141 protein-coding genes are annotated in these 163241 nt (G+C 62.9%); 69 read left to right on the top strand and 72 right to left on the bottom strand.

Annotated elements, in window-relative coordinates:
- The first annotated feature begins 256 nt into the window (after positions 1 to 256).
- Together D0T11_RS08765 and D0T11_RS08760 are read left to right on the top strand one after the other, a co-directional pair.
- Positions 257 to 1459: a THUMP domain-containing class I SAM-dependent RNA methyltransferase gene (locus D0T11_RS08765; protein ID WP_119655403.1), complete on the top strand. Its 1203-nt coding sequence runs from the start codon at positions 257 to 259 to the stop codon at positions 1457 to 1459.
- Between the two features lie 83 nt (positions 1460 to 1542).
- Complete coding sequence (locus D0T11_RS08760) at positions 1543 to 3423, top strand: glycoside hydrolase family 13 protein (protein WP_119655402.1); 1881 nt, start codon at positions 1543 to 1545, stop codon at positions 3421 to 3423.
- A gap of 184 nt (positions 3424 to 3607) precedes the next feature.
- Here D0T11_RS08760 and D0T11_RS08755 read toward each other — a convergent pair whose 3' ends face one another.
- On the bottom strand, positions 3608 to 3952 hold the full coding sequence (locus D0T11_RS08755) for a four-helix bundle copper-binding protein (RefSeq protein ID WP_119655401.1): 345 nt from the start codon (positions 3950 to 3952) through the stop codon (positions 3608 to 3610).
- A 252-nt stretch (positions 3953 to 4204) separates the two neighbouring features.
- Here D0T11_RS08755 and recQ point away from each other — a divergent pair, with 252 nt between their 5' ends.
- The 4 genes from recQ to D0T11_RS08735 all read left to right on the top strand — a co-directional run bounded on the left by recQ (position 4205) and on the right by D0T11_RS08735 (position 9032).
- Entirely contained in the window at positions 4205 to 6451 is a 2247-nt protein-coding gene (recQ, locus tag D0T11_RS08750) for a DNA helicase RecQ (RefSeq protein ID WP_119655411.1), read from the top strand.
- A 166-nt stretch (positions 6452 to 6617) separates the two neighbouring features.
- On the top strand, positions 6618 to 7430 hold the full coding sequence (locus D0T11_RS08745) for a helix-turn-helix domain-containing protein (protein WP_119655400.1): 813 nt from the start codon (positions 6618 to 6620) through the stop codon (positions 7428 to 7430).
- Positions 7431 to 7583: 153 nt separating this feature from the next.
- Positions 7584 to 8303, top strand: a complete 720-nt coding sequence (locus tag D0T11_RS08740; RefSeq protein WP_119655399.1) for a pirin family protein — start codon at positions 7584 to 7586, stop codon at positions 8301 to 8303.
- A gap of 9 nt (positions 8304 to 8312) precedes the next feature.
- Complete coding sequence (locus tag D0T11_RS08735) at positions 8313 to 9032, top strand: GAF domain-containing protein (RefSeq protein WP_119655398.1); 720 nt, start codon at positions 8313 to 8315, stop codon at positions 9030 to 9032.
- 128 nt (positions 9033 to 9160) lie between these two features.
- On the opposite strand, the gene D0T11_RS08730 is transcribed toward D0T11_RS08735, so the two are convergent.
- Genes D0T11_RS08730 through D0T11_RS08705 form a run of 6 tightly spaced genes read right to left on the bottom strand, consistent with a single transcriptional unit; the run spans position 9161 to position 13854 of the window.
- Positions 9161 to 10009 (bottom strand): alpha/beta hydrolase, encoded by an 849-nt coding sequence (locus tag D0T11_RS08730; protein ID WP_245990691.1) that lies wholly within the window; start codon positions 10007 to 10009, stop codon positions 9161 to 9163.
- 54 nt (positions 10010 to 10063) lie between these two features.
- Positions 10064 to 11914 carry a M2 family metallopeptidase gene (locus D0T11_RS08725; protein WP_119655397.1) on the bottom strand — a complete coding sequence of 617 codons (1851 nt, stop codon included), beginning with the start codon at positions 11912 to 11914 and terminating at the stop codon, positions 10064 to 10066.
- Positions 11915 to 11920: 6 nt separating this feature from the next.
- Positions 11921 to 12319 (bottom strand): type II toxin-antitoxin system VapC family toxin, encoded by a 399-nt coding sequence (locus tag D0T11_RS08720; RefSeq protein WP_119655396.1) that lies wholly within the window; start codon positions 12317 to 12319, stop codon positions 11921 to 11923.
- A complete protein-coding gene (gene vapB / locus D0T11_RS08715; protein ID WP_119655395.1) occupies positions 12319 to 12549 on the bottom strand; it encodes a type II toxin-antitoxin system VapB family antitoxin in 231 nt (76 codons plus the stop codon). The genes D0T11_RS08720 and vapB overlap by 1 nt, the downstream gene beginning before the upstream one ends.
- A 48-nt stretch (positions 12550 to 12597) precedes the next feature.
- Positions 12598 to 13542, bottom strand: coding sequence for a M90 family metallopeptidase (locus D0T11_RS08710; RefSeq protein WP_119655394.1), 945 nt, complete (start codon positions 13540 to 13542; stop codon positions 12598 to 12600).
- A gap of 30 nt (positions 13543 to 13572) precedes the next feature.
- Entirely contained in the window at positions 13573 to 13854 is a 282-nt protein-coding gene (locus tag D0T11_RS08705; RefSeq protein WP_119655393.1) for a protein tyrosine phosphatase, read from the bottom strand.
- A gap of 404 nt (positions 13855 to 14258) precedes the next feature.
- Here D0T11_RS08705 and bglX point away from each other — a divergent pair, with 404 nt between their 5' ends.
- Complete coding sequence (gene bglX, locus D0T11_RS08700) at positions 14259 to 16586, top strand: beta-glucosidase BglX (protein ID WP_119655392.1); 2328 nt, start codon at positions 14259 to 14261, stop codon at positions 16584 to 16586.
- Positions 16587 to 16855: 269 nt separating this feature from the next.
- Here bglX and D0T11_RS08695 read toward each other — a convergent pair whose 3' ends face one another.
- The 5 genes from D0T11_RS08695 to D0T11_RS08675 form a co-directional block, all read right to left on the bottom strand.
- On the bottom strand, positions 16856 to 18322 hold the full coding sequence (locus tag D0T11_RS08695) for a glycoside hydrolase family 30 protein (protein ID WP_119655391.1): 1467 nt from the start codon (positions 18320 to 18322) through the stop codon (positions 16856 to 16858).
- Between the two features lie 35 nt (positions 18323 to 18357).
- Positions 18358 to 19788, bottom strand: a complete 1431-nt coding sequence (locus D0T11_RS08690) for a glycoside hydrolase family 30 protein (protein ID WP_119655390.1) — start codon at positions 19786 to 19788, stop codon at positions 18358 to 18360.
- Positions 19789 to 19897: 109 nt separating this feature from the next.
- Complete coding sequence (locus tag D0T11_RS08685; RefSeq protein WP_119655389.1) at positions 19898 to 21178, bottom strand: sugar MFS transporter; 1281 nt, start codon at positions 21176 to 21178, stop codon at positions 19898 to 19900.
- 461 nt (positions 21179 to 21639) lie between these two features.
- Positions 21640 to 23040: a DEAD/DEAH box helicase gene (locus D0T11_RS08680; protein WP_119655388.1), complete on the bottom strand. Its 1401-nt coding sequence runs from the start codon at positions 23038 to 23040 to the stop codon at positions 21640 to 21642.
- A gap of 157 nt (positions 23041 to 23197) precedes the next feature.
- The gene (locus D0T11_RS08675) at positions 23198 to 24154 is read right to left on the bottom strand and encodes a YihY/virulence factor BrkB family protein (RefSeq protein WP_119655387.1); all 957 of its coding nucleotides are present in this window, start codon (positions 24152 to 24154) and stop codon (positions 23198 to 23200) included.
- A 185-nt stretch (positions 24155 to 24339) separates the two neighbouring features.
- Here D0T11_RS08675 and D0T11_RS08670 point away from each other — a divergent pair, with 185 nt between their 5' ends.
- Positions 24340 to 24873 (top strand): DUF2062 domain-containing protein, encoded by a 534-nt coding sequence (locus D0T11_RS08670; RefSeq protein ID WP_119655386.1) that lies wholly within the window; start codon positions 24340 to 24342, stop codon positions 24871 to 24873.
- A 153-nt stretch (positions 24874 to 25026) separates the two neighbouring features.
- Here the strand turns inward: D0T11_RS08670 and D0T11_RS08665 are convergent, their stop codons facing one another.
- The 7 genes from D0T11_RS08665 to D0T11_RS08635 form a co-directional block, all read right to left on the bottom strand.
- Complete coding sequence (locus D0T11_RS08665; protein WP_119655385.1) at positions 25027 to 26034, bottom strand: enhanced serine sensitivity protein SseB; 1008 nt, start codon at positions 26032 to 26034, stop codon at positions 25027 to 25029.
- 365 nt (positions 26035 to 26399) lie between these two features.
- Positions 26400 to 26813 (bottom strand): hypothetical protein, encoded by a 414-nt coding sequence (locus D0T11_RS22495; RefSeq protein ID WP_182888314.1) that lies wholly within the window; start codon positions 26811 to 26813, stop codon positions 26400 to 26402.
- A 91-nt stretch (positions 26814 to 26904) separates the two neighbouring features.
- The gene (locus tag D0T11_RS08655; RefSeq protein ID WP_119655383.1) at positions 26905 to 27540 is read right to left on the bottom strand and encodes a helix-turn-helix domain-containing protein; all 636 of its coding nucleotides are present in this window, start codon (positions 27538 to 27540) and stop codon (positions 26905 to 26907) included.
- Positions 27541 to 27920: 380 nt separating this feature from the next.
- Complete coding sequence (locus tag D0T11_RS08650) at positions 27921 to 28346, bottom strand: c-type cytochrome (protein ID WP_119655382.1); 426 nt, start codon at positions 28344 to 28346, stop codon at positions 27921 to 27923.
- A complete protein-coding gene (locus tag D0T11_RS08645) occupies positions 28346 to 29041 on the bottom strand; it encodes an SCO family protein (RefSeq protein WP_245990688.1) in 696 nt (231 codons plus the stop codon). Before D0T11_RS08645 ends, D0T11_RS08650 begins: the two co-directional genes overlap by 1 nt.
- On the bottom strand, positions 29038 to 29454 hold the full coding sequence (locus D0T11_RS08640) for a hypothetical protein (RefSeq protein WP_119655381.1): 417 nt from the start codon (positions 29452 to 29454) through the stop codon (positions 29038 to 29040). The genes D0T11_RS08645 and D0T11_RS08640 overlap by 4 nt, the downstream gene beginning before the upstream one ends.
- Before the next feature lie 163 nt (positions 29455 to 29617).
- Positions 29618 to 30103 (bottom strand): DUF4112 domain-containing protein, encoded by a 486-nt coding sequence (locus D0T11_RS08635; RefSeq protein WP_119655380.1) that lies wholly within the window; start codon positions 30101 to 30103, stop codon positions 29618 to 29620.
- A gap of 145 nt (positions 30104 to 30248) precedes the next feature.
- Between D0T11_RS08635 and D0T11_RS08630 the strand changes: the two genes are divergently transcribed.
- Complete coding sequence (locus D0T11_RS08630; protein ID WP_119655379.1) at positions 30249 to 31238, top strand: aldo/keto reductase; 990 nt, start codon at positions 30249 to 30251, stop codon at positions 31236 to 31238.
- Positions 31239 to 31320: 82 nt separating this feature from the next.
- Here the strand turns inward: D0T11_RS08630 and D0T11_RS08625 are convergent, their stop codons facing one another.
- Positions 31321 to 32769 carry a diadenylate cyclase gene (locus D0T11_RS08625; protein ID WP_119655378.1) on the bottom strand — a complete coding sequence of 483 codons (1449 nt, stop codon included), beginning with the start codon at positions 32767 to 32769 and terminating at the stop codon, positions 31321 to 31323.
- Between the two features lie 187 nt (positions 32770 to 32956).
- Between D0T11_RS08625 and D0T11_RS08620 the strand changes: the two genes are divergently transcribed.
- Positions 32957 to 33211 (top strand): hypothetical protein, encoded by a 255-nt coding sequence (locus D0T11_RS08620; RefSeq protein WP_147374576.1) that lies wholly within the window; start codon positions 32957 to 32959, stop codon positions 33209 to 33211.
- 4 nt (positions 33212 to 33215) lie between these two features.
- On the opposite strand, the gene D0T11_RS08615 is transcribed toward D0T11_RS08620, so the two are convergent.
- Complete coding sequence (locus tag D0T11_RS08615; RefSeq protein ID WP_119655376.1) at positions 33216 to 34466, bottom strand: BaiN/RdsA family NAD(P)/FAD-dependent oxidoreductase; 1251 nt, start codon at positions 34464 to 34466, stop codon at positions 33216 to 33218.
- Positions 34467 to 34623: 157 nt separating this feature from the next.
- Here D0T11_RS08615 and D0T11_RS08610 point away from each other — a divergent pair, with 157 nt between their 5' ends.
- Entirely contained in the window at positions 34624 to 35811 is a 1188-nt protein-coding gene (locus D0T11_RS08610) for a cation:proton antiporter (protein ID WP_119655375.1), read from the top strand.
- A 92-nt stretch (positions 35812 to 35903) separates the two neighbouring features.
- On the opposite strand, the gene D0T11_RS08605 is transcribed toward D0T11_RS08610, so the two are convergent.
- The 3 genes from D0T11_RS08605 to aroQ form a co-directional block, all read right to left on the bottom strand.
- Positions 35904 to 36464, bottom strand: coding sequence for a MarC family protein (locus tag D0T11_RS08605; protein ID WP_119655374.1), 561 nt, complete (start codon positions 36462 to 36464; stop codon positions 35904 to 35906).
- 177 nt (positions 36465 to 36641) lie between these two features.
- Positions 36642 to 37709 (bottom strand): aminotransferase class V-fold PLP-dependent enzyme, encoded by a 1068-nt coding sequence (locus tag D0T11_RS08600; RefSeq protein ID WP_119655373.1) that lies wholly within the window; start codon positions 37707 to 37709, stop codon positions 36642 to 36644.
- Positions 37710 to 38095: 386 nt separating this feature from the next.
- Complete coding sequence (gene aroQ / locus D0T11_RS08595) at positions 38096 to 38542, bottom strand: type II 3-dehydroquinate dehydratase (RefSeq protein ID WP_119655372.1); 447 nt, start codon at positions 38540 to 38542, stop codon at positions 38096 to 38098.
- A gap of 218 nt (positions 38543 to 38760) precedes the next feature.
- Here aroQ and xerD point away from each other — a divergent pair, with 218 nt between their 5' ends.
- Complete coding sequence (gene xerD, locus D0T11_RS08590; protein ID WP_119655371.1) at positions 38761 to 39663, top strand: site-specific tyrosine recombinase XerD; 903 nt, start codon at positions 38761 to 38763, stop codon at positions 39661 to 39663.
- Between the two features lie 34 nt (positions 39664 to 39697).
- Here the strand turns inward: xerD and D0T11_RS08585 are convergent, their stop codons facing one another.
- Positions 39698 to 40126 (bottom strand): hypothetical protein, encoded by a 429-nt coding sequence (locus D0T11_RS08585; protein ID WP_119655370.1) that lies wholly within the window; start codon positions 40124 to 40126, stop codon positions 39698 to 39700.
- Between the two features lie 180 nt (positions 40127 to 40306).
- Here D0T11_RS08585 and D0T11_RS08580 point away from each other — a divergent pair, with 180 nt between their 5' ends.
- From D0T11_RS08580 to D0T11_RS08545, 8 genes are all read left to right on the top strand, one after another.
- The gene (locus D0T11_RS08580) at positions 40307 to 42034 is read left to right on the top strand and encodes a DUF6044 family protein (protein WP_119655369.1); all 1728 of its coding nucleotides are present in this window, start codon (positions 40307 to 40309) and stop codon (positions 42032 to 42034) included.
- Between the two features lie 187 nt (positions 42035 to 42221).
- Positions 42222 to 45209 (top strand): FtsK/SpoIIIE family DNA translocase, encoded by a 2988-nt coding sequence (locus D0T11_RS08575; protein WP_119655368.1) that lies wholly within the window; start codon positions 42222 to 42224, stop codon positions 45207 to 45209.
- A gap of 125 nt (positions 45210 to 45334) precedes the next feature.
- Positions 45335 to 45979: a LolA family protein gene (locus tag D0T11_RS08570; protein WP_119655367.1), complete on the top strand. Its 645-nt coding sequence runs from the start codon at positions 45335 to 45337 to the stop codon at positions 45977 to 45979.
- Between the two features lie 137 nt (positions 45980 to 46116).
- Positions 46117 to 47394 carry a DUF2851 family protein gene (locus D0T11_RS08565; RefSeq protein WP_119655366.1) on the top strand — a complete coding sequence of 426 codons (1278 nt, stop codon included), beginning with the start codon at positions 46117 to 46119 and terminating at the stop codon, positions 47392 to 47394.
- Between the two features lie 151 nt (positions 47395 to 47545).
- Positions 47546 to 48826 carry a hypothetical protein gene (locus tag D0T11_RS08560; RefSeq protein WP_119655365.1) on the top strand — a complete coding sequence of 427 codons (1281 nt, stop codon included), beginning with the start codon at positions 47546 to 47548 and terminating at the stop codon, positions 48824 to 48826.
- A gap of 215 nt (positions 48827 to 49041) precedes the next feature.
- A complete protein-coding gene (locus D0T11_RS08555) occupies positions 49042 to 49674 on the top strand; it encodes a NeuD/PglB/VioB family sugar acetyltransferase (protein WP_119655364.1) in 633 nt (210 codons plus the stop codon).
- A 168-nt stretch (positions 49675 to 49842) separates the two neighbouring features.
- Positions 49843 to 50790, top strand: a complete 948-nt coding sequence (trhO, locus tag D0T11_RS08550; protein WP_119655363.1) for an oxygen-dependent tRNA uridine(34) hydroxylase TrhO — start codon at positions 49843 to 49845, stop codon at positions 50788 to 50790.
- 140 nt (positions 50791 to 50930) lie between these two features.
- Complete coding sequence (locus D0T11_RS08545) at positions 50931 to 51803, top strand: nucleoside phosphorylase (RefSeq protein WP_119655362.1); 873 nt, start codon at positions 50931 to 50933, stop codon at positions 51801 to 51803.
- A gap of 92 nt (positions 51804 to 51895) precedes the next feature.
- On the opposite strand, the gene D0T11_RS08540 is transcribed toward D0T11_RS08545, so the two are convergent.
- From D0T11_RS08540 to D0T11_RS08530, 3 genes are all read right to left on the bottom strand, one after another.
- Positions 51896 to 52207 carry a hypothetical protein gene (locus tag D0T11_RS08540; protein ID WP_119655361.1) on the bottom strand — a complete coding sequence of 104 codons (312 nt, stop codon included), beginning with the start codon at positions 52205 to 52207 and terminating at the stop codon, positions 51896 to 51898.
- 245 nt (positions 52208 to 52452) lie between these two features.
- A complete protein-coding gene (locus D0T11_RS08535) occupies positions 52453 to 52752 on the bottom strand; it encodes a hypothetical protein (protein WP_119655360.1) in 300 nt (99 codons plus the stop codon).
- 138 nt (positions 52753 to 52890) lie between these two features.
- Positions 52891 to 53916 (bottom strand): acyl-CoA reductase, encoded by a 1026-nt coding sequence (locus D0T11_RS08530; RefSeq protein ID WP_119655359.1) that lies wholly within the window; start codon positions 53914 to 53916, stop codon positions 52891 to 52893.
- A gap of 176 nt (positions 53917 to 54092) precedes the next feature.
- Here D0T11_RS08530 and D0T11_RS08525 point away from each other — a divergent pair, with 176 nt between their 5' ends.
- The gene (locus D0T11_RS08525) at positions 54093 to 54437 is read left to right on the top strand and encodes a 4Fe-4S binding protein (protein ID WP_119655358.1); all 345 of its coding nucleotides are present in this window, start codon (positions 54093 to 54095) and stop codon (positions 54435 to 54437) included.
- 95 nt (positions 54438 to 54532) lie between these two features.
- On the opposite strand, the gene D0T11_RS23095 is transcribed toward D0T11_RS08525, so the two are convergent.
- From D0T11_RS23095 to D0T11_RS08510, 3 genes are all read right to left on the bottom strand, one after another.
- Positions 54533 to 54799: a GxxExxY protein gene (locus tag D0T11_RS23095; protein WP_245990685.1), complete on the bottom strand. Its 267-nt coding sequence runs from the start codon at positions 54797 to 54799 to the stop codon at positions 54533 to 54535.
- 492 nt (positions 54800 to 55291) lie between these two features.
- Entirely contained in the window at positions 55292 to 56449 is a 1158-nt protein-coding gene (locus D0T11_RS08515) for an N-acetyl sugar amidotransferase (protein WP_119655357.1), read from the bottom strand.
- A 70-nt stretch (positions 56450 to 56519) separates the two neighbouring features.
- Positions 56520 to 57470: a carbon-nitrogen hydrolase family protein gene (locus tag D0T11_RS08510; RefSeq protein ID WP_119655356.1), complete on the bottom strand. Its 951-nt coding sequence runs from the start codon at positions 57468 to 57470 to the stop codon at positions 56520 to 56522.
- A gap of 275 nt (positions 57471 to 57745) precedes the next feature.
- Between D0T11_RS08510 and D0T11_RS08505 the strand changes: the two genes are divergently transcribed.
- The 4 genes from D0T11_RS08505 to D0T11_RS08490 all read left to right on the top strand — a co-directional run bounded on the left by D0T11_RS08505 (position 57746) and on the right by D0T11_RS08490 (position 67702).
- Positions 57746 to 60439, top strand: a complete 2694-nt coding sequence (locus D0T11_RS08505; protein WP_119655355.1) for a valine--tRNA ligase — start codon at positions 57746 to 57748, stop codon at positions 60437 to 60439.
- A gap of 133 nt (positions 60440 to 60572) precedes the next feature.
- Positions 60573 to 62408, top strand: a complete 1836-nt coding sequence (locus D0T11_RS08500; RefSeq protein ID WP_119655354.1) for an ATP-binding protein — start codon at positions 60573 to 60575, stop codon at positions 62406 to 62408.
- A gap of 57 nt (positions 62409 to 62465) precedes the next feature.
- On the top strand, positions 62466 to 64592 hold the full coding sequence (locus D0T11_RS08495) for a S9 family peptidase (protein ID WP_380283012.1): 2127 nt from the start codon (positions 62466 to 62468) through the stop codon (positions 64590 to 64592).
- Between the two features lie 554 nt (positions 64593 to 65146).
- Positions 65147 to 67702, top strand: a complete 2556-nt coding sequence (locus D0T11_RS08490; RefSeq protein WP_119655353.1) for an outer membrane beta-barrel family protein — start codon at positions 65147 to 65149, stop codon at positions 67700 to 67702.
- Positions 67703 to 67782: 80 nt separating this feature from the next.
- On the opposite strand, the gene D0T11_RS08485 is transcribed toward D0T11_RS08490, so the two are convergent.
- The 9 genes from D0T11_RS08485 to D0T11_RS08445 form a co-directional block, all read right to left on the bottom strand.
- Positions 67783 to 67986: a hypothetical protein gene (locus D0T11_RS08485; protein ID WP_119655352.1), complete on the bottom strand. Its 204-nt coding sequence runs from the start codon at positions 67984 to 67986 to the stop codon at positions 67783 to 67785.
- A 175-nt stretch (positions 67987 to 68161) separates the two neighbouring features.
- Entirely contained in the window at positions 68162 to 69517 is a 1356-nt protein-coding gene (locus D0T11_RS08480; protein ID WP_119655351.1) for a dihydrolipoamide acetyltransferase family protein, read from the bottom strand.
- Positions 69518 to 69823: 306 nt separating this feature from the next.
- Positions 69824 to 70369, bottom strand: coding sequence for a hypothetical protein (locus D0T11_RS08475; RefSeq protein WP_119655350.1), 546 nt, complete (start codon positions 70367 to 70369; stop codon positions 69824 to 69826).
- A gap of 12 nt (positions 70370 to 70381) precedes the next feature.
- Entirely contained in the window at positions 70382 to 70699 is a 318-nt protein-coding gene (locus D0T11_RS08470) for a hypothetical protein (protein ID WP_119655349.1), read from the bottom strand.
- A 122-nt stretch (positions 70700 to 70821) separates the two neighbouring features.
- Positions 70822 to 71775 carry an HTTM domain-containing protein gene (locus D0T11_RS08465; RefSeq protein WP_119655348.1) on the bottom strand — a complete coding sequence of 318 codons (954 nt, stop codon included), beginning with the start codon at positions 71773 to 71775 and terminating at the stop codon, positions 70822 to 70824.
- Positions 71776 to 71816: 41 nt separating this feature from the next.
- Positions 71817 to 72527, bottom strand: a complete 711-nt coding sequence (locus D0T11_RS08460) for a DUF5819 family protein (RefSeq protein ID WP_119655347.1) — start codon at positions 72525 to 72527, stop codon at positions 71817 to 71819.
- 51 nt (positions 72528 to 72578) lie between these two features.
- Positions 72579 to 72908, bottom strand: coding sequence for a hypothetical protein (locus D0T11_RS08455; protein ID WP_119655346.1), 330 nt, complete (start codon positions 72906 to 72908; stop codon positions 72579 to 72581).
- Positions 72909 to 73068: 160 nt separating this feature from the next.
- Positions 73069 to 73404 (bottom strand): hypothetical protein, encoded by a 336-nt coding sequence (locus D0T11_RS08450; protein WP_119655345.1) that lies wholly within the window; start codon positions 73402 to 73404, stop codon positions 73069 to 73071.
- 55 nt (positions 73405 to 73459) lie between these two features.
- On the bottom strand, positions 73460 to 73816 hold the full coding sequence (locus D0T11_RS08445) for a hypothetical protein (RefSeq protein WP_119655344.1): 357 nt from the start codon (positions 73814 to 73816) through the stop codon (positions 73460 to 73462).
- A gap of 777 nt (positions 73817 to 74593) precedes the next feature.
- Here D0T11_RS08445 and D0T11_RS08440 point away from each other — a divergent pair.
- Complete coding sequence (locus tag D0T11_RS08440) at positions 74594 to 74992, top strand: thiol-disulfide oxidoreductase DCC family protein (RefSeq protein ID WP_119655407.1); 399 nt, start codon at positions 74594 to 74596, stop codon at positions 74990 to 74992.
- Between the two features lie 134 nt (positions 74993 to 75126).
- Here D0T11_RS08440 and D0T11_RS08435 read toward each other — a convergent pair whose 3' ends face one another.
- Positions 75127 to 76389, bottom strand: a complete 1263-nt coding sequence (locus D0T11_RS08435; protein WP_119655343.1) for a competence/damage-inducible protein A — start codon at positions 76387 to 76389, stop codon at positions 75127 to 75129.
- Between the two features lie 101 nt (positions 76390 to 76490).
- Here D0T11_RS08435 and D0T11_RS08430 point away from each other — a divergent pair, with 101 nt between their 5' ends.
- Both D0T11_RS08430 and D0T11_RS08425 read left to right on the top strand, forming a co-directional pair.
- Positions 76491 to 77279, top strand: a complete 789-nt coding sequence (locus D0T11_RS08430) for a DUF4197 domain-containing protein (protein WP_119655342.1) — start codon at positions 76491 to 76493, stop codon at positions 77277 to 77279.
- 141 nt (positions 77280 to 77420) lie between these two features.
- Positions 77421 to 78191, top strand: coding sequence for a DUF4197 domain-containing protein (locus D0T11_RS08425; protein ID WP_119655341.1), 771 nt, complete (start codon positions 77421 to 77423; stop codon positions 78189 to 78191).
- 167 nt (positions 78192 to 78358) lie between these two features.
- On the opposite strand, the gene D0T11_RS08420 is transcribed toward D0T11_RS08425, so the two are convergent.
- From D0T11_RS08420 to D0T11_RS08395, 6 genes are all read right to left on the bottom strand, one after another.
- Positions 78359 to 78718: a hypothetical protein gene (locus D0T11_RS08420; protein ID WP_119655340.1), complete on the bottom strand. Its 360-nt coding sequence runs from the start codon at positions 78716 to 78718 to the stop codon at positions 78359 to 78361.
- A 262-nt stretch (positions 78719 to 78980) separates the two neighbouring features.
- Positions 78981 to 79613 (bottom strand): ABC transporter ATP-binding protein, encoded by a 633-nt coding sequence (locus tag D0T11_RS08415; protein WP_119655339.1) that lies wholly within the window; start codon positions 79611 to 79613, stop codon positions 78981 to 78983.
- A 93-nt stretch (positions 79614 to 79706) separates the two neighbouring features.
- Positions 79707 to 80507 (bottom strand): acyl-ACP--UDP-N-acetylglucosamine O-acyltransferase, encoded by an 801-nt coding sequence (gene lpxA / locus D0T11_RS08410; RefSeq protein ID WP_119655338.1) that lies wholly within the window; start codon positions 80505 to 80507, stop codon positions 79707 to 79709.
- Positions 80508 to 80601: 94 nt separating this feature from the next.
- Positions 80602 to 81993, bottom strand: coding sequence for a bifunctional UDP-3-O-[3-hydroxymyristoyl] N-acetylglucosamine deacetylase/3-hydroxyacyl-ACP dehydratase (locus D0T11_RS08405; RefSeq protein WP_119655337.1), 1392 nt, complete (start codon positions 81991 to 81993; stop codon positions 80602 to 80604).
- 143 nt (positions 81994 to 82136) lie between these two features.
- Complete coding sequence (gene lpxD / locus D0T11_RS08400) at positions 82137 to 83177, bottom strand: UDP-3-O-(3-hydroxymyristoyl)glucosamine N-acyltransferase (protein WP_119655336.1); 1041 nt, start codon at positions 83175 to 83177, stop codon at positions 82137 to 82139.
- Between the two features lie 81 nt (positions 83178 to 83258).
- The gene (locus tag D0T11_RS08395; protein ID WP_119655406.1) at positions 83259 to 84488 is read right to left on the bottom strand and encodes an HD domain-containing protein; all 1230 of its coding nucleotides are present in this window, start codon (positions 84486 to 84488) and stop codon (positions 83259 to 83261) included.
- A 369-nt stretch (positions 84489 to 84857) separates the two neighbouring features.
- Between D0T11_RS08395 and porX the strand changes: the two genes are divergently transcribed.
- Both porX and D0T11_RS08385 read left to right on the top strand, forming a co-directional pair.
- Positions 84858 to 86423 (top strand): T9SS response regulator signal transducer PorX, encoded by a 1566-nt coding sequence (gene porX / locus D0T11_RS08390; protein WP_119655335.1) that lies wholly within the window; start codon positions 84858 to 84860, stop codon positions 86421 to 86423.
- Positions 86424 to 86990: 567 nt separating this feature from the next.
- Positions 86991 to 87638: a cysteine hydrolase gene (locus D0T11_RS08385; protein WP_119655334.1), complete on the top strand. Its 648-nt coding sequence runs from the start codon at positions 86991 to 86993 to the stop codon at positions 87636 to 87638.
- Positions 87639 to 87870: 232 nt separating this feature from the next.
- Here D0T11_RS08385 and D0T11_RS08380 read toward each other — a convergent pair whose 3' ends face one another.
- The gene (locus D0T11_RS08380; RefSeq protein ID WP_182888313.1) at positions 87871 to 90270 is read right to left on the bottom strand and encodes a TonB-dependent receptor; all 2400 of its coding nucleotides are present in this window, start codon (positions 90268 to 90270) and stop codon (positions 87871 to 87873) included.
- 450 nt (positions 90271 to 90720) lie between these two features.
- Between D0T11_RS08380 and D0T11_RS08375 the strand changes: the two genes are divergently transcribed.
- The 7 genes from D0T11_RS08375 to D0T11_RS08345 all read left to right on the top strand — a co-directional run bounded on the left by D0T11_RS08375 (position 90721) and on the right by D0T11_RS08345 (position 98668).
- Positions 90721 to 91557: a hypothetical protein gene (locus tag D0T11_RS08375; protein WP_119655332.1), complete on the top strand. Its 837-nt coding sequence runs from the start codon at positions 90721 to 90723 to the stop codon at positions 91555 to 91557.
- A 113-nt stretch (positions 91558 to 91670) separates the two neighbouring features.
- A complete protein-coding gene (locus D0T11_RS08370; protein ID WP_147374575.1) occupies positions 91671 to 92492 on the top strand; it encodes a hypothetical protein in 822 nt (273 codons plus the stop codon).
- A 163-nt stretch (positions 92493 to 92655) separates the two neighbouring features.
- Positions 92656 to 93978, top strand: a complete 1323-nt coding sequence (locus D0T11_RS08365; protein WP_119655330.1) for a hypothetical protein — start codon at positions 92656 to 92658, stop codon at positions 93976 to 93978.
- Positions 93979 to 93982: 4 nt separating this feature from the next.
- Positions 93983 to 95995, top strand: a complete 2013-nt coding sequence (locus tag D0T11_RS08360) for a hypothetical protein (protein WP_119655329.1) — start codon at positions 93983 to 93985, stop codon at positions 95993 to 95995.
- 232 nt (positions 95996 to 96227) lie between these two features.
- Positions 96228 to 97352, top strand: a complete 1125-nt coding sequence (locus D0T11_RS08355; protein ID WP_119655328.1) for a PLP-dependent aminotransferase family protein — start codon at positions 96228 to 96230, stop codon at positions 97350 to 97352.
- Between the two features lie 71 nt (positions 97353 to 97423).
- On the top strand, positions 97424 to 97780 hold the full coding sequence (locus D0T11_RS08350) for a hypothetical protein (RefSeq protein WP_119655327.1): 357 nt from the start codon (positions 97424 to 97426) through the stop codon (positions 97778 to 97780).
- Positions 97781 to 97849: 69 nt separating this feature from the next.
- Complete coding sequence (locus D0T11_RS08345) at positions 97850 to 98668, top strand: amidohydrolase family protein (protein ID WP_119655326.1); 819 nt, start codon at positions 97850 to 97852, stop codon at positions 98666 to 98668.
- Positions 98669 to 98858: 190 nt separating this feature from the next.
- Here the strand turns inward: D0T11_RS08345 and D0T11_RS08340 are convergent, their stop codons facing one another.
- The 3 genes from D0T11_RS08340 to D0T11_RS08330 all read right to left on the bottom strand — a co-directional run bounded on the left by D0T11_RS08340 (position 98859) and on the right by D0T11_RS08330 (position 102589).
- Complete coding sequence (locus D0T11_RS08340) at positions 98859 to 100214, bottom strand: sigma 54-interacting transcriptional regulator (RefSeq protein ID WP_119655325.1); 1356 nt, start codon at positions 100212 to 100214, stop codon at positions 98859 to 98861.
- A 354-nt stretch (positions 100215 to 100568) separates the two neighbouring features.
- A complete protein-coding gene (locus D0T11_RS08335) occupies positions 100569 to 101825 on the bottom strand; it encodes a pyridoxal phosphate-dependent aminotransferase (protein ID WP_119655324.1) in 1257 nt (418 codons plus the stop codon).
- 221 nt (positions 101826 to 102046) lie between these two features.
- Positions 102047 to 102589, bottom strand: a complete 543-nt coding sequence (locus D0T11_RS08330) for a hypothetical protein (protein WP_147374574.1) — start codon at positions 102587 to 102589, stop codon at positions 102047 to 102049.
- A gap of 518 nt (positions 102590 to 103107) precedes the next feature.
- Here D0T11_RS08330 and tsaE point away from each other — a divergent pair.
- The 3 genes from tsaE (at position 103108) to D0T11_RS08315 (ending at position 105644) form a co-directional block, all read left to right on the top strand.
- Entirely contained in the window at positions 103108 to 103536 is a 429-nt protein-coding gene (tsaE, locus tag D0T11_RS08325) for a tRNA (adenosine(37)-N6)-threonylcarbamoyltransferase complex ATPase subunit type 1 TsaE (RefSeq protein ID WP_119655322.1), read from the top strand.
- A 155-nt stretch (positions 103537 to 103691) separates the two neighbouring features.
- Positions 103692 to 104927, top strand: coding sequence for an alanine dehydrogenase (locus tag D0T11_RS08320; RefSeq protein ID WP_119655321.1), 1236 nt, complete (start codon positions 103692 to 103694; stop codon positions 104925 to 104927).
- A gap of 177 nt (positions 104928 to 105104) precedes the next feature.
- On the top strand, positions 105105 to 105644 hold the full coding sequence (locus D0T11_RS08315; RefSeq protein WP_119655320.1) for a hypothetical protein: 540 nt from the start codon (positions 105105 to 105107) through the stop codon (positions 105642 to 105644).
- Positions 105645 to 105841: 197 nt separating this feature from the next.
- Here D0T11_RS08315 and D0T11_RS08310 read toward each other — a convergent pair whose 3' ends face one another.
- Positions 105842 to 106765, bottom strand: a complete 924-nt coding sequence (locus D0T11_RS08310) for a flavin reductase family protein (RefSeq protein ID WP_119655319.1) — start codon at positions 106763 to 106765, stop codon at positions 105842 to 105844.
- A 229-nt stretch (positions 106766 to 106994) separates the two neighbouring features.
- Between D0T11_RS08310 and D0T11_RS08305 the strand changes: the two genes are divergently transcribed.
- The 7 genes from D0T11_RS08305 to D0T11_RS22925 all read left to right on the top strand — a co-directional run bounded on the left by D0T11_RS08305 (position 106995) and on the right by D0T11_RS22925 (position 113560).
- Entirely contained in the window at positions 106995 to 108095 is a 1101-nt protein-coding gene (locus tag D0T11_RS08305; RefSeq protein WP_245990683.1) for an SPFH domain-containing protein, read from the top strand.
- On the top strand, positions 108092 to 109018 hold the full coding sequence (locus D0T11_RS08300) for an NAD(+)/NADH kinase (RefSeq protein WP_119655318.1): 927 nt from the start codon (positions 108092 to 108094) through the stop codon (positions 109016 to 109018). Before D0T11_RS08305 ends, D0T11_RS08300 begins: the two co-directional genes overlap by 4 nt.
- Positions 109019 to 109182: 164 nt before the next feature.
- Complete coding sequence (locus D0T11_RS08295) at positions 109183 to 111057, top strand: helix-turn-helix transcriptional regulator (protein WP_119655317.1); 1875 nt, start codon at positions 109183 to 109185, stop codon at positions 111055 to 111057.
- A 128-nt stretch (positions 111058 to 111185) separates the two neighbouring features.
- The gene (locus D0T11_RS08290; protein WP_119655316.1) at positions 111186 to 111599 is read left to right on the top strand and encodes a hypothetical protein; all 414 of its coding nucleotides are present in this window, start codon (positions 111186 to 111188) and stop codon (positions 111597 to 111599) included.
- A gap of 214 nt (positions 111600 to 111813) precedes the next feature.
- Entirely contained in the window at positions 111814 to 112395 is a 582-nt protein-coding gene (locus D0T11_RS08285; protein ID WP_119655315.1) for a hypothetical protein, read from the top strand.
- A 228-nt stretch (positions 112396 to 112623) separates the two neighbouring features.
- Positions 112624 to 113238, top strand: coding sequence for a M28 family peptidase (locus D0T11_RS08280; RefSeq protein WP_220473711.1), 615 nt, complete (start codon positions 112624 to 112626; stop codon positions 113236 to 113238).
- Between the two features lie 31 nt (positions 113239 to 113269).
- Entirely contained in the window at positions 113270 to 113560 is a 291-nt protein-coding gene (locus tag D0T11_RS22925) for a zinc-binding metallopeptidase family protein (protein WP_220473710.1), read from the top strand.
- Here the strand turns inward: D0T11_RS22925 and D0T11_RS08275 are convergent.
- Positions 113549 to 114070 (bottom strand): hypothetical protein, encoded by a 522-nt coding sequence (locus D0T11_RS08275; RefSeq protein ID WP_119655314.1) that lies wholly within the window; start codon positions 114068 to 114070, stop codon positions 113549 to 113551. The genes D0T11_RS22925 and D0T11_RS08275 overlap by 12 nt on opposite strands.
- Positions 114071 to 114287: 217 nt before the next feature.
- On the opposite strand from D0T11_RS08275, the gene D0T11_RS08270 reads away from it, so the two are divergent.
- The 8 genes from D0T11_RS08270 to acs all read left to right on the top strand — a co-directional run bounded on the left by D0T11_RS08270 (position 114288) and on the right by acs (position 125717).
- Positions 114288 to 114713, top strand: a complete 426-nt coding sequence (locus D0T11_RS08270; protein ID WP_119655313.1) for an IS1/IS1595 family N-terminal zinc-binding domain-containing protein — start codon at positions 114288 to 114290, stop codon at positions 114711 to 114713.
- Between the two features lie 142 nt (positions 114714 to 114855).
- Positions 114856 to 116325, top strand: a complete 1470-nt coding sequence (locus D0T11_RS08265; protein ID WP_119655312.1) for a hypothetical protein — start codon at positions 114856 to 114858, stop codon at positions 116323 to 116325.
- A 153-nt stretch (positions 116326 to 116478) separates the two neighbouring features.
- Positions 116479 to 117948: an MFS transporter gene (locus D0T11_RS08260; protein WP_245990680.1), complete on the top strand. Its 1470-nt coding sequence runs from the start codon at positions 116479 to 116481 to the stop codon at positions 117946 to 117948.
- A gap of 147 nt (positions 117949 to 118095) precedes the next feature.
- Positions 118096 to 118317 (top strand): hypothetical protein, encoded by a 222-nt coding sequence (locus D0T11_RS08255; protein ID WP_119655311.1) that lies wholly within the window; start codon positions 118096 to 118098, stop codon positions 118315 to 118317.
- Positions 118318 to 118439: 122 nt separating this feature from the next.
- Positions 118440 to 121247 carry a sensor histidine kinase gene (locus D0T11_RS08250; RefSeq protein ID WP_119655310.1) on the top strand — a complete coding sequence of 936 codons (2808 nt, stop codon included), beginning with the start codon at positions 118440 to 118442 and terminating at the stop codon, positions 121245 to 121247.
- 143 nt (positions 121248 to 121390) lie between these two features.
- Complete coding sequence (locus D0T11_RS08245) at positions 121391 to 121762, top strand: response regulator transcription factor (protein WP_119655309.1); 372 nt, start codon at positions 121391 to 121393, stop codon at positions 121760 to 121762.
- Between the two features lie 29 nt (positions 121763 to 121791).
- On the top strand, positions 121792 to 123714 hold the full coding sequence (locus D0T11_RS08240) for an AMP-binding protein (RefSeq protein ID WP_119655308.1): 1923 nt from the start codon (positions 121792 to 121794) through the stop codon (positions 123712 to 123714).
- Positions 123715 to 123788: 74 nt separating this feature from the next.
- Complete coding sequence (gene acs / locus D0T11_RS08235; RefSeq protein WP_119655307.1) at positions 123789 to 125717, top strand: acetate--CoA ligase; 1929 nt, start codon at positions 123789 to 123791, stop codon at positions 125715 to 125717.
- A gap of 123 nt (positions 125718 to 125840) precedes the next feature.
- Here the strand turns inward: acs and D0T11_RS08230 are convergent, their stop codons facing one another.
- The 4 genes from D0T11_RS08230 to D0T11_RS08215 all read right to left on the bottom strand — a co-directional run bounded on the left by D0T11_RS08230 (position 125841) and on the right by D0T11_RS08215 (position 129799).
- Complete coding sequence (locus D0T11_RS08230) at positions 125841 to 126386, bottom strand: hypothetical protein (protein ID WP_119655306.1); 546 nt, start codon at positions 126384 to 126386, stop codon at positions 125841 to 125843.
- A 12-nt stretch (positions 126387 to 126398) separates the two neighbouring features.
- Positions 126399 to 127553: a zinc-dependent alcohol dehydrogenase gene (locus D0T11_RS08225; RefSeq protein WP_119655305.1), complete on the bottom strand. Its 1155-nt coding sequence runs from the start codon at positions 127551 to 127553 to the stop codon at positions 126399 to 126401.
- A 380-nt stretch (positions 127554 to 127933) separates the two neighbouring features.
- A complete protein-coding gene (fahA, locus tag D0T11_RS08220) occupies positions 127934 to 129226 on the bottom strand; it encodes a fumarylacetoacetase (protein ID WP_119655304.1) in 1293 nt (430 codons plus the stop codon).
- A 141-nt stretch (positions 129227 to 129367) separates the two neighbouring features.
- Complete coding sequence (locus D0T11_RS08215) at positions 129368 to 129799, bottom strand: ribosomal maturation YjgA family protein (protein ID WP_119655303.1); 432 nt, start codon at positions 129797 to 129799, stop codon at positions 129368 to 129370.
- 148 nt (positions 129800 to 129947) lie between these two features.
- Between D0T11_RS08215 and D0T11_RS08210 the strand changes: the two genes are divergently transcribed.
- Both D0T11_RS08210 and D0T11_RS08205 read left to right on the top strand, forming a co-directional pair.
- A complete protein-coding gene (locus D0T11_RS08210) occupies positions 129948 to 130721 on the top strand; it encodes an oxygenase MpaB family protein (RefSeq protein ID WP_119655302.1) in 774 nt (257 codons plus the stop codon).
- Positions 130722 to 131051: 330 nt separating this feature from the next.
- On the top strand, positions 131052 to 131486 hold the full coding sequence (locus D0T11_RS08205) for a cupin domain-containing protein (protein WP_119655301.1): 435 nt from the start codon (positions 131052 to 131054) through the stop codon (positions 131484 to 131486).
- Positions 131487 to 131718: 232 nt separating this feature from the next.
- Here D0T11_RS08205 and D0T11_RS08200 read toward each other — a convergent pair whose 3' ends face one another.
- The 5 genes from D0T11_RS08200 to D0T11_RS08180 form a co-directional block, all read right to left on the bottom strand.
- Positions 131719 to 132015 (bottom strand): NifU family protein, encoded by a 297-nt coding sequence (locus tag D0T11_RS08200; RefSeq protein ID WP_119655300.1) that lies wholly within the window; start codon positions 132013 to 132015, stop codon positions 131719 to 131721.
- 237 nt (positions 132016 to 132252) lie between these two features.
- Complete coding sequence (locus D0T11_RS08195) at positions 132253 to 133356, bottom strand: Mrp/NBP35 family ATP-binding protein (RefSeq protein ID WP_119655299.1); 1104 nt, start codon at positions 133354 to 133356, stop codon at positions 132253 to 132255.
- Between the two features lie 158 nt (positions 133357 to 133514).
- Positions 133515 to 134213, bottom strand: a complete 699-nt coding sequence (locus tag D0T11_RS08190) for a LytR/AlgR family response regulator transcription factor (protein WP_119655298.1) — start codon at positions 134211 to 134213, stop codon at positions 133515 to 133517.
- Positions 134210 to 135376, bottom strand: a complete 1167-nt coding sequence (locus D0T11_RS08185; RefSeq protein ID WP_119655297.1) for a sensor histidine kinase — start codon at positions 135374 to 135376, stop codon at positions 134210 to 134212. Before D0T11_RS08185 ends, D0T11_RS08190 begins: the two co-directional genes overlap by 4 nt.
- Entirely contained in the window at positions 135373 to 136497 is a 1125-nt protein-coding gene (locus D0T11_RS08180; RefSeq protein WP_182888312.1) for a sensor histidine kinase, read from the bottom strand. The genes D0T11_RS08185 and D0T11_RS08180 overlap by 4 nt, the downstream gene beginning before the upstream one ends.
- Before the next feature lie 130 nt (positions 136498 to 136627).
- On the opposite strand from D0T11_RS08180, the gene D0T11_RS08175 reads away from it, so the two are divergent.
- The 6 genes from D0T11_RS08175 (at position 136628) to proC (ending at position 145052) form a co-directional block, all read left to right on the top strand.
- Positions 136628 to 137893 carry a hypothetical protein gene (locus tag D0T11_RS08175; RefSeq protein ID WP_119655295.1) on the top strand — a complete coding sequence of 422 codons (1266 nt, stop codon included), beginning with the start codon at positions 136628 to 136630 and terminating at the stop codon, positions 137891 to 137893.
- An 82-nt stretch (positions 137894 to 137975) separates the two neighbouring features.
- Positions 137976 to 140048, top strand: a complete 2073-nt coding sequence (gene dnaG / locus D0T11_RS08170; RefSeq protein ID WP_119655294.1) for a DNA primase — start codon at positions 137976 to 137978, stop codon at positions 140046 to 140048.
- Positions 140049 to 140221: 173 nt separating this feature from the next.
- Positions 140222 to 141307: a potassium channel family protein gene (locus D0T11_RS08165; protein WP_119655293.1), complete on the top strand. Its 1086-nt coding sequence runs from the start codon at positions 140222 to 140224 to the stop codon at positions 141305 to 141307.
- 341 nt (positions 141308 to 141648) lie between these two features.
- Positions 141649 to 142872, top strand: a complete 1224-nt coding sequence (locus D0T11_RS08160; RefSeq protein WP_119655292.1) for a glycosyltransferase family 4 protein — start codon at positions 141649 to 141651, stop codon at positions 142870 to 142872.
- Positions 142856 to 144067 carry a glycosyltransferase gene (locus tag D0T11_RS08155; RefSeq protein ID WP_119655291.1) on the top strand — a complete coding sequence of 404 codons (1212 nt, stop codon included), beginning with the start codon at positions 142856 to 142858 and terminating at the stop codon, positions 144065 to 144067. The genes D0T11_RS08160 and D0T11_RS08155 overlap by 17 nt, the downstream gene beginning before the upstream one ends.
- A gap of 172 nt (positions 144068 to 144239) precedes the next feature.
- Positions 144240 to 145052: a pyrroline-5-carboxylate reductase gene (proC, locus tag D0T11_RS08150; RefSeq protein WP_119655290.1), complete on the top strand. Its 813-nt coding sequence runs from the start codon at positions 144240 to 144242 to the stop codon at positions 145050 to 145052.
- Between the two features lie 138 nt (positions 145053 to 145190).
- Here the strand turns inward: proC and D0T11_RS08145 are convergent, their stop codons facing one another.
- A complete protein-coding gene (locus D0T11_RS08145) occupies positions 145191 to 145817 on the bottom strand; it encodes a hypothetical protein (RefSeq protein WP_119655289.1) in 627 nt (208 codons plus the stop codon).
- Positions 145818 to 146084: 267 nt separating this feature from the next.
- Between D0T11_RS08145 and D0T11_RS08140 the strand changes: the two genes are divergently transcribed.
- Positions 146085 to 147338: a bifunctional 3,4-dihydroxy-2-butanone-4-phosphate synthase/GTP cyclohydrolase II gene (locus tag D0T11_RS08140; protein WP_119655288.1), complete on the top strand. Its 1254-nt coding sequence runs from the start codon at positions 146085 to 146087 to the stop codon at positions 147336 to 147338.
- A 128-nt stretch (positions 147339 to 147466) separates the two neighbouring features.
- The gene (locus D0T11_RS08135; RefSeq protein ID WP_119655287.1) at positions 147467 to 148267 is read left to right on the top strand and encodes a hypothetical protein; all 801 of its coding nucleotides are present in this window, start codon (positions 147467 to 147469) and stop codon (positions 148265 to 148267) included.
- Positions 148268 to 148407: 140 nt separating this feature from the next.
- Here the strand turns inward: D0T11_RS08135 and D0T11_RS08130 are convergent, their stop codons facing one another.
- Positions 148408 to 150153, bottom strand: coding sequence for a M14 family metallopeptidase (locus D0T11_RS08130; RefSeq protein WP_119655286.1), 1746 nt, complete (start codon positions 150151 to 150153; stop codon positions 148408 to 148410).
- A 287-nt stretch (positions 150154 to 150440) separates the two neighbouring features.
- Positions 150441 to 150875: a DoxX family protein gene (locus D0T11_RS08125; protein WP_119655285.1), complete on the bottom strand. Its 435-nt coding sequence runs from the start codon at positions 150873 to 150875 to the stop codon at positions 150441 to 150443.
- Between the two features lie 465 nt (positions 150876 to 151340).
- On the opposite strand from D0T11_RS08125, the gene surE reads away from it, so the two are divergent.
- Positions 151341 to 152222 carry a 5'/3'-nucleotidase SurE gene (surE, locus tag D0T11_RS08120; protein ID WP_119655284.1) on the top strand — a complete coding sequence of 294 codons (882 nt, stop codon included), beginning with the start codon at positions 151341 to 151343 and terminating at the stop codon, positions 152220 to 152222.
- 93 nt (positions 152223 to 152315) lie between these two features.
- Here the strand turns inward: surE and D0T11_RS22490 are convergent, their stop codons facing one another.
- From D0T11_RS22490 to D0T11_RS08100, 5 genes are all read right to left on the bottom strand, one after another.
- Entirely contained in the window at positions 152316 to 152486 is a 171-nt protein-coding gene (locus tag D0T11_RS22490) for a hypothetical protein (protein WP_182888311.1), read from the bottom strand.
- A gap of 85 nt (positions 152487 to 152571) precedes the next feature.
- On the bottom strand, positions 152572 to 153903 hold the full coding sequence (locus D0T11_RS08115; protein WP_182888310.1) for a sensor histidine kinase: 1332 nt from the start codon (positions 153901 to 153903) through the stop codon (positions 152572 to 152574).
- 111 nt (positions 153904 to 154014) lie between these two features.
- Positions 154015 to 154701: a response regulator transcription factor gene (locus tag D0T11_RS08110; protein ID WP_119655282.1), complete on the bottom strand. Its 687-nt coding sequence runs from the start codon at positions 154699 to 154701 to the stop codon at positions 154015 to 154017.
- A 126-nt stretch (positions 154702 to 154827) separates the two neighbouring features.
- Positions 154828 to 156393: an ABC transporter permease/substrate-binding protein gene (locus tag D0T11_RS08105; RefSeq protein WP_119655281.1), complete on the bottom strand. Its 1566-nt coding sequence runs from the start codon at positions 156391 to 156393 to the stop codon at positions 154828 to 154830.
- Complete coding sequence (locus tag D0T11_RS08100; RefSeq protein ID WP_119655280.1) at positions 156390 to 157424, bottom strand: ABC transporter ATP-binding protein; 1035 nt, start codon at positions 157422 to 157424, stop codon at positions 156390 to 156392. The genes D0T11_RS08105 and D0T11_RS08100 overlap by 4 nt, the downstream gene beginning before the upstream one ends.
- 136 nt (positions 157425 to 157560) lie before the next feature.
- Between D0T11_RS08100 and D0T11_RS08095 the strand changes: the two genes are divergently transcribed.
- The 3 genes from D0T11_RS08095 (at position 157561) to D0T11_RS08085 (ending at position 160716) form a co-directional block, all read left to right on the top strand.
- Positions 157561 to 158556, top strand: coding sequence for a DUF1028 domain-containing protein (locus D0T11_RS08095; protein WP_119655279.1), 996 nt, complete (start codon positions 157561 to 157563; stop codon positions 158554 to 158556).
- A gap of 89 nt (positions 158557 to 158645) precedes the next feature.
- Entirely contained in the window at positions 158646 to 159212 is a 567-nt protein-coding gene (locus D0T11_RS08090) for a histidine phosphatase family protein (RefSeq protein WP_119655278.1), read from the top strand.
- A gap of 112 nt (positions 159213 to 159324) precedes the next feature.
- A complete protein-coding gene (locus tag D0T11_RS08085) occupies positions 159325 to 160716 on the top strand; it encodes a M28 family peptidase (protein ID WP_119655277.1) in 1392 nt (463 codons plus the stop codon).
- Between the two features lie 466 nt (positions 160717 to 161182).
- Here the strand turns inward: D0T11_RS08085 and D0T11_RS08080 are convergent, their stop codons facing one another.
- On the bottom strand, positions 161183 to 161416 hold the full coding sequence (locus tag D0T11_RS08080) for a hypothetical protein (RefSeq protein WP_119655276.1): 234 nt from the start codon (positions 161414 to 161416) through the stop codon (positions 161183 to 161185).
- Positions 161417 to 161799: 383 nt separating this feature from the next.
- The gene (locus D0T11_RS08075; RefSeq protein ID WP_245990678.1) at positions 161800 to 162558 is read right to left on the bottom strand and encodes an OmpA/MotB family protein; all 759 of its coding nucleotides are present in this window, start codon (positions 162556 to 162558) and stop codon (positions 161800 to 161802) included.
- Between the last annotated feature and the right edge of the window lie 683 nt (positions 162559 to 163241).

The raw sequence follows: 163241 nt of genomic DNA, 5'->3' as shown, positions 1-163241 counted from the left end.
CAGCAGCGCGCACAAGGCAATGACCAAAATATCGACCAACTGGTGCTTTTTGCTCCGCTCTAAACGGAAGTCGGGCATATCGGCGAAAAACGTGTTCCAATCCATGACCCAAAGATCGGAAAACCCGTTTTTTGATGCGTTTAACCTGATGAAATTATCATAAAGCCATCTTAGTTATAATTTCTGTTATCCGCTGCTCCAAGATACACGCTTGCCCCAGATTCCCGACCTTTGGGGCTTCACCTGAAACTACCCCATGTCCGCCAACCGCCGCGACCAGCCGTTTTACATGACCGCCACCACCCAGTTTGGGCTGGAAGAAGTGCTGGCCCAGGAGCTGCGCGCACTGGGGGCCAAAGTGGAGAAAGTAGGGCTGCGCGCCATTGAGTTCACCGGCAACCAGCAGCTGCTCTACGAAGCCTGCCTCTGGTGCCGCACGGCCATGCGCATCCTGCGGCCCTTCGCCAGCTTCCACGCTCCCGACGAAAAAACGCTCTACCGCGAAGTCGGCCGCCTCGACTGGAGCAAGTACCTGCGCCAGGACCAGACGTTTGCCATCACGGCCGTCGTCAACAAATCCAACCTGGAGCACTCCCTGTTCGTGGCCCAGCTCACCAAGGACGCCATCGTGGACCAGTTCCGCAACCGCACCGGCGAGCGGCCCAATGTGGATGTGCGCAACCCCGACATCCGCCTGCACCTGCACATGATTGAGAACGAGGTGGTGCTCAGCCTCGATGCCTCGGGCGAATCGTTGCACAAGCGCGGCTACCGCCAGCAAACCAACGTGGCCCCGCTCAACGAGGCCCTGGCCGCCGGCCTGTTGCTGCTGGCCGGCTGGGACGGCAAAACCACGCTCGTCGACCCCATGTGCGGCTCAGGCACCCTGCTTACCGAGGCGGCGCTCATCGCCCAGCGCATCGCGCCGGGCCTGTATCACCAGGGCAAGTTCGGGTTTGAGAACTGGGCCGATTTCGACGCCGTGCTCTGGGAAACGGTGCAGATGGATGCCCGCCAGATGCGCCTGGAAGAACCCCAGTGCTACCTGGGCGGCTCCGATCTGAGCCGGGACTTCATCGAGCTGGCCCGCGAAAACGTGGCCGCCGCCGATGTGGAGGACTTCATCCGGTTGGGCGTGCGCGACGTGAAGGACGCCGTGGCCCCGGCCCGCGCCGCGCCCGGCATCGTCATCATGAACCCGCCCTACGGGGAACGAATCGGGGAAGAAACCGAGATGGACGACCTCTACAAAACCATCGGCGATACGCTCAAAACAAACTTCCAGGGCTACGACGCCTATATTTTCACCGGCAACCTGCAAGCCGCCAAGCGCGTCGGCCTCAAAGCCTCGCGCCGCATTCCGCTCTACAACGGCCCGATTGACTGCCGCCTGCTCAAGTACGAGTTGTATCGCGGAACGCGGAAAGTAGCGAAGGAAGGAGAGGAGGGAGGCGAATAGGGGAAACAGCAGCAAAAAAGTCGCGGAATGCTCAGGATGACAATTTATTTCCGCATTATCTTACCCTTCCAACCCGCCCTTCCATGAAAAAACTGCTGCTACTTCTGTTGCTGCTGCCGCTGCTGCCGCTGCTGGTTACGGCCCAGTCCATTACCCGCGTGAACCCGACCAACTGGTGGGTGGGCATGAAGGAGCCGAACGTGCAATTGCTCGTGTACGGCCCCCAGGCCGGCTCGCTCACGTATTCGGTCAACTACCCCGGCGTTACGCTCACCGCCGCGCACACCACCGAAAACCCCAACTACGCTTTCCTCGACCTGACCATTGCCCCCGATGCCAAGCCCGGCACACTGCGCCTGGTAGGGCGCGGGGGCAAGCGCGCCGTTACGCAAAAATGGGAGCTGCTGGCCCGCGACAACCGCCCCAAAGGCCAGGGCGTAACGCAGGCCGACCTGATTTACCTGGCCATGCCCGACCGGTTTGCCAACGGCGACCCGCGCAACGACAAGTTCGCCGACCTGGCCGACCCCAACGCCGACCGCGCCAACCCCTTCCTGCGTCACGGCGGCGACCTGCAAGGGGCCGCCCAACAGCTTGATTATCTAAAGGAGTTGGGCATCACGGCCGTCTGGTTTACGCCCGTCATCGAAAACAACCAGCCTCTCACCGACGAGGGCGGCACCCTGCGTTCGGCCTACCACGGCTACGGGTTCACCGACCACTATACCGTGGACCGCCGCCTGGGCGGCAACGCGGCCTACCGGAGCTTCGTGGACCAGGCTCACGCCCGGGGGCTGAAAGTGGTGCAGGACGCCGTGTACAACCACGTGGGCATCAACCACTGGTTCGTGCAAGATTTACCCTCGAAAGACTGGCTGCACCAATGGCCCACCTACACCAACACCAGCTACCGCCAGCAGCCCATCACCGACCCCCACGCCGCCCAGATTGATAAGCTGGTGACCACCGACGGCTGGTTCGTGCCGTTTTTGCCCGACCTCAACCAGCAGAACCCCTACGTGGCCAACTTCCTGATTCAGCACGCGCTCTGGTCGGTGGAAATGTTCGGGGTGGATGCCTGGCGGATTGACACGTATATGTACAACGACCAGCCCTTCATGAACCGCTGCAACGCGGCCCTGCTGGCCGAATACCCGAGCATTCACATTTTCGGCGAGTCGTCGGTGAACAACGTGGTGGATCAGGCCTACTACGTGCGCAACAACATCGCCTTTCCCTTCAAATCCAACCAGCCGGGCGGCCTCGATTTCGTGGTGGAAAACGCCGTGCTGGCCGGCTTGCGCGACGTGGGTACGCCCGCCGCCACCAGCTGGGACGGCGGCGCCCAGCACCTCTACCAAGCCCTGGCCCAGGACGCCGTGTACCAGGACCCCAGCAAACTGGTAACTTTTCTCGACAACCACGACCACAACCGTTTCCTGTCGGAAGTAGGCGAAGACGTGGCCAAGTTCAAAATGGGCCTGACCTGGCTGCTGACTACCCGTGGCATCCCGAGCCTGTACTACGGCACCGAAATCCTGATGAAAAACTACAAGGACCCCTCGGATGCCGAAGTGCGCCGCGACTTCCCCGGTGGCTTCGCGGGCGACACGGCCAACAAATTCACGGCCGCCGGCCGTACCCCCGCCGAAAACGACGCCTTCAACTTCGTGCGCACCCTGGCTACCTACCGCCGCACCCACCCGGCCCTGAGTTCGGGCCAATTGATGCAATACCTGCCCGAAAAGGGCCTCTACGTGTACTTTCGCTACGACCGCACCGGCACCGTGCTGGTAGCCACCAACACCACCGACCAGCCCGCCCGCCTGCCCACCGCCCGCTTCGCCGAACGGATGAACGGTTTCAGTAAAGCCCAGAACGTGCTGACGGGCGCAAGCGTGGCGGATCTGAGCACGTTGGAATTACCCGCCAAAACGGCTGTAGTGCTGGAGTTGGGTAAGTAGCGCGAAGCAGAAGCTTCGCGCGTCGTTGAACGATACAACCGGTTACTAAAGCCCGTCATCCTGAGCGCAGCGAAGGACCTTATCACGTGAGAACAAAGAGTCGTGCATACGCTCTTTGTTCTCACGTGATAAGGTCCTTCGCTGCGCTCAGGATGACGGGCTTTTTCCTGCTAATCGTCGGCGGTTATTGCTGGTAGCTTTTGCAGGCTTCGATGCAGGCGCGGCAGGCATCGGCGCACTGCTGGCAGTGGTCGTGCTTGTGCTGGCCGCACTCGTCGGCGCACTTCCGGCAGATTTCGAGGCACTCCTTGAGCACGTGCTGGGCATGGTCGGAGCCGCGGGCGATGAAGGCGTGGGTCAGGCGGCAGATGTCGGCGCAGTCGCGGTCGAGGCGAATGCAGGGCACCATCATCTGAATGTTGTCTTCGTGCAGGCAGGCGGTGGCGCATAGTTCGCAGGCGGCGATGCAGCGGGCGAGGGCGTCGAGAACTTGCTGATTCTGGGTGGCGGAAGTGGTGGGGTGGGCCATATGAAATTGGTTGTAAAAAGAACTGTCATTCCGACGCAGCAGGAATCTGGGTGAAATCATTGAGCGGAATCAGTGCAGTGGTATTACCCAGATTCCTCCTGCGTCGGAATGACAAAGAATATTTGTTTCCCTTCATACGGCTGCTTTACCTGGTCGGCCGTGCACGATTTGGTGGGCTTCGTGCACGATTCCCGCTTTCAGCGGGTTATCTTCATCCTTTCACCCCGCCCCGATTCGCCTTATCTTTACGCTATGTTATTCGCCGCCGAACCCCTCGCCCCCACCATCGAATCTGCCCGCCTCGTTCTTAAAAAGTACTACGGCTACGACGCGTTCCGGCCCATGCAGGAGGATATTATCAGCAACATCATGGGTGGGCAGGACACGGTGGTGCTCATGCCCACCGGCGGCGGCAAAAGTATCTGCTTCCAGGTGCCGGCCGTGGTGCAGGAGGGCGTCTGCATCGTTGTGTCGCCGCTGATTGCCCTGATGAAAGACCAGGTGGAGGCCCTGAAAGCCAACGGTATTCCGGCCGCCTACATCAACTCCAGCATCGGCGCCAGCGAAGCCAATAACATTGCCGCCGACTGCCTCAACGGCCACCTCAAGCTGCTCTACGTGAGCCCCGAAAAGCTGCTCTCCGATGGGTTTCTGGCCTTTGTGAAGCGGCTGAAGGTGAGTATGTTCGCCATCGACGAGGCCCACTGCATCAGCTCCTGGGGTCACGATTTCCGGCCCGAATACACCCAGCTGCGGGTGCTGCGCGAGCAGTTTCCCCAGATTCCTATCATCGCCCTCACCGCCACCGCCGACCGCCTCACCCGCCGCGACATTCAGCAGCAGCTGCGCCTGAATAAGCCCAAGGTGTTTCTCTCGAGCTTCGACCGGCCCAACCTCAACCTCATTGTGCGGCCCGGCCAGGATCGGGTGGGCGGAATTCTGGAGTTTCTGGAGCGCCACCAGGGCGAGGCGGGCATTATTTACTGCCTGAGCCGCAAGCAGTGCGAAACGCTGGCCCAGAAAATCCAGGCCAAGGGCATCAAGGCCGGCTACTACCACGCCGGCCTCACGCCCAACCAGCGCGGGGCCGTGCAGGAAGGCTTCCTCAAGGACGATTTGCAGGTGATTGTGGCCACCATCGCCTTTGGCATGGGCATCGACAAGAGCAATGTGCGCTGGGTGATTCACTACAACCTACCCAAAAACATTGAGGGCTACTACCAGGAAATCGGCCGCGCCGGCCGCGACGGCACGCCCGCCACGGCCCTGCTCTTTTACTCGTTTGGGGATGTGATGAGCCTGCGCGACATGCTCACCAAGGAAAACCCCCAGCTCAACCAGCTCAACCTGACCAAGCTGGAGCGCATGCAGCAGTTTGCCGAGGCCGCCGGCTGCCGCCGCCGCATCCTGCTCAACTACTTCGGCGAAACCCTGGCCCACGACTGCGGCAACTGCGACATCTGCCGCAACCCGCCCACCACCTTCGATGGTACCGAGCTGGCCCAGAAGGCGCTGTCGGCGCTGGTGCGGGGGCGCGAGCGGCTCAGCATCGGCCTGCTGATCGACGTGTTGCGGGGTATGCGCAACCAGGCCGTCATCAGCGCCGGCCTCGACCAGATAAAAACCTACGGCGCGGGCCGCGACCTGCCCTACCTGGATTGGTACAGCTACGTGCACCAGATGCTCAACGACGGGCTGGTGTACATTGCTTACGAGGAAGGCTACGCGTTGAAAATCACGGACCTGGGCCGCGACGTGCTGCAAGGCCAGCGCCCGGTGTCGATGAAGAAATTCCAGCCCGCCGAGAAGGCTGAAAAGAAAACCCGGGGCCGCAAAGCCGCCGCCGCTGCGCCTGCCCCTGCCTCCCGCGAGGCGCAACTGTTCGAGGCCCTGCGCGCCCTGCGCAAGCGCATCGCCGATGAGCAGGGCGTGCCGCCCTACGTTATCTTCACCGATGCCACGCTCACCGAAATGGCCGCCGAGCGGCCGGTGAACCGCGTGGCCATGCTCGGCATTTCGGGCGTGGGCATGAAGAAGTTTGAGAACTACGGGGAGGCCTTCATCCGGGAGGTGCTCACCTACGGCGGCAACCCCGCCGCCCAGGCCGAGTTCGAGGGCGAATCCTCGCTGCCGCTCAACCTCGACCCCGATGATGCCGGTGCGCCCCGTACGCCGGTGAAAAAGGAAGTCAGTACCGAGCCCGGCTCCACCGTGGATGCCACCTACCAGCTCCACCGCATGGGCCTGAACCCGGAGGCCATTGCCGAGCGCCGGGGACTGGCCCTGAGCACCGTGCAAAGCCATCTGACCACGCTTTACACGAAAGGCTTCGAATTGCGCCTGGAGGATTTTCTCACCTCCCAGGACCTGGCTACCATCCAGACGGCCGTGACCCAACTCGGCGGCCAGCCGCTGCTGCGCGACCTGTTCGACCATTTGCGCGAGCAGTACGACTACTTCCGGCTGCGGCTGGCCCAGCAGTACTTTCGGCGGTTGTAGCCCCAACGTTTCCCGGTCCGAAGCCTGGGAAACGTTGAGGCTACAGTACAAAAAATATTAGCAAATATTCCGGCTAATTGAATTAGTATTCTTGTAACGTAGTTCCTATCTTCGTGAGCCGGTACTTGCTTGCCGTTGCAGCCTTATTCCCCGGCTCCCCTGCGTTATGATCAACACGAACCTCAAATTCTGGCGGCGCGAACTGAGCCTTACGCAGGCGCAGATGGCCGAAAAACTGGGTATCAAACGCTCGTTGGTGGGCGCTTACGAAGAGGGCCGGGCTGAACCCAAGCTGGCGACGCTCGTCAACATGGCCCGCCTGTTCGGCATCACCCTCGACGCGCTGGTAACCACCGACTTTAGTAAGCGCAAGAATGCCAAGGCGGCGGCCCAGCTCCAGGCTCAGAACGCCCAGATGGCCGCCGATTCCGGTAACAGCCGTCCTGGCGGCAACCTGCGCATCCTGGCCCTGACGGTGGACCGGGAGCAGAACGAGAACATCGAGCTGGTGCCCCAGAAGGCCGCCGCCGGCTACCTCAACGGCTACGCCGACCCCGAGTATCTGGAGGAGCTGCCTAAGTTCCGCCTGCCCATGCTCGGCAGCTCGGGCACGTTCCGGGCCTTCGAAATTGCCGGCGACTCCATGCTGCCCATTGCCAGCGGTACCGTGATTGTGGGCCGCTACGTTGATGATTGGCTGAACCTCAAGGACGGCACGCCCTGCATCATCGTCAGCAGCAAGGAGGGCATTGTGTTCAAGCGGGTCTTCAACCGCCTCAAAGACAACGCCATGCTGGCCCTGCACTCCGACAATCCCCTCTACTCGCCCTACCAGATTGACGTGGAGGATGTGGTGGAAATCTGGGAGGCCAAAGCCTACATCAGCAGCACATTCCCCATCGCCGACCTCTCGCTGACCCGTTTGGCCAGCATCGTGCTCGACTTGCAGCAGCAGGTGAGCACCATGAAAAAGGTGTAGCGTCCGGTGCGCGCATTTTCCCCGAAAAACCCCGTTGCCAGCGTAGGCTGGCGGCGGGGTTTTTCGGGGAAATAAGCTGCCTGCTTCGGGGAAGCTTAACTTCCAACGGGCACCTGCGTACGTTCAGGCAGTATTCACTTCTCCCGAGTTCCTATGTTCAAGTTGATTCCCGCCACCGACCGTTATCATGCTGCGCCCGTTAGCTGGCTGAGCAGCTATTTTCTGTTCAGCTTTGCCGATTATCACGACCCGCAGAACGTGCATTTCGGGCCGTTACGCGTTTTCAACGACGATACCGTGCAGGGCAACGCCGGTTTTCCTCAGCACCCGCATTCCGAAATGGAAATCGTGACCCTGGTGCTCCAAGGCGAACTATGCCACGAGGACACCATGGGCAACCGCAGCACAATTACCCGGGGGGAGGTGCAGCGCATGACGGCCGGCACCGGCCTGGCCCATTCCGAAACCAACGGTACCGATAAGCCCGTGCAGCTGTACCAGCTCTGGTTCCTGCCCAATCAGAAAGGCCTGGCTCCCAGCTACGAGCAGAAGGACATAGATTTCCTGGATACCAAGAACGAGCTCATTCCTCTTGTTTCGGGCCAGAAGGTGCTGGAGGATGTGGTATTTATGAACTCCAATAGTACGGTGTACTGGTGCAATCTGCGGGAAGAAAAGACGGTAACGTTTAAAACCTTTCCTATCCGAAATACTTTCATTTACGTGAAAGAGGGGGCACTTTTTGTTGGTGGCGTCGATGTCGGACCCAACGACCAGCTTCGCATTACGGATGAGCGGGTGCTCGAGATTCAGGCCACCAAAGATGCCCAGTTCATTCTGATTGACCTGCCGGCTATCGAAGCCAACTACTAACCCTGCTAAATGAGTACTCCTTTTCCAACTACCCTCATTCCGGCTGATGAAGCCGCGCGGTTGCGCACGCTACACCTCTACCAGATTGCAGGTACCGCGCCCGAGAAAATCTTTGATGACTACGTGGCCTGGGCCGCGCAGCTGTTCAATACGCCCATCGGTCTTATTTCCCTGGTCGATGAGAACTCCGTACACTTCAAGGCGCTGGTCGGGATTGAAGGGGTATCGGTTCTGCCGCGTGGCGAAAGCATGTGTTCGGCGGCCATTTTGCCGGATGCGCCTATCGTCACTTCCGATTACAAGGCCGAAAGCTGTGCCCTGATCAAGCCCGACGTGGCCCAGGCGCACGGCCTGAATTTCTACGCCGGCTCGGCCCTGCGCATGCCCGACGGGGCGCGGGTTGGGATGATGGCCGTTATCGGGCGTGAGTATCGCACGCTCTCAACCGACGAGGAAAAAGTTCTCACCCAACTGGCCGACCTCGTTAGCCGGACCATTGAGCTACGCTTCCAGTACCTGCACGCCCACCGCCCTTACGATTGGGAGGCAACCCAGCAGGAGCTCTCCGCTACCCTCGACGATAACGCCGCCCTCACCCGCTACCTTACCACCCGCAACGACGGCCTCAACCTCGACGATGATGAAGTTCGTGACTTGGTTCTGCGCCGCCTCGCCGGCGTGGCCAACGTGCTGGACCGCCGCCTGCGGGAAGCCCGGGAGGTAGGCTAGGTCCCGGACTCGTTGCCGGTTATTTCGAACGGCTGCCCGGCCCCACGGCCCCGGCAAACCGCTAATTCCTGCAACAGGGGTCGGCGGTTTGCCGGGGCCGTGGGGCCGGGCAGCGCAAGGGTTGTTGATTATTTGGCGGTGGTCGGTGGGGCGAAAACGGCCCGTAACGCCAGTAGCGCGGCCGGGTGGTACACCGTGCCGTGCGTTTCGTGGGGTAGGGCAGAGAAGGTGGCCGTCAGCCGTTGATTGCCGGCCTGCTGCACCAGGGCAGCCAACTCCCGCGTTTCGCGGGCTATATCGGGCTGCGCGCTGGCGACTACGAACAGCGTTTTGGCCGGCCCCCGGTACTGGCGCAAAAAAGTGGGGGCCTGCTGTAATAACCGCTCCTTGTTCCACCACAGACTGGGGTCGAAGGCCAGATAGGTATCGAACAGGTCGGGCTCGGTGAGCAGCGTTTCCACGATGAACAGCCCGGCCAGCGACTCGCCGATGATGGCTTTTTCGCCCGTTACGCGGTAGCGGCGCTGAATCTCGGGCATCAGCTCCTGGCGCAAAAACCGGCGGAAAGCCGCCGAGCCGCCTACCCGGGGCGCAATTTTGCGGTCTTCGGCGTCGGTGGTGGGGCCGGTCAGGTCGCGGCGGCGCTCCGTGTTCTCGATGCCCACCAGCAGAAACGGCCGCATCGTGCCATTGCCCACCGACACCTGCACCAGCCCGGCCACATGCAGGAAGTCCTCGGCCATGCCCCCATCGGGCATATACAGCACCGGCAGGGCCGTGCGGGCCGAGTCGGGGAAGCCCGGCGGCACATACACGTTGATGCGCCGGGTTTCGCCCAGCACCCGGGAAGCCAGCGTAAACGTTTGCCCGATGCTGAGTGGCGCGGCGGCAGGTTGCTGGGCCGCCGCAGGCCGGGCCAGCAGCAGCAGAATCACCAGCAGACTGGTGGCGTGGGCAAGCGGGCGGAAAGTCATCATGGGCAGCGGGTGCGGATAAAAAACGCCCGGAGTTCGGGCTCCGGGCGTTTTGGTTTACATGGTGTATTTGCGGCCTTTGTTTTTCTCCTTGAGGTAGGCCATCAGGGGCTGAAAGTATTCGACCATGGCGCGGGCCGAGAGGTCTTCGCCGGTTTTGTCCTTGAGCACCGTGCGCCAGTCCTTGCTCGCGCCGGGCCGCATGATGTCGGCCAGGAAAGCGCCCACTTCCTTGTTGCCGTAGTAGTTGGTGGCGTGCGGGTCCTGCTGAAGGATGTTTTTGGCGATGTGGTCGTGGAGCTGGAACAAGATGATGTAGCTCAGGGCGTAGTCGTAGTACTGGGCCGGGTCGTCGTTGATGTGGGTTTTGGTGGCCGGGTCGAGGAACTGCTCCCCGCGCGCCGTGGCCGGCACGATGCCCTGGTACTGCCTGGCCAGCTCCCACCAGCGGGCGTTGAGCTGGTCGGGGGCGAGATTATCGGCGTAGAAGCTTTTCTCCCACTCGCTCATCACGCCCGAGGCAAAGGGAATGAACACCACCGAACCCAGCGCTTCCTTCAGCAACGACTGCATCTCGTCGGTTTTCACCTTGGGGTCAATCAGCCCCAGACCGGCCAAGAAGGGCTTCTGGCGGGCGGCCAGGCCCATGAGGCTGCCCATGGCCTCGTGGTAGGCGCGGTTGGCCCCGCCGCGCAGCAGCACCGGCACCTCGGGGTTGGTGTAGGTGAGGTAGTAGTAGATGTGGCCCAGCTCGTGGTGGGTGGTTTCGTACCACTCGGTGTTGGGCTCCACGCTCATCAGGCTGCGCACATCGTGGTCAAGGTCCATGTGCCAGGCCGAGGCGTGGTTGTTCTTCTTGTAAGTAGCCCCCTTGGGCAGCGGGTAGAGGCTGGATTTGGTATAGAACGAAGGCGGCAGCGCCGGGAAGCCCAGGCTCTGGTAGAAGCGTTCGGCCTGCTGCACCTGCCACTCAGCGCCTTTTTTGGCCAGCACCGGGTCCAGGTCGAGGCCCTTCACGTCTACCATGCTGCTCCAGTCCTGGCCCCAGCGGTTGGGCAGCCAGGAGGCGGGCAGGTAATCGGGCACCTGTTTCACGCCGTACTGCCGGGCCAGCTCGTAGCGGGCGTAGGTGTGCAGCTCGCGGTATAGGGGACGCAGCTCCTGGTTGAGCTTGCGCACGAGCGTCATCATCTCCTGGCGGCTCAGGCCGTAATCGGAGGCCTGGTAGGTGAAGTAGTCGGGGTAGCCCAGGGCCTGCACGGTCTGGTTGCGCAGTTCGCGCAGGTTCAGCAAACCGGGCTTCAGCGTGGGGCCGATTTCCTTGCTGGCCGCCCAGATCTGCTCGCGCCGGGCCGGGTTCTTCTCCTTGCGCAGCAGCTCATCGAGGTCGTTGGTGGTCACCGATTTGCCCTGGTACTTGTAGTCGAAGCCGTAGAGCTTCTCGGTCTGCTGGGTTTCGGCCTTGATGCGGGCCTTCACCACGTCGGCAATGGTTTGGGGGGAGTTGGCGGCGTTGTAAAGGGCCGTTTCCACCTGCTTCACCTGCAAGTCGGTCAGCTCGGTTTTGTGGTCGAGAAACTGGCGCAGGCGGGTGATATTTTCCGTCGAGCCGGTGAAGGCCGCCATGCGCTCATTTGCCCGGGCCGTGGCCCCGGCGTTGGCCGTGTCGCCGGCCACGATGTGCGTGTTGGAGCGCCACTCGGCCTCAGCCGACGCCGTGTAGAGCCGCTGGTATTCGCCCGAGTAGTAGTTCAGGTAAGTCTCGGCCAGCGCCGGCCAGTTGGGCGCAGCGGCCACCTGGGGCTGCCCGGCGGCGGGCGGCGCGCTGGCAACGGGGGCTTTGGCGGTGGGGGCGCAAGCCGTGAGCAGCGCGGCGGCGGTGAGAACGGGGAGGAAGTTTTTGGGCATTCGGAATCAGGAAAAAGGCGCTAGCTGAAGACCGGCGTAGGCCATGAATTTTTCGTCGACGGTTAATACCGGGATCCGCTCGACCAAAGCCTGGGCAATAATAAGTCGGTCAAACGGGTCGCGGTGCTTGTCGTCGGGGTAAGGCAAGGTGGCCACCTGCCGCAAGTGGGCGGGCAGCAGCGGCAACGTGGCAACGCCCCGTCGGGTAGCGGCGGCCATGCTGGTGGGTAGGTCAATTTTAAGCTTGCCGGAGCTGATCTTTATGGCCATTTCCCACCAACTACCCACGCTGACCAGCAACTCGTTGCCAGTGTCCATAATCAGCGCGTGAGCCCTGGTAGTGAGGCGGGGATTTCGCTCCTGATACCAAATCAGGATTTGCGTATCAAGCAGAACACGCCCCATCAGTAATCGGCGAAATCAGCTAATGGCTCGTTGAAATCGTCCGCCATCCAGATTTTGCCTTTCAGTTCCCCGAAGCCAGCTTCCCGTGCTTGCCGGATTTGTTCCGGTGAGGGGCCCGCAGGTTTAGTCTGGGTTTGCTGAAACCGCAGATAGGCCACGTAATCCGCTACCAACCGTTGCAATTCCGGGGGCAGCTGGTCGATGGTGTGGTGTAAATCGAGCGTTTCCATACGGCAAAATAACGATTCTGCCGCCAAGTCCGGTTCCGTGCGCGGGGCTTATAGGGCGGCCGTTTCCAGGTCCAGGTGGCAGTCCTTGTACTTCTTGCCGCTGCCGCAGGGGCAGGGCGAGTTGCGGCCGAACTGGCGGCGGCGGCGGATGGTTTTGAGCCACTCGCGCGGGTCGGTGGCCAGGCCCAGGAACCGGCTTTTGGGGTTCTGGCGGAAGGCCAGCAGCAGCAGCCCGTACAGTTCGGGGTGGTGCTGCTGGAGCTTCTCGGGCTTCTCGAAGAAGTACTCCGTAACCACGGCAAAGAACTCGGCCTCGTTGGTGCCCGCGTAGTCGTTAATTTCGGAGTTGCCGGCCCGGATGGCCGCAATTTCCCGGGCCATTACGGCTTCCCACTCGGGGCGCAGCGCGGCGGGCAGCGCCAGACCGGGCACGCCGTCAATTACGCCGTCGGCCTCATCAAGCAAGTGGGCAAACTCGTGAATGCCCACGTTCTGCTTATCCAGCGCATCCTGGAAGCCGCGCTCCAACGAGCTTTTGGAGAGGCGCATATAGTGGGAAGTCTGGAAACCCTGGACGCTGCCGAGCAGCGTGCCTTCGAGGCCCACATATTCCTTGTTGGGGTCGCGCTCCAGCGTCCAGGCGTCGGGCACCACCAGCACCTCGCTCAGGTTGGCGTACTCCCAGTCGGGGAAGCCGAACACCGGGATAATGGCCGAAGCCGCCACCAGCAGCCGGGTGACATCGTCGATTTCCAGCTGAATGCCGGTGATGCGCGTCTGGGCCAGAAACACCTGCACCCGCTGCTCGAAGCGGCTTTTGTCGATGTTGGAAAGCGACAGATAGAAGGCTACCCGTTCGCTGAGCACCGTCCGCCAGGTGGCTGGAAACGCCTGGGCCAGTGCTGCCTCTCTAAGGCGGGAATCCTGGGTGAGGTAGCGGTAGAAAAAGAAGGCCACCAGGGCCAGCAGCGCAAAAAACACAACGTAGGGCATGAGCGCCTAAACGGCCGGCCGGGCCGGGGGTTACGGCACGTCCACGTCCTCGCCCAGGTGCTCGCGCAGTCGTTCCCGCAACAGGTCTTGCAGGATATGGTCCATAAAGTGAAATTTGTCGGGAATGCGCAGGTTGATGATGCGCTTGCCGGCCAGCTCCTGCGGGAACTTCTGGCGCAGAATATCGGCGTGGTGGCGCTCCATCACAAATAGCACTTCGGCCCAGCCCAGGTGGCCGGCCGTTACGCGCACCCGGGCTCCCGGCTCGGTACCGGCCGAGCGGGCCTGGCAGGTGGGGGTGGAATCGGGCATGTGGCGAGGGAAGAGGGGCGAATAGTTGAGAGGAGCAGCCAGAGCGCAAATATTTGTGAAAAAAAGCAGGGTTTTCATTCTAATGCCCGCCCGCCACATTTGGCGCACACGTTTTTCAGAGGATCATTAAAGCGCTAGTTAACTGAATGCAAGGGGCTTACCTGAATGCGGGGCGCGGTAGCTGCCGCCGCACTGCCGGGCATCCGAACGGTTACGACACAACGGGGCGGGCCGGCGAGCGGAACGGCGGCTTAGACTGAGCCGGCACGTCCGGATTCCGGGCTGCCAGCCGGGTTTTAGGCCGAAAAAGGTTTTGTATTATTGAGTAGCTGCCCGTTGTTGCTATGGGCGCTGCCAGCTCTGACCCACGCCGCAGTTTCCTGCCATTCCTTCCAATTTCACCTATGAAACACCCCTTCCGCACTGCCCTGTTGTTGGGCCTGGGCCTGCTCGCGCCCCTGCTCGAAACCCCGAAGTCGACTGCTGCCCCGGCTCCCGTGTCGGCTCCTACCGATGATAAGGCCCGGATGGACAAGTTCATTTCGGAGTTGATGGCGAAGATGAACCTGGACGAGAAAATCGGCCAGCTCAACCTCATTACCGTGGGCTTCGACGTGACCGGCCCCGTGGTGAGCAAGGACGTGGACGCCAGCATCAAGCGCGGGGCGGTGGGGGCGGTGCTCAACACCTTTACGCCCCAGGCGGCCCGCAAGCTCCAGGAACTGGCCGTGAAGCAAACCCGCCTCAAAATCCCACTCATCTTCGGGTACGATGTCATTCATGGCCACCGCACCATCTTCCCGATTGCCCTGGGCCTGGCTTCGAGCTGGGATTTAGTGGCCATAGAGCGCAGCGCCCGTATTGCGGCCGAGGAGTCGTCGGCCGACGGCATCAACTGGGTGTACTCGCCGATGGTGGACATCTCGCGCGACCCGCGCTGGGGCCGCATCTCGGAAGGCGCGGGCGAAGACCCCTACCTGGGCTCGCAGATTGCCCGCGTGATGGTGCGCGGCTACCAGGGCGACGACCTGACGAAAAGCAACACCGTGATGGCCTGCGTGAAGCACTTCGCCCTTTACGGGGCCGCCGAGGCCGGCCGCGACTACAACACCACCGACATGAGCCTAGTGCGCATGTACAACGAGTACCTACCGCCCTACAAGGCCGCCATCGACGCCGGTGCGGGCTCCATGATGTCCTCGTTCAACGACATCAACGGGGTGCCCGCTACCGGCAACAAGTGGCTGATGACCGAGCTGCTGCGCAACCAGTGGGGGTTCACGGGCTTCGTGGCCACCGACTACACGGCCATCAACGAAATGAGTGCCCACGGCATGGGCGACGATGCCAAAGTCTCGGCACTAGCTTTGAACGCGGGCATCGACCAGGACATGGTGGGCGAGATTTACCTCAAGAACCTGGCCCAGAACCTGAAGGACGGCACCGTAACCCAGGAGCAGATTGACGTGGCCTGCCGCCGGATTCTGGAGGCCAAGTGGAAGCTGGGTTTGTTCCAGGACCCCTACCGCTACACCAACGAGAAGCGGGCCAAGCAGACGATGATGAAGCCCGAGTTTGTGGCCGACGCCCGCGACATTGCCCGCAAAAGCCTGGTGCTGCTCAAAAACAGCAACAACGCGCTGCCGCTCAAGAAAACCGGCACCATCGCCCTTATCGGCCCGCTGGCCACCCGCCAGCGCGACATGATTGGCTCCTGGAGCGGGGCCGGCGACTGGAAACAGGCCGTTTCGCTGGAGCAGGGCATCAGGAACGCCGTGGGCGGCAGCGCGAAAATCGTGACGGCCCAGGGTGCTAATTTCACCGAAGACGCCCAGATGATTGCCCGCCTCAACGAGTACGGCGGCGAGCTGAACGTGGACCCGCGCAGCGCGGATGAAATGATCCGGGAAGCCGTGCAGGTGGCCCAGAGTGCCGATGTGATTGTGGCCGCCGTGGGCGAGTCGCAGGGCATGACGGGGGAGGCGGCCAGCCGCGCCGATATCGGGTTGCCCGGCCGGCAGCTGGAGCTGCTCAAGGCCCTCAAAGCCACCGGCAAGCCGCTGGTGCTCGTGCTCATGAATGGCCGGCCCCTCACGCTGCCCTGGGAGGATAAGAACGCCGATGCCATCCTCGAAACCTGGTACGCGGGCTCCCAGGCCGGCAACGCCATTGCCGACGTGCTGTTCGGCAGCTACAACCCCTCGGGCAAGCTTACGGCCACTTTCCCGCAGTCGGTGGGCCAGATTCCGTTGTACTATAACCACAAAATGACCGGCCGGCCCTACCAGGGCGTGGCGCTCGACAAGTACAAGTCGCGCTACATGGACGTGACCAACGACCCGCTTTACCCGTTCGGCTTCGGCCTGAGCTACACCACCTTCCAGTATGGCAAGCCCGAGCTGAGCACGACCAACCTGGCCATGAATGGTACGCTGGAGGTGAAGGTAACGGTGCAGAACACCGGCAGCTACGACGGCGAGGAAGTGGCCCAGCTTTACATCCGCGACCTGGTGGGCTCCATCTCCCGCCCCGTTAAGGAGCTGAAGGGCTTCCAGAAAGTGCTGCTGAAAAAGGGCGAATCCCGTACGCTCACCTTCCGCCTCACCCCCGAAGACCTCAAGTTCTACAACAACGACCTCAAGTTCGTGGCTGAGCCCGGCGATTTCCAGGTATTCATAGGCGGCAACTCCCGCGACGTGCAGATGGCGGAGTTCAAGCTGGCGGGTAATTGAGGAGTTTGGCGTCCCGGCGTCCCAGGCGTCCCAGGGTTAAAACCCTGGGCTATGCAGCGGGTCGTATTCCGGGGCAATGCCCGGCACTCCGTAGCCCAGGGCTTCAGCCCTGGGTCACCGGGACGCTGAAAACGCAAAGAGGCGACGCTGCTCATGCAGCGTCGCCTCTTTGCGTTTGGGGAGATTGTGGCACGGACTTTAGTCCGTAGCTCCCACCCAGCACCGTTCTGGCAGGCGGGCTACGGACTGAAGTCCGTGCCACAGGTGCGTTACCTGACCATCATCGTCATAATGGAGTGGGCGGGGCTGGTGGTGGGAGCGGCCTGGCCTTTCATCCAAAGCTGGAAATCCAGGGGCTTGTCGGTGGTGTTCATCACCACCACGGCCACCGAGCCGTCGGAGTTCTGGAAGGCGGTGGTTTGCAGGATGTCGCGGCTGCTGGCGGTGGCTACGCGCCGGGCGCCGGGGCGGATGAACTTGGAAAAGTGGCCGATGTAGTAGTAGCTGTTGGTGTAAAGCAGCTGGCCCGAGCGGGTGTCGCCGTGGATGGGGGCGTAGCAGAAGTTGCCCACATGGTTGGGGCCGCCGGTCTGGTCGAGCAGGATGTTCCAGTCGGTCCAGGCTTCGGTGCCGGCGTTGAAATCGTTGATCATCGAGTAGCCGTACCGCTCGCCCAGCCGCCAGTCGTTGAGGCCCGAGAACTGGAAGTTCTCGACGCAGCCTTCGGTGAAAATCAGGTGCTTGTCGGGGTAGGTTTCCTTTACGCGGCGGATGTTGTCGAACTGCATGGTGCTGCCGGTCCAGGTTTCGTACCAGTGGTAGCCCAGGCCCCAGAAGTACTGGCTGGCCTCGGGGTCGTCGAACAGGACCGTGGCGCGCTGGAAGGCCAGGTCGCGGTTGTGGTCCCAGCCGATGAGCTTTTTGTCGCCCAGGCCGGCCTTTTTCAGGGTGGGGCCGAGGAAGTTCTTCACGAAGTCGCGCTCGTCCTCGGCCGTATAGAGGCAGGACTCCCACTTCTGCTTGGCCATCGGCTCGTTCTGCACCGTCAGGCCCCAGATGGGCACGCCTTCCTGCTCATAAGCCCGAATGAATTTCACGTAGTAATCGGCCCAGGGCTGGCGAAATTCGGGCCGGAGCTGGCCGCCCTGCAGCATCGAGTTGGTGGTTTTCATCCAGGCCGGGGGGCTCCAGGGGCTCACGTGCATCATGAGCTGCCCGCCCGCCGCGGCCAGGCACTGCTTGATGAAGGGCAGGCGGTACTTCCGGTCGTGGTCGATGTTGAAGCTCTTGAGCTTGGTATCCCCATCGGCCACGTAGGTGTAGCTGGCAGTCGAGAAATCGGAGCTGTGGATGGTGGTGCGGGCCAGGGTGTAGCCAATGCCATCGGTGGGACTGAAATAGGCTTTCAGCAGCTCCTGCTGCTGGGCTTTGGGCAGCTTAGCGAAGGTTTCGGCGGCCGCATCCGTCATGGCCCCGCCAATGCCCAGCATGGTCTGGAAGGTATGGGTAGGGTCGACGAAAACGGTGGGCTGGGTTTCCAGGGGTTGGGCCAGGGCCTGGAACGAGAGCGGGACCGGGCTGGCCGCCAGGCGCTGGTTGGTGCCCTGGGCCGTGGTGTACACCGTCACGCTGCGGCCCACGGCCGAGTAGGTAGTTGCTGGGTTGGGGGCTTGCTGGGCCACCCCGGGGGCACTGAGACCCGTAGCCAGCAGCAGGGTGAGGAAGGTCGCTTTCATATAAGATGCAGGAATAAGATGCGAAAACCAGGGCGCTACCACACGTAAGTGGCGGCTGCCCCGGCCGGGAGCCGGGAGCGGAACACCCGGCCTTGGTAGCGCAAAGCAAAAGCCCGAGCGGTGGGCGAGTTGTTCTGCATAATAACCACCCGCTGGCCCGTTGGCGTGCGGAAGGCCACGTTGGGCAGCGTGGCCGAGGCCGTGGAGGCAATGCGCACGCTGCCCGGGCGCACGAACTTGCTGGCGTGGGCAATGATGTAGTAGGCGTCTTCGCGGGTCACAATGTCGCCGGCCAGGGTGAGGGCCCCGCGGCACTCGGTACAGCCGCCGGGGGTGTGCGGGTTCTGCTGGGGGTCGGCGGCCAGGTTCCATTCCAGCACGGTGCGGGCCCAGTTGCGGGTGGCCCCGATCAGCAGCGTGCGCACGTGCCAGGGCAGGTTGCCGGCAAAGTCGCTCTTCGCGCCCACCCATTGCTCGGTGAAGTACACGTGCTTGTCGGGGTAGGCGTCGTGCACCTGGCTCAGGGCCTCGATGGGGCCGGCGTAGAGGTGAAATGCGGTGCCATCGATGTAACGGCGCGCGGCGGAGTCCGCCAGCACGGTCAGCGGGTAGTCGGGCCGGTCGGCGTTGTGGTCGTAGATGATGATTTTGGTGGCGAGCCCGGCCTTTTCAAAAGCGGGTCCGAGGTGCTTCACGAACTCGGCCTGCTGCCCGGCCGGCATAAGCAGGCTGGGGTTGTTGCCGGGGTGAAGGGGCTCGTTCTGGACTGTTACGGCGTCTATCCGCACGCCCTCGGCCCGCATCTGCCGCACGTATTGCACGAAGTACTGGGCGTAAGCGGGGTAGAACTCGGGCCGCAGCGAGCCGCCCTTCGAGCTGCCGTTGGTCTTCATCCAGACTGGCGGCGACCAGGGCGAGGCCATCAGCTTGATATCGGGGTTGATGGCCAGGATTTCGCGCAGCACCGGCAGCAGGTGCACACGGTCGGGGGCCAGGCTGAAATGGGCTAACTCCGGGTCGGTCTGGCCGGCGGGCAAGTCGTCGTAGCTGAACACGGCCGCGTCGAGGTCGGAGGCCCCAATGCTCAGGCGCAGGTAGCTCACCCCAATGCCCGTGCCCGCGGGGCTGAACAGCTCCCGCAGCAGCGCCGCCCGGGCCGCCGGACTCATGGCGTGCAGCAGCCCGGCGCTACCGCCCGTCAGGCAGTACCCGAACCCGTCCATGGTCTGGTAGGTCTGCCGGTCGTCGACTTCCAGCACCGGCTCATCAGCATCGGCGGGAGCTGCCGCCGTGGTCCAGACCGGGGCCGGCTGGGGCTGGAACAGGGCCGATTTGTCGGGGTTGGTAAGCCAGAACTGCACGGCCGCCGCGCCGCCTTGCTCCGCCGCCGGGCGCTGGCACCCCGCGCCCCAACCGAGGGTCAGGAGCAGGGCCAGGGGCCGGAAGAAACGGGCGGAAAAGGGCATAAACGGGCGGGCGGCAAAGACAAGGCAGTAGCCAGCAATCCGGGCTCCCGGACTGTGAAAAAGGCTGATTTAGCGGAGTAGAAACGGTGTGGCTGAAGCCGCCGGGGGGTTAGGCCGCCGCCGTGGCTGCAACGGGCCGGTGGCCTTTCAGGCCGTACCACATGATGTAGGCGTAGCAGAGTACGGGCAGGATGAAGGCCCAGCGCAGGGAGCTGGCATCGGCAATGAGGCCGAAGAGCAGCGGCACAATGGCCCCGCCCACAATGCCCACGTTCAGCAGGCCCGAGGCTTCCTCGGTGTTGCGGCCCAAGTCGCGCACGGCCAGCGTGAAGATGGTGGCGAACATGATGGAGTTCATCAGGCCCACGGCCAGCAGGCTCCACATGGCCACTGCCCCGGTCGAACTCACCGAAATCAGGACCAGAATAACAGCGCCCAAAGCGTTGAAGGCCAGCAAACGGCCGGGGTTGAACTTGTTGAGCAGGTAAGCTCCCAGGAATCGGCCCACCATCGCGCCGCCCCAGTACCAGGCTACCTTATCGCCGGCTACTTTAGGCGTCAGGCTCATCACGTCGGGCAGGTGCAGGTAGCTCACGATGTGCGAACCGATGGCCACCTCGCCGCCCACGTAGGCAAAAATGCCCAGCACCCCGAACACCAAGTGGCGGTAGTGATAAGCGCGGCGGGTCAGGTCTTCGTTTTCCGACTCAACGTGCGCGATTTTGGGCAGCTTGAGCATGGCCAGCAAGGCGCTGATAACGATGAGCACGACCCCGATAGCGAGGTAGGGCGTTTGCACGGCCTTCACGTCGATAGCGGCGGCCGAGGCGGCGGTGTCGAGGTCGGGCAGGTTCTTGAGAATCAGGGCCGAGCCCAGCAGCGGGGCCACGGTGGTACCCAGCGAGTTGAAGGCTTGGGTGAGCGTGAGGCGGGCCGGGGCCGACTGCGGCGGACCCAGAATAGCTACGTAAGGGTTGCCCGCCACCTGCAATAGCACCACGCCGGTAGCCAGCACGAACAGCGCGCCCAGGAACAGGCCGTAGCTACGGCTGTCGGCGGCCGGGTAGAACAGGAACGCGCCGAGGGCCGCAATCAGAAAGCCAGTCAGCATGCCACCCTTGTAGCCGATGCGCTGCACCAGCCGCCCGGCCGGAATTCCCATCACGAAGTAGGCCCCGAAAAAGCACAGGTTAATGAGGTTGGCCTGGGTGTAGCTGAGGCTAAAAATGGCTTTCAGGTAGGGAATCAGGATGTCGTTCAGGCAGGTGATAAAACCCATCATGAAGAACAATACCGTGAGCGAAGCCAGGGCGGGCGTGTAGTTGGGGGTTTCCGCGCCGGGGGTGGTGGGAGCGGCACGGAGGGGGGTGGCAGAAATGGGAGCGGCCATGGTGGGAGTAAGGAGGGAGGGTAGTGGTGGGGGTGAGGGCAGCCGGCAAGCCGGCACTTCCAACCAAAGTAATCGATTCTGCGCGGATGGTTGCCCCAAGTGATTTTGGAGCATCGGCCAGCCGGGGTTTTGGCCAAGCCAGCATCAGCTAAAGCTCCGGCTGGTACCTTTTCGGACTGTTGCCGACTAGCTTAGGTAGTCAAATATAGAATCCTGCCCAGTAGAAAAAAAGGAGCCTGATGCTACTCTCGGTCGGTTTGCCGGGGCTCTATACACTTACCGCACACCCAATACCCACCGCTCCCAGCCCCTGATTCAGTTGATGCAAGACGCCACTTAACCAGCCAGCCGGATAAGAAACAACGAAAAACCCGGGACTAGCCGCATAGTGCGCAGCCAATCCCGGGAATGAAAACGGTTGCCCTTATCAGGCTCCGCGCTGGAGAACGACGCGGCAGTGGTTAGGCCACGATGGAGACGCGCACCTTGCGGCCCTTCACCTTGGTGCCGGCCAGGCGCTCGGCCACCAGCTGGGCCTGGTCGCGGGGCACGGCCACGTAGCTGTAGTAGTCGAACACCTCGATGTGGCCCACCTCGTCGCGGGCCACGCCACCCACGTTCACGAAGGCTCCCACCAGGTCGTGGGCACTCACCTTGTCTTTCTTGCCGGCCGATACGTGCAGGGTGATGTTCTCGGGGCGGGGGGCTTTGGGGGCCGCCGGGGGCAGCTTGGGTGCGTGCATGGGCTTCCACTGAATGGAGGCGGCCACCGGCCACTTCTGCACGTGGGCCTGCTCCTTTTCGGTGGCCAGAATGTGAGCCGTACCCTCGGCCCCGGCCCGGGCCGTGCGGCCGGCCCGGTGCTGGAAGCCGTCGGCTTTGTCGGGGGCGTCGTACTGCACCACCGTATCGAGCTGGGTAACGTCGATGCCGCGGGCGGCTACGTCGGTGGCTACCAATACCTGGCTGGAGCCGTTGCGCAGCTTGAGCAGGGCTTTGTCGCGCTCGGGCTGGGGCATTTTGCCGTGGAGCACCTCGGCCGCCACGCCCCGGCCCACCAGAAAGCGCGTCAGCTCCATGCACCGGTCGCGGGTGTTGCAGAAGATGAGGGCGCGGCCGGTTTCGGGCTGCTGCAACAGGTGCAGCAAGGCGGCCGGCTTCTTCTCGACCGGGCCGAAGTGGCCGAGTAGTGTCAGGCTCTCGGGCAGCTCATCGGTGTCGCCGCCGGCATTCACCACCCGGGGCCGCGTCAGGTTCTTGCGGATCAGGTCCAGCACTTTGTCCGACATCGTGGCCGAGAACAGCAACGTCTGGCGGCGGCGGGGCAAGCGCTTGATAATCTCCACCAGCTCGTCCTGGAAGCCCAGTTCCAGCAGCTTGTCGGCTTCGTCAAGAATCAGGGTTTTGAGCTGGTTGGGGATGATGGAGCGCCGCTCGAAGTGGTCGAGCAGGCGGCCGGGCGTTGCCACCACGATGTGGGGGGCCTGGGTGAGGGAGGCCGTTTCTTCGCGGAAGGCGTGGCCGCCGTAGAAGGCCGCCACCCGCAGGTTGGGCAGGTACTTGCCCAGCTTCTTGAGGGCGTCGCGCACCTGCAGGGCCAGTTCGCGGGCCGGTACAAGCACAATCACCTGTACGGCGTCCTGCTTCAGATCGAGCAGTTGCAGCACCGAGAGGCCGTAGGCGGCGGTTTTACCCGAGCCGGTGGGAGCCTGGCCCGCCACATCCTGGCCGGCCAGGGCCATGGGCACCACCTGCTCCTGCACGGGGGTGGGCACGGAGAACTGGAGCTCTGCCAGGGCCTGGAGCAGTTCGGGAGCGAGGCCGAGGTCGGCGAAAGTGGCGGTGGGGGTCGTCGGAGTCATAAACGCGGGTTCAATCCGCAAAGGTAACGCTTTGTAGGAGGGGAAATGGGAAAGAATTAGAAGTGACAACCGAGCACAGACAGAACGCCATTCTTCGACTACGCCTCCGCCTTCGCTCAGAATGACGTTCTGTCTGCGCCCGGTTCCGAACCCTTTCTCACCTCTCACTTCTCACTTCCTCGTCCTCCACTACATCGACCAGCTTGTAGCGCACGGCCGATTTTTTGGGCCGGATATCGAGGCCCACGTGGTGGGCGTATACTTTGGTGAAGCAGGCCCCGAAGTAGAAAATCATGGCTGAGTAGAACACGAATAGTAGCACCAGCACAATGCTCGAAGCCGGCCCGTAGATGGGACCCAGGTTGCGCGGCACCAGCAGCAGGCTCAGCACGTTTTCGCCCAGACTGATAAGTGCGCCCGTCAGCAGGGCACCCCGCCAGGCGGCCTTGCGGGGCACTTTGGCGCTGCTCAGGTTGCGGAACGTGACCCCGCACCAGCCCACCAGAATCAGTAGTGAGAAAACCTGGTTGCTCGCTTCCAGCACAAAGGCGCTGAAGGTGGCGTCGAAAAAATCGGCGTAGTGAGCCACAAAGCCCAGGGCCGCATCGAAGAGAAACGCCAGCATCGAGAGCAGCCCGGTGGCCAGCAGCAAACCCAGTGAGCGGGCCCGCTCCTTGAACACGGTACGCAGCCGGCCGTTGCTGCGCCGCACCCGCACCTGCCAGATCTGGTTGAGTGAGTGCTGAATGACGCCGAACAGCGTGGTGGCGATAAAGAGCAGAAACCCGAAGCCCAGCCACGTCACGAGCCGGCTGCGCTCAATATCGCTCACGTTGCGCAGGATTTGCTCGACCAGCCCGGCCGCCGACGCCCCCAGCAGGTGGGAGAGTTTGGTAAGCAGCAGCACCCGCACCTGCGAGGCCGAATACAGCGAGCCCAGCCCCTGAATGAGGATGATGACGATGGGCGGCAGCGCAAACGTAGTGAAGAAGGCCGTGGCCGCCCCCAGTCGCAGCGGGTCCTGGGCCCCGAACTCGCGGGCCGCCCGTTTCAGCAGTAGCAAAAAGGTGGTGAAGGGGCGGCGGGCTAAGCTGAGCGCGGAGGCGTTGGTCATGGAACGGGCCGGTTGGTTCGGCCTGAACCGCAACGGTAGTGGCGCAAAGGTACTACCGGACCGCCGGATCGGTTTTTTTTCGGTAGCCCGGGAAATTACCGCAATTTCGCGGCGGCTACTGCCCCGTGGTTCCGCCGGTTTGGCGGCTGCGGCCCGCTGTTGCCCGTCCCCTTTTGTGCCCCGCCATGCCCGATTCTGCCGCGCCCGTTCCCGCCTCACCCACTCCGGCCCCGCCCGCCGGCTGGTGGCGGCGGCGCGTGGGGCAGCCCCTGCTCGGGCTGCTGCGCCAGGGCCTCACACCCCATCAGCTGGCCCTCACGGTGGCTTTAGGAACGGCCTGCGGCCTGATTCCGATGCTGGGCGTGACGTCGCTGCTGGCTACGTTCGGGGCGGTGCGCCTGCGTTTGAACGTGGCGGCCACTTTGCTCATTGCCCACCTCTGGAGCCCGGTGCAGCTGCTGCTCATCATCCCGCTGCTGCGGCAGGGTGCCCGCCTCTGGGGCGGCCACACGCCCACCCTGACGCTGGACAAGCTCCGCACCCTGTTCAGCCACGACTGGCTGGCCGCCCTGAGTCTGCTCTGGCACGCCATTGCGGGGGCGCTGCTGCTCTGGGCCGGCGCCTTCGCGGCCCTGGCCCCGGTGCTTTACTTCGCGCTGCGGCCCGTGCTGCGCCGGGTGCTGAAGGCGCACCACGGGCCGGCAGGGGGCGTGGTTTGAGTAACAAAAAGGAACGTCATTCCGAGCGAAGCCGGGGAATCTCGCGGACTGACGTTGCCAGGGTAGCCTGATAGCAGGACTACGTTGGCAACATTAGCACGCGAGATTCCCCGGCTTCGCTCGGAATGACGTTGCTTTTCTAAGCCCTAAGCCCTAAGCCCGGCTATACACGGGCTCCGTGGTGAGCAGGTACTGAATCAGGGGCTCTTCGGAGGCAATGTCGATGAGCATGAGGTCTACGAACTGCGACTCGCCGATTTTGCCCTGGATGACGGGGCCCAGGTCCTGGAGGAAGGCCGGGTCCTGCTGCTCGGTGTCGAAGGCAACGAGCAGGCGCGACTGTTCGGGGTTGTTCTGCATCCGCATTTCGGTGAGGTACACCTTGCGGATGTGAGGCTGGGTGGCGCTGTATTCGCGCAGGCCCTCGTAGAGCTCGGTGGGTGCGGGCTCGGGCTGGTGCAAGGACACCTGCATGTCCTGGGGGGCGGGGGCCTCGAAGAGCTGACCAGCCATCAGGGCCTCAATTTCCTCGGCCGGCAGCAGCTTGCCCACCGACGAGAACGGGTTGAGGGCGCACTCGGCTCCCCGCACCATGGTGAAGAAGTCGTGGCCGCGCAGGCGCATGTAGGCCACGCTGCCCTCGGGCACCGCGCCGTTGTCGAAAATGCGCTCCACGGCCSTGAACACGGCAATTTTGCCGTCGTGCAGGGCCTGGAGCTGAATCTCCATGCCTTCGGTAGGCGTGAGCTCGCCGGGCTCCTGGTCTTCCTTGGCCGCCATCACCACGACTACTTCCTCGCCCAGCAGCGCCTGGTAGAAGGGGGTGCGGAACTGGGGCTCCACGGCCGCCTGCATCAGCAGCTGCTCCAGAATGTTGAGGGGCTGGAAATCGGGGGGCAGGATGGATTCCTGGCCGGGGCCGGGCTGGCCGGGCATCGGCATCTGCATCGGGATGGGCGGGGCCGGTGGGATAAAGGGCATCGGCGCCGGAGCTTCCTCGGCCGGCATGGTGTAGTTGGAGCCCTTGTAGCGGGGGCCGGCCGGTTCGGCCGGGGCTGCGGGCGCGGTACCCGATTCGGGAGCCGGAGCAGCGGCGGGAGTAGGGGTGGGAGCCGAAGCACCGTCTTCGGGCTTCTTTTTCAGAAAGTCAAACAGACCCATATCAAAACAAAGAGATGAAAGTGCAAGCTAAGCAGGTTTGGGGGAAGATGCACACCAAAAATGCGCGGCCCTGCCGCCGGCTCTGCCCCACGGCAGCCGCCTGCATGGGCCACGGGTTGTCAGTGAAGCAGCCAGTGCCGGCGGAAAGCACCCCCGCCAACGGCCGCCGGCCCGCTGCCCTAGCCCGGCTCAGGGCAGGGGCAGGGCAGCGGGCCGGCGGGTTGCCGGGCAAAGGCAGCGCCGCTAAGCCTCGCCCCTGCACCGGGCATCACCTGGATACTCAGGTGAAACGTGCTTTAGGGCACCAAAAAAAGAGCGGCCGGTACCGGCCGCTCCTGGGAAGAATGAACGTAGGGGCCGCCCCGCTACACTGCGGCCCGCCGGGCGATAACCTCGGCCACAAAGGCGTTGATTTCCGCGATTTGCACCTGCACCTGGCGCAGGTCCAGGGCGCGGTTGAGGGCCGCTACGGGGCCGCGTTGCAGCTGGTTGGCCAGCAGGTTGTCGCGGCGCTGGGTGGCGCGGCGCAGGTCGGCTTCGGTGTTGAAGTAGGCGCGGCTGCCTACCGGCAGGGTGGGCAGCACCGGCGTGAGAGCCGCGATAACGGCTTCCTGCGAGGCCAGATCGGCGGTATTGGTGGCGGCGGTTTCGCTGCTCCGGTCGCCCTGGGCATCGAGCACGGTTTCGCGCACGCCCAGGTCGCGCAACTCGGTTTGGGCGGCGGCCAGCACGGCGTCGCACTCGGCCGGGGTGGTAAGTAAATTAAGGGGGTAGGCCATGCGTGAAATGGGATAAAAGGGTGGATAGAAAATTTCACGCTTACAACGCCTGTCGCCCCCTGGTTTATTGTGCATTTGGGCCAAAATATTTTCAGACCAGCCCTGGCAGCGTGGCCAGCGTGGCGGCCTCGGCTTGCAGGGCGGCCCGGCGCACCAGCAACAGGGCCAGGGCGGTAGCGGCCTCGGGCAGTTGGGCGGAGGGCGGGGCGGGGGCCAGCGCGGCCAGCCAGCGTTGGGCGTGGGCCTGCTCGGTGGGGGTGGCGCCGGCGGGGTCGGGGGTGGGGCGCGGGGCCAGGGCGGCGGCCAGCACCGGCCCGGCCCAGCGGCGGTGCGCCKGGGCGGCCACCTGCTGGCACAGCCGCCGCTCGTCGCGCAGCAGCAGGGCCAGGCGGCGGGCCAGCTGCCGCTGCCGCCGGGCCAGCAGGGCAGGGGCCAGCGGGCCGGGCAGCGGCGGCAGGGGCAGAACCGGGGCCGGCAACGCCTCGGTAGCGGGCGGAAGCGGGGCGGGCCGGCCCTGGCCATCGGGTGGGGGCAGGGCCTGCGCCAGGCGGGTCAGGCGCAGGTTGGCCAGGGGCGTGGCCCGGCGGCGGCCGGCTTCGAGATGGGCCACCTGACTGCTGCTGATGCCCAGGTACTGGCTCAGCTCGGCCTGGGTGAGTCCGAAATGCGTGCGGATGCTGGCCGCCAGACTATTGGAAGCGACGGCATTGGATAGGGCGCGGGCCATGGCAACGGTTTTGGAGAGAAACTAAAACGAAAGAGCACTTTCTCTCCAACGCCGGAGAGAAAGGAATCGTATTTCGCGGTTTCTCTCCAGCGCCGGAGAGAAAGAAATAAAAGTTTGCGGTTTCTCTCCAACATGCCCGGCGGCCCTGGCCGGGTGGCCCCAGCCCACCCGCTCGGGCTGGCACAGGCCGCCGGGCCGGGCGGATGACGCACGGCTGAGCCGCCGCCGATGGCGGCTGGTGGCGCGGGAAATCAGGGGAATGGGCGGCTGGCGGCTGGTGCGCATCGGGCAAGCCTGGGTAGGCGGCGCTACGCGGTATTCGTCCGGGCAGCCCGGGCGAATACCACGTAGCCGCCGCCTACTACCTGCTCAGCGGCGTTTCACTGCCCGTCCGAGCCGTTGCAGCGGCCGAGCAGGTCGGAGGCTTCGCGGATGGTGTAGGGCTGATTCTGGTTGCCCCAGTTGGTTTGCAGGAAGTTGAGCAGGTTGGTGATCTGGGAGTCGGTCAGGTCCTCGTGGCCGGGCATCACCTGGTTGTACTCGACGCCGTTGACGACCAGCGGCCCGTTCAGGCCCTTGCGCACGATGCAGGGCAGCTCATCCCGGTGCTGGGCCACGTAGTCGGCGGCGGCCACGCCCGGAATCAGGCGCTCCAGGCCCTGGCCCTGGTCGCCGTGGCAGCTGGCGCAGTGGGCGGCGTAGAGCTGGGCACCCTCATTCTGCCGCTCCGTGAAGCAGCTGCTCAGGCCCAGCGTGAGGGCGAAGGCCCCGGCGGCGGCCCACCGGAAGTAGCCGGCCGGGCGCATCAGCGGGCGGCGGTGGGTTGGGCGGCGGCTTCTTCCCGCAGCAGCAGGGGCAGCTCCTCAATCAGGCGGTCCACTTCCTCCTTCACCATACCATCGTACACGCCCCGCACGCGGCGATGGGAATCCACGAGGGCAAACGTGCCGCTGTGGGCGAAGCCGCCCTGCACGGTGCGGTCGACCTCGGCCCCGGTCATGTAGGCCCGGGCGAGGGCGAAAATGGTGTCGTGGGGGGCAGTGGCGAAGTGCCAGCGGGCGGCATCCTGAATGCCCAGCCGCTCGGCATAGTCGCGCAGCACCGGAATGGAGTCGTGGGCCGGGTCGATGGTGTGGCTCAGGAACAGCACGTTGGGGTTGTCCTCAAAAGCCCGGTACACCCGCAGCAGCTCGCTCTGCATTTTGGGGCAGATGCTGGGGCAGGTGGCGAAGAAGAAGTCGGTGACGTAGACCTTGCCGGCAAACGTCTGGTTGGTAACCGGCTGGCCCATCTGGTCGGTGAGGCGGAAGGCCGGGATAGGGTCGGGCAGCGTGTCGCCGGGGCTGGTGGGGGCGGCCGCCTTGAAGCCCAGCACGGGCAGGCGGTCGGGTTGCTGATGATCAGCGGAAGAGGGCGAGCAGCCGGCGAGCAGCAGGCTCAGGCCGGTAACGGTGCCGGCGGCCAGCAGGCCGGCGCGGCGCAGAAACAAACGGATGATCATGGGGCAGGGGTAGAGGGTGCGGCCGGCGTGGCCCCCAGCAGCTGGCGGGCCGAGTCCTGGCTGCGTTGAAACAAACGGCGCACCGAATCGATGCGTTGCTGCTGGGCCGCGTAGTAAGCCCGGCGGCGCGGGGCGGCCACCGTGTCGGCGGGGCGGCGGTAGTGGTGCATCCAGAACATCATGCCGCTCTCCGCGCCCAGCAAGGCCCGCCGATGGCGGCCGGCGGCTACGCTGTCGGTGGCCGGTACCCGGGCCAGCTGCTGGCGCAGCTCGTAGAGCCGGTCCATCCGGGCCATGAGCGAATCGTGGCTGGCCAGCACGGTTTTTTCGGCCGCAGCCACCTGCTGCTGCTCCCGGTCGGGGGCAGACTCGCAGGCGGCCAGCAAGGCCAGCAGCGGGATAAATCGGAGCATCTTCACGCCCGCAAAGGTAAGGCAGGAAACGGGGAATAGGCAGGTAAGGGACCTGTCATGCTGACGAAGCAAGGATCCTGTTACGCTGGCACGACTGCTACAGAAGGCGCCAGCCTCACGCGGCAGCCTCCTTCCTGCGTCAGCATGACAGTGCATTCCCGCCCTACCACTGCGCCGACGCGCCCCAGTGCCAGAGGGCGGCGCCCAGCGTCCAGGCGGCCCAGACGATGAGGCCGGCCAGGGCCAGCAGCACCAGCACCAGCACCGCAATCAGGCCTTTGCCGGAGCCCTGGTGCTTGCCCTCGGCGTAGTGGGCGCGCAGTAGCTTCACGTTGCGGTCGTTGGCTTTATAGGCGAAGTCGAAGATGTTGCCGATTACCGGAATGGCCCCGATGAGCGTATCGAGCACCACGTTGACCACCATGCGCACCACCAGGCTGCCGCTGGCCCCGTGGCGGAGCATGGTGAGGATGAGCATACCCGAAATAGCCAGCGAGGGCAGGCCGCCCACCACCGGAATCAGGCCCATGATGGGGTCGAGGCCGAAGCGCCAGGTGGTGCCGGGCACCCGGAACTGGCTGTCGAGCAGGCGGGAAATACGCTCCACCCAGCGCAGGCGGTCGTCTTGGTCGAAAGCAGAAACGGGCATCGGGAGAGGGCGTAGGGGTTCGGGCACAGAAACGCAGTCCGCACGTCCGGGTTGGGGGCCGGGCTAAACTTCCGCGCCCCGGGGCCGTTTTCCTACTCACTACTCACTACTCACTACTCACTACTCACTACTCACTACTCCCCCCATGAAAACCCGCCAACTGGGCCGCTCCGGCCTCACGGTTTCCGCCCTCGGCCTCGGCTGCATGGGCATGTCTGATTTCTACGGCCAGCGCGACGACCAGGAGAGCATCCGCACCCTGCACCGGGCCCTGGAGCTGGGCGTCACCTTCCTGGATACGGCCGATATGTACGGCCCCTACCTCAACGAGCAGCTGCTGGGCCGGGTCCTGAAAGACCGCCGCCAGGAGGCCCTTATTGCCACCAAGTTTGGCATTCAGCGCGACCCGGCCAACCCGGAAAAGCGCGGCATCAACGGCCGCCCCGAGTACGTGCGCGCCGCCTGCGAGGCCAGCCTCCAGCGCCTGGGCACCGACCACATCGACCTCTACTACCAGCACCGCGTCGACCCCGGCACGCCCATCGAGGAAACCGTGGGGGCCATGAGCCGGCTGGTGGAAGAGGGCAAAGTGCGCTTTCTGGGCCTCTCGGAAGCCGCCCCCGACACGCTGCGCCGGGCCTGCCAGGTACACCCCATTGCCGCTTTGCAAACCGAATACTCGCTCTGGAGCCGGGAACCCGAAGACGATATTCTGCCCACCTGCCGCGAGCTGGGCATTGGCTTCGTGCCCTACTCGCCCCTGGGCCGGGGCTTCCTGACGGGCCAGATCAAAAAGTTCGAGGATTTGGCCGCCGACGACTACCGCCGCCACACCCCGCGCTTCCAGGGCGAGAACTTCCAGAAGAACCTCGACCTGGTGGCCCGCATGAAGCACCTGGCCACCGAGAAGGACTGCACCCCCGGCCAGCTGGCCCTGGCCTGGGTACTGGCCCAGGGCGACGACGTGGTGCCTATTCCCGGCACCAAGCGCGTGGCCTACCTCGAAGAAAACGCCGCCGCCACCCACCTCACCCTCTCGGCCCAGGACCTGGCCCGCCTCAACGAAATAGTCCCCCCGCACGCCGCCGCCGGCTCCCGCTACCCGGAGGCCATGATGAAGAGCGTGAATGGGTAGGATGTAGGGGCTACGCAAAAAGGAACGTCATGCTTCGACTCCGCTCCGCTGCGCTCAGCATGACGTTCCTTTTACATCCCACCTAGCGCCGGACCGGCGGGAGCAGGTCAATCCAACCATCCTCACTCACGACGATGGCCAGGACGGGGTAGCGGTTGCTTTCCACGTAGCGCAGGGCCGAGTTGTAGCGGGAGCCGCGGCTGGAGTCGCCTTTCTCGGTGGCCAGCCCGTCGAGGATGACGCCGATGGCAAAGCAGGTGCCGGCCGGGTCGATGAGCACGGCCCCGTCGATGTTGGTGACCAGGCGCAGCACGGAGGGCGTCATCAGGCGGGGGGCCACCCGGAAGCACTGGCGGGTGAGGCGGGCGGCCTCCTGGGCCGCCCCCTCGGAAATGAGCAGAATGGTGCCGTGAGTCTGTTTGGTGGCCTTGAGCGTCAGCTCCCAGAGGTAGGCCACCCCGGCCCCGTCCACGGCCGGAAATACCCGGTGCACGGCCCGCGTGAAGTTGTCTTCGTCGATGGTGCCCTGGGGCAGGCGGGGCGTGTTGGACACCACTTTCATCATCAGCTCCGAGTCGTGGCTCAGCTCCCAGCTATAGTGCTTGGTGAAGTGCACCGTGAACAGGGGCTCGTACTGCGAGTCGGTCGGCTCTACCAGATAGCCCAGGCCAAATACGTCAGTGGCGTCCGTAATCAGCGAGTTGCGGTCTTCGCTCAGCTCCAGCAGCTTGCGGATGCGGCGGTAGTCGCGCAGCGGAATCGGCGATTCGAGGGTGAGCACGGGCACCACGGCCGGGTGGTTGCGGCGGCAGACCAGCATCGTGCCCACGCCCTCGTCGCCCTCGTGGCGCAGGGCGGCCACGCCGTTGCAGGCGTCGTAGAGGCCGTGGGTGCCGGCGCGCAGCATAAAGCGGCGGCCGGCGGCGCGCAGCACCTCGTTGTAGTCGCGGTCCAGCACGGGCCGGTCGTCGTCGTCGTGGTCCGACTCACGCAGGGCCCGGGCCGAATCCTGCAAAAACTCCTGCACCGTGGCCGCCAGCAGGGAAGCCGGCCGGTTCAGGACCGATGGGCCTGCCAGGGCGTAGTAGCACTGGTACGCTTCGGCGCTGAGCTGCAAGACAATAATGACCTGGTAGCCGCCGGCCGTAACGGGCAGCGAGCAGAAGCTCACCCGGTCTTCGTGGCGGGTGGCCACCAAGTCGTTGAGCGTGTGCTCGGTGGCCCGGCGCAGCAACTCATACCAGCGCTGCTTTTCGTAGCGGTCGTGGTCGAGCGGGTGCAGGTGGTAGACCACTTCGCGGGGGCCATCGGGTTCGAGGGCGGCGGCGTGGTCCTTCACGGCGGCAAAATCCGGCGGCCCGTAGCGGTGCGACTGGGGCTCAACCACTACGGCCTCGGGTTCGTCGGTTTCGCGGGCCGAGGCCACGCCCAGCAAAAACACTTCCGGCTTCAGGGAGCGGTCGAGCAGGTTGAAAACACCATCGGCGAAGAGCTGGACGGAAACGCGGAATAGGCTTTGGTTTTCCCACATAGGGAGCGACGGGGCAAACGTGAAGGGCGGAAAGGGGCAAATACGCAAAAACCTTCCTCAAAGATGGTTCGCTCCCTACATAATGACCATATTGAGTAACCTTCCCGCCCAAAGCCGGTTGTGCCCGTACGCCGCCCCGGCTGCCCGCCGGCCGCGCTCCTCCTTCGCCCGCTTGATCCCCCGCGCTATGTTCGTAGACTTACTAGCCGCCGGCCTGTTTGCCGTTTCGCTGCTGCCGTTCATCACCGGGTATTGCGCCTACAGTTACGGGCGCTCCTTCTGGCTCTGGTTCGCGCTGGGCTTCTTCCTGCCCATCCTGTCCTATTTCGTGCTGTTCGCCCTCATCCTGCGCCAGCAGCTCGACCACGGCCAGCGCCTGCTCAACGAGGCCAAAGCCGTGCTGGCCGCCGCCGAAGAAGCCGAACGGGCAGTGAAGGAGTAACCTGTCATTGCGACATTCCGCGCATCGATATTCCGCGCATCCGCAGGATGCCCCGGGCGGCCCAGGCCCCGGTGCTGAAGCAGCCCTGGAGCAGGTAGCCCCCGGTGGGCGCTTCCCAGTCGAGCATTTCGCCGGCCACGAAGGTGCCGGGGCGGGCCAGCAGCATCAGGTGCTCATCCACGGCCGTCCAGGCCACGCCGCCGGCCGTGCTGATGGCCTCCTCAAGGGGGCGCAGGCCCGTGACGGGGATGGGCAGGTAGCTGAGCAGCCGGGCGGCTTCGGGCGCGGCCACCGGAAACGCGGGCGGCCCCAGCTCCCGCAGCAGCGTGGGCACCGGCGGCGGCAGGCGCAGGGCTTCGGCCAGAAAGGAGGCCCCCGACTTACCCGGGCGGCGGCGGCCCAGCTTGTCGAGCAGTTGGGCCGGGCTCAGGTCGGGCTTGAGATGGAGATGGAGGTGAGCGGGGCCGCCGCCGGCCAGCGCGGCCCGCAGCTGGGGCGTGAGGGCGTACACGGGCGTTCCTTCCAGGCCGTAGTCGGTGAGCATAATTTCGCCCCGCACCGTGTGGCCGCCGCAGCTCAGGGCCACGTTTTTGAGCGGCTGGCGGCCCACCTTCTGCCGGAAAAATGCCGACCACGCCACTTCGGCCCCGCAGTTGGCGGGCGCAAACGGCACCACCGGCACCCCGGCCCGCTCCAGCTCGGGCCGCCAGCTGCCATCGGAGCCGGTTTTGGCCCAGCTAGCCCCGCCCAGGGCCAGCAGCGTGGCCTGGGGGCACACGGTCAGCTCCTGGCCGGTTGCTTCCTGGCGGAAGCGCAGGCCGCCTGCGGGCGCGAAGCCCAGCCAGCGGTGGCGGGGGTGCAGCGTAACGCCCAGGGCGTGCAGGCGCTCCAGCCAGGCCCGCAGCAAGTGGGCCGGCTTGTGCTCGGGCTCCGGGAAAATGCGGCCGCTGGTGCCCACAAAGGTGCCGATGCCCAACGCGGCGGCCCAGGCCCGCAGGTCAGGGGCGGAGAAGTGGGCCAGGTAGCGGGCGAATTCGGGCTGGCGGGCGGCGTAGCGGGCGGCGAACGGGGGCGCGTCTTCGGCATTGCTCAGGTTGAAGCCCCCGTGCCCGGCCACCAGAAACTTGCGGCCCACCGTCGCCTGGGCCTCGTAGAGGTGGACCTGGCAACCCGCTTCGGCCAGATGCTGGGCCGCCAGCAGCCCGGCCGGCCCCCCGCCTACCACGGCCACCACCAGAGACGTTGATTGTTGCATGGGGCAAAGGTAGGGCCCGGCGGCAGGTGCCGGCCCGGCCCACCCCTGAAGTTGGCCCCGCCCACCCCCGAAACCGTATCTTCGCGGCCCTTCATTTCGGCGGCCGACGCGTTTCGTGCGTATAGCCGAAACCAAAAAACTGGGTTAACTGCACTCTATGGGTTCGTATTCTATTCTCATCGGCCTGAGTCTGGCCGTGATTCTGTCCTACCTCTTCGACCTGATTGCCCGCGCCACCAAAGTGCCCTCGGTGCTCATGCTGCTGCTCTCGGGCATTGCCCTGCGCCAGGCCGCCGACTACTTTGAATTTACCTTCGTCACGCCCAAAGTAATTCTGGAGATATTCGGCATTATCGGCCTGATCATGATTGTGTTGGAGGGCGCGCTGGATCTGAAGATAACCCGCGAGAAATTCCCCCTCATCCGGCGCTCCTTCCTGGCGGCCGTGCTCATGCTGGTGGTGCAGTCGCTGGCCATTGCCCTGATTCTGCACTTCTGGCTGCACGTCAATTTTCAGAGCTGCCTTGTCAATGCCATTCCGCTGGCCGTTATCAGCTCGGCCATTGCCATTCCCAGCGTGGCCGGCCTGACGGGCGAAAAGCAGGAATTCATCATCTACGAGAGCACCTTTTCCGACATCCTGGGCATCATGCTCTTCAATTTTGCGCTGCAATCCAACTTCGGCGAGGGTATGTCGCTGGCTACGTTCGGGCTCGATATTATATCGGTGGCGCTGGTGGCCATTGTGAGCACGGCGGCCCTCATCTTCCTGCTCGACCGGATCCGCCTGCATGTTAAGTTCTTCCTGATTCTGGCCTTCCTGATTCTGCTCTACAGCGTGGCCAAAAACCTGCACCTCTCCTCCCTGGTCCTGGTGCTCGTCTTCGGACTGGCCGTTAACAACGCCGAGCAGTTCATGCTGGGGCCGTTGCAGCGGTGGTTCAATCCGGCCCGCCTCACTGAAGAGCTGCACCAGCTCCGCAGCATCACGGCCGAGTCGGCCTTCCTGATCCGCACGTTTTTCTTCCTGCTCTTCGGCTTCAGCATCACGGTTAGCAAGCTGATGAGTCCGCAGCTGCTGTTGCAGGGCGTCATTATCGTGGTGGCCCTCACGGCCATCCGCTACTTCTACCTGCGCTTCATCGCCAAAACCGACCTCATTCCTGAGCTGTTCATCGCCCCCAAAGGCCTGATTACGGTGCTGCTTTTCTACAGCATCCCCCAGCAGCACCTGATTGGCGAGGTCAGCGAAAACATCCTGTTCCTGGTTATCCTGCTCACCGGCGTACTCATGATGGTGGGCCTGCTCATGAGCCGCGAGGAGCCGGAAATAGGAGAGTACTGAGGATCTGGAAGCGCCTAAAAGCAACTGTCATCCTGAGCGGAGCGAAGGATGACAGTTGCTTTTATTCTTGGCTCCTTCCTTCCTTACCTTCCTCAAAAATTCGTTTTGAACAGCTTGATGGCGATGGCCAGCAGGATAACGCCGAACACGCGGCGCAGGATGTCTTCGCCGACTTTGCCCAGCTTGCGCTCAATCCAGGCCGAGCTTTTGATGACCAGGTACACAAAAACCAGGTTTACCAGGATGCCGGCCAGCACGTTGGGCAGCTGGTAGGCGGCCCGCAACGAGAGCAGGGTGGTCATGGTGCCGGCCCCCACAATGAGCGGGAAGGCCAGCGGCACGATGGAGCCGGTGCCGGTGGTGGGGTCGTGGCGGAACAGCTCGATGCCCAGAATCATTTCCATCCCGATCAGGAAAATGATGATGGCCCCCGCCAGGGCAAACGACTGGAAATCGACCCCGAACAGGGACAGAATGCTCTGGCCCAGAAACAGGAAGGCAATCATGAGCAGGCCCGCCACGATGGTGGCTTTTTCGGCATTCACGCCGCCTTCGCGCTGCCGGATCTGGATGATAATGGGCACCGAGCCCAGAATATCGATGATGGCAAACAGTGTGAGCGTGACGGAGGCTATTTCCTTGAAGCTAAACATGAATCACAGATGGTGCAGATGGTGCAGATGTCGCAGATTTGTTCTGGTAGCGGATTGGTTCTGATGGCGCGGATTCGTGCTGGTGGATTCGTGCTGGTGGTGGGCAGTGGGGCCAATTGAACAGATCCGCTACCAGCACGAATCTGTGTTATCAGCACCATCAGCACCATCTGTGATTCAGGCGAATTCCTTGGCGAAGAACTGGACGAGCTGCTCGAAGGCGGCGTCGGGGATGGCGGGGAAGTTGGCGATGCGCAGGCTGGTGGGCTTCCAGGAGCCGTAGCCGCTGCCCAGCTGCATACCCTGGGCCAGGGCCTGGCGCTTCACCTCCTCGATGAGGGCGGGCGCGCCCTGGAGCCCGATAACGGTGGAGGAGCGCGTTTCGGGGTTCGTGACGAGCGGGCGCAGCCGGGTGGCCTGGTCGAAGTAGTCGTAGAGCTTATTGGCGCGCTCCAGCACGTGCTGATGGGTGGTTTTGATGATCGGGTTATCGTGCAGGGTGCGGCTGAGCAGGTAGATGCCCAGCACGTTGGGCGTGTGGGTGGTCTGGAAGTTGAGCATCTTCTCGTACTGGGCCGTGAGCGAGTTGTAGTGGCTGCGCTCGTTCACTTTGCGCAGGCGCTCCACGGCCCTCGGCGAGAGCAGCATCACGGAGAGGCCCGCCGGCAGCCCGAAGCACTTCTGCACCGAGGCGTACCAGATATCGGCCTTGATGAACTTGAGCTGGATGCCGGCCATTGAGGAAGTGGCATCCACGGCCAGCAGGGCGTTGCCGGGCAGGCGGTTGTAGATGTTCAGAATGGCCCCGTCGCGCAGCTGGGTGGCGTTGCTGGTTTCGTTCTGCGTCAGGCAGACCAGGTTCGTGTGCTCGTCGAGGCCGGGCAGGTTGCGGGCGTCGGGCACCTCATCGATACCGAATTTGAGGCCCTTGGTTTCGGGGCGCAGGGCCTTGGCGTACTCGTACCACTTCTCCCCGAAAGCGCCGTTGTAGAGGTGGAAGCTCTTGGTGGGCGTCAGGCTCTGGGTCAGCACTTCCCAGCATTCGGTGGCCGAGCTCAGGAAGAACACGGTGTAGTCCTGGGGTACGTTGAGCTTATTTTTGAGCTCCTGCACGGTCTGGCGCATGAGCTGCACGAACCGCTCGCCGCGGTGCGGGGCCGAGAGCCAGCCCTCATCAAAGGCGTCCTGCAAATAGCGCCGCACCTGCGGATAGACCTGGGAAGGGCCGGGATTGAACGTATACATAGCGAAGGAAAGTCAGGTTGAGCTGCAAAGGTAGGAAAGGCGGAAGCAGGGGGGGGGTAAAAAGGAACGTCATTCCGAGCGCAGCCGAGGAATCTCGCGTGCTGAGGCCGAATTGGTAATGCTGATGCTAGAGAAGCTGTTTAGGAAGTCAGAAAGGCTGTCATCCTGCGCTTGCGAAGCACCTTATCACGTCCGCACAACTCGGAAAGAAGTTGACATAGGCCCGCGTAATAAGGCGCTTCGCAAGCGCAGGATGATAGCTAACCAACAAAGCGGACTTTCTAAACAGCTTCAGAATCACTTTGGCAGCCTGAGCACGCGAGATTCCTCGGCTGCACTCGGAATGACGTTCCTTGGCTCACTTATCCCTTATCCCTTATCACTTATCACACCCGAAACCCCATGCGCTTGGGGCGCTGGCCGTCGAAATAGTGCAGGGCCAGTTTGTAGCTGTCGAGTTGGAAGCCGCTGATGCTGCCCACGCAGTTGCGGCCCAGCAGGCTGCGCTGGCGGAACTCCTCGCGGGCGTGCAGGTTGCTCAGGTGCACCTCCACCACGGGCGCGCCGATGGCTGCCACGGCATCGGCCAGGGCCACGCTGGTGTGGGTGTAGCCGCCGGCGTTGAGCACGATGCCGTGGTAGGTGAAGCCCACTTCGTGGAGCTTGTCAATCAGCTCGCCCTCGTGGTTGCTCTGGAAGTACTCCAGCTCGAACTGCGGAAAGGCTTCGCGCAGTTCGGGCAGGTATTCCTCGAAGGAGCGGGTGCCGTAAATGCCCGGCTCGCGCCGGCCCAGCAGGTTGAGGTTGGGGCCGTTGAGAAGGAGAACTTGCATAGTTGGGTGTCTGGGGGAGGGTTGGGGTACTGAGGACGGATAAACAAAGGAACGTCATTCAGCGCGAAGCGAAGAATCCCGCGTGCAGTTGTTGCCCCGTGAGTAGGGAAGCTGAGTACAACGACCTGTGCCCGCGTTACCAGGTCCTTCGCTCCGCTCAGGATGACCGTATCTTTGCCCCAGTCCCCCACCGCCCCTCACCCCCCCCCAGTTTCTCCATGTCTACCTGGTCCGTTGCCATCAAGCAGTTCGAGGGCTACCTCCAGCTCGAAAAGTCGCTCTCCGCCAACTCGGTGCAGGCCTACGTGCGCGACGTGCACAAGCTGCGCCAGTACCTGGAGCTGGAAAAGCTGTCCGCCTCGCCCCAGCAGGTAACCACCCGCCTGCTGCGCGACTTTCTGGCCTGGCTGGGCGGGCTGGGGCTGGAGGCTACGTCGCAGGCGCGCACGCTTTCGGGCATCAAGGCCTTCTACCACTTTCTGATTATGGAAGACCTGCTCACGCTGGACCCCACCGACACGCTGGAAGCGCCCAAAACCGGCCGCAAGCTGCCCGACACGCTCAGCTACCCTGAAATTGAGCAGGTGCTGGCCGCCCTCGATCTGAGCACGCCCGAGGGCACCCGCAACCGGGCCATTCTGGAGGTGCTCTATAGCTCCGGCCTGCGGGTGAGCGAGCTCACGGGCCTGCGCCTGTCCAACCTCTACGCCGACCAGGGCTTTGTGCGCGTAACGGGCAAGGGCAACAAGGAGCGGCTGGTGCCCATCGGCCGCGACGCGCTCAAGCACCTGGGTTTCTACCTGCAAGGCATCCGGGCCCACCTCGACATCAAGCCCGGCCACGAGGACACCGTGTTCCTCAACAAGCGGGGCACCGGCCTGTCGCGGGTCATGATTTTCCACATCATCAAAGCGGCCGCCGCCACGGCCGGCATCCGCAAGAGCATCAGCCCCCATACCTTCCGCCACAGTTTTGCCACCCACCTCATCGAGGGCGGGGCCGATTTGCGGGCCGTGCAGGAAATGCTGGGCCACGAGAGCATCACGACCACCGAAATCTACACCCACCTCGACCGCGACTACCTGCGCCAGATTATCACCGACTTCCATCCCCGCAGCTAAGCCGGCACCGGAGCCGGGCTCCGGCCGGTCCGCCTTACTCCGGCGGCCCGGCGGTCTGGCAGCTGAGCAGCCACTCGGTGGCTTCCTGGGCGCTGTCGAAAATCTGAATTTCAAACTTGTTGAAAAGCTGGTGGGTGGGCGTGAGCAGGAACGTGTTGGCAAACGTGCCCACGCGCACCACGTGGGCCACGTATTGCAGGCCGGCGGCGGCGGCGGCCGGCCCCCATTCCTGGGCCAGCCAGAAAAGCGAGTCGAACCAGGGGCCTTCCAGCTGGCTGTTGTCGTTGAGCAGGTAGGGGCAGGGCAGCTCCCGCAGCATTTGCAGGCTGGCCAGCGCCCCTTCGCGGGCGTACTCAGAGCCCACGTACCCGGCCCAGGTAACGCGCAGCCACTGTTTTTGGGGTTCGTAGCGCAGCCGGCAGTAGTCGGGGCTGCGGGAATTGGAAAGAAGACGCTCGATCATAGCAGGTACCTAACTATAAAACTGAAATGCCGCCGGGCGAAAGCAACGGGCCGGTGATGGGGCCGGGGCGGCTGGGGCGCGGGGTAGGGGGTTGTCCGGCTAACGAAAAAAAGGCAGTAGCGGCTGCCCGCGGGCGGCGGAACCGCTACTTTTGCGCCTCTTGTTTTCCTGCCGTTCAGCATGCCCCAAGCAATTCGCAATACCAGCCGCCCGCAACCGGCGCTGTGGTGGGCTCTGCTGGCCCTGCTGGCCCTGAGCCTGGTGTACCTGGCCCCGGCCGGCCGCACCTATATTCTGCTCGATGATAACCTCGATACTGAGCTGGTAGCGCCCTACGTGCTCGTGCGCGAGGGCAAGGCCCTCGACTACCGGCCGGGTACGGTGGTGGAGCGCCTGCTGCACGGGCTGCCCCGCAACGCCATGCGGCCCGGCTTGCAGCCGCTGGTGGGCTTGCAGGCCCTGTTGCCCACGCTGCCCGCCTACCTGCTGCACGAGTGGCTGGTGCGCCTAGCCGGCCTGCTGAGCATGTACTGGCTGCTGCGTCGCTACGGGTTGCCCGGGCCCCGGCAGGCGGGCCTGAGCGCCGCGCTGGCCCTGGCCTGGGCCGTGCTGCCGGCCTACACGGCCTACGGCGTATCGGTGCTGGGCCAGCCGGCGGTGGTGGTCGTGCTGCTGAACCTGCGCCGCCGCCCCGCCCGCTGGACCGACTGGGCCGTGCTGGTGGGTTTCGCGGTGTGGTCGAGCCTGGTGCTGGCGGGGCTGTTTGTGCTGGCCGGCGGGGCGGCGGCCCTGGCCTGGGACGCGGTGCGGACCCGCCGGGTGGCCTGGCGGGCCGCGCTGGGCCTGGTTCTGCTGGCCCTGGCCTACCTGGTGGTGGAGTTTCCATTGGTGTATTCGCTGCTGCTCAGCGGCCGGTTCGTGCCCCACCGCCTGGAGTTCGACTACGCCCGCCTGGTGCCGGGTGGGGTAGGGGCGGGGCTGAAATCGGCGGCCCTCTACTTTCTGGTGGGGCAGTACCACAGCGGGCTGTTTCCGCACCTGGCCCCGCTGCTGGCGGCCGGGGCGGCCGGTGGGCTGCTGCCGGCCGGGCCGCCCCGGCCGCCCGTGCGCCGGTATCTGGCGCTGGCGCTGGGCTTGCTGGCGCTGGTTTCCGTGTTCTGTGGCTTCTACCCCCAGCTGGTGGGCGCGGTGCAGAATGTGGTGCCGCCGCTGCGTACGCTCAACCTGGCCCGCCTGCACTTTCTGCTGCCGCTGGCCTGGTTTGGGGTGCTGGCCCTGAGCCTGGCCTACCTGCCGGCCGGCCGGGGCCGCTGGGCGCTGGTGAGCCTGCAACTGGCCCTCGGACTGGGCCTGAACACGGAGTGGACCCGGAACGCGGGCCGCCTGCTGGGCCGTTTGCCCGCCTCCGAGCCCACCTACGCCGCCTACGTAGCCCCCGACTTGTTCCGGCAGGTGCGCCAGGATATCCGCACCCGCACCGGGCAGGAGCCGGCCGCCTACCGGGTGGCCTGCCTGGGCCTGCCGCCCGCCGTGGCCTCGCTCAACGACTTCTACACCCTCGACGCCTACCAGAACAACTATCCCCTGGCCTACAAGCACGCCTTCCGCCCCGTCATAGCCGGCGAGCTGGCTAAGAGCCCGGAACTACGCACCTACTTCGACGCCTGGGGCAACCGCTGCTACCTGTTTTCGGCCGAGCTGGGCAAGGATTTTCGGGTGGGTGCCCGGCCGGGCCGCACCGTGCAGCACTGGCAGTTCAACGCCGCCGCCTTCCGGCAACTCGGGGGGCGCTACGTGCTGTCGGCGGCCCGGCTGGCCCACCCCGGGCAGAGTGGTCTGCGCCTGTTCGGGCAATACGCTGCCCCAGGCGCGTTCTGGCAGCTGTGGGTGTATGAGGTGAGCCAGTGAAATGGTGAAATAGAGAGTTGACGTTCGGCAGGTCCAGCCAGGCAACGGGGGCTATGTAAGTGACAGAACTCAACGGGCTAACCGGACCGCTGGCCCCGCCCGGACCCCGAAACGTCAAACTCACCACTTCACTATCTCACTATTTCACCTCCTTTATGCCTAGATTTGGTTTCTGGCGACTATTCCAATGGCGAAAAATACTTACAAGCAAACTTCCGGCGGGTCCGGGAGCCGTACCAACGAGCCCCGCGCGACCGAGCCCCGGCCGGCCCGTAACCAGCCCCGGCCGGCCGCTGAGCCGGCCCGCGAAACCCGCCGCAACGAACCCAAAGCAGCTCCGGCCGACAAAAAGGCCCGTAAGCCGCTCTCCCTGCCGGCCCTCAACCTGGGCGGGGCGTTTGCCTTCCTGCGCGACCGGCGTTTCCAGCTGTTTCTGGGGTTTTTCTTCCTGATTGGCTCCATCTACCTCACCATTGCCTTCATCTCCTTCCTGTTCACGGGCCACGCCGACCAAAGCGTAACCGAAAGCCTGGGCAGCACGTCCACGGCCGAGGCGGGCAAGGAAACCGGCAACTGGCTGGGGCTGGTGGGGGCCGTGCTGGCCCAGTGGCTGATTCAGGACGGCTTTGGCGTGGCCGCGTTTGCCCTCATTCCGGTCGTGTTCTTCCTGGGCTACAAAATTGTGTTCCGGCGGGCCGACGTGTCGTTTACCTACGTGCTGGCCCTGTGCCTGTTCGTGATGCTCTGGCTGAGCGTGTTGCTGGGCTACGTAGTGCTCTCCTTGCAGGAACCCGACGTATCGGCCAGCGTGGCCCACAGCCTCGACTTCCTGTGCGGGGGCGTCGGCTACGAAACGGCTTCCGCCCTGAGCGGGCTGCTGGGCGGGGGCACGGTGCTGCTGCTGGCCTTCCTGCTGATTTCGTTCGTGGTATTCTTCTTCAATATCACCAGCCTGAACCTGCGCCGCAGCAGTGATGGCGCGGAGCACGACGAGGCAGTGGGGGCTGCGCTGGCTGCCCACCGCCCCGCCACCAACGAGCCCGCTCCCTGGGCCACCGATGCGCCCGGCACCGCTACCGAGGACGGTTCGCTGGGCATCACGCTCAAGCGCGTCGGCCCGCTGGCCGCGCCCACCGAGCCGGCAGCCTCTGAAGAAGAGGAACCCGCCGAAGTGCCCGTGCCCCGCACCGGTCCGGTGGCTTCCCCGGCCCTGGCGGCTGCTACCTCGGCCGCTACCTCAGCCGCGGCCAGTGCTACCGGCGTGGCCGGCGGCCTCGCCGCCGGAGCGGCGTCCTTGCCCATGAGCGTGGCCCCGGTTGTGGCTGCTGTGGCCGCCGCGAAGCCGGCTGCCTCCGGCCCCAGCTTCTCCATTGAAGTAGCTGAGCCCGAGCCCGAGCGCAAGGCCCCGCCCGCGCCCCTGGCACCCCCGGTCTCCAACGTGCCGACGCCCCTTTCGCTGGCCGATCTGGCCGACGATGATGCGCCGCTGCCCCCCTCGGCTCCCGTGGTGCCAGTCGCGCCGGTGGCGGCGGTAGCGGCGGCCGGGCTTTCGTTTGAAGTGCAGGATGCCACTTCCAAACCCGAGCTGGACCCTTCGGCCGGCCCCGATATGGCCACCATTGCCGAGGAAGACGAGGACCAGGAGGCCATGCCCACCGGCGAGTACGACCCCACCCTCGACCTGCCCCGCTACCAGTACCCCACCCTGGAGCTGCTCAACGACTACGGCGTAGCCAAAGCCCAGGTAACCAAGGAGGAGCTGGAGGCCAACAAAGACCGCATCGTGGAAACGCTGGGCCACTACGGCATCAGTATCGCCAGCATCAAGGCCACCATCGGCCCCACCGTCACGCTCTACGAAATCGTGCCCGATGCCGGGGTGCGCATCAGCAAAATCAAGAGCCTGGAGGATGATATTGCCCTGAGCCTGGCCGCGCTGGGCATCCGCATCATCGCCCCCATTCCGGGTAAGGGCACCATCGGCATCGAGGTGCCGAACGCCAAGAAGGAGATGGTGAGCATCCGCTCGGTGTTCAACACCGAAAAGTTCATCACCTCCGAAATGGACCTGCCCATTGCTTTCGGCCGCACGATTACCAACGAGGTGTTTGTGGTGGACCTGGCCAAAATGCCCCACCTGCTCATGGCCGGAGCCACGGGCCAGGGTAAGTCGGTGGGCCTGAACGTGATTCTGGCCTCCTTGCTCTACAAGCGCCACCCCAGCCAGCTCAAGTTTGTGCTCGTCGACCCCAAAAAGGTGGAACTGAGCATCTTCAATAAGATTGAGCGCCACTTCCTGGCCAAGCTGCCCGACACCGAGGAGCCCATCATCACCGACACCAAAAAGGTGGTGAACACGCTCAACTCGCTGTGCATGGAGATGGACAAGCGCTACGATTTGCTGAAGGATGCTGGCTGCCGCAACCTGAAGGAGTACAACCGCAAGTTTGTGGAGCGCCGCCTCAACCCCAAAAAGGGCCACCGCTACATGCCCTTCATTGTGCTGGTGATTGACGAGCTGGCCGACCTGATGATGACGGCCGGCAAGGAGGTGGAAACGCCCATTGCCCGCCTCGCCCAGCTGGCCCGCGCCATCGGTATTCACCTGATTGTGGCCACCCAGCGCCCCTCCGTGAACGTGATTACCGGCATCATCAAGGCCAACTTCCCCTGCCGGATTTCCTTCAAGGTTACGAGCAAAATCGACTCCCGCACCATCCTCGATGCCGGCGGAGCCGACCAGCTCATCGGCCAGGGCGATATGCTGATTTCGCAGGGCTCCGACATCATCCGGGTGCAGTGCGCCTTCATCGATACGCCCGAAGTGGACCGCCTCTGCGACTTCGTGGGCGAGCAGCAGGGCTACCCCGACGCTTATCACCTGCCCGAAGTGGTAGGGGAGGATGGCGGCGGCAACGGCGGCGGCGAGGATTTCGACCCCACCGACCGCGACAGCATGTTCGAGGAAGCCGCCCGCGTCATCGTCACGCACCAGCAGGGCAGCACCTCGCTGTTGCAGCGCCGCCTCAAGCTGGGCTACAACCGCGCCGGCCGCCTGATCGACCAGCTGGAGCACGCCGGTATTGTGGGGCCATTTGAGGGCAGCAAGGCCCGGGAGGTTTTAATTCCGGATGAGTACAGTTTGGAACAGTTGTTGAATACACTGGTTAAGTAAGCAACGAAACGTGGGGCAAGTGCTTGGCAAAAGGCCATTAATAAAGTTATTACGGCCATTTTAAACAAAGTTGCTCTTCTCACGTCTCAGTACTACTCTCTCCAAACGGCACACTCTCTTTTGCAATGAAAAAATATTTCGCTCTGCTCGCTCTCTCTGTTTCGTTTATCTCCGGAGCTTCGGCCCAGCAGGACCCCAAAGCGGGTAAAATTCTGGACCAGATGAGCGCGAAATACCAGGCCATGAAAGCCTTTAAGGCCACCTTCACCCAAACGCTCGAAAACGACGCGGCCAAGGTGAAGGAGAACCTGACCGGCGACATCACCATCAGCGGTCAGAAGTTCCGGCTGAAGATGAGCGGCCAGGAGGTCATCAACAACGGCCAGACCATGTGGACTTACATGAAGTCGGAAAACGAGGTAAATATCTCCGACTACGAGCCCGACGAGCAGGAAATTTCGCCTTCCCAGATTTACACGCTCTACAAGAAAGGCTACAAGTACAATTACGTGCAGGAGGCCAAGGAAGGCGGCGAGCTGGTAGACATCATCGAACTCTCGCCCGAGGACCGCAACAACCCCGTGTACAAAGTGCGCCTGAAAGTGGGCCGTATCGACAAGACGGTGAAGAGCTGGCAGATGTACAAGAAGAACGGCAACCGCTACACCTACCGTATCAGCAAGTTCCAGCCCAACTTCCCGGTTGACGCCACCACCTTCAACTTCGATAAGAACAAGTACAAAGGCGTGAAGGTGATTGACCTGCGCTAACCGCGCCGCCCATAAATTCAACCGGCCCGCTTCTGCATCAGCAGGGGCGGGCCGGTTTTTTCTGTGGTTGATTGAGCGGAAGTTTTTCTACTTTAATTCCCTGTTAACGCTCCTCTTACCAGCCATACAACTCTATTATGCAGGAAGATTTCCTCCACTATATCTGGCAGCACCAGTATTTCGATAAAACCGACCTGCGCACCGAGGACGGCCAAGTGGTAACCGTGCTGCGGCCCGGCCACCGCAACCCCGATGCCGGCCCCGATTTCCTGAATGCCCGTTTGCGCCTGGGCGAGGTGGAGTGGAACGGGGCCGTGGAAATTCACCTGCGGGCCTCTGACTGGCACCGCCACCACCACCAGACCGACCCCAAGTACGACCAGGTAGTGCTGCACGTAGTGAACGTGGCCGATGCCAACGTGCAGCGCACTAACGGCTCGGCCATTCCGGCGCTGGCGCTGGCGGCGCGGTTGCCGGCCGGGGCGTTGGCCGCCTACGAGCAGCTCCGCCAGCAGCCCGCCGGGGTACTGCTGCCCTGCGCCCCGCTGCTGCCCCGCGTAACCGAGCTGACGCGCACTATGATGCTGGGCCGCGCCCTGCTGGAACGCATGGAGCAGAAAGCCGACCGCATTGCCGAACTACACGAACTGCTGGGCCAGGATTGGGAAGCCACCGCCTGGCACGCGTTGGCGGCGGCTTTCGGGTTCAAGAAGAATACCGAGCCCCTGAGCCGGCTGGCCAAAGCCCTGCCGCTGGCCCTGCTGCGCCGCCACCGCCCCGACGTGCGTCAACTGGCCGCGCTGGTGTTCGGGCAGGCGGGCTTTCTGGCCGGGGAGCCGCTGGATGAGTACAGCCGGGAATTGCAGACCGAGTACGCGTTTCTGCGCCACAAGTACAACCTGCACGGCACCGCCCTGGCCGCCGCCGAGTGGAACTTCCTGCGCCTGCGCCCCGCCAACTTCCCCACGGTGCGTTTGGCCCAGTTGGTGGCTCTGCTTCACGCCCGCCCCACGCTGTTCGATGCCCTGCTCACGGCCCGCGACGGGCGGGCGCTGGAGCAGTTCTTCGCCGCCCCACTGCCCGAGTACTGGCTGACCCACACCCGCCCCGGCAAACCGGGCAAAACGGCCGTGCTGGGTCGGAGCAGCGCCCATCTGCTCATCATTAATACGGTGGTGCCCCTGCGCGTGGCCTACGCCCGCAGCCTGGGCAATCCGGAACAGGTGGAAGCCGTCCTGAGCCTGCTCGACCACCTCCCGCCCGAGCACAACCACCTCACCGATGCCTACGAAGCGGCCGGTTTCCGCCACACCTGCGCCGCCGACTCTCAGGCCCTGCTGGCCCTGGAGCACGGCTACTGCGCCCCGCGCCGCTGCGTGCAGTGCGGCATCGGGGCCAGCCTGCTGCGCTGGTAAGGGGTGAGTTGCAAGCCGCAAGGGTTGAGCTACAAGCTACAAGCCACAAGCCACAAGCCATAAGCGGTGAACCATATGAACGTACTTGCAGCCTGTAGCTTGTGGCTTGCGGCTCAACCCTTGTAACTTGCGGCTTCTTAACTTTTTTGCCTTGCTGCCCAAGATCATCCTTGCCTTATTGCTGAATGCCGGACTGCTGGGGCTGCTGGGGTGGTGGCTGCCCCGGATGCGGCAATTGCCGGGCGTGGGCCGGTGGGTGCTGCCTACGCTGTTGCTCAAGCTGGCCGTTACGGCGCTGTCGGTGCTGCTGCTGAGCGAGGATGGTCACTATTTCCAGGATTGGTCGCTGCGGATGACCGACCAGCTCTGGCACGAGCCGGGGCAGTGGGGCCGGATGCTGTTCACGGACGAGTTTAAGTGGGGCCGCCACAGGCTGGTTTACCACGGCTTTTCAAACACGCTCTTTCTGATCAAACTGCTTTCCGTTTTCAACCTGGCCAGCCTGGGGGCGGCCCTGCTTAACGGGCTCTACCTGTCGATGTTCAGCTTCGTGGGGTGCTGGGAGCTGGTGCGGCAGCTACGGCTGCGCTGGCCGCTGGCTACGGCGGGGGCAGGGGTAGTGGCCTTCCTGGGCTGGCCCACGGTGGTGTACTGGACGTCGGGGCTAACCAAGGAAAGTTTGCTGGTGGGCAGTGGGGCGCTGGTACTGGCGCTGGTAGTGTATCTGGCCTACGGGCCGGCCGCGCGGCGGCTGAGGGCCGTGCTGGGGTTGCTGGCGGCCGCGCTGCTGCATTTTAAGATGCGGTACTTTTTTGCCGTCGTGCTCTTCGGCAACCTGGCCGGCCTGGGCCTCACGCGCACCTTGCAGCAGCTGGGTGCGGCCCGGAGCCGGTGGGCGCAAACGGCGCTGTTGCTGGCCTTGCTGGCTGCCGGAGCGTGGGCGGCCAGCGAGGTAAGTCCGGTGTTCCGGGCCAACAAGTTCACCTCCCAGCTCCAGCGCAACTATTCCAGCCTGCTCAAAACCTCCCGCAACCGTCCGCACCTGGCTTACCCTGAGCTGCGCCCCACCACGGCCAGCGTGGTGCAGCACGCGCCCCAGGCCATTGTTAATGCCCTGGTCCGGCCCTGGCCCTGGGAAGGCCGCATGGTGCTTTACCTGATTGCGGGCCTGGAAAACCTGCTCTTGCTGCTGGTGCTGGGGCTGGCCGGAGTCGCCGTTTTGCGTGGCCGGCCCGGGCAGTTACCCTTCGCGCTGGTGCTGGCCCTGCTCCTGTACTGCCTGATTCTGGCGGCGCTGCTCGGCCTTACTACCCCCAACCTGGGCACGCTCAACCGCTACCGCGTCAGCTTCCTGCCGTTTCTGGTACTGCTGCTGCTGCAAAACGACTACGCCGCCCGCTGGCTGCGCTGGCTGGGCCGGCGGGTTTTTTAGCTGGCGGTGGCTGTCAGTAAGAGGGGAGAAGAACGTCATTCCTCGGCAAGCTCGGAATGACGTTCTTCCTCTAACAACCAACAACCAACAACCAACAACCAACAACCAACAACCAACAACCAACAACCAGCCGGACACGGATAAAAACAAGCCCCGTATCTTTGCGCTTTACTCTCGACATTCCTCATCGGCCCTCGCGGCCGTTTTTTAATAGTATGGAAAACCCCGTAATCATTCTCGGCGCGCAGGCCGTGGGTACTGCTGCCCTCGATGCCTTCCAAAGCAACGACGTGGTCGTTTATTGCCTGCTCGATGACGATACCGCCCTCCAGGAAACCGAACTCAACGACGTGCCCGTGATGGGCAACACCGACGACAAGGAGCTGCTCAAGCTGCTGGGCAAGAAGTGCGAAGTATTTGTGGCCACTGAGGACACGGCCAGCCGCCGCAGCCTGACCAATATGCTGCGCGAAGAGTACACCGTGGCCCCCGTCAACGCCATTCACCAGCGGGCCAGCGTGTCGGCCCACGCCTGGCTGGGCCACGGCAACCTGATCGGGGCCAACGCCGTGGTAGCCGGCACCGCTAAACTCGGCGACGGCTGCATTCTGGGTGCTAACTCGGTAGTTGAGGTGAAGGCCGAAGTGGGCGACTATGCCCAGCTTGGGGCCGGGGCCATCCTCAACGCCAACGTGCAGGTGGGTGAGCTGGCCTTCATCGGGGCCGGCGCCATTGTGGTGGCCGGGGTGAAAATCGGGGCCAAAGCCCGCGTGGGGGCCGGCTCCGTGGTAGTGGCCGACGTGCCCGCCGGCCAAACCGTGTTCGGCAACCCGGCGGCTAAGGTTTAATTATGAGTTATGAGTTATGAGTTATGAGTTATTTTTCATCTAACTGCTTAAAAGTGCCAACACGAATTATGAATGCGGTTTATGAGCAGAGTAGGTACAATCTATAGAGATGCGATGACCACTCAATTCATAATTCATAATTCATAATTCATAATTCACCTCAAACCAGTGGACTACCTCGTTCTGCTTTACTACTGCTACACGCCGCTCAACAACCCGGAGCAGTTTCGGGAGGAGCATCACCGGCTCTGCCTGCACCTGAACCTGCTGGGCCGTATCATCGTGGCGCCCGAGGGCCTGAACGGGACCGTATCGGGCCGCCGGGCCGATTGTGAACAGTACATGCGCCTGGTGAAGGCTGATGCGCGCTTTGCCAGTCTGGAGTTCAAGGTAGAGGAGGCGTCGGCCCACACCTTCCAGAAGCTGCACGTGCGCGTGAAGCCCGAAATCGTGCACGTGGGCCTACCCGGCATCAAGCCCTACGAGCGCACCGGCATCCACCTCTCCCCCCAGGAATTCCGCGACCTCAAGGACCAGCCCGACGTGGTGGTACTCGACGTGCGCTCCGACTACGAGCACAGCCTGGGCCGCTTCAAAAACGCCGTGACGCTCGATATGGAGAACTTCCGCGAGTTCCCCGACAAGCTGGATGAGCTGGCCCAGTACCGCGACAAGAAAATCCTGACTTACTGTACCGGCGGCATCAAGTGCGAGAAGGCCAGTGCCTTCCTGCTGGAGCAGGGCTTCGAGAACGTGTACCAGCTCCACGGCGGCATCATCAAGTACGGTCTGGAAGCCGGCGGCGAAGATTTCGAGGGCAAGTGCTACGTGTTCGATGGCCGCGTAGCCGTGGATGTGAACACTGTCAACCCGTCCGTTATCAGTGAGTGCCACCATTGCCACGCGCTCAGCAGCCGCATGGTAAACTGCGCCAATCCGCACTGCAACGCCCATTTGCCCCTCTGCGAATCCTGCGCCCAACAACTGGCGGGCGCCTGTTCGCCGGCCTGCCAGCAGCACCCCGCCAAGCGGCCCTACAACGGCACCGGCACCTACCCCAAGCTCAGCAACCACTACAGTCCCGAGCAGGGCCTGATTTCCTATAAAAGAAGTTAGCAAGTGGGGGAGTTTTGAAGTTGGAAAGTTGAGCAGATGGCTTAAAGAGCCGATTGCAGCCCCATCCACTTCAGTACATCCCCGTTATCCGTTTACTTTCTAACTTCAAAACTCCCTAACTCTCTAACTTCCCCCCACCCATGCCCATTGCCGAATCGGAGCTGATCCTCAACAAGGATGGCAGCGTTTATCACCTCAACCTGCTGCCCGATCATATCTCTGACACCATTATCACCGTCGGCGACCCCGACCGGGTGCCTTCCGTCAGTCAGCATTTCGATTCCATCGAAACCAAAATCCACAAGCGCGAATTTGTCACGCACGTGGGCTACTACAAGGGCAAGCGCGTGGCCGTTATCAGCACGGGCATGGGCACCGACAACATCGACATTCTCATGAATGAGCTTGATGCGCTGGTGAACGTGGATTTTGTGACCCGCGAGGTGCGCCCCCGCGAGGAGCATATCAGCCTGCGCATTATTCGGGTGGGCACCAGCGGCTCCTTGCAGGCCGATGTGCCGGTGGGTTCCCTGCTGGCCTCCGAGCACGCCGTGGGCCTGGATTCGCTGATGCAGTTTTACCCCCTGGTGGAAACCGGGTTGGAGGTGGAAGTGTCGGCCGGCATTCAGCAGGCCCTGCAACTGCCCTACCGCCCCTACTGCGTACGCGGCTCCGATTTGCTGCGCGAGCAGGTGGGCTTCGATATGCTCACCGGCAACACGCTCACCTGCCCCGGTTTCTACGGCCCTCAGGGCCGGGTGCTGCGGCTGGATCTGCGCTTGCCCAACCTGATCGAGGCCTACCAGCAGTTCCGCCACCAGAGCGCCGAGGGCGAGTTCCGCCTCACCAATTTCGAGATGGAAACGGCCGGCTACTACGGCCTGGGCCGGATGCTGGGCCACGAGGTGCTGTCGTTGAACGCCATTGTGGCCAACCGCGCCACCGGCGAGTTTGCCACCAACGCCGACGATATTGTGAACGAGCTTATCATCAAAACGCTGGACCGCATCTGAGTAGCGCATCCCGTAAAACAAAGCAGCGGCCGTTTCCCGATATCGGGAAACGGCCGCTGCTTTGTTTTACGGGATGCCGGCTGGGGGCCGGACTAATAAAAATCGAAGCTCAACACCGCGTGTAAGGGCAAAGCAATCCCCGATTTGAGGGTCAGGTAGTCCTGGTGAGTTGCCCACACGGTGGTGTATACGCGCTTGGTAGCCCCATCGGCCGTGCGGAAGTAGATGTCGAGCTTGCCGTGATAGGCATTGCCCAGCGTTGCGGCCCGTTCCGCGTCGTGGCGGCGGCGGTGCACGGCTACCGGGTCAGTGAGCACGTCGTGCGGGGCAAAGCGCAGTTGCGGAATGCGCTCTTTTCCAACGGTTTCTACGGACGCGTCCGTGGGTTTGAGTTCGGGTACCATGGGCAGCAGGATAAGCAAAGAGGAAAGGGCTTCGCGAAAGTGCGAAAAACAGGTGCCTACTGTTTACGTGTGCGCTTTTGAGGCGGATAACCAAACGCACATCCAATTACTGAAACAGGAAGATAATATGCTGGAGGAAATTGTTATACTTATAGAAAGGCGTTAAAAAAAAGCAAAGCCTGCCACCCCGATACAGGGCAGGCAGACTTTGCGAAGTTCAATTTTTGGTATAATGAGGAGAGGGATTAGTAGGAATCAAATCCCAGTACCGAGCGCAGCGGAATGGCCTTCCCGGATTTCAAGGTCAGGAAATCGGCATCAGTGGCCCAAACCGTGGTCTGAACACGTTTAGTAGCCCCGTCAGCGGTGCGGAAGTAGATGTTTACCTTGCTTTGGTACCCGTTGCCCAGAGTGGTGGCCCGTTCGGCCGAGTAGCGCCGTAGCTGGCGCTCAGCCACTGAGGGGAGCACGTCCTCGGCGGAGAAACGATATTCCCGCAGGTTCTCTTTGGCAACTGTTTCGGCGTTTTGTTCAATTGTTAGCATGATTACCGGGGCTTTTAGATGGGATAGGTAAGGTATTGGATAACGTATTAAAATGCAATTGCGTTGATGGGTTTTTTGCGGTCGTCTGGCTGGTAAAATCAATTGTTGACCGAAAGCAGCCGGGCCGGGCCACCGGGTTTAGCGCAACGCCGCCAGAAAGGCCATCGTGTCCACCCCGTCGGCGTAGTCGGGGAGGCCGGGGTGCTGGGCCTTCCCGAAGGCGAAACTGCCCGCGTACTGCCCGCTGCCCGATACGATGCACTGGGTTTGCGCCGCCACGTCGGTCAGCTGGTCGGCCAGGTCTGCTTCGTTGGTGTAGGAGCCGTAGTGCAGCACCGAAATAGGCGAAACGAGCTGGGTGCCTTCCGTCAGCAGCAGGAAGCCGGAATCGAGGTGGGGCACCCGGTTCACCAGCAGAATGCTCTTGTTGTAGTCGTAGTTGTTCTGGTAGCGGTTGTGCTCCAGTACCCGATGCCAGGGTTGCAGGGCATCGAGCAGGGGCACGAAATCGTAGCCGGCCGGAACGTAGAGCTTGCTCACGTTGCGGCAGCCCAGGCCGTAATAGCGGAAAATATCCTCGCCCAGCAGGCCCAGCTCGTGCGGGGTTTCGCGGCCCGTGAATACGGCCAGGCTGGTGCGGTTGCGCCGGATGATATGGGGCTTCTTGCCGAAATAATACTCAAAGTAACGGGCCGTATTGTCGGAGCCGGTGGCAATGAAGGCATCGGCCGCGTTGAGGCGCTCTGCCAGCTGAATGTGGCCGGCCAGGCGGGGCTCCAGTTCAACCAGCTCAGCCAGTATCCAGCGCATGAGCAGGGTATCGTCCTGGCTGAGCTTGGCCAGCAGCTGGTGCCCGCTCAGCAGCACGCAGAGCGCATCGTGGAAGCCCACCAGCGGGATGTTGCCGGCCATGACCACGCCTACCAGCCGGGGCGCGGCGGGTTCCGGCGCATACCGGGCTGCCCAGCGGCGCAGGGGCTCTTCGCGCAGCAGGCCGGCAATACCGTCGAGGGCGGCCCGCACGTTGGGCGCATCAAACCAGGGGTTGTTGTTGCGGGCGCGGGCCGTTAGTTCGGTTAGCTCCTCGGCGGCGGCAGGGGTGAGCAAAGCGGCGAGGCGGTGGCCCAGGGCCACAAAGGCGGCGAGGCGGTCGGCGTGCATCATAGGGAGAAAGCGGGAGAAAGCAAAAAGCAGGGGCGGGCGCGAAAAAACAAAATTGCCGGGGCGAAATTACTGAACTGTGCACGGCTAATCCGTAATTTTGCCCCGTGGCATTCTGCCCCCGGCAGATTGCGTACCTTGCCAGACCAGTTTTCAACCCCTTAACGACTCCCGAGGCTATGGCCATCATGATAACCGACGAGTGCATCAATTGCGGTGCCTGCGAACCGGAATGCCCGAATACCGCTATTTACGAAGGGGGTGCCGCCTGGCGCTGGGCCGATGGCACCAGCCTGAAGGAAGTGCAGATGGACGGCGGACAGGCCGTTGCCGGCGTGGCCCCGCAAACACCCATTTCCGACGAGTACTACTACATCGTGTCCGATAAGTGCACCGAGTGCGTGGGCTTTCACGAGGAGCCCCAGTGCGCCGCCGTCTGCCCCGTCGACTGCTGCGTGGACGACCCGGACTACCGCGAATCGCAGGAAAAGCTGACCGCCAAGAAAGAGTGGCTCCACGCCTGATCACGGATTGGCGCCGATGTTAACGGATTTTGTGAACGGCTCCTGGTAACGGGGGCCGTTTGCTGTTGGTATACTCCTTGTTTTGTCAGGGCGAATTAATGCGATGGATTGTGTAGAAAGCACCTGAAATTCAGGCTGGCCTCTCCGAAGTTGATGAGCAGTGCTACCCCCAGGCGGTATGCTTTCAGGTAATTTATCACTTGAGCACAATGGGCTTCGGTCAATTTGCATAGTGCTTTCAGCTCAACCAGTACATACCCCTCAACCCTCCGGGGCTCAAACTCGCCGAGTACGCAAGTGCTGATAAGAGCAGGCCCACCGGCGAGTCGGTCGTTTGGCCCAGGTGCAGCACCTGGGCGCACTTGCTCTTCCCGTTGCCGTAGGGGTTGCCGCTTCAGCCGGCCGGCTCACCAGGCGCAGAAAACCGCAGATGTGGGCCGCCACCACACCGCCCCCTGTCCGCAGGTAAACACCCGGCCAAAAAAACGGCAGGTGTTTACCTACGAGGTAAACACCCGGCCAAAAAAACGGCAGGTGTTTACCTACGAGGTAAACACCCGGCCAAAAAAATGGCAGGTGTTTACCTATGAGGTAAACACCTGCACAAAAAAACGGCAGGTGTTTATCTGCCTGCATAGGACTTACGCACTCGGAATCTCTTGAATTGATTCCCGGACATCGCAGGACGCTTTCGCTTCCTCCTAACTCGCGAATCAGTGGTTGAAAAACTACTTTCAGAGACTGGAATCAGCGTTAAAAATCCAAGTGCGTAAGTCCTAAAACAGCAAACGGCCCCCGTTACCAGGAGCCGTTCACAAAATCCGCGTCAAGCCGTGATGCGTGCTAATCCGTGATCAGCAGTTGAAGTACTTATCGTGGGCCGACTCGGGAATCAGGTTCAGGTGGCTCAGGAGTTTGATGGGCCAGCGCAGGAGGCGGATCAGGGAGTAGTTGTTGGGGTAGTCGCGGAAGGTTTTGGGCGGGGTGGCCACGATTTGCTCAAACTCGGCCCGGGTGAGGCCCAGGCGCTTGATGCAAAGGTTGATAACCTTCTCATCCTCAATTTTATTGATGTGCATGACGCGCTCCAGGGCCACGGGGCGGGGCATCTGGCCCGAGCGCACCAGGGCCGAATAGTTGAACAGCCGCCGGTCGATGTTGAACTTGGTGCGGTTGAGGTAGTAAATGACGCTCTGGTAGAGGTCGTCGAAGTAATGGGCTCCGGGGTTCACCCAGTCCAGCTCCCGGGTCAGCAGCTCATCCACGTCGGCGCGCACGTAATCGACGTGGTAGAGGAGCGTGACGGTTTTGATGCGGCGGATGAAGGCGTAGTAGAACATTTCCTTCAGGTCGAGGTGGAAACCCGGGTCATCGGCTTTCCAGGGCCGGAGCGGCACCGTGCCGAACTGCTGGTGCACGGCTTTCAGGTATTTGCCATCGAGGTAGTTCCAGCTCAGCGGGGCAATGCCCTCGGTGCGGAACGACTGGCCGATGATGATGCGCTGAATACCTTCCTTGGCCGCTACTCCGTAAAGGGCCGTAGCAATGCCTACGTCGGTGCCTTCCTCCATATCGGGCACGGAAGCTTTCAGAAAGGCAATTTTCAGGTCTTTCGATTCGCGCCAGTCGGAGGTGATGGTGCGCATTTCCACGCCCAGTTTCCGGCAGGCCTTGGTCATGTTCTCCCCGGCAATGGGGTTGCCGAACCCATCATTGAAGTGCACCGCCAGTGGCCGCAGCCCCAGCTTCGTCACGCAGTACCAGAGGGCGAAAGACGAATCGCGGCCCCCACTCACGCCCAGTACGCAGTCGTACTTGCGGCCCTGGCCCGTTCGCTTGATGTCGGCGGCCAGCGCCTGCACTTTCCGGCGGCCGGCTTCCCCGAGGGGAAATGCCTGGTCCATGTGGTCGTGCACGGCGCAGAAGTTGCACTCGCCGCGGGCATCAAACCGGATGCCCGCCACGGTGGTGTCCATAATGCAGCGGGTACATTGTTGGTAAGAGTCACTCATGCAGTCAGGAAATGGGTCGGATCGGGTAGCCCCTGCGGGACGCTGGAGAGAATAATGAGCGGGTAAAAGATTACACCGTAAGCGGCAACGTATCAAGCGGCACGCCTTTGCGGGCCAGCATCCGCCCGATTTGCGTGCCCTGCTCCGGCCGGACCGGGCGGGGCAGGTCGGCCACCACGAGGTGGCCGGCAAACTCGTTGAACGTTCCCTGGGCCCGGATGCCCGTCGCGTCCACGGCCAGCGAGCAGCCCACGCTTTTTTTGCCCTCGTAAGGCCCGCCCACGATATAGCCCACCGACGTGGTGCCGATAACCGCCACATTGTAAAGCTGGGCCAGGATGGAATAGGGCTTGACCCACTTCTCACTGTACGGGTCGTGCTCCTCGGTTACGGAGTAGTCCACCGTCCAGGAAGAAGGGGAGAGGATGAACTCGGCCCCCATGCGGGCCAGGGTGTGGCCGATGGGCAGGCCATCGAGGAAGTTGTCGGCGCAGATGTTGAGGCCGATTTTGCCCAGTTCCGTATCCACCACATTAAGCGTCTGGCCCACCGCGTAGAAGGGCAGCTCCACGTCGAGCAGGTTGATTTTGTGGTATTTGCAGATGATTTCGCCCTGGGGGTTGATGAGCACGGCCGCGTTGTAGACGCGGCCATCGGGCGCGCGCTCGGTGAGGCCCGCGCACACGTAGAGCTGGTGGGCGCGGGCTGCCTGGGCCAGGCGGTCGGAGTAGGGACCCGGAATGGGTTGGGCTTCGGTGAGGGCGCTGGGATGGGTCCAGGCAAAGTCGAGCGTTTCGGGCAGCAGCACCACCTGGCACTGCTGGGCGGCGGCCTGGGCAATCATCTGTTCGGCCCGCTCCAGGTTGCGGTCGGGTTCGCCGCCTTCCACCAGCAGCTGGCCCATGCCGATGCGAACGGTGCCGGCAAACGCCGGCGGCCCGGCCGCGCCGGACGCCACCAGAGCGGGCACGATAACCGGAGCAGTGGCGGCCGGCGCTTTACGAAAGGAAAAAAGAGCCATCAGAAGATCAACGAAAGGCAAACCGACAACGGAAGGATGCCGGCCCGGGCCAACTAAAAAAGCGGGCGGGCGGTTTCCCGCAAGCCCCAAAAATAGGGAATACGCCCGCAGAAACTTGTTTCGGGGAAGATAATTAATGGACGAAGCAGCCCGTAGCGCCCGGCCGGCGGAAATGATGGCTCCTGAAAGGGCCGCCGGCCGGGAGCAGGGGCCGCCGGTTGCCCGCCCCGCCCCGAAATTCCTACTTTTGTCCGCTACACCTGACTTTCCCGCCGATGTCCATCGCCAAAACCTATACCCCCGCCGACGTTGAAGCCAAATGGTACCAGCGCTGGCAGGAGCAGGGCTTTTTCAAAGCCAAGGCCAACCCCCGCAAGCAGCCGTATTCGGTGGTCATTCCGCCGCCCAACGTAACGGGCGTGCTGCACATGGGCCACATGCTCAACAATACCATTCAGGATGTGCTGGTGCGCCGGGCCCGGATGCAGGGCAAGGAAGCCTGCTGGGTGCCCGGCACCGACCACGCCTCCATTGCCACCGAGGCCAAGGTGGTGGCCTTGCTCAAGGAGCAGGGCATCGAGAAAAAGGACCTGACCCGGGAGCAGTTTCTGGAGCACGCCTTCGCCTGGAAGGAAAAGTACGGCGGCATTATTCTCGAGCAGCTCAAGCAGTTGGGCGCCAGCTGCGACTGGGACCGGACCCGCTTCACGATGGAGCCCGAGCTGACCGACGCCGTGCTGCGCGTGTTCGTGGACCTGCACCAGAAGGGCCTCGTGTATCGCGGCGTGCGGATGGTGAACTGGGACCCCCTGGGCCAGACCGCCCTCTCCGACGAGGAAGTCATCCCGAAGGACGTGATGGCCAAGATGTACTACCTGCGGTATGAGGTTGTCAGTGATTCGTTGGCAGTTGTTAGTGAAGGCGACCAGCAGAACAATGCTGACAACCAACAACTGACAACCGACAACTCCTACCTCACCGTGGCTACGTCGCGCCCCGAAACCATTATGGCCGACGTAGCGGTGGCGGTGAACCCCAACGACCCGCGCTACACGCATTTGCACGGGGCCAGGCTGCGGATTCCGCTGCTGGGGCGCGAGATTCCGGTGATTCTGGACGAGTACGTGAGCATCGACTTCGGCACGGGGGCGCTGAAGGTGACGCCGGCCCACGATTTGAACGACTACGAGCTGGGCGTGAAGCACAAGCTGCCCGTTATCGACATTCTCAACAACGACGGCACGCTGAATGAAAAGGCAGTGCTCTACGTGGGCCAGGACCGGTTTGCGGCCCGCCGCAACATCGTGAAGGATTTGGAGGAAGCCGGCCACCTGGTGAAGGTGGAGGAGTACGCCAGCATCGTGCAGACCTCCGAGCGCACCAAGGCCGTGATTGAGCCGCGCCTGAGCTTGCAGTGGTTCCTGAAAATGGAGCACCTGGCCAAGCCGGCCCTGGAGGTAGTGGAAAACGACACCGTGAAGCTGCACCCGGCCAAGTTCAAGAACACCTACCGGGTGTGGATGGAGAACGTGCGCGACTGGTGCATCTCGCGCCAGCTCTGGTGGGGCCAGCAGATTCCGGCTTACTACCTGCCCGACGGCACCTACGTGGTGGCCCTCACCGCCGAAGAAGCCCTGGTGCAGGCCCGGGAGCAAAGCGGCAACGAGGCGCTCCAGCTCACCGATCTGCGCCAGGACGAGGACGTGCTCGATACCTGGTTTTCGTCGTGGCTCTGGCCGATTTCGGTGTTTGATGGGTTCAAGGACCCCGATAACGCCGACGTAAACTATTTCTACCCCACCAACGACCTGGTGACGGGCCCCGATATCCTGTTTTTCTGGGTGGCCCGCATGATTATGGCCGGGCTCGAATTCCGCAAGGAAGTGCCCTTCCGCAACGTCTACCTCACCGGCATCGTGCGCGACGGCCAGGGCCGCAAGATGAGCAAGCAGCTCGGCAACTCACCCGATCCGCTCGACCTCATCAAGCAGTTCGGGGCCGATGGCGTCCGGACGGGCATGCTGTTTTCGGCCCCGGCCGGCAACGATCTGCTCTACGATGAGAAGCTGGTGGAGCAGGGGCGCAACTTCTCCAACAAGCTCTGGAACGCCTTCCGCCTCATCAGCGGCTGGGAGGTGGATGCGGCCCTGCCGTTCCCCAACGACAAGGCCGTGGAGTGGTTCTCGGCCCGCCTGAACGCCACGATTACGGAGCTGGACGAGCACTTCGAGAAGTTCCGGATTTCGGATGCCCTGATGACGGTGTACAAGCTGGTCTGGGACGATTTCTGCTCCGAGTACCTGGAGATGATCAAGCCCGCCTACCAGGCCCCCATCGACCCCGAAACGCTGCGCCTGACCACCGGCTTCCTCGAAACCCTGCTCCGGCTGCTGCACCCGTTCATGCCCTTCATCACGGAGGAAATCTGGCACGAGCTGAAGGAGCGCGGCCCCAAAGAGTACGTGTGCGTGGCGGCCTGGCCCAAGGCCCAGCCCGTAGCGGGCGCGCCCGAAGTACTGGCCCGCATGAGCAAGGCCCTCGACGTTGTGGCCGGCGTGCGCACCATCCGCAACCAGAAGGGTCTGGGCCCTAACAAGCCCCTGACCCTGGCTGCTAAAACCGACGACGCCTCCCTGCTCACGGACTACGACGGCATCATCCGGAAGCTGGCCGCCCTCACCGATATTTCGGTAGTGGAGGCTGCCCCGGCCGCTTCGGTGGGCTTCGTGACGGGCGGCAGCGAGTTTTTTGTGCCCCTGGAAGGCCAGATTGACCTGGGGGCCGAGAAGGAGCGCCTCGGCAAGGAGCTGGAGTACGCCCAGGGTTTCCGCGACTCGGTGCTCAGGAAGCTGGCCAACGAGAAGTTTGTGGCCAACGCCAAGGCCGATCTGGTGGAGCGCGAGCGGCAGAAGCTGGCCGATACCGAAGCCAAAATCACGGCGTTGGAGCAGAGTCTGGCGGCCATGTAGCCCACTTATCTGCGGACTTTACAACCGGCCGGTTGCTCATTGGAGCAGCCGGCCGGTTGTGTTTAGCCAGAATCCGAGTTGTTTCAGCCGGCCGGCCGGTTGAATATCGTGCTGGTATGATATATTGGAGGTCTTGAAACGCTTCCTGTTGCTACTTCTGGGCTGGTGGGGTATCGGCGGCCTGGCCCAGGCTGCCCGCCCCACCGTGCGGGCCGACAGCCTTCGGCAGCTGCTGGCCGTTTCCCGTCCCGATACCAACCGCGTCAACCTGCTCGTGCTACTGGCCTGGGACCAGACCGACTACAACCCGCTGGCGGCCATTACCTACGGCCAGCGGAGCCGCCGCCTGGCCCACGCCCTGGGTTTCCGGCGGGGCGAATGCCGCTCGTTGCTAATGCTGGGGTGGGCGTTTCTGCGCAGCGGCAACTACCCCACGGCCGTACAGTCGCAGGTGGAGGCCCGGCGGCTGGCCGAGCAGATTCACTACCGCGGCGGGCTGGGCCACGCCGATAACGGGCTGGGCTTTGCCCACCTCGAGCAGCAAAGCCCGCGCCTGGCCTTGCAGTATTTCTTCCGGGCCATGCAGCAGGCCGAAGCCATTCCCGACTCGGCCCTGCTCACGCCCATTCTGGGGAACATCGGGTACGCCTACCTGCACCTGGGCCAGCTCGATTCGGCCCGCTACTATACCGAGCGGGGCTACCAGCTCGATTTACAGCAGCACGACTGGCATAGCGAAATCGGCGACCTGGCCCTGCTGGGCGATATTGCGGCCCGCCAGGGGCAGGAACCGGCGGCCAGAACATACTACCGCCGGGCTATCGACCGCGCCCGGGGGATGCCCGTCTCGTACGCGCTCTGCCAGGCCTGGCTGGGCCTGGCCCGGCTGGCGCGCCAGCACGGGCAGCCGGAGCCGGCGCTGAGGTATGCCGGGCGGGCCCTCCATGTCAGCCAGCAGGGCGGCTACGCCAAGGGAGTGCTCGAAGCCAGTAACTACCTGGCCGGGCAGTATGCCACCCTCGGCGACTCGGCCCGGGCCTACGCCCACCTGCGCCGGGCCACCGGCATTCGCGACAGTCTGTTCAGCCTCAACCGGCGGGTGCAGGTGCAGGCCCTCAACTTCAGTGAGGAGCTGCGGCAGCAGGCAATGGCCCAGGAAGGCGAGCAGGCTGCCGCCCGTTTGCGGCAACAGCTGCTGCTGGGGGCGCTGGCAGTGCTGGGAGCCACTACGGGCATCGGCTACCTGATACTCAGCCGCCGCCATTTGCGCCGGGTGGCAGAGCTGGCCCTGGAGCGGCAGCGGCTGGAACGGCGCTATTCGGGGGAAATGCTGCAAATCGAGGAGAAAGAACGCCGCCGGGTAGGGGCCGACCTGCACGACGGCGTGGGGCAGCTGCTGAGCGCGGCCCGCATGAACCTGGCTGCCTTGCAGCAGCGCCTGCCCCTGGTCGAACCCCTGCACCAGGAGCTGCTCACCACCGCTATTACCACCGTGGATGAATCGGTGCGCGAAATCCGCAGCATTTCGCACGGCCTGACGCCGGTGGCCCTCATGGAGCACGGACTGCCCGTTGCCCTGCGCGAGCTGCTGACCCGGCTGGGGCAATCCGTGCCGGGGCTGCGGGCGGAGCTGCACCTGCCGGGGCCAACGGGACCGCGGCTCGAACTCACGGTGGAAACGCTGGTTTTCCGGATTGCGCAGGAGGCTTTGCAAAACGTGGTGAAACACGCCCGGGCCACCGCCGTGACAGTGGTGCTGGAGCGTACGGCCCGCGAGCTGACGTTGCGGGTGCAGGACAATGGCCGGGGCTTCGTCGTGGCGGCTCCTGCCGACCATAGCGGCCTGGGTATGCACAACCTGCGGCGGCGGGCCCGCTACCTCAACGCCCGCCTGCGCCTGGAGTCGGCTGCGGGCCGCGGCACCACGCTCACGCTGGCGGTGCCCCTGATGACGGTGGGGCGGAAGTAAAGTGGGTAAAATCTGGGCGAAAACTCCGTACTTCAGGCTCCCGCTACTCCGGTTCCGATGACGCTATTACGTACCACCCTGACCGGCCTCGCCGCCCTGGCTTTCACGGCCGCGTCCGCCCAAACCTCTTCCACTGCTATGCCCAAGCCCCCCGTGGCGGCCCTCAAGGCCAAAGAACTCAAATCTCCCTTCGGCACCCGCCTCGACAACTACTACTGGCTCAATGAGCGCGAAAACCCGGACGTTATCAGCTACCTGACGGCCGAAAATGCCTACTTCGAACAGCAGATGGCCCCGGTAAAGGAGTTGGAAGAAACGCTGTTCCAGGAAATTAAGGGCCGCATTCAGGAGCAGGACGAGTCGGTGCCCTACCGCGACAACGGCTACTACTATTACACCCGCTTCGAGGCCGGGGCCGAGTACCCGATTTACTGCCGCAAGAAGGGCAGCCTCAGCGCCAAGGAGGAAGTGCTGCTCAACGGCAACGAGCTGGGCAAGGGCAAAAGCTACTACCAGATTGGCGGCCTGGAAATCAGCGACGACAACCAGGTAATGGCCTACTCCGAGGACGTGGTGAGCCGCCGCCTCTACACGCTGCGCTTCCGCAACCTCAAAACCGGCCAGCTCTACCCCGAGCAAATCCTCAATACCAGCGGCAACGCCGTGTGGGCCGCCGACAACAAAACCGTCTTCTATACCCGCAAGGACCCCACCACGCTGCTGGATTACCAGCTCCTGCGCCACACCCTGGGCACCGACCCCGCCCAGGACCAGCTGGTGTATGAGGAGAAGGACAACACCTTCCGCATTCAGGCCCACCGCTCCAAGTCCAGGCAGTATGTGTTGCTCGATATCGGCAGCACTATGTCGTCGGAAATCCGGTTCCTGGACGCCCATAAGCCCACCGGGGCGCTGAAAGTGTTCCTGCCCCGGGAGCCCGACCACTTGTACGAGGTGGAGCATTTCGGCCCGGATTTCTACGTGCGCTCCAATGCCGGCGCGCCCAATTTCCGCCTGGTGAAAACCCCCGTTTCCAACACCGCCAAAACGGCCTGGCAGGAGGTTATTGCCCACCGGCCCGACGTGTTCCTGGAAAACATGGAGCTGTTTAAGGACTACCTGGTGCTGGGCGAGCGGAAGGAGGGCCTGCTTCAGCTGCGCGTGATGGAGTGGAAAAACAAAAAGGAGCACTACCTCAACTTTGGGGAGCCCGCCTACACGGCCGCCATCAGCGTGAACCCCGAGTTCGATACGCCCGTGCTGCGCTACGCGTATTCGTCCCTGACTACGCCCGGCTCTACGTTCGACTACAACATGGCCACCCGCACCAAAACCCTGCGCAAGGAGCAGGCCGTGCTGGGTAACTTCAAAAAGGAGGAGTACGTGACCGAGCGCCTCTACGCCACGGCCGCCGACGGGACTAAAATCCCGATGTCCATTGTGTATAAGAAGGGCTTTAAAAAGAACGGTACGGCCCCGGTGCTGCAATACGCCTACGGCTCCTACGGCTACTCCATGAACCCCACCTTCAGCGCCGCCCGCCTGAGTTTGCTGGATCGGGGCTTTGCCTACGTCATCTGCCACATCCGGGGCGGGCAGGAAATGGGCCGGCAGTGGTACGAAAACGGCAAGAAGCTCCACAAGAAGAACACCTTCACCGACTTCACCGACTGCTCCAAATTCCTGATCGAGGAGAAATTCACCTCCGCCGATAAGCTGTTTGCCATGGGCGGCTCGGCCGGCGGCCTGCTGATGGGCGCCATCGTCAACAACCACCCCGAGTACTACAAGGGCGTGGTGGCGGCCGTGCCCTTCGTGGACGTGGTGACGACCATGCTCGACGAAACCATCCCGCTCACCACCGGCGAGTACGACGAATGGGGCAACCCCAACCAGCAGGAGTTCTACGACTATATGCTTTCCTACTCGCCCTACGACCAGGTGAAGGCCCAGGCCTACCCTAACATGCTCGTGACCACCGGCCTGCACGACTCTCAGGTGCAGTACTTCGAGCCCGCCAAGTGGGTGGCCAAGCTCCGGACCGTAAAAACCGACCAGAACCTGCTGCTGCTGCACACCGACATGGCCGCCGGCCACGGCGGAGCCTCCGGCCGCTTCAAAAGCCTCCACGACACGGCCCGGCAGTTCGCTTTCCTGCTGCTGCTGCTGGGCGTGAAATCGTAACCGGGCCGATGGCTCGCTGATCAGAAAGGGCTTCTACCTGCCAGGGTAGAGGCCCTTTCCCGTTAGGCAGTGGCGTTAGGCCGGATGTAGGCACGCATTTGATCAACCTGCGTTGCAGAGGGCCGCGTAGCGGTGCCCGGAAGCTGCGGCCGTTTCAAACAACGCTACGCGGCGCACACTTTATTGGTGGGCTGCTTGCTCTACCAACCAAAAGCTGCTCTGCGGCCCTTCGCAGCCTGAATTTGGTGGTATCAGATGAGATGTTCCAAAGCGCTTGCTGAACAGCGGCTCTTGCGCAGCCCTGGTGTTAAGCAGCCGGTTGCGCCGTGGTCGGGGCGGAATAGCGAAACGTCGGATTATTCCGGACCCTGGTGCCACCCCGGGCCGGAAGTTGCGTCTGTGCCTCGGTTGCCCGGTATTCGCCCGGACATTCCGGGGGTTTTCGTAGCTGAAACGCCGCGGCTGGTCGGGGTTATTTCCGGGCGGGCGGGTAGCTTTGGGACGGATTAGCCAGTGGTGATGTTGACGGCGGTTTTCGCCTTTCTCTTTTGCGTATGAAAAAGTTTTTCCTTCTGATCTTACTGACCGGCAACGCTGCCGCCGTGCTGGCCCAGGCCCCCGCCGGGGCCACCCGCCCCGAGGGTGGGGGCCGGCCCGCCGGCGCCGCCCCGGCCCAGGCCGGCACCGGCCGCATCACCGGCACCATCCTCAACGAAACTACCCGGCAGCCCGTGCCCTATGCCACGGTGGTGCTGCTCAACCCCGCCACCGGCAAGCCCGTGGATGGCACCTCGGCCGATGACAACGGCAAATTCACGATTCCAAGGGTGGCCGCCGGCACCTACACGGTACAGGTAAGCTTCATCGGCTACAAAAATGTGGATAAGCCCGGCATCGTGATGACCGCCGACGGCAATACCGTGAATCTGGGCGTCATCAGCGTGGCTTCCTCGGCCCAGGCCCTGAAGGAGGTGCGCGTGGAAGGCCAGCGTGCCCTGGTAGAGGAGAAGGTGGACCGCACCATCTATAATGCCGAAAAGGACGAAACCACCCGGGGCGGCGACGCCACCGACGTGCTGCGCCGCGTGCCCATGCTCAGCGTAGACCTCGACGGCAACGTGAGCCTGCGCGGCTCCAGCAACATCCGGGTGCTCATCAACAACCGCCCCTCTACCATCTCGGCCAACAGCATTGCCGACGCGCTCAAGCAGATTCCGGCCGACCAGATCAAGAGCGTGGAGGTGATTACCTCGCCCTCGGCCAAGTACGACGCCGAAGGCTCGGGCGGCATCATCAACATCGTCACCAAGCAGAACAACCTGCGCGGCTTCACGCTCGATACCCGCCTGAGCGGCGGTTTGCGCAGCGCCAATCTGGGGCTGACGGCCGCCTACCGGACCGGCAAAATGGGCTTTTCGCTGAGCGGGGGCGGGCGCGCCCTCTACAACACGCCCGGCAGCTTCCGCAACGACCAGCTCAGCTACCGCCTGCCCGGCAACGACCCCACCAACCGCGTAGCCGTCAGCCGCTCGGTTCAGACGGCCGATACGCGCCAGAACAACGTGTTCGGGCGCTATGCGCTGGGTTGGGACTACGAGATCAGCAAGTATAACTTCCTCTCGGCTTCGGTGCAGCTGGGCCTGCGCGACGGCACCAACTACCAGGACGACCTGCGCTCGGCCACCACGTTTTTCGCCAACCCCGCCACCGGCACGCCCGAAGTGGTTACCAGCAGCCGCCGCGACGTGAAGGTGCTCGACAACTCGACCACCGTGGATGCCACTCTGACCTACATCCGCACCTTCGAGAAGCCGCGTCAGGAGCTGAGCGTGCTGGGCCAGTACAGCCGCAACGTGCGTACCAACAACTTCACCAACGCCATCCGCGAGGGCCGGGGTGCGGGCGACTTGCTGCGCAACATCAACGACAGCTACAACGAGGAAATGACGTTGCAGACGGATTATGTGACGCCCATCAAGGAGAACCAGCTACTGGAGTTCGGGGTCAAGGACATCGTGCGCCGCGTGAACAGCGACTACAGTACCTTGCTCAACGGGCAGCCCCAGGCTGGGCGGGGCCTGTCCAACGTGTTCACCTACAACCAGAACGTGGCCGCCGCCTACGTGGCCTACACGGTGAGCCTGCTCAAGAACTACACCTTCAAGCCCGGCCTGCGCTACGAGTACACCACCATCAACGCCGACTTTAAAACCGAACAGAAGGTGCCCGATATTCCGTCGTATGGTGTGTGGGTGCCCAGCGTGAACCTCTCGCGCAAGCTGGCCAACGGCAACCTGCTCAAGGCGGCCTACAACCGCCGGATTCAGCGGCCCTCGCTCCAGTTCCTGAACCCCAACCGCCAGGCCGCCAACCCGCTCAACGTTACGGTTGGTAACCCCGAGCTGGGCCCCGAGTACACCCACAACTACGAGCTGGCCTACAACACATTCATCAAGCAGACGTCGCTGAGCTTCTCCACCTTCGTGCGCAACACCAACAAGTCGATCCAGCCGGTGCGCGAAACCAACCTCGACACCCTTATTACCAACTACCAGAACATCGGCACCGAAAACGCCTACGGGGGCAGCCTGAGCGCCAACGTCAACATCAACAAGAAATTCACCCTCAGCGGCGGCACCGACGTGTACTATGCCGTGCTCGACAACAACTCCCCCGATGCCCGGTTCGCGGCCCGCAACTCGGGCTGGGTGGCCAGCGGCCGCCTGATTGCCAGCTATACTTTCGATAACGGCTGGGGCTTCCAGAGCTTCGCCTTCTACCGGGGGCGGCAGGTGCAGTTGCAGGGCTACCAGGGCGGTTTCGGCATTTACAGCCTGAGCCTGAAGAAGGATTTCGCCGAGAAGCGCGGCTCGTTCGGCATCGGGGCCGACAACTTTTTTACCCCCACCTTCAACATCCGCAGCAACATTGAGTCGGCCGTTCTCGACCAGAACAGCGTGAATGCGCTCAAGCGGGCCGGTTTCCGCGTCAATCTGAGCTACCGCCTGGGCAAGCTCACCACCGACCAGCCCCGCCGCCGCCGCCGCGCCATCAGCAACGACGACCTCAAGGAAGGCAGCGGCGGCACCGATACCGGCGGTCAGCAATAAGGAGAGATGGTGAGTTGATGTTCAAAAGCCCTGCCTGCGACGCTTACGCAAACGGATCTTTTGAACATCAACTCATCCTTTTACCGCTCCCGTAGGCTATCCGGCACGGTGCCGCGGGTGGCCTGGGTGAGCTGGTTCTGGAGCTGGAAGCTCACCTGCTCGCAGTCGTGGAACCGTTGCTCGGAGCGTTCCAGCGCGGTTTCGGTGGTGCGCAGGCGTTGGTAGAGAAACAGGATGAGGCCGAGCGCCACGAGTAGCGCCACCAGGGTCAGGGTTTTATTCATGCACGAAGTTAAGCACGGAATAGCCGGCCGATACGGCGGCCAACCGCCCGGCTGCCTTGAGCAAGGACTGGGTAACAGCATATTTTCTCAGCAAACAGAAGGCCCCGCCGTAACCACGGCGGGGCCTTCTGCATACACCTCCAAGCTCCAAGCTCCAAGCTCCAAGCTCCAAGCTCTAAATGCTGGTGTTGGGGTCAAACTGCTCCAGGTAGTCGGCCACCCGGCGCACGAACATGCCGCCGAGCGAGCCATCAACCACGCGGTGGTCGTAGCTGTGGCTCAGGAACATGAAGTGGCGCACGCCAATCAGGTCGCCCTGGGGCGTTTCAATCACGGCGGGCTTCTTCTTGATGGCCCCCACGGCCATGATGGCCACCTGGGGCTGCATGATGATGGGCGTGCCCATCACGTTGCCGAACGAGCCCACGTTGGACACGGTGTAGGTGCCGCCTTCCAGGTCTTCGGGCTTGAGCTTGTTGGCTCGGGCCCGGTTGGCCAGGTCGTTCATCTTTTTGCTCAGCCCATTGAGGTTGAGTTGGTCGGCGTTGTGAATCACCGGCACGATGAGGTTGCCCGAGGGCAGGGCCACGGCCACGCCAATGTTGATGTCGCGCTTCTTGATGATGTAGTCGCCGTCGATGGAAACGTTGATCAGCGGGAAATCCTGGATGGCGCGGGCAATGGCCTGAATGAAGATGGGCGTGAAGGTCAGGTTTTCGCCCTCGCGCTTCTTATAGGCGTCCTTGTGCTTGTTGCGCCAGTTCACAATGTCGGTCACGTCGGCCTCCACAAAGGAGGTAACGTGGGGCGAAATGCGCTTCGAGTCCACCATGCGCTGGGCAATCATCTTGCGCATGCGGTCCATCTCGATGAGCTCCTGCCCACCACTGATGGAAGGCACGGCCTTGGGGGCCGCGGCGGCCGGTGCGGCTGCTTTGGCTGGCTGAACTACCGGCGTGGGAGCGGAGGCCGCCGGAGCAGCGGCCTGGGGCTGGGCGCTCGGCGCGGCCGCCAGGGGCTGCTTGCCGCCGGCCACGTAGTCGAGGATGTCTTTTTTGGTCACGCGGCCTTCGCTGCCGGTGCCGGGCAGGTATTCCAGGTCGCCCATGCTGATGCCTTCCTCGCGGGCGATGCTGAGTACCAGCGGCGAGTAGAAGCGGCCGGCCTGGGGCTGAGCAGTGGCCTGAGCAGCCGGGGCGGCGGTTTCGGCGGCGGGTACGTGGGGCACCTGGGTGGCGGCAGCGGCTCCGTTATCGGAGGCGGCCGGCGCGGGGGCGCCGGCATTGGCCGCGTCGGTTTCAATCACGGCGATGGGCGCGCCCACGGCCACTACCTGGCCTTCTTCCACCAGAATCTGCTGCAATATGCCGGCGTGCAGGGCCGGTACTTCGGTATCTACTTTGTCGGTGGCCACTTCCAGCACCGATTCGTCCTGCTCGATGGCGTCGCCTACTTGTTTGAGCCATTTGAGAACGGTGCCTTCCATGATGGATTCGCCCATCTTGGGCATCGTCATTTCCATTCGTGCCATGCGGTCGGGATATTGATATGGTGGGTGGGGTGGGGTTGGTAGGGCAAAGGTAACCGAAAACCAGAACGCCGACCAACGCCGGGGTACTAACTCACCCAAACAAAAGTGCCCGACTCCCACCGCTGCGTCCGGCCCGGGGGCCGCCCGATCAGGCCCTTCACCCCGGCGGACCGGCCTGGCGGCACCCGGTAAGCCCCCCGCAGCGGGCAGCGCATCCCGGCTTCGGGCCGGTCGTGCTAGGCGTTGCGTGGGGGCTTGCTCAACTGCTGGAATCCAGCCGAGCTGGGCGCTAGATAAAATTGGGCATTAGGTAAGCTGTACGGCCAGGGGTTTGGCAATGCTGCGGCCCACCAGCAAAGCCAGAAAGTTGCCCAGCACGATAGTAATCACGTTGAGAAAAATATTCTGGGCAAAAAACGGGAGCTGGGCAAATGAGCGCACCACCGCGTCGTTGGGAACCTGGCCGCTATTGAGGGAAATCTGGGCTACGGTTTCGGCGTAGGAGTGCGGAATGCCGGCGTCTACGAAGTGGCAGTACAGGAAATCGAAGCCGGCGCAGAATACCAGCATTCCCACCGACAGGATGGGCACCAGCCAGAACCACCGGACCGGGTTGTCGCCGGTGCGGAAGGCATCGAGCCGGTGCTGGTAGATAGGAAAGGTGTGCAGCACGCCTTCCACCAGCAGCATCAGCAAACCGGGCAAAATGGGGAGCAGCAGCAGTTTATCGGTCGGGAACAGGCCCGTTTCGTTGTCGATCCAACCGTAGAGCACCGTGTAGAGCACGGTCAGGTAAATCAGCGTGCTCAGTAGGGTCCAGGTCAGCAGGGTTTGAAGCAAGTCTTTTTTCATCGGGAGTAGAAGTTAGGAGCGCTTGCGCCGCGCGGCCGTGCGCAGGCTGGCTTGGTAGTAGAAAATGCTCACGGCCAGGTGCACGCCCAGCGTCCAGGTATAGCGGCCGGAGGAATAAGCCAAGTCGAAAAGCCCGGCGTTGGCAATCTGGGCGAGCCAGAAGGGTAGCACGATACCCAGGGCCAGCAAGGCCCGGAAAGGCGGGTCGCGCAGGGCGTCGGCTACCGACTGCGGGTGCTGAAAGGGCTGCGGAAACAGGCGGCGCAGCAGGCCCAGGCCCAGCAGCGTTGCCGTTAGGTGGGTGCCGAGTAGGAGCAAAAAAGTAAGCATGGCAGAAAAGGATAGGAGTAGGAGGAAAACGTAGGAAGCCGGCCAAAAGCCGCCGGCCCGGCGCGGGAGTAGTGGCGCGGGAGTAGTGGCGCGGGAGTAGTGGCGCGGCGGGCGGGCCGGCGTTAGGCCGCCCGCGTAACCAACTGCTCCGCCACGGGAGCCGGCTGCCGGGTGCGGGTCTGCCAGCCCACCAGCCGCCGGCCGTAGGCCAGGGCCCGCACATAGTCGCGGTTGGTGATAAACATGGCGTAGGTCCCGATCATGATCCAGGAAAAGTTATCGATCCGCATAAAGTACCAGATGCCCAGGTGGAGTAGAAAACCGCCCCCGATAACGAGCCACTTGGTTTTGCGGAACCAGATCAGGAAGGCAAACGACAGCTCCCAGAGGATGGTGAAGTAGGTGCTCAGCACCACGAAATAGTGATTCTGGGTCAGGGCAATGTTCCAGTCGGTCTGCCGGAATTCATCCACCCGCATGGTGTAGTAGGTGGCCGTACCGTTGAGCCACAAATCGCCTTGCAGTTTGGCCAGGGCCGTAAAAAAGTACACAAAGCACACCTGAATCAGTAGGGCCAGCGAGGCGTAGCGCATCACAATCCGGCCCAGACCGGCCAGCGGCCCCGGATCGGTGCCGATGCCGGCCGACCGGGTTGTCAGCGTGTTGTGGCGGTAGGCGTCGGCCAGAATCAGGAAGGGCAGCGTAACTTCCATCACGTTATCGGAGCCATCGAGAATGAAGCCGTTGCGCAGCTTAAAGAGCACCAGCAGCAGCCAGAGCACCAGGGCCGTTACGCGCCCGAAAACGCCGAAAAACAACAAAAACGCCACTCCAAACGTGACGATGATGAACAACTGCGGCGCGTAGGGCACATGAAACGGGTAGATGAACGCGTGCAGGCCGTGGGCGTACATGGTGCCCAGGTAAGTATCGTAATCCACGATGGCCTCGGCCCCCAGCAGATTATCGGCCATGGGCAGGTAGAAAATCATGTTTTTCATCACCAGCCCGGCCAGCAGACACCGGAAAACCGACAACCCGATGGAGTTGCGTAGCGAATCAGAAGTGGGAAGCATAGCGTGGGGGAATAAAGTGGCGGAATACGAGGGGCAGCGTACTAGTGGCGGGCCAGGTGCAGGCGGTAGGGCTCACTGGTCAGGTGGGAGTAGCGCGAGTTGCGCTCATCAAAATAATCCAGCTCCCGCTTGGAAAAGCGCGGAAACTCCTGGTTGAGCACCTGGTACACGACCCGTACCGAATCGGCCCGGGCCCAGGCCGGCGTGGCCGTAGCCAGCCGCCGGAACGTGTGCCGCGAGTATTGCACAATAGCCCGGTGGCCCGGCGAGTTTTGGATAATGGCCCGCAGAAACCGCTTGGTTTTAAGCGTATCGTGCGCCATAGTGTCTTGGAGGGAGGCAAACTTGATGGCCTTGTTCTGCACCTCAATTACCTCATTGGTGGAGGCCGAAAGGTGCTTGAGCACCCGTTGGACCGGCGACCAGTAGCTGTTCTTCTTGAGCGTGGTGAGCGGCTCCACCACGTCGACCCAGCCGGAGCGCTGCACCTGATTCTGCTGGTAGATTTCGTACTGAAACAGCAGGCGCTGGTTGGAGGCAATGGGGTTGGGCGCGAACAGGTTCCAGGTTTGCGAAAACCACGGATTCATGTAAGCCTGCACCTGGTATTTGTACTGGTGGCTGAGCGGGTTGGCCGGCAGCATACTGAACGCTACCACCGCGAAGTGGCCGATCAGCACCACCACCAGCACCACGTGCAGCAGCCACCAGTAGCGCCGGGGAAATAAGCGGGCGAAAAAAGTCGGTTTCATAGCAGGACGGAACGAAGGTGAACGAAGGAAAGCAGCGGGCAATGCCCGGACTCACCTCGCATCCGGCCCGTGGTCGAAATCGGTGAAATCGGTACTGCGGTAGTTGCTGGGAATAGTGGGCTGCTGGGTACCGCCCAGGGTAATGACGGCGGCCTGCACCGGGCCGATGATGTAATCCGTCATGGGGCCGGGGTAGGCGTTATGGGTCTGAAACGTGCCAAGGCTCAGCAGCGAAAGCCAGGAGGAAGTGGGGGCCTCACTGGGTACCGTAGCCTGGCTGTAGCTGCCCAGGGCCACGGTGCTGTGGGCGGAAATAGCGAACAGGCCCACGGTGAGTAAGCCGGTGGCGGCCAGGCGGGAAATGGAGGAAGTCTGGTTCATAGCGTGGAGCGGTTGGGTTGGAATGGGAGTCGGGGAGGCGGCCGGCGCGGGCGAAGCCCGGGGCGGCCAGCGGAATGCGGTAAAGAAAGGCGCGGCAACAAGGAGCCGCAAGCCTTCCCCAAACCCTCCTGGTCAGGAAAGCTTGTTGGGAAGTGACCGGCTAGATAGCGGCCGAGGTCAGGTCAAAGCGCGAAAAATCGTCGCTCTGGTACATATCGAGCGTGGCGGCACTCAGTACCTGTGCTCCGCCGCTGGAGGCCTCGGTGTAGCCAGTGTACACGCCGTAGGCGAATGCTCCCACGACAACCACGCCGAAGGCCACCGCGGCGACGGCCGGAAATACCGCCGGCTCCATCTGCAATTGCTGGGCGGAGCTTGGCGTGCTGATTTGGGTGTAGGACCCAAAGGCTACCGCGTTCTGAAGCGAAGCCGTGAGGAGCAATACCATCAGCAAACCGGTGGCGAACAGGCGTTGGGTTTTGTGCAAAAATTTCATGAGCAATTAAATTAAAAGATGAACAAATAGGGACTGAACGACGCGGCTAAGCAGCCTAGTTGAGGGCCATGTTGTCGAACTGGGAGAAGTCCGTAGCCAGGTAGTTGGTCCGCTCGTAATCGTAGGACAAAACCGTGGACTGGGCCCCGAACATGTCGTAGGCGGCGTGGCCCACAATGGTGCCCACTTCATAGGCTCCTACCACGGCTCCCACGGCCGCACCCACTACGGCCACTCCGGCCCCAATAGCCGCCCAGCCGAAGACAGGGGCCATTTGTAGCTGGCTAGTGGTGTGGGTAGATGCTTTGGTATAGGTGCCGACGGCTACCGCGCTCTGGGCCGAAAACTGGAGCAGCGTCAGACTCAGGACCGCGGCGGCGAGGGGGCGCTTCATGTTGCGTACTTTTTTCATTTTTTCAGGGATCTGAGGGATTGAAAAATGGGTATTTGACCAGGAGGGTTTTTTAAATGGTTGTTTCGTGCTTTAAAACGGGCATGCGGTAGCATATCTCCGGATAAATTCGGAGGAAAAAAGAAAACAGGACGCGAAAATCCAATAATTCGCTGCCGTGAAATGATAAGCAATAGTCTCCCTGTCCATTTCTGAAAAATGGAATTGAACAAAGATATTTTGCCTATAACTGGGTGTCGACGGTTCGGCGGTTACCCAGGCTTACCAGAAAGGATGGGGGGGGCTTGCCCCCACGCTACAGCATAGTTCATGCGTTGCTTGTTGAGTGGATTAATGCCTGCAACGAGCATTAATGAATCAAATCAAGTTTCTTAAGGCAGTCATTATCAACTTAATGGTTAATGAGAGTGCCTGGTGGCGGGCTGGAGTAGGAGCTCCAGGCTTACGGGCCATTAATGTAAGAGCAGAAGGTGTGCGGGGTGTCAGGAGCGGGCAGGTCTGCCGGAGTTCGGGAGAGCCTGCCAGGTCGCTAGCAGCAAACTAGTGATTCCAAATAACGATTATTATGTTTGGCAAACAAATCAATGGAGATATTATTATGAAAATATGAATTTGATGAAATTTATTTACGATCGAAAAAAGCAATTTGGTTAACGTATGAAGGTTTTGATAAATATATAATAAAAATAATTTTGAATTTTATTGAATTTTTGTTACTAATGGCCTGACTCGATTTTCGAGTAGCCCGGTATGTAAATGAAATTGTTGGCTCTCCCTATGAAAGACGTGATATTCTTTGATGGTGTGTGTAATCTGTGCGATGGATTCGTGCACTTCGTAATCGACCGGGACCCGGCGGAGCGGTTCACATTCGTCTCGTTTCAGTCGGCCGCGGCGGGCCAACTGCTGGCCAAACATGCCCGTCCGCTGCCCGTTGCGGGGCCTTCCACAATCTATCTGCTGCGCGATGGGCACTTTTTTCAGCGCTCCGAAGCCGTGCTGCTGATTATGCAACGGCTCGACGCCGGCTGGCGGTACGTGGCCCTGCTCCGGTACCTGCCCCGGCCCCTGCGCGACTGGGCCTACGAGATAGTCGCGCGTAACCGTTACCGGATTCTGGGGCGCGAACAAGCCTGCCGAATCCCTACTCCGGCGTTACGTAGTCGGTTTCTGTAGCGCTTGCGGGTGTTCCCGCACCAGCTCTCAGGCAGGCGGCATGGTGCCTCCGGGCCAGTTTGCTCTTCGGTTCAGCGGAGCTTAAAAACCGTAGAGCAAACTGGCCTGGCGGCCCCGTGCCGGTCCCGGTTGCCCTATGCTTCCACGCCGGTCGGTAAACTCAGCCGCAGCAGGTTCAAGGCGGTGGTAGCGGTGAATTCCAGGTTGAGCTGCCGGCCCCGGTCGAAGCTAATTTGCTTCGTGACGGTGCGCTGGGCGTCGGCGTAGGCCACGCAAATGGTGCCCACGGGTTTGGTGGGCGTGCCCCCGTCGGGGCCGGCAATGCCGCTGGTGGCCAGGGCCACATCCACGCCCAGGCGGCGGCGCAGGCCCTCGGCCATTTCGCCCGCTACGGCCTCACTCACGGCGCCGTGGGCGGCCAGGGTTTCGGCCTTCACGCCCAGCTCCCGCATTTTCATCTCGTTGGAATACGCCACAATGCTGCCCTGGTAATAGCGCGAGGCCCCAGGGATGCTGGTGAGGCGATGGGCCAGCAGGCCGCCGGTGCAGCTTTCGGCCGTGCCCACCGTCAGGTTGCGGGCCAGCAGCAACTGCCCCACGGCTTCCTCCAGCTTGATTTCGCCTTCGGCGAAAACGTGGTCGCCGAGCAGGACCCGTAGCGCGGGCACCAGGGCCTCCATGCGGGCGCGCAGGTGGGGCTGGCCGTCGTCGTGGCCCGTCAGGCGCAGGCGCACGCCGCCCAGGTAGGGCAGGTAGGCCAGCTTGATGTTGGCGGGCAGGGCCGTTTCCCAGTCCTCGATGCGCTGGGCCAGAAACGACTCGCCCAGGCCCACCGTCTGCACCACCACGTGTTCGATGGCGGGCGTCTGGAAGTGGGCCCGCAGGCGGGGCAGCACCTCGTGGCTCATCAGGTACTTCATCTCGTGGGGCACGCCGGGCATGCTTACGAACACCACGCCGCCGTCCTCGAACCACATGCCCGGGGCGGTGCCCACGGCGTTGTGCAGCACCTGGCAGTTTACCGGTACCATAGCTTGCTGGCGGTTGACTTCCAGCATAGGCCGGTTGTAGCGCGCAAAAATACCCTCCACGTGGCGCAGCACGTTTTCGTTGAGTACCAGCCCGGTCCCGAAGTAGCGGGCCAGCACGTGCTTGGTTAAGTCATCCTTGGTGGGGCCGAGGCCGCCGGTCATCAGCACCACCCTGGCCCGCTGCCGGGCCTGGTCGAGGGTAGCCGTAATTTCGTCGGCCTGATCCGATACGCTGGTAATCTGGCGCACCCGCAGGCCCAGCTTGCCCAACTCCTGGCCCATAAAGGCAGAGTTGGTGTCGATGACCTGTCCGTAGAGCAGCTCGTCGCCAATAGTCATGATTTCAACGTCGGGAACAAGGGCCATGAGCGGGGAAGTTAGGAGGAGAGCCGGATTTGCCGCAATATTGGGGCATCGCCCGCTAACAACGCCAGAATGGCTCCCGGGTTTTCTCTCTTCTGCTAGTTATGACTCTCTTCCGTACCCTCGCCCTGGGCTTCGTTCTCACCTTGAGCACGGCCCAGCTGGCAGCCGCCCAGACCAAAGCGCCGGCTAAAAAGCCGGCCCCAACGGCCAAAAAGACCACGACCGCCAAACCCGCCCCGGTCAAACCCGCTGCTCCGGTCATTCCCATCAAGCTCCCCCTGAGCAGCGAGGAAGCGGCTGGCGGGCTGCGCGAAGCACTCAGCCAGGGCGTAACGCGGGCCGTAGCCCTGGCCGGGCAGGCCGACGGCTTCAATGCCAACGCCGACATCCGCATTCCGTTTCCGCCCGAGGCTGAGCTGGTTGCCGCCACCCTGCGCAAGGTGCGGGCCGGGGCCTTGGTCGATAACTTCGAGGTGGCCCTGAACCGGGCCGCCGAAACGGCTGCCACCCAGGCCAAACCCATCTTCCTGAATGCGGTGCAGAACCTGACGCTCCAGGATGCCCTCATGCTGGCCACCAGCCGCGAAACCGACGCGGCCACCACGCTGCTCTACGAGAAAACCGCGCCCGACCTGCGCACCGCCTTCGAGCCCACCATGCAACAGTCGTTGGAGCAAACCGGGGCCATCCGGCTCTATGCCGAAATGGTGGCCCGCTACAACAAAATCCCGCTCGTTACGCGCCTCAACCCGCAGCTGGTACCCTACGCCACCGAGAAAACCGTGGACGGCCTGTTCGCCCTCATGGCCGCCGAGGAAGGCCGCATCCGGACCAATCCCGCCGCCCAGGGCAGCGCGCTGCTGAAACGGGTGTTTGGGAAGGGGAATTAAAAAGTGAGAAATTAAAAATGCTCCGTCGAACGATTCCTGGGTAGGACGCTCGACGGAGCATTGTTCACTTTTACTTTTTAGTTTCTTTTTCTGGTCCGGTTTCTGCAAAATGGCGAGACGTACTGCTCTATTTTCTCTGCCATGAATTTTCGTTCTTTCCTCGCCTTGCCCGTTGTTATCCTGGGCCTCAACCTGCCCGCCGCCGCCCAGTTCCGTTTTCCTAAGCTGGGCGAAATCTTCAAAACCCTGCCCGTACCTCCCACCACCAGAACCGGCAGCACCCCCACGGCGGGCAGCACCGGCAGCCTGACCCAGGATGAGGCGGTACGGGGCCTTAAAGAAGCCCTGACGATGGGCATCAGCAAGGGAGCCGATCAGGCTTCCCAGACCGACGGCTTCTACCTCAACAAGTTCATCCGGATTCCTTTTCCGGCCGATGCCCAGCGGGTGGCCACCACGTTGCGCAGCATCGGGTTGGGCAGTCAGGTCGATAAGTTTGAGCTGACGCTGAACCGGGGGGCCGAAGACGCGGCCAAGAGCGCCAAACCGATTTTCCTGTCGGCCATCAAGAGTCTCACGTTTAAAGACGTGTGGGGGATTCTGACGGGCGAAAAGGACGCCGCCACCAACTACCTCAAGCGCACCACCACCCAGCAGCTCACCACGGCCTTCCAGCCCATCATGCAGCGCAGCCTCGATCAGGTAGGCGCCACCAAGTACTACACCGACCTGACCACCCGCTACAACCGCATCCCGCTGGTGACGCCCGTCCAGACGGACCTCAACCAGTACGCCACCGGCAAGGCCATCGACGGCCTGTTCACGCTCGTCGCTCAGGAGGAGGCCAACATCCGCGAGAATCCCGTGGCCCGCACCACTACCATCCTCAAGCGCGTATTCGGCGGCGGATAGCGCGACTCAGTGAAGTAGCTTATCCATATGCCGTCCGGCGTACGCAAAGCAAAGGACCTTCCTGTGCGAAGACAAGCCGTTGATACGGTCGTCTTCGTACAGGAAGGTCCTTTGCTTTGATCGGAATGCGAGAACTACTTCACTCATTCACCGAGTCACCGAGTCACTCAGTCGTAATCGGAGTTGCGGCCGCTGTTGCGGGAGCTGCCGGTACTGCCGTACTCGTCGTTTTCATCGTCGGAGAAGTCGTCCTCGTCCAACTCATCAAGCGAAGTGAATTTGCCGCCGCTTTCGGGGTCGTTGCCGGCCTCTGCTTCGTCGTATTCGTCCTCGCTCATGTTGGCCAGGTCCAGGGCTTCATCGTGGCTGGAGCCGGTGTCGCGCCACATCAGGTAGTCGGAGTATTTGGCCGCCAGCTGACTTTCGGCTGAGCCACGGGTGGTGTTGCCCCCGGTGCTGGCAAAATTATCCAGCTCATCATCGTCGCCCAAAAGGTCGTCGTCGTCGAAGTCGTCGTTCTGTTTCATGGCCTTGCTAGGGGCAGTAAAGTGTGAAAAATGGCGAAGCGAAAAAGCGGCTCCGCAATGGCAAAGATACGAGCGGAAGCCATGCCCAGGTGCAACCCGTTGCCCGCAGCCTCTCCGGCCTGCGTGCTGCCCAGCATGCCGCGACACTCAAACGGCGGTGCATTCAGCAGAGCGGGACTATCAGATCAGGCGCGGGCAGCGCAGCAACCGCGTCGGACCACCGGCCTTTGTTAACTGTACCTACCTGCCCGCAGAAAAGCCTTTACCGGGCGGCCTGCGCCCCAAAATCGGTAATGAGCAGCTGCTCCGTGCAGAAGTCATATTCCTCCGGTACGTTGCTCGAAACCAGCACCGTGCGCCCGGCCAGCGTAGCGGCTGCGTGCTCCTGATACCAGGCTACCCCGGTGCGGTCAAGGTTGGTGGTGGGCTCGTCGAGCAGGAGCAGGGGAGCGTCGGCGTAGAGGGCCAAAGCCAGTTTGAGGCGCTGCTTCATACCGCTGGAAAAGTCCCGGATCAGCTTGTGACGCGACTTTTCGAGGTACATGAGTGTGATGAGCTGCCCGGCCGAAACGCCCGGGCGCAGGGGCTTGAAACGCGTGTGAAACCGGATCAGCTCGGTCAGAGTCAATTCCTCAATCAGCTCCAGGTAAGGGGCGGCGTAGGCTAGGCGCTGCGGCACGTCCTCTACCGCCACGGCCCGGCCCGCTTCCGCGTACTGCACCGCGCCCTGAGTGGGCAGAATCTGGCCCGAAAGGGTGTTGAGCAGCGTGCTTTTGCCCGCCCCGTTAGGCCCCAGAATGGCCGTGGCCGTGGCCGGCTCAAACGTGTGGGTCAGGTCCCGGAAAATCCACTCCCGCGCAAACCGCTTGCTCAGTCCGGTGGCCGTAATCTGCATGTGGTGGGGACTTGGGGAAGTAGGGGCCGGGGATGGAGTGAACGAACGTCATGCAGAGCGCAGCGCAGCATGACGTTCGTTCAGCTACCAATGCTACTCGCCGGCCCCGGTGGGGCCGCGGCCGTAGCCTTTGATGACGCCGCGGCCGGAGTTGCGGATGAAGTTGACAACCTCATCGCGCTCGGGGGAGGGGGCCAGTTCCAACTCAATCTGGTCGAGGGCGGCGGCGTTGTTGAGGCCGCTCATGAACAGCAGACGGTAGAGCTGCTGAATCTCGGAAATTTTCTGATCCGAAAAGCCGCGCCGGCGCAGCCCGATGCTGTTGATGCCGGCGTAGCTGAGCGGCTCGCGGCCCGCCTTCACGAAGGGGGGCACATCTTTCCGAATCAGCGAGCCGCCCGAAATCATGGCGTGCTGACCCACCCGCACAAACTGATGAATGGCCGAGGAGCCGCCGATGATGGCGTAGTCGCCAACCTCCACGTGGCCCGCGACCTGCACCGTATTGGCCAGAATGCAGTTGTCGCCGATAATGCAGTCGTGGGCAATGTGCACGTAGGCCATCAGCAGGCAGTTGCTGCCCACCACGGTTTTGCGCCGGTCCACGGTCCCGCGGTTCACCGTCACGCACTCCCGGATTACGGTGTTGTCGCCGATGTGAACCGTTGTTTTTTCGCCGGCAAACTTCAGATCCTGGGGCTGGGCCGCGATAACGGCTCCCGGGAAAATCTTGCAGTTTTTGCCAATGCGGGCCCCGGCCATAATCGTGACGTTGGGGCCAATCCAGGTGCCTTCCCCGATTTCAACATCCTTATCAATGGTGGTGAAGGGCTCCACTACCACGTTCTGGGCAATGATGGCCTCGGGATGAATATAGGCGAGCGGCTGGGTCATTCTTCTTTCAATTAAGAATTAAGAATTGAGAATCAAGAATTAGCGCGAACCGGCCCAGGGGACCAATTCTTAATTCTTGATTCTTAATTCTTAATTATTGTTTCTTAACAATACTGGCCGACATTTCGGCTTCCATCACGACTTTGCCATTGACGTAAGCCTTGCCGCTCATTTTGGCGATTCCCCGCTTGATGGGAGCCGTCAGCTCGCATTTGAAAATGAGGGTATCCCCGGGCTTAACCATGCGGCGGAACCGACAGTTTTCAATCCCCAGGAAATAGGTCCAGTAATTCTCCGGGTCGGGCACGGTATTGAGCACCAGGATGCCGCCGGTCTGGGCCATGGCCTCGATCTGGAGCACGCCGGGCATCACGGGGTTGCCGGGGAAGTGGCCGGCGAAGAACTGCTCGTTGAAGGTCACGTTTTTCACGCCCGTCACCGTAGTGGCGTCGAGGTGGATGATTTTATCGATCAGCAGAAACGGGTAGCGATGGGGCAGGGTGGCGGCAATCTGGTTGATGTCCATGACCGGCACCCGGCTCGGGTCGTAGGTCGGGATGGGGCTGGTGTGGGCCTCCATCATCTTCTTTTTGATGCGCTTGGCGAAGGCCACGTTGGCCGCGTGCCCGGGCCGGGCCGCCAGAATCTGGCCTTTCAGCGGGCGGCCTACCAGGGCCAGATCACCCACCAGGTCGAGGAGTTTGTGGCGGGCGGGCTCGTTTTTGTAGCGCAGGTCCACGTTGTTGAGGATGCCTTCCTTCTTGACGGCCACCTTGGGCTTGCCGAGCATCGTGGCCAGCTCATCGAGCTCCTCGTCGCTCACCACGCGGTCGACTACCACAATGGCGTTACTCAAATCGCCGCCTTTGATGAGGTTGGATTTGTAGAGGGCCTCCAGCTCGTGCAGAAAGCAGAACGTGCGCGAGGAGCTGATTTCGGCCGTAAAGTTCTCGATGTCGGTGAGCGAGGCGTGTTGGGAGCCCAGCACCGGCGAGTTGTAGTCCACCATTACGGTGAGGCGGTAGTCGTTGAGCGGCAGGGCGGCCAGCTCCACGGCCCGGGCGTTGTCCACGTAGCGGATTTCGGAGGGAATCTCGAAGTAGTTGCGCAGCGCGTTCTGCTCCTCCAGGCCCACTTCCTGCAAGGGCTTGATAAACTCGTAGCTGCTGCCGTCCATAATGGGCGGCTCGGGGCCGTCGAGCTGGATGAGCACATTATCAATCTGCAGGCCCACGAGGGCGGCCAGCGTATGCTCCACGGTGTTCACGCGGGCTCCGTTCTGCTCGATGGTCGTGCCCCGGGAAAGGTCCACCACGTTGTCCACGTCGGCATCCACAATGGGCTGGCCGGGCAAATCGACGCGCTGAAACTTGTAGCCGTGGTTGATGGGGGCGGGGCAGAACGTCATGGTGGCCTGCACCCCGGTATGAAGACCGATGCCACTCACGGTGACGGGGGCCTTGATGGTATGTTGCTTGTCGTTCATCTACAGGAGCTAGAAGCTGAGGAAGCTAGAAGCTAGAAGAAAAGTCAATAGGGAAGACTGAGAGCAGCAAAATCGGAACAGGGCAGCCAACGAATTCTAACTTCTAGCTTCCCGAGCTTCTAACTCCTTTCAGAAACGCAAAGCTAGGGCTTTTCCGGCGGCTGGGCTTTCTGTTCGAGCAGGCGCAGGCGGCGCTCCAGGTCGGGCAGGTGGCGGAAAAGGGCGTTGGCCCGCAGACTGTCGCGCAGGCCGAAGGCCGGGGAGCCTTGCAAGAACACGCCTTCCTCCTTAATAGACTTGCCCACGCCCGACTGGGCCGTGACGGTGGTGCGGTTGGCCAGCGTGAGGTGGCCCGCCAGCCCGGCCTGCCCGGCAATAACGCAGAAGTCGCCGATTTTGGTGGAGCCGGAAATGCCCGTCTGGGCGGCCACCACCGTATGCCGGCCGATGTCCACGTTGTGGGCAATCTGCACGAGGTTATCGATTTTGGCGCCCTCGCGGATGGTGGTGGCCCCCATCGTGGCGCAGTCGATGGTGGCGTTGGCCCCGATGCTCACGTTGTCCTGGAGCACTACGTTGCCAATCTGCGGAATCGTGCGGTAGGAGCCGTCGGGCTGGGGCGCGAACCCGAATCCATCGGAGCCGATAACGGCCCCGGCGTGCACCACGCAGTGGCGGCCAATCACGGTTTCAGCGTAGATTTTGGCCCCGGGATACAGAATGGTACCATCCCCGATTTTCACCCGGTCGCCGATGACCACGTGGGGAAAAATGACCACGTCGGCCCCGATTTCGCAGTTCTCTCCGATGTAGGAAAACGCCCCCCGGTAGTGGTTGTCGCCGATGCGGCTGCTGGCGGCCATGTAGGCGGGCTCCTCTACGCCCCGCTTGCCGGTGCGGGTGGCCTGCTGATAAAACTCGAGCAGGGCCGTGAAGCTGGTGTAGGGGTCGTCGACCCGGATCAGGGCCGCTGCCACGGGCTGGCGCAGCTCCAGGGTGCGGCTCACAATAACGGCCGTAGCGCCGGTGGAGTAGAGGTGGGGCTCGTATTTGGGGTTGGCCAGAAAGGAAAGGGAGCCGGCCTGGGCTTCCTCAATTTTCGCCAGCCGGTTGATTTGCTGGTCGCCCCGGCCCTCCACGGTTCCGTGCAGGACTTCTGCTATCTGGCCTACGGTAAATTCCATCGGGCAAAAGTAGAGAATAATCTATTTCCCGGCCCCGGCGGCTGCGGACCGCCGGGGGCCACGCCAGCGCGAGGGACAGCCCTACAGAATTTCCTTGGGGTAGCAGATATAATGCTTTTCTACCCGCTGGCCCAGGGCCTTGATGTTGGGCAAGTCGGAAGCTTCGGCCACATTGATGACCTGGCCGCGTTTGGTGAGCACGTCGATGGGGTCGCGGCCGTCGGCGTCGTAGGCGTTGTTGCTGATGCGGCCGATGAGCATGAGCTGGGCCGCGTCGGCGGGCGAGAGGTTGAAGCGGGCGGCAATCAGCTCGACAATACCAAGCTGGAACTCCTCGTCGAAGGGCTGGGCCTGGAGCGTGATTTTGAACAGGTGGCGGTCGAGCATACTCTGGGCCAGGTAGCGCAGCACCTTATCGGGGTGGTCGGCCCAGAGCTTCACGGCGGCCCACACGTCGGTATCGTCGAGGCGGGTGAAGCGGCGCAGAATCTCGTCGTCGCGTTCCAGCTGCTGCTGCGTGACGGGGCGGGAGAGGAAGAAGTGCAGGTTGGGCGAGGCAGGCACTTCGGAGCCGGCGCGCACCAGGTCGCGGGCCCGCTGCATGATGCGAATCACCATCTGCTCGGCCGAGGTCACGGTTTTGTGCAGGTACACCTGCCAGTACATCAGCCGCCGGCTCACCAAAAAGTTCTCAATGCTGTACACTGCCTTTTCCTCCAGCACCAACCGCTCATCCACCACGGTCAGCATTTTAATCAGGCGGTCGGCCCCGGGGCGGCCCTCCTGCACGCCGGTATAAAACGAGTCGCGGTTGAGGTAGTCGAGCCGGTCCATATCGAGCTGGCTGCTCACAAGCTGGTGAAAAAACGGCCGGGCGTAGGTACCCCGGAAAATCTCGATGGCCAAATCCAGCGCCCCGCCAAACTCCCCGTTGAGCTTGCGCATGAGGTGCAGGCTCAGTTCCTCGTGGTGTACGTCGTGGAAAATGCTGCGCTCCAGGGCGTGGGAGAGGGGGCCGTGGCCGATGTCGTGGAGCAGGATGGCGGCCATGGCGGCCTCGCCTTCCCGGGCCGTAATCTTCACGCCCTTGTCCTTGAGCGTGCGCAGGGCCAGCGTCATCAGGTGCATGGCCCCCAGGGCGTGGTGAAAGCGCGTGTGCAGGGCTCCCGGATACACGAAACTCGTCAGGCCCAGTTGCTGAATCCGGCGTAGGCGCTGAAAATACGTGTGCTCAATCAGGTCAAACAGCAGCTCGGTCGGAATGGTGACGAAGCCGTAGACGGGGTCGTTGAAGATTTTCTTTTTGTTCATAAGAGGCGGGGCCAGACTCGGGGCCTGGCGGGTTGGCAAACGGCGCGGGCTGGCCCGGAAGCCACTGATTTCAGCCACCAATACGCGAAAAAGCACCGTGCGCCGTTTGGTCATCCAAACAGAACCCAACTTTTTTTGGCTTCTTTGCAACTACGTTAGGTCAGAATATCTGATTTTGATAATTTTTCGACAACCAAAAGCCAGGGATTGGGAGTAAAGCTACTTACGAAACTTCAGTTACTACTTCCGGCAACGGGGCGGGCGCTACGCCGCCGCCGCTTTCCGTCCGGATGAGGTTCTTTGAAGCTCGTGGACAGAATCCTCAGACTAGTGTCTGAGGTTGTTTGAACGCACTCCCAAAACCCGTATATGCAACAATACAGCATCCTCTGGGCCGATGACGAAATCGACCTGCTTAAGCCCCACATTCTCTTCCTCAAAGAAAAAGGGTACAACGTAACCGGCGTAAACAGCGGAACCGACGCGGTCGAGGAAATTCAGGAAAAAACCTACGACATCGTGTTTCTCGACGAGAACATGCCCGGCCTGACGGGCCTCGAAACCCTCACCGAAATCAAGGCCATCCGCCCGACCGTGCCGGTGATTATGATTACCAAAAGCGAGGAAGAGCACATCATGGAGGAGGCCATCGGCTCCAAAATCGCCGATTATCTCATCAAGCCCGTCAACCCCAACCAGATTCTGCTGGCCGTGAAGAAGGTGCTTGACAACAAGCGCCTGGTGAGCGAGAAAACCAACTCCGGCTACCAGCGCGACTTCCGCCAGCTGGGCATGCAGCTCGGCGACCGGCTGACGCCCGCCGAATGGGCCGACGTGTACAAGAAGCTGGTGTACTGGGAGCTGGAAATCAACGAAACTGAGGGCAAAAGCATGGCCGAGGTTTTCAACATGCAGAAGGACGAGGCCAATACGTACTTCGGCCGCTTCATTCAGGAAAACTACGAGGACTGGCTCCACGGCGACGAGGACGCCCCGCTCATGTCGCACCAGCTGTTCCAGAAGCGCGTGTTCCCGCTGCTCAAGGAAACCGGCGACACGCCCGTGTACTTCCTGCTCATCGACAACCTGCGCTACGACCAGTGGAAGGTGCTCGAACCCATCATTGCGGAGCTGTTCACCGTCGATTCGGAGGAAACCTACTACAGCATTCTGCCCACTACCACGGCCTACGCCCGTAATGCCATCTTCTCGGGCATGATGCCGAGCGAAATCCAGAAGAAATACCCCAACCTGTGGGTGTGGGACGACGACGACGAGGGCAAGAACATGCACGAGGCCGAGTTCATGGAAATCATGTTCCAGAAGGCCAACCAGAAGCACAAGTTCAGCTACCACAAGGTAACCAACCTGCAAGCCGGCAAGGATTTGCTGGGCAAAATGGCCAACCTGCACAACAACTACAAGTGCAACGTCATCGTCTATAATTTCGTGGACATGCTCTCGCACGCCCGCACCGACATGGCCATGATCCGGGAGCTGGCCGCCGACGAATCGGCCTACCGGAGCCTGACCAAATCGTGGTTTTTGCACTCGCCGCTCTATGAGATGTTCCAGCAGATTGCCGAGCGCAAGGGCAAGCTCATCATCACCACCGACCACGGCACAATTCGCGTGAAGCGGCCCTACAAAATTGTGGGCGACCGGAACACGAACACCAACCTGCGCTACAAGCACGGCAAAAACCTGGGCTTCGACGACACCAAGGACGTGTACACGGTGCGCAAGCCGGAGAACATCTTCCTGCCCCGCGAAAACGTGAGCACCGCCTACGTGTTCACGGTCGGCGACTTCTTCTTCGCCTACCCCAACAACTACAACTACTACGTGAACTACTACAAGGACACGTTCCAGCATGGCGGCATCTCCCTGGAGGAGTGCATTATCCCGTACGTGACGCTGAGCGCGAAAGGGTAGGGAGTTTCGATTTGATAGCTGTCAGTTGACGTTTTCAACTGGTTCGTAATACAAGAAGGGCCGCCATTTCTGGCGGCCCTTCTCTCATTTAGCCGCTAATCCAATGCCCATAGTGCATGTGGTGATACGGAAAATGCATTTCTGTTTCATCAGCCCCTCCTCGAATCAAAGCCAAGGCTTCGCGGGTTTGGCTGCGGTGGTTTCCCCAAAGGATTCGGGTCAGGTCTTTGCTGGGTTGGTAAGCTCGATAAAAGGTGCTGTAGAATCAGATGCGGCCGCGTTGGCGGGGCGTCCAGGCCCAGTGTTTTTTGGGTTGTTTCATCTGAGTTGTCGGTTGGTACCTACAGCTCGTGATTGGTGGTGAAGTGGCGTTTCATGAAGGGGGATTTAACAATTCTTACAACTGCCGGGGCGAAAGTCAGTTCGTTCGGCTTATAGCAGAGGATCAGGAGAGCAGTGGCAACATACGGGCATTCTCGTTTAACGAATATAATAACACGGGAAAGTTGACTTTGGCGGGAGAGGATGGTAACTTATTCAACAACAACCTCCTGACTCCCTACCGCTATGAACCCAAACACCACTGCCCTCGTCCTCATCGAGTTTCAGAACGACTTCACCACGCCCGGCGGCTCCCTGCACGAGGCGGTGCGCGCCGTGATGCACCAGACCGATATGCTGGCCAACACCGTGGAGCTGGTGCGCAAGGCCCGCAACTACGGCGCGACCATCCTGCACCTGCCCATCAGCTTCACCGACAATTACCGGGAGCTGAGCCGCCAGCCCTACGGCATCCTCAAGGGCGTGGTCGATAGCAATTCGTTCCGGCAGGGCTCCTGGGGCGCGGAAATCGTGGAAGCCCTGCGCCCCGAGCCCCGGGACCTCATCATCGAAGGCAAGCGTGGCCTCGACGGTTTCGGGAGTACCAACCTCGATTTCGTGCTCCGCCAGCGCGGTATCACCCACCTGGCCCTGGCCGGCTTCCTGACCAACTGCTGCGTCGAGTCGACGATGCGTACGGCCTACGAGCTGGGCTACCAGGTGTACACGCTCACCGACTGCACGGCCACCGTGAGCGAGGAAGAACAGCGCCTGGCCTGCGAAAAGAACTTCCCCATGTTCTCCTACCCCATGACGCACACCGAACTGCTGGCCCATCTGGCCACCGCCGAGGACGAGGAAATATTCCAGGAAAGCCGGGGCTACAATCGGTGAATGCGTGAGTGGGTGAGACCGTCATGCTGAACGGCGCGGAAGCAATTCGTTCTTTCCGAAATCAAGAACGCTGACAAACACGAAGCCCCTGACGGCTGCTTGACGTCAGGGGCTTTTGGGTAATTCGGCGTTTTGCGCTCAGAAAAGGACGAATTGGCGGCTCGGTTCGCTAGCTGCGCCAGTCGGGCCATAACCCAGCGGCTTACTCATTCACCCACTCACGCATTCACCGCTACTGCACCCCGCCGGCACGGCGCTTTTCGTCTTCGGCCCCGCTTTTGGCGCGGCGGGCGGCGGCTACTTTGGCGTTGCCGAAGCGGTAGGTGAACGAGGCCGTGATGATGCGCGAGTCCTGGGCCGTGCGGTAGGACTCGGCCAGCGGCTGGTAGCGGGCCGAGACGCGCATGGGCAGGGTGTAGAACACATCGGCCGCGTTGAGCCGGAACGTGGCTGGCCCCACCGACTTCTGCACGCCGGCCCCCACCTGGGCAAAGGCGCGCACCAGCTGGTAGCCGTAGCGCTCCAGCGAGTTGTAGCGGCCATTCAGTTCGGCGCTCCAGCCGTGGGGCAGCTTAAACGAGTTAGTGAGGCCCAGGATAGCGCCGGGCTGGGCTGCGGGCAGCGGCTGGCCCTCCAGCTGGCCCTGGAAGCGGATGTAGAACAGCTCGGCGTCGGCGTAGAGCTTCCACCACTTGGCCGGTTCGAGCGGGGCCGCCAGCGTCAGAGCCCAGTAATCCTGGTTGGGCAGGTTCACGTCGGTGGCGGCCACCAGGCCCTGGGCATCGAGCCGATACACGCTCAGGATGGGGCGGTGGGTGCGGGTGTAGTTCAGGCCGGTGCTGTATTTCTCCTTGAACGTGTGCGTCAGCTCCACGCGGGTGCTGGTCTGGGGCCAGAGGGCGGGGTTGCCCACGCGGTAAGACGTGGGGTCGAGGTAGGAGCGGAAAGGGTTGAGCTGGTTGTAAGTGGGCCGGTCGAGGCGGCGGCTCAGGGCCAGCGTCAGCTCGTGGTGGGCCGTTAGCGGCCGGCTCAGGCTCAGGTTGGGAAACAGCTGGAAGTAGCGCCGCCGAAATTGCTGGCCGCCCACGTCCTGGCGGCCGTCGGTGCGGGTGTACTCGCCCCGCAGGCCGCCCGTCAGCGTTAGGCCCGGCCGGGTGCGGGTGAGGCTGGCGTAGCCGGCCCCGATGGTTTCGGTGTAGCGGAAACGGTTGGTGAGGCCCGTGTCGGTCTGCCGCTGGCCGTCCTGCTCGCGCTCGAACAGCACATCGTTGTCCGACGCCACCCGGCTGGCCTTGGCCCCGGCTTCGAGGCGCAGGCGGCCGCGCAGGTTGCGCACGTAGTCGGCTTTGGCGCTGCTCAGCCAGAGCGTGCCGTTTTGGTCGCCCAGCAGCCGGTTCGTGTTGTTCTGGGAGCGAAGCGGATAGGTGGTGAGTAGGTCGAGGCGGCGCCCCAGGCCGTAGCGGGCCGCGTCGAGGTCGGCCGTGAGCTCGGGCGTGCCCAGCGAGTCTTGGGCGAACTGGTGGCGCAGGCTGAGCACACCGGCCGCGTTGGGCGTGCGCAGGTCGCGGTTGTTGCGGGCCGTAAGGGTATTGGTCAACTGGCCGTCGGTGTTGGAGAAATCGGCCAGGTTCAAGCCCTGGGAAGGCAGCCGGCTGGCCAGTCCGCTCGCCACCAGCCCCACCGTGGTGCGCGGGCTCAGCGTGTAATCGGCCCCGGCCCGCCAGGTGTGCGACTGCAAGTGGGAGCGGGACGTGTTGCGCTGCTCACTGAAACGGGTTGGCTGTCCGTCCTGTAAGTAGGTGCGGCTGATGTCGAGGTCCTGAAAATTCTGGCGGTCGGCGTAGGCATAGGAGCCGAACAGGTTGAGGTTTTTCTGACGATGATTCAGGCTCAGGCCCCCCGTGAACTTGCCGTAGCGGCCCCGCCCGTAGGCGGCGTTGGCCGTGCCGTTGGTGCCCAGACGCTGGTCTTTCTTGAGGTGGATGCTGATAATGCCGGCCCCGCCCTGGGCGTCGTATTTAGCCGGTGGGTTGGTAATCAGCTCCAGTTCCTGAACCTGTTCGGCGGGCAGGCTCCGCAGCATATTGGCCAGCTCGGCCCCGGTCAGGGGCACGCGTTTGCCATCAAGCAGCACCAGCAGGCCGGTTTTGCCCCGCAGACTCAGGTTGTCCTGGGCGTCTACGGTCAGGCCGGGGGCGCGGCCGAGCACGTCGAGGGTGGTGCTGCCGGCACTCAGCGGGCTTTCGGCCACGTGCACGAGGGTGCGGTCGGGCAGGCGCTCAAACAGCGGCCGTTGCCCGTCCACGGCCACTCCGCGCAGCTGGGTGGCGGCGGCGGGCAGCAGCGTGAGCGTGAGCGGAGCCGCCGCGCCGGCTTCGAGCGGCCCCAGCCACAGGCGCTGGCAGCCCACCTGCGCCACCGACACCAGGTAGCGCCCCGCCGCCGGGGCCAGGAGCTGAAACCGGCCATCGGCGGCGCTGAATTCGGTTTTTACCACCACCGAATCGGTGGGGCGGTGCAGACTCAGGGTGGCGTATTCGGCGGGCGCGCCGGCGGCCGTGCGCACGGTGCCGGTGAAAACCGGGGTCGTTTGGGCCCGCAGGCCCAGGGGCATAGCGAGCAGCAGGGCCATAACGGCCGTTTGAACTCCGCTCAGGGAGCGGCAGGAATAGTATAGCATAAGAACACGTTCCGGAGGTTGTGAAAGGCGGAATGTGCAATAGGAATAGGAGGGGGGAGCAGCCTGGTGGCGGGCACCAGTGCTTCCGGGAGCAGGGTATTAATTCGCGGGGCGGTTGTGTTGCAGAACCCTACGAAAGCCGGAAGATAGAAAATAAGTTGCCGGCCGCAAGTGCGGCTTGCCGGTCAGGACCCTAAACCGGGCGGGACAAAACGAGCCGGTGGGCCGGGCAAGGGGCGCGAAACGAATTTCGGCGGCCCGGGTGCCGGAGGGGGTAAAACGAAATGGGTTTCGCCCTTACCCCGCTCCAGATGCTGGAAAGGGCGTTGGGCAGGCTGGCACCGGGTTTGAAAACGGGGAGGAACACCACCCCTTCTTTTCACCTAACCTCCCTTATCAGCCATGCACAACATTGATCGGACCCTACAGGAGCTGGAAGCCGGCCCGGGCTACCAGGATGAATTTGAAACCGGCTACGATGGCCAGCACGAATTCGAGCACGAATTCGAGGACGAGTTCGAGCAGGCCTTCGAGCAGAGCTTCAGCGCGGGCTACCAGAACGAAACCTTTGAAATGGGCGGCCCCGACCAGGAGCTGGAACTGGCCTACCAGCTGCTCGAAGTGGGCAGCGAGCAGGAGCTGAACCAGTTTCTGGGTGACCTGATGACGAAGGCCGCCGACGCGGGCCGTCGGTTCGTGGCCTCCGATAACGGCCAGAAAGTAGGGCGCTACCTGATGAACTTCGGCCAGAAAACCCTGCCCGGGCTGGCTGGCAAATACGGGGGGCAGGCCGGCGCGGCCCTGGGCGGCCGGGCCGGGGCCGCCCTCGGGGGGCGGCTGGGGCCGCTGGGAGCCCGGGCCGGGGCCGCGCTCGGCCAGGATACCGGCCAGTGGGCCGGCGGCAAAGCCGGCCGCTGGCTGGGTTCCAAGGCCGGCAACGTGCTGGCCAGCAACGCCAAGCGCATCTTCAACCTGGAGCTGGAAATGCTGGCCCCCGCCGAGCAGGAGCTCGAAATTGCCCGCTCCTTCGTGCGCTTTGCCAACGACGTGACCCGCCGGGCCAGCCAGATTACCCGCCAGAACCCCAACATCGGCCCCGCCGACCTGGGCCGCCAGGTGCTGGCGGCCGTGGTGCCGCGCCACGCCCCGGGGCTGCTGCCCGGCGGCATCCCCCGGGCGCGCGCCGCCAGGGGCTCCTGGAGCCGCCGCGGCAATACCCTTGTGCTGCACGGCGTGTAAGGGCTGGTTTTTAGCGGGTGGGTTCTGGTGAATGGTTTTTGGCTTTTCACTACTCCCTGAGCCCCTTCCACCAGCAACTGAACATCCCCAACCACCAATCAAAACCAACCATCATGTACAACGACAATGAATTTGAGTTCGAGGGCCCGGAGTTCGGCCACGAGTTCGAAATGGAAATGGAAGGCAGCTACGAGGCCTCCGACAACGGGGCGTCCTACGAGTTCGACCAGGAGTATCTGCGCGACGACGAATCCGAAAGCGAATCGGAGGATGAGGGGGAGGAGGAAATGGGCTACGGCCTGAGTGAGAACCAGGAAATGGAGCTGGCCCACGAGCTGCTGAGCGTGCAGAGTGAGCAGGAGCTGGACCAGTTCCTGGGCAGCCTGATCAAGAAAGCCGGCCGGGCCGTGCGGGGGGCGGTTCGGTCGCCGCTCTTCAAAAAACTGGGCGGGGTACTGAAAAACGTGGCCAGAAAAGCCCTGCCCATTGCCGGCGGAGCCATCGGTACCTTCTTCGGCGGACCGCTGGGTGGGGCCGTGGGCAGCAAGCTCGGGGGCTTCGCCAGCAAAATGTTTGAGCTGGAGCTGGAAGGGCTGAGTCCCGAAGACCAGGAGTTTGAAACGGCCCGGGCTTACGTGCGCTTCGCCAACGCGGCCACCCGCAACACGGCCGCCCTGCACCGTCGGCAGCCCCACAAGCCCGCTTCGGCCCTGGTGCGCCAGGCCCTGGCCAAGGCTGCGCACCAGCATGCGCCGGGTTTGCTGCGGCCCCGCAACACCGATGGCACCTTCCGCCGCGCCACGGAGGCGCCCACTACCCGCAGCTACGGCCGCAACGGCAACGGGCAAAGCAGCTCCGGGGGCCAACAGGGCTCCGGACGGCCCACCCGCGGCACTTGGACGCGCCGCGGCCGCACCCTCGTCATCCAGCTCTGATTATGGAGCTGTTAGCTAGTAGCTGATAGCCGTTAGCTTTTCTGCTGGAAGCCAGGTATTTACATCGGATGCAGCAGGTTCGCAGGTAGACAAACGCATAAGTGTTCTTCCCGTCATCAAACCATTCCCTCAGCTAATAGCTGTCAGCTAACCGCTCAAAAACATGCGACGCCCCGCCGATACCCACTTGCTGGTGAACGAAACCCAGGCCCTGCTGAGCCGGCTGCAACTCGTGCGCTCGTTCTCGCTGAACACGCCCATGGTGCTGGCCGCCGGGGTGTCGGGGGTGGCGCAGGCGGCCATCAACCGGCACCTGGCCCGCATTGCCTTCGATTTGCGCGGCCGCCTGGGCGAGTTCATCCGCTGGATCAGGAGCCCCGAAGCGGTGGCGGTGAGCACCGCCGACTGCCAGGGCCGCTACGTGCTGCTTAAGCTGCGCTTCAACAACCTGCTCGACCAGCTCGATATTTTTGCCGATGTGCTCACCCAGCGCGGGGAGCACGGCACCGGTACCTGGCTGGCCGGCCTCGATGTGCTGGCCGAAGACGCCCTGCGCCTGCCCGCCCACCTCTACGACGCCCCGCCCCTGATCTGCTTCGTGCAACGGGGCCACGGGGCGGCCATCCGCCGGGCCCGCACCCGCCTGCCCGGCGGCGACGACAACCCGGTGGGCGTAATTCAGATTCCGCGGGAGCGGATGGTGGGCAGCGGCATTGCGGCTTCCCTCATTCATGAGGTGGGCCACCAGGGCTCCGAGCTGCTGGGCCTCACCACCACCATCCGCGACGAGCTGAGCCGCCGCTACCTCGGTGGCACCAACCCGGCCCGGCGCCTGCCCTGGGAACTGCTCAGCCGCTGGCTGAACGAAATCCTGTCGGATTTCTGGGCCGTGGCCCACCTGGGCATTTCGGCCACTTACGGGCTGATGAGCGTGGTGAGCCTGCCGAGCTATTTCGTGTTCCGCATCAGCACCGACGGCCCCCACCCGGTGCCCTGGATTCGGGTGAAAATCAGCCTGGCCCTTGGTGCGGCCCTGTACCCGCATCCGCAGTGGGCGGCGCTGGGGCGGCAGTGGGAGGCCCTGTACCCCACCGATAAGCTGCCGGCCCGCAAGCGCGACCTGCTGGCTGCCCTGGAGCGGGTGCTGCCCGCCTTCGCCGGCCTCGTGCTGGGGCACCAGTCGGCGGCGTTGGGGGGGCGGCAGTTGGCCGGGCTGTTTCCGGTGGCCGAGCGCCGGCCGGAGCGGCTGCGGGCGCTGTTCGGGCAGTGGCGGGCCGCGCCCGCGCAGTTCGGGCAGTACCCGCCCACGCTGGTGTTCGCCGTGCTGGGCCAGGCCAAAGCCGACGGCCAGCTCACGGCCGGCCAGGAAACCCGGCAGCTGCGCCACCTGCTCACCCGCTGGGCCCTGAACCGGGCCAATGCCTACTGTGGCCCGCCGGCCCGGCCCCCGGGCGCATCTCCCTATCTCCAACTCTTAACCTCCTAGCCCCATGTACCGCGAGCTAAGCATCGACGCCAGCCAGATAACGCTGGGCGACCCCATCAACCTGACCCTGGAAGTGGGCACCGAAAACAACGATAAGACGCTGACCGAGGTGCTCAAGCAGTATCAGGGCCTCAAACTGGTTTTCCGGAACCTGTCGGAATCCGGGTCTGAGCCGGAATCTTACTTCTGGAAATTCAGCCTCCGCAAGGACGCCCTGGCCCCCCCCAAACCGGCCGATAACGCCGACCAGGGCCAGCTGCCCTTCCGCGAAATCAGCTACCCGACCGACGAAATTTCCTTGCTCGACAAGGCCAGCGTGCAGTTCAGCTGGCAGATTTCGACCTGGGACGAGCTGGGCACCTTTACAGTGGAAGGCTATTTTACCGACAGCCGCCTCGACTCCGACGACCAGCTGGCCCCGCTCACTGATTTCGGGCCGGTAAAGCTGCGCGTAATTGACCCCGTGGATGAGCGCCCGGCCAAGGTTACGCTACAGGCCGCCGGCCGCGAGGTAACCCCGGATCAGGCCCTGTGGACCCTGATCCGGCACCGCACCATCAACTTCGCCCGCTACCGGTCCTTCGTTGATCGGGTGATGTGCGCCGACCTCAACGAAGCCGGTCCGGTACGCCAGCAGCTGCGGACCCAGTACTCGCCCTTCTCGCGGGTGGCCTCCTGGGGCCTGCTCAAGAATGCCACTGAGTTTTATCTGATGCAGGAGGCTGGCCTGGCCCTCGACCACGACCTGGACTACGACGCCCTGAATGGGGTCGAAGACATTGGCGGCAACCGCAACCGGAGTCCGCGCCTGGAGCAGCTGCGCCGCCGCGCCGCCGACAGCAACCGCCTCGGTGGGGCCAATATCGGGGCCCTGCGCAACGCCTACCTCGACGAGCTGAGTAACCAGGAGGGCAAAGTGCTGCCGTATTTCGGGTTGATTCGGGATAAACTCGCCGATCTGCCCCTCAAGAAAGACCACGAGCTGGGCATTGGGTGCTACGGCATCCTGAAGTCGCGCCTGCAGAGCCCGCCCCTGATGGAGCTGATCTGGTCGTACTGGCACGAGGAGGGCGGGTTGGTGCAAACGATGAACATGCTGAGCCTGCGCTTCCAGAACGTGCGCCGCGGCGGCCCCGGCCAGGACCCGCTGGCCAACATCAACATCGACCCCCTGCGCCCGCTCGGGAATCTGCTCTGGGGCTACATCGAGGACGAGCGCAACCGGCTCACCCTCAACCGGCGCAACCTGGAATACCGCTATGAGTACGGCTACTCGCTCATCGGCAAGGCCGTGCAGGATATTCCGGTGGCCGAGCACCGCACCAACTTCCAGCACGGGTTCCACTCGCTGCTGCGGGCGGCGGTGGAGTTCTACCAGCAGGCCAACTTCACCACCGTCATCCCCGACGGCTTCCCGATGCTCAACAACCTGCGCGAGGTGCATCTGCTGCTGGCCGAAGGCGCCCACAACCAGTACGGCGACCTGCCCTGGACGGCCCGGGCCGAAATGCTGAGCCAGCAGTGGCTGCTGGCCCGCCCCGAGGTGCGCGAGTTTCTGGGGGGGCGCGTGATGGTGCCCTACTCCGAGCCCTGGATGGACCGGGTGGACAACATGAAGCAGCTGCAAGGCTGGAACCCGACCAATATTTCGCACTTCCGCGACCTGGGCGCATTCGGCGAGCAGCTGTTGCTCTCCATCCGCTACGGCTCCTGGAACGACCCCACCATCGGGGCTTCCAACGCCGCCAACTGGGCCCACTACTGGCGCGAGGAAATTCAGCGCTACATCCACGCCTACAAGGCCGTTACGGGCGTCGATATTGCCTCCGACATCGTGGATGCCCGCGTTGTTCTGCCGGCCAGCGAAGACCGGTACCAGCAGCCCGGCGCCCTCATTGAGCGCCAGGCCGCCCTGCAAGCCGCTTCCCAGCAGCGCAACCGCCAGCTCAGCAGCGGCGCACCCATTGGCCCGCCCCGGCCGGTAGCCGTTCCCGGTCTGCGCCGCGTGTCTTCGTAGTTGTTGGTCGTCGGTCGTCGGTCGTCAGTTGCTAGTTGTCAGTTGCTAGTTGTCAGGAGAACGTCATTCAGAACGCAGCGAAGAATCGTGCGTGCTGACGTTAGGGAATGTCTGTTCAAGCAACTTCACGCGAGATTCTTCGCTGCGCTCTGAATGAAGTCCTCCCGACAACTGACAACTGACAACCAACAACTGACAACCAGCAACCAGCAACCAAAAACCACCAACCAATATGCTCGACTTCACCTCGGCGCTTTATCTGGGCCGGCCGGCACTGCCCGCGCAGCTGCCGGCCGGCCTGGGCCTGACTACCGGCCAGCCAGCGGCGCTGCGCGAATCGGGGCTGGCGGGGGCGGTGGGTGCAGAGGTGGCCCGCCGCCAGGGGCTAGAAGCCGGGTTGCTGGCCCCGTCCACCCTGCACCTGTTCTGGGACGTGGTGCACCTGCTGCCGCCCAAAGCGGTGCTGTTGCTCGATGAGGCGCTGTACCCCGTCGGCCGCTGGGGCGCGGAACACGCCTTGCTGCGGGGCCACCAGGTGGTCCGGTTCCGGTCGGGCGACCTGGCGCAGCTGGGCCGCCTGCTGGCCGCCTACGCCCGGGCCGGCCGGGTGCCCTGGCTGCTGAGTGACGGGTGGCTGCTGGCGGCCGGCCGCCCCGCCCCGCTGGCCGATTACCAGCGCCTGCTCCGGCCCTTCCCCGGCTCCGTGCTCCTCGTGGATGATACCCAGGCTTTCGGGCTGCTCGGGGCTGCTCCCGGACCGGGCAGCCCCTGGGGCCGGGGCGGGGGCGGCAGCCTGGTGCATGCGGGGGTGGCGGGGGCAGGAGTGCTCACCATCACGTCGTTGGCGAAGGGGCTGGGCGTGCCGGTGGCGGTGCTGGCCGGTAGTGCCACCCACCTGACCCGGTTCCGGCAACGAAGCGAAACGCGGGTGCATACCAGCCCCGCCTCGGAGCTGCACGCCTGGCTGGCCGCTCAGGCCCTGCACCAGGATGCCCGGTCGGGCGACGTCCGCCGCCACCGCCTGCTATGCCGCATCTGCCAGTTCCGGCAGGCGCTGACCGCCGGCGGCCTGAGACCCGCCGGGGGGCTGTTTCCGGTGCAAAAACTGCGGCTGTCCGCTGCTCACGCCGCTTTCGGTCTGCACGAGTACCTGCGCCGCCGGGGTATCCGCGTCCTGCTGCTGGCCGATGCGCGCCGGCCTACCGTGCCCGAAGTCGCCTGCTGCCTCCGCGCCGACCACTCGGTGGCCGATATCGGGCAGCTGAGCCGGGCAATAGCGGTGGGGTTGCGCCAGCTGGAGCCCGGACTTCAGATTGAAGCGCCCGGTAACGCACAGCACCACTGGAAGGGGGGCTGAACGGAATGCCAGGTTGTAAAAAAAATGAAAGCAAGTGGATTAATGAATAGTGCTCTTTAGCCCCCAACGCCATGTCAGCCCCCTTTCTGCCCGTTACTCCGCAGGCCAACGTGTACACCACTAGCGGCCGGCTCCTGCGGGTGCCGCTACGGCCGGCCCCGCAGCTGGCGCCCGACTGCGGGGCCGGGTGCGGGCATCAGTTGGAGCCCCAGGTTATCCGCTGGTTCAGCCGGCAGGTGGCGGCCAACCCGGCCTTTACCAGCCAGGTGCGCTCGGTGCTGCTGATTGGCCGCCACCGGCCCTGCCCCCAGTGCCAGCAGGCGCTGCTACGGTTCCTGCGGCGGTTCCGGCTGGCCGGGAAGCTGCGGCGGGTAACGGCCGTTGGCCCAGGCCGCTGCGGCTGCGCCCGGTGCCGCCACCAAGGCTGACCAGGAGCCCGCTGTACCGCCGCCCGGGCCGGTTTCGGCCCCCTTCCGCTAACCCCCAATTTCTGCCTCATGCTCATCATCGACTGCCACTGCCACGCCGGTCGGGGCGACGGCCTTACCGGCCCCTGGGATACCGACGCGCCCCTCGGCTCCTACCTGGAGTGGGCCGACGAGGCCGGCATCCGGCGCACCGTGCTTTTCGCTGCCTTTCACTCCGATTACGCCGTGGCCAATGCCCAGGTGGCCGGCCTGGTACGGCAGCAACCCGGCCGGTTCTACGGTTTCGCCTTTGTGCACGCCCGCCGCGACCGGGGCCGGGTGCGCGAGCTGGTGGGCCGGGCCGTGCGCGACTACGGCTTCGTGGGCATCAAGTGCCACCGCTACGACGCCCGCATCAGCCGCGAAATATGCGACGTGGCCCGGGCTTTTTGTTTGCCGGTGCTCTACGATGTGGTGGGGGAAATTTCGGTGGTCGAGCTGTTGGCCGAGCAGTATCCCGACGTCAACTTTATCATTCCGCATCTGGGCTCGTTTGCCGATGACTGGCGGGCCCAGGCCGGCCTCATCGACTACCTGGTGCGCTGCCCCAACATCTACACCGATACCTCGGGCGTGCGTCGCTTCGACATCCTGCGCCGGGCCCTGGAGCGCGCTGGTCCCGGCAAGTTCCTCTTCGGCTCCGATGGTCCCTGGCTGCACCCGGGCGTGGAGCTCAGCAAAATCAAGGCCCTGCACCTGCCCAGATCCGCCGCCCGCCAGGTGCTGGCTGGCAACCTGCTCGGCCTCATCCGCCACGTGCGCCCCACGCCGCCGGCCGCCGCCCCCGTAACCGGAGTGGCCGAAGTGCCCGCTAGGTGGCGCGACCCGTGGCTTCTGGCTAATGGGTAAATGAATGATTGGACGGGTCAAACAGAACGTCATTCAACGCGAAGCGAAGAATCCTGCGTGTTCTCCTTGGGCTGGCTGGCTGGCTGGCTGGCTGGCTTTGCAACGTCGGCACGCGAGCTTCTTCGCTCCGCGCTGAATAACGTTCTCTTCCTGACAACTGACAACTGACAACTGACAACCAGCAAACGCATCATCTCACCATTTCACCTTCCGCGCGGTGCATCTGCAACGTTCTTTCGCTGCAACCCAGGCGGTGGGCGGCCAGTTTCAGGTTGCCGTTTTCGTGGCTGATGGCTACTTTTTTGGCTATTTCAGTTACCTGGTCCTTGATTTCCTTGAGCCCCAGGCCCTGGTAGAGCAGGCTCGTGACGCCGGTTTCCAGCTCGCCACCCGGGGCGGCGGCGTTTAGCCGTCCGAAATCGGGCCAGTCGGAGCGGGGAATATCCCCGATAGTGACGGGGCCTTCGCCCAGGTGCTTGTTGGCAATGCGGCTCACCAGCTGTTGGAGCTCGCGCACGTTGCCAGGGTAATCGGGCAGGAGCAGGAAGTCGTACACCTGCCGGTCGATGGGCTGGGTGAGGTGGTGATGCTGCCGAAAAAAATGTTCGGCCAGCGGGGCAATATCCTCCTTTCGCTCCCGTAGCGGGGGTAGCTGGCAGGTCCAGCCCGAAATCCGGTAGTATAAATCCTGGCGGAAAGTGCCCTGCCGCACTTCCTCGGCCAGGTTGCGGTTGGTGGCACTTACCAGCCGAAAGCGGGCCTGCCGCCAGGTGTTGCTGCCCACCCGCTTGTAGGTGCCTTCCTGCAAGGCCCGCAGCAGTTCCGCCTGCAAGGGCAGGGGCAGTTCGCCCAGCTCGTCCAGAAACAGGGTGCCCTCGTGGGCCAGCGCCAGCGCCCCGTCGCGGGTACTGATGGCGTTGGTGAAGGCGCCCTTCTCGTGTCCAAACAGCTCGGAGCCCGACAGGCCCGGAATGAGCGTCGTGCAGTCGACCACCACGCAGTCGCGCTTATTAGGGCGGGGGTCGAGCTGGTGCATGGCCTGGGCGACCAGCTCCTTACCGGTGCCGCTCTCGCCCAGTACCAGCACCGGGCAGTTGGAGTGGGCCATATCCACGAGCTGGCGCAAGGTGTTGAGCCAGCACGCGCTACGGCCAATGAGGCGTTGCTGCAAGTCGGCTACCTGTTCATCGAGCATCCGCCAGTAGTGCAGGCGCGAGCTGACAATCTGCACCGGTTTTTCCACCTCGAACCAGTTAAACACTTCCGCCACCCCGGCCCGCAACAGCCCCCAGATATCGGCCGACAGCAACGGCCCGAGCGAAACGGCTATCAGCTGGGTGGCAGCCGGCAGTTCGGCCAGCTCCTGCTGGAGGGCCGGCAAATCAGTTTCGGCATCCACGAACAGCAGGCCCGGTCCCGGGGGAGCTTCGCCGCCGCGCAAGGCCTGAGTAGCAAATCCAGCCTGTTCCAGCTCGCCCAGCAAGTCGGCCAGTTGGGCCAGTTGCCGGGTGTAAGGCCGGAACCATAAAGGGGCAGATTGCATCATGGCAAATCAGGCTTGGGAAACTCGCCGGCCCATTCTTCAGCAGGAGGGAGGCTTGCCAGCGCAGTCGGAGTGCCAACCAGTGTAAGGCTCCGCTGATTAGGTGCTGCTGGCTCTGCGTATGTTAAATATAGGATAATGAAAATTATGAATAAAGCAATAATTAAAATAATAACATGAATGGGCTTTTAACGGCTCCAAACAGTCTTTCATAGAATGAATAGCTGTTTTCGTCCGGCAGGACGACCGTATCAGATTGAGAAATAATGCTGCTGAAAGTGAAACTATAGGGGTGAAATGCAGAAGAGCCGCTCTCATCGAGAACGGCTCTTCTGATCTTGTGAAGTCGATAGAAGCCTACCGCAACGCTTCCAGCGCCGATTGCAGGCGGGGCAGGGCGGCCTCAATGGCCTCCAGGGAAGCCCCGCCCACCGACATGCGGAACCAGGGGGCCGTGTCATCAGTACCGAAGGCGCTGAACGGCACCAGGGCCAGGCGCGCTTCGCTGATGAGGTAGGACGTCAGCTCCTTGGTGGAGGTGAGCACCTGTCCGGCGGGCGTAGTGCGGCCCAGTACATCCAGCCTGGCCGTGAGGTAGATAGCGCCCATCGGCACCATGGAATCGACGGGTAGGCCGGCGCTTTTCATGGTTTGCAGGCCTTCGTGCAGGGTGTCGAGGCTGCGCTGGATGTTGTGCTTGAACGTACTCAGGTAGCGGTCTACGGCGGTGGTGGCGGGCAGGTAGTGGGCCACGGCCACCTGCTCGGCCTTGGGCGCCCAGGCCCCCACGTGGCCCAGAATGGCCTTCATCTTGTCAATTACCGGAGCCGGCCCGAAGGCGTAACCCACACGCACGCCGGTAGCGGCCAGGCACTTCGAGATGCCATCGATGTAGATGGTGTAGTCGCGCAGGGCGGGGCGCAGGTTCACCGGGTCGTAGTGGGCGGTTTCGCCGAAGGTGAGCAGCCAGTAAATCTGGTCGTAGAGTAGGTACAGCGGCTTTTCGCCGGGCTCCCGGCGCTCATTCTCGGCCAGCACCAGGTCGCAGATGGCTTCCAGATCCTCGCGGCTGAATACGGTGCCGGTGGGGTTCAGGGGGGAGCACAGGGCCAGCATAGTAGCCCCCGCCAGGTGGGGGGCCAGCTCCTCGGCGGTGGGCATGAAGTTGTTTTCGGGCCGGGTTTCCACCATTACGGCTTCGGCCCCCGAAAGGTGGCAGTAGTGGTTGTTGTTCCAGCTTGGCACCGGAAACACCACTTTATCGCCGGGGTCGATGAGGGCCAGGTAGGTGGCGTAGATGAGGGGCCGGGAGCCGCCGGCCACCAGGAAATCGGCGGCCGAGTACTCCAGGCCCAGCCGGCTCCGGGTGAAAGCGGCGGCGGCTTCGCGCAGGGCGGCCATGCCGTTGGCGGGCGGGTAGTTGGTCTGGCCCGCCTCGTAGGCACGGGTTATTTCATCCTTCAACTCGGCCGGAATGGGATAAATGGTCGGGTCGAAGTCGCCGATGGTGAGGTTACAGATCTGCTCCCCCTTGCGGATCATGTCGTTTACCTCGTTGCCGATTTTGATGATTTCGGAGCCAATCAGGCTGCCGGCCATTCGCGAAACTTGCATGCTGGTAGAGTAAAATCCCGTTATTCGTTTTTGGTTGCCCGTTGCTCGTGGTTCGTCTTTCAGGCCGGAAGAACGCTATTTTAAACAGAAAGTCCTTCCGCCGGGAAACGATAACCGGCTCACCGGGGCGTTTCCCGGCGGAAGGACTTACTTCTGTAGCGCCTACCTCCCTGACTGCTTGCTGCCCGAAAAACGAACAACCAGAAACGAACAACGAAACCCTACCACTCAAACGCCACACCCAGGGTAGGTTGCAGGCCCGAGTACACGTTGCGCAGGCGGCCGAAGCCCGCCGCCACGTTGGCCGTGGCCCACCAGTGTTTGGTTACGGCGTAATTGAGGCCCAGCGCGGCCGAGGAGTAGGCCACGCCCTCGCCCAGCCCAATGGCCCCGAACTTTTCGGTGTTGGGCTGGTGCACGTTGGCCAGCGGGCGGACCGAAGCCGTGAGCCAGGCTTTGCCTACCTGGTAGCCCACCTGGTAGCCCACCTCGGCCCCGTAGGTGTACTGGCTGGTGAAGCCCTGGGTGCGCTGGTTGTAGCCCGCGTCGAAGGTAACGTAGGCGGGCAGGCGGGGCGCGAAACTGTGCGAAAGCGCCGCCCTACCCCACACGTTCCACTCCCCGTCGCCGGTGGGCAGGGAGATGAAAATGACGGGGTCCTGGTAGCCGAAGCCCCGCCGGTTTTTGTCGCCGGTGGGCAGGTCTAAGGCCCGGCCCAGGGCCAGGGACCAGGCACCTTTCAGCACCCCGTAGCGCACGCCCACCTGCACGTCGCCGATACCCCGGGCGGGCGTGGTGGTGGCGTAGGCGGCCTGCCGGAATACGGGTGCGTTAGCACCAGCTCCCAGCGGTCGGGGAGGCCGTATTCGCCGTAGAGGCCCAGCACCAGCTGCCGGAACCGGGCCGTTTCAATGGTGTCGCCGTTGAGGAGGTGAAACCGGCGGGTGTTGGCGGTGGTGAGCCCAAGTTTGGTCTAGCCCCCGCCCTGGGCGCGGGTCCAGCCCCCGCCCGTCCGGCTTTCGGCGGCCAGCAATAGGGCCAGCCCCGTCAGGGCGGCCAGGGAGCGGGCGGGGGCGAAACGGACCCTCATGGCAGTAGGAAAAGCTTTTGCATAGCCATAGGGGAAAAGGAAAGCGGTGCTCCACAAAGGAACCTGTCGGATTTTACAGAAGTATCACGGCCGTTATATATTTGGTCTTCCCTGTCGGGCCGGAAGCGGTTTGGCAACGGCAGGCTTCGTAAACTTGCGGCTCCCTCATGCCGGTTCCGGCCGCTTCCGCTCATGCTCACGTTCTCCATCCCCGATTTAGCCGCTTTGCCCGCCGTGGCCGCCCAGGTGCGGGCCGCCATTGACGGGCATTCCATTATTTGCTTCGAAGGCGAGATGGGCGCCGGTAAAACCACTTTCATCAAGGCCCTGTGCCGGGAGCTGGGCGTAGCCGAGGAAGTCAGCAGCCCCACGTTTGCCCTCGTCAACGAGTACCGCACGGCCCGCGACGAGCCCATTTACCACTTCGATTTCTACCGCCTCAACGCCCCCCGCGAAGCCGAGGATATCGGGGTTCAGGAGTACTTCGATTCTGGCTATCTTTGCCTGGTTGAGTGGCCCAGCCGTATTGACGCCCTGCTGCCTCCCGACTGCCTGCTCCTCACGCTCACCGTCACCGGCCCCTCTTCGAGGGAATTGGCGATTATGAAGTATGAATTATGAATTATGAATTATGAATTATGAATTATGAATTATGAATTCGTTTTTTCTGAAAGCCTGCCCCAAACCCCGATTGTGAATTAGAATTCATGAACAAGCCGTTCTACCCGCCGAACGAAATTCATACTTCATACTTCATACTTCATAATTAAAAAGTGATGCCCGAAGCAGTACCCTCCGGATTTGAGTCGTTGGCCGCCAGCCGCGCCTACTTCACCCAGGAATCGATGCTGGCCGTGGAAACGCGCAAGCGCAAGCTGTTCATTGGGCTGCCCCGGGAAACGTCGCTCCAGGAAAACCGCATCTGTCTCACGCCCGAGGCCGTGAAGCACTTGGTGGAAAGCGGCCACGAAATTCTGCTCGAAAGCGGGGCCGGCGAGCCCAGTAAATACTCCGACCACGACTACTCCGAGGCCGGCGCCACCATTGCCTACTCCCAGAAAGAGGTATTCGAGGCCGATATTATCCTGAAAGTGGCCCCCGCCACCTACGATGAGATGGAGTTTCTGCGCAATGGCCAGACGCTGATTTCGGCCCTGCAATTCGGCTCCCTCACCGGCGACTACATCACGGCCCTGCTGCGCAAGAAAATCAACGCCATCAGCTTCGAACTCATTAAGGACCCCAGCGGAGCCCGGCCGGTAGTAAGGGCCATGTCCGAAATTGCGGGCTCCACCGTGATGCTGGTGGCCGCCGAGTACCTGGCGGCCCGCGCCGGCGACGAGGGCAAGGGCATCATCCTGGGCGGCATTACGGGCGTGCCGCCTTCCCAGGTCGTTATTCTGGGGGCCGGTACGGTGGCCGAGTACACCGCCCGCGCCGCCATCGGGCTGGGGGCCGAGGTGAAGGTGTTCGACAACCACCTCTACAAACTACGCCGCCTCAAGCAGAACCTGGGCCAGCCCCAGCTCTACACCAGCACCCTCGACACGTTTGCCCTCAACCAGCAAATCCGCCGCGCCGATGTGGTCATCGGCGCCCTCAACCCGGAGGAAGGCCGCATTCCGTTCATGGTGTCGGAGGAAGCCGTGTCGCAGATGTCGCCCGGCTCCGTGATTATCGACGTGAGCATCGACCAGGGCGGCTGCTTCGCCACCAGCGAAATGACCAGCCACGCCAAGCCCGTGTTCCGCAAGTACGACGTGATTCACTACTGCGTACCCAACATTGCCTCGCGGGTGCCGCGCACGGCCACCAACGCGCTGAGCAATATTTTCACGCCCATTCTCCAAGAAATCAGCCAGCATGGCGGCGTGAACGAGGTGCTGTTCACCAACGAGCATTTCCGGTCCGGCGTGTACGTGTACAAAGGCTCCCTGACCAACGCCAGCATCGCCCGCCGCTTCAACATGCGCTACAAGGAACTGGCCCTGATGATTGCCGTGCGCAACTAAGAAGCACAGATGTTGCAGATGAAACGGGTGTCGCAGATGATGAGGTCTGTAGAGCGAAGCAGCGCTTCGCTCTTACCCGACCAAAGCTGACTGATTGCTATAAAAAAAATGTGCGGTTGAGTTGCAACCGGCTGGATATTTATTGGCTCCTTGCGCTTGAATTATATCCGATTTGCTATGCGCGCATTTCCCGTTGTTATCCTCGGCTTGCTGACTACGGTCGGGGCCTTGCCGGCCGCCACCGCCCAGACGCTGGCCGTGGTGCAAACCGCCGCCCCGGCCGCCATTCCGCACTCCGACCTCAGCAGCCTGCGCTACGACCGTTCCGATACGCTGCGGGCCGTGCAGCACCTGTTCATGCAGCGCTCCAAGGCTACGCGGGGCTGGCTACAGGCCGGCACGGGTATTTTGGTGGAAGGAGCGGTGAAGAAGGTAGTAGCGAAGGCTTCCAAACGAAAAAACCAGCCGGAATACGTGCAGGACTTCTACGAGGACCTCGACCAGCAGGCCAGTCAGGACATCGTGGTGGGCGCCCTGATGACGGGCTACGGTGCGTACCGGCTGAGCCGCTTCGGCCCCGGGCAGTACCGGCGGGTGGTAGTGGCCTACCAGGAAGGCCAGCCGCTGCCGCCGTACCTGACGCGCAAACTGAAAACCAAGTATTTCCGCCTGCTGCCCATTGGTAGCCGCAAGGAGCGCGCCCAGGCCGTGCGGTAGAGTACTATCTAACCCAAGTTGCCTTTAGGTTTGTGGGGTAGGATAAACCTAAGAACCGGACTAGAATCAGCTTTTAGCACTCCGCAAGTTCAGATTAGGTAGGTTATTTTTTTACGCCAAAAAAATAACCTACCTAATCTGAACTTGCGGAGTGCTAATCCTGGCAAATACAGGTAGCAGTTCGAAAGCAGGTAAAACTACTCCGCCGCCAGCAGCAGCGTTTTCCAGGCGTCGAGCAGGCGGCCTTCTTCCAGTAGCTTCTGGCCCAGCAGCATCAGTTCCTCGCGCTGGCGGGTGGGGGAGCCGTGGTGCTGGCTCAGGGTGTAGCTCACCAGCGGCTCCTGGCGGAAGGCGGCTATTTCCTCGGTGGTAGGGATGGACTGGGCTTCGATGTTGGCTAGGCGGCCCAGGTTGTTGCCCGTCAGCACGTCGGAGGTGCGGATAAACTCGGGGAGCTGGTCGATGCCGATGCCCAGGTTGCGGTTGGGCTTGGGTACCTCGAACAGGCTGCTGCCCGAGGCCCGGCAGTACCAGTCGCCGCCGAGGCGGGCAATGGCGTCGAGCTTGAACGGGTCGATGCCGGTGCCGCTGGGCAGCACGATGTCTTCGCGGAAGTGGGCCATCACGACCCGGCAGATAATGAGGTTGCCAGCCCCGTTGTTCTGGCCCAGCTCAATCACCTGCTCCACCACGCACTCGAAGGCCGCCGGGGCCTCCAGCACCCGGGGCGGGCGCACCTTCTGGCTGGGCAGCTCGGTGAAACCGGCCTTCACGAACTCGTTTACACCCTTCTCGTACTCGGTGCTTGATAGCGACATCTGCTCCACCATGGCGTAGTCGCAGATGTGGATGACGACTTCGGGTACCTCGCGCACGTTTTGCAGGGTGTGTTTCTGGGAGTTGTCGCGGACGCGGTTGGCAGGCGAAAACACCAGGATGGGCGGGTTGGAGCCGAAGCAGTTGAAGAAGCTATAGGGGCTCAGGTTCACGCTGCCGTCGGCGGCAATGGTGCTGGCGAAGGCCACGGGGCGCGGGGCAATGGCGCCCACCATGAAGGGGTGGAGCTGGGCGGGCGTGAGCTGGGCGGGGTCGATGGTACGGAAGGAGGCGGGAGCGGACATGGGCGGAGTTACTGGGTTTGCGGGCCGAAGTTCAGGGTTTACGGGCAATAGTTGCGCGCCGCCCGTCATCCGGAGCGGAGCGAAGGGCCTTATCACGCCTGAAAGAGCTGATGGCCCGACTGGGGCAAGGTTTTTCGCTCCGCTCAGGATGACAGAATAAGCGGTGTCCGGCTCATATTCGCAACTATCAATACTTTTACCGCCAAGTCAACCTCTTCAGCAGCCCGCTATGTTCGGAATCAACCACAGTCAGTTCGATTCGATGACTTACGTCATCCACTACAAAAACGGGCGGGTGCAGAAGGAGGGGCGGGGCCTGTCGTTCTACTATTTCGGGCCCAACAGCTCCATTGTGGCCATTCCGATGGGCAGCAACGATTTGCCCTTCATCTTCAACGAAACTACGGCCAACTACCAGACCGTTTCCATCCAGGGCCAGATAACCTACAAGGCCGGCGACCCGCGCCAGCTGGCCGACCAGCTCGACTTTACGGTCGACAGCCGGGGCATCTACAAGAAAAATGAGCTGGAAAAACTGCACCAGCGCATCATCAACGAGGCCCAGACCGCCACGTCCACCTTCGTGCAGAGCCTGGGCTTGAAGGACGTGATGCGCTCGGCCAAGGCCGTGGAGCTGAACATTGCCGAGGGGCTGGCTGCTTCCAAGGCCATCGGGCTGCTGGGCATTGAGGTGCTGGCCGTGAACGTGCTGGCCGTGAAGGCCACGCCCGAAATGGGCCGGGCCCTGGAAACCGAAACCCGCGAAAAAATTCAGCAGGAAGCCGACCAGGCCATTTTTGAGCGCCGCAACTTCGCCGTGGAACAGGAGCGCAAAATCAAGGAGAGCGAGCTGAACACCGACATTGCGGTGGAGGAGAAGAACAAGCAGATTGCCGAGAAGAAGATGGAGGGCGAGATGCAGCGGGCCACCAGCACCCGCAAGCTGCGCGAAATGCAGGTGCAGGCCGATATTGCCGTGGAGGAGCAGCGCAAGCTGCTGCTGGAGCAAACCACGGCCAACCAGCGCCAGGAAGCCGAAACCCGGGGCTACGTGCTCGAAACCACCCTGCAACCCTACAAGAACATGGACTGGAAGCTGCTGGTGGCCCTCAACAACAACCCCGACCCCAAGTTCAACATCGCGCTGGCCTTCCGGGAGCTGGCCGAAAACGCGGGCAAAATCGGCAACCTCAACATCTCCCCCGACCTGCTCGATTCGCTGCTGACCAGCCCGCCCGCCCGTTCCGAGCGCCCCGATAACCGGTCCGATGACCGGCCCGACTTTCCGGTGGACAGCCGGCCCCCCAACCGCTCCGGTAACCGCCGATGAGCCAGCGCGACTACGCCATTCTGGTGCGCGGCAAAACCCGCCTGGAGCAGCTGGTGGAGCGGTTTAATACCCCCGCCCAGGCGCGGTTCTACATCGAGAGCGTGGGCGGGGAGTTTGCCGAGTACGAGGCTGAAAACGAGCGGTTTCAAGCCTCATTTTCCCTGGTCCAGCGCCAGCTTTCGGCCCTGATCAAGAACAAAATCGTGGAGCGGGCTTACCTGCCCTCGTTTTTGTTCAACCCCCAGCAGCTGGTGGTGGTGGTGGGCCCCGATGGGCTGGTGGCCAACACGGCCAAGTACGTGGGTGGCATCCCGATTGTGGCCATCAACCCCGACCCGGAGCGCAACGACGGGGTGCTGCTGCCCTTCACGCCCCGTAATTTCGGGCCTGCCGTAGAACGGGTGCTGACCGGCAAGTTCCGGGTGCGCGAGGCCGCCCTGGCCGAAGCCCGCCTCCAGGACGGCCAACGCCTGCTGGCCTTCAACGACCTGTTCATTGGGGCCGCCTCCCACGTGTCGGCCCGCTACCGGATTTCGTATCAGCGCACCACCGAAACCCATTCTTCGTCGGGCATTATCGTTTCCACCGCCTCGGGGGCCACGGGCTGGCTGAGCTCCATTTTCAACATGACGGCCGGGCTGACCGAATTTCTGGACCCCGCCGAGGACGCTCTGCCGCGCCCCGCGCTGGCCCCCGAGGAGCTGCTGTTCGTGGTGCGCGAGGCCTTCCGGAGCCAGCGCACCCAGTGCGGCCTCACGGCCGGGGTACTCACGGCCAACGTGCCGCTGGTGGTGGAGTCGATGATGCCCACCAACGGGGTTATTTTCTCCGATGGGGTAGAAAGCGACTTTCTGCACTTCAACGCCGGGGCCATTGCCACCATTGGGGTAGCGAAGGAGAAGGCCAGTCTGGTGGTGGGGTAGGGCACGATGGGCTGACCGTACCGGCTTCCGCCGCTGTGCAACCGAATTCCGGCCGACTGAGCGTATTTCGCTTGTCGGTTGCGGTGTGTGCTATCAGCCAGATCCTGTTATAGTATCTTTGGTCGCTTATATAGTCAGTCTATATGCTTCTCCTAAGTGTCCATATGCTCCTGTCTTCCTGGTTGCGGTTGCTCCTGGCCTTGCGTGCCACCGGGCGCTTTTCCGGCTGGCGCAGGCTGTTCAGCTGCTGTCTGGTGCTGATAAGCGGTCCGGTCCTGGCGCAAAACCAACCGCTCATCGACTCGCTGGCGCGGGCCTCGGCCAGCCAAACGGATACCACCAAAGCCTGGACCCTCACCAGGCTGGCCTGGGAATACCGGCCTTATAACCGGGAAAAGGCCCTGGCTCTCAACCGGCAGGCGCTGGCGCTGGCCACCGAGGCCGGAAATGTAGAGCAGCAGGGCTTCTGCTGGATGGCTCTGGGCAACGTGTACATGTTTCATGAGCAGGACGGGCCGGCCCAGCAATCCTACCAGATGGCCGAGCCCCTGCTCCGAAAAGCCGCCGGACCGCGGGCGGCGGGCCGGCTGGCCCAGCTGCACTACAACTGGGGCCTGCTACTCCAGGAGCGGCTCAGCGACTATGCCGGGGCCGTGCATCACCTGCTGCAAGCCGTGCGGGCCTACGAAACGCTGGGCAGTTACCGGGAGCTGACTACCAGCCTCAATACTATTGCCAACTGCCTCTACCACGAGCAGCAAATGGAAAGCGCGTTTGCCTATTATCGTCGGGCCGAAGCCGCCGCCCGGCGCAGCGGCAGCCTGAAGGACCAGCTGCTGGTGATGAACGACTTCTACTCCAGCTACCTGGAGCTATACCGCCAACAGCGCAATCCGGCGCATCTGCGAGTGGCCATTCAAAACCTGGAGCGGGGCGTGGCCCTTATCCGCCAACAGGCGTCCCAGTCGGTGTCGCCGCAGTATTTGCCCACGTTCCTGACCAACCTGGCCGAAGCCTACACCTGGCGCGGCGACCTGCTGCGCACCCGGCAGTTGCTGCGCGAAAGTACGGCCCTCACCAAGCCACTCCGGATAACAACGCTGCTGGCGCACAACTACAGCATTCTGGCCCTGGCCGAAGCCCGGCACCAGCACGCCGCCCTGGCCGCCGCCGCCACCCGGCAGGCCAGCCAGTACCTGGCCGCGTGCAGCCTCGACGATAAGGCCACCATCACCCAGCGCCTGCAACTGGCCAGCACCGAACTGGGTAACTGGCCCGCCGCCTACGCCCACCTCACGCAGTACGCCGCCGTGCGCGATTCCCTGGCCGCCCGGGCCAATTTCCAAACCATGCGCCGCCTCATGATTCAGTACGAGGTGGAAAAGAAGGACCTGAACATCCGTGCCCTTACCCAGCAGGCCACCTACCACCGCCGGCTGCTGCTGCTCACGGTTGGGATGGCGCTGCTGCTGCTGGCCGGAGCGGCGGCCTTGCTCTACTCCAACCGCCTGCGGCGGCGGCTGGCCGAGCAGCACCTGCGACTCTCCGAACAACAGGCCGTGGTGGAGCGCCAGGAGAAACGGCTGGCTCAGCAGCAGCAAGCGCAGCTCCAGCAGGAGGTGGATTACAAGCAGCGGGAGTTGGCCACGACGACGCTCAGCGTGGAGCGCAAAAACGCGCTGCTGCTGACGCTGCGCAAGGAGCTGGAGCAGGTAGCCGACGGAAGCCCGCAATTCAAGCCCGCCTTCCGCCTCATCGACAAAAACCTCCAACTGGATGACGATGTGGACCAGTTCTGCCGGCACTTCGAGAGCGTGCACCCGCGCTTCTTCCAGCACCTCGCCGCCCAGGCCCAGGTAGCCCTCTCCGCCACCGACCTGCGCTACTGCGCCTACCTGCGCATGGGCCTTTCTACCAAGGAAATTGCCAACCTGCTCAACATTGAGCCCCACTCGGTGCGGGTGGGTAAGCACCGCCTGAAGCAAAAGCTGGGGCTGGGTAAATCCGTTGATTTAGAAGCATTTATGAAGGAAGATTAGGCGTGTATACACTTTGTAACGCCCCGTTTACAGCGGTTCTGCCGGGCAGTCGTAACCTTTGAGCGTCGCGACACCAGGGGCCGCCGAAAACCTTTATAGAGTAGGCACCGCATCCACTTCCTTCCCATATGAAACTGACTTCCTTCCTGCAAGCCACGCTACTGGCCGGCACCCTGGCACTGGGCGCTTGTGGAAAAGATGATGCCCCCAGCGGCGGCAACAACACGACCAACGTCGTTCCGAAAGAAGCCCTGACCACTTACACCGGCGACTACGCCCTGACCACCGGCAGCGGTATTCCCACCGCCCTGACGGGGGTTATGGCCACGGTGGCCGACAACGGCTCGAACACGATCAAAATTACGTTCAGCGCCCCCAACGCGCCCACCCTCACGGCCACGATGAAGAAGAACGCGGACGGCACCTTCGCCAACTCCGACGACACCAGCGGGCTGCAAGCTATTTCGATTCACGAGCGCACCCTGGACGTGTCGTACACCGCCAGTCCAACGTCGGTCATGGCGTATTCGGGCACCCGCTAAGGCCGGCTTTTCACAACGGCGGAACCATCGGCGGTCCTTGCTGGCAAGCAGCCCGGCAGTAGCCGAACCCGCTGCTTTTCAGCCACCAGGTGCTTTAGCACGACGAGCCGCGAAAAATCGTGCGTTCTACCCAACTGCTGGTCCGCCGGTGGTTCCGGCCGTTGCCTGGCCTGCCAATAGGGGTGGGTATTCCATTCTAAATCCATTCAGAGAGATGAAAAACGTCCTTTTTTTAGTTTTCTTCTGCCTGTCGGTAACCTTGAGCATGGCCCAAAGTGGTACTGTTGGGGTGTTAGGCCGATACGAGCAGGATAATTTCGTGGGACCCGCCAGCGTGAAGGTGGGGGAGCAAAATGTCGTCATCACCAGAGACCCCGCCCTGAGCAAAGTAGTCTGGATTGCCAACCTGTTGCGTGGGGGGCGGGTTAAGGCGCTGCTGCACCAGAAAACCGGCAGCACTACGTTCTACTCGATACCCGCCCAAAAAGTGGGGGGCTACCAGATTCAGGCCGGCTGCGCCATGTACGACCAGCAGGAGGGTACGGTGATGATATCGTTGAACAACAAAATGAACTGCTTCGGCATGAACCAGAGCGACTATGACGCGGGCGTTTCCGTCTCCAAAAACGGCCGGGTGAGTGCCGGGGGCGTGGTAGTCGACGGCCGGGGCGGCGTAAAAGCCCCGGGGGTACAGGTGGGTCAGCAGGGCGTGAAAGTAGACAGCAAGGTTGTAATGGCGGGCGTGCAGTACATCGGTACGAAAGAAGGCCGCCCCCGCAAAGACGACGACGACTGATACGGCGTTTTTATCATAATCTGCCACGATGAGCCAGCCGCCACATGGCCCCTGTAATCGGGGGAAGGTGGCGGCTGGCTCATCGTGGCAGGGGCAGAGGGACCAGTTGGCGAAGCTTACTGAACTGCTGATTACCGTATCTTGGCCGAAGCAACAGGGGAGAGGGGCTTCACGCTGTACTAGCCCCGCGTACACAAATCCTGCTCCGGCTGACCGGCATCAAGCATTATGCGCAAGCTCTTTCCTATTTGCCTGCTGCTGGGCCTATTAGCCGCTACGGCAGCCCCAGCCCAAACCATGACCCAAGCTGCGGCCGATACGGCCCGTTTGCGCCGCCACCTGGTGGCCCTCACCACCACACCCGAGCCGCGCAATTACCGCCACCAGGCCAGCCTGAACCAGGCCGCCGACTACGTTAAAGCCGAACTGGCCGCCGCCGGGGGGCAGCCCACTGAGCAACCCTACGAGGTGGAGGGCCAGCGCTACCACAACGTGCTGGCCCACTTCGGCCCCGAAACCGGCCCCCGCCTTGTAGTGGGCGCGCATTACGACGTGTGTGGGGAGCAGCCGGGTGCTGATGACAACGGTACCGGCGTAGCGGCTTTGCTGGAGCTGGCCCGGCTGCTGGGCCGGCAGCCCAACCTGCCGTACCGGGTAGATCTGGTGGCGTATACGCTGGAGGAGCCGCCGTTTTTCCGCACCAAACAGATGGGCAGCTACGTGCACGCCCAGTCGCTGCATGCGGCCGGCGTGCCGGTGCGCGGCATGGTGGCCCTGGAAATGCTGGGCTACTACGACGACCGGAAGGGCAGCCAGGACTACCCGTTGGGGCCGCTGAAATAGGGTGTATGGGAGCCAGGGCAACTACGTAACGGTGGCCCAGAAATTCGGGAACGGCCGCTTCGGCCGGCAGTTGGCGCGGCGCTACCAAACGGCCGCCGCCCTGCCAGTGAAGCGCTTCAAAGCCCCCGCCTGGCTGCCCGGCATCGACTTTTCCGACCACCTCAACTACTGGCACTTCGGCTACTCGGCCGTGCTGCTCACCGACACGGCCTTCTACCGTAACAAGAGCTACCACGAACCCACCGACACCCTGGCCCGCCTGGATATGCGCCGCTTAGGGTTGGCCGTAGACGCGCTGCTGGCCGTGGTGCTACTCGGCTGAGGCCCCAATTTCGGCCAACTGGCCCACCCATACCCAACTGGTCTGTACCACGAGGTAGCGGCTGCCATCTTCGTGGACGTAGTCATAATGAGGGTTGGCGAAGGCCCATGCCGGCCAGCCAGTAGGGTAGTCGAAGGCGTCGAGAAAGGTTTGCCAGGGGTGAGTTGTCCAAGTCAGAGCCCCGGCCCCGGGTAACTGCCAGTATTCCGGGGGCAGGGGAGGGCCTGTCGGGTCGGGCTCCCCGTGTGTGTTGCGGTACCGGGCCCGCTTACTGCCCATGCCCACTACTACTTGCGAAGAATGCGCAAACTCCCGGCCCTTCACCAGCCAGAGGGCTAGGTAGAACGGTTCCGGCTGGGCCCGCAACTGCCGCTGCCAGTCGAAGAACGTGGCCAGCAGATGCCGGGCCGCCAGTTGGCGCACCAGCTGCGGGGGCTGGCGGTGGTGCCAGTGCCAGGGGTGCAGCCCGAGTTTTTCATAATAATATGCGCGGTCAGGGAGCGTGTCCATAGCTGTTGGCGCGGGCACCTCGCTTGCCTGTTGCAACCGGATTACGTGGCGCTTACCCCCCCGGACTTTCTTACTGCTTCGGAAATGGGTGCCTCGCCGGTGTCTTATGGCTCTCATGTGGCGTATTTTAGGACTGTTGAAGAAGAGGTTTTTTGCTAAAATGCTATATCTTTACTAATTACCTATAGCTTACAGTAAGCGGTTACTTACCTGCCTGATGATGTCCCAGTTACGCTGCCCCAAATGCGAGTCGATGGAAGCTACGAAAAGTGGCGTAGTGGGGGGGCGGCAGCGGTATAAGTGCCGAAACTGCGGCTACCATTATTCGGTGGCCAAGGCGGGCAAGGAAACCAACCCGTACTACGTCATTAAGGCCTTGCAACTCTACGTGGAGGGGGTGAGCTACCGTGAAATTGAGCGGCTGCTGGGCGTGAGCCACGTGAGCGTAATGAACTGGGTAAAAAAGTACGGGGTGAAAGCCCCGCGCCAGACGGACTACCACCCCACCTACAAAATCCTGAACCAGAAGGAGCTGGCTGAGTTTTTTCAGCACCCGGAAAACCTCAAGGGCTCGGGCATGATGATAACGGAGCTGGGCGATAAGTACATGCTGATCAAGTGGGAGCGGTTTCGGCAGGGGTGAGCTATAGGGACTTAGCGGAAGTATAGCCGGGGCGCGGGTTCGGGGCGGGGATTCTGCTATTTGGAGACAGTAAAACCGGGCGCCTATTGGCCGGCCGGTTCCAGTGCTGATTTCCCTCCACCCCACCATTCCCTCCCTTCTTATGCAACACGTTCGTTACGCCTTAGCCGTGAGTGCGTTGCTGACGGCCGCCGGAGCCGCGGCCCAGGTGCAGCCCCCGCCCGCCGGCAACCCGCCCGCCCCGGCTCCGGCCCCTCAGGCCGCCCCACCCGCCACGGCGTCCCCCACCGAATCGGTGCCCTACGGGGCGGGCCTGAAGGTGAACCTCTCCCCCGACGGCTCCAAATACTTCCGCATCATCAACTGGCACCAGGTCTGGACGCGCTACAACCGCAACAACACCGGCTCCCAGCACGTGGCCGGCGACCCCCAGGACAACACCTTCGACGTGGGCCTGCGTCGCTCCCGGGTGTTGCTCTACGCCCAGCTCAACCCGCGCTTTCTCATTGTCACCCACTTCGGTATCAACAACCAGAACGCCGTGAGCGGGGGCGTGGGCATTGGCGACCCGGGCAAAAAACCCCAGCTGTTCGTGCACGAGGCCATGGTGGAATACAAGGTGTTCAAGTACCTGAACATCGGGGCCGGCCTGCACTATCAGAACGGGATTTCGCGCATGACGCGGGCCAGTACGCTCAACTTCCTGGCCTACGACGCCCCGATTTCCAACTGGCCCACCATCGAGAAAATAGACCAGTTTGCCCGCTGGATGGGCATCTACGCCAAGGGCCGGATCGGCAAGTTCGATTACGCCGTGTCGATGAACGACCCCTACGCCACCAGCCAAACGGCCACGCCCGCCACGCTGCCCACCAACGTGGCCGACTACAACCCCCGCAACAGCCACAAAACCTACCAGGGCTACTTCGCCTACGAGTTCCTCGACCAGGAAGCCAACCTGCTACCCTATCAGGTGGGCTCCTACCTGGGCACCAAGCGCGTGTTCAATATCGGGGCGGGCTTCCTCTTTAATAAGGACGCCATGTTCTCGCGGCCCAACGCGCTGCCCAACACGCTGCCCCAGGACCCGTTCACGCTGCCTTACAAAACCCACAACCTGGGCATTCTGTCGGCCGATGTGTTCTTCGATACGCCCCTGAACAAGGATGCGGGTACGGCTTTCACGGCTTATGGCGTGTATTATAACTACAATTTCGGTCCTAACTACGTCCGCAACATTGGCCTCCTGAACCCCAGCACGGCCGGCGGTTCGGCCGCAATTCCGGGCGCGGGCACTTTGCGTGGCAATGCCTACCCCGTGGTGGGCACGGGCTCGGCCCTCTACGGGCAGGCCGGCTACCTGCTACCCAAAAACGTGCTGGGCGAAAAGGCCCGCCTGCAACCCTACGCGGCCTGGCAGCACGGCCGCTACGAAGGCCTCGACGCCATCGGGGCCAAAAACGTGAATGTGTATGACCTGGGTGCCAACGTGCTGCTCGACGGCCACAACGCCAAGCTCACGCTCAACTACCGCGCCCGCCCCGACTACTCCAACCCCCAGGACATCAACTACCGCCCCGAGGTAACCCTGCAAACCATGATTTTCCTGTAAGCGGTGAAATGGGGAGGTGGTGAAATGGTGAGTTGCTGTTTGGGGAGCCTGCTTGTGCGGCCCCGCCTGTCAGGACCCCGAACAGCATCTCACCATTTCACCACCTCCCCACTCATCTCCCACTCATCTCCCACCACCAAATTCCCCAGTGCAATGGAACAGGATGTAAAGCAACCCGGCTACGCGGCCGGGGCGGATGCTCCGGTGGAGCACGACAACAACAATGTCTCGACCAGCAAGATCTGGCAGGTCATTACCTCGTCCTCCGTCGGGACGGTGATTGAGTGGTACGACTTCTACATTTTCGGGTCGCTGGCCACCATCATTTCCACGCTTTACTTCCCCAAAACGAACCCCCTGGCGGCGCTGCTGGCCACCCTGGCCGCTTTTGCCGTAGGCTTCGTGGTGCGGCCGTTTGGGGCCATCGTGTTCGGCCGTATCGGCGACATGGTGGGGCGCAAGTACACGTTTCTGCTCACGCTGCTGCTGATGGGCGGCTCCACGTTTGCCATCGGACTGGTGCCCACCTTTGCTTCTATCGGCGTGATGGCGCCCATTCTGCTGTTTCTGCTGCGCGTGGTGCAGGGCCTGGCTTTGGGCGGCGAGTACGGCGGGGCGGCCACCTACGTGGCCGAGCACGCCCCCGACAACCGGCGTGGCTACTACACCAGCTTCATCCAGACCACGGCCACTATTGGCCTGTTCGTGAGCATTGCAGTACTCATCGGTACCCGGCTGGCCGTGGGCGACGAAGCCTTCAAGATCTGGGGCTGGCGGATTCCGTTCCTGCTCTCGGGCTTCCTGGTCGTGGCCTCCTACTACATCCGCCGCCGCCTCGATGAGTCGCCGCTCTTTGCCAAAGCCAAGGCCGAAGGCACCACCAGCAAGTCGCCGTTGCGCGACTCGTTCGTGGAGCCCCAAAACCGCAAGCTGGTGCTGCTGGCCCTGTTTGGGGCTACTATGGGCCAGGGCGTGGTGTGGTACACCGGGCAGTTCTACGCCTACTTCTTCCTGCAAACCGTGCTCAAGATTGAGCAGATTCCGGCCAGCATTATTCTCTGCGTAGCCCTGCTGCTGGCCACGCCGTTCTTCATCTACTTCGGCAGCCTGTCGGACCGCATCGGCCGCAAGCGCATCATCATGACCGGGCTGCTGTGCGGGGCCGTGTTCACCATCCCGATTTTCTACGGCCTGAAGCAGTTTGCCGGCCCGGCCGTGGAAAAAACCGCCGCCACCGTAGATGCCGCCGGCGTGGCCGTACCCGCCGTGCTAGTGGCCAACAACCCCAACATGCTCGGCCTGATTGTGCTGATTTTCTTCCTCGTGCTGTTCGTAACCATGGCCTACGGACCCATTGCCGCCTACCTCGTGGAACTGTTTCCGACCAAGGTGCGCTACACCTCCCTGTCGGTGCCCTACCACATTGGCAACGGCATTTTCGGGGGCCTGGTCCCGCTGATTTCGACGGCTATGGTTGCTTGGGCCGCCGCCCAGCCCAGCGGTTTCTTGCAGGAGCACAGCATTTACTTCGGCCTGGTGTACCCGGTAGTTATCGCCCTGATTACCTTTATCATCGGCTCCCTCTACATGAAGGACTCGCGCAACGTGCGCATCATGGACTAACCCGCGCCGCCCGGTTTGGCTTACCAGGAAAAGTCCGCCGGGCCGTTGGTTCGGCGGATTTTGCTTGCTTTAGGAAGTCGGGCAGGCGCGTACCAACCGCCAGCTGCCCGCCCGAAAATCAACCACCACCCACCTGAACCCCACCTCATGCCTCCCATTTCCCCCCCGGAGCGGCCGGAGCAGCGGCGCGGGCAGCAGTTGCTGTTCGTGGCCCTGCTGTTCGGGGTGCTGCTCAACTTCCCGCTGCTCGGCGCCTTCAACCACGCCGGGCGGGTGGCCGGCATCCCGGTGCTCTACCTCTACGTGCTGGTGACGTGGGCCGCCCTGGTGCTGGTAACGGGCTGGGTGGTGAGGGGAATTAAAAATTAAAAGTGAAAAATTAAAAATGACTGTTCCGCGCCATTTTACTCTTTCTGTTCAGTGTGATACAAATGAAAAAATGTCAAGATGCTGAATTTTTAATTTTTCACTTTTAATTTTTAATTCCCAAAATGTCCCCGCTGCTGGTTATTGGCTTTTCCTTCGGGTACCTCGTGCTACTGTTCGGGGTGGCGTACGCGGCCGAGCGGCGGGTGGCGGCGCGGCGCAGTTTGGTGAGCAACCCCTACGTGTACGCCCTGAGCATGGCCGTGTACTGCACCGCCTGGACTTACTACGGCTCGGTGGGGAGGGCGGCGTACTTTGGGCTGGAGTTCGTGGGCATCTACCTTGGACCCACGCTCATGGCTCCGTTGGCTTGGCTGGTGCTGCGTAAAATCATCCGCATCTGCCGGGCTCAGCGCCTTTCCTCCATTGCCGATTTCATTTCGGCCCGCTACGGCAAAAGTGCCGGGCTGGGGGCCCTGGTGACGGTGGTGTGCGTGCTGGGCGTGGTGCCCTACATTGCTCTCCAGATCAAGGCCATTGCGGCTTCGTTCAATATCCTGACCCGGGTGCCCGGCGCGCTCAACCAGCCGGTAGAGGACGCGGCGGCCGTGAGTTCGGCCTTCTATACCACCGTGGCGCTGGCATTTTTTACCATCATTTTCGGGGTGCGCTCGGTGGAGGCCACTGAGCGGCACGAGGGCATGGTGCTGGCCGTGGCCATGGAAAGCCTGTTTAAGCTGGTGGCTTTTCTGGTGGCGGGTCTGTTCGTGACCTACGGCCTGTTCAACGGTTTTGCCGACGTGTTTGAGCGGGCCGCCGCATTGCCCGAGCTGAGCCGGCTGTTCACCCTCGACGGGGCCGGTACCGCGCCGGGGCAGTGGTTTACTTTGCTGCTGCTGAGCATGTCGGCCATTCTGCTGCTGCCCCGGCAGTTTCAGGTGGCCGTGGTGGAAAACGTGAACGAAGACCACCTGCGCAAGGCCATGTGGCTGTTTCCGCTCTACCTCATCGTGATTAATCTGCTGGTGCTGCCCCTGGCCTTCGGGGGGCGGCTGCTGGACGCGGGCGGATTGCTGGATGCTGATATGTACGTGCTGGCGTTGCCGTTGCAGGCCGGGCACCCCTGGCTGGCCCTGCTCATTTACCTGGGCGGCCTCTCGGCGGCCAGCAGTATGATTATCGTTGAAACCATTGCCCTGAGCGTGATGATGAGCAACCACCTGCTCATGCCGCTGCTGGTGCGCGGGCCGGTGCGCGGCGGCAGCCGGCCGCGCTGGTTCGCCCGTCTTGGGCAGGCCACCCTGCACAGCCGCCGTTTGGCCGTGGTGCTGGTGCTGCTGCTGGCTTTCGGTTACTACGCCGCCGTGGGTCACCTGCTGCCGCTGGTCAATATCGGCCTGATTTCGTTTGCCGCCGTGGCCCAGTTCGTGCCGGTGGTGCTGGGCGGCCTGTACTGGAAGGGCGGCACCCGGGGCGGGGCCACGGCGGGGCTGCTGGCCGGTTTCGCGGTGTGGTTCTATACGCTGGTGCTGCCCACCATGGTGGCGCCGGGCCTGGTGCCCGAATCTTTCCTGACCCAGGGCCCTGCCGGGCTGGGCTGGCTGCGGCCGGGGGCGCTGCTCGGGCTGATCGGGCTGGATGAGTTGTCGCACGGGTTGTTCTGGAGCTGGCTGCTGAATATCGGCCTCTACCTGGGCCTCTCGTTGCGGCGGCAGCCCTCGGCCCTGGAGCAGCGCCAGGCCCAGCTGTTCGTGGACGTGTTCCGCCACGAAGCCGGGTTCGAAGCTCCCACCAGCTGGCACAGCGCCGCGCCCTTGCCCGACGTGCGGGCACTGCTGGTGGGTTTTCTGGGGAAGAAGCGCACCAACCAGGCCCTGCACGCTTTCGAGGAGCATTTCCCCGAAACCCGGCCGCCGGCCGCCAAAACCCCGGTTCCCTCCGACGGCAACCCCGCTTACTCCGTCACTCCGTCGCTCCGTCACCCAGTTCCCCCCGCCGACCCGCGCCTGCTCTCCTACGCCGAAAAGCTGCTGGCCGGGGCCGTCGGCCCGGCCTCGGCCCGGCTGCTGCTGCGCTCCTCGGTGGGGGTAGAAGACATTAGCTTCGATAACGTGGTGGGCATTCTGCGCGAAAGCCAGCAGCTGCTCGAAGCCAACCGCCAGCTCCAGAAGCAGCAGCGCCAGCTCCAGCGCCTCACCGGGCAGCTTCAGCAGGCCTACGACCAGCTTCAGGAGCTCGACCAGCACAAGGACGAGTTCCTCTACACCGTTACCCACGAGCTGCGCACCCCGCTCACCAGCATCCGCGCCCTATCGGAAATCCTGACCGACAACCCCGACCTGGACGAAGAGGAGCGCCAGCGGTTTCTGCTCACCATCACCCGCGAGTCGGAGCGCCTGAGCCGGCTCATTACCCTGGTACTGGACCTGGAAAAGTACGAGTCGGGCCAGGCGACGCTGGAGAAGCGCACGCTGGACGTGGCCGACGTGATTACCGACGCCCTCGACGCCGTGGGCCAGCTGCTGCGCGACAAGCAGATTCAGTTGGACCTGGCCGTGCCGCCCGGCCTGCCCGGCCTGCCCGGCGACCGTGACCGGCTCATGCAGGTGCTGGTGAACCTACTCTCGAACGCCGTGAAATCGTGCCGGGCCGATGGTACGGGGCGCATTGGCGTGGGGGTGGAGGCCACGCCCGCCGGTCTGCGCCTCTGGGTACAGGACAACGGCAAGGGCATTGCTCCCGAGTTCCACCAGGTCATCTTCGACAAGTTCTTCCAGGCCCGCAACCAAACCATGCGCAAGCCCGAAGGCTCGGGCCTGGGCCTGGCCATCACCAAAAAAATTGTGGAGCTGCACGCCGGCCGCATCTGGGTGGAAAGCCAGCCCGAGCAGGGCGCCCGCTTTTCGCTGGAATTACCTTTGAAAGGGAATTAAAAATTAAAAGTGAAAAATTAAAAATGGAGCAAACAGTTATCCGTTATCTGAATTTGCGCAGCCATTGCGTTGTTTTATGAACCCGATTACAAATCTTGTTCCCTTATATTTTTAATTTTTCCCTTTTAATTTTTAATTAATATATGCCCCACATTCTCATCGTCGACGACGAGCCCAACATCGTCATGTCCCTGGAATTCCTCATGCGCAAGGCCGGCTACCAGGTCAGCATTGCCCGCAACGGTGCCGAGGCCCTCAACGCCGTAGATGCCACGCCGTTCGACTTGGTCGTGCTCGATATTATGATGCCCGACGTCGACGGTTACCAGGTGTGCCGTCATCTGCGCCAGCGCCCCGACCGGGCCGGTACCCGCGTCATCTTCCTCTCGGCCAAAAGCCGGGAATCGGATATTGAGAAGGGCTACGAGGCCGGGGCCGACCTCTACGTACCCAAGCCCTTCAGTACCCGCCAACTCATGCAGCAGGTGAAAGGTCTGCTGTTCCCCTCCGCCTGATTTCACCCGCCGCTTAATCCCGCCCGCCCATGTCTACCTACGCCTTCGATTACGCCGCCAGCCTCCACGACTCCGAGCTGTTCTGGGCCGGGCAGGCCGCCCGTCTTACCTGGTTTCGGGAGCCGCCCCGGCCGGTGCTCAGCCAGGACGAAGCCACGGGCTTCTACCGCTGGTTCCGGGGTGGGCAGCTCAACACCAGCTGGCTCTGCCTCGACGACCACGTGCAGCAGGGCCGCGCCAACCAGGTGGCCCTCATCTACGATTCGCCCGTGACCCAGACCGTGCGCCGCTACACCTACGGCGAGCTGCTCGACCTGACCGCGCGCTTTGCCGGGGGCCTGCGGGAGCTGGGTGTGGCGCGCGGCGACCGGGTGATTATCTACATGCCCAATATGCCCGAGGCGGTGGTGGCCATGCTGGCCTGCGCCCGGCTGGGGGCCGTGCATTCGGTGGTGTTCGGGGGCTTCGCACCCCACGAGCTGGCCGTACGCATCGATGACGCCCGGCCCCGGGTTATCGTCTGCGCCTCGGCCGGGCTGGAAATCGACCGCGTGATTCCCTACCTGCCTCTGGTGGAAGCGGCCATCGGGCTGGCCCGGCACCCGCCGGCCCACGTGGTCGTCTGCCAGCGCGACTTCTGCCCGGCCGACCTCCGGCAACCCCGCGACGTGGACTTCCGCGACTTGCTCGAAGCAGCACCTGTGGAGGCCGTGTCCCTTGAGGCTACTGACCCGCTTTATATCCTGTACACCAGCGGTACCACCGGCCGGCCCAAGGGCGTGGTGCGCGAGCACGGCGGCCATGCCGTGGCCCTGAAGTACAGCATGGGCGCCGTGTACGGGGTGCAGCCCGGCGAAACGTTCTGGGCCGCCTCCGATATTGGCTGGGCCGTGGGTCACAGCTACATCGTGTACGGGCCGCTGCTACACGGCTGCACCACGGTGCTGTTCGAGGGCAAGCCCGTGCGCACGCCCGATGCCGGTGCGTTCTGGCGCGTGGTGGCCGAGCACAACGTGCGGGTGCTGTTCACGGCCCCCACCGCCATCCGGGCCATCAAGAAGGAAGATCCCGCCGGCGCGCTGGCCCGCCGCTATGAGCTGAGCAGCCTGCGCCACCTCTTCGTGGCCGGGGAGCGGTGCGACCCTGCCACCTACGACTGGGCCGGCCAGCTGCTGGGCGTGCCCGTCGTCGACCACTGGTGGCAGACCGAATCGGGCTGGCCCATGCTGGCCACGCTGGTGGGCTACCCCGATATGCCGCCGCCCCGCGCCGGCTCGGCCGGCCACCCCGTGCCCGGTTACAACGTGCAGGTGCTCGATGAGGCGGGCCAGCCCGTGCCCCCGGGCACCACCGGCCTAGTGGCGGTGCGCCTGCCGCTGCCCCCCGGCTGCCTGCCCACCCTCTGGCACGACGACGAACGGTTCCAGAGCAGCTACCTCGACGCCTTCCCCGGCTACTACCTCAGCGGCGACGGCGGCTACCAGGATGCCGAGGGCTACTGCTACATCATGGGCCGCGTCGATGACGTGATTAACGTGGCCGGCCACCGCCTGAGCACGGGCGAGATGGAGGAGATTCTGGCCGCCCACCCGGCCGTGGCCGAGTGCGCGGTGCTGGGCATTGCCTGCTCCCTGCGCGGGCAGCGCCCGGTGGGCTTGGTGGTGCTCAAGGATGGCCAAAGCCTCGCCGAAGAGGCCCTGGAGCAGGAGCTGGTGCAGCTTATCCGCCAGCGCATCGGGGCGGTGGCCAGCTTCCGGCAGGCGGCCGTGGTGGCCCGGCTGCCCAAAACCCGCTCGGGCAAAATCCTGCGCAAAACCCTGCGTCAGTTGGCCGATGGCGAGGACTTCCCCGTACCTTCCACCATCGACGACCCCACCATCCTCGACGAAATCCGGGTCGTGCTGGCCTTCCGCCAGCTGGGGCAGGCCTTCGAGCCCCCGGCGTTATCCTGAGTAAAACCGCCGGCTAATCAGGATAAAAGGCGAATTCACCGAGTCACTCATTCACTTATTCACCCATCACCGCTATGCCCACTGCCACTTCGCCCCAACACGCCCGCATCCGCAGTCTGGAAGGCTACCACGAAGCCTACCACCTGAGCATCCACCATCCCGCCGAGTTCTGGGCTTCCGTGGCCGAACCCTTCACCTGGCGCCGCAAGTGGGATACGGTGGTGGAGTCGGATATGCCGGCCGGCCGCAACGAGTGGTTTGCCGGGGCGCGCCTCAACATCACCGAAAACTGCCTCGACCGCCATTTGGCCGCCCGCGGCAACAAGCTGGCCCTCATCTGGGAGCCCAACGACCCCAAGGAGCGCCATCTGCGTCTGACCTACCGGGAGCTGTATCAGCACGTGTGCCAGTTCGCCAACGTGCTCATGAACAACGGCGTGGAAAAGGGCGACCGGGTCTGCCTCTACATGCCCATGATTCCGGAACTGGCCATTGCCGTGCTGGCCTGCGCCCGCATCGGGGCAGTACACTCGGTGATTTTCGCCGGCTTCTCGGCCACCGCCATTGCCGACCGCGTGAACGACGCCCAGGCCTCGGTGGTGATTACGGCCGACGGCCTGAACCGCGGCACCAAGCAGATTCCGGTGAAGCGCGTGGTGGACGAGGCCCTCGAAACCTGCTCCTCGGTGCGCAAGGTAATTGTAGTGGAACACCTGGGCTGGCCCGTGCAGATGGACCCCGACCGCGACGTGTGGTACCACGAGGAAGCCAACAACGCCGCCAAAATCTGCCCCGCCGAGGAAATGAAGGCCGAAGATCCGCTCTTCATCCTCTACACCTCGGGCAGCACCGGCAAGCCCAAGGGCGTGGTGCACACCACCGCCGGCTACATGGTGTGGGCCGACTACACGTTCCGCAACGTGTTTCAGGTGGAGGAAAACGACGTGTATTGGTGCACCGCCGACATTGGCTGGGTGACGGGCCACAGCTACCTGCTCTACGGCCCGCTGCTGGCCGGCTCCACGTCCCTCATGTTCGAGGGCATCCCGACCTACCCCGACGCCGGCCGCTTCTGGGAGGTGATTGACAAGCATTCGGTAAGCATCTTCTATACTGCGCCCACCGCCATCCGGGCTCTGATGGCCGAACCCTTGGATAACGTGCTCAGCTACTCCCTTGACTCGCTGCGGGTACTGGGCTCGGTGGGCGAGCCCATCAACGAGGAAGCCTGGCACTGGTACAACGAGCACGTGGGCAAGGGCCGCTGCCCCATCGTGGATACCTGGTGGCAGACGGAAACCGGCGGCATTATGATTTCGGCCCTGGCCGGCATCACGCCCTCGGTGCCGGCCCGCGCCGGCCTGCCGCTGCCGGGCGTGCTGCCGGTGCTGCTCCGCCAGGACGGTACCGAAATCGAGGGGAACGGCGAGGAAGGTTACCTGGCCATCAAGCAAAGTTGGCCGGGCATGATCCGCACTACCTACGGCGACCACTACCGCGCCGTGCAGACCTACTTCGGGCCCTATCCGGGCTACTACTTCACCGGCGACGGCGCCCGCCGCGACGAAAACGGCCTCTACCGCATCATCGGCCGCGTCGATGATGTTATTAACGTGAGCGGGCACCGCTTCGGCACGGCCGAAATTGAAAACGCCATCAACCAGAACCCCAACGTGGTGGAATCGGCCGTGGTGGCCTTCCCCCACGACGTGAAGGGCCAGGGCATTTACGCCTACGTTATCTGCCGCGAAGGCGCCTGTAAGAACGAGGCCGACAAGCCCCGCGTGGAAGCCAGCATCATCGAAACGGTGGTGGCCGAAATCGGTAAAATCGCCCGCCCCGACAAGATCCAGCTGGTTACGGGCCTACCCAAAACGCGCTCCGGCAAAATCATGCGCCGCATCCTGCGCAAAGTGGCCGAGGGCGAAACCAGCAACCTCGGCGACGTGAGCACCCTGCTCGACCCGGCCGTGGTGGAAGACATTATCCAGGGGGCGAAGTGAGGAACCATGCGGCCTGGGACTGAACCGAATGGTTACTTGGTAAAATAAGCTTGGCAACTCAAAAGCCCCTTTGCCACGCGGCAAAGGGGCTTTTGAGTTGCCAGCCAGCAGGCCAGCCTCAGCCTAAAAGCGGCTCAGGTAATTGCGCTTCTCCGCTTTCTGCTCCTTCTTGCGGCTACCAGAAGCAAGCCACACAACCAGGCCCGCCGTAACGGCGCCAATGGTGGCCATTTTGGTAACGAAAGCCGTGCGGTTGTACTTCCACTCCATGTCGTAGCCTTTCTCGGCCCAGATGTTGGGCAGCTTACCCTGGAACAGGTCCGTCACTACGCCTTCCACCACATCCACGCGGTCGGCCAAAACGAGCGGCAGCCAGCGCTTATACTGGTTCTCCGGATACTTGTACGCCTGGCGGCGGATCATTCCGCTCAGGCCGGCGGGGGGTTCGGGCGTACCAAATACGGCCGACACGTTGGCCCGCTCCAGCGATTTCAGCACTTCCTCGTCAACGGGTTGCAGGTTGTCGGGCCGGCTCTTGCTGTTGGGGTCCTCCTTGGCGTTCATGCGCTTGCGCATGGGATAGGTGGGGTCGTTCTTGGGGTCGGCATCAATGCCCCAGCCCTTAATCGTTCTGGGGTCGATGGGGGTATTTATAGCGTTGTCTTTCATGGGGAGGCGGGGTTACTGGTTGGCGGKGGGGGGCATGAGCACGGTTTTGATGCAGTTATCCAGCTTGTTGGAGAACATGCGGTAGCCATCGGCCACTTCTTCCAGCGGCAGGCGGTGCGTAATCAGGCCCTTGGGGTCCAGTACACCATTTTGCACGTGCTCAATCAGGCGTGGCAGCAGGCGCTTCACCGAGGTCTGGTTACCCCGGATGGTGAGGCCCTTGTTCATGGCGTTGCCGATAGGAATCAGGTTGTCGGTCGGGCCATACACGCCCACAATCGACACCACGCCACCTTTTTTCACGGCATTGATGGCCCAGTGCAGCGCCGTAGCCGAACCGGCCTGCAACAGCAGCTTGCGGCCGGTAATGGTTTGCAGGGTGTTGCCTTCGGCTTCGGCCCCCACGGCGTCGATTACGCAGTCGGCCCCCATGAAGTCGGTGATTTTCTTGATGAACATCACCGGGTCGCCGATTTCCTCGAAGTTGTAGGCCTCGCAGTACGAATATTTGCGGGCGAAATCGAGGCGGTACTCCTGCTTATCGATGATGATAACCCGGCCCGCCCCAAACAGCCAGGCGCACCGCGCGGCCGTAATGCCAATGGGGCCGGCCCCGAACACCACCACCGTGTCGCCCTGCTGGATGCCGGCCATTTCGGCGCCCTGATAACCCGTGGGAATCACGTCGGTGAGCATCACGGCATCGTCCAGGTCCATATCGGGCGGGATGATGACCGGGCCCACGTTGGCGTAGGGTACGCGGGCGTATTCGGCCTGGCCGCCATTGAAACCGCCGGCCGTGTGCGAGTACCCGTAAATGCCGCCTACTGCCCCCGATTCGGTGTTGGATTCCTGACAGTTGCCAAACATTTCCTGCTTGCAGAAGTGGCACTCGCCGCAGGCGATATTGAACGGGACAATCACCCGGTCGCCCACTTTTACTTTGGTCACTTCAGACCCGATATCCACTATTTCGCCCACAAACTCGTGGCCAAACGTGGAGCCCACGCGGGTGTCGGGGATGTTGCCGTTGTACAGGTGCAGGTCGGAGCCACAGATGCAGGCGCGCAGTACCCGCACGATAGCGTCCTGGGGATGCTTGATTTCGGGCATGGGTTTCTGCACGGCGCGGACCCGCTTGGGGCCCCGGTATTCCATTGCTAGCATAAGAATTCTGGAAAGGAAGCGGAAGGAAACGGAAGAGTAGAAGCCGGGAACATGAGTGCCGAAAACAGCGGCAGCGGGTAGCCCAGTCCCTGATGCTTACTTCGCCCTTCGCCGGAAGGTTGTTACGGTTGGGCTTGAAAGCTTCCAGAATAAAGCCGCAGCAGATGCTGTAAACGAACAGCGGCGCCGGGTTGCTGCCACAGTGTAGCAGGAAACCCGGCGCCGCGTGGTTGGGCGCAGTGCGCGTGGTTGTTCAGAATAAGCCGCTGAAATCGACGGCCCTTAGCACCGTTCCGAATAGCGGGAAGCAAATCATGAAGCAAACCGCCGGGCCTCGGCCCTGGCCGCCAGATAAAGCGGAACCAGCTATTCGGAAATTTTTAGAATCCTAACGGCGCTGCCGGCAGCACTTGGCCCGTCACTTCCCCGAACCCGATGCGGATGCCGTCTTTCTCGGCGAAGCCGCGCATGGTTACCCGGTCGCCATCCTGGAGAAACTTGCGCTCCGAGCCGTCGGCCAGTGGCACGGGGCGGGTGCCGCGCCAGGACAGCTCCAGCATCGAACCGAGCGAGTCGGGGGTGGTGCCCGAGATGGTGCCCGAGGCGTACAGGTCGCCCACCTGCTGGTTGCAGCCGTTGGAGGCGTGGTGGGCCAGTTGCTGGGCCATGCTCCAGTACATGAGGCCGAAGTTGGCCCGGGAAACCACCGTTTCGGGGCCGCCCTCGGGCGCAATGGCCACTTCCAGGTTCACGTTGAAGTTGTGCTGGCCGAGCTGGCGCAAATACAGCAAGGGCTCCGGCTCCTGCACCGGGCCGGGTATCCGGAACGGCTCCAGCGCATCGAGCGTCACCACCCAGGCCGATACGCTGCTGCCGAAGCTCTTGCCCAGAAACGGCCCCAGCGGCACGTACTCCCAGCTCTGGATGTCGCGGGCGCTCCAGTCGTTAAACAGCATGAGCCCGAAAATGTAGTCCTCAGCATTTTGCACCGGAATGGTGTCGCCGAGCTGGGTGGGGCGGCCCACCACGAAGGCTACTTCCAGCTCGAAATCGAGCTGCTGGGAAGGGCCGAAGGTGGGCGTGGCGGCATCGGGAGCCTTGCGCTGGCCGTTGGGCCGGCGCAAATCGGTGCCGCTCACCACGATGGAGCTGGCCCGGCCGTGGTAGCCGATGGGAATGTGGCGCCAGTTGGGCAACAGGGCATTGTTGGGGTCGCGGAACATGGTGCCCACGTTGGTCGCGTGCTCGATGCTGCTGTAGAAATCGGTGTAGTTGTGGGGCTTCACCGGGCGCCGCATCCGCACCTCCTCCTGGCGGATGAGGCAGGTGTGCATAGCCTCTTCCTGGTCGCGCAAAGCGGGGTTGTCGTGGCGCAGCAGCTCCGATACGCGCTGGCGCACGGCCCGCCAGGCCGGCCGGCCCAGGGCAATGAACTGGTTGAGGCTGCGGCGGCGGAATACCTTGGGCATCTGCGCGCCCAGTTCCAGGTCCTCGAAGTAGCCGAACTGGGCCACGGCGTACAGGTCCAGCACGTACTCGCCAATGGCCACGCCCAGGCGCGGCCCGCGGTCCTCCGTCTCAAACACCCCGAATGGCAGGTTCTGAATGGGAAAGTCGCTCGCGGGCGTAATGTCAATCCAGGAATGCAGGGTGGGGTCGTTCGGGTTGGTCATGGGAAGGGAATAGGAGGTGGATATAGGGGCAAAGGTAGCGGCATAGGGGGAATACGGGCGGAGGATACACCCCCCCCCCCCCCCCCCCCCCCGCAACTACCAGAATGGATACCCGATCCTGGATAAGGTAATGAATGGACCCTAAAAATTTAGCTTGCCTAACGTAATCGGTGAAACCCGCCAGTGCCGTTCCAGCGCGTACCCAATCAGCACCCCCGCGCCGTAGCACAGTACATCAGACCAGAGGAAGCCAAAGCCCAGCACTAGGCCGCCCAGAGTGGTGTGGCGTAAGGCGTTGAGCCAGGGCGCCTGATAGAGCTGGCTGGTTTCCACGGCCAGCGTCAGCCCAAATGCTGCCAAGCCCACGCGGAGCACTGGCCAGCGCGGCCGCAGCAGGGCCACCAGCCAGAAAACCAGTAGCGCCCAGAGCGTGTCGCCGGCGTAAGCGGTCAGCCACGCCGGCAGGGCGGCGGCGTAGCGCCGGGAGCCCAGGCCCAGCGGCACCGTGAGCAGGGCCAGCAGCAGCAGCCGGCGCCGACGGGTGACGAGGGCAGGAGGTAGGAGGATAGACATTAGCGCTGAAAAGCAGGTTCATCAGGGGTAGGGGACGCCACAAAGCTAATTTGAGCTTTGTGTTTAAAAGTACTTTGATAAATTGCAACATGATTTAGCTTCCGCTTTCTGATTGAAGAGATGCGGTAGCGGGTTCAACCAACTGCTTATGCAATACTTTGTGCCGCCAGGCTCCGTCGTGCGCACCATCTGGGGTAAGGCCGATACCATCCTGTTCATTTTTGCCGGGGCGGCGGCCGAGTTTGCCGTCAACAAGGCCGTGGACTGGCTCTACTTCACCGGCCGCCTGCCCGCCGACCCGCTGGCCCGCCTGTTCTCGACGGTGGAATACGCCCGCCAGATTGTGTTTGCCGAGCGCGCTGCCGCCGAGCGGGCCATCGATACCATTGCCGCCATCCACGCCGGGGTGGAGTCCAGGCGCGGCCAGCGCATCCCTGCCTGGGCCTACCGCGACGTGCTGTTCATGCTCATCGACTACTCTATCCGCGCCTTCGAAACCCTGGAGCGCCCCCTGACCCTAGCCGAGAAGGAGGAAGTAGTGGCAGTTTTCGGGCGCGTCGGGCAGCGCATGGGCATCCCGGAGGTGCCGCTATCCTACGCTCCCTGGCAAACCGCCCGCCAAGAGCACCTGCGTCAGGACCTGGCCCCGAGCCGCTACACCACCGACCTCTACCAGCAGTACCGCCGCCACCTCGGCCCCGTACGCTACCGCCTGCTGCTGGCCGCCCAGGGCCTGGTGGTGCCGCCGCTGGTGCGCCAGCTGTTGCACCTGGGCCGGGGCAGGGCGCTACGGTTGCTCATCCCGGTGTACCGCCGCACCCAGCGCCTCGGCCTGAGCCAGTGGGCCCGCACCGCCCTGCTGCCCACCACGTACCGAGCCCAGATTGAGGCGCTGGATGTGGTGCCAGTTGCAGTTGGGTGACGGGTGTTGAGTAGCTGATGCTAATGCTGTTGCACAAGAAGTAGCAGGCGGCTATATTGCACAGGTAGCCGCGTAACGGCATGCCGCTGACGTCGGATGAATAACCGCTACTGGGTAGCGCAAAGCAGCCTGCTTTGGGTATGTCTGCGCTACATGGAGTTGTGGGATACAGATGTTGGCGACATAACAATCAAAACAGTTAAGCGACTTAAAGTCCGTAAATAATGGGTGGAAAAAAATATGACATCAACATAGTTTTTAGGGTCAACCACTTTGTTTGCTGTTCTGATACTTTTTGAACAGCAAACCAAAGTTTAAAAATAAAATCCGATGAAGCACAAAATTGTACTCAAAGACGAAGGGCAAAAATTAAACATTCTTGGTGATCATCAACAAATCAAACTTACTGGTAAGGATACGAATGGACGGTTCTTGGCAATCTACCAAGATAATTCACCGAATACTCAAATTCCAATGCACGTACATCAAAATGAAGATGAGGTTTATAAAATAGTAGAAGGCGAAGTTGAATTTACAGTTGGTGAAAAGAAATCAGTTTTAAAAAGCGGTGATACAATATTTTTACCGAAAAATATTCCTCATGCTTGGAAAGTTGTTGGAAAAAGTAACGCAAAAGTATACTTAGATATTTTTCCATCAGGGCTTGAGGATATGTTTGAAGAACTAAGTAAACTGCCAGCCGGACCACCTGATTTTCCGCAGATTGCAGTCATTTGTAGGCGCTATGGCATTAGCTTCGTATGAAAAAACGTACTGACATCAGTGTAAATTTTATGTAAGTAGGGCGGATGTAAATAATTAATTTATAGGACTTGTGTAAAAAAATTACTTTTACTCAGCAAACATTTTTCAAGTCCCCCACCCGCACAAAAGGCTCATTCGTTAATACATAAATTTCCCCAAAATCACAGCGCCCCGCCCCAACCGGAAAACCGGCAGGAGCGGGGCGCTGCTTTTGGTCCTTAAGAAACGAGCGTTACCGGACCTGGCCGGCGGGCTGCTCACTCATGGGCGTGACGTTGATGGCTTCCACGGACCGGATTTCGGGTACGGCTTTCTTCACCGATTCCTCCACGCCGGCTTTGAGCGTCATGGCCGACATGGGGCAGGTGCCGCAGGCGCCGAGTAGCTCCAGGCGCAGCACCATATCGTCGGTGATTTCCAGCACCCGCACGTTGCCGCCGTCGGCGGCCAGGTAGGGGCGGATGCCGTCCAGAGCCTGCTCGACGCGGGGCAGGAGGGGATGGGCTTCAACGGCGGCGGCTGCATTCATAAATCACTGAGTTTCGCTGATTTTTCCGCTGATGACGCTGATTTTACGCAGCAGGTCGGGGCGCGGCACTAGGGTAAAGGTAGAACTTTCCGCCTTTGCAGTTCTAAACCGGGCAGAAGAGGCAGAAGTTCAGGACAAGCCGCGTAGCGTATCCGCAATCAATTGGAACGTTATGCGGAGCGAAGTCGAAGCATGACGGTCTGTTGACGTTGTAAACAGCTACGATGACAATGCCGGTTACCGGTTCATCTCCACGATGTTGGTTTTGGGGGCTACGGCGTTGCGAATGCTGATCTGGCGGGCCAGCTCCTCGGCCAGTTGGGCGAAGACCTCGGCGGCGGGAGTGCCTTCCTGGAGGATGGCGGGCGTGCCCTGGTCACCGTTTTCGCGGATGCTTTGCACCAGTGGAATCTGGCCCAGCAGCGGTACTTCGTGCTTTTCGGCCAGCGACTTGCCGCCGCCTTCGCCGAAGATGAAGTACTTATTGTCGGGCAGCTCGGCAGGCGTGAACCAGGCCATATTCTCCACAATGCCCAGCACCGGCACGTTAATTTGGGGCAACCGGAACATCTGGAGCCCCTTTTCGGCGTCGGCCAGCGCTACTTTCTGGGGCGTGGTCACGATGAGCGAGCCGGTGACGGGCACCGTTTGCACCATAGTGAGGTGAATGTCGGAGGTTCCGGGGGGCATGTCGAGCAGCAGGTAGTCCAGCTCGCCCCATTCCACTTCCGTGATAAACTGCTTGAGGGCCGAGGAAGCCATGGGGCCGCGCCACACAATGGCCGATTCGGCCGGGGCCAGGAAGCCGATGCTCATCAGCTTCACGCCGTGGGCCACGATGGGCTGAATCAGGTTCTTGCCGTCTTCGCCCTGGAAAACGTGGGGGCGGGCGTCCATCACGCCGAACATGAGGGGCATGCTCGGGCCGCTGATATCGGCATCGACGAGGCCCACTTTGGCGCCCGTTTTGGCCAGCGCAATGGCCAGGTTGGCCGTCACGGTACTTTTGCCCACGCCGCCCTTGCCCGAGGCAATGGCAATGATGTTCTTCACGCCGGGCAGCAGGTCGCGGTTCTGGCGCATGGTGGTCACGCGCGAGGTCATCACGATAACCACCTCCGCCTCCTTATCGACCATCGTATGGATAGCCCGCTCACAGGCATCGTGGATGAGCTGTTTGAGGGGGCAGGCGGGCGTGGTGAGCACGACGGTGAACGAGACGCGCCGGCCCTCAATCTGCACGTCCTCAATCATGTTGAGCGTCACGAGGTCTTTGCCCAGGTCGGGCTCCTCCACGTAGCTCAGGGCCTTGAGGACGGCTTCTTTGGTAATAGTTGCCATGATAGTCAATCGGGAAAGTGCGGATGCAAAGCGCAAAGATAACCCGGAAACCGGGGTAGTGGTTGCCTCACCCCCCGGCCCCCTCTCCGAAAAAGCAGCAGGGGAGCCAGCCAACTGCGGAGCATCAGTGCAGGCGCAGAACGTTATTCCGGGTAGCTTTACAACCCGAAGCGGTTCAGCAGGGCTTCCTTGTATTGCCTGCCGATGGGCAGCGTTTCGGGCCGGTCGTATAGTTCGGCTTCGTTGCCGCTGATGGCCCGGATGGCGTCGAGGCGCACGATATAGGACTTCTGGATGCGGATGAAGCGGTCGGGCGGCAGCTGGTCCTCTACGCGGCTCATGCGCAGGTAGGTGATGATCATCTGGTCCTTGAGCATGATTTTGATGTAGTCCTTCAGGCCCTCGATGTAGTCGATTTCGGCGAACAGCACCCGGCGCAGGGAGTGGCCTTCCTTCACGAACAGGTATTCCGGGGCCGCTACCACCGGCGCGGCCGGCCGCGCCGAGAGCACCGTTTGGGCCTTGTTCACGGCCTTCAGAAAGCGCGGCAGACTCACGGGTTTCACTACGTAATCCAGCGCGTCAAGCTCGTAGCCTTCCAGGGCGTGGTGGGGCGAGGCCGTGATGAAGATGACATAGGGCGGGTTGTGCAGGGAGCGAATGAACTCCAGACCGTTGACCTGGGGCATGTTGATATCGGAAAACACCAGGTCGACGCGTTGGCGCTGGAGCACGTCCAGGGCCTCGAACACGTGCTCGCAGCTGGCCACCAGGTGCAGGTGGGGCAGCTGGGCCACGTAGCTTTCCAGCAGCTCGCGGGCGAAGGGCTCGTCGTCGATTATCAGGCAGTTGATCATGGATGCGGAAGGGGCGAAAGGCGGGTGGCGGCTCCCGGCGCGGCGGCTTCGGCGGGGTGCAGGCGCAGCCGCAGGGTTACGGCGTGGGTGTAGGTTTCGGGGTAACGGGTGATGGTCAGCGCGTAGTCGGCGGGGGCGTAGTGCAGGGCCAGGCGCTTTTGCACGTTGGCAATGCCCACGCCGCCCACCGCGCGCGGCGCGGCCTCGGGGCTGAAGCTGTTGCGCACCGCCAGGTGCAGCCAGCCGTCGGCGGCCGTCAGCTCAATTTCCACCCAGGAGGCTTCCAGGCTGCTATCAACGCCATGCTTGAAGGCGTTTTCCACGAAGGGAAAGAACAGCAGCGGCGTAACGCGGTAGGCCGCCCAGGGGCCGGAGGCGCGGTAGTCGATGCGCACCTTGCGGCCGTAGCGCAGGCGCTCCAGCTCCAGGTAGGCAGCCAGAAACCCGGTTTCCCGGTCCAGGGGTACCAGCGCCGCGTCCGATTCGTGGACCGTGTAGTGCATCAGGTGGGTGAGGTGCTCCACCATAACGGGGGCGCGCTCGTCCTGCTTCACCACCAGCAGATAGAGGTTGTTGAGGGTGTTGAACAGAAAGTGGGGGTTGATCTGGGCCTTGAGGAAGTTGACTTCCAGGTTTAGGTTCTCGCGCTCCAGGCGCAGGCTGTGGTTGCTGCTGCGGAGCAGAAACACGATAAAGCGCAGCAGAATGGGCGGCAGCACCGTCACCACGAAGTCGCTCAGGCCCATGCTCACGGCCCGCCAGGCAAATACGCCGCCCCAGAGGCCGTAATCTAGTAACCGGTGCACATAGTCGTGCATATCGGCCGTCACGAGTCCCCGATGGTCGAGCCAGGCAAAGAAGCCGAACGTGAGCAATGCCCACAGGTAGTAGATGCCCGCCAGGCCCGCCAGCGTGAGCAGCCAGCGCCCCCGCAGCAGCCAGCGCGGCAGCACCACCCCCGAGAAAAAGTAAAACCCCACCACGGCCGCCACGGTGTCGGTGAGTACAAACCCGGCGGTAACCAGCGGGCCTAGCTGCCACTGACTGAACACGAAGTATTCAAACCCGATAAACAGCGCCCACAACAGCGCGTGCCGGAGCGGCCGGCGCAGGGCGGGCGGCAGTCCGGCCGGCGGGCGCAGAGTGGTCAGGAGCTGCTTCATGCCGGGAGTTGCAGGTGAACTTCGACCCGCACGGTGTGCGCATCCTCGCTGATGCGGGCGGTATGGCGGCCGGGGTAGTGCAGGGCGAGGCGGCGCCGGGCGGCGGCCACGGCGGGCTCGGTGCGGTAGCCGACGGGCCGGGCGGCGGCCGTGGTGCGGGTTAGCGTTAGCCCCACGGCCGCCGGACTTACCTGCACGTGGCTGGTGAGGCGGGCCGATTGGTCGGGCGTGGTGTCGTTATCGTAGTCGTCGAGGGTGGCGAAGAGGCGCTCCAGAAACGGGTGCAGCAGCAGCGGCGCCAGCTGCTGGGTGCCGACGGGGCCCGTAACCGTGTGCTCTATCTCGATGGTGGCGGGGTGGCGCAGGCGTTCCAGGGCCAGGTAGTCGGCCATAAACTCCAGCTCCCGGGCCAGGGGCACGCACTCGGCATCGGTTTCATAAAGCGTGTAGCGCATCAGGTCGGCCAGGTGCAGCACCACATCGGGGGCGCGGGCGTCGCGGGCGCGGGTGAGCCGGTGCAGGCTGCCGAGGGTGTGAAACAGAAACTGCGGGTTGATCTGCGACTTCAGGTAGCCCAGCTCCAGGGCCAGGTGGTGGCGCTCCAGGTGCAGGCGGCGGCGCTCCACCACCAGCGCAAAGGCCAGGAAGCTGATGAGCACCGGAAACAGCAGCACGGCCAGCATGCCCATCAGCACCCGTAGCTGCCCGAAGGGGCTGAGGAGCGTGGGCCAGAAATCGGCCACGTAAAAGCCGTGCAGGGTGCGCCGCATTACCGCATCGAGGGGCAGGTAGGCCAGGGCCAGCCGGGCGCCGGCGTACATCCAGCTTTGGAAGGCGTAGAGCAAGCCCACCGCGCCCAGCAATGCCTGGCCGTAGCGCCCCCGTAGCAGCCAGCGCGGAATAATGAGGTAGACCAGAGCATTGAACAACAGCACCGCGAAGCCCATCTGCAAGGCTACCAGCGGCCAGACGGGTCCCGCGAAGTGGAAGTTGGGCCGGTTGTTCCAGGCGAAGTAAAAACCCGCCAGCACCACCCACAGCCCCAGCTGGATCAGCCCGGCCGAGGCCGTGGCGCTCAGCCGCAGCCGGGGGCGTAAGGAGGTAAAGGAGAATGCGGGCATGCAAAAACGGGAGGACAACCAGCGCTTTGGTGGTGTGGGGCCGCTGCTTGGTCGAAGAAACTTCGGGCGGCCAAAGCTCTGCAATTTCTTTGTCCCAGTTCTCTTCCACTCGCCAATTAAAACTTCGCTCATGTCCCGCTCCTTCCGTTTTCCACTCGGCCTCGTATTCTCTCCGGCCGCTCGCCGGGCCGTCTGTGCCGCGCTGGCCGGCCTGCTCAGTGGCCAGGCGCAGGCCCAGGACAGCACCCTCACCCGGCTGGTGCACAACTACCAATACAACCTGGTGCAGAATGGCACCCAGTTTTCGGGTCCGGGCTGGGAAAAGCTCCGGCAGGACATCCAGAAAAGTACGCTGGTGTTAGTGGGCGAAGACCACGGCATGGCCCAGATTCCGGTCTTCACGCAGGCCGTAGCGCAGGTGCTGAAACCCAAAGTGTTCGTGGCCGAAATCGACCGGTACCAGGCCCGCGACCTGACCCGGCTGAGCGCGCTGCCCGGTCTGCCCACGGCATTTGAGAAGCAGCACCCAATGGCGCTGTCGTTTTACAGCTGGACCGAAGAATTTGAGCTGGCGCGGGCATTGCGGGCCCAGAACACGGCGCTGGTGGGCGTAGAGCAGGTGGGGGCCGCCACGCCGGGCCGGTTTTTTACGGTGCTGGCCGAAAAGGTGAAAAGCAAGTCGGCCAGAGCCTATCTGCGGGACCGCGCCACGGTGTATCAGCTGCGCGACCGGGCCGGCATGGTGAGCGGCAAGTACGAGCGCGCCACCATGACCACCCTCAGCCCAGCGGGCCTCGACAGCCTGCGCGCCTTCACCCGCAATGAAAGCCCGGAAGTGCGGCAGATGGTAACCGACTTTGCCGCCAGCAGCCAGATCTATCATGACAACAACGCGGGCAAGGCCGGGGCTCACCAGGCGCGCCTCAACCTGATGAAGCGCAACCTGCTGACAGAATTGCAGCCCTACCAGAAGCCCGGTGAGCCGCTGCCGGCCATGCTCTTTAAATTTGGGGCCGCGCACCTGGGCCGGGGCCGTAGTATCTCGGGTAACTTCTATGACGTGGGCAATCTGGCCGTGAACCTGGCCGACATGCACGACCAGAAAACGCTGCACATCTTCATCATCGGTAAGCAGGGCACGCAGGTGGGCGGTGCCAACCCCGATGATTTCAGCAAGAACGTGGCGCCGTATAACCACGACGACCAGGACATGGTGAAGCCCTTCGTTGCTAGCACCACGCCTACCGGCGCCTGGCAGGTATTCGATGTGCGCCCGTTGCGCCGCGCGCTGCTCCAGGACAAGCTCAAAGTAGCCACCCAGGAGCTGGCAGCTACCATCCTGGGCTACGATTACGTGGTCATCATTCCTGAAACCACGGCCAGCCGCAATTTCTAAACCGGAGCGGGCCGTTACTTGGCGGCGGTTCCTGCCTACCTTTGGGGTTCCGTTCCGCTGCTTACCCGTTGCCCGCACCGCCTTGGCTCGTATCCCCAAAGAAACCGTTGACCAGATTATCCACCACGCCGATATCGTGGAGGTGGTGGGCGACTTTGTGAGCCTGAAAAAGAAGGGCCAGAATATGTGGGCCTGCTGCCCGTTTCACCACGAGAAGTCGCCGAGCTTTTCGGTGGCCCCGGCCAAGGGGCTCTACAAGTGCTTCGGGTGCGGCAAGGCAGGCGGGGTGGTGCAGTTCATCATGGACATTGAGGGTACCAGCTACGTGGAGGCCCTGAAGTACCTGGCCAAAAAGTACGGTATCGACGTTCAGGAGGAGGAAAAGACCCCCGAGCAGCAGCTGGCCCAGAACGAAAAGGATTCCCAGTTTATCGTCTCGAGCTGGGCCAAGGACCACTACCACAAACTGCTCAACGACAACGAGGAGGGCCAGAGCGTGGGCTGGAGCTACCTGCGCCAGCGCGGCCTCAACCAGACCACCATCAGCACCTTCGAGCTGGGCTACTCCCTGGATCAGTGGGACGACTTGCTGAAATCGGCGGCGGCGGCGGGCTTCGAGCAGAAATACCTGGAGAAAACCGGCCTCGTGGTGGTGCGCGAAGACGACAACGGCCAGGATACCGGCCGGCGCTACGACCGGTTCCGGGGCCGGGTGATGTTCCCGATTCACAACGTATCGGGCCGCGTGATTGGGTTTGGGGCGCGCACGCTCAAGCCCCACGACAAAACGGCCAAGTACCTCAACTCGCCCGAGTCGGAGATTTACCACAAGTCCGACGTGCTCTACGGGCTCTACCAGGCCCGCCAGCCCATTCGGAGCGAGGAACTGTGCTACTTGGTGGAAGGCTACCTCGATGTGCTGAGCCTGCACCAGGGCGGCATCAAAAACGTGGTGGCTACCTCCGGCACCTCCCTCACCGAGGGGCAGATTCGGCTGCTCAAGCGCTACACCGACAACGTGACGGTGCTCTACGACGGGGACGCGGCCGGTATCCGGGCCTCGCTGCGCGGCATTGATATGCTGCTCGAAGGCGGCCTGAACGTGCGCGTGGTGCTGTTCCCGGACGGCGACGACCCCGACAGCTACATCCGCAAAGTGGGCGACCAGCGTTTCCGGGAGCACGTGGAAACGGCCAGCCAGGATTTCATCCAGTTCAAAACCGACCTCGTGAGCCGCGAAGCCGCTCAGGACCCGGTGAAGAAGGCCGAGGCTATCCGGGAGGTGCTCCAGAGCATTGCCAAAGTGCCCGACCCCATCAAGCGGCAGGTGTTCTTGCAGCAAACCTCGCACACGTTCGGCATTGATGAGCAGGTGCTCATCACGGAGTACAACAAGCTGGTGCGCAACGCCACCGGCAAAGCCTCCGGCGGCCAGGCCAGCCCCAGCAGCGGCAGTGGGAGCGGGGCCAGCTACCCGAACAAAGCCAACAACCAACAACCAACAACTAAAAACCAACTAACCCCCGAGGAAGAAGCCGAAGCCCTTATGTACGGCGCTTCGGCCGAGGACCTGATGGGTGGCGGCGGCGACCTGGGTACGCTCACCCGCGAGGACCTGGAGCCCGTGCCCGACGTGGTGGAGCAGTGCGAGCGGGAGGTGGTGCGCCTGCTGCTGCTCTACTCGGCCCAGCCCCTCACGCCCGACGTGGCCGTGGCCCAGTACCTGCTCGAACAACTCGATGAAACGCCCTTCAAAACCAGCATCTACGCCGATATGCTGCACCTGTGCCGTCAGGAGCTGGAGCAGGGCCGCTGGCCCGAGGTGCGCACCCTCATCCAGCACGGCCGCTCCGATATCCGCAGCGTGGTGGCCGAGCTGGCCACCGAGAAGTACGAGCTGAGCCCCAACTGGACCACCCACCAGATTCACGTGCCCCGGGAGGTAGACCAGCTCCAGATTGCCTGCGACAACGCCATTCTGCGCCTCAACAAAGTGAACGTGGAGCGGGAGCTGGCCGTCCGCCTCGACGCCCTGCGCCAGCCCTCCGACGAGGCCACGATGATGGAAAACCTGCAAACCATTCACCTGCTCAAGCAGATGGACAACCAGCTGGCCAACCTGCTGGGCACCGTTATTCCGCGCCTGGGGTGGTAAAACAGCCGTTGCGCGAAGCCTGTGCTTCGCGCAACGGCATTCCAGGGTTTGAGGCTGGCCCTGTTCAAACGTTGTCAATTCGCCCGCAGGTGGCGTTCTTGCGGTCCGGTTGCTTACGCGCCCGGTATGCCCACCCTCAAAAGCGAACAGCTCTCAGCGAATAGCTCAAATAAATGCCTCCTATCATCAAGCCCCCCCGGCCCGGCCTGGCAAACTACCTGCGCGACATCTGGCAGCGCTTCAACCTGAGCCGCTTCGTGGGCGCGCTGGCCCTCACCGGCACGGGCCTGGCGGCGGGTATCGGCGGGTTCATGTACATCGAGCACTTCTCCTTCCGCGATGCGCTCTACATGACCATGATTACCGTCTCAACGGTGGGTTACGGCGAATTGCACCCGCTGTCGCCGGAAGGGCGGTTGTTCGTGTCGATTTACATCTTTTTTAATCTGCTGATTCTGGCCTACCTGTTGTCGGTGCTCACCACTTACATCTTCGACGGGGGCCTGCGCAATATGTTTGCTATGCTCAGAAACGACCAGGAAATTCGTAGCTACGATGGCCATGTGATTGTATGCGGCTTCGGCCGCAACGGCCGGAAAGCCTACCTGGAGCTACGGGCCAGCGGGGCCCAGGTGGTGGTGGTGGAGCTGGATGAGGCCGTGCTCCAGGAGGACGTGGCCGACGAGGCGGCCCAGGACAAGAACATCTCCGTCGTGCGCGGCGACGCCACCCTCGACGACACGCTGCGGGCCGCCGGCGTGGAGCGCGCCCGCGCCCTGATCACCACCCTGCCCAAGGATGCCGACAACGTGTTCGTGGCCCTCACGGCCCGCGAGCTGGCCCCCAGCATTACCATTGTGGCCCGGGCCAGCCTGAAAAGCTCCGAAACCAAGCTGCTGCGCGCCGGGGCCGATTCGGTGGTGATGCCCGACGAAATCGGGGGCTCCCACATGGCCAACCTCATCATGCGCCCCGAAGTCATCCGCTTCCTCGATATGATTTCGGGCCTGGGGCCGCACCGCCTGCGCCTGGAAGAGCTGCGCACCGAAGAGCTGCGCCCCGAGTTGCGCGGCCGCAGCATCCGGGAACTCGACGTGCGCTCGCGCACCGGCACCACCGTCATCGGCCTGCGCCACCAGTCGGGCGAGTTCACCATCAGCCCCCCCGCCGACATCGTGCCCGTGCCCGGCGACGTATTTCTCTTCCTGGGCACCGAGGAGCAGATCGTCAAGCTCCTGGACCTGTTCCGGCTGGTGTAAGCGGCCAGCCAGTGCTGCGCCGCTGGCGGCTTTTTGCGACGCATTTTCCAAAAAAATGAGGAATACGTCGCAACCCACGATGGGGGGCAATGGCTCTTAGTGAAGCTGTTCAGAAAGGGCCTGGAATCCATCAAGAAGGTGCTGCGCGAAGGAGCAGCACCTTCTTGATGGATTTTATTGCTGCTCACTCATGCTGCGGCCGCATTTGGTAGGTTATTTTTCGGAATAAAAAAAATAACCTACCAAATGCGCGGCAGCTTGAGTGACTGATAGCCGGCAGAGGTGGGCAGCCGCGCTTCTTTTGTAGCTTTACGGGCTACTTCCGCCGCTACTTTCCTTTCGTGCACATCCTGCAAATCTGCCCGCGCGTTCCGTATCCGCCCACCGATGGCGGGGCCATTGCCATGTACGACGTGGCCGCCGGCCTCGCGCGGGCGGGCCACCGCGTGACGGTGCTGGCCCTCAACACGCCCAAGCACCACCAGCCCGCCACCGTCCTCGACCACCTCGGCCCCCACGTGCGCCTGCTGACCGTGGACGTGGACACCCGCCTTTCGCCCCTGGAAGCGCTCAGAAACCTGCTTTTCAGCGAGCTGCCTTACAACGTGGAGCGGTTCGTGAGTCCGGCCGTGGAAGCGGCTTTGGCGGAGCTGCTGGCTGGCGAGCAGTTCGACGTGGTGCAGCTGGAGGGCACCTTTGTGGCCTGGTACGTGGACGCCATCCGGCGGCTGGCGCCCGGGGTGCCGGTGGTGCTGCGGGCCCACAACCTGGAGCACACCATCTGGCAGATGCTGGCCGCCCGCGCCCGCAACCCGCTCAAGGGCTACTACCTGCGCCACCTGGCCGGTCGCCTGCGCCGCTTCGAGCAGCAGGTGCTGCCCCAGTTTGATGCGCTGGCCGCTATTACTGAGCCCGATCAGCAGCGCCTGCGCCGCCTGGGCTGCCCCGAGCCGGTGGTGTTCGTGCCCGCCGGCGTGGATCTGGCCCGCTTCCGGCGCGACCCCACCAGCCGGCCCCGGCCGCGCACCCTGTTCATGATTGGCTCCTTCGACTGGCTGCCCAACCAGGAGGGCCTCGACTGGCTGCTGCGCGAAGTCTGGCCCGAGGCCCGCCGCCAGTACCCGGAACTGGAGCTGCACCTGGCCGGCAAAAACCTGCCCGAGCGGTTTGCGCAACTGCAACTGCCCGGCATCACGGTGCACGGCTTCGTGGAGTCGGCGGCGGCGTTTATGCAGCAGTACGAGCTGATGCTGGTGCCCCTGCTGAGCGGGGGCGGGATGCGCATCAAAATTATTGAGGGCATGGCCCTGGGCAAGTGCATCCTGAGCACCACCCTCGGGGCCGAAGGCATCCACGTGAAGCCCGGTTTCGATATTGTGGTGGCCGATTCGGCGGCCGACTGGCTGGACTACCTCGGGCGCTACTACCACGGCCGGCTGGGCGCGGCGGACATCGGGCAGGAAGCCGCCCGCACCATTGCCCGCCTCTACGACAACGGCCGGGTGGTGGAGAGCTTCCTCGATTTGTACACCATCCTGACGCCCGCCCGTGCCCCTGCTCCCTGACGTGCTGGCCGCTGCCGGCCTCTGGGGTAGCCTGCTGCTGGTGGCCCACACCTACGTGCTGTTTCCGCTGCTGCTCTCCCGGCTGGCCCGGGGCCGCCACCCGAACGCCCACGTGTACGCGCCCGCCAGCCCCGAGCTGCCGGCCGTGGATATTCTGCTGGCCGTGTACAACGAAGAGCAGGTTATGGAGGAGAAAATCCGTTCCACTTTCGCCACCACCTACCCGCCCGAAAAGCTCACCTTCTACATCGGCTCCGACAACTCTTCGGACCGTACCAACGCCCTCATCACGGCCCTGGCGGCCGAACATCCGCAACTGCGGTTCCGGCCCTTCGGGCAGCGCACCGGCAAGCCCGGCGTGATGGAGGCCCTCTCGCGGGAGGCTACCGCGCCGGTGCTGGTGCTCACCGATGCCAACGTGTTTTTTACGCCCGACACGCTGTATCAGCTCGTCAAGCACTTCCGCAACCCGGCCATCGGGCAGGTAGGAGGCCACATTCTCAACCCTGAGCACCGGCGGGAAGGTATTTCGGGCCAGGAGAAGGCCTACCTGGAGCGCGAGAACCAGATCAAGTACCAGGAGGGAGTAGTCTGGGGCAGTATGATTGGGGCGTTCGGGGGCTGCTTCGCGGTGCGCCGCGCCTGCTACCACCCGGCCCCGCGCGCCTTCATCGTCGATGATTTTTTCATCTCGATGGCCGTGTTGCAGAATGGCTATCAGGCCATCAACGAGCTGGCCGCCGTCTGCCACGAGGATGTGTCGGATAAGCTGCCGGAGGAGTTCCGGCGCAAAGCCCGCATTTCGGCCGGCAACTTCCAGAACCTGGTGGCGTTCCGGCGGTTGCTGTGGCCGCCCTGGCGCGGAGTAAGCTTTGCGTATTGGTCGCACAAGGTGTTGCGCTGGCTCACGCCGCTGCTGCTGGTGCTCATGCTGCTGAGCAACGCGCTGCTGGTAGCGCGCGGGGGCGGCTGGTTCTACCAGCTCATGCTGCTGGGCCAGCTGGGCCTGCCGCTGCTGGTGGGGCTCGATGCGCTGCTGCACCGCCGCAACGTGCACCTGCGCGCGCTACGGTTCCTGTCGCACTTCTACGGCATGAATGCGGCGTTGCTGTTGGGTTTGTGGCGCTTTTTGCGGGGCGTTAAAACCACCGTCTGGGAACCCACCCAGCGGTTTCAGGGACGGCGCGAAAAATGAGTAAAGCAGTGAAGCAGTGGCTTGTGGACTGGCTGAACAGCTCTGTTGGCAGCTCCAGTGAGGGCGTGGATATTGTAGAACAGGGGTACCCGCGTTGCTCGGGACACCAGGTTTTCCTTTTATTGGCCCGTTCACTCATCTGCTCGTTCACCCATCCAACAGTTCAACCACTATGAACCCACTTCGGATTGCTATTCTGGGCTGCGGCAACATGGGCATGGCCTTCGCCAAAGCCTTTCTGCACTACAATCTCGTGGCCCGGCCCGATTTGCTGCTGCTGGGCCGCCACGCCGAGCATTGCCAGCAGCTGAGCACCCGCCACCCAAACCTGCCCGTGGCCGAAATCGGCCCGGCCGTGGCCCACTACACCGTGGTGCTGGTGGCCGTGAAACCCCAGGATTTCAGCACGGTGGCGGCCGGCTTGCGCGCCGTATTGCAGCCCGGGCAAACGGTGGTGTCCATTATGGCCGGCATCCCGATTGCGCGCCTTCAGCGGGAGCTGGGCCACCGGCTGGTGCTGCGGGCCATGCCCAATACGCCGGCCCTGCTGGGCATGGGCATCACCGGTTTTTCGGCCGCCCCCGAGGTGGAGCGCAGCCAGCTGCACCAGGTAGAAAACCTGCTGAATGCCACCGGCCGCTCCATTTTTCTGGAAGATGAAAGCCTGCTCGACGCCGTGACGGCCGTGAGTGGGAGCGGGCCGGCCTACTTCTACTACATTGTGCAGGCCATGATGCGGGCCGGCCAGGAGCTGGGCTTCTCCGAATCGGTGGCCGGCCTGCTGGTAAAGCAAACGATGCTGGGGGCCTACCACCTGCTCAACGCCTCCGAAAAAACGCCCGACGAGCTGATTGCCGCCGTGGCTTCCAAAGGCGGCACCACCGAAGCCGCCCTGCGCGAATTCCAGGCCGGCCACCTGGCCGAAACCCTCCTGGCCGGCATGAAAGCCGCCCAGCACCGCGCCACGGAACTGGCGAGTGAGTGAATTGAACTGTCATGCTGAGCAGAGCGAAGGATCCTCTCACGCTTGAACGACCGTACCAACAACTCGTGCTGACGTGAGAGGATCCTTCGCTCTGCTCAGCATGACAGTTCTTTTTCACTCACCCGTTCATTCCCTCACTCACATCCCGGCCATTTTCTTCAGGTCGATTTTCCGGGCCACGTCCTGTACGAAATCCAGGTCTTTCTGCTCATTGGCTTCAATTTTTACCAGAAATCGGCCCCCTACGGTGAGCACCAGCTCGGCGCGGCCGTCCTGCTTGTGGAAGGTTTCCATGCCCTTCACCCCGTCGAGGGTTAGTTGGGTGGGGCGCACCAGCTGCTCGTTATTTTCCTGCTCCAGGCCCAGGGCAAACATGGCCGCCGCGCCCTGGTACACCTCCTGAGCCCCGTTGTAATCAGTCAGGCTAACTTCCAGAGTGGCGTCGCCCCGGGTGAATCTGCGGCTAGCTGTGGAAAAGGAGAGCCCGGCAGCCTTTGTAGATTCGCCGCTGGGCGCTTCCGCCGTATAGCCGCTCAGGTCGGCGGGCAGCAACTGCTGCAACTCCTTATAAGGCAGCGAAACGGTGTCGCCCCGCTGTTTGCGTTGCTCACGCTGGGTTTGGGCCTCGCTGAGCGCGGCTTCGGCCTTTTTGCCCATTTTGCTCATCTGGCTGAGCGTGTCGTAGGACTGTTTGGCCTGCTGGGCCTGCTCGCAGCCGGCAACCAGCAGCAGGGTTCCGGCTAGCACGAGAAAGGACAACTTCATGGCGGAAGGCGGGTAGGTTCAGGAAGGAATTTATATAGGGTAATTCAAACGTATAAATAATTAAATCATATTCTGTGTTGAAATAGTAATGCTGGAAACGATGGGCAGCAAAACCCCGGGCCGGTTCCCCGGATTTAGCGCCGCCACTGCGGAGCGAGTTCGTAACTTCGCGGCACTGTTACTGGTTGCACGAGTGGATTTCCGGTAGCCCACCGGGCGTTACAAAATCCGTGAAATCCGTGCGAAATCCGTTTTAATCCGTGATCCATGCTTGATTCCATTGAAGACGCCATTGCCGACATCCGCGCCGGCAAAGTGGTAGTAGTAGTAGACGACGAAGACCGTGAGAACGAGGGCGACTTTATCTGCGCCGCCCGCTGCGCCACGCCCGAGGTCATCAACTTCATGGCCACCCACGGCCGGGGGCTGGTGTGCGCCCCGCTTATCGAGCAGCGCTGCGAGGAGTTGGGCCTGGAGCTGATGGTGGGCCGCAACACGGCCCTGCACGCCACCCCGTTTACGGTGAGCGTTGATCTGCTCAAAAACGGGGTGACCACCGGCATTTCGGCCTCCGACCGCAGCAAAACCATTCTCGCCCTCATCGACCCCGCCACCAAGCCCGAGGAACTGGGCAAGCCGGGCCATATTTTCCCGCTCAAGGCCCGCAAGGAAGGCGTGCTGCGCCGCGCCGGCCACACCGAGGCCGCCATTGACCTGTCGCGCCTGGCGGGGTTCGAACCGGCCGGGGTGCTGGTAGAAATTCTGCGGGAAGACGGCGAAATGGCCCGCCTGCCCGAGCTGCGCGCCATTGCCAACAAGTGGGACCTGAAGCTGATTTCGGTCCAGGACCTGATCAAGTACCGCCTCGAAAAGGAAAGCCTCATCACCCGCGAAATTTCGGTGCAGCTGCCCACCAACTACGGCGACTTCGACCTGATTGCCTACACCCAGCGCAGCAACAACGCCCAGCACCTGGCCCTGGTGAAGGGCGATATTTCGGGTCCTGAGCCCGTGCTGGTGCGGGTGCACAGCTCCTGCGTAACGGGCGATATTTTCGGCTCCTGCCGCTGCGACTGCGGCCCCCAGCTGCACCACGCCATGCAGCAGATTGAGCGCGAGGGCCGGGGCGTGGTCGTGTACATGAACCAGGAGGGCCGGGGCATCGGGCTGCTCAACAAGCTGCGGGCTTACAAGCTCCAGGAGCAGGGCCGCGACACCGTGGAAGCCAACCTGGAGCTGGGCTTCGGCATGGACGAGCGCGACTACGGCGTAGGGGCGCAAATCTTGCGCGACCTGGGTATCAGCCAGATGCGCCTGCTCTCCAATAACCCCCGCAAGCGCACCGGCCTGATGGGCTACGGCCTGGAAGTGGTGGAGTCGGTGGCCATTGAGGTGGAGCCCAACGAGCACAACGAGCGGTACCTGACCACCAAGCGCGACAAGCTGGGCCACACCATTCTGCACAAGGACCGCACTGCCCACCCCGACCCGGCCGCTACCGAAACGGCCGCAGTGGAGTAGCAACTGCTGCTTTCCAGGAAACGCAACGCAAGGCCCAGCTGCTTCGGTAGCCGGGCCTTGTCGGCTGAAAGGAGGCGGGCGGAACACCGGATGGATGAATATGGTTACAGAAGCCTAACTTCCCGGCCATGAAACAGGTATTTGCGCGTGTGCTTCTGCTGATGGTACTGCTGCCGCTGGCCGCCCGGGCGCAGCGTGGCAGTGGGCAGGCCTTTACCCAGCAGTTCAGCCAGGCCAGCGTGCTGCTGAGCACTGGTGACACCATCAGCGGCCCCGTGGCTTTGCACCGGGGTGAGGAAGTGCTGACCATGAGCCTGCCCGACAACACCGTGCGCACCCTGCCGGCCGTGAACGTGCAGAGTTTCGCCGTGCAAGGCGAGCGGTACGACCGCCGCCGCGAGCAGTATTACTACGACGACTTCAACACCATGCGCCAGGGCTACTACGCCGGCAACCCCTACTTCAACGCCGTGCCGCCGCCCCGCCGCCGCGAGCGGGCCGATACCAACCTGACGCGCGTATTCCGTACCTACCGCTGGAACCGCGACAACGACTACAGCAACTTCCGGGCTCCTGCCTTCTTCGAGCAGCTCAGCGGCGGACCCGTTATCCTGCTGCGCCGGGAGGGCCTCGTGGAGCGCCCCGTTACCTCTAACAGCGCCTACAGCTCCAGCGGCAATGGCGGCTACGGCTACGGCAGAGTATACGGCCGGCCGGTAGGCTACTATACCGACGTGAAGGACAACTTCTACCTCGGCCTGCCCAACGGCGACGTGCTGCCCCTGCGCAACCCCAAAAAGGACCTGCCCAACTACTTCCGCGCCCACGCCCGCCAAATCGAGCAGTACGCCAAAACCAACCGCCTCAGCTACACCGACCCCCGCGAGCTGGCCTACCTCGTCAACTACGCTAACTCGCTAGGGTTATGAGATGGTGAAATGGTGAAAGGTCTGTCATCCTGAGCTTGCGAAGGATCTTGTCACGTTAAAATGGCTCGTTATTATAGTCGTGCCTGTGTGATAAGATCCTTCGCAAGCTCAGGATGACAGACCTTTCACTCTATTCGCCGCTACAGCACCCGCAGCACGGGGTAGCGCAGGTGGGTGGGCTCGTAGTGGTCGGATTGGCGGTAAACCCAGTCGAGCTGGGCGGCGGCGCTGGCGGCGAAGGCGGGGTCGGCTTGTTTCTGCTGCTCGAATTGGGCGCGGAGTTCGGGCTGCTGGCGGAGCAGGGCGGCGGCCAGGTCCTCGAACACGTAATCGGAGAAATACTCCTTCTGTTGCAGGATGCTGTCGAAGAAGCCCCAGGCGAAAAACGAGTCGGTGGCCTGGGGTTCCAGGGTTTCGATGAGGTAGCGGGCGGCGGGCTGGTCGAGGGAAACGTAGTAGTCGCCGCGCAGAAACGGGCGGGCCTGGCGCACCGGGCGCACCTGCACGCCGGAGTGGAGGTAGTGGCCTTCGTAGGGGCGGGGGGCAGTTTTATAGTCCTGAATATAGTAGCCTTCCCCGTTGATGACGGTATCCGCCGACAAGGTCCGCATGTGCACGCCCGAGAGGCGCAGGCGCTCCGCTACTTCGGCCCAGGCTTGGGGCAGCACGTAGGCGCGGGGCCGCTGCACGGTGGTGGTGGGCCGGAACGTGTTGTAGTACGGAATGGCCTTCGTGTAGGGCGCCTGCCGGTCGTAATACAGGCGGGGCTGGCCGCTGACGTCGCTGGGCCGGGTTTTGCCCACGTAGCCCCGGAACGTGAACTGCTCGGCCCGGGTGGTATCGAGCTGCCAGCCGAGGACGAACTGCTGCTGCTGCCGGCTCTGACGGGCGGCCGTGGCGCGGGCCTGGCCCAAAGCGGCCGCCTGCTGGTGGGTGGTGCTGATGAGCAGACTCAGGAAATCGTAAGTGGCCCGCACCCGGGGCGTGTAGGCTTTCAGCATGTGGGTTTCCGTGACGAACCCGATGGTATTAAATAGCGTGGTGTAGCCAGTCGAGTAGCGCGGGGTTTCCAGGAAGCCCACCAGGCCGCGGGCATCGGGCGTGCGGCCCGCAAAATCGACGTAAGGCGTCAGGTACCACTTTTTTTGGTCCATGCCGCCGTAGAGCGCGGGCAGCAGTTCCTGCTGCATGTACTGGCTGAGGGCGGGGTGCAGCTTGTCCTTCTGGGTGGCGATGAGCGTCATCGTGTACTGGTAGTCGGCCCCGTTGGAGGTGTGGGTATCCACGTAGATATCGGGCTGCCAGCGCTGGAACAGGGCCGCGAAGGCGCGGGCATTGCGCGAGTCCTGCTTGATATAGTCCCGGTTCAGGTCGAGGTTGCGGGCGTTGCCCCGGAAGCCGTAGCTCTCAGGGCCATTCTGGTTGGTGCGGGTGCCCGAGTTGCGGTTGAGCGCCCCGCCCACGTTGTAAACCGGGATGATGACCAGCACCACATCGGCCAGCTGACGGCGCAGCGCCTTCTGCTGCACGTAGTCGCGGGCCAGCAGCATGCTGGCGTCAATGCCCTCGGGCTCACCCGGGTGAATCCCGTTTTGAATAAAGACCACCCGCCGGCCCTTGGCCCGCAGCGAAGCCGGGTCGAAGTCCCCGTCCAGCGACACCACCACCGCGTGCAGGGGCCGGCCGCTGTCGGTGCTGCCGGCTTCGCGAAGCTCAATTTCGGGGTAGGCCGCCGCCAGCCGCTGGTAGTAGCCGATGCACGCGGCGTGGGTGGTGGTCTGGTTGCCGTTGCCCAGCTCGAAGGGCGTGCGCCAGTCGGGCACCGGCGTGGCCGGGGCAGCGGGCGAGGGCAGCAGAAGAGCGGAAAGCAGGGAGGCCAGGAGCATACGTCGGAAATAGCGTGCGGGCAAAGATGGTCAACCCCGCGCATTTCCGGCCGCCGCCTGCTGCTGTCCTGAGCAAAACATCAGGAGGTTTTAGCCAAGACATCAGTATGTTTCAGGACAAACCTCCTGATGTTTTGCTCAGGACAGCAGCAGCAGGGTGCGTGCCGACCCATTGATTGACCGGCAAGGAAACCCGAACGCCCCGCAGAAAAGCCCCACCGTTACCTTACCACCCACGGCCGTATTCTCTCCCTACTCCCTACTCCCTACTCCCTACTCCCTACTCCCTAATACAGCCGGCGCGGGCCGGGGAACAAGAGTTGGTCGATGCTGAGCTTGCCCGGACCGGTGAAGGCCAGACCCAGGAACAGAAAGGCCGATTCCAGGGCGTGGGAGTAGCCATTGAATCCGTCGCCGGCATTCAGGTGCATAATGGTGGCCATGATCATGGTGCCGAGCAGCAGCGCGCAGGCCAGGCGGAAAAACAGGCCCAGGGCCAGCAGCTGGCCGCCCACGGCTTCGGCGGCGGCCGCCAGAAACCCCCAGAAGGCGGGTGCGAAGTTCAGCCCGACCAGCTTCATCACGCCCCCAATTTCAGCCCAGGCCGCCGGGCCACCCGTCAGCTTAGGGTAGCCGTGGATGGTAAACAGGACGCCAATGCCAATGCGAACAATGAGCAGGCCTAAATCGTGGGTGCGGTAACGGTTTTCAAACAGAGCCATGGGCGGGCGGCCAGCGGGGCCGGGGGCAGTTGGTTCAACTTCAATAAACCGGCTGCGCGGGCGGCATTCGGTCTGCCAAAGTACACTATTTGGAGCGTAGTGCAATTTACGGGTGCCCGCCCCCTGCTGCCCGAGTAAAACGCCGGTGATCCGGGCCGCGGGCGGAATATCGGCCGAGCGGATGCCTTGCGCCGCAGCTGCGGCCGGTAGGGCAGCCGGGGCCGGCCGCCAGGCCATTCGCCGCCCGCCCGGTTCGGCCGCTACTGGCAACTACGAAGGGGGGGGGGCAACCGGATCAGCGGGCGCGCGGGCGCAGCACGAGTCGTTGCAGGCACTCAGGCCCGTTACGGGGAAGTTTGACAACATCGGGCCTCCGGCTTGCGTTAGCCAAGCCAGCCAGGGCTCCGGTTCGCTTGTCGCCGCCCCAAACCCTGGCCGCCGTTTCCTTCCCATCCACTTGTTCCCTTGTCCGTGTCTGCTGAAGCCCGCAAGCCCCTGATCCTGATTTCCAACGACGATGGCATTACGGCCCCCGGCATGGCCACCCTGGTGCGCGTGATGCGCCGCCTGGGCGAAGTCGTGGTAGTGGCCCCCAACTCGCCCCAGTCGGGCATGGGCCACGCCATTACCATCGGCCATCCCCTGCGCCTCGACGCCAGCCATATCTTTGAGGGCATTGAGGCCTACGAATGCAGCGGTACGCCCGCCGACTGCGTGAAGCTGGCCAAGCACCACGTGCTCAAGGACCGCCGCGCCGACCTGGTGGTGTCGGGCATCAACCACGGCTCCAACTCGGCCGTGAACGTGCTGTACTCCGGCACCATGTCGGCGGCCATTGAGGCGGCCATTGAGGGGCTGCCCGCCATCGGGTTTTCGCTCTGCGACTACAGCCACGATGCCGATTTTTCGCACACCGAGGAGTGGGTGGAGCTCATTGCCCGCCAGGCTCTGGCCCACGGCGTACCCGCCGGCACGGCCCTGAACGTGAACATTCCCAAGAAATCCGACCAGCCCATTACCGGGGCCCGCCTCTGCCGCCAGGCCCGGGCCAAGTGGCAGGAGGAATTCGACCTGCGCCACGACCCCCACAACCGGCCCTACTACTGGCTCATCGGCTCGTTCGTGAACGAAGACCAGGGCCAGGAAACCGACGAGTACGCGCTGGCCAACAACTTCGTCTCCATCGTGCCCTGCCAGTTCGATATGACCTCCCGCAAGGGCCTGCTCCAGATGAACGACACCTGGGACCTGAGCCCGATGCCGGCCCCGGCCGGCCGCCCCCTGCCCGTGGCCGCCCCCGGCAGCGCCACCCCCGCCCCCGGCCAGTCGGCGGAAGGATTGGGGTAAACAGGAGAACGGGTAAAAAAGAACGGTCATCCTGAACATGCGCGACGTGCTCAGGATGACCGTTCTTTTTTACCTATACACCCATTTATCGGTTCACTCCGGCAACGACACGTGCTTGTGAGGGGCGGGGGAAACCGGGTTGGGCTTGCGCACCACGGGCACGATGGCCAGGTGGCGCGGGGCGGGCAGGGCGGGCGGGAGCCGCGTGCACACCAGCCAGAGCAGGCCCAGCAGCAACGCGCTCAGGAGGAGCAGCTTTTTCATGGGGTAGGAGGGGAATAGCGCTTAGCCAAAAGTATCCGCCCCGCATGAAGGCTTAGTGAACCGCCTGCGGTTCACTAAGCGTGCCCTATGGAAAGAGCAGGGAAAACGTAGTGCCCTTGCCCTCAACGGATTCCACGGTTAGCCGGGCCTTGTGAAATTCGGCAATGGTTTGGGCGATGGGCAGCCCCAGGCCGTAACCCTCGGGAGCCGAAGCCCCGGCCTGAAACCGCCGGAACCGGTCGAACAGATGGGGCAGGTGCTGGGGCGCGATGCCGGGGCCGGTATCGGTGACGCCCAGCTCGTAGCCGCCCCTGGCCCCGGCATGGCCCCGCACCGTAATGCTGCCCCCAAAGCGGTTGTACTTGATGGCGTTGCTGATCAGGTTGAACAGCAGCGTGAACAGCAGCGTGCGGTTGGCCCGGGGCAGTACGTAATCGGGGCGCAGCTCCGCCAGCAGCCGGATTTCGCGCTGGGCCAGCCGGTCCTCCAGCTCGTTGGTCACCTCCGCCAGCACCGCCGCCACCGATACGGTGTCTTCGCGCAAATACTGCTCGTTTTCGATGTTGGCGATGAGCAGCAGCGTTTTCACGGTGTTGCGCAGGCGGTAGAGCGTCTTCTGCGAATCCACGAGCTTGAGCGAGTGCGCGTGGCCCAGCTCCGGATCCTGGAGCATGTTCTCGAACCGGGATTGCAGAATGCTCACCGGCGTAAGCAACTCGTGCGACACGTTGCTCATAAACTCGCGCTCCTTCTCGAAGGCCGACTGAATCAGGCGCATCATCTGGTTGAGGCTGTCATCCAGGCGGCGAAAGTCAGAGGTCGTCGTGGGCAGGGGCTCGTAGGAGAAAGCCGAAGGATGGTGCACGCCCTCCAGCTTGCGGGCAATGAGCCGGTGCAAAGGCCGCAGCAGGTAGTGGGCAAAGGCCGCGTCGGTGAAAATAGTGAGCAGGGCCCCAATCACGAGCACCCACAGGGCCATGCGCCGCAGCGTATCGGTGAGCAGCTCCACCGTGGCCAGGGAGCTGCCGATTTCGAGGCGGTAGTTGCGGCCGTTGGTGACGAACTGCTGGCTCAGAATCCGGAAGTCCTCCACCTGGTTGTCCACCTGCCGGGGCTCGTCGAAAATGCGGGGTGGGKGGGGGGCGKGGCGGCCTGAGGGCGTGGGCGGCAGCGCCGTGAGGGTAATGTATTCCTGCTTGAGAATGTTGTAATCGGCATATTCCTCGCCCTGCACGAAGGTCGAAATCCCGTCGCGCCGGATGAGCTGAAGCACTTCCTCGCGCTTTTCCTGCAACCGCTCGTCGGTGTGGGCCACGGCCACCCGCCCCACGATGGGCGGAATCACCACCGCCCCCAGCAGCACCAGCAGCAGCTTCGACAAGGCGTTGAACAGGGCCAGCTTGGCTTCGAGGCGCATTTTCCAGTTAAAAAGTAAGAGTTCAACATTAAAAAGGAACGTCATTCCGGGCGCTACGCTCGGAATGACGTTCTTCCTAAGCTCTAAGCTCTAAGCTCTAAGCTCTAATATCTACTCATTGCTTGCCACCCGGTACCCGATGCCGCGGACGGTTTCCAGGAAGTCGGCGGGGGCGAACTGGCTGAGCTTTTTGCGCAGGTTCTTGATGTGCACGTCGATGTAATTCGAGTCGGAATCGTCTTCGAGTACGTTGCCCCAGAGGTGCTCCCCGAGTTGGAGGCGGGTGAGCACGCGGTTTTTGTGCAGCAGCAGGTAGTGCAGCAGGTCGAATTCCTTCTTGGTGAGGGCCACGTCCTGCCCCTGGTAGCGCAGGGTGCGGCCGGTGGCTTCCAGCTCGAAGCCCTGGCCGAAGGCGAGTTCCTGGCGCTTGAGGCCGAACTTGCGGCGGGTGATGGCCTGCATCCGGCTCTGAAGTTCGAGCAGCGAAAACGGCTTGGGCAGGTAGTCATCGGCCCCCAGGTCAAGTCCTTTCACCCGGTCATCAATGGCCCCACGGGCCGTGAGAATGATGAACGAGGCCTCCTGGCGGTCATTCTGGCGGGCTTCGCGCAGCAAATCCAGGCCGTCGCCGCCGGGCAGGCCCAGGTCGAGCAGCACGAAGTCGTAGCTGTTGACAAAGATTTTCTCGGAGGCCTCCGCATAGGTATAAGCCGAGTCGACGAGGTACTGCGACTGGACCAGGAACTGCTGCACTTCCTGGTGCAGGCTTTTTTCGTCTTCAACAAGCAAAACGTGCATGGGCGGCGGGCGGGGCTAAATGAAACCGCAACATACGCAGCAAAGCCATGAAGGAAGCATGAACGGCCGGCCCGGGGCAGGGCAACTGCGGGCCGCCGGCTTCGCCGGGGATGCTTCCCCCGGGGCTTATTCTCCCGCCAGATACGCGCTCAGCTCCGACACCGTGCCAATACCCAGGCGCTGGGCGTGGCGGCGGCGCATAAGCAGGGCATAGGTGTTGTTGAAACCCAGCGGGGCCAGCCACTCCAGCTGGTAGCGGCGGCGGTACTCGCGGCGTACGTAGCCCAGCACGGCGGCCGGGTCGGGACCGAGCGAGTCGAGGGTGGCGGCGGGGGGCTGAAGCACCACCAGCAGGCCGGTGCCGGTGTATTCGGGGTAGAGGTCGATGGCCCCGGTGCGCAGGGCCTCGGCGCAGATGGTGGTGCCACCCAGGCCGGTTTTGGTTTCCACGCCCAGGTGGGTGTAGCCCCGGATCAGGGCCGCGTACAGCTCGGCCAGGATATACTGCTCCCCAAAAATCTTGGAGCCCAGCCGGATAGTTGCGCCGGTAACGGCCTGCGGGGCGCACCACAGGCGGCGGCGGCGCAGAAAGCTGCGGGCCACGGCCCGGGGCGTTTCGTGGCGGTAATCCACCCGGTAGTTCAGCTCCGTCATCACCGAATCGGAGAGCTGGCCGGCGAGGTGGGCCAGCGCCGGCCCCAGCTCCGGGTGCGCCGCCAGCGTCTGGCGGCGCACCACGGGCACCGCCTGGTAGGGCGGAAAGGCGTGGCGGTCGTCGCGGAGCACTCGCAGGTCGTAGGCCCGGATGCGGCCATCGGTGGAGTAGCCGTCGATCAGGTCCACGTCGCCGGCGCGGGCCGCCTCGTACACCAGGGCCGGGGCCAGCACCACCGAGGCGGGGTCCAGGCCGTAGCGCTGGCGCAGGCCCGGCAGCCCGTCGGAGCGGCCCACGAACTCGGGACTGAACCCGGCCAGCAGCTTGCTGGTGGCCCGGGGCAGCAGGTAGAGGCCCGCCAGCAGGGGCAGGGCCAGCAGCAGCGCCCGCCCGGCGTGGCCCCGCTGTTGTCCGCTCAGCCGTTGCAGCCCGGCCAGCAGCCCATCAAACACCAGGGCCAGCACGGCCGCCGGAATAGCTCCGGCCAGAATCATGGCGGGGTTGTTCAGGGCAATGCCTCCAAAAATGAACTCGCCCAGGCCGCCCGCCGCAATGTAGGCCGCCAGCGTAGCCACGCCCACATTGATGACGGCCGCCGTACGGATGCCCGCCAGCAGCACCGGCAAGGCCAGCGGCAGCTCTACCCGGCGCAGCACCTGCCCGTCCGTCAGGCCCAGGCCCCGGGCGGCGTCCACTACGGCCGCATCCACGCTCTGCACGCCCGCCAGCGTGTTGCGCACGATGGGCAGCAGCGAGTACAGGAACAAAGCCAGAATGGCCGGCCCCGGCCCGATGCCCAGGGCCGGAATCAGGAACCCGAGCAGGGCAATGCTGGGAATGGTTTGCAGGATGCCGGCCCCGCCCAGCACCCAGGGCGCGAGCCGGGGCCGCCGCGTGAGCAGCAGGCCCAGCGGCACGCCCACGGCCACGCCCAGTACCAGCGCCGCCGCCGTCAGGCCGATGTGTTGCAGCGTCTGCTGGCCCAGCTTCCCGGCCTGGGCCTGCCAGAAGGAGAGGAGTTCAGTAAGCGTATTCATGGGGCCGAAAGTCGTTGGATGGCCCGTCCGAAAGCGGCCATCAGCGAAGCATAGGTCAGGGGCTCCCGGGCGGCGGGCGGGGTAGCTTCCAGCCACACGGTAGCGTCTCCGGCCGCCGCCGGACCGGCGGCGGTTAGGCGGCTGAGCTGCTCTAACACCTCCTGAACAGTTGCAGTAAGTGCAACGGTGTTGTCTTCTGATTTAAAAGTAGTTGCATCGGGTATTTCGGCTGCGGGCGGTAGCTCTGCCAGCATGTCGGTCAGGCGCAGGGTGCGCAGCTGAAGGCCTAGCTGCTCGGCGGCGAAGAAGCGCCGCACGAAGCTGTTGGCCGGATGCAGCAGCAACTGCCGGGGCGTGCCCAGCTGCTGAACCCGGCCGGCCTCAAGCAGCAGAATCCGGTCGGCCAGCTCGAAGGCCTCCGTCACGTCGTGGGTCACCAGCACCAGCGTTTTGCGACGCAGCTCGGGCAACTCCCGGAACTCGCGCCGGATGCTGGCCCTCGTCAATGGGTCGAGGGCTCCGAAGGGCTCATCGAGCAGCACGATGGGTGGGTCGGCGGCCAGTGCCCGGGCCAGGCCCACCCGCTGCTGCTGCCCGCCCGAAAGCTGGCGCGGGTACTGGCCCGCAAACTGCTCCGGGGGCAGGTGCAGGCGGCGGAGCAGCTCCCCGGTGCGGGCTGCTATCCGGTCGGGGGCGTGGCCGAGCAGGCGGGGCACTACGGCCACGTTTTCGGCCACGGTGTAGTGGGGCAGCAGGCCCACCTGCTGAATAACGTAGCCCATGCCCCGGCGCAATTCCTCGGGCCGCTGCTGGCGCACGTCGGCCCCGTTCACGCTAACGCTGCCCGCGTCGGGCTCCACCAGGCGGTTGAGCATGCGCAGCAGGGTGGTTTTGCCGCAGCCGCTGGGGCCGAGCAGGACCAGGGTTTCGCCGGGGGCCAGGGCAAACGACACGTCCTGCACCACCGCGTGGGAGCCGTAGTGCTTGGTCAGGTTGCAGACTTCGATGGCGGGCGGGGCGGGCGTAGGCATATAGGGGCAAGATAGGGGCAAAGCGCATAAAAGGCCTCTCCGGTTCGCTGTCAGCATCAACCGGTTGTCCCCGGCCCCGGCCAAGGGGAGTCAGCGCGGAAGGCCATGCATCCGGTTTCTTCTTTAGCTTTAGTCGATGAACCGACTGCTCCTGCTCTTCCTGCTCCTTGCCCTAACCCTGGCGCGCCCGGCCGCCGCCCAGATATACCGCGCCACCGATCCGCTGGCCCACACCTACAGCATCGTGGCCCGCGACCCACTCACCGGCGACCTGGCCGTGGCGGTGCAGAGCCATTGGTTTTCAGTAGGTACCAGCGTGAGCTGGGCCGAGGCCGGCGTAGGGGCCATTGCCACCCAGTCGTTCACCAACAAATCCTTCGGCCCCCGGGGGCTGGCCCTGTTGCGCGGCGGCAAATCGGCCCGTGAGGCTCTGGACGAGCTGCTGCGCACCGACGAGGGCCGCGACGTGCGCCAGGTGGCCATCGTGGACAACCAGGGCCGCGTGGCCACCCACACGGGGGCCAAGTGTATCGATTTTGCGGGCCACCGCCAGGGCAACCAGTTTTCGGTGCAGGCCAATATGATGCTCACCGAGAAGGTGCCCGACGCCATGGCCCAGGCCTTCGACAACAACGCCCGCCTACCCCTGCCCGAACGCCTGCTCAGGGCGCTCGACGCGGCCCAGGCCGTGGGCGGCGACATCCGGGGGCGGCAGTCAGCGGCCCTGCTGATGGTGCGCGGCAAGGCCACGGCCGAACCCTGGACTGACCGCCTGGTTGACCTGCGGGTGGACGACCACGCCGAGCCCCTGCGGGAGCTGGACCGCCTGCTGCGCCTGTACCGGGCCTACGAGCACATGAACGCCGGCGACCTGGCCGTGGAGAAAAACGACGTGCCCGGAGCCATCCGCGAGTACGAGGCGGCCGAGAAGCTCTTCCCCCAGAACCTGGAAATGCAGTACTGGCACGCCATCAGCCTGGCCAACAAGCAACGCCTGCCCGAAGCCCTGAAACTGCTCAAACCCATCTTCCGGCAGGAGCCCAACTGGCGTACCCTCACCGGCCGGTTGCCCAAAGTAGGTCTGCTCACGGTTAGTGAAGCAGCATTGCACCAGATCTTGACGCTGAAGTAGGGGCGCAGAAGTTGAAAATGGCAGCGGATGAAATGACTCCGCTGCCAAAACGTTAGATACCCTACTGCCCGCCCTCAACCCTTCCCCCCATGAAACACCTGTTCTTTTCGCGCCTGTTGCCGGTTCTTTGGGGCAGCCTGTGGCTGCTGGCGGGCTCCTGCCGCTCGGCTGGCCCCGCCGCTGCGGCCGCCGCCCCCGATACCGTCGTGTACGTGGTGCGCCACGCCGAAAAGGACCTCACGCCCGGCCTGCCCGACCCGGCCCTGACGGTAGCGGGCCGGCAGCGGGCCCAAGCCCTCCAGGTCAGGCTCACGAAGCGCGGCGGTGTGCAGGCCGCTTTTAGTACCAACACGGCCCGCACCCGCGCCACCGCCCAGCCCCTGGCCGAGGCCCGCCAGCTGCCCGTGCACCTCTACGATGCCCGCCAGCTGCCCGCCCTGGCTGCGCGCCTGCGCCGCGAGTACCGGGGCCAGACCGTTCTGGTAGTGGGCCATTCCAACACCATCCTCGAAACGGTGGAAGCCCTTGGGGCGGCCCGGCCGGTGCCCACCGTGGCCGATGAGGCCTACGATTACCTGCTGGAAGTGCGCATTCCGCAGGATTCCACGCGGGCTGCTACCGCCACGGCGGGCCACTACGGAGCCGTGCACCGGTAGCCGCCGGGGCCGCCGGCGCGGGTTGGCGCCGGCTCCTGCAACCCGGGCGGGCATTCTGCTTCTATTGACCACTTGCACGCTGATTCCTTTTCCGTTCTTTCCGACTTTACTCATGCGAATTGCCTCTTTCCGCCGCGCCCTCGGGCTGGCGGCCATCCTGCTGTCTACCGCTCCGCTGGCCGTTCAGGCCCAAACCAAGGCCGATTCCGTGGCTATTCGCCGGATTTACGATGAGGCCCTGGCCCACGGCGAGAGTTACGAGAACCTGCGCTACCTCACCGGCCAGATCGGGGCGCGCCTCAGCGGTTCGGCCCAGGCCGGGCAGGCGGTGCAGTGGGGCCAGACCACGATGGAGAAAATTGGCCTCGACCGGGTGTATTTGCAGGAGGTGATGGTGCCCCACTGGGTGCGCGGAACCCGCGAAAAGGCCCAGATCAAAGGAGATAAGGGCAAGGGCCTCGCCCTGAGCGTATGCGCCCTGGGTGGCTCGGTGGGCACCAGCGGCAAGCTCCAGGCCCGCGTGATTGAGGTGCAGAGTCTGGCCGAGCTGGCCGCCCTGCCCGCCGACAAGGTGAAGGGCCGGTTCGTGTTCTTCAACCGGCCCATGAACCCGCTCTACATTGAAACCGGCCAGGCCTACGGCGAGGCCGGCGACCAGCGCCGCAGTGGGGCCGCCGCCGCCGCCCGGCGCGGGGCCGTGGGCGCGCTGGTGCGCAGCCTCACGCTGGCCCACGACGATTTCCCCCACACGGGCGCCATGCGCTACGAAGACGGTGTACCCCAGGTGCCCGCCGCCGCCCTGAGCACCAACGGGGCCGACAAGCTCAGCCAGCTGCTCAAGGCCGATCCGGGCCTGACCGTGGAGCTGGAAATGAGCTGCCAGACCCTGCCCGACGTCAAAAGCTACAACGTAGTGGGCGAAATCCGGGGCTCCAAGTACCCCGAGGAAATCATTACTGTAGGCGGCCACCTCGACTCCTGGGACCTGGGTCAGGGCGCCCACGACGACGGTACCGGCTGCACCCAGAGCATGGAGGTACTGCGCCTGCTCAAGGCCACCGGTCTGCGCCCCGAGCGCACGGTGCGCGCCGTGCTGTTTATGAACGAGGAAAACGGCGTGCGCGGCGGCAACCAGTACGCGGCCTTAGCAAAGGCGGCCAACGAAAAACACCTGGCCGCCATGGAATCGGATGGGGGCGGCTTCACGCCCCGGGGCTTCAACATTGAGGCCGAGCCCGCCACGGTGCGCAAAATCCAGGGCTGGCAGCCCCTGTTCGTGCCCTACAACAGCACCGAATTCGCCGTGGGCCACGCCGGCACCGACGTGGAGCCGCTCAAAGGCCAGGTAAAGGCCCTTATCGGCTTCGACTGCGACTCCCAGCGCTACTTCGACATTCACCACACCGCCGCCGATACTTTCGACAAAGTGAACCGCCGCGAGCTGGAACTGGGTGGAGCCAGCATGGCCGCCCTCATCTACCTGATCAGCAAATACGGCCTGTAGCAAGCCCTTGCCCGCCCGGGGCGAGGCGTAATTCGTGCCCGAGCCAAGGTGCGCACCAGCAGCTACCACGACACAATGGCCGGCCGTAGCAGTCCGGGGCCAACGGCGTGCCCTCCTGGATGGAAGCCCAGGGTACGCTGCCCCGGTTACGGCCGACAACCACGCGCGCAGGTGCTTCGCTGCTGCGGGGGCCGCTGCCCGCGAAACTCTCCTGATATACGGACGCGCAGTAATGGCCCGTCACCGTTCCGCAAGCCGTGCATCCAGCCGGCCGGATAGGCGCCTGTTCGCGTCTGCCTGCGGAACGGTGACGGGCCAACGGCGCGAACGAAAAGATGCGTCGTTACACCGGGTATCCGCAATTCACGAACCTGCTATGACTACAAGAGCTATGACTACAAGAAGAAAGCGCCCAACTGCCAATTGGCAGTTGGGCGCTTTCTTCTTGTAGTCATAGCAGGTAAAATTACTCCGCGCTTACTACTTTCTTCGGCCGACCGGGACGCTTGCCGGAAGCGTTGGCAGCGCGGGGCTTGCGCTCTTTTTTCTCAATTTTATAATCGGGCTCCAGCATCGCGTTCAGATCTTCCATCAGGGTCGTGATTTTGGATACTTGCTTACGAATCTGGTTCAATACTGCGTCATTGTCTTCGGCGTTAGCCAGAATCTGTTGCAGCTTGTTTAGGTCAGCGGTTGCCATTGTGCAAAGGGTTTATTTGAAAGAGGAAAGTAAAGAACAAAGTTGAGTTTTTTTCTCGTTATGGCAAATAAATAAGCGCATAAGAAATTATTTTCAACCTTAAATGCTATGAAAAAACCTATAAAGACTTAAAACCGCCGCGTTGCCTGACGGAAAGCGTCACCTGCTTCTTATTGCCAGATAATACGAGGCGCTTCTTCCTGGGTTTTATAAAAAGAAAATTAATCCGCTACGTGTTCCGGCGCATGCTCGCCCGCAGCCGAAGCAAAGGTCTGACGCCGGTAACGCTACCTGTTTGCAGACACTTGCCGGGCCTGGAAAACAGCAAAACGGTTTTCCGAACGAAACAGAAAGCCGTTTTGGCGAAAGGTGCGACGGGCCGATTAATTCTGCTCCAGAATCTGGAATAACTCGTCGAGTTTAGGCGTCAGAATAATTTCGGTGCGGCGGTTGAGGGCCTTGTTGGCCGGGCTGTCGTTCTGGGCAACGGGCACGTACTGCGCCCGGCCGGAAGGCGTTACCTGGCCGGCGGGTACCCCCCCCTGGGTCAGGATACGCGTGATTTCGGTGGCCCGCAGCACGCTCAGGTCCCAGTTGTCTTTGGCCCCGCTCACCACGCCGCGCAGCGGTACGTCATCGGTGTGGCCTTCCACCAGTACATTTACTTCTTGGTTGCCCTTGAGGGCGGCGGCCAGTTTGCTTAGCGCTTCCTGGCCCTTCGGATCAACTTTGGTGGAGCCTGATTTAAACAGTAATTGTTCCGACAGCGAAACGTACACCTTGCCGTTCTTTACGTTCACCTGCAAATCCTGCGAATTAAATCCCAGCAGGGCATCACCCACTTTTTGGCGTAACGCTTTCACAGCCGCGTCTTTCTGGTCGAGGATGCGCTGCATTTCGGCAATGCGCTGCTCTTTACCGCGCAGATCGGCCGAGAGCTGCGTATTTTGTTCCTGCGCGCCGCTCAGACTTTCGTTGAGTTGATTGACCTGCTGATTTTTAGTGAGTAAGCTGGTGCGCAGCGTTTCCTCGTTGCGCGCTTTCGCATCTTGCAGCGCATTTTTTTCCACTTCTAACTGGTCGCGCGACTGCGTGGCGGAAGCGTACTGGTTTTGCAGGTCGGTGTATTTTTTCTGCGACACGCAACTGGTCGAACCTAGCAGTAAGCCTGCGCCGCAGAAGATGGATAAGACGGAAGCGGAGGGGAAATATTTCATGTAGTAAAAACGAACAGAATGAATGAACGCTAATTTAACGTCCGAAAAACGAATGTAGCAGTTTTGTGAACGGTGCCCCCGGTTGCAGAGACGCATATTTGCGTCTCGTTCTCCACGCCGTTGTTACTGCAACCGGATGGGCAGCACAAACGCATGTACGGTAGGTTCCATCATTTGTAGCATCTAAGGCTACCGTAGTGGGGAGCGTTTCCGAAGCTGCACACTCATCAAAGTGTCCTCAGACGCGGTAAAAGCATTCGGCTGTTTGCTGATGCGTTTGCCCTTCAGAAAAGGTAGGTTATTTTTCTACGCTAAAGAAATAACCTACCTTTTCTGAAATATCCCCCATACGGGATGCCTGGTTGTTGAGCCGCCTGGTTGCGGCTCGTCTTTCGCGCCGTCGGTCAACTGTGTCGGTCAACTGTGTCGGTCAACTGTGTCGGTCAACCCCGGGACGCAACTAGTGCTTAGTCAGGCAAGTTAGTTACCCTAATTTTCTGGTAGTGGCGGTCGAGTTTGACACGGGCTTTTTCCAGCGTGAATTGCCATTTGACCGTGGCCCGGGCCGCATTGCGTTCGGCCACGCAAGCGGCGACGTGGGCGGTGAG

Origin of the sequence: Hymenobacter rubripertinctus, assembly GCF_003583925.1 — a bacterium.
GTDB classification, from domain to species: domain Bacteria; phylum Bacteroidota; class Bacteroidia; order Cytophagales; family Hymenobacteraceae; genus Hymenobacter; species Hymenobacter rubripertinctus.
This window is presented reverse-complemented; position numbering and strand designations above follow the sequence as displayed.

Excerpts from the sequence above, each read along its gene's own strand:
- D0T11_RS08765 (WP_119655403.1), top strand. The coding sequence starts at position 257 with ATGTCCGCCAACCGCCGCGACCAGCCGTTTTACATGACCGCCACCACC.
- D0T11_RS08760 (WP_119655402.1), top strand. The coding sequence starts at position 1,543 with ATGAAAAAACTGCTGCTACTTCTGTTGCTGCTGCCGCTGCTGCCGCTG.
- D0T11_RS08755 (WP_119655401.1), bottom strand. The coding sequence starts at position 3,952 with ATGGCCCACCCCACCACTTCCGCCACCCAGAATCAGCAAGTTCTCGAC.
- recQ (WP_119655411.1), top strand. The coding sequence starts at position 4,205 with ATGTTATTCGCCGCCGAACCCCTCGCCCCCACCATCGAATCTGCCCGC.
- D0T11_RS08745 (WP_119655400.1), top strand. The coding sequence starts at position 6,618 with ATGATCAACACGAACCTCAAATTCTGGCGGCGCGAACTGAGCCTTACG.
- D0T11_RS08740 (WP_119655399.1), top strand. The coding sequence starts at position 7,584 with ATGTTCAAGTTGATTCCCGCCACCGACCGTTATCATGCTGCGCCCGTT.
- D0T11_RS08735 (WP_119655398.1), top strand. The coding sequence starts at position 8,313 with ATGAGTACTCCTTTTCCAACTACCCTCATTCCGGCTGATGAAGCCGCG.
- D0T11_RS08730 (WP_245990691.1), bottom strand. The coding sequence starts at position 10,009 with ATGATGACTTTCCGCCCGCTTGCCCACGCCACCAGTCTGCTGGTGATT.
- D0T11_RS08725 (WP_119655397.1), bottom strand. The coding sequence starts at position 11,914 with ATGCCCAAAAACTTCCTCCCCGTTCTCACCGCCGCCGCGCTGCTCACG.
- D0T11_RS08720 (WP_119655396.1), bottom strand. The coding sequence starts at position 12,319 with ATGGGGCGTGTTCTGCTTGATACGCAAATCCTGATTTGGTATCAGGAG.
- vapB (WP_119655395.1), bottom strand. The coding sequence starts at position 12,549 with ATGGAAACGCTCGATTTACACCACACCATCGACCAGCTGCCCCCGGAA.
- D0T11_RS08710 (WP_119655394.1), bottom strand. The coding sequence starts at position 13,542 with ATGCCCTACGTTGTGTTTTTTGCGCTGCTGGCCCTGGTGGCCTTCTTT.
- D0T11_RS08705 (WP_119655393.1), bottom strand. The coding sequence starts at position 13,854 with ATGCCCGATTCCACCCCCACCTGCCAGGCCCGCTCGGCCGGTACCGAG.
- bglX (WP_119655392.1), top strand. The coding sequence starts at position 14,259 with ATGAAACACCCCTTCCGCACTGCCCTGTTGTTGGGCCTGGGCCTGCTC.
- D0T11_RS08695 (WP_119655391.1), bottom strand. The coding sequence starts at position 18,322 with ATGAAAGCGACCTTCCTCACCCTGCTGCTGGCTACGGGTCTCAGTGCC.
- D0T11_RS08690 (WP_119655390.1), bottom strand. The coding sequence starts at position 19,788 with ATGCCCTTTTCCGCCCGTTTCTTCCGGCCCCTGGCCCTGCTCCTGACC.
- D0T11_RS08685 (WP_119655389.1), bottom strand. The coding sequence starts at position 21,178 with ATGGCCGCTCCCATTTCTGCCACCCCCCTCCGTGCCGCTCCCACCACC.
- D0T11_RS08680 (WP_119655388.1), bottom strand. The coding sequence starts at position 23,040 with ATGACTCCGACGACCCCCACCGCCACTTTCGCCGACCTCGGCCTCGCT.
- D0T11_RS08675 (WP_119655387.1), bottom strand. The coding sequence starts at position 24,154 with ATGACCAACGCCTCCGCGCTCAGCTTAGCCCGCCGCCCCTTCACCACC.
- D0T11_RS08670 (WP_119655386.1), top strand. The coding sequence starts at position 24,340 with ATGCCCGATTCTGCCGCGCCCGTTCCCGCCTCACCCACTCCGGCCCCG.
- D0T11_RS22495 (WP_182888314.1), bottom strand. The coding sequence starts at position 26,813 with ATGGCCTACCCCCTTAATTTACTTACCACCCCGGCCGAGTGCGACGCC.
- D0T11_RS08650 (WP_119655382.1), bottom strand. The coding sequence starts at position 28,346 with ATGCGCCCGGCCGGCTACTTCCGGTGGGCCGCCGCCGGGGCCTTCGCC.
- D0T11_RS08645 (WP_245990688.1), bottom strand. The coding sequence starts at position 29,041 with ATGATCATCCGTTTGTTTCTGCGCCGCGCCGGCCTGCTGGCCGCCGGC.
- D0T11_RS08640 (WP_119655381.1), bottom strand. The coding sequence starts at position 29,454 with ATGCTCCGATTTATCCCGCTGCTGGCCTTGCTGGCCGCCTGCGAGTCT.
- D0T11_RS08635 (WP_119655380.1), bottom strand. The coding sequence starts at position 30,103 with ATGCCCGTTTCTGCTTTCGACCAAGACGACCGCCTGCGCTGGGTGGAG.
- D0T11_RS08630 (WP_119655379.1), top strand. The coding sequence starts at position 30,249 with ATGAAAACCCGCCAACTGGGCCGCTCCGGCCTCACGGTTTCCGCCCTC.
- D0T11_RS08625 (WP_119655378.1), bottom strand. The coding sequence starts at position 32,769 with ATGTGGGAAAACCAAAGCCTATTCCGCGTTTCCGTCCAGCTCTTCGCC.
- D0T11_RS08620 (WP_147374576.1), top strand. The coding sequence starts at position 32,957 with ATGTTCGTAGACTTACTAGCCGCCGGCCTGTTTGCCGTTTCGCTGCTG.
- D0T11_RS08615 (WP_119655376.1), bottom strand. The coding sequence starts at position 34,466 with ATGCAACAATCAACGTCTCTGGTGGTGGCCGTGGTAGGCGGGGGGCCG.
- D0T11_RS08610 (WP_119655375.1), top strand. The coding sequence starts at position 34,624 with ATGGGTTCGTATTCTATTCTCATCGGCCTGAGTCTGGCCGTGATTCTG.
- D0T11_RS08605 (WP_119655374.1), bottom strand. The coding sequence starts at position 36,464 with ATGTTTAGCTTCAAGGAAATAGCCTCCGTCACGCTCACACTGTTTGCC.
- D0T11_RS08600 (WP_119655373.1), bottom strand. The coding sequence starts at position 37,709 with ATGTATACGTTCAATCCCGGCCCTTCCCAGGTCTATCCGCAGGTGCGG.
- aroQ (WP_119655372.1), bottom strand. The coding sequence starts at position 38,542 with ATGCAAGTTCTCCTTCTCAACGGCCCCAACCTCAACCTGCTGGGCCGG.
- xerD (WP_119655371.1), top strand. The coding sequence starts at position 38,761 with ATGTCTACCTGGTCCGTTGCCATCAAGCAGTTCGAGGGCTACCTCCAG.
- D0T11_RS08585 (WP_119655370.1), bottom strand. The coding sequence starts at position 40,126 with ATGATCGAGCGTCTTCTTTCCAATTCCCGCAGCCCCGACTACTGCCGG.
- D0T11_RS08580 (WP_119655369.1), top strand. The coding sequence starts at position 40,307 with ATGCCCCAAGCAATTCGCAATACCAGCCGCCCGCAACCGGCGCTGTGG.
- D0T11_RS08575 (WP_119655368.1), top strand. The coding sequence starts at position 42,222 with ATGGCGAAAAATACTTACAAGCAAACTTCCGGCGGGTCCGGGAGCCGT.
- D0T11_RS08570 (WP_119655367.1), top strand. The coding sequence starts at position 45,335 with ATGAAAAAATATTTCGCTCTGCTCGCTCTCTCTGTTTCGTTTATCTCC.
- D0T11_RS08565 (WP_119655366.1), top strand. The coding sequence starts at position 46,117 with ATGCAGGAAGATTTCCTCCACTATATCTGGCAGCACCAGTATTTCGAT.
- D0T11_RS08555 (WP_119655364.1), top strand. The coding sequence starts at position 49,042 with ATGGAAAACCCCGTAATCATTCTCGGCGCGCAGGCCGTGGGTACTGCT.
- D0T11_RS08545 (WP_119655362.1), top strand. The coding sequence starts at position 50,931 with ATGCCCATTGCCGAATCGGAGCTGATCCTCAACAAGGATGGCAGCGTT.
- D0T11_RS08540 (WP_119655361.1), bottom strand. The coding sequence starts at position 52,207 with ATGGTACCCGAACTCAAACCCACGGACGCGTCCGTAGAAACCGTTGGA.
- D0T11_RS08535 (WP_119655360.1), bottom strand. The coding sequence starts at position 52,752 with ATGCTAACAATTGAACAAAACGCCGAAACAGTTGCCAAAGAGAACCTG.
- D0T11_RS08530 (WP_119655359.1), bottom strand. The coding sequence starts at position 53,916 with ATGATGCACGCCGACCGCCTCGCCGCCTTTGTGGCCCTGGGCCACCGC.
- D0T11_RS08525 (WP_119655358.1), top strand. The coding sequence starts at position 54,093 with ATGGCCATCATGATAACCGACGAGTGCATCAATTGCGGTGCCTGCGAA.
- D0T11_RS08515 (WP_119655357.1), bottom strand. The coding sequence starts at position 56,449 with ATGAGTGACTCTTACCAACAATGTACCCGCTGCATTATGGACACCACC.
- D0T11_RS08510 (WP_119655356.1), bottom strand. The coding sequence starts at position 57,470 with ATGGCTCTTTTTTCCTTTCGTAAAGCGCCGGCCGCCACTGCTCCGGTT.
- D0T11_RS08505 (WP_119655355.1), top strand. The coding sequence starts at position 57,746 with ATGTCCATCGCCAAAACCTATACCCCCGCCGACGTTGAAGCCAAATGG.
- D0T11_RS08495 (WP_380283012.1), top strand. The coding sequence starts at position 62,466 with ATGACGCTATTACGTACCACCCTGACCGGCCTCGCCGCCCTGGCTTTC.
- D0T11_RS08490 (WP_119655353.1), top strand. The coding sequence starts at position 65,147 with ATGAAAAAGTTTTTCCTTCTGATCTTACTGACCGGCAACGCTGCCGCC.
- D0T11_RS08485 (WP_119655352.1), bottom strand. The coding sequence starts at position 67,986 with ATGAATAAAACCCTGACCCTGGTGGCGCTACTCGTGGCGCTCGGCCTC.
- D0T11_RS08480 (WP_119655351.1), bottom strand. The coding sequence starts at position 69,517 with ATGGCACGAATGGAAATGACGATGCCCAAGATGGGCGAATCCATCATG.
- D0T11_RS08475 (WP_119655350.1), bottom strand. The coding sequence starts at position 70,369 with ATGAAAAAAGACTTGCTTCAAACCCTGCTGACCTGGACCCTACTGAGC.
- D0T11_RS08470 (WP_119655349.1), bottom strand. The coding sequence starts at position 70,699 with ATGCTTACTTTTTTGCTCCTACTCGGCACCCACCTAACGGCAACGCTG.
- D0T11_RS08465 (WP_119655348.1), bottom strand. The coding sequence starts at position 71,775 with ATGCTTCCCACTTCTGATTCGCTACGCAACTCCATCGGGTTGTCGGTT.
- D0T11_RS08460 (WP_119655347.1), bottom strand. The coding sequence starts at position 72,527 with ATGAAACCGACTTTTTTCGCCCGCTTATTTCCCCGGCGCTACTGGTGG.
- D0T11_RS08455 (WP_119655346.1), bottom strand. The coding sequence starts at position 72,908 with ATGAACCAGACTTCCTCCATTTCCCGCCTGGCCGCCACCGGCTTACTC.
- D0T11_RS08450 (WP_119655345.1), bottom strand. The coding sequence starts at position 73,404 with ATGAAATTTTTGCACAAAACCCAACGCCTGTTCGCCACCGGTTTGCTG.
- D0T11_RS08445 (WP_119655344.1), bottom strand. The coding sequence starts at position 73,816 with ATGAAAAAAGTACGCAACATGAAGCGCCCCCTCGCCGCCGCGGTCCTG.
- D0T11_RS08440 (WP_119655407.1), top strand. The coding sequence starts at position 74,594 with ATGAAAGACGTGATATTCTTTGATGGTGTGTGTAATCTGTGCGATGGA.
- D0T11_RS08435 (WP_119655343.1), bottom strand. The coding sequence starts at position 76,389 with ATGGCCCTTGTTCCCGACGTTGAAATCATGACTATTGGCGACGAGCTG.
- D0T11_RS08430 (WP_119655342.1), top strand. The coding sequence starts at position 76,491 with ATGACTCTCTTCCGTACCCTCGCCCTGGGCTTCGTTCTCACCTTGAGC.
- D0T11_RS08425 (WP_119655341.1), top strand. The coding sequence starts at position 77,421 with ATGAATTTTCGTTCTTTCCTCGCCTTGCCCGTTGTTATCCTGGGCCTC.
- D0T11_RS08420 (WP_119655340.1), bottom strand. The coding sequence starts at position 78,718 with ATGAAACAGAACGACGACTTCGACGACGACGACCTTTTGGGCGACGAT.
- D0T11_RS08415 (WP_119655339.1), bottom strand. The coding sequence starts at position 79,613 with ATGCAGATTACGGCCACCGGACTGAGCAAGCGGTTTGCGCGGGAGTGG.
- lpxA (WP_119655338.1), bottom strand. The coding sequence starts at position 80,507 with ATGACCCAGCCGCTCGCCTATATTCATCCCGAGGCCATCATTGCCCAG.
- D0T11_RS08405 (WP_119655337.1), bottom strand. The coding sequence starts at position 81,993 with ATGAACGACAAGCAACATACCATCAAGGCCCCCGTCACCGTGAGTGGC.
- lpxD (WP_119655336.1), bottom strand. The coding sequence starts at position 83,177 with ATGGAATTTACCGTAGGCCAGATAGCAGAAGTCCTGCACGGAACCGTG.
- D0T11_RS08395 (WP_119655406.1), bottom strand. The coding sequence starts at position 84,488 with ATGAACAAAAAGAAAATCTTCAACGACCCCGTCTACGGCTTCGTCACC.
- porX (WP_119655335.1), top strand. The coding sequence starts at position 84,858 with ATGCAACAATACAGCATCCTCTGGGCCGATGACGAAATCGACCTGCTT.
- D0T11_RS08385 (WP_119655334.1), top strand. The coding sequence starts at position 86,991 with ATGAACCCAAACACCACTGCCCTCGTCCTCATCGAGTTTCAGAACGAC.
- D0T11_RS08380 (WP_182888313.1), bottom strand. The coding sequence starts at position 90,270 with ATGGCCCTGCTGCTCGCTATGCCCCTGGGCCTGCGGGCCCAAACGACC.
- D0T11_RS08375 (WP_119655332.1), top strand. The coding sequence starts at position 90,721 with ATGCACAACATTGATCGGACCCTACAGGAGCTGGAAGCCGGCCCGGGC.
- D0T11_RS08370 (WP_147374575.1), top strand. The coding sequence starts at position 91,671 with ATGTACAACGACAATGAATTTGAGTTCGAGGGCCCGGAGTTCGGCCAC.
- D0T11_RS08365 (WP_119655330.1), top strand. The coding sequence starts at position 92,656 with ATGCGACGCCCCGCCGATACCCACTTGCTGGTGAACGAAACCCAGGCC.
- D0T11_RS08360 (WP_119655329.1), top strand. The coding sequence starts at position 93,983 with ATGTACCGCGAGCTAAGCATCGACGCCAGCCAGATAACGCTGGGCGAC.
- D0T11_RS08355 (WP_119655328.1), top strand. The coding sequence starts at position 96,228 with ATGCTCGACTTCACCTCGGCGCTTTATCTGGGCCGGCCGGCACTGCCC.
- D0T11_RS08350 (WP_119655327.1), top strand. The coding sequence starts at position 97,424 with ATGTCAGCCCCCTTTCTGCCCGTTACTCCGCAGGCCAACGTGTACACC.
- D0T11_RS08345 (WP_119655326.1), top strand. The coding sequence starts at position 97,850 with ATGCTCATCATCGACTGCCACTGCCACGCCGGTCGGGGCGACGGCCTT.
- D0T11_RS08340 (WP_119655325.1), bottom strand. The coding sequence starts at position 100,214 with ATGATGCAATCTGCCCCTTTATGGTTCCGGCCTTACACCCGGCAACTG.
- D0T11_RS08335 (WP_119655324.1), bottom strand. The coding sequence starts at position 101,825 with ATGCAAGTTTCGCGAATGGCCGGCAGCCTGATTGGCTCCGAAATCATC.
- tsaE (WP_119655322.1), top strand. The coding sequence starts at position 103,108 with ATGCTCACGTTCTCCATCCCCGATTTAGCCGCTTTGCCCGCCGTGGCC.
- D0T11_RS08320 (WP_119655321.1), top strand. The coding sequence starts at position 103,692 with ATGCCCGAAGCAGTACCCTCCGGATTTGAGTCGTTGGCCGCCAGCCGC.
- D0T11_RS08315 (WP_119655320.1), top strand. The coding sequence starts at position 105,105 with ATGCGCGCATTTCCCGTTGTTATCCTCGGCTTGCTGACTACGGTCGGG.
- D0T11_RS08310 (WP_119655319.1), bottom strand. The coding sequence starts at position 106,765 with ATGTCCGCTCCCGCCTCCTTCCGTACCATCGACCCCGCCCAGCTCACG.
- D0T11_RS08305 (WP_245990683.1), top strand. The coding sequence starts at position 106,995 with ATGTTCGGAATCAACCACAGTCAGTTCGATTCGATGACTTACGTCATC.
- D0T11_RS08300 (WP_119655318.1), top strand. The coding sequence starts at position 108,092 with ATGAGCCAGCGCGACTACGCCATTCTGGTGCGCGGCAAAACCCGCCTG.
- D0T11_RS08295 (WP_119655317.1), top strand. The coding sequence starts at position 109,183 with ATGCTCCTGTCTTCCTGGTTGCGGTTGCTCCTGGCCTTGCGTGCCACC.
- D0T11_RS08290 (WP_119655316.1), top strand. The coding sequence starts at position 111,186 with ATGAAACTGACTTCCTTCCTGCAAGCCACGCTACTGGCCGGCACCCTG.
- D0T11_RS08285 (WP_119655315.1), top strand. The coding sequence starts at position 111,814 with ATGAAAAACGTCCTTTTTTTAGTTTTCTTCTGCCTGTCGGTAACCTTG.
- D0T11_RS08280 (WP_220473711.1), top strand. The coding sequence starts at position 112,624 with ATGCGCAAGCTCTTTCCTATTTGCCTGCTGCTGGGCCTATTAGCCGCT.
- D0T11_RS08275 (WP_119655314.1), bottom strand. The coding sequence starts at position 114,070 with ATGGACACGCTCCCTGACCGCGCATATTATTATGAAAAACTCGGGCTG.
- D0T11_RS08270 (WP_119655313.1), top strand. The coding sequence starts at position 114,288 with ATGATGTCCCAGTTACGCTGCCCCAAATGCGAGTCGATGGAAGCTACG.
- D0T11_RS08265 (WP_119655312.1), top strand. The coding sequence starts at position 114,856 with ATGCAACACGTTCGTTACGCCTTAGCCGTGAGTGCGTTGCTGACGGCC.
- D0T11_RS08260 (WP_245990680.1), top strand. The coding sequence starts at position 116,479 with ATGGAACAGGATGTAAAGCAACCCGGCTACGCGGCCGGGGCGGATGCT.
- D0T11_RS08255 (WP_119655311.1), top strand. The coding sequence starts at position 118,096 with ATGCCTCCCATTTCCCCCCCGGAGCGGCCGGAGCAGCGGCGCGGGCAG.
- D0T11_RS08250 (WP_119655310.1), top strand. The coding sequence starts at position 118,440 with ATGTCCCCGCTGCTGGTTATTGGCTTTTCCTTCGGGTACCTCGTGCTA.
- D0T11_RS08245 (WP_119655309.1), top strand. The coding sequence starts at position 121,391 with ATGCCCCACATTCTCATCGTCGACGACGAGCCCAACATCGTCATGTCC.
- D0T11_RS08240 (WP_119655308.1), top strand. The coding sequence starts at position 121,792 with ATGTCTACCTACGCCTTCGATTACGCCGCCAGCCTCCACGACTCCGAG.
- acs (WP_119655307.1), top strand. The coding sequence starts at position 123,789 with ATGCCCACTGCCACTTCGCCCCAACACGCCCGCATCCGCAGTCTGGAA.
- D0T11_RS08230 (WP_119655306.1), bottom strand. The coding sequence starts at position 126,386 with ATGAAAGACAACGCTATAAATACCCCCATCGACCCCAGAACGATTAAG.
- fahA (WP_119655304.1), bottom strand. The coding sequence starts at position 129,226 with ATGACCAACCCGAACGACCCCACCCTGCATTCCTGGATTGACATTACG.
- D0T11_RS08215 (WP_119655303.1), bottom strand. The coding sequence starts at position 129,799 with ATGTCTATCCTCCTACCTCCTGCCCTCGTCACCCGTCGGCGCCGGCTG.
- D0T11_RS08210 (WP_119655302.1), top strand. The coding sequence starts at position 129,948 with ATGCAATACTTTGTGCCGCCAGGCTCCGTCGTGCGCACCATCTGGGGT.
- D0T11_RS08205 (WP_119655301.1), top strand. The coding sequence starts at position 131,052 with ATGAAGCACAAAATTGTACTCAAAGACGAAGGGCAAAAATTAAACATT.
- D0T11_RS08200 (WP_119655300.1), bottom strand. The coding sequence starts at position 132,015 with ATGAATGCAGCCGCCGCCGTTGAAGCCCATCCCCTCCTGCCCCGCGTC.
- D0T11_RS08195 (WP_119655299.1), bottom strand. The coding sequence starts at position 133,356 with ATGGCAACTATTACCAAAGAAGCCGTCCTCAAGGCCCTGAGCTACGTG.
- D0T11_RS08190 (WP_119655298.1), bottom strand. The coding sequence starts at position 134,213 with ATGATCAACTGCCTGATAATCGACGACGAGCCCTTCGCCCGCGAGCTG.
- D0T11_RS08185 (WP_119655297.1), bottom strand. The coding sequence starts at position 135,376 with ATGAAGCAGCTCCTGACCACTCTGCGCCCGCCGGCCGGACTGCCGCCC.
- D0T11_RS08180 (WP_182888312.1), bottom strand. The coding sequence starts at position 136,497 with ATGCCCGCATTCTCCTTTACCTCCTTACGCCCCCGGCTGCGGCTGAGC.
- D0T11_RS08175 (WP_119655295.1), top strand. The coding sequence starts at position 136,628 with ATGTCCCGCTCCTTCCGTTTTCCACTCGGCCTCGTATTCTCTCCGGCC.
- D0T11_RS08165 (WP_119655293.1), top strand. The coding sequence starts at position 140,222 with ATGCCTCCTATCATCAAGCCCCCCCGGCCCGGCCTGGCAAACTACCTG.
- proC (WP_119655290.1), top strand. The coding sequence starts at position 144,240 with ATGAACCCACTTCGGATTGCTATTCTGGGCTGCGGCAACATGGGCATG.
- D0T11_RS08145 (WP_119655289.1), bottom strand. The coding sequence starts at position 145,817 with ATGAAGTTGTCCTTTCTCGTGCTAGCCGGAACCCTGCTGCTGGTTGCC.
- D0T11_RS08140 (WP_119655288.1), top strand. The coding sequence starts at position 146,085 with ATGCTTGATTCCATTGAAGACGCCATTGCCGACATCCGCGCCGGCAAA.
- D0T11_RS08135 (WP_119655287.1), top strand. The coding sequence starts at position 147,467 with ATGAAACAGGTATTTGCGCGTGTGCTTCTGCTGATGGTACTGCTGCCG.
- D0T11_RS08130 (WP_119655286.1), bottom strand. The coding sequence starts at position 150,153 with ATGCTCCTGGCCTCCCTGCTTTCCGCTCTTCTGCTGCCCTCGCCCGCT.
- D0T11_RS08125 (WP_119655285.1), bottom strand. The coding sequence starts at position 150,875 with ATGGCTCTGTTTGAAAACCGTTACCGCACCCACGATTTAGGCCTGCTC.
- D0T11_RS22490 (WP_182888311.1), bottom strand. The coding sequence starts at position 152,486 with ATGAAAAAGCTGCTCCTCCTGAGCGCGTTGCTGCTGGGCCTGCTCTGG.
- D0T11_RS08110 (WP_119655282.1), bottom strand. The coding sequence starts at position 154,701 with ATGCACGTTTTGCTTGTTGAAGACGAAAAAAGCCTGCACCAGGAAGTG.
- D0T11_RS08105 (WP_119655281.1), bottom strand. The coding sequence starts at position 156,393 with ATGAATACGCTTACTGAACTCCTCTCCTTCTGGCAGGCCCAGGCCGGG.
- D0T11_RS08100 (WP_119655280.1), bottom strand. The coding sequence starts at position 157,424 with ATGCCTACGCCCGCCCCGCCCGCCATCGAAGTCTGCAACCTGACCAAG.
- D0T11_RS08095 (WP_119655279.1), top strand. The coding sequence starts at position 157,561 with ATGAACCGACTGCTCCTGCTCTTCCTGCTCCTTGCCCTAACCCTGGCG.
- D0T11_RS08090 (WP_119655278.1), top strand. The coding sequence starts at position 158,646 with ATGAAACACCTGTTCTTTTCGCGCCTGTTGCCGGTTCTTTGGGGCAGC.
- D0T11_RS08085 (WP_119655277.1), top strand. The coding sequence starts at position 159,325 with ATGCGAATTGCCTCTTTCCGCCGCGCCCTCGGGCTGGCGGCCATCCTG.
- D0T11_RS08080 (WP_119655276.1), bottom strand. The coding sequence starts at position 161,416 with ATGGCAACCGCTGACCTAAACAAGCTGCAACAGATTCTGGCTAACGCC.